The sequence below is a fragment of the Paracoccus sp. (in: a-proteobacteria) genome (assembly GCF_030538755.1).
Classification (GTDB): Bacteria; Pseudomonadota; Alphaproteobacteria; order Rhodobacterales; family Rhodobacteraceae; genus Paracoccus.
On the sequence record NZ_JAUNTJ010000002.1, the window covers coordinates 1 to 220,602 of the forward strand.

A 220,602-nucleotide genomic window follows, 5' to 3' on the forward strand; every position below is an offset into this window, starting at 1 on the left:
CTGGCTCACAGAAGCCGAAACACGCATCAATAACCACGCAGGAATCGCGGCTTGCTTGCGGCTGATCCATGATATTGTCAGCGCCTTCGGCACCGACCTGCACCCCCGCCCCGAGGATGCAGGCGACGATCCCTTTGCCGGTCTGGCGGGGCTGAACGGCATCGGGCGCGAAGGCGCGCTGATCCAGCCGCTGCGGCTGATCCCGCTGGTTCCTGGCAGCGGCTGGGGGGAAAACTCGCTCTGGACCGCCTCGGAATCGCCGGACCGGCTTGCCGCAGCCATGGCGGCGGCGGGTTCGGCGGCAATGGCGCAGGTCTTTGCCGATGTTCGTGCCGCACAGTCGGAACTGGATACGCTGGACCGATTGCTGACCGAACGGCTTGGCGCGAACGCGCCCCCCCTGGCGCAGATTCGCGAGGTTCTGGCCGATACGGAACGCTGCATCCGCCGCCTGGCCAATCTGCCCGAATCGCCCGCGCCGGAAATCGTCGATCAGGCGGTGCCAGCCGCGAATCAGGCCGTGGCTGCGGGTGCGATCACCTCGCGCGAAGAAGCATTCGCGCAGCTTCTGCGGATTTCCGCCTATTTTCGTCAGGCTGAACCGCACTCACCCATCGGTTTTGCACTGGAAACCCTCGTTCGCCGTGGCAGAATGGACTTTATGGCCCTGCTGCGGGAACTTGTGCCCGACGAAGGCGCGCGCGAAACCTTTATGACCAACGCGGGAATCCGCAGTCCCGACAGCAGTGATCCAGAGGAATGATTGCGCCGTCAGGCGTTTGAATATTGAGTGCCTTCATTCGGCATGGCACAGATTGTTAACGAACAAAGGTAAACATTTCACCTTTACAGGAGGCCGCGATGGCAAGTGTTCACAAGAAGCTGGAAAAGGTGCGCAAACCGCGTGTCCACATCAAATACGAGGTCGAGACCGAGGGCGCATTGCTGGAAAAAGAGCTTCCCTTCGTGGTCGGCGTGCTGGGGGATTTTTCGGGCAACCCGACCGAGGATCTCAAGCCCTTCGGCGAACGCAGCTTTGTGCAGATCGACAAGGAAAACTTTGATGCCGTCATGGCCCGGATGACCCCCGGCCTGCGCATCGAGGTGGAAAACACCCTGTCCGATCAGGACGAGACGATGCGCGTCAATCTGGCCTTTTCCAAGCTTGAGGATTTCGAACCGGCGCAGGTCGCCGCTCAGGTTCCGGCGCTGAAAAAGCTGCTGGAAAGCCGCAACCAGTTGCGCGACCTGATGGCCAAGGCCGACCGTTCCGAGGATCTGGAAACCCTGCTGGAAGACATCCTGCAAGATAACGATGCCGTTCGCCGTCTGATGGACGAATTGGGCGCACGCGACGGAGGGAAAGCCTGATGGCAACCAAGACACAAGATCAGACCGCCGCCGCAGGCGTGGCGCAAGACGGCAGCCTGCTGGATCAGGTCATCAGCGCCACCCGCCAGACCGCGCCCGACCAGACCGAGGCGCTGCTGCGCAATCTGACCGAAGCGGCGCTGTCGGGCACCGTCAGCTATAACCGCAACCTGACGATCACGCTGAACAAGGCGATCGAGGCGATCGACGCCAAGATCTCGCGCCAGCTTGCCGCGATCATGCAGTCGCCCGAGTTCAGCCGGCTGGAAGGAAGCTGGCGCGGGCTGCACCATCTGGTGATGGAAAGCAACACCGGCCCCAATCTGAAAATCCGCGTCATGAATGCCAGCAAGCGCGAGCTGGGCCGCGATCTGGCCAAAGCGGTCGAGTTCGACCAGTCGCGTCTGTTCAAGGCGATCTACGAGGATGAATTCGGCACCCCCGGCGGCGAACCCATCGGTGCGCTGATCGGCGATTACGAATTTAACAACAGCTTTGACGATCTGGAAACGTTGCAAGGCATCAGCCAGGTGTCGGCGGCGGCATTTGCCCCCTTCATCTCGGCCGCAGGGCCGCAGATGTTCGGTTTTGATGATTACACCGAACTGTCGCGCCCGCGCGATCTGGCCAAGATTTTCGACAGCAGCGAATATGCGAAATGGCGCAGCTTCCGCAAATCGGATGATTCCCGCTTCGTCACCCTGACCCTGCCGCGTGTGCTGGCACGGATGCCTTATGGTGCCGACGGGCGCATGGTGGACGAGTTCGACTATGACGAAGCCGCGGGCTTCGAGGGCGACCGTATTCCGCATAACAATTATTGCTGGATGAACGCCGCCTATGTCATGGGCACGAACCTGACCCGTGCCTTTGCCGATACCGGCTGGTGCACCGCCATCCGCGGGGCCGAAAACGGCGGCCGTGTGGACGGGTTGCCGACGCATCTGTTTTCCACCGATCAGGGCGATACCGACATCAAATGCCCGACGGAAATCGGCATCACCGACCGGCGCGACAGCGAATTGGGGGCGATGGGCTTTTTGCCGCTGTGCCATTACAAGAACAGCGATTACGCGGTGTTCTTTGGTGCCCAGACCGCGCATCTGCCCGAGAAATACGACAGCCCCGAGGCCACGGCGAATGCCGCCATTTCCTCGCGTTTGCCCTATATCATGGCGACCTCGCGCTTTGCGCATTATCTCAAGGTGATCGGGCGCGACAAGATCGGTTCCTTCATGGAGGCCGAGGATTGCGAGGCCTGGATGAACCGCTGGATCAACAATTATGTCAACGCCAATGACAGTGCCGGGCCGGAAATGCGCGCGCAATATCCGCTGCGTCAGGCCAAGGTCACGGTCGAGGAAATCCCCGGCAAGCCCGGCAGCTATAACGCTGTCGCCTGGTTGCGTCCGTGGTTGCAGATGGAAGAATTGACGACTGCGCTGCGCATGGTCGCAAGGATTCCCGAGAAGAGCTGACATGGCCGCCTCGGCTCTTTTCGTCGAGGCGGGTTTGCCGGATGATCCGGGGCTTGCGGCGTGGCGGGATCTCGCCGCAAGAATCGACCGGCTGATTGCCGCCATCGACGCATCCGTGACGGATCAGTTGAACGCCATCCTGCACGCCCCCGCGTTCCGGGCGATGGAGGCGCGCTGGCGTGGCTTGTCCATGCTGGTTGCGCAGGCCGGCACCGGGCGGGGTGTGCAGGTCCGGGTGCTGGATGTCAGTTGGCAGGCGCTTGGCCGCAATCTGGAACGCAGCACCGATTTCGACCAAAGCCACCTGTTCCGGCTGGTCTATGATGGTGAATTCGGGATGCCCGGCGGCTTGCCGTTCGGGCTGCTGGTCGGCGATTATCAGGTCGCGGCCCGCCCCGGCGTGGAAGCTGGTGGCGATCAGGTGGAAATCCTGCGGCGGCTGGCTGCGGTTGCGGCGGCGGCCTTTTGCCCGGTGGTGATGAATGCCGCCGCGCAGAGCTTTGGCTTTGCCGATTATGCCGAAATCGGTGCCGAATCCGATTTGTCGCCCCCGCTCCGTGACGATCCCGGCATGATCCGCTGGAACGGCCTGCGCCGCAGCGAGGATGCCCGGTTTCTGGGGCTGGTCGCGCCGGGGCTGATGATCCGCGCCGCCTATCGCCGCTTTGGCCGGGGGCGTGTTGATGGCTTCACCTATGACGAACCAGCCGCCCCGCCGCTGATGATCGGTGGCGCATTCGCCTTTGCCGCGACGGTGATTCAGGCGTTTCTGGACAGCGCATGGTTTGCCGCCATCCGGGGCGCGCCGCAGGATGACAGTGGCGGCGGGCGCGTGCCGGGCTTTGCCGGGTTCGATTACGGCACCGACCGGCATGGGCTGTCGGCGCAGCCGCCGCTGCAATTCCGCCCGACACCCTTGCAGGAACAGGCGATGACCGGGCTTGGCATCATCCCGCTGTCGGCGCTGATCCATGACCCGCAGCCGGTGTTCTATGCCACGCCCTCGCTGCATCTGCCGCAGTCTTATGACAATCCGGTCGCCACCCAGAACGCGCGGCTGGCGGCGATGCTGCAATATGTGCTGTGCACCTCGCGTTTCGCGCATTACCTCAAGGTTATCATGCGTGATGAGATCGGCTCGGTCAGCGATCCGACCGTGATCGAGTCGCGGCTGCAAGATTGGCTGCGCGATTATTGTCTGGGCAATGACGATGCTTCGACCAGTCTCAAGGCGCAGTATCCGCTGCGTGACGCGGGCGTGCGTATTTCCGAGGTCGCGGGCCGTCCCGGCGCCTATCGCTGCACCATCCATCTGCAACCGCATTTTCAGCTGGACGACATCTCGACCAGCTTTCACCTGATTGCCGAAACCGCAAGCGGGCATCGCCTTGCCCCGGAAAGGACACCCGCATGACTGCCAGCCCGATCACCGCCGCGCTGAATGAAGACCGGCTGAATGAGGCCGCCAGCCTTGCCGCCGCCGCCGTCAAGGCATACCCGCAGGATGTAACGGCGCGCCAGTTGCTGGCCTCGCTTGCGGTGCTGCAAGGCGATTTGCCGCGTGCCGAAACACAGGCCAGCATGGCTGCGCGGCTGGCCCCGGATGAGGCGGTGTCGCTGGGCCTGTTCCGCCAGCATCTGCGCGGGCTTCATGCGCGGGATGCGTGGTGGCGGGACGGCGCTGTTCCCACCTTTCCCGGCGGTGCCTCTGATGCCGACAAGGCCGCCGTCGCGCTGAACATCGCGCTGCGCGCAGGCGACGACGCGGCGGTGGCGCAGGCGTTCGAGACGCTGGAAACCCTGCGCGGCACCCGCCCCGGCCAGTGGAATGGCGCGGCTGTCGATGATCTGCGCGATCTGGACGACCGGATGCCTCATGCGATTGAGGCCGTGTCGGCGGGCGGAAATTACATGTGGATCGACATGGCCAGGATCGCCCGCATGACCTTGCGCCCGGTGGCCAGCCCTCTGGATCTGGTGCTGCGGCCTGCGCGGGTGGCGCTGCGCGATGGTGCCGAGGCTGATCTGGTCTTGCCCGCGATCTATCCGTTCCCCGAAACCCCGGCACAGCAACTGGGCCGCGAAACCGGTTTCAGCGAAAGCCATGGCGTGATGATCGGCCAAGGTCAGCGGGCATGGCTGGCGGGCGACGAGATGCAGGGCTTTCTGTCTGCCGAAACGATCGGCTTCGGGGGGGGCGATGGCTGAACCCGAGTTGCAGCAACCGGCGCTGCTGGATCGGCTGATCGACTTCGATCCCGATCTGGACCGCGATCCCCCAACGCCTCAGGCGGCGACGCCCGCTGCCCTGCGCGATGCGCTGCGCCGCGATCTGGAAATGTTGCTGAACACCCGCTGCCGGGCCGAAAGCCTGCCAGATGGTCTGTCTGCGCTTGATGACAGCCTGCTGTCGTTCGGCGTTGGGGATTTCTTTTCCGCACCGCTGGTCACGCCGCGCCAGCGTCAGGCTTTTGCCACCGATCTGCAACGCCGCATCGCTCTGTTTGAACCGCGTCTGGAAAACCTGTCCGTGACGCTGCAAGATGACGCGGCCCCCGAACGGCGCAGCCTGCATCTGCGTATTTCGGCGGAATACCGGATGCGCCCCGGCCTGCCGCCGATCCTGTTTGAAAGCCGCGTCGATCCGGTTGGCGGGCGGTTTTCCGTATCCGAGGGGCGGCATGGCTAACCGTTTCCTGAATTTCTATAACGAGGAACTGGATGCCCTGCGCAGCCGGGCGCAGCGGTTTGCCGATGCTTTCCCCAAGATCGCGGGCCGTCTGCGCCTGTCGCGCGAGGTCTCGGACGATCCGCATGTCGAACGGCTGGTGCAAAGCTTTGCGTGGTCCGCCGCCCGCATCCGGCAAAAGCTGGATGACAGCCTGCCCGAATTAAGCGACGCGCTGCTGGAAACGCTGTATCCGCATTATCTGGCCCCGCTGCCCTCGATGACGGTCGTGGGTTTTACCCCCTCGCCTGCGATGGACGCGGTGCAGACCCTGCCGCGCGGCACTGAAATCCTGTCCGGGCAGATCGAGGGCGATCAGGTGCGCTTTGCGATCACGCAGGATGTGGAACTGGCGCCCTTGCGTATTGCCGCCGTGCAGATGATGAACCGCCCGGTCGAGGCACCCGCCCGGCCGGGGCTGAATGCGGCGGGGGCGCTGCGGCTGACGCTGGCCCCCACCGGCAAGGCGCGGCTGGCCGATCTGGGCGTCAGCAGGCTGCGGTTGTATCTGGCCGGGGCGCATCCGCAGGCGATGGCGCTGTTTCAACTGCTGCATCAGTCCTGCACCGGTGTTTCGCTGGCGCTGCACGGCAATGACGACCAACCGCACCATCTGCCGCCCGGCGCGCTGAAACCTTCGGGGCACGCCGCGGATCAGGCGCTTTTGCCCTGGCCTGACGCCGGATTCCGCGGCTATCGCACCCTGACCGAGTTCTTTGCTCTGCCTGAAAAGTTCCTGTTCTTCGATCTGGAAACCGGCCCGCTGACCGGCAGCGACCGTCAGGACATCTATATCTATTTCAGCCAACCGCCCGGCGCGCTGGAACGGCAGGTTGATCTGTCGTCGTTTGCGCTGTTCGCCAGCCCCGCCGTCAACCTGTTCCCCTCGCAGGCCGAGCCGATCACGCTGGACGGCAGCCGCAGCCTGTATCCGCTGATGGCCGATGCCCGCAGGCCAGCGACCCGTGCGGTGCATTCGGTGCGCCATGTCACGCTGGCGTCCGATAATGGTCAGTTGCAACCGGCCAAACCCTATTTCCACCGGCTGACTGAACGGCGGGCCGAGGGTGTTTTCTGGCAAATCCGCCGCCATGCCGATGATCCGGGGCTTTGGCCGGGGGCGACCTCGCTGGCCTTTGTGGACAGCCGCAATCAGGCCCTGCCGCCGAACCACCGCACCGCCAGCGTTCAGGTGCTGGCCACCAATGCCGACCTGCCGCGCAAGCTGCCCTTTGGCGGCGGTCAGCCGCGCCTGTCGATGCGCAGCGGGTCCGATCATGTGGCCGCCGTCGCCTGCCTGATCCCGCCGACCGCGCCGCGCCGTGTCGCGCTGCCCGAGGATCGCGCCTGGGGGCTGATCTCGCATCTGTCGCTGAACCATCAGTCGCTGACAGGGGATGGGGTCGAGGTGCTGCGCAATATCCTGCGGCTTTACGATCCCGGCGACAGCCGCGAAACGGCGCGCCTGATCGACGCCATTGCCGCAACCGATGCCCGTCCCGGCTTTACCCGTATGGGGCAGGTGATGCTGCCCGGAACCGACATCACGCTGACCTTTGATGCCGATGCGATCGACCCGGCAACCGCTGTTTTCTTTGGGGCTATGCTGGATCGCTTTCTGGGTTGCTATACCACGCTGAACAGCTTCACCCGCCTGATGCTGAAGCAGACCGGGCGCAGCGACATTCTGGCCAGCTTTGCCCCCCGCGCGGGCGAGGAGGCGTTGATATGAGCGCCGCCCCATCCCTGTTCGATCACCTGTGCGCCGCGCCGCAGAATTTCGAGCCGGCAACCGCCCTGCGCATTGCCCGCGCCGAGGCCCGCGCGCGCGGCCTGCCGCTGCGCATCACCGCGCGGCCGGAATCCGCGCTGGCCCCGCTTGCCGTGGAACAGGTCTGGGTTGACGATAGTGCGGTCCATGTCAGCAGCCATCTGTTCAGCTATATCGGCCCGCTGTCGCCTTTGCCGCCCGGCTATATCGAGATCGCCGCCACGCAGCGCCGTCGCCGGGCCGGGGGGATGGCGGCGTTTCTGGATCTGTTCACCGACCGCCTGACCGGGCTGTTCGTCGCGGCGGCGGGCAAATACGATCTGGCGGCTCTGCTGCGCTGGTCGCGGTCGGGTGACAACGCCATTCTGGGAGCCTTGCGGGCGCTGATCGGCTTTGGCAATGCCGCGCCCGCCGTAATGCCTTTGCCCGAGGACGAAACATTGCGCTTTGCCGGGCTGCTGGCGCAGCGCACGCGCAATGCCGACGGGTTGCGGGTCATGGTGCAGGCCGAACTGGGCCTGCCCGTGCGGCTGGAACAGTTCCGGCTGGTCTGGCGCGACATCCCTGACCCCGAGCGGTCGCGCATGGGGCCGGGCCTGCAACTGGGGCATAATGCAACTGCCGGGGCGCAGGTGCCTGACCGGGCCGGGCAATGCAGGCTGGTTATCGGGCCGGTGCGCTATGCCGACTTTCTGTCGCTGGAACCGGGGCAGCCCCGTCTTGACCGGGTGATCGCGCTGGCGCGGGCTTATATGCCGCTGGGCATCGGTTTTGACATTCAGATCGTGCTGGATCGCCGTGACATCCCCGAAACCCGTCTGGGCGGGGCAGGGGCACCGCGTCTGGGCTGGAACACATGGGCGCGGGTCGCACCGGCGGGGCAGGACAGCTTTGACGCGATCATCCGCCCGCCCCTGTCTGACGGAGGTGCCGATGCGGTTGCGGCTTGAATTGCGGGGCGGCCCGCAGGCGGGGGCGGCCCGGATCACCGATCTGGACCGGCCCTTTTCCGTTGGCACCGATCCCGCTGCGACCTGGCAGTTGCGCGCGGCCCCGGATGTGGCTGACGGCACCGCAACGCTGCACCGCGGCCCCGGCGACCGGATCGAGGCGACCGGCGCGGGCAATGTCACCCTTGACGGCGCTCTGCTGGGGGAACGTGCGGCATCGCTGGGGTATGGCGCGATGCTGATCGTGGCGGGCCAGCAGGTTCTGATCCAGCCCGAAGCGCCCTATCGGCAGGCCGGTTTCGGGGATGCGGCCCTGTCGATCAGCGCGATCCTGTCTGATGTCACCCCCGGAGGCGAGGCGGCGGCAGGCCCGTTGCCGGGCGCAGACAGCGGCGACAGCCCGCTGGACATCCCGGCGCAGCACCGCCCGGCATCGGAACGCTATTGGCAGCAACCCCGTGCCTTCGCGCCGGATCAATCCCCGCTGTCTGCCGGGCAAAGGCCGATCCTGCCCGACAACTGGGCGGCGGATATGCCCGATGATGCAGGGCAGTTGACCGACCGCAGCCATCAGGCGGCGGCTTCGCTGGGGCGCATCAATGTGAACCCGCGCCCGGCCCTGTCTGATCCTGCGGCCCATTGGCCCGCGCCCGACCCGGATATATCGGCCCGGCACGAGGCGCAGCTTGTGCTGGCGCTGACGGCGCTGGAACGGATCGAGGATGACCTGCGCCGCCAGTTCGCGGATCTGGGCGTGATGCCGGGCACCTCGCTGCCACCGATGACGGGCGGGGACGATGGCGGGCAGGGGCTGATGCAGCGGCGCGACAGGATCATCGCGATGCAGCAGGCTTTGGCGGCGGCCTGCCGCGCGGCTTTGACAGATGCCCGCACACGGCTTGACCCCGGCTCGATCAGTGCCAGCGTATCCGCGGCAGGCGGTCTGGCCGGGCGGATCAGCCCCGCCGCTGCCTGCTGGAAAGAATATCAGACCCGCTTTGCGCCACCCGATCAGCCCGCACCGCTGTCGGATGCGGCCTTTATCCGGCATTTGCGCGCGGCATCGGGCCAGCCTGAACAGACATGGTCAGACCAGACAGAGGATGACAGATGAAAACCGAAAACCGTGTGGTCTGGACCGAAGGCATGTTCCTGCGTGTGCAGCATTTCCAGCAGGCCGACCGCTGGACCGAACGGCTGGTGCGCGACCTGACCCGGCCGCTGTCGCCGTTTCCATGGGGGTTCGCGCAGCTTTCGCTGGATCGTGCGGCTTTGGGGATCGGGCGGCTGGCGCTGACCTCGTTTGCGGCGATCTTGCCCGATGGCACCGCCATCAGCGCCCCCGATCAGGCCGATCTGCCCGCGCCGCTGCACCTTGGCGAAGGGCTGACCGACCGGCTGGTCTATCTGTGCCTGCCTGCGCGCCGCCCCGACCGCGCCGAGTTTGCCGGCAGCGGCGGCGCCGGTGTGATGACGGCGCGGCTGACTCCATCCGATTATGACGCCGCCGATGCCAATGCTGACAGCGCCCTGACCGCGCCGGTTGCGGTCGGGCGGCTGACGCCGGTTCTGCGGCTGGAAGGGGACGAACTGGCCGGGTTCGAATATCTGCCCGTCGCCCGCATTACCGAAGTCCGCGCGGATTTGTCGGTGCAGCTTGACGAAGACATGATTCCGCCTGCGCTGAATCTGGCCCTGTCGCCGCGCCTGCTGGGCTTTGCCACCGAGATTCTGGGCCTTGTCCGCCACCGCGCTGCTGCCATCGCGCGGCGGGCGGGCGACCCCTCCATGCGCGGATCGGCTGAAATCGGCGATTATTTCATGCTGCAATTGCTGAACCGTGCCACGCCCCTGCTGTCGCATCTGGCGGCGCAGGCGGGGCAGATGCACCCCGAACGGCTTTGGCGTGATCTGGCGGCGCTGGCGGGCGAATTTGCGACCTTCACCGCCAGCACCCGTCTGCCGGCCGAACTGCCCGATTACGATCACATGGACCCCGCCGCCTGCTTTGGCCCGCTGATGGACGAGTTGCGCCGCTCGCTGTCGTCGGTGCTGGATCAGTCGGCCATCGCCATCCCGCTGGAGGAACGCCGCCACGGTGTGCGCGTGGCGCTGCTGGCCGATGCGGAACTGCGGGCGGGGGCGGGGCTGGTGCTGGCCGTGCGGGCCGAAATGCCGCACGAACAATTGCGCCGGCAGTTGCCGAACCAGATCAAGATCGGCTCGGTCGAACGGATCGCAGAGCTGGTCAATGTCGCGCTGCCCGGCCTTGGCATCCGTCCGATGCCGGTCGCGCCGCGCCAGTTGCCGTTCCAATCCGGCACCGTCTATTTCGAGCTGGACAACAGCGGCGAGATCTGGCGCGACATCATCCAGTCGGGCACGCTTGCCCTGCATCTGTCCGCCGATTTCCCCGGCCTTGAGATGGAACTGTGGGGTATTCGCTCATGACCGGCGGCGGCACCATGGATGACGATTTTGCCGATGGCGGGCCGCGCGTCGTTTTGCCGACCCCCGGTCGACGACTGCCCGAAGCCCTGCCCGAACAGCCCCTACAGGCCCCCACCTTGCCCGAGGACGGCTTTTCCGCCGAGGCGATCATGCGCGGCTTTCGGCTTGAGGGCCGTGATTTTCCGGTGATGATCGGCGATGCGGCGGGGCTTTTGAACCTTGCCCATTCGCTGCGCCACCGCAAAAGTGCCCCCGATCTGGCTGCGTTGCGCAGCGACATCATCACCGCCGTGCGGGAATATGAACGCAATCTGGGCCGCGCCGGTATCCTGCCCGAACAGGCGCGGGCGGCGCATTATGTGATCTGCGCCACGCTGGACGATGTAATCCGCAATACCTCGTGGGGGCGTGACTGGCAGCAGCAGGGGCTGGTCTCGACCTTTCACCACGATGTGACCGGCGGCGACAAGGTGTTCGACCTGCTGACGCATTTCCAGTCTCGTCCCGGCAGCAACCGCGATATTCTGCTGCTGATCTATCTGTGCCTGTCGCTGGGGTTCGAGGGGCGCACCCGCGTTTCCGCGCGCGGCGCGCTGGAACTGGCGCAGATCCGCGACAGCCTTTATCACCTGCTGCGCCAGCAATACGGTGTGCCCGAACAAGACCTGTCCCCGCATTGGAAGGGCGAGGATATGGGCCACCGCCCCTTGCGGCGCGGGCGGCTGTTCTGGCTGTTGACCGGGCTGGCGGTGCTGGCGCTGTGCGGGCTGTTCGTGACGCTGAATCTGCTGCTGGGGCGCATATCGGATCGCACCGTGGCCACCATGGTCAGCCTGCCGCCGGGTGAAACGCCCTCGCTGTTCATTCCCGAACCGGCCCCCGTCGCGGAACCCGAGCCTGACCCGGAACCCGTCGTCGCAGAAACCGAACCCGCAGGCCCGTCCCCCATCGACACGCTGGTGGCCTTTCTTCAGCCCGAGGTGGAAGAAGGGCTGGTCCGCCTTTACCGCGATGGCGATGCGGTTCTGGTGCGGATCGCCAATGCCGGGGCCTTCCAGCCCGGAGGCGCCGAGATTCAGCCGCAGTTTCTGGAAACCTTTCAGCGCATCGGGCTGGCCCTTGCGGCCGAGGATTTCGATGTGACCATTCTGGGCCATACCGACAATATCCCGATCCGCACGGCTGCCTATCCGTCGAATTTTCACCTGTCCACCGCGCGGGCCTCTGCCGTGCGTGATCTGTTGCTGAACTATGTTCCTGCCGACCGGATCGCCATTCGCGGCGAGGCCGAGACCCGGCCCATTGCCACCAACTCGACCCCCGAAGGCCGCGAGGCCAATCGCCGGACCGAAATTCTGGTGGCCGAGGCAGGCGCCCGCGTGCCGCCCGCGCTGCTGGAACAGGGCGGTCTGACGCCGGAGGTTGCACCATGATGAACTTTGTCGGGATGTGGACGTCGTTCCGGTCAACGCTGGACAGCTATATCAGCGTTGTGGGGCATCGGTTCGCGGCGCTGGTCTGGGTTGCGGCCCTTGCCGCGTTGATCTGGATATTCGGCCCGCGCCTTGTCTGGGGCGATGTCGCCCCGCTGGCATCGGTGCAAAACCGGCTGATCGCGATTGCCGTTCTGATCGCGCTATGGGCGGTTTGGGCGCTGGTGTCCTGGCTGCGCAGCCGCCGCGCCGACGCCAGGCTGATCGACGAGATCGCCGACAGCCCCGAGGCCCGTGCCGAGGCCGAAACCCGCGCCGAAGTGGGCGAGCTGCGCAGCCGCCTGCGCGACGCCATGGCGATGATGCGCAAGGTCGCACGCCGCCGCTTTGGCTATGTTTATGAATTCCCGTGGTATCTGATGATCGGCGCGCCGGGGGCGGGGAAAACCACGCTGCTGACCAATTCCGGCCTGAAATTCCCCTTGGGCGACGCCTTGGGCGGCGAGCCGGTGCAGGGTGTCGGCGGCACCCGCAACATGAACTGGTGGTTCACCGACCGCGCCATTCTGATCGACACCGCCGGGCGCTATACCACGCAGGACAGCGGGCACGAACGCGACAAGGCGGGCTTTGCCGGTTTCCTGAAAATGCTGCGCCAGCGGCGGCGGATGCAGCCGGTCAACGGCGTGATCCTGACCCTTTCGCTGACCGATCTGCTGAACCAGCCGCCCGAGGGCCGTCTGCGCGAAATCCGCGCCATCCGGCAGCGGCTGGCGGAAATGGCCGCGACACTGGATGTGCGTATTCCGGTCTATATCGTGCTGACCAAGGCCGACCGTCTGGCCGGGTTCCAGCCGTTTTTCGAACGTCTGGGCCACGAGGCGCGCGGGCAGGTCTGGGGTATCACCTTCCCCTATCAGGAAACCCGCGACAGCACCGATCTGCCCGCCGTGTTTTCGCGCGAATACCACGCGCTGACCGAACGGTTGAACGATCAGCTTCTGGACCGGCTGCAACAGGAAATCGACCTTGACCGGCGCGGGCGCGTGTTCCGTTTCCCGGCGCAGATTTCGGCGCTGCATGACAGCCTGCGCGAGATCGTCGAGGAACTGTCCTCGGGCACCGGGCAGGTCGAGCCGCCTTTGCTGCGCGGGATCTATCTTGCCTCGGCCACGCAAGAGGCCGAATTCCGGCAGGAACTGGGCGGCGCGCGGTCGATGAACCGCAGCTATTTCGTCGAACGATTGTTCCGCGATGTCATTCTGGGCGAGGCGGGGCTTGTCGCCGATGACCGGCGCAGCACACGGCGGCGGCGGATTGCGCAGGGCCTTGGCTGGGGCGCGCTGGCGGCGCTGGTTCTGCTGCTGGGCGGGTCGTGGCTGTCCAGCTATGTCGTGAACCAAAGGGCGATCAGCCAGATCAATCTGGACCTTGGCCGCTATCGCGATCTGGCCGCCGCCATTCCGGTGCGCGAGGTGGCCGACACCGATTTCCTGCGGGTGCTGCCTGCATTGGACGCCCTGGCCGATGTGCCGGTGGCCTTTGCCACGCAAGATCAGAATGCGCCGGTGCCGCTGCACCGCATCGCGCCGGGTCTGGACCGCGAGGATACGCTGGTCGCCTCGTTCCGCCAGCAATATGACCGGGCCTTGGGGGCCTATCTGCTGCCCCGCTATATGGTGGCGCTGCAAAACCGGCTGAAGCAGCCGGACTTGCCGCCCGATCAGGCGTTCGAGACGTTAAAGCATTACCTGTCTCTGGCAGGGCTTGGTCCGATTGATCCCGACGGGCTGTTGCTGCAATCCGAAGACATCTTTGCCGCGCTTTATCCCGGTTCGGGCCGCGAGGCGACGCGGCTGCAACTGGCGCAGCATATGGCGGCGATGCTGGACCACGGACAACTGCCGGTGATGGCCGTCGATGATGCGCTGGTGGCAGAAACCCGCGCGCATCTGGGGGCGCATAACCCGGCGCAGCGGGCCTATGACATGCTGCAAAGCCGCCGCGCCGCGCGCGATCTGGGGGAATGGACCCCGGCGGCGGCGCTTGGCCCCTCGGGGACGCGGCTGTTCGCCCGCGCCTCGGGCGCGCCGCTGGATCAGGGGATCGCGCGGCTGTTCACCCAAAGCGGTTATCAGCGGGTCGTGCTGCCGCAGATCACCGCATTGGCGGAAACCGCAGCGGGCGAAGGCTGGGTTCTTGGCACTGCTGCCAACGCGCCGACCCGCGCCACCAGCGACATCGCGGCGGATGCGGTGGCGCTGTATTGGGATGACTTTTCGCGCCAGTGGCAGGCGCTGTTGTCCGACCTGACCATCCGCGAGGCCGCCGACCTGCGCGCCGCATCCGACCTGATCGCCACCGCCGCATCCGAAAGCCGCCCGCTGCAACGGCTGGCCACCGAGATCGCGCAGGAAACATCGCTGGCGGGGTCATCGGCAACCGCCGCTCTGTCGGCGACCGGGCTGGCCTTTGACCCGCTGGCCGCGCCCGACCCCTTTGCCGCCTTGCGTCGCGGGCTGGAACCGCAGGGCGAAAGCGGCGAGACGATCTTTACCCCGATGGAGCCGCTGTTCGACAATATCTATCAGCAGATCAGCCGCGCCACCGCCAGCGATGCCCGCACGGCGGAAATCTTTGCCGCTGACGGCGCATTGATGAGCGCGGTGCAGGACATGCTGGCCCAGGGGCAGCGCCTGCCTGTGCCGGCGGATCAGTGGATCGTCGGCCTTGCAGCCCGCATCGGCGAAGCCTCGGTCGCCAATGCGCGCAGTTCGCTGAACCAGTTGTGGCAAAGCGAAGGCTATGGCGAATGCCGCCGCGCGACCGAGGGCCGCTATCCCTTTGAACCGGGCGCATCGCATGATGTGACCATCGCCGATTTCACCCGCATCTTTGGTCCCGATGGCGTTTTCCAGCGCTTCTTTGACCAGAACCTGAGCGGGCTTGTCGATACGGCATCCAATCCGTGGCGGTGGAGCGGCGGCCTTGGCACCACGGGCGAAGCAAGCCCCGCGCTGGCGCAATTCCAGCGCGCCGCCGCGATCCGAACGGCGTTCTTTCCCTCTGGTGCGAGCGGGCCGCAGGTGGCCTATTCCTTCGACCTGATCTCGCTGGAAAACGCCGATGTCGCGCTGATCGAGATCGGCGACATCAGTTCCTATTACGGACAGAACCGCACGCGCGAACGCAGCTTTACATGGCCCGTTACAGCGCGCGAGGTGGCGCAACTGACCCTGCTGCCCGGATCGCGCAACGAAGGTTTGCAGACGACCGGCCCGTGGGCACCCTTCCGCCTGATGGATCTGGGGCAGGTGACGCCTGTGTCGGAAAATCAGTTCGACATCCGCTTCCGCATCGGCAACCGCGCGGCAGACATGCGTATCACCGGCGGGTCCGTGAACAACCCGTTCAGCCTTGATGCGCTGCAACAGTTCCATTGCCCGGACCGGCTGTGAGGGGCGCGGCCATCCCCGGTCCCGTCAAGGCGGGCTATTTCGGCAAGGTGCCGACGCAGGGCGATTTCGTCTTTCGGGGCCTGCCGCTTGCGCTGACCGATCGTCTGGACGGCTGGCTGCGGCAATCGGTGCGCGACAGTCAGAACCGCATGGGCCGCGACTGGTTGCCGGCCTTTCTGGTTGCTCCGGTCTGGCGGATGGCGATCACGCCGGGGCTGTTCGGTCCCGATGCCTTGATCGGGGTGATGATGCCCAGCGTAGACCGCGCCGGGCGTTACTTTCCGCTGGTCATCGCCGCGCCGGTCCCCGGTCTGCGCGCATCCGCGGCTGATCTGGCCCGGATGGCGACATGGTTCGATGCGGCCGAGGAACTGGCGCTGTCCACGCTGGACCCGCGTTTTTCCCTGAGTTGGTTCGATGAACAGATTGCACGGCTGGAACTGCCCGCCTCGGTTCTGCCGCCCGATGACCCGCAGGCCGAGGCGGGGTCGCTGTGGTGGACCGGCGCGGGCGAGGGGGCGCAAATGGCGCTGGAACACATGCCCCCGCCCGATGCCTTTGGCGCCTTGTTTCTGGCCACCCGGTCCGGGGCAGGGCAGGGATTGCCCGCGCCTTCCCCGGTTCGAAATCCGCTGGAGATCGGTATCGGCAAAGCCGTTCGCAAATCGTCACGGCAGCTTGTCCCGCCAGATCAGATCGTGGTTAATCGTGATGCGCAGGCTGTCACTTTGCTGAACGGGATCGGTGCGGTTAAAAATCCGGCTCATACGGTGCAGGTGGCTGCTGATACGTTTCGTGGGATCGACGATCCACTGTCGATGAACGACCTGATCGCGGGGGCAAAAGGCCGGATCGGCACCGCCAACAGCCTGCTGCGCGCCGGGGTCGGACAGGCCGACCCGCCCTGCGTGTCATTCGCAATGCTGCTGATGCAGGGGCATCTGTTCGCGATCCTGTGGGCGGGCAATACCCGCGCCTATCTGTTGCGCGATGGCACACTGTCCTTGCTGACGCGCGACCATACCGACCGCCGGTTGCCATCGGTCCTGACCCGCGCGCTTGGGATCGGGCAGCAGCTTTCCCCGGATCAGTCCGGCGGCGAGCTGCTGGCCCAGGATCGCTTTCTGCTGTGTTCCGGCAGCATCACCCAGGCCCTGAGCGACGAGGAAATCGCCAGCACACTGGCCAATGCCCGCACCCCCGATAGCGCCGCCGAAACCCTGACCCAAAACGCCCTCATCGCCGGCACAACCGCCAGTGTCTCGGCAGCAGCGGTGTTCGTGAGTGAGAAGGCGTGAGGTTCGGGGTGCCGGTGGCGTTCTTTCCGGGCAAGGCAGCCTAATAACACAACCTGATAAAGCGCAGCCTTTCCGCCCGTGATCGACAGCTTCCGGTCGAAGGTCGCCAACTGCCCACTGCGCTTTTCGCCAATGCCAGCAGACAGGTATCGGTGACCAGACCGGCGGTCAGACTCTTGCCCGGATCTATCGGTGCCTCATCCGCCAGACCGATCTCATCGGGCCAGAAATATCGACAACAGCGGCAGTTGCCCCTGGCGAGTTCGGGTGCCCGGAATGCGGATGACGCCGGTTTCGATCATAGGGCAGGTGGCCCGGCTTTGCTGTCCGATGTTGGCAAACCGGTCATGGGCGACATGATTCGGGACGATCAGGGCGTCCAGGACGTTGACATCAAGAAGAAAGGTCACGGGGCGTCATCACGCAGCTTCTTGACAATATCCAGTGTGTTGACCGCGCCTCCGGTCGAGGCATCAGCCTGTCCGATTTGGGGCGGTGCAGCGAGCAGAGCGCCAACCAGCCTGTCAGAGATATTCATGGTTGCGGCCTTCAGCGGGTTGACCACCAGATGGGCATAGCGTGCACCTGCGTATGCCCCAGAGGCTTGCCGATTACCGGAAGGCTTTCGCCAACCAGCAGACTACCCGAGGCGAAGGTGTGGCGCAGATCGTGGATGCGCACATCGTCGAGACCTGCGGCTTTGCGGATACGGTAATCGTGGACACAAAGGTTTGTTGGCTGTGACAGGGGCGCAGCTTGGGTGAGGCGATGGGTGCTTTGCCCAATGCCCTGATCGGCCTGTGGCTGGCACGCGGCCTCTTGCCCCGTTGCTGCCCGCCGGATAATTCCTTACTTAAATTATAAGTCAATCCGCGCATTCGGAGGACCGACAGGTGAGACGTATCATTCCAGCAGGATTGTTTGCCCTGATGGCCGGGGTCGGTTCCGCACTGGCCTGCGACGGACGGACCGTCACCTCGGATCAGGTTCATGCCAGCCCGCTTTGTGTGCCGGAAAAACCTCTGCGCGTGGTGGTGATGGATTTCGGCTTTGGTCTTGGTATCGGGCTGGACGTGGGCCTGCCCATCGTCGGCGCGCCCCTCGACCGGATGAGCGATGAGGCCCTGAAGGCGCGGGCCGAGGCGGCGGGCGTCACCTCGACCGGGTTCATCACCGAACCCAGCCTTGAAACCATCGTCGCGCTGCAACCCGATCTGATCGTCGGCTTTCCAGGCAGCGAGGCCATGGCGCAGGCGATCTATCCGCAACTGTCGCAGCTTGCGCCGACGCTGCTTTATACCGATGTGGACTGGCAGGGCTTCTATCGCCTGCTGGCCGGGCTGACCGGGGCCGAAGATCGGGTCAACGCCGAACTGGCCGCCTATCAGGCGCGGCTGGAGGGTATCCGCGCCCGTGTCCCGCAGGACCGCACCGTGTCGATCCTGCGCATCACGCCATGGGATTTTCAGGTCTATCTGGATGGTCCGGTCGCCTATGCCCCCTTCGCCATCCTGCGCGAGGCCGGGGTGCGGCGCACCGCCTATGAGACGACCGATGATCCCGGCCTGTCGATGAAGCGCCCCGATTGGGAAGAACTGGCGCAGCTTTCGGGCGATACGCTGTTGTATATCGTCGGCGGCACCAATGACTCTGACACCAGCGGACGGCATGAGGAGGTGCTGGCCAATCCGCTGTGGCAGATGCTGCCCGCCGTCGAATCCGGCAATCTGCACAGGATCGAGGCCGCGACATGGATGGAGTTCAGCGGTCTCGCCTCTGCCAACCGCGTGCTGGACGATATCGAGCGTTATATCGTCGACCCCAGGTGATGCCGCGATTTCCCCTGATCTGGCTTGTGATCCTGTGCGCCGGGCTGGTGCTGCTGTCGCTGTGGTCGCTGACGGCGGGGGCGTCCGACATCTCGCCTGGACGTGCGATGCAGGCGCTGTGGTCGCCCGGAAATGACCGCGCCGACATCATCGTGCAGGGCGTGCGCCTGCCGCGGCTGATCGCGGCGCTGGCCGCAGGGGCGGCGCTGGCGGTGGCGGGCGCGATCATGCAGGCGGTGACGGGCAATCCGCTGGCCGATCCGGGATTGCTGGGGATCAATTCGGGCGCGGCCTTTGCCGTCGTGACGGCGATTTCGCTGACCGGGACGGATGCCGGCGGCGCGTTGATGTGGGCGGCATTTGCGGGTGCCGGGGCGGCGGCGGCGCTGGTCTATGCACTTGGTGCGACGGGGCGCAGCGGACCGACGCCGCTCAAGCTGGTGCTGGCGGGGGTGGTCGTGTCCACCTTTCTGGGCGCGGTGACGGCGGCGGTGCTGATCCTGGATCAGATGACGCTGGACGTGGTGCGGCTGTGGACGGCGGGCAGTCTGAGGAACCGCACGATGGCGCAGGTCATGCCGGTCCTGCCGTGGCTGCTGCTGGCGCTGCTGGCGGCGCTGATCCTGCGGGCGCAGTTCACCACGCTGAGCCTTGGGGCTGAAACCGCGCGGATGCTGGGCCAGAACCCGGCGCGCTGGCGGGCGGTCGCGGGCCTGCTGGTCGTGGCGCTGGCGGGCGGCGCAGTCGCCATTGCCGGGCCGCTGGGCTTTGTCGGGCTGGTCGTGCCGCATCTGGCGAGGCTGTGCCTTGGCCCGGATTACCGGTTGATCCTGCCCTTTGCTGCCGTTGGCGGGGCAGGGCTGGCCGCGTTGGCCGACACCATGCCCCGCGCGTTATGGGGGACCGATGTGCCCCTTGGCGTCAGCATGGCGCTGATCGGGGCACCGTTCTTCATATGGCTGGCCCGCAGCCGGATCGGAGCCGCCGCATGAAGCGCCTGTTCGTCGCGCTGATCCTGCTGACCGCCCTGCTGTTTCTGGCTGCGCTGGCGCTGGGCGACCGGCCGGTTCCGCCACGGCAGGTGCTGGCCGCGCTTGGTCTTGCCGGAGCCGCTGACCCGGCCTCGCAGATGATCGTCGCCGGGTTGCGGCTGCCGCGTGCGGTGATGGCGCTGCTGGTCGGCGCGGCGCTTGGCGTGGCGGGGACGGTGACGCAGGCGGTCATGCGCAACCCTCTGGCGGAACCGGGCCTGCTGGGGATCAATGCGGGTGCGGCGCTGATCGCTACGGTGATGATCGTCTGGACCGATGCGCTGCCGCAATCGGCGATGCCTGTGCTGACCTTTGCGGGGGCGCTGATGATGGCCGTGGCCATTCAGGTGCTGGCGTGGCGCGAAGGGTCCAGTTCGCTGCGGATCGTGCTGATCGGGGTCGGTCTTGCATCCTTTGCCGGTGCGGGGGCCAGCTTCATTTCCACTTTTGGCGATCCACCGGCGGTGCAGCGCGCGATGGTCTGGCTGGCGGGCAGTTTGCAGGACAGCCGCTGGGAAAGGGTGGCGATGCTGGCCCGGTGGTCCCTGCCGCCGCTGGCTGTCGCCTGGCTGCTGTCCCGAGAGCTGGACCTGATCGTCTTTGGCGACACCGTTGCGCGGGGTCTGGGCCAGCGGGTCGAGCTGGTGCGGGCGGGCGCGATTCTGATCTGTGCGGCACTGTCGGGTGCGGCGGTCGCCGCATCGGGGCTGATCGCCTTTGTCGGTCTTGCCGCGCCCCATATCGCGCGGCGGATCATCGGCCACGGCCACGGTCACGCGACCCTGATCCCGGCCAGTGCCCTGATCGGCGCGGCGATGGTGCTGGCCGCCGACATTGCCGCGCGCAACCTGATGCCGCCGATGCAACTGCCGGTCGGCCTTTTCACCGCCCTGCTGGGCGCGCCGTTTTTCGGCTGGCTGCTGTGGAGACGACGCCATGACTGACACGGATCTGCAAGCCCACGGGGTCTGCATCGACTATGGCGCGGTGCCGGTCGTGGCCGGGCTGGACCTGTCGATCCCGCGTGGCCGGTTCACGGTGCTGATCGGGCCGAACGGGTCGGGCAAATCGACGATCCTGCGCGGGCTGGCGGGGCTGCTGCCGCTGAGCGCCGGCCGGGTCACGCTGGACGGCACGCCCATCACGCGGCTGCCCTCGAAAGCGGTCGCCCGCCGTATCGCCTTTCTGGCGCAATCGGCGACCGCGCCCGAAGGCATGACTGTCACCGATCTGGTGCGTCAGGGCCGTTACCCCCATCGCGGCCTCTTTGGCGCATGGACCGCCGCCGACAGCGAGGCGGTGGCACAGGCGCTGGCGCTGACATCGGTCGCGGACCTTGCCGACCGGCGACTGGACAGCCTGTCGGGCGGTCAGCGTCAGCGGGCCTGGATCGCGATGGCGCTGGCCCAGCAGGGCGACATCCTGCTGCTGGACGAGCCGACGACATGGCTGGATCTGGCCCATCAGATCGAACTGCTGGACCTTGTTCGCGCCCTGATCCGCAGCCGTGGCGCGACCGTCGTGGCGGTGCTGCACGATCTGAATCAGGCGGCGCGATACGCCGATCATCTGGTGTTGCTGCGCGACGGGCAGGTGCAGTCTGCGGGTGCGCCCGCCGATGTGCTGACCTCTGACACGGTGCAGGACGTGTTCGGCGTCGCCGTGCGCGTGATGCCCGACCCTGAAACCGGCCTGCCGATGTGCGTGCCCCGCGCCTCGGCAAGATGAAAAACGGCGCCGTCTGCGAAACGGCGCCGGGAAACTGTTTACGCGAATAAAATCAGGCGGCCTTGTTGCGGCGACGACGACGGGCGACAAAGCCCATCAGGCCCAGACTGCCAGCCAGCATCGGCAGCGCGGCGGGAACCGGCACCGGAGCAACCTGGATGTCATAGGAAATGGTGCCGATCCGGTCACCCGCCTGCAACGCCAGCGGCGAGCCGCCGGCCGCGATCCACTCTGCATAGAGCGGGAACCACTGGCTGTTGTATTCGCTGTAGGCATAGTTCAGCAGCCCGGCCATCGACTCGGTCACCAGCAGCTCATAACCGCCGGCAACTGCCGCGCCAATCATGAACTCGGCACCATCACGGGAAACGCCGTTGACCTGCGCGTTCACTTCGCCCGTCACGGTGTTGATCGAGAAGCTGCTTGGCCCGCTGGCGCGCGACAGTGCGTTGCGGCAGCAGGTTCGGTTGCCGTCGGCGTCGAAGGATTCCAGTTCGTTGCCGGCGGCATCGGTGGCATACAGATAAACGCCGCCGTTCAGATACAACTGATAACCATCGTCAAGGACCTGGCTGCCGCTGGTCCAAGGCCCGGCGCGGCCATTGCGGGTTGCCTGCACCGGGAAGGTCAGGACGGGGTTGCCGTCGCTGTTCACATAGGCTGCGGGCGACCCCGAAGCAGCCGTGCCCCACAGGTTATGCTGGCTTAGCGAATAGGTGAGTTCGACCGTGACATCGCCGCCGGTAACAAGGGTTTTGGCCTGTGCCGTAGTGACAGAAACGGTCGTGGCGGTCAGCGCGACGGCTGCCACCAGAGTAAATCTGGACATGGTTCCTCCACTGGAACTGATGTGTTGGATTTGGGGATGGAAGGTGCCGGATCGGTGCCTGTCAAAAGTTAACAAAAAAACTCAGGAAAGGTCAATCACGGATATATGATTCGGCGTAATCTGACGGCCTTTTTCGCAGCGCAGCGACCCTTTTCGGGCCTTTGACAAGGGGGGAAATTAATCTTATTAATTTACTCGGGTTCTCTTGAAGGTTCTTCCTATGGAACGCATCATCGGCACTGGGCGGTATCAGGGGTTCAGATTGCCGGGCTGGCTGGCCGCAATCGCGCTGCTGTTCGTGATGATGTCGGGTTTTATCGCGCATTCCGTCTGGCTGGGCCTGTGGGGCGTCACCAATGATCTGACCGGGCTGGACCCGTTCTGGTCGGAAAACCAGCCGGTCGTGACGGCGATCATGTATTGGCACATGATTACCGGCGGCCTGCTGACGATCATCGCGCCCTTGCAGCTGGTCGCGGCGATCCGGCGCAGATCGCCCGCCGCGCATCGGTGGGCGGGGCGGGTGATGGTGGTGATCGGGATGTTCACGGCTTTCGGCGGTATCGTCTATGCGCTGCTGCGCGGCACTACGGGCGGGGTGATGATGGATGCCTCGTCCACGCTGTATGGGGTGATGATGCTGACGGCGGCGGTGCAGACCTATCGGCTGGGCCGGGCGCGTCGCTGGGCGCTGCATCGGCGGTGGGGGTGGCGGTTCACCGTGCTGGTGATCGCGTCGTGGCTGTATCGGATGCACTATGTCATCTGGGACCGGCTGACCGGCGGGCTGTGGACCACGCCCGGGATGACCGGCGCCTTCGACCGTTTCCAGGCATGGGGCTTTTTCCTCGGCTATGCCGCGCTGCTGGAGCTGTGGTTCTGGCAGCAGGACCGGGCGCGCGGGCGTCAGAGGGCCTGAACCGGCACCGACAGCCTGCGGATCGTTGTCAGCAAGGCGGCAAAGGCCGGGGCGTCCAGCATATGTCTGCCGGGCAGCGGGTGCAGATATGCCATGCCGGTGGTAAACCGCGCCCAATCCTGCACACTGTCGTCGCCGACCAGCGGATCATCGGCGGCGACAAAGACATGGACCGGGCAGGGCAGGCGGAAATCGCCGTCGTCCCGATGCCGGGCGCACAGCCCGAAATCATGGCGCAGCGCCGGTTCGAACAGGTCGCGCAACTCGGGGTCGGCAAGGATCGCGTCGGGCGTGCCGCCAAGGCGCGCGATCTCGGCCCAGAAACCGGCGCTGTCCAGCGCCAGCAGGCCTGCGGTTTCCTGGTGCAGCCTGTCCGGGGCCGAGGCGCCCAGCAGAAACAGCGCCTGTGGTGCCGGGCGGCCCATCCGCATCAGGCGGCGTGCCAGCAGATAGGCCACGGTGCCGCCCATGGAATAGCCGAACACCGCATAGCTGGCGGGCAGGGTCGGCGCGACGGCCAGCGCGATCCGATCGGCCAGACGCGGCAGATCGGGGGCGGGCGGGTCGCGGAACAGCGTCTCTCGTCCGGGGATCTGTGGCGCGCAGATGCCGGGGTCGTCACGTTGCCACGGGCGAAAGATCGACGGTCCCGCTCCGGCGGGCGGCAGGCAGATCAGCATCAGAATTCAACCATGATTTCGTCGGGGGCAAGGGCGCGGAGGCCGTCCAGATGCGCAGCCAGATCGGCCAGCACCGGGTGGTCGAAGACGGCGCGCACGCCGATCTCTACCCCCAGATCGCGGCGCAGGCGCGAAGCGACGCGCGCAGCCAGCAGGGAATGTCCGCCGATGGCAAAGAAATTGTCGTTGGCCATGGGCTGCGGCGATTTCAGAACCTCGGCCCAGATGGCGGCGAGGGCCAGCTCGGTGGGGCCGCTGACCGCGCGCGCGGGTTTCAGGTCCGGGGTGGCGGTGCGCGGCGGCTCGGCCCGGTTCAGCGGCCCGGTCAGCGACAGGATCGGCGTGTCGGGCGATGCCGTGATCCGGTCCAGCGTCGCGGAAAAGCGGTTCAGGAAATCAGCCAGCCCGGTGTCAGGGATCACGCTGCGATCATGCCGCAGGATAAGCTTCATCCCGGCGCTGGCCGGGGCGACCAGCAGGGTCAGCGGAAAATGTGTCCATTCGTCGAACTCGATCCGGTCAAGACGGATGTCGCCCGCGTCCTTGCCTGCCGTGACGGGGTAATTTTCGACGACCAGCAGGCAGTCGAACAGCGTGCCCATGTTGCCCTGAATCTGACGCAGGGCGACATGTTCATGGGCAATGGTCGCGGCCTGCTGCGCTTGCAGATCGCGCAGCCAGGCGACCACCCCCTGCGCCGGGTCCAGCCGGATGCGCACCGGCAGCGCGTTCAGGAACAGGCCCACCATGTCCATCGCGCCGGGCAGGCTGGCCGGGCGTCCCGCCGTGGCCGCCCCGAACAGCACATCCGTTCGGCCAAGACGCTGCGCCAGCACCAGCCCCAGCACCCCTTGCAGCAGCGTGTTCAGCGTAACCCCGCGCGCGGCGCAGAAATCGGTCACGCGGGATGCCAGACCGGCGGGGAAGGGCCATTCCTGCCGGGCGAAATCCGGTCGTGTGCCCGCCTCGCCAAAGGCGATGCTGGCGCCCGGCGTGCCGGCCAGATAGTCGCGCCAGAACGCTGCGGAGACGTCGCGATCCTGCCGCTTGAGCCAGCGGATGAACTCGGCATAGGGGCGCGGCGGCGGCAGGGGCGCGCCGTGATAGATCGCCATTACATCTTCCAGCATCCGGGCCTGCGACCAGCCGTCCAGAATGATGTGATGATGGCACAGGACCAGCACATTGCGGTCATCGGCCACCCGCGCAAGGGTCAGACGCATCAGCGGCGGGCGGCGCAGGTCAAAGGGCTGCGCGCGGTTTTCCGCGAAAAGCCGCGCCAGTGCCGCATCGGCGTCCTGCCCGCGCCAGTCAAGATCCGTCCAGGGCAGCGGCAGGTGCCGATAGACGACCTGAAACGGCTCGTCCCGTTCTTCCCAGTGAATGCTGCTGCGCAGGGCAGAGTGGCGCGCCAGCACCTGTTCCCATGCCTCGCGCAGGCGCGCGGGGTCGATCCGCCCCGACAGGTGAAACGCGATCTGCGGCATATAGACGCCCGATGCCCCCGGCGCCATCAGGCTGTGAAACAGGATGCCTTCCTGCAACGGCGCCAGCGGATAGATGTTTTCGATATTTCGCCGGCGGGCGGCATCGTCGTCTTGGGTCATCACAGGCTCCGCAGCAGATCTTCGAGGTCGTCATCGCCCAGATCCATGTCCGGGAAATCGGCGGGGGTCAGGCCGGCATCATCGCCGGTCAGGCAATGCGCGGTCAGACTGGCAAGATGGCGCTGGAACGCCTCGGCCAGCGGGGTGATCGCGGTCCCCGCATGATGGTGCCAGCCGATGCGCAGGCCGTCGGGGGTCGCCAGCACATTCACCTCCAGCGCGGTGTCGCGGGGGTTCTGCGGGCCGCGCACGGGACCGGCGCTTTCCGCAGCGGGGGACAGCAGACCGCCGTCCAGTGCCCCCGCGACCCGGCCGAGATAGTTGAAGCGCAGGCCAGCGGGCACGTCGGGCACCATGCCCGCCGCCCGCAGTACGCCATGGCCCACGCCATCGTCGGGCACCCGGCGCAGGCTGTCCTTGACCATGCGCAGGGTCGCCTCGAAGGTGGCGTCGGGCGTTGTCAGATGCACCGGATAGATCGCCGTCAGCCAGCCGACCGTGCGCGTCAGGTCCAGATCCGGCGACAGATCGGGGCGGCCGTGGCTTTCCATCTGCACCGTCAGGCCGGGGGCGCCGGTCCAGTCGCGCATCGCCAGATACAGGGCCGAGACCAACAGCTCTTGTGTCGTGACGGGATAGGCGGCGGGTGCGTCGTCCAGCACCTGCCGCGACAGGTCCGGGCCGATCAACTGATCGTGGCGGGCGGCCTGACCTTCGGTGCCTGCGTCGGGTTGCGGTTGCGCGGGGATCGCCGCCCAATAGTCACGCTGGGCCGCGATGGCGGGCGCGGCGGCCAGCCAGCTGGCCCACGCGCCCGCACTGGCCCCGCGCGGCGGTGTGTCCGGCGTCTGGCCCAGGGTCAGCGCCGCAAGGATCGTTTGCAGATCGTCCAGCAGAATGCGCCACGAGACGCCATCGACCAGCAGGTGATGCGCCGCGACGGCCAGCCGCTGTCCGTCCGCTGTCTCGACCAGCGCCGCACCCCACAGCGGGCCATGTTCCAGATCGAACCCGGCCTGCATCCGCGCGGCGATCCTGGTCACATCGCCGGTTTCCTGCACCAGCAGGATTGGCAGGCCCGGCGCGGCGTAATCCTGCTGCCAGCCATCGGCCCCGCGCGTAAAGCGGGCGCGCAAGGCGTCGTGCCAGTCGGACAAGGTGGCCAGCGCCTGCTGCACCAGCCCCGGCTCCAGCGGGCGCGCGGGCGTCAGCACCATTGCCTGATTCCAGTGCGCGGGCTGCGGCAGGTCGCGGTTCAGCAGCCATGCCTGCGCCGCCGTCAGCGGCTGGGGGCCGACAACCGGTTCCCGCCCCCCCTCTGCGATGCCGCGTTCGGCGGCCATGCCCGCCAGCGCGGCAAGGGTTGCGTATTGGAACATATCGCGCGGCGACAGCGCCATCCCCGCCGCCCGAGCCTGCGCGACCACCTGAATGGCAAGGATCGAATCGCCGCCGATGGCGAAGAAATTATCCTGCCTCGTGATGCCATCATGCCCCAGCACACGGGTCCAGATCGCGGCCAGATCGGCCTCGGCCCCCGGTTGCGGTGCGTCGCCCTGCGTCGGTGCGACCGCCAGATCGGGTGCGGGCAGGGCACCCCGGTCCAGCTTGCCATTGGGCAGGCGCGGCAGGTTGTCCAGCAGGACAAAGCGCGCGGGCACCAGATGCGCGGGCAGGCGCTGCGCCAGTTGTGCGGTCAGATCGCCCGCGCGGGCCGCGCCTTCGACCCATGCCGTCAGCAGGGCGTTGCCGTCGCCGTCGCGCCAGATATCGACGGCGGCTGCGGTGATGCCGGGGATCAGGGTCAGGGCGGATTCGACCTCTCCGGGTTCGACGCGAAAGCCACGCAGCTTGACCTGCCGGTCGCCCCGGCCCAGATAGTCGAGCGTTCCGTCCGGTGCCCAACGCACCCGGTCGCCGGTGCGATAGGCGGGCTGGCCGTCCAGTGCGGCAAAGCGTTCCGCCGTCAGTTCGGGACGGTTCCAATAGCCCAGTGCGACGCCCGCGCCGGTCAGATACAGTTCTCCGGGCATTCCGGGGGGGACGGGCTGGCCGTGATCGTCCCGCACATGCGCCTGCGTGCCGGTGAGCGGTCGCCCGATGTTAAAGCCGCCGGCGCGCGGCAGGATCATGCCGGTGGAATAGGTCGTGTCCTCGGACGGGCCATAGAGGTTCCAGACCTGCGCCACCCCCGGCAGCCCGTAAAGGCGCGCGGCAAGGGCGGGGGGCAGCACCTCACCGGCAAGGCAGACGGTCCCGACATTGGCGGGCAGATCGCCCAACCGCAGCAACTCGGCCATCGGCGTGGGCACCGTATTCACCAGCGTCACCCGATCCGCATAGGGCGCGTCCGGCAGCGCGAACAGATCGTCGGCCATCAGCACCGTGCCGCCCAGCGACAGCGTGGCGAAGATCTCGAAAACCGACAGGTCGAAACAGATCGAGGTCGAGGCCAGCACCCCCGCCATCTGATCCGCCGTGAACGCGCCCCCGGCCCATGCCACCAGCGCGGCGGCGTTGCGATGCGCGATCACCACGCCCTTGGGGTTGCCGGTCGAGCCTGAGGTATAGATCAGATAGGCCGGATCGTCCGGCTGGCCGGCGATCGGGGCGGGCTGCGCCGGGGCGACGTCCGGCAGCTGGTCAAGGATCATCGCAAGCTGCGCGTCAGCCGCGATATAGGCAATGCGTTCGGCCGGATAGCGCGGGTCCAGCGGCACATAAGCCGCGCCGGTTTTCAGCACCGCCAGCAGCGCCACGACCAAATCCACATTGCGCGGCAGGGCGATTCCCACGCGGTCCCCGCGTCCGACACCCCGCGATTGCAGATGCGCGGCCAGGGCATCGCTGCGCCGGTCCAGATCGGCATAGGTCAGCGCATGATCGGCGTCGCGCAGGGCCGGGGCGTCGGGGGTCCGGGCGGCCTGAGCCGCAAACAGCGCGTGCAGGGTCTGCGCCCCCCCTTGCGCCCGCCCCGAGTCGTTCCACACCGCGATCTGCGCCCGCTGATCGGGGTCGATCAAGGACAGCCGTGCCGTCGCCAGATCGGGCGAGGCCACCACGGCAGCGATCAGCGACTGGAACGCGCGGGCCATGTTTTCCGCGGTCTCGGGGCGAAAGAGATCGCGGCGATATTCCAGCCGGACCGCGAATTCGTCGCCCCGGTCCAGAATGCCCAGGGTCACGTCCAGCTTGGCGGTCGTGCTTTCGATGGGCACCGCCTGCCAATCCCCGGCCTCGGCCTGATCCGCGCGGGTTTTCCACGAAAACAGCGTCTGGAACACCGGATTGTGGCTCAGCGTGCGTTCGGGTTCCAGCGCGTCCACGATGCGCTCGAATGGGGCGTCCTGATGGGTCAGGCCCTCGATCACCCGGTCACGGCAGGCGGCCAGCAGCGCGCCAAAACCCGCTGCATCGCCCGCCGGCAGACGCCATGCCAGCGTGTTGACGAACATGCCCGCCACGCCTTCCAGGTCGGGGTGTGGGCGGGCGGTGGCAGGGGTGCCGATCACGACCTCGGCCGCGCCGGTATAGCGGCCCAGCAGGGCGGCATAGGCCGACAGCATCGCCATATAGGGCGTGGCGCCCGCGCGCGCGGCCAGATCGCGCAGCCCCTGCGCCGCCGCGCCGGTCACGCTGAAATCGACGCTGCCGCCCGCAAAGCCCTGTCGGGCGGGGCGCGGAAAATCGGTCGGCAGGTCCAGCAGCGGCGGCGCATCGCGCAGGCGATCCACCCAATAGCGGACGTGCCGGTCCATATCCTGCCCGCGCTGCCATGCCGCGAAATCGACGTATTGGACGGGCAGGGGCGCGGGCCGGTGGTCGGGCGCGGTTTCCAGCGCCTGATAGGCCGCCCGCAGATCGCGCAGCACCAGTTCCAGCGACAGGGCATCGCCGATGATATGGTGCATGACCAGCAGCAGCACATGATCCGCGCCATCCGCAAACAGGCTTAGCCGCGCCAGCGGGCCGCGTGCCAGATCGAAGGGCTGCGCCGCCGCCTCGCGCAGGATGTCGGGCAGCGCCGTCGCCCCCGCTGTCGCTGGCATATCGAAGGGGGGAGTGTCGCCCAGAACCACGCGCGGCGTGCCGGTCTCGCCCGGATAGGCGCTGCGCAGCACGTCATGGCGCTGGCAGATCAGTTCCCACGCGCGGGCCAGCCGTTCGGTCTGAACCGGACCCGCGATCCGCACGGCGGCGGGCAGGTTATAGGCCGACTGGCCAGGGTCCAGCGCCGCCAGCGTCCATTGCCGCGACTGCGCATAGGACAGGGGGCGGGGGGCACCATCGGGCAGGCGCGGGATCGGCGCGGCGGTCCCTTGGGCGATCAGGTCGTTGGCGTCCAGTGCGGCGGCAAAATCGGAAAGGCGCGGGTTTTCAAACAGAAGGCGCAGCGACACGGCGCGGGCTCCTTTGTGCGGCAGGCGGGCGATCATGCGCATGGCCAGCAGGGAATGCCCGCCAAGGGCAAAGAAATCCGCATCCCGGTCAGGCGCAGAGAGCGACATCAGGTCTTGCCACAGGCGGGCGATGATCGCTTCGGTGGGCGTCCGGGGGGCGCTGATGCTGACCCCGCGCGCGGCAGGCGCGGGCAGGCGGGCGCGGTCCACCTTGCCGTTGGCGTTCAACGGAAAGGCGTCCAGCACGACAAAGGCCGCGGGCATCATGTAGCCGGGCAGGGTCTGCACCAGACGGGCGCGCAGGCGCGGTTCCAGATCAGAAGAGGGCTGGCTGCGCAGATAGGCGACCAGCGCCGCCTGATCGCCATCGCCATGCAGCGTCACCACGGCCTGTTCAACGGCAGGATCGGCGGTCAGCTGGGCTTCGATCTCGGCCAGTTCGATGCGGAAACCGCGCAGTTTCACCTGAAAATCCAGACGGCCCAGATAGATCAGCGTGCCATCGGCCAGCCGCTTTGCCCGGTCGCCCGTGCGATACAGGCGTTCGCCCCGCACCGTCACAAAGCGTTCTGCCGTCAGGTCGGGGCGGTCCAGATAGCCGGGCGACAGGCCCAGCCCCCCGATATGCAGTTCCCCCGCAACGCCCTTCGGGCACAATTGCCCGCCCGCGTCCAGCACATGCAGCGCGGTGTTCGCGACTGGCTGGCCCAGCGCGATCAGGTCGGGATCGGTGATCTGTGCGCAGGCCGACCAGATCGTCGTTTCGGTCGGGCCGTAAAGGTTCCAGACCGCTGCCCCCGTCGCCAGCAGATCGCGGGCAAGCGCGGGGTCCAGCGCCTCGCCCCCCGACAGGGCGCGGAACCCGTCCGGCGCGCGCCAGCCTTCGTCGGTCAACAGCCGCCATGTCGCGGGCGTCGCCTGCATCAGCGTCACCCCGTGGCGCGCGATCAACGCGGCCAGCGCGTGGCCGTCGATCACGTCGTGACTGTCCGCCAGCACCAGCGTGCCGCCGGTCAGCAGCGGCAGGAACAGTTCCAGCGCGGCGATGTCGAAGGCGGGCGTGGTGACGGCCAGCAGCGTGTCGGTTTCAGACATGCCGGGGCGCTGCGCCATGCTGGTCAGCAGGTTCACAAGGCTGGCCTGCCGGATGGGGACGCCCTTGGGTCGTCCGGTCGTGCCGCTGGTAAAGATGACATAGGCCAGATCTTCGGGGGCGACATGGCGCGTCAGCGGCGGGGCGTCCATGACCGCGCCCGGGTCGACGACGGGGCAGGGCGCATCGACGGGGGGTGGACCCGCGCTCAGCATCAGCGCCGGTTGCGCATCGTCAAGGATCATCTGCAACCGTGCGGGCGGATGGGTCGGGTCCAGCGGGACATAGGGCGCGCCCAGCTTCAGCGCCGCCAGCAGCGCCACCACCAGATCGGGGCCGCGCGGCAGGCAGATGGCGATCCGCGCGCCCTGCGGCACCTGTGCCGCCAGATGCCGCGCCAGACGGTCGGCGGCGGCATCCAGTTCCGCATGGGTCATCTGCATCTGGCCCGCGATCAGCGCCACGCCATCGCCGCGCCGCGCCGCAGTGGCGGCAAGCAGTTGCGCCAGATCGGCATCGGGCACCGGCGCGGCACTGTCGTTCAGCCGGGCCAGCCGCGCGGCGTCCGCCTCTGTCACCAGCGCGATAGCTGCCAGAGGCGCGCCCGGATCGGCGCTGGCCTTGTCCAGAATCCGCACGAAATCCTGCGCCATCCGCGCTGCCGTGTCGGCATCGAACAGTGCTGTCGCGTATTCCAGAACGCCGGTGAGCTGATCGCCCCGGAACAGATCCAGCGTCAGATCAAAGCGCGCGTTCTGCCCCTCCAGCGGCAGGGCGCTGACCGTCAGCCCGCCAAAGCCCAGTTCGGCGGGCTGCTTTTCATGCAGGTTGAACATCGACTGAAAGATCGGCGTGTGGGCCGTGCTGCGACCCGTGGCGACAGCATCGACGACCTGCTCGAACGGCAGCTCCTGATGCGCCATCGCGCCGGTCACGGTGCCGCGCATTCGCGCCAGCAGGCTGTCGAAACTGTCATCGGGCGCAACCTCGCACCGCAGCGCCAGCGTGTTGACGAAATAACCGACCAGCCCCTGCAATTCCGCCCGGTCGCGATTCGACACCGTGGTGCCGATGCAGATGTCCGTGCTGCCGGAATAACGCGCGTGCAGCGCGTGAAAGCCCGCCAGCAGCACCTGAAAGGGCGTCATCCCCCGGTCGCGGGCCAGCGCGTCCAACCGCTGCGCAACCGGCTGGGGCACCGCGAACCTGTGCCGCGCACCGGCGAAATCCTGCCGCGCGGGACGCGGCCGGTCGGTCGGCAGGTCCAGCAGCCCAGCCAGGCCAGACAGGGTGCCGCGCCAGTAATCGGTCTGGGCCTGAACCTGTGCAAGACGGCCGCGTTGCGTCAGCGCATAATCGGAATACTGCACCGTCAGCGGCGGCAGGGTCGCCGATTGCCCGTCATAATGCGCGGCCAGTTCCGCGATCATGATCTGCAAAGAGCGATAGTCGGCGATGATATGATGCGCGGCAAAGGCAAGAATATGGTCCTCTGGCCCCTGAAGGATCAGGCCGCAGCGGACCAGCGGCCCGGTCGCCAGATCAAAGGGCTGCGCAGCGAATTCGGCCAGCGCCTTGTCGGGGTCGCCATGCAGTTGCTGCACCGCAAGCGGGGTTGCCGGGTCGATCAGTTGCAGGGGCGATCCGTCCCGGTCCACGATGCGGGTTCGCAGCGCGCCATGGCGGGCGCGGATACGGTCCAGCGCGGCGGACAGGCGGTCCAGATCCAGGGGTCCCGTCAGGCGCAGCGCGGCGGTGATGGTATAAACCGACTGGCCCGGCTGCATCTGGTCGATGAACCACAGCCGCTGCTGCGCAAGGCTGAGCGGTGCCTGCGCGGTGTCGCCCGCACGGGCCGCGGCCTTCAGCCGTTGTGCCAGCAATGCACGTTTTGCTGCCGGGTCGAGGGTGGCAAGGTCGATCTGCGTCAACGGGCGGGTTCCTCTGTCATCTGGGCCAGCAGCGCCTCGACCTCGGCGTCCGAGAGGCCCGCCGTGGGGTCCTGGTCCTGCGGCGCGGCTGTGCTGGCGGAAAGGATCAGCGCCGCCTGACTGCGCGGCGTCAGCGCCTGAAACAGCGCGCCAAGGGGCAGGTCCACCGCGAATTCATCCTTCAGCCGGATCAGCAGCCGCATCGCCAGCAACGAATGGCCGCCAAGGGCGAAAAAGTCGTCGGTCGCGCCGATGCCCTTTCGGTCCAGCATGTCGCACCAGATGGCGATGATGCGGGCCTCGGTGTCGTTCGCGGGCGGTTCGGCAGGGGCGGTTTCGACGGTGATCTGGGCCAGCGCGCGCCGGTCGATCTTGCCATTGGGCATCCGGGGCAGCACATCCATCACATTCCAGCGCTGCGGCACCAGATGCGCAGGCAGCAGCCCGGCCAGATGCGCACGCAGGATTTCGGCCGTGACGATCATGCCCGGTGGCGGGGCGACATGCGCAACCAACTGGCGGTCGGAATCGCCCGGTTCGCCCGTGGCCAGCACGATTGCCTCGGCCACGTCGGGGCGGGCTTCCAGCGTGGCCTCGATCTCCCCGGTCTCGATGCGCATTCCGCGCAGTTTCACCTGTCCGTCGATGCGGCCAAGGATGTCGATCCGCCCGTCCGCCCGCCATCGCGCGCGGTCGCCGCTGCGATACATCCGCCCCGGAGCGTAAGGATCGGCGATGAATTTTTCCGCCGTCAGGTCGGGCCGGTTCAGATAGCCCCGCGCCAGACCCGCGCCGGCAAGGCAGATCTCGCCCGCCGCACCGCGTGGCAGCAGGTTGCCGTGCCGGTCGAGGATATGAAGCCGCGTCCCCGGAAACGGTCGTCCGATGGGCATGGGCCGTTCGGGTTCATCCTGAACCGGATTGCCAGCGTCATAGATCGCGTCTTCGGTCGGGCCATAGAGGTTGTTGATGGTCCGCAGTTGCGGGAATTGCCGCAGCCGATCCAGCAGCGCGGGCGGAAAGAACTCTCCCGCAAGGTTCACGGCCCGCACGCTGGCGGGCAGATCGCCGTTTTTCACCAGTTCGCGCAGCAGGCTGGGCACGGTGTTCAGCATGGTCACGCCCGCATCATGCAGCGCGGGCAGGTCCAGCAGCGTCTGCGCCAGCACGATCCGGCCGCCATTGCCGAGAGTCGCAAAGATTTCGAACAGCGACAGATCAAAGCTGACCGAGGTTCCGAACAGCACCCCCGCCAGATCATCGGCACCGAAGGTCTGCCCGGCCCATGCCACGCGCGACAGGATATTGCGATGTTCAAGCGCGACACCCTTGGGCTGCCCGGTCGAGCCAGAGGTATAGATGATAACCGCCAACCCGTCCGGCGTGCCTCGTGGGTGGTCGGGGCGGGGTGCGGGCGGCAGGGCGGTCACGTCCAGCGTCTCTGCCGCAAAGGTCACGGTGCCATCGGTCAGCACCAGTTCCGCGCCGGAATCCTGCGCCATAAAGCCGATGCGCGCGGGCGGATAGGCCGGGTCCAGCGGCACATAGGCGCATTCGGCCTTCAGCGTGCCAAGGATCGCGGCAATCAGCGCGGGCGTGCGCCCCATGCAGATGCCGACCCGCGTTTCCGGTGGCATATCGCGCTGGATCAGCGCCGCCGCGACCGCATTCGCCATCGCGTCCAGTTCGCCGTAGGTCACGGATTGCCCATCATGCCAGATCGCCGCCGCATCGGGATCACGGTTCACCTGCACCTGGAACGCGGTGTGGAGTGTGGCGGCATGGGGCGGCAGCTCTGGTCCCTGCGCCAGCGCCAGCAGATCGTCGCGTTCGGTATCCGACAGCATCGGCAGATCGGCGATAGGGCGATCCGGTTGGGCCAACATCAGCGCCAGCAGGCGCTGGTAATGTGCCGACATGGCTGCGATGGTGTCGGGGCGATACAGATCGGCACGGTATTCGACGCGCCCGGCGATGCGGTCGCCGTGATCTTCCAGATTAAAGCGCAGTTCGTATTTTGCGGTCTGTTCCTGATAGGGAAACCGCTGCAAACGGATGCCGTGGACGGCATCGGGCAGGCGCTCGGCCTGTTGCAGGTCGAACTTGGCACGAAACAGCGGGATCGCCTCGCCCGCCCGGCGTTCGGGGTTCAGCGCCTCGACCACCTGATCCAGCGGCACGTCCTGATGGGCGAAGGCATCGCGCAAAACGGATTCCATGCGGGTCAGCGCATCGGCGAAAGAGGCACCCGACAGATCGCTGCGAAGCGTCAGCGTATTGACCAGCGGGCCGATCATGCCCTGCGTTTCCGGGCGGTCGCGGTTCGACACGTCGCTGCCCACCACCACATCATCCGTATCGCAATAGCGCGACAGCAGCGCGCTGAACGCCGTCAGCATCAGCGTGAACAGGCTGACGCCACGGCGCGCGGCCATGTCGCGGGCGGACCCTGCCAGATCGGCGGGCAGATCGAAGGGCAGAAAGCCGCCCGGCATCGCGGTCCCCGGAACGGGGCGGAAATCGCGCGGCAGGTCCAGCGCAGGCGCGTCGCACAACCGCTGCCGCCAGTAATCCAGCTGGCGTCGCTCTACCTGATCCGCCTGCGCGTGCTGCCACAGCGCGAAATCGGGCATGTGCAGCGCGACCAGCGCCAGCGGGCTGTCCTGACCCCGGCTGGCGGCGTCATACAGCACCGCCAGATCGCGCACCATGATGCCCAGCGACCAGCGGTCGGCAACGATGTGATGCAGCCCGATGGCCAGAACATGATCGTCCGGCGCCAGCCGCAGCAGGGCTGCGCGCAGAGGAACCTGCGTCAGGTCAAAGGGCTGGCCGGTGATCTGCGCGATATGGCTGTGCGCGCTGTCCAGAGGCTGGCCCGACAGGTCGATCAGCGTCAGGCCGGGCGCGCGGTCGGGCACCTGCTGCGGCGCGCCGTCGGCCGCGGTCTGATAGCGGGTGCGCAATGCCTGATGCCGATCGGTCAGCGCGGCGAATGCCTGCGTCATCGCGCCTGTGTCCAGCGCCCCGGTCAGGCGCAGCACCGTCATCATGTTATAGGCCGTGCTGGCCGGATTGATCTGCTGCATGAACCACAGCCGCCGCTGCGCAAAGGACAGCGGTGCCGGACCCTCGCCCGTGCGGCGGGGGATCGCGTCGGGGCGTTTCGCCGCCATGCGCCGTTGCAGCAGGGCGCGCTGTTCCGGCGTCAGGCGGGCAAGCTGTGCGGCAAGATCGGTCATTGCGCGCCCTCGGCCAAAGCGGCGCGCAGGTCGTCGTCGGAAAGGCCCTGCACCTCGGTCAACAGCGCGGCAAGGTCGCCGTCGCCCGCCAGCTTGGTCTGGATCAGCGCCGCGATGCTGGCGGCGGTGGGGTTGTCCAGCAGCAGTTCGCGCATCTCTATCTGCACGGGGAACGTCTCGCGCAGGCGGGCGATGGCGCGGATCGCCAGCAGCGAATGCCCGCCCAGCTCGTAGAATCCGTCCATGACGCCGATCCGGTCGATTCCCAGCAGTTCCTGCAAGATCGCCGCGACGCTTTCCTCGACCGGGCCGCGCGGCGCGACAAAGGCGGTGTCCAGCGCGGGGCGTTTGCGGGCGGTCGCGGGGGCTTGTTCCTGCACCTTTGGCACCGGGTTCAGCCATTCGGCGCGGCGGGCATCGACATCGCCCCGGCTGACGATGCTGTGCCCGGTCAGCCGCGCGCCCAGGATGCGGCAGGTGGCGTCCCAGACCTGATCGGGGGACAGGGCGAATGCGTCGAGCAGGCTGTTGCCGCGTGCGGATGGCGCGACAGCCAGCGCGTCCCAGCCCACTGCATACCAGTCCGCGCCCTTGCGCGTATGGGCGGCGGCGGTCAGGTCGGCATGGTGATGTGCCCCCGCATAGGCCGACAGCCCAAGCCCGCCGATGACCGACGACAGCGAGGATTGCAGCATGACGAACCCGATCTTGCGACCGGCCATCGCCGCCGCCAGCGCCTGAACCGGCAGAATGCAGCGGTCGCGCACGGCGCTGCGCTGCGTGTCGCCGATCAGGGCCAGCGGCGCGGTCATATCGGCGTCGCTGAAGGGGGTGGACAGAAACAGCCCCTCGATGCGGCCCCATCTGGCGGCGACCTGATCCAGCGCCGCGCCAAGGGCCGCCGGATCGGTGCAATCGGCGGTCAGCCGCAGCACGGCGTCGCCCTCGGGCAGGTCCAGCGGCGCTGCCGTGCTGTCTTCGATCAAGGCCAGCCGGACGTTCGCACCGGCCAGCAAGGTCGCCCAGACCTGACCGATCCCGCGCGCGATATGGCCGGCAACGACATAGACCCCATTGCGGCGCAGAGGGGCCGCTGCCGCCAGATCCTGCGCCGCATGGGCCAGCAGCCAGTGCCGGCCACCGCGACGGGCCGCGATGGGCGCATCGCTGGCGATCAGCGCCTGACGCAGCCATTGCGCCTGATCGGCGGGCCGTGCCTCGGCCGGGTCGAGATCCAGTATCCGCGCGCCCAGCCACGGGTATTCCTGCCCCGCCACCTGCACCAGCCCATGCAGCGCCGCCTGTTCTGGGTCCAGCGCCTCGGCCCCGGTCACATCCGCCGCGCCGCGCGTCACCACCGTCAGCCGCTGCGGGCGCGGCGCGCGGGCCAGCGCCGCGATCAAACAGGTCAGCGCCGCCGCATCGGGCGTCACCGCTACGATATCGGTGGGTTGCGTTCCCCGCGCGGCCAGCAGGTCCAGCAGCGCCGCCGCGTCTTGGGGGGGCATGGCAAAGCTGCGATACCCGGTTTCCGCCAGCGCCGCGCCTGCGCCGATGCGCCACGCATCGTCGCCGCCGCGTTCGAGCAGATCGGCCAGTGCGGGGGCCTCGCCGATTATCAACCAGCTGCGACGGCTTTTCGCGGGGGCTGGCAGAACCGCGCGTTGCCACGCCGGGATATAGACCCGCGCCGCGCCAGGTTGTGCCGTGGCCGGATGCGTGGTGCCCGCTGCCATCGCATCGGGCGCGACCCAATATCGCTGCCGCTGGAACGCATAGCCCGGCAGCGATACCCGCCGCCCGCCGGTGGGCATCGTCTGCGTCCACTCGACCGGCAGACCCGCCGACCATGCCGCCCCGATGGCCGACAGCAACGCCGCGCGGCTGTCTTGCCCCGCGATCAGGCCCGGCACGACGGTCGCCCCGTGGTCGCGCACAAGCGTGGACAGCGCAGCGCCCGGCCCGGTCTCGATACAGACTGTGCCCGGCTGCGCGACCAGCGCCGCGCCATCTGCAAAGCGCACCGTCTGGCGCAGGTGCTGCGCCCAATAATCCGGGTCCACCGCCTGGGCCTCGGTCAGCCATGTGCCCGTCAGGTTCGACACGACCGGGATCTGCGGCGCGTGCAGCGACACCCCGGCGACGATGCGCGCAAATTCCTCTGCCGCTTTCTGCATCGAGGCCGAATGGAACGCGTGCGAGGTTTTCAGCCGCTTATGCGCAACCCCCGCCTGCGTCAGCGATGCCTCGCACATGGCGATGGCGTCCAGCGGGCCTGATACCACGGTCAGGCCGGGACCATTCAGGGCCGCGATCTCGCATCCGGGGGGCAGCGGCGGCAGCGGCTGGCCGGGATGGATCACCGACAGCATCGCGCCCGGTTCCGCCGCCTGCATCAGCCGACCGCGCGCCGCGACCAGTGCCAGAGCGTCGTCAAGGCCGAACACGCCCGCCACGCAGGCGGCCGTCAGTTCGCCCAGCGAATGGCCCAGCAGGGCGCGCGGCGTGATGCCCATCTGCTGCCACAGCATCGCCAGCGCGTATTCCACCACGAACAGCGCAGGCTGGGCGTGTTGCGTCTGGTGGATCGCCTCGCCGCCATCAAGGATCATCGCCCGCAGATCAGGCCCGGCGCTGTCCAGCAGCGCCGCGAAGGCGGGGACATGGGCATACAGATCCCGTGCCATGCCGGGATACTGGCTGCCCTGACCGGGAAACAGGAACACGGCATCCGTGGCCGTGGCGCTGACCGGCGTGGCATCGCGCAGCGCGCGGGCGGCATCCGGTGTTGTCACCGCCAGCCGCCAGCCCATCGCGCTGCGCCCCGTGGCCAGCGTCTGCGCCGCATCGGCCAGCGAACCGCCACCGTCCAGATGCGCCGCCACCGCCACCGCCCCGGCGCGCAGAGCGGCATCGGATTTCGCCGACAGGACCAGCAGTTGCGGCGCATCGCTGGCGTTTGCACTTGCGCGGGGCGGCGGGGCTTCTTCCAGCACCACATGCGCATTCGTGCCACCGATGCCGAAAGAGCTGACCCCGGCGCGGCGCGGGCCGTCCGATTGCCAGTCGCGCAGGGTCGTGTTGACGGCAAAGGGGCTGGCGGCAAAGTCGATGCGGGGGTTCGGCGCGGTGAAATGCAGGCTGGGCGCAAGCTGGCGGTGGCGCAGCATCAGCGCGGCCTTAATCAGCCCCGCGATGCCCGCCGCCGTGTCCAGATGGCCGATATTGGTCTTGACCGAGCCGATGGCGCAATAGCCCGTGCGGTCGGTGCCTTGCCGAAAGGCGCGGGTCAGGGCCGTCAGTTCGACCGGATCGCCAAGGCTGGTGCCGGTGCCATGCGCCTCTATGCAGGTGATGCTGTCAGGGCCGACCCCCGCCGCTGCCTGCGCGGCTGCGATCACATCGGCCTGCGCGTCCACGTCGGGCGCGGTAAAGCTGGCCTTGCCCGCGCCGTCATTATTGATCGCCGAGCCACGAATGATGGCGCTGATATCGTCGCCCTGGGACAGCGCATCCTCAAGCCGTTTCAGCACGACCAGCCCGACGCCATTGCCCGCGACGGTGCCATCCGCCGTCGCGTCGAACGCCCGGCACTGGCCCGTGGGCGACAGGATGCTGCCCGCCATCGCCCGGTATCCGTCCTGCCGCGAAAGCGCCACGCCGCCGGCCAGCGCCATGTCGCATTCGCCGGCGATCAGCGCCTGTGCCGCCATGTGAACCGCCACCAGCGACGACGAACAGGCGGTCTGCACCGTCACGGCGGGGCCGCGGAGGTTCAGCTTGTAAGCGGCGCGGGTGGCAAGGAAGTCCTTGTCGTTGGCGATAAAGATTTCATAGCCGGTGACGCGCTCTCGCAGGTGCTGATTGGCATAGAGGTTCAGCAGATAGCCGTTCATCCCCGCTGCGGCATAGACGCCTACGGGAACGGTGCAGGCATCGGGGGCATAGCCCGCATCCTCCAGCGCGTTCCACGCACATTCGAGGAAGATGCGTTGCTGCGGGTCCAGCAGCTCTGCCTCGGCGGGGGAATAGCCGAAGAAGGCGGCGTCAAAGCTGTCGGACCCGGCGACAGCGGCGCCTGCGGCGACGAAATCGGGGGCGTTCAGCACCGTGTCGGGAATGCCCCGCGCGCGCAGCTCGTCAGGGTCCAGCCGCGAGATGCAGTCCACCCCGTCGCGGATATTCCGCCAGAAGGTTGCGATGTCGGGCGCGCCGGGAAAGCGGCCGGCCATGCCGATGATGGCGATTTCGAGGCCGGTATATTCGGTCACATCACGCATGATGGCGGTCTTTCATGGTCTGGGCGCGGCGCTGGCGCAGCCTGTTTGCGCCGGTCTGGCGGGCAAGGGCGGTATCGTCGGCCCGTGCGGATACGAGGGGGGTGTTCAGGCCAGCCAGATGGGCGCTTTGCGCACCAAGCGTGGCGTGGCGGAACAGGTCGGCGATCTGCACCTCGATGCCCAGATCGCGGCGGATGCGGTCTTGCAGCGTGATCGCCAGCAGCGAATGCCCGCCAAGGTCAAAGAAATTGTCGGCAGCGGCGGGCGTGGGGATGGCCAGCACATCCGCCCAGATGGCGGCCAGTGCGGGCAGCGCAGGCCGCGCCGCGCCCGGCGGTCTCGGCGCTGGTGCCTGCCGCAGCATCGTCGCGCGGCTTTGCACGGCGATGTCGTGCAGGCGGGTGTCGTGGGGCAGGACCAGCAGCGCGTGCAGATCGACCAGCACCAGCCGCGCCGCGGCGTGGGACACTACGGCTGCATCAAAGATCAGCCGCAGCGTCAGCCCGTCGCCGGGGATCACATACAGCGTCAGGCCAAGGCCGGGCTGCTCGAACACCTGAACCCCGGTGATGGTCAATCCCGGCAGATCGCCCAGCCGGGCAGGGTCGGCGGGGTAGTTTTCAAACACCACGGCTGTCTGCATCAGCGCCCCGCCGCGCTGGTTTGCCGCCGCCAGCACATCGGTCAGTGGCAGGTGTTCATGGGGGGCCTGCCGGGTCTGGCGGGCTTGCAGGTTGGCCAGAAACGCGGACAGCGGCTGATCGGCGGGCAGGGCGGCGCGCATCGGCAGCGTGGTCAGGAACATGCCGACGCGGGTTTCAGCCCCGGCCAGCGCGGCAGGACGCCCCGCCCGCGCAAGCCCCCAGACCACATCATCCGCCCCGGCGCTGCGGGCCAGAAACAGCGCCCATGCACCCTGAATGGCGGTTGCCAGCGTCACGCCGGAGGCGCGCGCGGCACGGGTCAGCGCCTGCGTCTGTCCGGGGTCGAGGCGCAGCGAAATATCTCCTCGGCGCGACACAGGCGGTGCGTCGGGGGTGGGCAGCGCGGCGCGCGGCGGGACATATCCCGCCAGCTCGGCCCGCCAGAAATCGCGGGCGGCAGCGCGGTCCTGCGCCAGCGCCCATGCGACGTGATCGCGCGCAGGCCGCGCATCGGGCAGGCTGCGGCCCGCCCGCAGCGTCACCCACTCGCGCAGCAGAACCGGGATCGACCAGCCGTCGAGAATGGCGTGATGGAACGTCACCACCAGCCGCTGACGGTCCGGCGCCAGCGCAAAGCAGGCCACCCGCATCAGCGGCGCGCGGGTCAGATCAAAGCCCTGCGCCCGGTCCTGCGTCAGCCAGTCCGACAGATGCGCGCTCTGTGCTGCCCCGGCCATCGCCGTCAGATCGTGCTGGACCATCTGCAACGCCGCCCGCCGCCCGACCACCTGCAACGGCTGTTTCTGCCCCTGCCAGACAAAGGCCGTGCGCAGCGCGTCATGGCGGGCGACCAGCGCATCCCACACGGCACGGTCGGCGCCGAGGTCCGGGGTGCCGGTCATATCCACGACGATCTGGATCACGTCATCGCCGGGGGCACCGCCGCCGATGGCGTGAAACACCATGCCGCCCTGACCGGGGGCCAGCGGAAGGATGTCCTGAATGCGGTCGCTCATTCCTCGTGCTCCGCCGTTACCCCGTTGGGGTCGATGCTCGCCAGCCGCGTCTGACCAAAGCGGCGCAGGCTGACCAGCGCCTCGCGGTTGTCATAGCGCAGGCTGGCATTGCCGTTGCCGACGAACCGGGCGCAGACATTCACATGCCCCTCGGCCATGCAGCGATAGGCGTTGGCAAACCGCGCATGGGCCGGGGCCAGCGCATCGGGCAGTTCGGCAAAGCGTGGGCGCAGGCTGCGCCACAGGTTCACCAGCACGCCATGTTCCCACGACATCAGCCCGCTGAACCCCTCGGACTGGACATGGGGCGGCGTCATCGAGGGCCGCACCTCGGTTTCGTAATCCGCGCGGGTAAAGCTGCCCGCCAGCTGCATCGCAGCGGCCGACGCATCCATCAGAACCGCCGCCGCGTCCAGTTCGCCCGCCGCCCCCGCCATGTCGCCCGCATCCTGCAACAGCGCAAAGCGTTGCAGCGACAGGATCAGGCCCTGCGTGTTCAGAAAGAAGGCCCAGTGAAATTCCTGCCAGATGTCGCGCGCGGCGGGCGGGGTGCGGGTCATGGGCACGGCTCCGTCCCGCAGAGCCGGCCCAGCAGGCGCGCATGGGCGGCAAAGCCGGCCACCTGCCGGGCGATCTGGGCGGGCGGCAGATCGGCGACCTCGGTCAAGGCGAAAACGCCCGCCGCGCCTTGCAGCAGCCCGCGCAGCAGCGCCGTGCCGGGCGCGTCGCTGGCGATGCGGCGGACGTTGAAATAGCGGTCGAAATCCTCGACCTCGGCGGTTCTGGCGGGGATCAGGGTGGCGCCCACGCGGGCCGGGATGGCGTCATCGCCCAACCGCGCCAGCAGCGCCCGGCAGGTGGCGCCGCGCGTCGCGGGCTGTTCCAGCGCGGCCAGAAACTCGGCCAGAACCTGCCCGATCAGCGCGGCCTCTGCCGCGTCGGGGATGATCTGCGCGGGCAGATCGCCGGGCAGCAGCAGGTCCAGCGTTGCGGGCCGTGGCGGGATGCCTGTGTTCCGCGCTGCCAGGGTCAGGCTGTCGGGCGTGGTCATGGCGTGGCCTTTGGGCGCAACTCGGTCCAGACCGCCGCGATATGGGCAAGGCAATCGTCGCGGCTGCCCCGGAATCCGCTGGCCGCCCAGCCCCATGGCACTGTGCGAAAGGCGGGCCAGATGGAATAGCGGCCATCCTCGGCGGTGACGACAAGGTATTCGGTCATGCACGGTCCCCATGATCTTGCGCGATCAGCCCGGCAGCGGCCAGCCGCGACAGCCCGTCCGTAAAGGCCGACTGAATGAAGGCCAGATCGTCCGGGCCATGCGCGGTGGACAGAAATCCGCCACGATCGCCCGGCCGCAGATGCAGCCCCTGTGCCAGCAGCAGCAGCGACAGGACCGGCACAGTATGCGGGTCCATCCGGCTGGCGCTGGCATTGATGCCGAAGAACGAGCCGAAATGCGTGAACCGCACCGCCAGCCCGCGTTCCGCCATCGCCTCGTTCAGCCGCTGAACCAGCCCCGACGTGGTGGCGTTCAGCCCCGCTTGCAGCGCCGGGCCGGCATCGTGCAGCATCTGCGCCGCCGCCAGCGCCGCCGTCAGCGACAGCGGGTGGCGCGCATGGGTGCCCGCGAACATCGTTACCGGCACCTGCGGGACCGAGCTGTCGCCGAACTGCCATGGCCCGCCATCCACGCGGTCCATGAACCGCTGCGACCCCGCGATCAGCGCCAGCGGAAGCCCGCCGCCCGCTATCTTGCCATAGGTCGCCAGATCGGCGCGGATGCCGAAATGTTCCTGCGCCCCGCCCTGCGCCACCCGAAAGCCCGAGATCATCTCATCAAAGATCAGCGCGGTGCCGGTCGCCTGCGTGACCTCGCGCAGGCCATGCAGAAAGTCGCGCGGTTGCAGTTCGGGCGCGCGGCTCTGCACGGGTTCGACCAGCACGGCGGCCAGCGATTTGCCGTGCCGCCGCAGGATATCGAGACTGCGCGGATTGCCGTAGTCCAGCACCATGATGCTGCGCCCCGCATCCGCCGGAATGCCCGGCCAGCCCGGCGTGGCGCCGGTCAGCATCATCCGTTCCAGCAGCGGCCTGATCGCCCGCAGCGGTCCGCGCTCTGCCCGTGCCAAAGCGCCCCGGCGGATATATTCCAGCCGCCGCGCCTTGAACAACGCCCCGTCGGCATGGCCGTGATAGGCCCCGGAAAAGACGGCGATGCGCTGCCGCCCGGTGGCCGCGCGGGCAAGGCGGATGGCGGTCATCACCGCCTCGGTTCCGGTGGCGGCAAAGGTCACGCGCGGATGGCCGGTCAGCTGCGCGAACAGGGCCGCCGCCTGACCGGCGATTTCGGATTGCGGGCCGATCTGGATGCCGCGATCCAGCCGCGCCTGCAACGCATCGCGGATCGGCGCGGGATTGTGGCCAAAGATGTTGCAGCCCAGCCCCATCAGGATATCGACATATTGATTGCCGTCGATGTCCCACAGATGCGCGCCTTGCGAACGGTCGCTGACGACGGGGTAATATGCCTCTTTCAACGCCGGGCTGAAGGGCATCGCCAGCGGCGTCTTGTCGGCCAGCACGGCGCGCGAGGCGGCGGCCTGCGCCTTGGACCCCGGTGTGCGGGCGGCAAAGCCGGCGACAGCCTGGCCGATGATGTCGCTGCGATCAGGGGGCAGGGCGTTCATTCCGCAGCCTCCTCTGTCCGCGCCGCCGCCGAGGGCTTGCGGGCGATGAAACAGGCGGCGCTGTCGGCATCGACCACGCCCTTGCCGGAAAATGTTTCCATCCGCGCTTCGAAACCGCAATCGGCCAGCCGCGCCAGCACGGCGGGCAGTTCGTGCCCGTGGACGGGGTAATCCACCGCGCGATGATCCCAATCGGGATGGTCGTCGCTGAACCGGGCCAGCAGGTCCAGCCGTTTGCGGCGCATCAGCGGGCGCGTCAGCGCCAGCCGCCACAGTGCGTTGCCCGCGGACGATCCGTTCGCGGGCCGCCGCCACATATCGACGCGGAACGCCCCGGTTGCCGTCGCCGGATCATAGCGCGGCGTGATAAGCCATGCGTAATCGGCGGCGATTTCGCCGGCGGCGGGCCGGTTTTGCCAGTGGCGCGCCATCTGCGCGGGGTGATTGATATCGAAGATGAAGGTGCCGCCATCCTCCAGCGCGGCATGGACGGCGCGGAACACCCGCTCCAGATCCTCCAGCCCGGCCATGTGGTTCAGCGAGGCGCTGGCGCAGACCACCCCCGCGACCGGGGCGTCCAGCCGGAAATCGCGCGCATCGGCCTGTGTCAGCACGGCCTGGGGCGCATTCGCAGCGGCGTGGCGCAGCATGTCGGCGGACATGTCGATGCCGCTGACCTGAAAGCCGCGTGCCAGCATCGGCACCATCATCTGCCCGGTGCCACAGCACAGGTCCAGCACCCGCGCACCGGGTGCCAGCCCCGACAGCAGTGCCCGATCCAGAAAGCCCATCTTGCGGTCCCGGTATTCGGGGCCAAGCGTGCGGTCGTAAAGCCAGGCCCAGGCATCGTAATCGGTATGATCGGTCACGTCAGAGCCTCTGTTGCGGGGGGTGTCGGGGATTGCGCCAGCGCGCGGACGTAAAGGCGCAGCAGGTCCGGCGTCAGCGCCGGCTGCGGCAGATCGGGCAAGGCGGCAAGCGTGGCGGCGCAGCCATAGGGCCAGCGCGCGCCGCGAAAGCCCTGCGCCCCGCCAAGCGCGGCAAGCGGATACAGCGGGTGATCCGGCTGATCCGCCGCGATGGTCTGCAACAGCGCCTGCCAGTCGCCCGGTGGAATGCGGCGGAGGGCGTGGCCTTCGGCGGCCAGTGCGGCGAACAGCAGGTCGGTGGATACCGGCGCGGCGTGGGTCAGGTGGAAGGTGCCGCCCGCGTGTCGCGGATCGCCGGCCAGCGCGCAGATCGCGCGGGCAAGGTAATCGACCGGCAGCAGGTTCATCAGCGCCGCGCCCTGCGGTGCCACACCTGCGGCGATATATCCCTGCACCTGCCTTGTCAGGATGTCGGCGGGATTGAACGCACCTGTCGCGCTGTGCCCGGCGACAGACCCAAGCCGATGGATCGTCACCGCCATGCCGTGCGCGCCTGCCTGCGCGACCAGTTGCTCGGCCACCCATTTCGACAGGTTATAGCCGCCGGTCGGGGGCGGCAGGCTGGCGGCTGCATCGGCTTCGGTCAACGGGCGGTCCTGGGGCGTCAGCGCGCTGAGGGTCGAGATATGGTGAAAGGCCGCCCCCGCCGCCGCCGCGATGCGCAGCAATGCGACGGTGCCGCCGACATTGGCATCGCGCAGCCCGCGATAGGGCGTGGCGTGATGGACACGCGCCCCGCAATGCAGGATCGAGGTCGCCTGCGCCACCTGTGCCTGCCCGCGCGGGGTCAGGCCCAGCCCCGACGCTGCCAGATCGCCCGGCACCGGGGTCACACGCGACAGCGGTGCAGGATCGAGGCCATAGCTGTCGAATGCCCGCCGGATCGGCAGGATGCCGTCCTGCCGGGTCAGGCACATCACCCGCCGCGCCGGATCGCGCAGCAATTCCGCCAGCAGATGCGCGCCGACAAAGCCCGTGGCGCCGGTCAGCAGGACGTGATCGCCAAGGCCCGCGCGCGGCTGCGTCGTCGGGCGGATACCCTTGGGCAGGGTCAGATCGGCGCGCCACTCTTGCGCCGCCGTCACGCTGTCGCCGTCCAGATACCGGGCCAGCGTCTCGACCGTCGAGGCATCGAACAGCGTCAGCATCCTGACCGGACGGTTCAGACGCGATTCGATCAGCGCGGCCAGACGGGTAATCATCAGAGAATTGCCGCCGAGGTCGAAAAAATCATCCTGCGCGGTGATGGCGGGCACGCCCAGCACTTCGGCAAAGATCGCGGCCAGCGCGATTTCCGTCGCCCCCTGCGGCGCGCGGCCCGTGCCCCGGCGCGGGGCCGGGTCGGGCAGGGCGCGCAGGTCCAGCTTGCCGTTGACGGTCAGCGGCAGGCGGTCCAGCCAGACCAGATCGTCGGGGATCATGTGGCGCGGCAGGCTGGCCGCCAGATGCGCGCGCAGATCGGCCTCGGGCCGGTCGCCATCGCGCCCGACCAGCCACGCGACCAGCCGCTGCGTGCCGCCCATATCGCGCGGCGCGACCACGGCAGAGGCAATGCCCGGATGGCGGCGGCAGGTGCGGGCGATTTCTGCCGGTTCGATGCGATAGCCGCGGATCTTTACCTGATCGTCCATGCGGCCCAGCAGGCGGATGCGGCCGTCGGGCAGCCTGACCGCGCGGTCGCCCGTGCGGTAAAGCCGCGATCCGGCAGGACCATATGGATTGGGCACAAAGGCCGCCGCCGTCAGGTCGGGCCGCCCGCGATAGCCGCGCGCAAGGCCCAGGCCGCCGATGAACAACTCTCCGGCTGATCCGACGGGCAGCAACTCCATGGCCTCATCAAGCACATGCAGTTGTTTGTTGGCTGGCGGCGTCAGCACCGCCTCGGCATCGGCGACGCTGCATTCCACCATCGAGGCATTGACCGTGCATTCCGTCGGACCATAGGCGTTGATGAAGACGCGCCCCGGTGCCCAGGCCGAGATCAGATCCGGGGAGGGTGCCTCGCCGCCCACCAGCACCATGCGCAGGTCGGGAAGCTCGTCGCCGGGCAGGCAGGCCAGAGCCGAGGGCGTGATCGTCAGATGCGTCACCCGGCGGTCCCGCATCAGCCGCGCAAGCCCCGGACCGGGCAGCACATCGCCTGCGGGTGCCGTGACCAGCCGCGCACCAGAGCCCAGCGCCATGACCAGATCGGGGATCGAGGCATCAAAGGAAAAGCTGAAGAACCCCATCACCCGGTCGCCGGGGCGCGGATCGCAGCGGCGCAGCTTGTCGCGGGTCAGGTTGACCAGCCCTTCATGCGGCACCTCGACGCCTTTCGGACGGCCGGTGCTGCCAGAGGTATAGATCACATAGGCCAGATCGGCGGGGTTGGTGCCGGGGGCCGGATCGGTCTGGTCGCCGGTGGGCCAGCCATTGTCCAGATCCAGACGCGGCGTGCCATCGGGCAGTGCGATGTGACTGTGCGACAGCACCATCGCGGCGCGGGCATCCGACAGCATCCAGGCCAGCCGGTCGGGCGGATAAGCGGGGTCCAGCGGCAGCCAGGCGGCGCCCGATTTCAACACCGCCAGCCATGCCGCCACCATATCCGGGCCGCGATCCAGCGCGATGCCGATCACTGTGTCAGGCCCGGCTCCGCGCGCCCGAAGATGGTGGGCCAGCCGGTTCGCACGCGCATTCAATGCGCCATAGGTTTCCGTCGTGATCCGGCCATCCGCGACATGTTCGACGGCGACGGCCTTGGGGGTGGCGGCTGCGTGGCGTTCGAACAATGCGGGAAAACGCTGGTTTATATCGAGATCATGCGCGGTGTCATTAAAATCGTTCAGCAGGGCGCGGGTTTCGTCCCCGGTCAGCATCGGCATCGTCGCGACCGGGGTTTCGGGGGCATCTGCAATGGCGTGCAGCAATGTCAGGTAGTGCCCTGCCAGCCGGGCCACGGTCGCAGGGGCGAACAGCGCCGTCGCGTATTCCAGATGCCCGGTCACGCCCGCCGGCCCCTCGACCAGATCCAGCGACAGGTCGTGGGGCGCGATCCCCCCCGCACGCGGCAGGCGGCGCAGCGTCACGCCCGGCAGCGCCATCACCTCGCGGGGGGCGCGGTCCAGTTGGAATTTCAGCTGGAACAGCGGGCTTGCGCCGGGGTCCCGGCGGCTCTGAAAGGTCTGAACCAGATGTTCGAACGGGATGTCATGATTGTCCAGCGCGTCAAGAACCCGGCGGCGCACCTCGGCCAGCAGGGCGGTGAACCCCTGTGCGGGGTCGAGGGTGCAGCGGATCGGCAGAGGGTTCACGAACAGGCCGACCAGCGGTTCCACCTCGGGTCGGCTTCGATTGGCGGCGGGGATGCCGAAGATCAGGTCGCGCTGCCCGGTATGGCGATGAACCAGCAGCGCAAAACCGGCCAGCAACACCGCGAACAGCGACGCCCCCTGCCGCGCGCCCAGCCTGCGCAGCCGGTCGGTCAGGTCGGCGGGCACCGTCAGCGGATGCAGCGCGCCGTCATGGCTGGCAATGGCGGGGCGCGGGAAATCGACGGGCAGACGCGTTATCGGCAGTTCGCTGCCCAGACTGTCGCGCCAGAATGCCATCTGCGGCGCGGCCTCGGTCTGATCGTGCTGCCAGACGGCATAATCGCCATACTGGATGGGCAATGCCGGTGCATCGTAGGGCAGGCCCGTCACCGCCTGCCGGTAAAACCCCGCAAGCTCTGCCATCAGCACCTGAACCGAGCTGCCGTCGGCGGCGATATGGTGCAGCGTGAACAGGATGACATGGCGATCAGGCGCGCAGGTCAAAAGCGACACCCGCAACGGCGGCTGCGCGGTCAGGTCAAAGGGGCGGCGCGCCTCGGCCGCGATCTGGGCGGACAGGTCGCGGGCGGCCTGGACCTGCACGACGGTCGGGGCAGGCGCGTCGAACCGCTGATACGGGGTGCCATCCCGGCTGACGATGCGCAGGCGCAGGATCGCATGGCGGGCGACGATCCGGGCAATCGCGCTGCCCAGCGCGGCCATGTCCAGCGCGCCATCGGCCTGCACCGCAAAGGGAATGTGATGCGCGGCGGTCGGGTCGATCTGTTCGACCAGCCACAGGCGCATCTGCGCGGGGGACAGGGGGGCAATATCCGGCGCCCTCGATTCAATCGAGGAACGCATGGTGAGGTCTTTGATTATGTCATCTTTGCGCGCGCGGATCGTTTCCCCTGCGGCACCGTTCAGCAGGTTGGCAGGCCCGGTGCAGCGCAGACGGCCATCGGCCACGGCGATACGGATGCCAAGCCCCGCCAACTGCGCGATCACCTCGCGCACGGGCATGGTGGCGTCAGGGGCAAAAGCCCCGTCAAGCCCATATGCTGCGCCGTCTGCTGCACCGTCGCGATCCATAATCCACGCCTGAATCAAGATAAGATTCCGCTGGGTCTGGACTGGGTAGCCGTGCTGCCTGGTGCCCCGTTAACGATTGTTGACTAAAATAGATTGTTTATATATGCAACAGGCGTCTTCCGGTCTCTAGCCACCAGCCAGATCTGCCACGGAATCCCTGTCGTCTCCGTGACGCCCGCTTGGGCGAAGGTCTGCTCCATGGAACTGCGCCTGCCTTCCGATACTGCCGTGCTGCCCCAGCCGGGGCTGCCTTTTCGCAGCATTACCTGCGATCTGGCTGATCGTGCGGCCAGGATGGGTGCCGCGCAGGCGTTCCGCTTTGCGCCCGACCGCGCCGAGGCGCCGCCGCAGGTCTGGACATGGGCCGCGCTGCACGCCCGCGCGGGTGCTGTCGCGGCCGAATTGCAGGCGGCAGGAATCCGCGCAGGTCAGCGGGTGCTGCTGGCCTATCCGACGGGGCTGGATTTCATCGCGGCGCTGATGGGGTGCTTTCACGCGGGCGTGGTGGCCGTGCCCGTCAGCCCGCCCCGCCCGCGCGAGCGGTTCAGCCGTCTGGCACATATCCTGCGGAATGCCGATGCGGCGGCGATCCTCTGCGCGCCCGGCCTGTCTTCCGCGATTGCCGGGCAGGCGGGCGGGGCCGCTTGCCTGACCCTGTGCGCCGCCGATCCCGCCCGGACCGATCTGCCGGCGCCCGCACCGCGCCGCCCGCTGTCGCCCGACGATCTGGCCTTTCTGCAATACAGCTCGGGATCGACCGGCGCGCCCAAAGGGGTGATGGTGACACATGGGATGCTGGCCGCGAACCTGAAACAGATCCGCCGGGCCTTTGATTTCCGGGCCGATGATCGCATCTGCGGCTGGTTGCCGCATTATCACGACATGGGGCTGATCGGCGGCATCCTGACGCCCGTTCATCTGGGTATCCCGAATGCGATGATGTCACCGGCGGCGTTTCTGCGCGACCCTATCCGCTATCTGGAACTGGCCTCGCAGAGCGGCGCGACCGTCATTGGCGGCCCGAATTTCGCCTTTGACCACCTCGTGCGCCATGCCACGCCGGATGCGCTGCGGCGGGTGGACCTGTCGCGCCTGCGGCTGGCCTTTTCCGGGGCCGAGGCGATCCGCGCCGACACTCTGCGCCGGTTTCAGGATGCGCTGATGCCCTGCGGCTTTCGCCCCGATATGTGGGTCGGCTGCTATGGCATGGCCGAGGCGACGCTATGCGTCACCGTCACCCGCCCCGGCAGCCGGGTTCGGATGCAGGGCGGTTATGGCGACAGCGGGGTGCCGGCACCGGGTGTCGAGATCGCCATCGTCAACCCTGACAGCCGCCAGCGCGTCACCGGGCGGCCCGGCGAAATCTGGCTTCGCGGACCTGCGATTGCATCAGGCTATTGGCGGCGACCAGATGAAACCGAACGTGTTTTTGATTGCAAACTTGATGGTTCCGGCGGCTGGATGCGCACGGGCGATCTGGGCCAGATGCAGGACGGGCGGCTGTTCGTCACCGGGCGCATCAAAGAGATGATCGTCGTGCGCGGCCAGAACCACGCCCCGCAGGCGATCGAGGACAGCATAGCCGCCGCCCATCCGGCGATTCTGGCGGGCCGGGTCGCCGCATTTCCCCTGGGCGATGGCGATGGCCGCATCGGCATCGCGGCAGAACTGGATCGCCATGCCTGCCGCGATCCGCAACCGCTGCCGATCTTCGACGCGATCCGGCAGGTGCTGTCCGACCGGCACGGGCTGGCTGCGGATCGCATCACCCTGATCCGCCCCGGCGCGCTGCCGGTCACGCCCAGCGGCAAGATTCAGCGCTTTGCCTGCCGCGAGGGGCTGGCTGCGGTCGCCGATTGGTGTGCGGGCAACGCCGCCGCTGCCGTCGGTGCCGCTGCCGCTACCGCAACAGCAGCCCCGGCAAGCCCGCGCGGCGAACTGGCGCGCGTCTTGCGTGCCGCCCCCGCGCCTCTGCGCCGGTCCCGGCTGCTGGCGCATCTGCGTCAGGCGCTGGCGGACGCGACCGAGGGCCGCGCCGCCCCTGCCGACGACCGCCCGTTCTTTGACATGGGCGTCGATTCCGCCAGCGGGCTGGCCCTGATCGGCGGGCTGGAACAGGCGCTGGACCTGCCGCTGGAGGCGACGCTGATCTACGAACACACAACCCCCGCCGCGCTTGCCGATCACCTGCTGGCGCGGCTGCAATCCCAAGGGGCCACGGATGCCGTCTGACACCCGTATCGCCATTATCGGCTGCGCCATCCGCCTGCCCGGCGCGGACGATCTGGACAGCTTCTGGCGCCTGCTGGCGGGGCGTGACAGCGCCATTCGACGGGTGGGCGAGGATGAATTGCACGCGGCGGGCGTGACCGCGACGGGTGCGGATTATGTTCCTTTCTGGGGCGGGCCAGATCAGGCGGACGGGTTCGATGCGGGCTTTTTCGGCTATTCGCCGCGGGATGCCGAATTGCTGGACCCGCAGCAGCGGATGTTTCTGGAATGCGCCTGGCACGCGCTGGAAGATGCAGCCACCCCCCGCAAAGGCAGCGTCGGCGTCTATGCCGGGGCCTCGTTGTCGTCGCATCTGCTGCGGGCGGCGGGCCGGGCCGATCCGTTTCAGGTGGGGCTGGCCAATATCGGCGGGATGGTGGCGGCGCGGACCTCGTTTCATCTGGACCTGACGGGGCCAGCCATCGGCGTGCAGACGACCTGTTCCAGTTCTCTTGTGGCAATTCATCAGGCGATGGCGGGGCTGCGGGCGGGCGATTGCGACATGGCGCTGGCGGGTGCCGTGGCGGTGAATCAGGCCCGGCCTGCGGGCTATGTGCATGAGCCGGGCAGCATCACCGCGCCCGACGGCACCTGCCGCCCGTTCGATGCGGCCGCTGCGGGCACAGTCTTTACCAACGGCGCGGCGGTCGTGGTGCTGAAACGTCTGGACGATGCGCTGGCCGACGGCGACCGCATCATGGGCGTGCTGATCGGCGCGGCGGTCAATAACGACGGCGCGGCCAAGGTGGGGCTGAACGCGCCATCTGTCGGCGGGCAGGCGGCGGTTCTGTCGGCCGCGCTGCGCCATGCCGGCATCGGAGCCGCTGATGTGGATTACGTCGAGGCCCACGGCACCGGCACCGCCCTTGGCGACCCCATTGAACTGACCGCCCTGAACCGCGCCTACGGTCCCGGCCTGACGGCGGCGGGGCGGCGCTGTCTGCTGGGCGCGGTCAAGGGCAATGTCGGCCATATGGACGCGGCGGCGGGGATGGCCGGGCTGGTCAAGGTTCTGCTGGCCTTTCAGCACGACCACCTGCCGGGCACGGCTCACTTCACGATGCCCGGTCCGAACCTTTCACCCGGTGTCTTCGATATTCTGGCCGAGGGGCGCGACTGGCCGCGCGACCCGGCGCGCCCCCGGCGAGCGGGGCTGTCCAGCTTTGGCATCGGCGGCACGAATGCGCATCTGATCGTGCAGGAACCGCCGGTGGCCGCGCCCGTCATGGCGGCGCGGGGGCCGCAACTGCTGCCGATCAGCGCCCGCACCGACGGGGCACTGGCCGTGATGCGCGACAATCTGGCATCGGCGCTGGCGGGGAATGTCTCGCTGGCCGATGTGGCGCAGACGCTGCAAACCGGGCGGCAGGCGATGGCGCGCAGGCAGGTTGTCGTGGCCGACACCTGCGAACAGGCGATCGCCGCGCTGCGGGCACCGGGACAGGTGCTGCACCCGATGGCAGGCCAGCCCGCGCCGGTGTTCGTCTTTTCGGGGCAGGGCAGCCAGCGGGCCGGGATGGCGCGCGATCTGTATGCCGACCCGGCCTTTCGCGCGGCGCTGGACGATTGCCTTGCGCTGGTCCCCGACTCGTTGGACCTGCGGACGGTTTTGCTGGACCCCGCCACCGATCCAGACCGCATCCACCAGACCCGTGTGACGCAGCCGGGGCTGTTCGTCTTTGAATATGCGCTTGCGCGGATGTGGATGGCGCGCGGCGTGCAGCCGGTGGCGATGCTGGGCCATTCCGTCGGCGAATATGTCGCGGCCTGTCTGGCGGGGGTGTTCGGCCTGCCTGACGCCATCCGTGCGGTCGTGGCGCGGGGCGAGGCGATGCAGGCCTGTCCGCCCGGTGCGATGCTGGCCGTGATGATGTCCGAAGCCGAAGCCAGCGGCGCGTTGCCCCACGGCACAGAGATCGCGGCGGTCAACGGCCCGCGCAGCGTCACTCTGGCCGGGCCGGTCGAGGCCATCGACGCGCTGGCCGCGCAACTGGATCGCAGCGGTATCGGCGCGCGGCGGCTGGTCACTTCGCATGCCTTTCACAGCGCGATGATGGACCCGGCGCTGGACGCCTTTGCCGGGGTGCTGAACGGTCTGACCCTGCGCGCGCCGCAGATCGCCATGCTGTCGAACGTGACCGGCGACTGGCTGGATGACCGTGCCGCCGATCCCGCCTATTGGTTGTCGCACCTGCGCCAGCCGGTGCGCTTTGGCGAGGCGATCCGGCACCTGATGGGGCTGGACCACCCGCTGCTGATCGAGGTCGGCCCCGGCGCGGGCCTGATCCGTTTGGCGCGTCAAGGGATGGCCGACCATGCGCGGGGCGTGGCGTCTCTGCCCGATGCGGGGGCGGTGGACGGTGCCGCCGAAATCCTGCGCGCGACCGGCGAGATCTGGGCGGCGGGCGTCGCGGTGGACTGGGCCGCGCTGCATGACGGCCCGCGCAAGCGGCTGTCGCTGCCCGGCTATCCCTTTGAACGGCAAAGCTTCTGGTTGCCGATGCCCGTGCCCGGTGCGGCGGCGGCGGACGACGGCTGGTTCCATCAGCCCATATGGCGGCGGCTGCCGCTGCAATCGCCCGAACCGGCCAAGGCTCTGCTGGTGCTGGGGGCCGGGTTGCTGAACGGATGGCCCGCGGATGCCATCAGCGTCACGCCTGAAACGCTGGCGGATCACCTGTGCGACGGGGCCGAGATCGTCTGCGCATGGGGCCTTGCGCCCGATCCGCTGCCCCGCATCCTGACGCTGGCCCGCGCGCTGACGGCAGGCACGCGCCTGACCCTGATCGGCGCGGGAATGCACGATGTGACCGGGGCCGAGGCGTTGAGCCCCGAATCCGCCTCGGTGGCCGCGCTGGCACCGGTTCTGGAACAGGAAGTGCCGGGCCTGCGCTGCCGGGTCATCGACCTTGACCCCGCCGATCCGGCGCGCGGGCTGGCGAAGGCCCTGGCGGTGCCATGGCAGGATGGCACACTGGCCCTGCGCGGTGGCCATCTGTGGCACGCGGATCATGCGGGGGTGGCGCTGCCGGTCCCTGCGCCCGCACCCGCCGGGCCTTGCCTGATTATCGGTGATCTGGCCGACGGGCTGGCGGCGGCCTTTGCGCGCGGCATCGTCTCTGACTGGCGGCAGCCGCTGATCCTTGCAGGCGACGGGCTGCCGCAGCCCCCGGAATGGGACCGCTGGCTGTCGGGACGTCCCGACGCAGACCCCGGCGCGCGGTTGATTGCCACCCTGCGCGATCTGGACCCTGCGCAGATTCATGTTCTGGGTTGCGACGTGACCGATGCCGCCGCGCTGGACGCCGCGCTGACCGCAGCCGAGGCCCGGACCGGACCCGTCGCAGGCGTGTTCCACAGCGCGGCAATGGGCGATGCGTTCTACAGCCCGCTGACAGACGCCTTGCCTGCCGGGATCGCGGACCGGCTGGACCGCCGCCGCGCCACCCTGCGGGCCTTGCGGCAGGTGCTGGGCAGGCGCGATGCGGGTTTCTGTCTGGTGCAATCGTCGCTGTCGGTTCTGGCGGGCGGGCGCGGGCTTGCCGCCTATGCCGCAGAAAACGCCTGGGCCGACGCCTTTGCGGCTGACGCGAACCGCAGCGGCGTCACCCGTTGGCAGGCGGTTCAATGGGACGCTGCCGAAACCGGCAGCCTCGCCGAAACGCTGGCCACCGCACGGCTGCTGACGCTGGACGAGATCTGGCAGGCGGCCTGCCGTATCCTTGCACAGCCCGCGCTGACGCAGGTCGCTGTCACCCCCGGCAACCTGCGCCAGCGTCTGGCGGCACCCGCGCCGCAACCCGGCCCTGCGCCCGCGCAGGCGGTCCAGACCGCCTATGCCGCGCCCCGCGATCCGGTGGAAACCACCGTCGCCGCCGCCATGGCCGAGATGCTGGGCGTGGCGCGAGTGGGCATCCACGACAATTTCTTTGAACGGGGCGGGCACTCGCTGATGGCGATCCAGATCGTCAACCGCCTGCGCCGCGAATTCGGCGTCGATCTGCCCGTCCGCGCGCTGTTGTTCGAGGCCCCCACCGCCGCAGGCATCGCCGCCACCATTCGCACCGCGCAGCAGGCCGCCGCCGCGCAGGCCGATCTGCTGGACGACCTGCTGACCGATATCGAATCCGAACGCGCACCCGCGGAATGACAGGGAAATACCATGAAATTCAGTCTGTTCTACTTTGATGGCGACGGATCGGAACGCAATCCCGATGCCTATAGGCTGCTGCTGGACAGCGCCCGTTTCGCCGACCGGAACGGCTTTCAGGCATTGTGGCTGCCGGAACGCCATTTCCACGCCTTCGGGGGGCTGTATCCGAACCCGGCGCTGATTCATGCGGCGCTGGCGATGGTGACGGAAAACGTGCAGTTGCGGTCGGGCAGCGTGGTTCTGCCGCTGCACCATCCGGTGCGGGTGGCCGAGGACTGGTCGGTGCTGGACAACCTGTCGGGCGGGCGCACGGGCATCGCCATCGCATCCGGCTGGACAATGCAGGAATTCGTGCTGTCGCGCGAACCGCACGGGTTCCGGCGCAATCTGATGTGGCAAAGCTATGACCAGCTGACGCGCCTGCTGGCCGGTGAGGCGGTGGCCTTCGAGGATGCCGACGGCCATGTGGTCGAGGCGAAAACGCTGCCGCGCCCGCTCCAGCCGCGCATTCCGTTCTGGGTCGCCTGCCAATCCCCCGAGACCTTTGCCGAAGCGGGGCGGCGCGGGATGAATGTCCTGTGTGCCCTGCTGGGCGAAAAACTTGAGGATCTGGCCCCCAAGATCCGCACCTATCGCGAGGCGCTGGACAAGAATGGCCATGACCCGGATGCGGGCCGTGTCAGCATCATGGTCCATACCTATCTGGCGGATGATCCCGCCACCGCGCGGGCGAATGTGGTCGGCCCTTTCACCGACTATCTGCGGACGCATTATCACCTGCTGGAAAGTCTGGCCCGCAGCATGAACCTGAATGTCAAGCTGTCGGACTTCAGCCCGGAAGACCTTGAAAGCCTGCTGGACTTCGGGGTGCAGGGGTTCATGAACGGGCGCTCGCTGATCGGCAGTGCCGAAAGTGTCCGCCCGGTGGTGCAGGATCTGGCCGATATCGGCGTCGATGAAATCGCCTGCCTGATCGACTTTGTGCAGGATCACGATCTTGTAATGGCCGGGTTGCCGCAGATCGCGCAACTGGCGCAGGCCACAGCGGGCGTGCGCCGGATGGAGCTGGCCTGAGGCGATGGAGGACCGGATCGCCGCATTGCGGGCGCGCGTCGCCCTGCTGTCGCCGTCTGAACTGGCGGTGTTCCGGGTCAAGGTGACGGCGGCGGGCATCGACTGGGCGCGTGTGGCCCCGGCCCCGATCCCGGCGGCGGCGCGGCCCGACCTGCTGCCGCTGTCGCCAGCCCAGATGCAGTTCTGGCTGGGCCAGCAGGTTCATCCCGACAGCGCGGCATTTTCCATCGCCTTTGCGTGGGACATATCGGGGCCGCTGGATGTCGCGGCGCTGGAACGCGCGCTGGCATGGCTGGTGGCGCGGCATGAACCGCTGCGCACCAGATTTCCTGTCCGCGACGGTCAGCCCGGCCAGCGGATAGGCCCGGCCGATTTCGTGCTGACCCGGACCGGGGCCACGGCCCAGGCCGATGCCGATTTCGCGGCACGTCCTTTCGATCTGCCGCGCGGGCCGCTGTTTCGTGCGCATCTGCTGGGGGTGGCACCGGATCGTCACCGGCTGTTGCTGAGCTTTCACCACATCATCGCCGATGGTTGGTCGCGCGGTGTCTTTTTGCGGGAACTGGCGCAGGCTTACCGGGCATTTCATGCGGGCCGTGCGCCGGACATGCCCGACCTGCCGCGCCAGTTTGCCGACCTGATGCTGGACCAGCAGGCGTGGCTGGACGGACCCGAGGCCGCCGCCCAGGCCGAGTTCTGGCGGGCCGAGCTTGCGGCCCTTGCGCCGCAGGAGCTGCCTGCAAGCGCCGTTCCTGCCGATCATGCTGCGGATACCTTGTCGCACCGGATCGACCCGGCCCTGTCGGCCTGCATCGCGCCGGCGGCGGCGGCCATGGGCGTGACGCCGTTTGTCCTGCTGCTGGCCGTGTTCCATCTGTTGCAGCATCGCATGACCGGATCGGATGACGTGGCTGTCGGCACGCCAGTCGCGGGGCGCGACGCGGCCAGTGCTGAACTGATCGGGCTGTTCGTCAACACGCTGGTGCTGCGCGGCAGGCCGCGCGCCGGGACCAGTTTCCGCGACTGGCTGGCTGAAACGCGCGCGACATTCGCCCGCGCTTTCGACCATCACGCGCTGCCCTTTGCCCGCGTGGTCGATGCGGTGGGCGCCGCCCGCCGTGCCGGCCAGACGCCGCTGTTTCAGGTGCTGTTTCAGGTCCAGACCGGCTATTCCGCGCAAAATGCCGACACCCTCGCGCTGGGCGACGGGCTGAGCGTGCGGCAATCGCTGCTGCCGCTGCCGCAGGCGAAATTCGATCTGTCCTGGCATATGATCGAACAGGATGGCAGGTTTTCGATTATCGCCGAATACCGGCGCGGGCTGTTCGATGCCCGGCTGATCCGCCAGATGATCGCCAGTTTCGAAACGCTGCTGGCTGCGGCGCTGGATTGCCCCGATGCGGCAATCGAAGGGCTGGAGCTTTCGCCGCCCGCGATCCTGCGCGGCCCGGATGCGCCGATCCCGGATCTGCTGACGCTGCTGGACGATGCCGCGGGCCGCGCCACCGTGATCGCCCCCGACGGTGCGGCGACCCACGGCCCTGACCTTTGGGCGCAGGCCGAGGCGCTGGCCCGGTACCTGCGCCGGTTGCCCGAACTGGCGCAGGGACAGCCGCTGGCCATCTGCCTGCCGCGCGGCACGCAACTGATCGTGGCGCTGCTGGCGGCGCTGCGGGCGGGGGTGCCCTATGTTCCGCTGGACCCTTCGCATCCCGCCGAACGCCGCGCGATGATCCTGACGGATGCGGGCGCGGGGCTGGTGCTGGACGATGCCACGCTGGCGCGGATCACGGATGGCTTGCCGCCCGATCTGCCGCTGCCCGATCTGCCGCCCCCCGACCCGGACCGCATCGCCTATGTCATCTTTACCAGCGGCAGCACGGGCCGCCCCAAGGGCGTGCCGGTCACGCATCGGGCGCTGTCGAACCTGATCGCCTCGATGGCCCGCCAGCCGGGGATGGCGCCGGGCGACCGGATGCTGGCGCTGACCACCATCGCCTTTGACATCGCCGCGCTTGAGATCTTGCTGCCGCTTGCGACGGGTGCCACGCTGGTTCTGGGCGACGCCACGCTGGCCGCCGAGCCTGACCGGCTGGCGGCAACCATCGTCCGCCAGCGGATCACCCATCTGCAAGCCACACCTGCGACATGGCGTCTGCTGTCGGATCATGGATTGCCGGGCGGATTGACCGCGCTGTGCGGGGGCGAGGCGCTGCCCCGCGACCTTGGGCAGGCGCTGCTTGCGGGCACCAGCGCGCTGTGGAACATGTATGGCCCGACCGAGACGACGATCTGGTCGGCGGCGCGGCGGATCACGGCTGATGATCTGACCGGCCCCCAAGCCCGGATCGGCGGCCCGGTCGCGAACACGGCGCTGGCGGTGCTGGACCGATACCGCCGCCCGCTGCCCCCGCTTGTCCCCGGAGAGCTGGCGATCACGGGCGCGGGCCTGTCGCCCGGCTATTGGCAGCGCCCCGACCTGACGGCGGATCGTTTCGTGGACGGGTTCTATCTGACCGGCGACCGGGTGCGGATGGATCAGGATGGCGGGCTGACCTTTCTTGGCCGTCTGGACCATCAGATCAAGCTGAACGGCTATCGGGTCGAACCGGGCGAGGTCGAGGCCGCCCTGCGCGCTCAGCCCGGCATTACGGCCGCCGTCGTCATGGCCGAGGGCGCGCGGCTGGTCGCCTGGTGCGCCGGGGCGGGCGATCCCGATGCGTTGCGCGCGGGGCTGGCGCGGCATCTGCCCGCCTATATGATCCCCGCTGTGGTCACGATCATGGACCGCCTGCCGCTGAATCCGAACGGCAAGATCGACCGCAACGCGCTGCCACGCGCCGATCGCAAGGCTGCCCCAAGGGTGCCCGAAACGGATGCCGAACGCAGGCTGCTGGCGATCTGGTCGCAGGTGCTGGGCCGGGACGGGATCGGCGTGGACGACAATTTCTTTGCGGTGGGCGGGGCCTCGGTCAGTGCGATGCAGATCGCCTCGCGCGCCCGTGCGCAGGGGCTGGTGCTGACGCCCGCGCAGATGTTCGAGCACCAGACCGTTGCCACGCAGGCCGCCCATGCGGCCACGGCACAGGTGCTGCCGCTCAGCCCGTGGCAGGCGGCGGCGCTGACCGATCCCGGCCCGTGGCATCGGGTGGAACGCCCGATGCCGCAGGGTGTGGACCTGATCCCCGAGGCCCTGCGCGCCGCGCATCCGGTGCTGTGCTTGGGGCTGACCGACGCCGGATGGCAGACCCATGCGCATTCTGATCTGTGGACGGCGCAGGTCCGCGACGGCAGGCTGATCGTCACGGCGCATCCGCTGCTGCTGAATGCGGCGTCGGTCAATCGCCTTGCGGATCTGATCGTTACGGGGGCCGCGTCGGACGCAGCCGATGACAGCTACCTGCGCTGGCTTGCCGCGCCGGCGGCACCCGCACCCGAGCTGCTGCCCTTGGCGGCAGAGACGGCGGACTCCGCCGAACTGACCCGCCCGTTGCCGCAGGTTTCATCCGATGCGCTGGCCCGCGCGCTGTCGCGGGTGCTGGCGGATTGGGCGGGTGCGCCGGTGACGCTGGCGGTCGCGGATGATGCGCCGCTGACCGGGCTGGGCCAGACCGCGCGCGTGATGCCATGGGGCAGCCGCGATCCGCGCGGCATCGACCCGCGCGCCCTGTCGCCGGGCATCGCGCGGCTGACATGGGATGCGCCCGCGTCGGATGCCGTGCTGCATGTCAACGTCAACGTCGGCGACATGCGGATCACATGGCACAGCCACGGGCTGCGGGCCGATACGCTGGCCCGTCTGGCCGCGCGGCTGGACGGCGAACTGGCCGCCCCCGCGCCGCGCCAGCCCGTCACGAACAAACTGGACCGGCTGCGCGCCGCCCTGACACAGGCCCAGGGATGACCCGGAGATGACCTTGCCCCACGACATCACCGACGTCTTTGAAATGACGCCCGCGCAGGCGGGAATGCTGTTCCAGACGCTCTATGCGCCAGGGCAGGGGGTCTATGTCCAGCAATACTGGGGCCGGTTGCAGGGCGCGCTGGACCCGGACGCCTTTCGCGCGGCATGGCAGGCGGTGATCGACCGCCACGACATCCTGCGGGGGCAGGCGCATTGGCAGGATCTGGACCGCCCTGCCTTTGCCATCCACAGCCGCGCGGTGGCGGAATGGCAGATGCTGGATTGTGCCGAGGGCGATCTGGACGCATGGCTGGCCGCCGACCGGGCGCGCGGCTTTGCGATGGACGCGCTGCCGCTGATGCGGTTCGCGTTGCTGCGCACCGCCCCCGACGCCCATGTCTTTGTCTGGAGCTTTCACCACATTCTGCTGGACGGCTGGTGCGGCGCCCTGCTTGTGCGCGAGGTTCTGGACCTCTACGCCGGTGCCCGGCCCGGCCCGCGTCCCCGCCCGTTCCGCGACTTCGCCGACTGGCACGCCGCGCAGGATGCCGAGGCAGCCCGCGCGCATTGGGCCAGCACACTGGCCGGGATCGAGGGCGCGACGCCGCTGGGCATCGACCGCACAGATGCCGGACAGCACGGTTCGGCCGATTACCGCCAGACGCTGGACCCGGCCCTTGCCGCCCGCATCACAGGTTTTGCGCAGGCGCACCGGCTGACGCTGGCTGCGCTGATGCAGGGGGCGTGGGCGCTGGTGCTGTCGCGCTATGCCGGGCAGAGCGATGTGACCTTTGGCACGGTGCTGTCGGGCCGGCCGGCCGACCTGCCGGGGGTCGAAGAGATGGTCGGCCTGTTTCTTCAGACCGTGCCCCTGCGTGTCAGCGCGCCCGATGATGCGCAACCCGCCGACTGGCTGGCCGCGTTGCAGGCGGGCCATCCGCTGCGCGAGGCGCATGGCCATATCGGCCTGTCCGCGATCCGCGCTGCGGCGGGGCTGCCCGCTTCGGCGCCGCTGATCGACAGCCTTGTGATCGTGGAAACCTATCCCGAAAGCATCGAAATGGCCGTCGCAAGGGGTGGGGCCAGCCTGCGCCTGACAGCGACGGGAATGCGTGAACAAACCGACTTTGCGCTGGTGATAAAGCTGCTGCCCGGCGATCCGCTGACGCTGTGCCTGACCGCGGACACCGCCCGCATCCCCGCCGCCGCGCTGCCGCGTCTTGCAGGGCATCTGACACAGGTGATGGAGGGGCTGACACGCGCGACAACTCTGGCCGGGATCGACCTGCTGACCAAGGCAGAGCGCGCCGGGCTGGTGCGGGTCGGACAGGGCATGGATCTGCCCGCCGCGCCATCGACGCTGGCGCAGATACTTGCCATCGCCGCCGCGCATCCGGCGCGGATCGCGCTTGAAACCCCTGATGGGGCGCGGCTGACCTATGCCGGTCTGGTGGCGCGGTCGGGGCAGATCGCGGCTTCGTTGCAGGATCTGGGCATCGGGCCGGGCGATATCGTCGCCGTCTGTCAGGACCGCACGCCCGACCTGCTGGCCAGCCTGATCGCGGTCTGGCGCTGCGGCGCGACCTGGCTGCCGCTGGACCCCGCATATCCGGCCGAGCGGATCGCCTATATCCTGCGGGACGCGCAGGCGGTGCTGGCGCTGGCCGATGCGGCGGGGCAGGCAACGCTGGCGGCGCTGGACGACATCGGCATCCTGCCGGTCGAGGATTGCGCGGGTGCGTCGCCGCTGCCCGATCAGGTGGCACCCGGCGATCTGGCCTATATCCTCTATACCAGCGGCAGCACGGGTCGGCCCAAGGGCGTGCCGATCCCGCATTCGGCGCTGACGAATTTTCTGGAATCCATGTGCGTGGAACCCGGCCTGACCGCCGATGACCGGCTGCTGGCGCTGACCACGGTGGGCTTTGACATTGCCGGGCTGGAACTGTTCGGACCGCTGATCCGGGGGGGCACCGTGGTGCTGGCCCCCACCGGCGCGGCGCTGGACGGGGCGGGGCTGGCGCGAATGATCGCGGATCACGACATCACGATCATGCAGGCCACGCCCGCAGGCTGGCGGGTCTTGCGCGACAGCGGCTGGCAGGGTGCGCCCGGTTTGCGGATGATCTCGGGGGGCGAGGCGCTGGACAGCGCCCTTGCGCGCGATCTGATCGGGTTGGGCGGGGTGCTGTGGAACCTCTATGGTCCGACGGAAACGACGATCTGGTCCGCTGCGCTGCGGGTCGAGGCCCGGCATCTGGCCGCGCCGAAAGTGCCCGTGGGCGGCCCCATTGCCCGCACAGTGCTGTCGTTGCGCGACGGGCAGGGGCGGCGCGTTCCCATGGGCGTGCCGGGCGAATTGTGGATCGGCGGCGACGGGCTTTCGCCCGGCTATCTGCACCGCCCCGACCTGACCGCAGACCGTTTCGTAACCCGGCAGGATGCGCGCCATTACCGCACCGGCGACCGGATGCGGCTGGCGGATGACGGGACGCTTGAATTCATGGGCCGCTTTGACGATCAGGTCAAACTGCGCGGCTACAGGATCGAACTGGGCGAGGTCGAGCGCCAGATCGAGACCCATCCCGCCATCGCGCAGGCCGTCGCGATGGTCCGGGGCGAGGGGAATACCGCCCGGCTGACGGGCTATCTGCGCAGCGACGATGCGCCGACGCCCGCCGCGCTGCGGGCGCATCTGGCGGTAACGCTGCCCGCCTACATGATCCCTTCGGCCTGGGTGGTGCTGGATCGGTTCCCGCTGACGCCCAACGGCAAGATCGACCGCAAGGCGCTGCCCTCACCGGATGCCTTGCCGGACGCCGGGCCGCGCCCTGTCGCCGCGTCGGGGGGCGCACGCGATCAGGTGATCGCGGCGATCTGGGCCGAGGTGCTGGCGGTGCCTCATGTCGCCCCCGAGGATGATTTCTTCGCGCTTGGCGGCGATTCGATTGCGGCGATGCGTGTGATTGGCGATATCCGCCGCCATCTGGGCGTCGATCTGGCCCTGCGCGATCTGTTTCAGACGCCGGTGCTGGCGCGGTTCTGCGCGGGGATCGCGGGCGGAGGACAGGCCTTGCCGCCGGTGATGCCGGGGGCCTTGCCGGTGCTGTCGGCGGCCCAGCATCGGCAATGGCTGCTGGCGCGGCTGGACCCGGCATCCACCGATTACCACCTGCCGCTTGCCCTCCGGCTGACCGGCCCGCTGGATGCTGCGCGCCTGCACGGGGCACTGATCCGCATGACCGTCCGCCATGCGGTGCTGCGCTGCCTGTTTCCCGCCGATCAGGGGGTGGCGCGGGTGCGGGTGCTGGACGATTTCATCCCCGACCTGCCCATCACAGAGGCCCGCGACCTTGACACGCTGCGCCGGGCCGAGGCGGCGACGCCCTTTGACCTGTCCGCTGCGCCGCCGTGGCGCGCGCATCTGGTGCGGCAGGCGGCGGACGATCACGTTCTGCTGCTGACGCTGCATCATATTCTGGCCGATGAATGGTCCTTTGGCGTGATCCTGAACGAATTGGCGCAGGGATATGCCGGGACCGAGGCACCGCCCCCCGCAGTCCAATACACCGACTTTGCCGCATGGCAGCGGGCTTTGCCGGTGGCGGAGGCGCGCGATTTCTGGCGTCGGCGGCTGACCGGCGCACCCGCCGTGACGGCCCTTCCCGCCGACCGCCCGCGCCCTGCGCGCCGCGACGGGCAGGCGGCGCGTGCGTCGTTCCACGTCGGTGCCGCCACCACGCAGGCGCTGGAGCGGCTGGCGAGGGCGAACGGGGCCACGCTGTTCATCGTGCTGCTGTCGGCCTATGCGCTGTTCCTGTCACGCCACACCGGCCAGCGCGATCTGCTGATCGGCACGCCGGTCAGTAACCGTCGCCTGCCCGAACTGCATGATCTGATCGGGCTGTTCGTCAACACGCTGGTCCTGCGGGCTGATACCAATGCCGCCGATTTTCCCGAACTGCTGGCACGGATGCGCGATATGGTGCTGTCAGCCCATGCCAATCAGGATCTGCCGTTCGAACAACTGATCGAACTGATGCAGCCGCCCCGCAGCGAAAGCCACGCGCCGCTGGTGCAGACGATGTTTTCAATGGCCGATGCCCCGCGTGCGGGCGATCTGGGTGGCGGCCTGTGCTGGCAGGCGCTGCCCGGCGGCGCGCAGGGACGCGCGCGCTTTGACCTGTCGCTGGAGATCTGGCGCGACGACGGTGGCCTTGGCGGGCATTTCGACCACGCCACCGACATGATCGGCACAGAGACCGGCGCGGCGCTGGCCCGGCGCTTTGCGGCGTGGCTGGACCGAATTGCGCAATCGCCGGACATGCCTCTGGCGGACCTTCCGCTGCTGACGGCGGCGGAACGCGCGCAGGTGCTGACCGAGATGGATCACGCCGCGCCATCGGCGCATCTGGTGGCGGGGCCGACCACCGCCGACTGGCACGATCCGGCAGAGATGCCACATGCCTTCATCCGTGATGCGGATGATCGCCTGCGGCCCGCGCCGGGGGTCAGGGCGCTGATCGTCGATGCCGGCGGGGTGCTGCTGCCACCGGGCTGCATCGGAGAGCTGGCGCTTGCCGGGGCGGGGCTTGCGCGCGGCTATGCGGGTGATCCGGCGGCGACGGCAGCGGCCTTTCGGCCCAACCCGAATGTCGATCCGCGCGGGTTCCATCCCGCCGATGCCTGTCTGTTCCATACCGGACAGGCGGCGCGGCTGGACCGTGACGGGCGGATCACGCTGGTTGAGGGGGCGCCCGATCCGGCACGGCTGCATCCTGCGGAAACCGTCGCCTGTGCCGCCAGCGGCACCCCGCCGCAGACCGATGCCGAAACCGTGCTGGCGGCGATCTGGGCGGCGGTGCTGGGGGTTCCCGCGCCGGGCCGCGATCAGGGCTTTTTCGATCTGGGCGGCGATTCCGTGCAGGCGGTGCAGGTCGCGGCCCGCGCCACAGAGGCCGGGCTGAGCCTTGATCCGCGCGATCTGTTCCGCCACCCGACCATTGCGGAACTGGCTGCCGTCGCGCGCCCCACAGCGCCCGAAGCCCACAGCCTGCCGGATCTGGATATCGACCCCCAGTCCATCGGCGCGCTGGTCAGCTTTGGCGACGAATGACGACGCTGCAAGGTCGGACGCTGTTCCAGCTCAGCTATCCGCTATTCCTGCAATCGCTGGTCATGTTCGGGGTGATGATCCTCGACATGATGATCTTCAGCGCCCATGGCCCGCAAACTGCCGCCGCCCTCAGCGTGGCGGGGCAGGTGCTGCGGGTGATGGTCGAGTTGTCCGCCGTCATGGGTATCGGTGCCGTCGTCACCATCGCGCGGCAACTGGGCCGGGGCAGGGTGCGTGCGGCACGGCTGACGGCCTCGGTGGCCTGTGTGGCGAATGGCGTGGCGGGGCTGGTCATGGGCGCGGCGCTGGCCATTGGCGGGCCGCTGATCCTGCGGCTGATGGCGCTGGAGCCTGGCCTGCGCGCGGATGCGAGCGATTATCTGCATCTGGCAGGGGCGGCGATGGCGTTCCTGTGCTTTGGCACCACGGCGATTGCCTGCCTGCGCGGCTTTGGGCACAGCAGGGTGGTGATGGTGCTGGGTATCCTTGGCGCGGTGTTCTATCTGACGCTGGAATATCTGCTGGTGCTGCGCGCGGATCTGGGCGCGCGGGGGGCGGGGCTTGCCAATCTGGCGCTGCGGGCGGGGGTGGCGCTGGTGCTGGCCGCCGTTACCCTGCGGATGCTGCGGCTGGACCTGCGTCCGCGCGTCATCCGGGGCCGCTGGCCCGCGATCCGCCGGATGGCCGCCATCGCGCTGCCTGGCGTGTCGGATTTCATCGCCTATGGCTTTTACCAGATCATCCTGGTGGCGGTGATCGCCACGCAGGGCGAGGTTGCCGTCCTGTCCCGTGCGTATGTCATGATCGCGATGTCTTTCCTGACGCTGGTCATCATGGCCATCGTGCAAGGGTCCGAGGTGTTGATCGGCTTTCGTCAGGGCAGCGGCCAGACCGACAGCGCATGGCGGCAGGCGGTCGAGGCGGCGCTGATCGCCTCGGCCCTGTCGATGGGCTGCGCGGTGCTGATCTGGGCGGGGTCGGGCGCGTTCGTTGATCTGTTCACGCCAGATCCCGCCGTCCATGACCTGTCGCGCCGGCTGCTGTGGCTGACGATCTGGCTGCAACCCTGCTTTGCGGTGAACATGGTGCTGTTTCACGCCCTGCGCGCGGTCGCGGACGTGCGCTGGCCGGTACTGGTCAGTCAGGCCCTGACATGGGGGCTGGGCCTGCCGCTGGCGTGGATTTTCTGTGTGCAGATGGATGGCGGCGCGGCGGGTGTCTGGTATGCCTTCATCATCGAGGAACTGGCAAAGGCAACCGCAATGGCATGGCGATGGAACGCTCGACGCAGCTTGCCGCCCCGGCCCGCCGGATGATCGGGGCGCTGTCGGACCGGGCATTGCTGGATGCGCCGGGCGTGGTCTGGCGATCAGGCCTGCTGCATGTGACCGATGCCTGCCGCCTGTCACAAGAGACAGCGCAAGGCCCGGTCGTGGTCGATCTGCCGGATGACATGCAGCGCGCGATCCCGAAACGGCGCAGCGAATATCTGGCCGGACGCGCCTGTGCCGTGCTGGCGCTGCGCGCGCTGAACGCGCCCGAGGTCGTGGCCCGCAGCGGTCGGGCACCGGTCTGGCCCGCAGGAATTGCGGGGTCTATCACCCATACCGACCATCGCGTCGTCGCGGTGGCCGCGCGCGACATACGCGGCATCGGTGTCGATCTGGAACCGCTGATGTCGCCGCGAACCGTGGCCGAGGTCGGGCACCTGCTGCTGTCGCCCGCCGATCATGCGCAACGCCCCGCCGGGATGGATGTGGCCCGGTTCTGCACCCTGGTCTTTTCGGCCAAAGAGGCAACTTACAAGGCGCTGTCGCCGCAGCTTGCCGACATCCCCGATTTCCACGAGGCGCAGGTGGCGGCGCTGACGCCCCTGCACCTGACCATCGCCTTTCGCGGCTGGCGAATCCCTGTTCTGCATGGCGTTGACGATGGCGATTGCGTGACGCTCGCCTTGCTACCCAAAGGCGAAATGCCCGTATAAATGACGCATTTCTGCCACCTTCCCCGCCCGGTTTCACGGATTCGCCCCTATTCCCGACAAAAACACTTGATCGGCAATCATCCGCCGTCGTAAGCGATTCCCGAGGCAGCCAGTCTTTCGTTCATGTGCAGCCAGTCCTCGGTTGATTTTGTTCGGATCGGGGGACAGACATGCACAATTCATACCGCAAACGGCAGGCCCGCGTGGCCGCCCTGCTGATCGGCTCGGCCCTTGGGTCGGGGCTGATCGTTCACAGCGCCAGCGCACAAGACGCCGAGGTGAACGTCCTCGACGAAATCACGCTGTATGGCGACCGCACCACGACGAATATCGACGATTCAACCACCAGCGTGGCCGTGGTCGGGGCGCAGGAACTGGGCCAGCCGACGATCCAGACCTATAACGACGCCTATCACCGCATGGCCAATGTCGGCGCCGGTGACTGGACCGAAAGCGGCTTCATTCTGCGCGGCGTGAATTCCGAAGGGCTGACGCCGGGCGGGGTCGGCACGCCGCTGGCGTCCTTCTATATCGACGGCGTGCAGCAGACGGTCGAGGGCACCCGACGCGGCTTGCGCGGCACCTTCGATCTGGAACAGATCGAGGTCTATCGCGGCCCGCAATCGACCCTGACCGGGCGTTCGGCACTGGCCGGTGCGATCTATCTGCGCACCAAAGACCCGGAATTCGCGCGGTCGGGCGCGGCGCAGCTGACCTATGGATCGGACAATCACAAACAGGTCGGGCTGGCCTTTGGCAATGCGCTTGGCGACCGGCTGGCCTATCGGATCAGCGGCGAATATTCGGAAAAAGACAGCGATCTGAACTATCCGTCCTATCGGGGCTATGATCGTTATGACGATTACGTCAAGGACGACTACTGGGCGCTTCGCGGCAAGCTGCTGTGGCTGCCGACCGAAGACGACGCGACGCGCGTGGTCTTCAGCTATGCCCGGACTTTTGACGGCCCGACGCAGAACGACATCTATGGCCCGCTGTGGTCGTCAAACGGCCCGTCCTTTGGCGAAAGGCGCGGAGATGGCTGGGGCAGCATCCTGCCCGATCAATATGCCGGCCTTGGCCTGACCGCGCTGCCGGCTTTTCAGGATGTCCGCGAAACCTATGTCGATAACTTTGGCATCGAGGTGACGCATGACATCAACGATTTCCTGAGCCTGACCGCACAGACCGGCTATACGAACTCTTTGACGGAACGCCATTCGATCAATGAAGGCACGGCGGGCGAGTTTCTGGTCGTCGATGGTGCCTTCAAGCAGCGGCTGGTCAGTCAGGAAATCCGCCTGAACTATGACAACGGCCCGCTGCGTTGGGTCGCCGGAGCCTATGCCGCCAAGGAAAAGCAGGATTCGTTCCGCGATCAGACGCTGCTGAACTTTGACCAGACGCGCAACAGCGCAGACATCACCAACTATGCGCTGTTCGGCGAGGCGAACTACGAATTCTCGCCCGGCTGGCGGGCGATCATCGGCGGGCGTCTGGACCGCATATCGCAGGATCAGACCGCGTTTGCCAGCCGCGACGGTGTTGTCACCTCGAACACCTCGACCAATTACAGCGACACCACGTTCATCCCCAAGCTGGGCGTTCAATACGAATTCGACACGAACCAGTCCTTGTCGCTGGTCTATCAGGAAGGGTATCGCCCCGGCGGGTCGGGCATCTACACGTTTGACGGCACGCAATATTCCTATGATGCCGAAAGCACCCAGAACCTTGAACTGGCATGGCGAGGACGTTTCATGGACGACCGTTTGCGCGTGTCGGCCAACCTGTTCTACCAGAAATGGAACGATCAGCAGGTCGAACTGCACCGCGATCCGCTGGACCCCCGCACTGCCTATATCACCAACGCGGGCAAATCCGAATCCTATGGCGCCGAGGTCGAGCTGGCCTATGAAGCCACCGACATGCTGAACCTGACGGCTTCCATCGGGGTGCTGCATACCGAGTTCAAGGATTTCCAGACGGCATCGGCCGACTTTACGGGGCTGCCCTTCGCCGGTGCGCCGGAACGCTCGCTGTCGGTGGGCTTTGCCTGGGGCGCCGATCAGGGCTGGTTCGCCAATGGCAACCTGCGCTTGCAAAGCAGCATGTTGTCGCGGCTGGAAAGCAACACGCCGCTGGAACTGGGCGGGTTCGGCATCGTCGATATGGCGGTGGGTTACGCTTTTGGCGATGCGCGCGTTACGGCCTATGCCACCAATCTTTTTGACCGCGAGTATCTGACCTATGCCTATGGTCCGGGCGCGATGGCGACGCTGGGCGATCGCCGCGAAGTGGGTCTGCGGCTGGATTACCGGTTCTGACTTGCAGCCTGGGCCGATGACATCGACGCCTCGCATGACCTGCGGGGCGTCCTTCCGTTCCATAATCCGCTATCAGGCACCGGCCGCATTGATCTTCAAAGCCAGAACAAGACGGTTGCTGCGAGGGTAAACCCGGGACGCTTCAAAGACCCCATGTCACCCCACCGCTTCCATCGGTTGTAGAGGGTCTTCGGAGGTCCGTACTCACGCAGGGCGCATCGTACCACCGCAACCCATTGCGATTGATGAAGATTATGCCGCTCAATACCCGCCGGTCATCGACCCGCGGCTTGCCCGTTCGTCAGGAAAACGATCCACTGGATCGTTTTCTGATCTTCCTCACCTTCGGAAAGAACGGTTTCAATCGCTCCATTTGCGCGTCGGTCAGCCAGAAAAGGTTACTCATCATCACCCCCGTTAGTGCAGGAGCTTGAATCAGGCAGACCGGGCAGCCTCAAGCCGATTAATGGGTTCTGAGCCTAAACGCCCTATCGGCCCATTGCATAGGCCTGCCCTTGCCGGTCGGTGGCCGCTGCTGACAACAGCCCGTCAGGGTCGCGGCGGGCGGCGGTCAGGCGGGCGGCGCTTTGGGCCGGGATCAGGTTCAGGTCATGGCCGCGCTGGCGCAGGGACTTGATCGTGGCGGCGGGCATATCGGATTCGATCGCGATCTGGCCCGGCTGGCGGGTGCGCGGATAAAAGGACGACGGGATATGCGTCGTATGAATCACCGGCGCGTCAATCGCGCTTTGCAGGTCCATGCCGAACACCGCGTGACGCAGAAAGAACTGCAATTGCCACTGGTCCTGCTGGTCGCCGCCCGGCGTGCCAAAGGCCAGCCGCGACCCGTCCGGCCCCACAGCGAAACCGGGTGTCAGCGTGGTGCGCGGGCGACGGCCGGGTGCCAGCGAGGTGGGCGCGCCTTCCGTCAGCCAGAACATCTGCGCACGGCTGTTCAGGCAAAAGCCAAGACCGGGGATCACCGGCGAGCTTTGCAGCCAGCCACCCGAAGGCGTTGCCGAAACCACATTGCCCCAGCGGTCGATGACATCCAGATGCACCGTATCCCCGCGCGGCGCATCCCCCAGATGCGCCATCGTGGGTTCATAGACCGCACCTTCCGGCCGTGACAGGCGATCCAGCAGCGCGCGCATATGCGTCACCTGCGCCTCAAACCCTGGCACCACACCGGGGCGCAGGTCGTAACTGGCGCGTTCCTCGATCTGGGTGCGGCGGGCGCGGTTGTAATCGGCTGACAGCAGCGCGGCCACCGGAATATCGCTGAAATCCGGGTCGCCGTAATAGGTTTCGCGGTCGGCAAAGGCCAGTTTCATCGCCTCGGCCAGCAGATGCAGGTAATCGGGGCCAAGCGGGTCCATCGCGGCCAGATCATCGCCGGCCATCAGTGCCAGTGTTTGCAAGAACGCAGGCCCTTGTGTCCACGGGCCTGCCTTGGCGATCTGCCAGCCGTGGAAATCCAGCGTCAGCGGCGCTTCCCATGTTGCGGCGTAACCGGCCATATCCGCGCCGGTCAGCACACCGGCATGGGCCGCACCGGATTCGTCCATGAAGGGTTGCTGGCAAAAGCGGTCGATCTGTTCCGCCACAAAGCCGCGATAGAAAGCGTCGCGCGCCGCATTGATCCGGGCTTCGCGGTTCTGGCCCCGCGCCTCGGTCAGCAGCCGCCGCCATGTCGCGGCCAGCGTGGGGTTGCGGAAATTGCGGCCACCCTGCGGCGCTTGGCCATCCGGCAGCCATGTCGCGGCAGACCCCGGCCAATGCGCACGAAAGAAATCGGCCAGCCCGGCAATCGCTGCGGCGGCGCGGGGCAGGATCGGATGGCCATGTTCCGCATAATGGATCGCCGGTTCCAGCACATCGGCCAGCTCCATCGTGCCGTAATCGCGCAGCATGGTCATCCAGCCGTCGAATGCGCCGGGGATGACGGTGGCCAGCAGACCGTTGCCGGGGATCAGCTCCAGCCCCTGCGCCCGGTAATGCGCAAGGGTCGCACCGGCGGGCGCGGGGCCTTGGGCACACAGAACCCGCGTCTGCCCGTCCGTATGGATGATCGCAGGCAGATCGCCGCCGGGGCCGTTCAGATGCGGCTCGACCACCTGCAACACCAGCCCGGTGGCGACGGCGGCATCAAAAGCGTTGCCGCCCCGCTCTAACATGGCCATGCCCGCCGCCGAGCCAAGCCAGTGGGTGCTGGTCACAACCCCGAACGATCCCTGAATAACCGGCCGCATCGTCAGGCTCCTTTAATGTTCTCGCGGGTCCAGCGCGTCGCGCAGACCGTCGCCCATCAGGTTAAACCCCATCACCACGATAAAGATCGCGGTTCCGGGCCAGATCGCCATCCAGGGGGCCTGTTCCAGAAAGTTCTTGGCCGTCGCCAGCATCGTGCCCCAACTGGGCGCGGGCGGCTGTTGACCAAGGCCAAGAAACGACAGCGATGCCTCGGCGATGATGGCGCTGGCGATGGTCAGGGTCGATTGAACCACGATCGGCGGGATCACATTGGGCAGGATATAGCGGCCCATGATCCGCAGATGGCCCAGACCGATGGCGCGGGCGCCCTCGATATAATCTTCGGTCTTGACCGACAGCACCTGACCGCGCGTCAGGCGGATAAAGATCGGCACCGCTGACAGGCCGATGGCAATCATCGCATTCGTCAGCGACGGGCCAAGAAAGGCCGCCAGCGCGATGGCCATAATCAGGAACGGCATGGCCAGCAGCGCATCGGTCATCCGCGCGATGATCTGGTCGATCCAGCCGCCGAAATAGCCCGCGATCAGCCCCAGCGGCACCCCCACGGCCAGCGCGATCATGACCGAAATCACCCCCGCCATCAGCGAGGCGCGCGCGCCCCAGATCATCCGCGACAGGATGTCCCGGCCCAGCTCATCCGTGCCCAGCCAATGCGCCGGCGATGGCGGCTGGCGAATGGCGGTCCAGCTTGTCGCCGTCGGATCGGGCAGCGGCAGGATCGGGGCCAGAACCGCGACCAGCACGAAAAACAGAACCAGAAACCCGCCGACCAAAGCCGAGCGATTGGCCTTGAACTTGGTCCATGCGCGGTTCTTGCGGCGGGGCGCGATCCCGTCAGCGGCAGTTGTGGCAGCAGTCATAGGTTCGCCCTCATCCGCGGGTTCAGCACGACATACAGGACATCGGCCAACAGGTTTACCAGAATGAACATGGTCGCTGTGACCAGCACGACCCCCTGCACGACGGCGTAATCACGGGTGAACACCGCATCGACGACCATCTTGCCAAAGCCGGGGATGGTGAAGATCTGTTCGGTCAGCACCGCACCGGCCAGCAGCTCGCCAAACAGCAGCGCGGTCAGCGTTACCACCGGCAACAGCGCATTGCGAAAGGCGTGTTTGCGCACGACGACGCCTTCGCGCAACCCTTTGGCGCGGGCGGTGCGGACATAATCGGCCTGCAACACCCCCAGCATGGCCGAACGGGTATGCCGCATCAGCGTGCCCGCAATCGCGGTGCCCAGCACGACCGACGGCATCAGCATGGTCATGAAGCTGCGTTTCAGATCGACCCAAGGTTCGACATAGCCCGAGGCGGGCAGCCAGCCCAGATTGACCGCGAACAGCAGGATCATCATGATCCCCAGCCAGAAATTCGGCACCGACAGGCCCGACAGCGCAAAGATATTGGCGGCGTAATCGACCACGGTTCCCTTTTTCACCGCAGACAGAACCCCCATCGGAATCCCGACGATCAGCGCAAAGAACATCGACATGACCGCAAGCTGGATCGTGACCGGCAGCTTTTGCGCGATCAGTTCCGTGACCGGCAGGCCAGTGCGCAGCGAGGTGCCAAGATCGCCGCGCAGAACGTCAAACAGCCAATAGCCGTATTGAAAGATCAGCGGATCGTTCATGCGATATTGTTCGCGCAGCGCGGCGATGGTTTCGGGGTCGCGGTCTTCGCCCGCCAGCACCAGCAGCGGATCGCCGGGCAGCAGCTTGGTCAGCAGAAAGACGAAGACCGTCACCAGAAACAGCGTCGGAATCGCCACCAGCAGACGGTTCAGGATATAGCGCAACATTCGGTCGGCCTTTCGGGGGCAAGCCCCGCCCGGCTGGACGCCGGGCGGGAAAGGTGCAGATCAGCCGGTCACGCCGCGCAGGCGGATGATCCCGTCAGGATAAGGCACGAAACCTTCGATCCCCTGCCGCATCGTGTAGAAATACTTGATGTGATACAGATAGATCAGCGGCATCTCGTCCTTGAGGATCTCGCGGCTCTGGTCATACAGCTTTTTGCGCTCTGCGGGGTCGGCGATGGTGCGGGCCTCGGCCAGCAGGCGGTCAACCTCGGGGTTGGAATAATGTTCGTCATTATTCCCCGCGCCGGTAAAGACAAACGGATGGATGTTTGCATCCGGGTCGATCCGGCCCGACCAGCCCTGCTGCGAGATGTCAAAGTTACCAGCAACGTTTTCGGCCAGCAGGGTCGCAAACTCGGTCGGGCGCAGGGTGATGTCGATGCCGGCCTCGGCGGCCATGGCCTGAATGACGGCGCCCTGCTGCTGGGCCTGCGGCGCGTTGCCGGTCTGCATCTCGACGGCGATGCGGCCCTCGATCCCGGCTTCTTTCAGCAGTTCCTTGGCCTTTTCGACATCGCGCGGCGGAACCGGATCGCTTTCGTCATACCAGAACGATCCCGGCGCGGCCCATTGGTTACCCGGCACATACAGCCCCTCGAACACGACCTGATTCAGCGCCTCGCGGTCGATGGCGTGCGACAGCGCCTGACGGACCAGCTTGTTCGCCCCCATCGGCCCTTCTGCACGCGGCCCGTTGCCGACATTCACGGTGATGCCCTGATAGCCGATATTGGCAACCTCGAACAATTGCAGGCGCGTATCATTGCGGACCTGCGGCACATCGGTCGGCTGGGTGCGTTCGGAAATATCCAGATCACCGGCGCGGACATTGGCCAGACGCACGGTGCCATCGGGGATCGGCAGATAGATCACGCGGTCATAGTGATATTCGTCCGCTTCCCAGTAATCGGCGAATTTTTCCAGCACGATCCGGTTGCCCTCGACCCGCTCGACGAATTTATAGGGGCCGGTGCAGATCGGTTTCGCGCCAAAGCTGGCACCTGCGGCTTCGGCGGCGTCGGGCGAATACATCCGCCCCGCGTGATGGGCCAGCTGCGCCAGAACCGTGACATCGGCCGATTTCAGATGAACGGTCAGCTCATGTTCGCCCGTCGCCTCGACCGACCCGATCGAGGACAGTTCCGATTTGCGGCGCGATTCCTGCAAGTTCAGGTTCCGCTCCAGCACGCGCTTGGCGGACTCGGCGTTGAACGGGGTGCCGTCATGGTGGGTCACACCTTCGCGCAGGGTAAAGACCAGCGCCTTGCCATCCTCGGACCAGTTCCATGCCGTGGCCAGTTCGGGGATGATCTCCATGTCGGAATTGGTGTTTACCAGACGGTTGCACAGCGATTCATAAACCAGCGAGGACACAAAGGTCCGCGACTGTGCCGGGTCCAGCGAATCCGGGTCTTCGTTCAGGCCGATGCGCATATCGGCAGCAAAGGCCGGCGCGGCCAGTGCGCTGACCAGCAAAGCGGCCAGCAGAGGGTTGCGAAGGGTCATTTTGGTTCGTTCTCCCTGTTATGAAACGTGATCGGCGGCCGCGCGGTACAGCGCGAAACGCTGTTCCGCCACGGTGCTGCGCTGCATGGTCCGCCGTGCGGCATTGTCCACCGGCGGCAGGTCTTGCCAGTGATGGCAGGCGGTCTGGTGGCCTTCGCCCGTCAGCGCCGGATGTGTGTTGGCGCATATTTCAGTCGCGTGGAGGCATCGGGTGTGAAATTTGCAACCGGCGGGCGGGTTGGCGGGCGAAGGAATATCACCGCCCAGATGTGCCGTCGCCTGACGCGCACCCGGAACCGGCACCGGGATCGCCGACAACAGCGCGCGGGTATAGGGATGGCGCGGCGTGGAATAGAGGCTTTCCGTATCAGCCAGTTCGACCACCTCGCCCAGATACATCACCGCCACGCGGTCGGCCATGTGGCGGATCACGGCCAGGTCATGGGCGATGACGATCAGCGTCAGGCCGAAATCGTCTTTCAGATCCTCAAGCAGGTTCACGATCTGCGCCTGCACCGAAACATCCAGCGCGGAAACGGGTTCGTCCCCGATCAGCAGCTTTGGCCCCGATGCCAAGGCGCGCGCAACGCAGATGCGCTGACGCTGACCGCCGGAAAACTCGTGCGGGTAGCGGTCGGCGTGTTCGGGGCGCAGCCCGACCTTTTCCAGCAGCGCGCGCACCCGCGCCCGGCGTTCGCGGCGCGACAGGCCGGAATGAACCATCAGCGGCTCGCCCACGATGGTTTCCACCGTCATGCGCGGGTTCAGCGAGGAAAACGGGTCTTGAAAGATGAACTGCAATTCCGACCGCAACGCCCGCATATCGGATGCCGAAAGCCCGGTCAGGTCGCGCCCCTCATAGGTAATTTGCCCGTCGGACGGGTCGATCAGCCGCAGCAACAGACGCGCCAGGGTGGACTTGCCACAGCCGGATTCGCCGACGATGGCAAATGTTTCGCCACGGCGAATATCCAGATCGACGCCATTCACCGCATGGATGATCGTCGGCGCGGACAACAGGCCACCGCCGGTTTCAAAGCGCTTCTCAAGGCCGCGCGCCGTCAGGATCGTATCGGTCATGCCGCCCCCACGATGTGCTGTTCCAAAGGTGCGCGGATGCAGGCCCATTGGTGGCCCGCCTCGCCGGTCTGCATCGCCGGGCGCGCGGCGTTGCAGGCGTCGATGACAAAGGGGCAGCGGCTGGCAAAGCGACAGCCGGGCGGCATTGCCTCGGGCACGGGAACCGCGCCGGGAATGGTCATCAGCCGCGCCGCGCCGCCCTGCCGGCGCCCGCCAAGCGCGGGCATCGACCCCATCAGCCCCAGCGTATAGGGATGCTGCGGTTCCCCAAAGATCTGCGCGGCAGGGCCGCTTTCGACGACGCGCCCGGCATACATCACCGTCACCTGATCTGCGATTTCCGCCACCACGCCCAGATCATGGGTAATCATCATCAGCGCGGTGCCATATTCGGCCTGCAATTCGCGCATAAGATCAAGGATCTGCGCCTGAATGGTCACATCCAGCGCCGTTGTCGGCTCATCCGCGATCAGCAGCGCCGGATCATTGGCCAGCGCCATCGCAATCATCACCCGCTGACGCATCCCGCCCGAAAGCTGGTGCGGGTAATCGTCCATCCGCTTTTCCGCCGCAGGCATCCGCACCCGGCGGAACATCTCCAGCGCCCGCTTGCGCGCTTCGCCATGCGAACATCTGCGATGCCGGCGCACGGCCTCGGCGATCTGATCGCCGACGGTAAAGACCGGGTTCAGGCTGGTCATCGGTTCCTGAAAGATCATGGCCATGCGGTTGCCGCGCAGTTCCTCGATCTCGCGCGTGGATTTGGTCAGCAGATCCTGGCCGTTGAACAGCACCTGCCCGCCGGTGATGGTGGCCGCGCGTTTGGGCAGCAGACCCATGGCGGCCAGCGATGTCACCGATTTGCCGCAGCCCGATTCCCCCACCACGGCCAATGTCTGCCCCGGCATGATCGACAGGCTGACCCGGTCGATCAGGTCGATGGGCTGGCCGCGAAACCGGATCGACAGATCGCGCAGTTCCAGCACGGGCGTGTCAGATGTCATGGCCGGTCGTCTCCTCGGTGGCATAGCGCAGGAACACGCGCTGAAGGCTGGTCAGGTGATCGCGCATGGCAGCGGCGGCGGCATTGCCGTCGCCCGAGGCGATGGCGTCCAGAATGGTGTGATGTTCGTCGATCACCGGCTGAATCGTCCCGGCATGGCGGCGCGCGCGCAGGCGGATGCGGCGCATCCCTTCATCATAGCGCCAGCCGTTGATCTGATCGAACAGCGCCAGCAGGATCGGATTGCCCGCCGCAGCCGCAATTTCGCGGTGAAGCGCGCTGTCCCACAGGTCCGCGCCATCCACGTCTTCGGCAGCGGCAATCCGATCCGCAAAGCTTTTCATGCGCGTCAAGGCATTCGGCACATGGCGCAGAGCCGCAAGACGCGCCAGGGCCGGTTCCAGCATTAGCCGCGCTTCTACCATGTGGATCAGGCTGGCAGGGCTGGCAGGCATCGTCTGCTGCCTCATCGCCGGTGATGGGGGCGTAACCGCCGGCGTGGGGCCAAGATAGGTGCCAGACCCATGCTTGCGCCAGATCGCGCCCTCTGCCTCAAGCACTTCCAAAGCGCGGCGAATGGCCCGACGCCCCTTGCCCAGACGCTCGGCCAGTTCGCGTTCGGTCGGCAATCGCCCGGTTTCCTTGCAGGCCACCTCGGTCAGCAAGGTGCGGATCTGTTCCAGCGCCTTGGCCGAACTTTCCGGCAAATCAGCCTTGGGCAGGCCATCTGTCAGGGCGGAACCACTTTGCATTGGTTCAGCGTAAAGGTTCGGGACCACTTTACAAGCATTTTATGACGGTTCGCCGCGGCGATCTGCCGTGCAGGTGCTGGCCCGTGCGGCGGTTGGGGCCTGTCCCCCGTCAATGCTGGCGCGCCCCGCTGCCTGATGCATCCGTGCCACGCGCGCTTCGGCATCGCGCAGCATATCGGGGAGCGCGGCGGTTTCGGGCAGGTTTTTCCAGTATTTCAGCGGCATTTCCGACCGCATCGCCCCAAGCTTGACCCGCGCGGGGTTGAAAATATTGGTGAAATACGTCACCCACAGCGCGGCCGAGGCATCGCTGGGCAGATCTGGCCGTGGCCCACCGGGCAAAAAGGACAGCGCGCCATCGTGAAACTGTGCGGTCAGGCGCGGAGTGGCGATCATCCAGTCCATATCGGCAAAGCGGTTCACAAAGAATGTGCTGCCCGGTTCCAGCGTGTTGTGATCGGGTTCGAACCATGCGGCAAAGCGGCGGCGCACGCCCTTGGACGGCAATTCGTGAAAGCGCACAAAGGCGTGCATTTTGTGAATGTCGCGCCGAACCGATTTTGCCAGCATATTCAGGCGGTGGCCCAGCGGATCGGCAGGGCCAAGCGGATCACCCTCGCGCCGGTCAAGACGCCACAGGGCCTGATACAGCAGTGCCAGCCGTTCCGGTGCGGAATGCCAGATGACCGAACCGGCCAGCTTCAGAAAGGCCGCCGGCACACGCGCCTGATGCGGCCCCGGCGTGTCGGGCAGCGGATCGGCGGCAAACAGACCCTGCGTGCCGCTCCAGTCGATGTCGGGGGGCGGGATGCGGTGGCTGATCGCGATGCGCGCGGCGCGGCGCCACGCCCCGAACATGCCGCGATCTGGCAGGGTGACGGCGTGGCTCATAGCAACTGCAACTGTTTCGGTGCCGGGGCAAAGCGGGCGCGCAGATCGGCACTGTCGGTCAGCGCACGGGGCGACCAGCCCGGCAGACTGATGAAGGGACGGGCTTTTTTCATCAGCGCCCCCATGCGCGCAAGGTCTTCATACCGCAGCGCGCGTGACCGGCGCGCGGTCAGGATACGGTCCACCGTTCGCGTGCCAAAACCCGGCACCCGCAGCAGCAATTCCCGCGCCGCCGTGTTCACATCCAGCGGAAATACCCCGCGATGCTGCAAGGCCCAGGCCAGCTTGGGGTCGATGTCCAGATCCAGATGACCGGCAGTGGTGCCGGTGGCGATTTCTTCGGCGGTAAAGCCGTAAAACCGCAGCAGCCAGTCGGCCTGATACAGCCGGTGTTCGCGCAGCAAAGGCGGCTGGATCAGCGGCAGCGCCTGCGAGGCGTCGGGGATGGGCGAAAAGGCCGAATAATACACCCGCCGCAGCTTGTAGCCCGTATAAAGCCGGGCCGAGCTTTTGAGGATCGTCACGTCGTCGCTGTTATCCGCGCCGATAATCATCTGCGTGCTTTGCCCGGCAGGCGCAAAGCGGGGTGGGCGTTTGCCCGTATGGCTGCGATCCTTGGCGGCCTCGCCCTCGACCCGGACCTGCGCCATGGCCGAGCGGATCGTTTCGGGGCGCTTTTCGGGGGCAAGCTGGCGCACGCTGGCATCTTGCGGCAGTTCGACATTGATCGACAGCCGGTCGGCATAAAGCCCCGCCTCGCGGATCAGATCGGGGCTGGCGTCGGGAATGGTTTTCAGGTGGATATAGCCGCGAAAGCCATGCTGCTGCCGCAAGACCCTGACGATATTGACCATATCTGCCATGGTCTGATCCGATGACCGGATGATGCCGGATGACAGAAACAGCCCCTCGATATAGTTGCGGCGATAGAATTCCAGCGTCAGGCGCACAACCTCGTCCACGGAAAAGCGCGCGCGTTCGACATTCGACGACGCCCGGTTGATGCAATAGGCGCAATCGAAGATGCAGAAATTCGTCATCAGGATTTTCAGCAGGCTGATGCAGCGCCCGTCTGGTGTGTAGGCGTGGCAAATGCCGCTGCCCCCGGATGACCCCAGACCGCCCTTGCGGGAATCGCGCCGTTCGCCCCCGGATGACGCGCAAGAGGCGTCATATTTGGCCGCGTCGGACAGAATCGCCAGCTTTTCCTGAAGGGTTTTGACCATTCCGGGATTGTAGATGTTCGCGAAATGTTCGTCAATTCGCCTCTGCGCGTCGGGTCTGATGCGGGACGCCCGGCGCGAAACCGGGCGTCCCACCAAACGCTATCCGCCCAAGGCCCGCACCAGCCCCAGCGAGATGAAGGGGAAGGCCACCAGAAAGACGATGCGGATGATGTCGCTGACCAGAAACGGGATCACGCCGCGGAAACTGTCCCACATCGGCACATCGCGGGCCAGTCCGTTGATGACAAAGACGTTCATCCCCACGGGCGGAGTAATCAGCCCGACCTCGACCACGACGACGGCAAGGATGCCGAACCAGATCAGGGTTTCTTCGCGGCTTAGCCCGAAATCGAGTCCGGCGATGATCGGGTAAAAGATCGGGATGGTCAGCAGCAGCATGGACATGCTGTCCATCACGCAGCCCATGGCCATATACAGCAGCAGGATCGCCACCAGCACCAGCATTGGTGACAGCCCCGATTCCGCGATCATCTGCGCGGCCAGAAACGGCGTGCGCGTGGCCGACAGAAAGGCGTTGAACATCTCGGCGCCCAGCATGATCAGAAAGATCATGCCGGTGATCTTGGCTGTGCCTTCCAGACAGCGGATCAGCCCCTCCAGCCGCATTCCGCCGTGCAGCACGGCCAGAACGAAGGTGCCGCAGGCGCCGACGGCGGCGGCCTCGGTCGGGGTGAACCAGCCGCGATACATGCCGATGATGACGACCAGAAAAATCAGCGCGATGGACCAGGTTTCGCGGATCGCGGCCAGTTTTTCCCGCAGGCTGGCGCGCGGGCCGGCGGGGCCTGCGCCGGGATGACGCCGCACATACACCGCAATCGCCAGCATATAGCCCAAGGCCGCCAGAATGCCGGGGATCATCGCGGCCACGAACATCTTGGCAATGCTTTGTTCCGTCATCAGCGCATACAGCACCAGAATGACCGAGGGCGGGATCAGGATGCCCAGCGTGCCGCCAGCGGCCAGTGCCCCGGTGGCCAGCCCGCCGGAATAGCCATAGCGGCGCATCTCGGGCAGGGCGACCTGACCCATGGTCGCCGCCGTCGCCAGCGACGATCCGCAGATCGCGCCAAAGGCGGCGCTGCCCCCGATCGAGGCCATGGCCAGCCCGCCCCGCCTGTGGCCGATAAAGGCGGCGGCGGCACGATACAGCGCCCGGCTCATCCCGGCGCGGGTGGCGAATTCGCCCATCAGCACGAACAGCGGGATGACCGACAGCGAATAGGTGGAAAACTGGTAATAGGTGCTGGTTTTCAGATAGGCCAGCAGCGGCGTCAGCCCGTTCATCAGGCCATAGCCGGTCACGCCCACGGTCAGCATCGCCACCGCAATCGGCACCCGCAGCGCCATCAGCACCAGCAGCACCGCAAACCCGGTCAGCCCGGCGGAAATCCCGGTCATACGCGCCCCCATGCCATGCGCAGATGGCCGATCATGGTGAAAACCGTGGTGACGATCAGCAGGCTGAAGGCCGGAAAGATGATGACAAAGCTCCACCAGATCGGGATGCGGCGGATCATCGTCTGTTCGTTATACTGATGGAAATCCATCGCGCCGTGCCACAGCCGCCACAGGATCAGCCCGCCGATCAGCGCATAAATCAGATCGCCGACCGCTTCGAGCATGTGGTTCAGCCGTGGGCTGGCGCGCATGGTAAAGAAATCGACCAGCACATTGCCGCGGGTGATCTGGCACCACGGCAGGAAACAGAACACGGTGATGGCGCAGGCCAGTTCGACCATTTCGAAATCGCCCGCAATCGGGGCACCCAGCAGGCTGCGGCGGGTGATGCTGATGACGGTCATCAGCATCATCGCCATCAGCACCGCGCCCCCCGCAATCGCAAAGGCGCGGGCAAGGCCAAGCAGCCAGCGCGGCACCGGCACGGGCAGCCCCTTTTCCTGTGGCGGGCCCTGGTCTGCGGGGGCCGTCTGGTCTGCGCCGGTCATGGTCTGTTACTCCTGCGCGGCGTCCAGCATGGCGCGGGCGGCGTCCAGCATGGCCTGACCGTCATGGCCCGCCGCGTTCATCTGCGCCACCCATGCGTCGATCACCGGCTGCGTCGCCGCGTGCCACGGCTCAAGGTCGGCCTCGGGGATGACGCGGATCGTGGCCCCGGCATCGACGTATTTCTGCCGCTCTTGTTCCTCGACCCGGTCAAAGGCCGCGCCCGCCCGTTCGGCCAGCGCCGCGCCCGAGTTTTCGTCCAGAATCGCGCGCAGATCATCGGGCATCGCATCGTATTTCGCCTGATTCATCACCAGCGCCATGACCGCCGTGGCGATCCCGCCGTTTTCGATGCCGATTTCGGTGTGTTCGCGGGTGATTTCCTCGACCCGCAGCGAACCCACCACTTCCCACGGGATCACGGCGCCGTCGATGACGCCGGTGGTCAGCGATTGCGCCACCTCGGGGACGGGCATCCCCACGGCGGTTGCGCCAAGCGCGTTCAGCCCGTCGGTCATCGCGCGCGACGGGGCGCGGATCTTCAGCCCGGCCAGATCGTCCAGCGATTCGATGCTGGCGCTGACGGTGTGGAATTTATAGGCCGAGGGCGCGTGCAGCATCAGCGTGTGCACCCCCGCCAGTTCCTCGGTCAGGTATTGCCCCTGAAATTCCTGCAAGGCCGTGGTGGTCGCCACGGCGGTCGAGGCCATGAAGGGCAGCTCGAACACTTCGGCAATCGGGAACCGCCCCGGCGTATAGCCCAGCAGCGTCCACGACACATCCACCACGCCGTCGCGGGCCTGATCGAACAGTTGCGGCGGACGCCCGCCCAATTGCATCGAGGGATAGATCTCGACCGCGATGCGCCCGCCCGATTGTTCCTCAAGCGCGGCTTTCCACGGTTCCAGCACTTCGGTCTGGATCGGGGCGGCGGCTGACAGGAAGTGGTGGACGCGCAGCGTCACCTCTTGCGCGGCAAGGCCGGTGCTGCCTGCCAGCAGCGCGATGGTCGTCAGAATTGCGGTTTTCATGGTTGTTCCTCCCTGATGTCGAATATGCCCGCACTAGTAGGGCAGACCCACATAATTTTCGGCAAAAGCCCTTTGCTGCGATTCATTATCACGCAGGAATGCAATATCCGCCTGCTGCATCTTCAGATCGAACGGGCTTTGATCGGGAAAGCGGTGCAGCAGCCCGCTGAACCACCAACTGAACCGTTCCGCCTTCCAGACCCGCAGCAGCGCCTGTTCGGAATAGCGGTCCAGCGCCTGATCGTCGCCGTCGTGATAATGCTGGCGCAGGCCGTTATACAGGTAATGCACGTCGCTGGCGGCGGTGTTCAGCCCCTTGGCCCCGGTCGGTGGCACGATATGGGCGGCATCGCCGCACAGGAACAGACGGCCCCAGCGCATCGGCTCGGTCACGAAGGATCGCAGGGGCGCGATGGATTTTTCGATGGTGGGACCGGTTTGCAGGCGCTCGGCGATATGGGGCGGGATACGGCGGCGCAGTTCCTGCCAAAAGGCCGTATCGGTCCAGTCGCCGGGGCTGTCAGACAGCGCGCATTGGATATAATAGCGCGACAGGTTTTCATTGCGCATCGAACACAGCGCAAAGCCCCGGTCCGAACTGGCATAGATCAGTTCGTCATGCACCGGAGGGGTGCGCGACAGCACACCCAGCCAGCCAAAGGGATAGGTCTTTTCGTATTCGCGCCGCACCGTCAGCGGAATCGCCTGCCGGCTGACGCCGTGAAAGCCGTCGCATCCGGCGATAAAGTTGCAGTCGATGCGCTGTTCGCGCCCGCTCTGGGCAAAGGTGACATAAGGCGCGTCGCTGTCGGCCCCGTGAATCTGGACGTGATCCACCTCGAATATCGTGCGGGCACCGGCGGCGTCGCGGGCGTCATACAGATCGCGCGTCACCTCGGTCTGGCCGTAAACGATGACGGGTTCGCCGGTCAGGGCCTTGAAATCAATGTGGAACATGTCGTCGCCAAAGGCGATCTGCGTGCCGTCGTGAACAAAGCCCTCGCGGTGCAGCCGCTCGGCGACACCGGCCTGTTCAAGCAGCCGCACCATGCCGGTTTCCAGCACCCCCGCGCGGATGCGCGACAGCACATAATCGCGGGTCTTGCGTTCCAGCACCACCGCATCAATGCCCTGCCGGTGCAGCAACTGCCCCAGCAGCAGGCCAGACGGGCCACCCCCGATGATAACCACCTGACAGCGCATGATCTCCTCCATCCTGCCAGAATGACCTGCGAAAATCCGCAGGTAAATTGAGATATTCGGCAGCTTGATTGCTGGTTTTGGTAACTGACGATTATCAGGCAGGGGCGCGGGTCAGCGCCGCCCGCCCGTTCACCCCGTTCAGATCGGATAGTGGATCGGGCCGTCCTGCAACGTGATCCAGCGCAGTTCAGTGAATTCGTCGATGCCCCAATTGCCGCCGAACCGGCCATAGCCTGACGCCTTGACGCCACCAAAGGGCATCTGCGCCTCGTCGTGGACGGTTGGGCCGTTGACATGGCAGATGCCGCTTTCGATGCGCCGCGCCACGGCCATCGCGCGGTTGACATCGCCGCCGAACACGGCTGCGGACAGGCCGTATTCGGTGTCATTGGCGACGCGCACGGCTTCGTCCGTTGATCCGACACGCACGACGGTGACAACCGGGCCGAAGGATTCTTCGGCATAAAGGCGCATGTCGGGTGTTACCTTGTCGATCAGCGTTGCATCCATGATCGTGCCGTCGATCCGCCCGCCTGCTGCCAGCGTCGCGCCCTTGGATGTGGCATCGGCGATCAGTTCACCCAGCCGTTCCGCCGCGCCGACATCCACGACCGAACCCAGCGGCGTTTCACCCCTGGCCGGATCGCCGGCAATCAGGGTTTTGGCCTTGGCGGCAAGTTTTTCCACAAAGGCATCCGCCACGGCATCCATCACAACGATGCGTTCGGTGGACATGCAGATCTGACCCTGATTCATATAGGCCCCAAAGGCCGCAGCCGCGACGGCGGCATCAAGGTCGGCATCATCCAGCACCACGAAGGGCGCTTTGCCGCCCAGTTCCAGCAGGGCGGGCTTCAGGTGTTTGCCTGCCGTTTCGGCGATGATCCGGCCCACGCGGGTCGAGCCGGTAAAGTTGATCCGCCGCACCGCAGGATGCGCGATCAGTTCACCCACGATCTCGCCAGCATCGGCGGGGGCATTGGACAGCGCGTTCAGCACGCCGGGCGGCAAGCCGGCCTCGATCAGGCATTGCGCGATCAGCCGGTGGGTGCGGGGGCACAGTTCGGATGTTTTCATCACGACGGTATTGCCGCAGGCCAGTGCCGTGGCCAGCGACCGCACGCCAAGGATGACGGGCGCGTTCCACGGCGCGATCGCCAGAACCACCCCCGCCGGTCGGCGGATGGCCAGCGCGGTGCTGCCGGGCCGGTTCGAGGGGATCACCTCGCCCTTGATCTGGGTGACAAGGCTGGCGGCTTCGCGCAGCATGTCGGCGGCCAGTGTCACGTTGAACATCGCCCAGCCCTTGGTCGCGCCAATTTCGGCCGCCATGGCATCGACAAATTCGGGGGCACGCTGTTCCAGAATATCGGCGGCCTTGCTCAGCAGTTTGCGCCGTTCCCTGGGGCTGGTGGCCGACCAGCCGGGAAAGGCCGCAGCCGCCGCATTGGCGGCGGCGCGGGCATCGGCGACGGTGGCAGCTGCCGCGCGCGTGGCAAGCTGGCCGGTCATCGGGTTCATCCGGTCAAAGGATTTCCCGTCCGAGGCGGGCCTGTCCTGGTTGTTCATCAGCAGGGCAAGATCCTGCATGGGCGTTCCTCCTCTTGGATCAGGCGGTCAGGCTGCCCGGTTATGTGCAGCCACCGCCAATCGTTCGCCGCTCCCTTTCCGGCAGGCCGAGGCTAGCGCAAAAGCCACGCTGGAAAGAATGAGAATTTCCCATGCAAACTTGTGTGTTTTGGCAATCTGTCTGGCTGGCGGCACTTTGCGCGGGCTTGTGTCTGGCGTGTGGCGGGAAACTTGCCTAAACCGCCCGCAACCAAACAGGAGCCGCCCATGCTGACGCTTTCGCTGATCGCCGCGCCATCGGTCGCCAATCTGGAATCGGCGCTGATCGACAGCCTGCGCCGGTCGTGGGGCGGGTCGGACATGCGCTGGCTGAACCCCGGCATTGCGGCCGAATTTCAGATGCCTGCCGTGCCCGGCGATCTGGATCAGGTGGCCGGGGATCTGCAGACCATCGGCATTGATCTGGCCGTCCAGCCCACCCATGCCCGGCGCAAGCGGGTGCTGCTGGCCGATATGGACAGCACCATGATCGGGCAGGAATGTATCGACGAACTGGCGGCGATGGCGGGTGTGGGCGACCGCGTGGCCGCGATCACCGCCCGCGCCATGAACGGCGAGCTGAACTTTCACGAGGCGCTGATCGAGCGGGTCGGCCTGCTGGCGGGCCTGCGCGAGACCGTCATTCAGGATGTGCTGGACAGCCGCATCACCCTGACGCCCGGAGGGCCGGAACTGGTGGCGACGATGCGGGCGCATGGGGGCTATGCGGCGCTGGTGTCGGGCGGGTTCACCGCCTTTACCGGCGCGGTGGCGGCGGCGCTTGGGTTCAATGAACACCGCGCCAATACGCTGCTGGCCGATGATGGCGTGCTGACCGGCCATGTCGCCTTGCCGGTGCTGGGGCGCGAAGCCAAGGTCGAGGCGCTGCATCAGATCACCGCTGCGCGCGGGCTGGTGCCTGCCGATGTGATCGCGGTGGGGGATGGCGCCAATGATCTGGGGATGCTGGCCGAGGCAGGCACCGGCGTTGCCCTGCACGCCAAGCCGGTGGTCGCCGCGCAGGCGCAGATTCGCATCAACCACGGCGATCTGACCGCGCTGCTGTATCTGCAAGGCTACAGCGCCGCCGAATTCGTCAGCCCGGCGCGGTAATTGGCGGCGCGCCCCGCCCGCGCGCGGGGTCAGCCGCGCAGCATGGCGGTGATTGTGGCGGCGGGGGCGGCGATGGCCTGCGCCGCGCCGGTTCCGGCCCAGAACGCGCCATAGCTGGTATCGCCCGCCCCGGATGCCGCCGCGTGCAGCGCCTTGCCTGCCGAATATGTCACCGGGTAATCGGGCGCGTCGCGGTCGTCCATGGCGGTAAAGCTGTTGCGCAGACAGCGTGCCGGGCGGCCTGAAACCGCGCGGGTCATCTGCGTTTCGCCACCTGCCAGCGCGGCGCGATGGGCGGGCGGGGCGGCAGATTCATCGGCGTTCAGATAGGCGGTGCCGCATTGCACGGCCACCGCGCCCGCATCGCGCGCGGCCTGCGCATCCGCCGCAGACATGACGCCCCCCGCCGCGATCACCGGCACGCCGACGCGCGCCAGTTGCCGCACCAGATCCAGCGTCGGCAGGCGCTCGTCAGGGCCGTTGGGGTCAAAGATGCCGCGATGCCCGCCCGCCTGCCAGCCCTGGGCCACCAGCGCATTTGCACCTGATCGGGTAGCCAGCCGTGCCTCGGGGTCTGATGTGGCGGTGACGATCAGGGTCGCGCCCATTTCCTTGATCGCGGCGATCTGGTCGGCGCGGGGCAGGCCGAAATGGGCGGATACGACGGCGGGCCGGGCCTGAATCACGGCGCGGAACATGGCGTCATCGACGCGAAAGCTGGTGTAGGGGGCGCTCAGCCCTGCCGGGGGTTCGGCCCCTGCGGCGGCAAAGGCCGGGCGCAGGTGGTCGATCCACGCCGCCTCGCGCGCTGGGTCGCGGCGGGGCGGGGTGTTGCAGAACAGGTTGACGCCGAACGGCCCGTCCCACCGCGACCGCAGATCGGCCATGGCCGCGCTGGCTGCCGCCGCATCCAGCGCGCCAAAGGCCAGCATCGGAAAGCCGCCCGCCTGCGCCACCGCCGCCGCCAGAGCCACGGTCGAGCTGCCCGCCATCGGAGCCTGAATCACCCGGTATGATGCGAAATCCATCCGTTCCCCCTGTCTGCTTGCGGGCAGTATGGCACCGCTGCAACCGGCCTGAAAGCCGGGTTTACATTCCGCCCCGGCGGGCGCATGTGGCGATCATGTTTGAAGTAACGCTCGATCTGGCTGTGATGTTGATCCTTGCTGCTTTTGCGGCGGGATTTGTGGATTCCATTGCGGGCGGCGGCGGGCTGATTACGGTGCCGGCGCTGCTGCTGGCCGGGGTGCCGCCGGCGCAGGCTCTGGCCACCAACAAGGTGCAGGGCGCGTTCGGGGCGGCGACGGCGGCGGCCAGCTATGCCCGCGCGGGGCTGGTCGATCTGCGCACGCAGGGCGGATCGGCGCTGATCGCGGGTGCGGCGGGGGCACTTGGCGCGGCGCTGGTGTCATGGCTGCCGGTGCAGGCGCTGAACTATATCCTGCCGGCGATCCTGCTGGCGATTGCGGCGTTTTTCGCGCTCAAGCCGGGGCTGAACGATCTGGACCGCGCGCGGCGCATGGGGGCAGGGGTTTTCGCCGCAACCATCGTGCCGCTGATCGGGTTCTATGACGGGCTGATCGGGCCGGGGACGGGCGCGTTCTTCATGCTGGGCTTTGTGATGCTGGCGGGTTACGGCATCCTCAAGGCGACGGCGCATACCAAGCTGCTGAACTTTGCCTCGAATATGGGCGGGCTGATCGCCTTTGCCATCGCGGGCGCGCCCTTGTGGGCCATCGGTCTGGCCATGGGGGTGGCGCAGGTGGCGGGGGCGTGGCTGGGGTCGCGTCTGGCGGTGCGCATCGGGTCGCGCGTCATCAAGCCGCTGCTGGTCGTCACCTCGACCGCGCTGGCGCTGCGGCTGATCTGGCGGCTGATCGCGGAATAGAAACCGGCGCCCCCTCTGCCCAGGGGGCGCCGGACGGGAAGGCAGCGGAACAGCGCCAAAAGCGGGGACAAGACCCTGCGTCCGCATGGGCATTCAAGCACGCGGACGCAAATCTTTCGTGACAGATCAGCCCGGAAAGCCCGGCGCGCGGCGCAATTCGCCCGTCACGATGCCGCGCCAGTTCTTTTGCGGGCCGGTCAGATAGGTGGCGACCACCGGGTGATCGGCATCCAGCAGCCCCAGATGCACGAGAATCGCGGTGATCGCGGCCTCGGACGCGCGGGTGCCGCCATCCATGATCTTCAGCGCGACGCCCAGGCCCTGGTCGGGGGCGATGGCGACGAACACCGCCTCGGCCCCGGTTTTCACCGCGACGCGGCCGCCCATGGCGCGCATCAATGCGGTGCAGGCGCGCCCCTCGCCCGCGACCAGTTCGGGAAAGGCGCACATGGCCTGCACCAGCCGTTCCATGGCGCGACCGCGCGAATCACCCTGCGGAGCGGCAAAGGCCGCCATGGCGCGGGCCAGCCCGGTGACGGTGCAGGCGTGATTGGGTGCCGAACAGCCGTCGATGCCAAAGCCGGGGCTGGTTTCGCCTGTGACATCTTCGAAAGCGGATTTGATCGCGGTCTGAACCGGGTGGTCCAGCTCAATATATTCGCTGCCGCCCTTCAGGTGCTGGTTCAGCGTCAGAAAGCCGGCGTGTTTGCCCGAGCAGTTGTTGTGCAACTGACAAGGCGATTCACCCGAGCAGGTCAGGCGTTTGTTTTCATCCTTGTCGGCGGGCATATGCGATCCGCAGCGCAGGTCGGTTTCGGCCAGCCCGCGCGCGGCCAGCCAGTCGGCCACGCGGCGGGTGTGGATTTCCGCGCCGTTATGGCTGGCGCAGGACAGGGCCAGTTGTTCGGCGCTTAGCCCGGCGGCATCGGCCGCGCCCGATTCCAGCAGCGGCAGGGCCTGGATCATCTTGCACGAGGATCGCGGAAAGATCACCGCCCCCGGATCGCCCCATGCCGCGACGATCCCGCGCGTATCGGCCACCACCGCATGGCCCTGATGCACGCTTTCGCGCATCCCGCCCCGCCACAATTCGATCAGATCGGCTGGCGCCATCACATCCCTCGTTTTCTGTCTGTTCCTGACATTCGCGCGATTTACCGCCAAGGGGCCTTTCTCGCACGACAAAAATTGCGCTATTGTTGCGCGGGGTGGTTGAAAACGCCACAGCAATCAGATTCAAAGCCGGGAAACAGGCGAATTTGGCAGGAGACCAGAGCATGAAGATCACCACGCTGCGGGGCATGACCGCCATCGCGATCCTTGCCGCAGGCATTGGCGCGGCACAGGCGCAGGAATCCACGAATGTCGTTGCCACCGAGGGCGACTGGACCGTGTTCGCCGCCGACAGCCCGCGCGAATGCTGGGCGGTGTCGCCTCCGCGTTCGTCGGTGAATACCCAGAACGGCAATCCGGTTGACGTGCGCCGGGGCGATATTCGCCTGTATGTCGCCTATCGTCCCGGCCAGCAGGGCGAGGTCAGCTTTAGCGGCGGCTATCCCTTTGCCCCCGACTCGACCGTCGAGGTGGATGTGGGCGGTGCCAAGTTCAACCTGTTCACCGAAGGCGAAAGCGCCTGGACCGGCAGCGCCGATGACGACGCGCGGCTGATTTCCGCCCTGCGCGCCGGTGCCACGGCGGTTGTGTCGGGCCGGTCGTCGCGCGGGACGCGGACGGTGGATACCTTCAGCCTGGCCGGGATCACCGCTGCGACCAACACCGCCCGGTCGCGCTGTCAGTAACCGGAGCGCCCGAAGGCCGGGGGTTTTCCACCCCCGGACCCCCGAGGATATTTTTCGGACCAAAGATGGGGGCCGGTTGAAAGAGCGGCCCTTTTCGCGTATATCCGGGTCTTTCCGCTAAAGAATCCGGTTTGCCTATGTCTGCCCCGATTACTCAGGATGTTGTGACCATCCCCCGCAAGCTGCCCGAAGGCGGGCGGGTGAATATTGTCGGGCTGACGCGCGATCAGTTGCGCGATGCGCTGATTGCCGCCGGAACGCCGGACAAGCAGGCCAGAATGCGCGTCGGGCAGATCTGGCAATGGGTGTATCATTGGGGGGTGCGCGATTTCGGGCAGATGACCAATCTGGCCAAGGATTACCGCGCTTTGCTGGCCGAGCGGTTCGAAATTGCCGTGCCCGAGGTGGTGACGCGGCAGGTCTCGGCCGATGGCACCCGTAAATATCTGCTGCGCATCGCCGGCGGGCACGAGGTCGAGGCGGTGTATATCCCCGAGGAAAACCGTGGCACCTTGTGCATCAGTTCGCAGGTTGGCTGCACGCTGACGTGCAGTTTCTGCCATACCGGCACGCAAAAGCTGGTGCGCAACCTGACTGCCGGGGAAATCGTCGGGCAGGTGATGGTGGCGCGCGACGATCTGGGCGAATGGCCGCAGCCCGGCGTGCCCAAGGATGAGACCCGCCTTGTCAGCAACGTGGTTCTGATGGGCATGGGCGAGCCGCTGTATAATTTCGACAATGTGCGTGACGCCATGCAGGTGGTCATGGACGGCGAGGGCATCAGCCTGTCGCGTCGCCGCATCACCCTGTCCACCAGCGGCGTGGTGCCCGAAATCGCCCGCACGGCGCAGGAAATCGGCTGTCTGCTGGCCGTGTCCTTTCACGCCACCACCGATGCGGTGCGCGACCGGCTGGTGCCGATCAACAAACGCTGGAACATCGACACGCTGCTGGGGGCGCTGCGGGACTATCCGCGTCTGTCGAACAGCGAACGGATCACCTTTGAATATGTCATGCTGGACGGCGTGAACGACAGCGACGACGACGCGCGCCGTCTGGTCAGGCTGATCCGTGGCATCCCGGCCAAGATCAATCTGATCCCCTTTAACGAATGGCCCGGCGCGCCCTACACGCGGTCGTCATGGGACCGGATCGAGGCGTTTGCCGACATCATCTACAAGGCCGGTTACGCCAGCCCCATCCGCACCCCGCGCGGCGAGGACATCATGGCCGCCTGCGGCCAGTTGAAATCCGCGACCGAGCGGGGGCGCAAATCGGCGGCGCAGATCGCCGCCGAACTGTAGGCTGCCGCGAAGGGTCTGCGCAGGAAACCCGGCGCGACGGGTTCCTGCCGGGCGTCAGTCGGGTCGCCCGGCGGCGTCGATGATGGCCACCGCCTCTTGCGCGGTTTCGACATAATGCATCAGGTCCAGATCCTCGTCCGAAATGGTGCCGGATTCGGCCAGCGCGCGCCAGTTGATGATGCCGTCCCAGAAATCGCGCCCGAACATCAGAACCGGCACCCGCCGCATCCGCTGGGTCTGGATCAGGGTCAGGGTTTCGAACAATTCATCCAGCGTGCCAAAGCCGCCGGGGAACACCGTGATCGCCCGCGCCCGCATCAGGAAATGCATCTTGCGAATGGCGAAATAGTGGAAATTGAACGACAGCGCCGGGGTGACATAGCTGTTGGGCGCCTGTTCATGCGGCAGCACGATGCCAAGCCCGATGGATTCGCCCCCGGCCTGCTGCGCGCCCAGATTGCCCGCCTCCATCACGCCGGGACCGCCGCCGGTGCAGATCACAAAGTCGCGCCCGCCGGACTTCAGGCTGCGCTCGGTCATCATCTGGGCAAAGATCCGCGCCTGTTCGTAATATTTCGCCAGCGCCGCCAGGGTCGGCGTGCGCGCGCTGCCCGAATCCTGCGGCGCGGGAATGCGGGCGCCGCCGAACATCACCACGGTCGATTCGATGCCATGTTCATCCATCAGCATCTGCGGCTTCAGCAGCTCCAGTTGCAGACGGACCGGGCGCAATTCCTCGCGCATCAGGAAATCGTGGTCGGTATAGGCCAGACGATAGGCGGGCGAGCGGGTTTGCGGCGTGTCGGCAATGCGGTTGGCGCGGGCGGCATCCTCGTCGCTGTGGGTCAGGGCGTGGGCGCGGTCGTCGTCCGGCGTCATCGGAACCTCTTGTTTTGCGACCCGGCGCATTGCACGGGCCTTTCCCCCCGCTTATAGCCCAAAACCAGAATTTGCCACCCGGAGACACGCCATGACCGCCGATCTTGAAACCGCCATCGAAGCCGCGTGGGAAAAGCGCGACCAGATCACCCCTGACACCAAAGGCAAGACCCGCGACGCGGTCGAGGAAACGCTGAACGCATTGGACAGCGGCACGCTGCGCGTGGCCGAACCGCGCGGGCGCGACTGGCACGTGAACCAATGGGCGAAAAAGGCGGTGCTGCTGTCGTTCCGCCTGAACGACATGGAAAAGCACGCGGGCGGCCCGCAGGGCGGCACTTGGTGGGACAAGGTGGACAGCAAATTCGCCAGTTGGAAGAAAAAAGACTGGCAGGCCGCCGGTTTCCGCGCCGTGCCGAACTGTATCGTGCGCAAATCGGCCTATATCGGCAAGGGCGTGGTGCTGATGCCGTCCTTCGTCAACCTTGGCGCCTATGTGGACGAAGGCACGATGGTTGACACATGGGCCACGGTCGGTTCCTGCGCCCAGATCGGCAAGAACGTGCACCTGTCGGGCGGCGTCGGTATCGGCGGCGTGCTGGAACCGATGCAGGCCGGCCCCACCATCATCGAGGACAACTGCTTCATCGGCGCCCGCTCCGAAGTGGTCGAGGGTTGCATCATCCGCGAAGGCTCGGTCCTTGGCATGGGCGTGTTCATCGGCAAATCGACGAAAATCGTCGATCGCGAAACCGGCGAGGTGATGTATGGCGAAGTTCCCGCCGGCTCGGTCGTGGTGGCAGGGTCGATGCCGTCGAAGAACGGCGTCAACCTGTATTGCGCCGTGATCGTCAAACGCGTCGATGCGCAAACCCGGTCGAAAACCAGCATCAACGACCTGCTGCGCGATTAAAGGCATTTTCATTTAATTTGAGGTATATCCGGCAGCTATGAGGGGGTTTCGGCATTTGTTCGGATTGAACATGTCCCGGATGTCACCAAGAGCGTCTTGCCCGGATCAATCAACGATCCGATAAATCCGCCGGTGTTCGGGGTGTTTGTCGGAAGTCACCACCAATCCGGGGCGCTTCGTCAGTGTCCCGGCTATGGCTCCGCGCACCGTGTGGAGGCTATATCCCAGCTTACCAGACGCAACACCTCGCGGGCAGCGGCACGCATGGCGGCATAGCCGATCAGACCGAGCCGTGCCGGCTCACGCCTCAGCAAGATATTCTCAGCGACGCTGAGGTTCGGGATCAGGGTGAATTCCTGATGCACCAAGACAATCCTTGCGGCCTCGGCAGGCACCGATTGGCCCTGCCGCAGCTTCACCAGGATGCAGATGGCCCGCGACGATCTTCATCAGCGTCGATTTTCCGGCGCCATTCTTGCCGACCAGCGCCAGCACTTCGCCTGCGCCGACCGTCAGGTCGATGCCGTTCAGAACCCTGTTTGGACCATAGGCATATGAAATTCTCACCCGCAACGGAAACGCTGATTTTCGAAGCATTGCAATAATTGTTGCGATTTACGGCGATCCGCGCTTTCTATTGCTGGAGAGGGCAGGGAATCACCTCGAGGAGGAAGTCGATGTCAGAGAATGCCAACCTTGCGGGGGCTTTCCCCGCTATGGGCCGAAAGCTGCGCCTTGGGGTCGTGGGCGGTGGAGCGGGGGCGTTCATCGGGCAGGTCCATGCGCGGGGTGCGCGGCTGTCGGACCGCTGGCAGATCGTCGCAGGCGCACTGTCCTCGCGTCCTGAGGTCGCAGTAGAATCGGGCCGCGACTGGGGGCTGGATCCCGATCGCAGCTATACCGACTGGCGCGAGATGGCGCAGGCCGAGGCGGTGCGACCGGATGGTATCGACGCGGTGGCAATCGCTGTTCCGAACCATCTGCATTTCCCGGTTGCCATGGCCTTTATGGATGCGGGCATCGACGTGATCTGCGACAAGCCGCTGGTCAACACGCTGGACGAGGCGCGGGCGCTGATCGACCGACAGCGCCAAACCGGGTTGATCTTTGGTGTGACCTATTCCTTCGCAGCCCATGCGATGGTGCGGCAGGCCCGGCAGATGGTGCGGGAAGGTGCCATCGGCAAGATCACGCAGATCCATGTCGAGTATTTCCAGGAAATGGCGCTGCTGCCCGCGGATGCCGCCTGGTCTGGCACGCCCTGGCGGCAGGAGCCGACCAAGGTGGGGGGTGCTGCGACCACAGCGGATATCGGCACCCACGCGCATCATCTGGCCGAGTTCGTATCGGATCTGCGCATGACTGAATTGCGGGCCGAGTTTCACAGGCTGGGGGCCGATCAGCCGCTGGAGGACACCGCCTTCATGACCTGCCGCTTTCAGGGCGGCGTGCCCGGCACGCTGTTGATTTCGCAGGCGGCGGCGGGGGCCAGTTGCGGGCTGCGCATCCGTATCTCGGGGACCGAGGGCACGCTGGAATGGGATCAGGAGAACCCGGAATACCTGCAACACCGCCCCTTCAACGCGCCGCATATCCGCATTTCGCGCGGCCATGGCGCAGGGATACTGTCGGATGCTGCGCGCTTCGTCCACATGCCGCGCGGCCATCCCGAAGCACTGTCGGATGCCTGGGGCAATCTCTACGAGGAATTCGCCATTGCCATAGAGGCCCGGCGTCAAGGGCGCAATCTGCCGGACGGGCTGCTGGCCTATCCTGGGCTGGAGGAGGGCGCTGCGGGCGTTGCCTTCATCCAGGCCGCGATTCGTTCGAATGCTGAAGGCGGGGCGTGGGTATCCTGCGCCGTTAATGACTGACGGAAGAATACAAGGAGGAGGAACCACATGAAACGGCTGATGATTACAACCGCTTTTGCAATGGCCGCATTCGGTGCGCAGGCGCAGGAAATCGGCGTTGCCATGGCGCAATTCGACAATAATTTCCTGACCATTCTGCGTCAGGGCATTGAAGAAGCGGGACGTGCAGAAGGCGTTACCTTGCAATTCGAGGATGCGCAAAACGATGTGCCCCGGCAGTTGAGCCAGATTCAGAATTTCATCTCGTCCGGGGTCGATGCGATCATCGTGGTCGCGGTGGATTCAGATGCGATTACCCAGATGGACAGGATGGCTGTCGATGCCGGGATCCCCATCGTGAATATTAACCGCGAGCCGCCGAATGTAGACGACCTTGGTCCGTTGCAGGCCTTCGTCGGTTCGCGTGAGGTCGATGCAGGCACGATTCAGGCGACCGAAGCCTGCCGTATGGTCAAGGAAAAGGTCGGTGACGGCGAGGCCACTGGCATGATCCTGGCAGGTGACCTGTTCATTCAGGCGGGACGCGTGCGGACCGAAACGGTGCAGGAATTCGTTCGGACGCCCGACTGCGATTTTGTGAAGATCGAGGATATGCAGGTCGCTGACTGGTCGCGCAGCAAGGCTTCGGATCTGGTTTCGAACTGGCTGACCGCCGGGCTGTCGCCGGATGTCATCTTTGCCAATAACGATGAAATGGCCATCGGCGCGGCTCAGGCCTTGAAGGCTGCGGCGGTTGATCCAGACGAGGTGGTCGTGGCGGGTATCGACGCGACACCGGATGCCTTGATGGCACTGAAGGCCGGAGATATTGATCTGACCGTTTTTCAGGATGCAGCAGGGCAGGGCCGCAAGGGAGTCGAGGTCGCCGCCGCCATGGCGCGGGGCGAGGAACTGGCAGAGCGTGCTGTTTATATCCCGTTCGAACTCGTGACCCCCGAGAATGTCGATGACTATCTGGCGCGCTGAAACCGGTCATCCCGCCATCCGGAGGGATCGCAGATGAGTCTGGCTGTTGGTGTGATCGGTGCCGGTGTGATGGGCGGGTTTCATGCCCGCCTCTTCGCCGAGGAGATTTCGGGCGCACGGCTGGTTGCGGTCTCTGATCCTGATCCGGCACGGGCAACTGCCGCCGCATATGGGGCGCAACTTTTCGACGACGGGTTAGCCCTGATCGAAAGCGATGCGGTCGAGGCGGTGGTGGTTGCCGCCCCGGACGCCGCCCACCATGAACTGGTCATGGCGGCGATCGGTCTGGGCAAGCCGGTGCTCTGCGAGAAGCCCCTGGCCTCGACGGTTGCGCAATGCCGCGAGATTGCCGATGCCGATGCGGGCCGCAATCTGGTCAGTCTTGGCTTCATGCGCCGCTTTGATCCCTCATATCGAGAGATGAAACGGGAACTGAATGAGGGGCGGATCGGGGCGCCCTTGCTGATGCATTGCGTGCATCGCAATCGTGCTGCGCCGCATTGGTTCGATGGCCCGATGATCGTCACCAACGCGATGGTGCATGAAATCGACATCTGCCGCTGGTTGCTGGACGCCGAATACACGTCGGCAAGCCTGACGCAGATTGGCGATGCCAACGATATGTTGCTGGCCGAGTTGCGCACGGATCGCGGGGCGGTAATCTCGGTCGAGATGTTCATGAACGCCGCTTATGGCTACCACGTCCATGCCGAGATCGTCGGCCGCGAAGGCGTTGTGGCCATGGCCGAACCGGCGCAGGTGCGTTTGCGGCGCAATGGTGCGATGCGGGCCGGATATTCGCCCGACTGGATCGGTCGATTTGCCGACAGCTATCGTTTGCAGGATCAGGCCTGGGTGCGGGCGAGCCGTTACGGTCTGCCCTGCGAGGACATGGCGACAGCCCGCGATGGTCTGCTGGCGACGGACTATTGCCAACAGTTGGTCGAGCATCTGCCAGCAGGCGGGGGGCTGCTGGCGCCCCTCTTGTAGATACGCAAAAAGAGCACCCGTTGCCATATTTCTCATCTGCAATTTTCATTGCAATCATATTGCAGAAGGGCTATGGTTAATGTCGAGGCAGGGAATCCCTGGCTCGTGGAGGTCAGGGGCAGGATGCGTGGGGCGCATCGCTCACGGCTCTTGGGCATGGCGGGAGGTCGTCATCAGGTCGGACTGGATGCGGCGGAACGGTGGTTCTGCCAACGGCTTGATATTGCCTTATCGCATCGAGGTTTTGGCTGCGTTCGACGCGAGAAGATCGGGCGGAGGTAACAGGAGGAGGAAAGACCCACATGATCACGAAAATTGCGACGGCTACCGCGTTCTGTGCGCTTATGACGGGGGCAGGCCATGCAGAGACCATTGGCGTTGCCATGTCGCTTTTTGACGACAACTATCTGACTGTGCTGCGCCAAAATATCCAGCGCCATGCAGGCGATCTGGGCGTCACGGTTCAGATGGAAGATGCCCAGGGTGACATCGCGCGCCAGCAGTCCCAGATCGAGAATTTTGTCGCTTCGGACGTGGACGGCATTATCGTGATGCTGGTCGATGCGGACTCGGGTCAAGCCATGTCGCGTATCGCCGAGCGGTCGGGTGTGCCCCTGGTCTTCGTCAACATGCTGCCTGCCAATATGGAGGAGTTCCCCGAGAAGCAGGCCTGGGTTGGCTCGGACGAGGAACAGGCGGGCGAATTGCAGGCGACCGAGATGTGCAGGCTGATGGGCGGCGAGGGTGAGGCCGTTATCCTGATGGGCCAGCTTGGCACCACCGGCCAGCGTGGGCGCACTGCGGCGGTCGAGCGCGTGCTGCAATCCGAAGAATGCGCGGGCATCAATGTGCTGGATTCCCAGTCGGCGAACTGGATGCGAACGCCGGCCCTTGACCTGATGACCAACTGGCTGACCTCGGGGATGCAGCCCGAGGCCGTGTTCGCGAATAATGACGAGATGGCGCTGGGTGCGATTCAGGCGCTGAAAGCCTCGGGGATTTCGATGGACAATGTGGTTGTCGGTGGCGTTGATGCAACGCAGGACGCTTTGGCAGCACTGGAAGCCGGGGATCTGGATGTCACCGTCCATCAATCGGCCAAGGGGCAGGGCGAGGGGGCGCTGGACACTGTTCTGAGAATTGCGCGGGGCGAAGAATTCGAACAACGCGTTGCCGTGCCCTTTGAGTTGGTAACGCCCGCGAATATCGCCGAATACAAGGAACAGAACTGATCTGAACAGGCGTCCGGCATCACGTCCGGGCGCCCGGACCTCAATCCCGGGGGTGACATCCCCTGATGGTCTTTCGGGGGGAAGATGGTTTCGACGAATACACTGGAGGCGATTGAACGCTTCAAGGAAAAGAGCCTGCCCTATATTCTTGAAATCGAGGGTATTCGGAAAGAATTTCCTGGCGTGGTGGCGCTGGATGATGTGCAGTTCCGGCTTCGCTCTGGCTCGGTCCATGCCCTGATGGGCGAGAATGGCGCCGGAAAATCCACGCTGATGAAGATCATTGCGGGGATCTATTCCCCTGACCGCGGCACCATCCGGCTGCGTGGCGAGGAGGTTGTCCTGGCCAGCCCGCTTGATGCGCTGGAACAGGGTATCGCGATGATCCATCAGGAACTGGCGCTGATGGACTGGATGACGGTCGCCGAGAACATCTGGATCCGGCGCGAGCCGAAAAATGCGCTTGGCCTGATCGATCATCGCAAGATGACCGAGATGACCCGAGAACTGTTTCAGCAGCTTCGGCTGAAGATTGATCCAACGGCACAGATCAGCACCCTGACCGTTGCGCAGCGTCAAATGGTCGAGATTGCCAAGGCGGTCAGCCACAGGTCGAACGTGCTGATTATGGACGAGCCCACCTCGGCAATCACCGAAACCGAGGTCGAGCATCTGTTCGAGATCATCCGCGACCTCAAGGCGCGTGGCGTGGCCATCGTCTACATCACCCACAAGATGAACGAGCTGTTCGAGATCGCCGATGAGTTCTCGGTTTTCCGCGATGGCAAATATGTGGGCACTCATGCCAGCACCGACGTGACCCGCGACGATATCATCCGCATGATGGTCGGACGCGAGATCACCAATATGTTCCCGAAAGAAGAGGCCGAGATCGGCGATGTGATCCTGTCGGTCAAGGATCTGTCCCTGCCGGGCACGTTCCACGGGATCACCTTTGATCTGCGGCGGGGCGAGATACTTGGTCTGGCGGGTCTGGTCGGCTCGGGTCGTTCGAATGTCGCCGAGGCGCTGTTCGGTGTGACGCCCGCCAGCGGAGGCACGATCAGTATCGACGGACGCCAGGTCGCCATTACATCGCCCGCCGATGCCATGCGCGAGGGGATGGCGCTGCTGACCGAGGACCGCAAGGATACCGGCTGCTTCCTGCCGCTTTCCATTTTGGAAAACATGCAGATCGCCGCTCTTCAGGAAGGTCACGTCAAGCTGGGCTATGTCGATGAGAAGGGCATGACCAATCTCTGCCTTGACATGAAGGACAAGCTGCGGATCAAGACCCCGAACCTCGAAGAGCGGATCGAGAACCTTTCGGGGGGCAACCAGCAAAAGGTGCTGATCGCACGTTGGCTTTTAACCAAGCCCCGTATCCTGATCCTCGACGAGCCGACGCGCGGCATTGATGTCGGCGCAAAGGCGGAAATCCACCGTCTGATTTCGCGTCTTGCGCAGTCCGGGGTCGCTGTCATCATGATTTCGTCCGAACTGCCCGAGGTTTTGGGCATGTCTGATCGGATCATGGTCATGCACGAGGGTCATATGACCGGGATTCTGGATCGGGCTGAGGCCGATCAGGTGAAAATCATGGAACTGGCGGCCCGCTGAGGCCTTTGTGGCGTGGTGCCAAGGAGGAGTATTATCTCATGGACAATGTGCAGATCGAACCGATCAGGCGACAGCGGCGCGGCTTGCCACAAGAGTTGAATATTCTGCTGGTGCTGGTTGCCGTCGCTCTGATGTTCGAGCTTCTGGGATGGATTTTTCAGGGGCAGAGCTTCCTGATGAATACCCGTCGTCTGACGATCATGATCCTGCAAGTTTCGGTGATCGGTATCATTGCGATCGGGGTGACGCAGGTCATCATTACCGGGGGGATCGACCTGTCTTCTGGCTCGGTCGTTGCCATGACAGCGATGATAACAATGAGTGTGGCGCAGTCAGGTGATTATGCGCGTGCGATGTATCCGGCGCTGACCGACATGCCGGTCATCGTGCCACTGGCCCTGGGACTGGGCATCGGATTGGTTGCGGGGATGATTAACGGAGCACTGATCGCATTGACAGGGATCCCGCCGTTCATAGCGACTCTGGGCATGATGGTGACAGCACGCGGAATTGCCAAATGGTATACCAAGGGCCAGCCGATCAGTTTTCCAACCGATGGTTTCGCGGCGATTGGTGCGGGGGCAACGCCGGTCTTTATCTTTCTGGCCGTGGCGGTGATTTTTCACATTGCCCTGCGTTATACTCGCTATGGCAAGTTCACCTATGCGATCGGTGCCAACCCGCAGGCGGCCCGCGTTTCAGGCATCAACGTCAAGCGGCACCTGATCAAGGTCTATGCCATCGCCGGTTTGCTGGCAGGGCTTGCCGGCATCGTCACCGCTGCCCGCGCGGAAACCGCGCAGGCCGGCATGGGCATGATGTATGAGCTGGACGCCATCGCCGCAGCCGTGATCGGCGGCACCTCGTTGGCCGGGGGGCGAGGGCGGATCTTCGGCACAGTGATCGGCACGTTGATCCTGGGCCTGATGATGTCTGGTTTCACCTTCCTGCGGGTCGATGCCTTCTATCAGGAAATCGTCAAGGGCGTGATTATCGTTGCCGCTGTGATTGCCGACACCTATCGGCAGAAGGCCCGAAGCAAGAAAGCCTGAGCTCTCGTGCAGGTGACAGGCCCGGAGCAATTGCTGCGGGCCTTTTTCGTGGCTGCCACAATGCTGTGGAATATCTTTGTTTCTGCGGTCAAACTCGCTGCCACAAGCCTTGGCCGTGGCGCTGGTGAGTCTTTCGCAACTCGGTCTCGGCGGCATGGGCCTGCCCGGTGATCCGAGGTGTTTTGCCGCCGCGAAGGTGATGTTCTTTGCCGTGACGAATGCCCTGAAACTGATCTCCTATGCAGTTATCGGGGGAGTTCGGTTCAGATAATCTGGTCCGCGCTGCGGGAATGCTGCTGCTGGCCGTGGAGCAGCTTGGCTTGGTGCCTGGGTGGTCGGCCATATGCGCGCCGGCACCTTCTATCCCTTCACATACGCCTCGGTGGCGTTGGTCGGGATAAGCTGGTCCGGGGGGCGGGTATCAGGTTCCGGTCACGGTCGGGATGCGTGGGTCTTCATCATTGTGCTGCACGCGGGCGGCCACGGCCACAACCAATGCCTGCGCCAGACACATCGGTGCGGCCAGCGAACGCGAGAAGGTGTAATCATGTTCGGGAACCGGAAACAGCACCCGTGCCCACCGCGCCAGCGGCGACAGGGTGCTGTCCGAGATGGCGATGATGTCGGTTCCCCTCTGGCCCGCTTCCTCGACGACGTTCACCACTTCATTGGCATAGAAACGGAACGAGACCGCCAGCAGAACATCGGTCTTGCGAATGGTGCGGCCGATATGCGTGGCCAGCCCGCCGCCGGGGTCCAGCAGCACGCAGCGCTTGCCCAGCATGGTCAGCACATAACGCAGGAGTTCGACGACCGGCGATGAACGCAACTGGCCGATCAGGTAGATGATCTCGGCACGATCCAGCAGGTCGGCAGCCAGTGCCAGATCCTCGGGGTTCACCTCGTTCAGCAGTTGCTGCAATGAAGCGATGTCGCGCACCACCAGATCGCGCAGGAAACCGATCTCGGTCGGATCATCCGCACCTTTGAGTTCGGTTTCCAGCGCCCTGACGCGGGCCTCGAAGCCCGGTGCAGCAGTGGCCAGACGTTTCTGGAACAGCGCCTGTAACTCCTTGAAGCCCTTATAGCCCAGGGACTGGGCAAAGCGCACGAAACTTGAGGCGTGGATGCCGCAGCGTTCGGCAATGGCATTCACCGAATGGACGGCGACCTCGTTGGGATTCTGGGTCAGATAGACGGAGATGCGCTGATAGGTCTTGCTCATCTGATCGTGACGATCATGGATGATGCGGATCAGTTCTTCGTAATCCTGCGGCGGGTGGCTTGTTGGCATGGCTTTCCTCTGCTGCCAAGTCTGCAATAATTATTGCAGAGGGCCAAGCCCTCTTTCTTCCTGTTTTATTTCGATCAGCAGCCCTTTGCGTCGATCCACTGGCAGGGTGAAGCTGACATCGACGCCCTGATCCTCGACCTGCACCCGCGTCAGCACCATGTCGCCTGCCAGCCTGGGGGCGGGCCTGTAGGCTGTTCTCGAAGGTAAGCCTTGCCCGGCTCGTTACAGGAAACTTGTCGAATATCCAAAGCCCTTCCTGAGGTTGGGTGCCCGGTTATGCGCCGGGCACCCCGGAGAGCCGGGGCAGAAAGCGTCCCATCAGACGCTGCGGCAGAAAGGCGGCAGCGGATTATCAGGCCGTCACAGCCAACCATTGCCGCGTCGATGAAGAGTGCTGGATCGTCTCGACCAGCTGCTGGATACGCAATCCGGCTGCGAAGCCGAAAGGCTCGGGGGTCTCGCCTGCGATGGCGCGCAGATAGCCCTCGATCTCGATGGCTTTCAGGTCGTTGAAGCCGATCTGGTGGCCAGGGGCGACGCAGAAGCGGCCATAGGGCGGATGGTCGGGGCTGGCCTCGATGCGACGGAAGCCGCGGCGACCGGGCATGTCAGCGATTGAATAGAAATGCAGCTCGTTGAATCGCTCCTGACTGAAGGCCAGTGCGCCTTTTGTGCCATAGACCTCGAAATCATGCTGCATCTTGCGGCCGGTGGCGATCCAGTTACCTTCGATCGAACCCTGCGCGCCATTCGCGAAGCGCAGAAAGGCGCGACCGACATCATCCACGGTTACGGCACGCATCCTGCCCTGACCGTCGGGCCGCTGGCCAATCATGGTGATGCAATCGCCCATGACCTCGGTGATCGGACCCAGCAGGAATTCGGCCGTGGCCAGCGCATGGCTGCCGATATCGGCCAGCGCGCCGCCACCCGCCGGATCGTGGCGAAATGTCCAGGGACCGTCGGCATCGGCCATGTAATCCTCGGCATGCAGCCCGCGATAGCCCCGGATCTCGCCCAACTCGCCCGCTGCGATCATCTCGCGCGCAAGCCGCAGCATCGGGTTGCAGAGATAGTTGAAGCCGACCTGGGTCTTGACGCCTTTGGCTGCCGCCGCATCCGCCATCTGGCGCGCATCCGAGGCCAGCGGTGCCAACGGCTTTTCGCAATAGACATGCTTGCCGGCAGAGATGGCAGCCAAGGCCATTTCCTTGTGCAGCGCATTCGGGGCGGTGATGTCGATGACGTCGATTTCGGGGTTCTCGACCATGCTGCGCCAGTCGGCTGTGGCATGGGCGAAGCCGAAATCGGTTGCGGCACGGGCTGCGGCATCTTCGGTGACATCGGCGACCGTGTGCAGTTCCAGCCTGTAGGGAAGGTCAAAGACCTTCTGCGCGCTGGCAAAGCCGAAGACATGGGCCTTGCCCATGAAGCCGGTGCCAATCAGGCCGATACGCAGGACAGGTTTGTCAGACATGGGCGGTATCCAGTTTATAGATGACGTTACTACTCAACCGCCGTCCAGTTGGCGGACAAGACGACCGATTGACGAAACTTCGGCACGGGCGCGTGAAGATCCTGAATGCGTGCCGTCCCGAGGCACCGGCAGATCCTGCTCCAGCCGTTGCGGCAGCTTTGAAATAAAGGCCCCGCCGCCGTAACGGAGAACCATCGCGCGTCCGAGGTTGTTGTTGAAATCCGCGAACCAGCGGTGCAGCTGTTCAAGCATGAGCAAATGCCGCATTGACGATGAGAGCGTGGTCAACCGTGCCCTCCAGATAGTTGATTGCATTCTGGATGGAAGCGATGGCCATGCGTTCGCCGCATTCGGCAGTCAGGCCGGCGATGTGGGGCGACAGCACTGCGGTCCATTGGTCGAACAAGGGCGAATCGCCGGGCGGTTCATCGTCGAAGACATCGACCCCGGCAGCAGCAACCTGACCAGAGGCCAAAGCTTCGGCCAGTGCAGGTTCGTCCACCACACCACCGCGCGCGGTATTGGCAAGGACGACGCCCGGCTTCATCAGCGCGATCTCCCTTGCCCCCAGCAGCGGTTTGTTGGCCTTGGGCACATGGATCGAGATGCAATCGGCCCAGGCCAGCCCTTCGTCCAGATCGGTGATCTCGGCCACCGGACCTGCGGGCCAGCCCTTGCGTGAAAGATAGGGGTCATAGGCGCGGATCGTCATATCAAAGCCGGCGGCCATGCGGGCAAGGCGCTGCCCGGTGCGGCCATAGCCGATGACAAGCAGGTTCTTGCCCGATATTTCCTGCTGTTCCAGGCGATTGCGCCAGCCCCATTGGCCGGGCTTGCGCACCGCGCGGTCGGCCAGCAGCACCCGCTTGGCCCCGGCCAGTAATTGCATCATCGCATGTTCGGCGACCGAGATCGAATTTACGTCGCCAACGATGGTCAGGGCAATGCCGCGTTCGTTCAGCGCCGCAAGATCGACGGCATCATAGCCAACGCCGTGGCGCGAGACGACCTTCAGCTTTTCGGCCAGAGCCACAGTGGCGGCAGACAGCGGCTGGGTGCGGATCACCAGCGCATCGGCCTTGTGGATCAGTGGTGCGTAGGAAGGTTCCGAGATTTCCTCGACATAATCCACGGTGATGCCGCGCGCGGGCAGGTCGCGCAGCAGCGCCTCGCCTGCGGGATGCAATTTTCCGGCAACAAGAAGATGCGGCATCAATAGGCTCCTTTCATGGTGGCGGCGGCGGCAGAGCCGGTCAGGTCACGCCAGGTCGCGACCGAGGCGGCGGCTGCACTGGCCAGCAGGCGGGTATCACCGCCGACCGTGGTCAGGTCGAACCCCCAGCCGATGGCCTTGGCGGCATATTCCGGTGTGCCACAATGGATGCAGGCGCGAATGCCGTTCGTCTTGCAGGCGGCCTTGATGCGCTGAAGCAGTTCGATCATCTCGGGCTCCTCGCGGTCGAAGGCGGGGGGCAGGCGGCCGTTCTGGGTGCCAAGTGTCAGGTCTGCGGGGCCGACATAGATGCCGTCCAGGCCGGGCGTCGCCGCGATGGCCTCAAGGTTGTCTATGCCCCGCTGGGTCTCAACCATCGCCAGCGCAAGCACCTGATCGTTCGCCGCCACGCCATAGCCGCCATAGGCGATTGCGGCGCGGGTCGGGCCGAAGCTGCGCTGGCCATGCGGCGGATAGCGCATATAGCTGACGAATTCCGCCGCCTCCTCGGCCGAGTTGACCATCGGGCAGATGATGCCCTGCGCGCCGGCGTCCAGCGCCTTCATGATCGCGCCCGGTTCGCGCCATGGCACGCGGACCATCGGCGTGACGCCCGAGGCGCGCATCGCCTGTAGCATCGGCAGCACGGCACTGTAATCCAGCGCACCGTGCTGGGCGTCGATGGTGATGCTGTCATAATCCTGTGCCGCCATGATCTCGGCGGTCAACGGGTTGCCGATGGACAGCCAGCCATTGATCGCGGGGCGACCCTCGGCCCAATGCTGTTTCAGCTTGTTGTTGAACATCGCGTTTCCCCCCTCAGAACACGAGCTGTGCCAGCTTGGTGTCGAGGTAATCCTCGATCCCTTCGATGCCGCCCTCGCGACCCATGCCGGAATGGTTGGTGCCGCCGAAGGGCGCCTCGGATGCGGCAAGCGCGAAGCTGTTGATGCCGACCATGCCGGCCTTCAGCCCCGCCGCCATACGCCGTGCCCGGTCGGGCGAGCGGGTGAAGGCATAGGCAGCCAGCCCCATGTCGGACGCATTGGCGCGCGCCAGCGCCTCGTCCTCGGTCGAAAAGCGGGTGATGGCGGCGACAGGACCGAAGTTTTCCTCGGCAAAGACCTTCATGTCGTCGGTAACATCGGTCAGCACCGTCGGCTCGAAGAAGAAGCCGCTGTTCAGATGCGCCGGACGCATGCCGCCATGGGCCAGTGTCGCGCCGTTGCGGATGGCATCGGCGACGATGGATTCAATCTCGGCCAGTCGTCCGCCATTTATCAGCGGTCCCATGCCAGTGCCCGGATCCAACCCGTCGCCCAGCCTGATCTGCGCTGTCCGCGAAACGAAGCCGTCCACGAAGGCGTCGTGCAGGCTGTCATGGACGAAGATCCGGTCCGGGGTTACGCAGACCTGCCCGCAATTGGCGAACTTGGTCGGCACGGTCAGGTCCAGCGCGGTTTCCAGATCGGCGTCATCATGGATAATCAGTGGCGCATTGCCGCCAAGCTCCATGCTGACCTTCTTCACCGTATCGGCTGCATCGCGGATCATCTGCTGGCCGACGCGGGTCGAGCCGGTCAGGCTGACCTTGCGCACCCGATTGTCCGCCATGATCGGCGCATAGGTTGCGCCGGTCGGGCCGACGACAAGGTTCACCGCGCCATCGGGCAGCCCCGCCGCGCGCAGGCAGTCGATCATCACCATCGCCACGCCCGGCGTCTGTGAAGACGGGCGCAGCACCACCGGGCAGCCGGCAGCCAGCGCCGGGGCCAGCTTGCGGGCGGGCAGGGCGGCGGGGAAGTTCCAGGCGGTAAAGGCCCCGACGATCCCCACCGGCTCGCGCGTCACCTCGAAACGGCCGCCGGGGACACGGCTGTCGATGATGCGGCCATAGATGCGGCGGGCTTCCTCGGCGAACCAGCGGAACTGGTCGCAGGCAAGGCCCCATTCGCGGCCCGCCTGTGCGATGGGCTTGCCAGTCTCGACCGAGATCATCCGCGCGGCCTCGTCGGCACGGCGGATCATTTCGTCCGCGGCCTTGTGCAGCGCGTCGGCACGGCCAAAACCGCCCATCTCGCGCAGTTTGGGCAGGGCGCGCGCCGCAGCATCCAGTGCCGCCCGTGTGTCCTCGGCGGCGGCAAGGGCCACCGCACCCAGCGGCTTTTCGGTGACCGGAGAGATGACCTCGCCGCTGGTGGTGCCCTGTGTCCAGTTCCCGTCGATGAACAATCCGAATTGCGAATACATGGCTTATCCGATTTCCCTGGTTGCGACTGTGCGCCCCTCGGCGGCGGAAAGGATTGCGGCTTCGGCCAGTAACAGTGCCTGCCTGCCGTCCTCGAACCCGACGGGAACAGGCTTGCCTTGTTCGATGGCATCGACAAAGGCGCTGATCTCGGCTGCGAAGGCATCGGCATAGCGGTCGATGAAAAAGTTTTTCAGCGGCGCAGCCCGGTCGGTGAATTCCGCGCCATAAAGCCGCACCTGATTCATTATCGGGTTTTCCGAAATCGCCATGCCGGCGCTGCCGAATGCCTCGACGCGCTGGTCATAGCCATAGACCGCGCGGCGCGAGTTGGTGATGATCGCCTGCTTGCCCGATTCGGTTTTCAGGACAACGGTGACGGTGTCATAATCGTCGCAATGCTGCATCAGGGTCGGGTTGACCAGGCGCGAGCCGGTGGCGGTGACTTCGGTCACGTCCTCGCCCAGGATAAATCGGGCCATGTCGAAATCATGGATGGTCATGTCGCGGAAAATGCCGCCCGAGACCTTTATATAGGCATCGGGTGCCATGTCCGGGTCGCGCGAGGTGATGACGACCTGATGCAATTCGCCGATCTGGCCCGATTCGATGGCCTGCCGCACACCGGCGTGGCCGCTGTCGAAACGGCGCACAAAGCCCAGCATGATCGGCAGATCTGTCCCGGCAATTTTCGTTGCACAGGCATTAACCCGGTCCAGAGACAGGTCGATGGGTTTTTCACACAGGATGGCCTTGCCCGCGACGACCGACTGCTCGATCAGGTCGGCATGAGTGGCGGTCGAACTGGCGATCAGCACCGCATCCACCTCGGCCGAGGCCAGCGCCGCCTCGACCGAATCGAATTGCGGCACGCCCAGGGCGGCGGCGACTTCGGCGGCGGCAGGGGCGTGGATATCATAGACGCCCGCCAGCCGGGCGCGCGGATGGGCGGCGATATTTTCGGCGTGCATCCGGCCAATACGACCTGTGCCAAGGACGGCGATTCCTGTCATGGGTTCCTCCCGAAATTCACTTCGCAATAATCATTGCAGAAGTATTGCATTGTCAATCATCATTCCGTAGTGTTCCTGAAAACCCATCCGCAGGAGGAGGCGAGATGCCACGCAAGACCGTGCGCCTGACTATGGCTCAGGCCCTTGTCCGTTACCTTTGCAGTCAATTCACCGAGATCGACGGCCAGCGTCTCCCCCTGTTTGCCGGTGTCTTCGGGATATTCGGCCACGGCAATGTGACCTGCCTTTCCGAAGCGCTTGAGCAGGTTCAGGATCAGCTGCCGACATGGCGTGGCCAGAATGAACAAAGCATGGCGTTGGCCGCCATCGGTTTCGCCAAGGCCAAGCGACGCCGCCAACTGATGGTGGCCGCGACCTCGATCGGGCCGGGCGCGCTGAACATGGTGACGGCGGCGGGTGTGGCGATGGCGAACCGTCTGCCTGTGCTGCTGATTGCAGGTGACACTTTTGCGAATCGCCTGCCCGATCCGGTGTTGCAGCAGGTCGAGCATTTCGGCGACCCGACCATCACCGCGAATGATGCCTTCAAATCGGTCGTGCGCTATTGGGACCGTATCACGCTGCCCGAGCAGTTGATCCAGTCGCTGCCGCAGGCAGTCGCGACCATGCTGGACCCCGCCGATTGCGGCCCGGCCTTCATCGGGCTGGCGCAGGATACGCAGGAACTGGCCTATGATTACCCCGAGGCCTTCTTTGAACCGCGTATTTGGGCCATCCCGCGCCCGCGCCCTGACCGCGATGCCGTGCAGGCAGCGGCCGAACTGCTGAAATCGGCGAAGAAACCGCTGATTATTTCGGGCGGCGGCGTGCGCTATTCACTGGCTGAAGCTGCTCTGGCTGATTTTGCTGCCAAGCGCGGCATCCCTGTGGTCGAGACCATCGCGGGCAAGGGCGCGCTGACCCATGACCACCCGGTTCATGCCGGTCCCATCGGCATCGTCGGCTCGACCTCGGCCAATGCGTTGGCGAAAGAGGCCGACGTGATCCTGGCCATCGGCACCCGCTTGCAGGATTTCACCACCGGATCATGGACGGCTTTTGCCGAGGATGCGCGGTTCATTTCGGTCAACGCGGCGCGCTTTGACGCCATCAAGCACCGGTCGCTGGCCGTGGTCGGCGATGCGCTGGAAACCATCGGCGAGCTTGATGCGGCGCTTGGTGACTATGCCGCCGATGCCGGGCTGATGAAGCGTGCCAAGGCGCTGTTCGCCGAATGGAACACGCTGCTGGACGAGCATCAGGCCCCGACCAACGAACTGGTGCCATCTTATGCGCAGGTTGTCGGTGTCCTGAACAAGGTCGCCGGGCCGAACGACACGCTGATCGCCGCAGCGGGCGGCACGCCGGGGGAAGTGACCAAGGGCTGGCGGGTCAAGAATCCGAATACCTTCGACTGCGAATTCGGCTTTTCCTGCATGGGATACGAGATTGCGGCCGGCTGGGGCTGCGCCATGGCGCAGGAAGGGCCGGGCGCGACCGGCGGCACGCCTATCGTCATGCTGGGCGACGGCACCTATATGATGATGAACTCGGACATCTATTCGGCGGCGCTGACCGGCCACAAGATGGTCGTGGTTGTGTGCGACAACGGCGGTTTCGCGGTCATCAACCGGCTGCAACAGGCCAAGGGCGTGCCCGGTTTCAACAACCTGCTGGCCGATTGCAGGATACAGAACCGCGACAACCCGCTGCATGTCGATTTCGTGAAACATGCCGAAGCGATGGGTGCCCGCGCCGTCAAGGCCGAAAGCCTGGCCGATCTGGAAAGCGCGATGACGGATGCGCTGGCCCATGACGGGGTGACGGTGATCTCGATCGTCTCGGATGCCTGGAAATGGGTGCCGGGGGATGCGGATTGGGATGTCGGCGTGCCCGAGATTTCCAATTTCGAGACCGTTCGCGCTGCGCGTGCAGCACAAGAAAAAATCCGTAAAGCACAGCGGCTGGGTGTCTGAAATGAAAGCAAAGCTTGGTATCGCACCTATCGCGTGGTGGAATGATGACTTGGCCGAACTGTCCGATGACGTCAGCCTTGAGGAATGCTTGCGACAGGCGTCCGAGGCTGGCTTTACCGGCATGGAAACCGGACGCCGCTTTCCGATGGACATGGCCGAACTGGGGCCGATCCTCGACCGTTTCGGAATATCGGTCTGCGGTGGCTGGTTCTCGGGCTTGCTTCTGGACGGCGATATTGAGGCTGAAAAGGATCGTATCGCGCAGCAGATGGAGTTTTTCATTGCTGCCGGTGCGCCCTGTATCGTCTATGGCGAGACCGCGCGCTCTATTCAGGGTATGCGTTCCGCGCCGCTGGCCACCAAACCGAAGCTGTCCGAATCCGAGATGGCTGCCTATGGCCGCAAGATCAGCGATTTTGCCGATTGGTGCGCGGGGCAGGGTATGCCGATCAGCTATCATCACCACATGGCGGCAGCGGTCGAGACCGAGGCCGAGCTTGACCTGTTCATGAAGCATTCCTCGCTGCCGCTGCTCTACGATGCGGGCCATATGGCCTTTGCCGGTGGTGATGTGATGCGGGTGATCGAGAACCACCATGCCCGCATCAGCCATGTCCATACCAAGGACATCCGCCATGCCGTCGTGGATGGGCTGGATCGTTCGCGCGACAGTTTTCTTGATGCCGTTATCCGGGGCGCCTTCACCGTTCCGGGCGATGGCGATCTGGATTTCGAGGCCATCGTCAAGGCATTGGCGGCCAAGGGCTATGAGGGTTGGTTCGTCGTCGAGGCCGAGCAGGACCCGGTGGCAAACCCGCCGCTGGAGATGGCGAAAAAGGGGCACAAGGAACTGCTGCGCGTGATGGCGGCGGCAGGTTACGAGGTGGTGAAATGAACCGCATTGATGGAAAGATCGCTGTTGTCACCGGCGGCACGCAGGGGCTTGGCGCGGCTATTGCAAGGTTGTTCGCAGAGGCGGGCGCGGCGGGCATCGTGATCGTCGGGCGCGGCGTCGAGAAGGGGCAGGCGGTTGCGACCGAAATCACGGCGGCGACCGGCGTTCCGGCCGAGATGGTGGCCGCCGATCTGGGCCAGATCGAGGACGTGCAGGCCGTCATCCCCGCCGCTGACAGGCGCTTCGGCCGCGTGGATATCCTGGTCAATGCCGCCGGTCTGACCGACCGTGGCAACCTGCTGAACACCACGCCCGAGTTGTTCGACCGCATGTTCGCGGTCAACACCCGCGCGCCCTTCTTTTTGATGCAGGACGCGGCCAAAGTGATGATCCGCGAGGGCATCGAGGGCCGCATCGTCAATATCGGCTCGATGTCCGCGCTGGTCGGCCAGCCCTTTCTTGCGCCCTATGCCGGCTCCAAGGGGGCCTTGGCGACGCTGACCCGCCATGCCGGTTTCGCGCTGATGCGGCACCGGATTCACGTCAACCAGCTTGATATCGGCTGGATGAACTCGGACCATGAACGCGCGCTGGTATTGTCGGAAACCGGCGATCCCGATTTCATCGACCGGGCGGCGGCGCAGAAACCTTTCGGTCGCATCCTCGACCCGAAAGAGGTTGCGCGCACCGTGTTGTGGATGGCCTCGGACGACAGCGGCATGATGACCGGGGCGGTCATCCCCTTCGACCAGTCCGTTCACGGCGGCTATGACGACGCACCGGTTCCGGCGGCAAAACTGGAGGCGTGACGATGCGGACCATCAAGGGGCCGGGCGTCTTTCTGGCTCAGTTCGCGGCTGATGATGCCCCCTATGACTCGCTGCCCGGTCTGGCGAAATGGGCGGCGGACAAGGGCTTCAGGGGGGTGCAGATCCCGACCTGGGACACCCGCCTGATCGACATGGCGAAGGCCGCCGAAAGCGATGCCTATTGCGACGAGATCAAGGGGCTGCTGGCGGATAATGGTCTTGAGATCACCGAATTCGCTTCACATATCACCGGGCAGTTGGTGGCAGTGCATCCGGCACATGACGTCATCATGGACAGCTTTGCGCCGGAAGCGGTGCGCGGCAATCCGCCCTCCCGCAGGGCATGGGCCGAGGAGCAGTTGCGCTTTGCTGCCCGCGCCTCGCAGCGGCTGGGGATCGACCGGCATGTGACCTTTTCGGGTGCGCTGCTGTGGCCCTATCTCTACCCCTATCCGCAATGGCCCGAGGGGTTGGTCGAGGAAGGTTTTGACGAACTGGCGCGGCGCTGGACGCCGATCCTTGATGATTTCGACGCGCATGGCGTGGATGTCTGCTACGAGATCCATCCCTGCGAGGATCTGCATGACGGCCATAGCTGGGAGTTCTTTCTTGAGAAGGTAAAGAACCACCCCCGCGCCAACATCATGTATGACCCCAGCCATTTCGTGCTGCAAGCACTGGATTATCTGGCCTTCATCGACCATTATCACGACCGTATCCGGGCCTTTCATGTCAAGGATGCCGAGTTCCGCCCGGACGGCAAGTCCGGTGCCTATGGCGGCTATCAGCCGTGGTCGAAGCGCGCCGGACGTTTTCGCAGTCCCGGCGACGGGCAGGTCGATTTCGGGGCGATCTTCACCAGGCTGACCACCCATGGTTTCGATGGCTGGGCGGTGCTGGAATGGGAATGCTTCATCAAGAACCCCGAGGACGGCGCCCGCGAAGGCGCGCAATTCATCGCGGACCATATTATCCGGGTGTCGGATCGCGCTTTCGACGATTTCGTGAAATCTGGCGCCAATCGCAGCGCCAACCGGGCGATGCTGGGGTTGGAGGAATGAGCATGTTGCGTCTTGGGATGGTGGGCGGCGGGCAGGGCGCCTATATCGGCAATATCCACCGGCTTGCGGCGCGGCTGGATGGGCAATGGCAGCTGGTGGCCGGGGCCTTTGACGTCGATCCCGAACGCGGCCGCGCCTTCGCGATCTCGCAGGGGCTGGACCCCGCGCGCAGCTATGGGACGTATCAGGAACTGATTGCGGGCGAAGCGGGGCGACAGGATCGGGTCGATGCCGTGGCGATCTGCACGCCGAACTTCACCCATTACCCGATCGCGAAGGCACTGATCGAGGCGGGCTTTGACGTGATCTGCGAAAAGCCCCTGACCGCGACTCTGAAGGATGCCGTGGCGCTTGAGGCGCTGGCCCGCGAGTCGGGCCGCTTCGTCGGTGTGACCTATACCTATTCCGGTTATCCGATGGTGCATGAGGCCCGCGTCCGCGTCGCCCGTGGCGAGTTGGGTGCGATCCGCACCGTGCAGGTTGAATATCCGCTGGAATGGATGGCGACCGCAATCGAGCAGTCGGGCAATGCCCAGGCTGCCTGGCGCACCGATCCGAACAAGAACGGTCGCGGCGGCTCCATCGGTGACATCGGCACCCATGCCTATCATCTGGCGGGCTTTGTCACCGGCCTAAAGCTGGAGGCACTGACCGCCGATCTGGCAACCTTTGTGGGCGGTCGGGCGCTGGACGACAACGCCCATGTGATGATGCGCTATCAGGGCGGGGCGCGGGGGCTGTTGTGGTCCTCGCAGGTTGCCATTGGCAATTCCAACGGCGTGCGGTTGCGGGTTTTTGGCGAAAAAGGCTCGCTGCAATGGTTTCAGGAACAGCCGAACGAGCTGATCTTCACGCCGCTGGACGGTCGTGTGCAGATCATCAAGCGCGGTGCAGACGACCTGTCCGAAGACGCCAGGCTGCGTATCCGCACACCCCCCGGCCATCCTGAAGGTTATCTGGAGGCCTTCGCCAACCTCTATGCCGGTTTCGCCGAGGCGATCCGTGCCCGGCAGGAGGGGCGCAAACCCGGCCTGTTGGGGCAGAATCTGCCGCTGGCCCATGACGGGCTGAAGGGTGTCGCCTTTGTCGAGGCGGTCGTGGACAGCCATGAGGCCGAGGGCCAGCCATGGCTGACGCCCGTTGCGGTCTGACTGTCGCCGCCCCGATTGGGGCCGCGCATCCCGCCGGGGAGGAGGGGCATATGAAGACGCTTGACGTTATCACCATTGGCCGTTCGTCGGTTGATCTCTATGGCCAGCAGGTCGGTGGGCGGCTTGAGGATATGGGGTCGTTTGCCAAGTATATTGGCGGTTCGCCCACCAATATCGCCTGCGGAACGGCGCGGCTGGGGCTGCGTTCCGCCGTCATCACGCGGGTCGGGGATGAGCATATGGGCCGGTTCATCCGCGAGCAGCTTGCGCGCGAGGGGGTGGACACGCGCGGCGTCACGACCGATCCCGAGCGGCTGACGGCGCTGGTGCTGCTGGGCATCCGTGACCAAGACAGCTTCCCGCTGATCTTCTACCGCGAGAACTGCGCCGATATGGCGCTGAGCGAGGACGACATCGACGAGGGCTTCATCGCCGAGGCCCGCTCGGTGCTGGCTACCGGCACGCATCTGAGCCATCCGCGCACCGAGGCCGCGGTGCTGAATGCGCTGCAACTGGCGCGCAAGCACGGCGCGCGGACGGCGCTGGATATCGACTATCGCCCGAACCTCTGGGGCGTGGCCAGCCATGGCGAGGGCGAGAGCCGCTTTGTCGCAAGCGCCGCAGTGACAGCGAAGCTGCAATCGACGCTGCATCTTTTCGATCTGATCGTCGGCACCGAGGAGGAATTCCATATCGCCGGAGGCTCGACCGACACCATCGCGGCCCTGCGCGCGGTCCGCAAGGTCAGCACCGCCACGCTGGTCTGCAAGCGCGGCGCGGCGGGGGCCGTGGCCTTCGAGGGCGCGATCCCGGACAGCCTGGACGACGGCCAGACCGGCCCCGGCTTCCCGATCGAGGTGTTCAACGTGCTGGGTGCGGGCGACGGCTTCTTTTCGGGGCTGCTCAAAGGCTGGCTGGATGACGAGGACTGGCCGCGCACGCTGGAATACGCCAATGCCTGCGGCGCCTTCGCCGTCAGCCGCCACGGCTGCACCCCGGCCTATCCGTCGCTTGCCGAGCTGGACTTTTTCCTTGGGCGCGGGGTCATCCGCCCCGACCTGCGCAACGACCCCGAGCTTGAACAGATCCACTGGGCCACCAACCGCAGCGGCGACTGGTCCACCATGCGGATTTTCGCCTTCGACCACCGCGCGCAGCTTGAGGAGATGACGGGTTACACGCCGGAAAAAGGCGGCACCTTCAAGGAATTGTGCCTGAGGGCTGCACTGAAGGTCGCTGGCGGCCAGCCCGGCCATGGCATCCTGTGCGACAACCGCATCGGGCGGCGGGCGCTGCATGCGGCCTCGGGGACGGGGCTGTGGATCGGTCGGCCCTGCGAATGGCCGGGTTCCCGTCCGCTGGAACTCGAACCCGAGCTTGGGCCGGATTGCGGCACCCTGTCCGAATGGGCGCGCGAAAACGTGGTCAAGGTGCTGTGCTTCTGCCATCCCGATGACGACGCCGAAACGCGCACCGCACAGGAGGCGACGGTCAAGCGCCTGTTCACCGCAGCCCGTCGCAACGGGCTGGAATTTCTGCTGGAGATTATTCCATCCAAGGTCGGTCCGGTCGATGACGACACCACGGCGGTCCTGATCCGGCAATTCTACGAGATCGGCATCTATCCCGACTGGTGGAAGCTGGAGCCGATGCAGACCGCCGCCGCCTGGCGGAACGCCATCGCCGCGATTGAGGCCCATGACCGCCACACTCGCGGCATCGTGGTGTTGGGCCTCGACGCGCCCGAGGCAGAACTTGCCGCCAGTTTCAAGGTGGCGGCGGGGTTCGATCTGGTGCGCGGCTTCGCGGTCGGGCGCACGATCTTTGGCGCGGTGGCGCGGGCCTGGCTGAAAGGTGAATTGACCGACACCGCCGCCGTGGACGAAATGGCGGCACGCTATCAGCGGCTGTGCGAAATCTGGGACGAGGCGCGCTGCGCAGGCCCATTCCTGTCGCCAAAGGCATGACGATGTTCGATCTTGACGACGCCTTTTATCGTCCGCTTTGGCTCCGGCTGTTGCTGGTTGCGCTGGCCTTGGGTTGGGGGCTGTTCGAATTCGCGTCTGCTGCGCCTTTCTTCGGCATAATCTTTGTCGCCATCGGGCTTTATGCAGCCTGGCGTTTCTTCGTGACATTCAACCCGCCCGGAGAGGACAGATGAGCAACCTGCTGCTGAGGCCCCCTGCCACGAAAGGCAAGGTCTTCGACATCACGCCAAAATCCGCTGGCTGGACATATGTTGGTTTCGGCCTTTACCGGCTGGCCCCCGGCGACACCGTGGCCGAGGATACCTGCGGCAACGAGGTCATTCTGGTGATGGTCGAGGGCAAGGCCTCGTTCCACGCTGCCGGCAGGGATTGGGGCGTTTTGGGCGACCGCATGAACGTCTTTGAAAAGACCCCGCCGCACAGCCTTTATGTTCCGAATGGCCAGCGGTGGCAGGCCGAGGCACTGACCGATTGCGTCATCGCCGTTTGCGCGGCACCGGGTCATGGCGGGCATGAGGCGCGGCGCCTTGGTCCCGAAGGGATCGTGCTGACACAGCGCGGCGAGGGCGCGAACACACGCTTCATCAACAATATTGCGATGGAGGCCGACCCGGTTGCCGACAGCCTGCTTGTCACCGAGGTGTTCACACCAGCGGGCAACTGGTCTTCATACCCCAGCCATCGTCATGACGAGGACGACTATCCCCGGATCACCTATCTGGAAGAGACCTATTACCACCGCCTGAACCCACCCGATGGTTTTGGCTTTCAACGTGTCTATACGGACGACGGCTGTCTGGATGAAACCATGACGGTTCGTGACGGCGATGTGGTGCTGGTCCCGCGCGGCCATCACCCTTGTGGTGCCCCGGTGGGATTCGAAATGTATTATCTGAATGTCATGGCTGGGCCGTTGCGCAAATGGCGTTTCATTTCGGCGCCCGAGGTTGCGCATTTGTTCTGAGGGAACCGGGTCTCGAAAATACCAGCTTCATGCAGGTCGTCCGGAACAGCACCGTCTTGGGACGCGTCGCAAAAATACTGTTGCCTGAACTGCTTCTCCGCAAGCAAGAGAAGGGACATTGGTCCGGCGGTTCGATCTTGGTCTTGAATGGCTCGATGTTCTCCAGACAGGATCGCTGTTCGCTGACCTTGCGAAAATATTCGGTCTGGTCGGAGAAAAAGGTGCGCGTGGCTCTGCTCTGCCCGCTGAAAACTGGATCGTTTGAAGCTGGAGTTTTCGGCTAGGCTTTCCCTGACTGACCGCCTCGGTTCGGGTCAATGCGAGGCGCTGGCGCAGGCTGTTGGCGTCGTATCCCTTGTCTGCAAGCAGACGTTTCGGTGCGGGGCATTTGCCCGGCAGCACAGGGGTGGCAGAGATGTCGGCCTCGTTTCCCAGGCCGAGGGTGAAGGCCTCGGCCGCCCGCAACCGTCTGTCAGGGCGTGGATTTTGGTGGTTGCCCCGCCACGCGAACGCCGCCCGATGGCCTGAGCTTTCGCCCCCCTTTGCCGCCATGGGCCGAGCGATGGGCGCGCAGGGCGGTGCTGTCGATGCTCAGGTCGTCCGGCAGTTCCGCCCGCGCCGCGAGGGTGGCGAAGATGCGGGTTCACAGGTCGTGATGGCTCCAGCGGTTGAAACGATTGCAGATCGTGGTTGAGGGGCCATAGGCGGCTGGACAGTCCTGCCAGCGGCAGCCGACACGCAGGACATGGATGATCCCGCGGATCACACGGCGATCATCCACCCGCTGCGCACCCGGCTGGTTCCTTGGCGGCAATGGCTCGATGCCGGCCCATGCCCGATCCGAAAGCCGGAATTCTGCTATTGCTCCCTCCAACATCCACTCCAGGGAGAAGTGAAGCGCCAAACAAAACAATATCAATATGATGATTGAATTTTCAGTCTGAGCCTTTGTTCTGCTTCAGCAGCGGCAAAAGAATAGTGCGGCAAACGTCCCTCAAATCTTCGTCATCAGCCGCCCGGGTCCGCTTCAAGAACACTACCAGCCTTCGCTCGGGGCAGCGCATAGGCACCGCATTTCGAGGTGGCGAAGCCACCGCCGACCATCGCTTCGGCGAATTTGACCGCAGCAGTGACGCCATCGATGACCGGGATCCCGCAACGCGCCCGCAAATCGGCAGCGAGGTCGGCCATACCAGCGCAACCAAGGATCACTGCGTCAACCCTGTCCTCGTCGCGGGCCGCCAATATCTGGGCTTCGATCAAGGCGGTGCCACCCTCTTCGAGATCAAGAACCGGCATATCGGCGGCGCGGACGCTGCGACAGCGATGGGTCGCACCATAAGACTGAAGCAGATCTTCGATAATCGGAACCGAACGGGGTAGCGTCGTCACGACCGAGAACCTGGCTGCGATCGTCATGGCGACCTGAACGGCGGCCTGACAGATGCCGATAACGGGACCACGGGCAACCTCGCGCGCGGCATCCAGTCCGGGATCGTCGAAGCAGGCGATGACATGAGCAGCCGCACCCTGAGCCTCGGCGGACATGATCGCGCGCAACAGGGCGGGGACGGCCATTGCCTCGTCTGCGTAGCCTTCGATGCTGGCCGGGGTCCCGCGCGGATTGCAGGCCAGCAGCGTTGTGCCCGGCGAAATCACTGCCTTGGCTGCCGCAGCGGCCCTGTCCGTCATGGATGCAGTCCCGTTTGGGTTGACGAGATGAAGGATCACGGGGCGTCCTCCCGGATCGGGATGATGCTGTCGATTGGCGGGGCGCGTAGCGTGAACTGACGATCCGGAACGATATATTCGTCGGCGTGCAGGCGGGCGATCGGCTGATAGGCTGCCGGGTCGACATAGCGGCCACCGTCGTCCAGGCAGTCGCGCCTGACATGCATGAACTCGACCAGCCCCAGCACGATGACGCGCCGGTCATAGTCGATCAGTTGTTCGACGCGACATTCCATCGCGCAGGGCGCCTCGGTAATGATCGGCGCCCGGACCCGCGCGCCGGGGCGCGGGGTCAGGCCGGCAGTCAGGATCTCATCCACGTCAGCATCGAACGGAAGCCCGCAGACCAACATCGCCGGCGCAAGCGCCATATCGACCATGTTGACGACAAATTCCCCAGTCGCCCTGATATTGGCGACGGTATCCTTGCTGGCACCGTCGGGGCGTGTCTGAATCCCCAGAATGACGATGGGCGGTTCATGGGAAAAGACGTTGAAGAAACTCATCGGCGCTGCATTACGTCCCGCCGGGCCGCTGGTGGACACGAGGGCAATTGGGCGGGGTCCGACGAAGTTCGTCAGCAGGCGGTAGCGGTCATCGGCGGGCAGCGCCGTGAAGTCGAACTCGGTCATGGATAGGCTCAGTGCAAAAAGGGTAAGTGTGGTTGAAGCCAGTGCGCTTTGGCGACATGTTTGTCGGCAACGATCTCACCAAACCTCGATGGAAATTGTTCATGAGCGACCCCGCCCTTCCCGCCCAGATCGCTGAACGTATCTGGCTGGCCATCGCCGAGCGACGCCTGCGTCCCGGCACGAGGCTGAAAGAGGAAGAACTCGCCGAGATATTTGGCGTGTCCCGTGCCCGTATCCGACAGGCGCTGAGTGGACTTGAACGCGAGGGTCTCGTGAAGATCGTGCCGAATCGCGGTGCCCTCGTCGCCGCACCCACTGTTGAGGAAGCGGGCGACGTGTTGTTCGCCCGGCGCACCATCGAACAGCGTGTGGTCGAACGTCTGGCCGGACAGATCCGTCATGGCGAGGTCGCCGCTGGGGCGGTCGCATCGCTCCGCGATCATGTGGCACGGGAACGTGACGCGGCGCGTCTGGCCATCCCGGCCGACACGATCCGGCTGTCTGGCGGCTTCCATCTTAAACTGGCCGAGCTTGTGGGATCGGATTTTCTCTGCTCGATCTTGCGTGACCTCATCTCGCGCAGTTCGCTGATTACCGCGATTTACCGCGACAGCGCCCATGACAACTGTGGCCCGGACGAACACGAGGCCATTATCGCCGCGCTTGAACGCGGTGATGCCGCAGCGGCGCGTGACAGGATGGGAAAGCATCTCGATCATATCGAAGCCGATCTCGACCTTGATCGGGCTCGCCGCCCCGAGCCGAACCTGCGCAGCGTGCTGGGTCACGTCGCGCCCCCACCGACAAAGCCGCTGGCCTGACCGGGCGCACGATTGGATCGCGCCCTTGCCGGACTGCCGCCCTGTTCCTCGACCCGGTGGCATGCGGTACGCGACCCGTCCGGCCACCGGCGCATCTGGGGCTTCTCGGTGCGGCAACGCGCGTCGGCCAGCGGGCAACGCGGATGAAAGCTGCAGCCCGGCGGCGGGTCCAGCGGGCTGGGCACCTCGCCGTCCTTGACCGGGCGGTGGCGCTGCGGATTGCGGACATCCGGGATCGTGTCCAGCAGAAGCTGCGTATAGGGATGGCGCGGCATCGCGAACAGCGTTTCGGTCGGCGCGTCCTCGACGATGCGACCCAGATACATCACCGCGATGCGGTCCGACATGTGCCGCACGACCGACAGGTCATGGCTGATGAACAGATAGGTCAGCCCAAGCTCGTCTTGCAGCCGCCGCATCAGGTTCAGGATCTGCGCCTGCACCGACACGTCCAGCGCGCTGGTCGGTTCGTCGCAGACAAGGAACTCGGGTTCCGACGCCAGCGCCCGCGCGATCGAGATCCGCTGCCGCTGCCCGCCCGAAAACTCGTGCGGATATTTGGTCCCGTCGCGCGGTGACAGGCCGACGATGGACAAAAGCTCTTCTACGCGGGCGCGGATCGCGTCGCCCTCGCGCAGCTTCAGTTCGCGCAGAGGCTCGGCGATGATTTCGAACACCCGCCAGCGCGGGTTGAGGCTGGCGTAAGGGTCCTGAAAGATCATCTGCGCAGACAGCGGCTGGCCCGCGCGGCCGGGGGCAAAGCGGATCTCGCCCGCGCTGGGGGCATAAAGCCCGGTCACCAGCCGTGCGACGGTGGATTTCCCGCAGCCGGATTCGCCGACCAGGGACAGGCAGCCGCCGCGCGGCACGGCGAAGTCGATGTCGTCAACCGCGCGCAGGAACTGGCGCGGGCGGCGCTCGATCACGCGGTTCAGCCACGGGGCCGAGACGTCGAAGCGGCGCGTCAGGCCGGTGGCGGTCATGGCGTCGTCAGGCATCGGCTCCTCCCTGGTGCAGCCAGCAGGCCGCAAGGCTTGCCCCGGCGGGGGCGAGGTCCGGGCGCTGCACCCGGCAGCGTGGCCCGGCATGGGGGCAGCGCGGGTTGAAGGCGCAGCCGGGTGGGATCGCATCCAGCCGCGGCATCGCTCCATCGATTTGCGCCAGCAGTTCGACCCGCGCGCCTAACGCCGGGATCGACCCCATCAGTCCGCGCGTATAGGGATGGGCGGGGTTGCGGGTGACCTGATCGACCGGGCCGATCTCGACCAGCCGCCCGGCATACATCACCGCCACCCGATCAGCGGTTTCCGCGATCACGCCCATGTCATGGGTGACAAGCATCACCGCCGTGCCGTGTTCATCGCAAAGCCGCCGCAGCAGCGCGGTGATCTGTGCCTGAATCGATACGTCGAGCGCTGTAGTCGGCTCGTCCGCGATAATCAGCTTCGGCTTGGCGGCCAGCGCCAGTGCGATGACGACACGCTGCCGCATCCCGCCGCTGAATTGATGGGGAAAATGGTTGACGCGTTCGGCGGGCGCAGGGATGCCGACTTCGGATAGCAGTTCAATCGCCCGGTCCTGCGCGGCACGGCGTGACAGCGGAAGATGCAGCCGGATCGTTTCCACCAGTTGCGCGCCGACCGTGAACAAAGGGTTCAGCGAGGTCAGCGGATCCTGAAAGATCGCGCCAATCTCGCGGCCCCGGATCTTTTCCATCTTGGCTTCCGCGAGTCCATTGATGCGGCGTCCGTTCAGCACCACAGCGCCGCCCGCGATATGGCCGGGCGGTTCCAGCAGCCCCTGAACGGCCAGCCCGGTCATCGACTTGCCTGCGCCGGATTCACCGACGACGCCCAGGATCTCGCCCGGTTCGATCGACAGCGACACGTCGTCCAGCGCGGTCAGCGTGCCGTGCCGCGAGGGGAATTGCACGTGCAGGTTTTCTACCGACAGAACGGTCATGACGCCTCTACGGGATAGGAGGGCGGGAAAAGCCGGTCCACCGGCGGGTGGTCCCAGCTACGTTCAGGGTATTTCGCAACCAGCCCGTCGAACTGCGCCTGCGCGCGGGCCTGCGCGGTTGTCAGGTCCAGCCCTGCGACCTCGGGGGTGTGGCGGATGCGGCGCATCGACAGGCGGCCATCGACGAAGACGGCGCGGCAGACCTTGCCCGACCCACCGGCGACGAGGGTCGAAATCGGGTCGATGGCGGGCGTCATCACCGCGTCGTCCAGCCCGAACACGGCGATGTCGGCGGGCAGGCCGGGGGCAAGCCGGCCAAGGTCGGACCGCTTCAGCGCCCGCGCCCCGCCCAGCGTCGCCGCGTCCCAGAAATCGCGCGACTGCACCGCCTCGGGGTCGTCGGCGATCCGGGCGGTCATCAGCCCCGCCAGCAGGTTCAGCAGCATGTCGGCGGGCGCAGTGTCGGTCCCCATCGCAATGGTGATCCCCATGTCGCGCAGCCGTGCGAAGGACCGCAGGATCGACCCGCCGCGCCCCGACACCAGCGGGCAATGCACGATGCTGACCCCATGATCGGCATAATGGCGCAGGTCCGCCTCGGTCGCGTTGGTCGCGTGTGGAGCGATCAGACGGTCTGACAGCAGCCCCATCCCCGCCAGCCAGTCGGGCGCGGTGGTGCCGTGCAGGGCGCGGACGGTTTCGACCTCCATCTGGCCCTGCGCCATGTGCAGCCGGATCGGGCAGCCGAGGTCGCGGCTGGCCGCGTCGGTGGCGCGCAGCAGCGCCTCGGTGCAGGTCTCTACCCGATCAGGGGCCAGAAGGCCGCGCACCAGCCCCCCGTGGCGTCCGTCATGGTCGCGGATGAACGCCACCGCCCCGGCCAGCCCAGCCAGCCCACGCGGTTCGTCGAAGACCGGGCGCATCTCGCCCGGTGCCTCCAGCACCATGCCGCCCGACCGGAAAGCGGGGCCAAGATAGACCCGCAGCCCCATCTCGCCCGCCGCGTCCGAGGCGGCGGCGAACTCGGCCACGGTTTCACCCCATTCTCGATAGAACAGGCTCGCGATCGGCGCGGCGGTGGTGATGCCGGACATCAGCAACTGCGCAAAGGCAAAGCGTTTCTGGAAGGCCAGTTCGTCGGGGGAATACATCTCGTAGGGGCCACGCTCGACATAGGATCGCGGCCAGACGCGACCCTTGGCCCAGCCGGGATGGTGATCCAGTGCCAAGATGGTCGTGTCGAGGTCCGACAGCGCGTCAAGGTCGATCAGACCGGGCGAGATCAGCGCCGCGCCGAAGTCGATGCGGCGCGCGACCTCGCCCTCGAAACGTTGGCCGACGTGCAGGATGCGACCATCCTCGATCACCACCGCGCCGTCACGGATCAGGCGCGGGCCGTCTGCCAGCACCCATCGGGCGGTCAGCAGGGTCCGCCCAATGGGGCGCGCGCCAAGTGCTAAAGTTTCCAGCGTGCTGTCCTGCGTCATGGCGCCGCGACCCCCATCACCTCGCCCATCCGGGCGGTGACGCGGCCGCCCTTGACGACCAGCGGGCGCGGCGCGGTGTCGGCGACGGCATGGGCCAGCGTCTGGCCTTGCAGCAACGTGAAATCGGCGGGCATCCCCTCGGCCAGCCCGTGCGGGATGCCCATCACATCGGCCCCGCCGACGGAACAGACGTGCAGCGCATGGTTCAGATCCACGTCGCGGCGGAAGCCGTTCTTCATGCCGATGATTTCGGCCCGGTGCAGCATGTCGGGCTTGCCCCACGGCCCCCAGGTGTCGCGGATGCCGTCGCAGCCTGCGCCGACCCGAATGCCCGCGTCGCGCAGGCGCAGGATCGCGGGGACCGGGACCGAGGGCGCGCCGGTCGTCAGGATCGCCACGTCCAGTTCGGCCAGTTGGTCGATCAACCCCTGTGTCCGCTGCCAGTCGGGCGCGCCCAGACAGAAGGCGTGGCTGATCGCTACCTTCCCCTGCATCGAAAGCGCGCGGATGCGGTCGAAGATCATCTCCATGCTGAAGGCTCCCAGTTCACCCATCTCGTGCAGGTGGATGTCGATGGGTTTGCCGTGTCGCTCGGCCAGCCCGAAGATCGTGTCCAGCGCGCCCTTCGGGTCCCGCTCCATCCCGCAGGGGTCGATGCCGCCCACGACCCCGGCGCCTTCGGCCAGCGCCCGGTCCATCAGGTCTACTGTGCCGGGCCGCGCCATGATCGCGGATTGCGGGAAGGCGACGATCTCGATGTCGATGATCCCCGCCAGGGCCTGTCGCGTCTCCATCACGCCGTGGAACATCGCCAGCCCGTGGCGCGTGTCGATATCGACATGGCTGCGGATATGGGTCGCGCCGTGCGCCACCAGACCCAGTGCATGGCGCATCGACTGGCGGTGCGGGTCGATGCCGATCTCCAGCCGCTGTTCGCGTTCGAAGTCGATGCGCTGTTGCAAGGTCGCCTGATGGGCGTTGACGTGCCAGTCCATGCCCCAGGTGGTCTTGTCCAGATGCGTATGCGCGTCGATCAGGCCCGGCACGGCCAGATGGCCGCCGCCGTCCTCGACCGGGGCGTCGGCCTCGATCCCCGGCGCGATGCGGGCGATGCGGCCGCCTTGCACAAGGATGTCGGCGGGCGCGCCGCCCATCGGCCGGATGTTGCGGATCAGCAGGTCCATCGTCTTTACCTCAGTTTCGGGTTCAGCGCATCGCGCAGCCAGTCGCCCAGCAGGTTGACCGACACGACCAACAGCGACAGTTGGATCACCGGGAACAGCACCACCCACCACACGCCGGAAAACAGGTATTCATTCCCCAGCCGGATCAGCGTCCCAAGGCTGGGCTGGCTGGGCGGCATCCCGATCCCCAAAAAGGACAGCGTGGCCTCGGTCAGGATCGCCATCCCGAAGTTGAGCGTCGCGGCCACGAAGATCGGCGTCAGCGTGTTGGGCAGGATGTGGCGGAACATGATCCGCCGCGCCGGGACCTTCAGCAGCCGCGCCGCCTGCACATATTCGCGCCGCCGCTCGACCGCGGCCTGCGCGCGCACGGTGCGGGCATATTGCACCCAGGCCGACAGGGTGATTGCCAGAACCAGCACACCCGCCGCGCCGATTTCGCGCAGGTTCTGTGGCAGCGCCTGCCGCGCCACGGCGCTGACAAGGATGGCGATCAGGATCGTCGGGATCGACAGCAGGATGTCGCCCAGCCGCATCAGCACCATGTCGGTGACGCCGCCGAAATACCCCGCCAGCAGGCCAAGCACCAACCCGATCGCCAGCGACAGCGCCACTGCCGCCACCCCGATCACGATCGAGATCCGCGACCCGTAAAGGATCGCCGACAGCATGTCGCGCCCTTGCATGTCGGTGCCGAGGATGAACGGCCATTGTCCGTCTGCGGTCCAGATCGGCGGGATCTCGGCATTCAGCAAGTCGAGTTGTGCCGGGTCATACGGGTTTTGTGGCACGTAAAGCGGTGCCGTGAAGGATGCGACCGCGATCACCAGCAACACCACCGCCGCGATGATCGCCGAGGGTTTGTGGGTGAAGGAAAACCACAGGTCGCTTTTCAGCCAGCGTGCGACACGGCCGTCCGGCCCGTCCGAGGGAACGATGGCGTCGGCGGGCAGGTCGATCTGCGGTTGAGTCTGGCGGGGATCGGGCATCGCTTGCCTCTCAGGTCGCATCGCGCAGGCGCGGGTCGATGACCGCATAGGCGATGTCCACCGCCGTATTCAGGGCCACAAAGATGAAAGAGATGATGACCAGATAGGCCGACATCACCGGGAAATCGAGGAAGGTGACAGCCTGGATGAACAGCATCCCCATGCCCGGCCACTGGAACACCGTTTCGGTGATCAGTGCGAAGGCGATCAGCGCGCCGATATTCATCGCGGTCATCGTTACCACCGGCATCAGGCAGTTCCGCAGCGCGTGGCGGAACCAGATCCGCCACCGCGGCACGCCGCGTGCGCGGGCGAACTTGACGAAATCAGACCGCATGACTTCAAGCATCTCGGCCCGGACAAGGCGCATGATCAGCGTGATCTGATACAGCGCCAGCGCAACTGCGGGCAGGATCAGCGCCATCCGCCCCGAAGGTGTCAGCAGCCCCGTCGTCCACCAGCCGATCCGCACCACCTCGCCCCGCCCGAAGGCCGGTGCCACGCCCAAAATCACGGCGAATACGAGGATCAACAGGATGCCGACCACAAAGCTGGGCAGTGATACGCCGATGATCGACAGGAATTGCAGCCCCTCGGCATACCATCGCCCGCGCGCGATGGCGGTCAGCACGCCCAGCGGCAGCCCGACTGCAAGCGACAGGAAGGTCGCGACCAGTACCAGTTCCATCGTTGCGGGGAAGCGTGCAGCGATCAGCCCCAGAACCTCTTGCCCGTTGCGCCAGGACATCCCGAAATCGCCGGTCGCCGCATTGGCGACGAAGCGCGCGTACTGCACCAGCATCGGGTCGTTCAGCCCCATCCGCTCGCGCAGTGCGTCGCGGTCGGCCTGCGTCATCTGTTCGTTGGCCATCATCTCGACCGGGTCGCCCGCGACGCGGAAGATCGAGAAGGCCAGGAACGCGACCGCCAGCATCACGAAGACGGCGTTGAACAGGCGCTTTAGAATGAAGACCAGCATGACGCCGCCTCGTGTCAGGATCGGGAAAGAGCCGGGGCGCGCAACGCAGGCGTGCGCGCCCCCGCCGGTCTCACTTCATCACCGTCAGCCAATGGCGGGCCTTGTTGTCGGCAAGCTGGACGACGCTTTCCACCTTGTCCGACATGGCCCAAGCCATCGGCTGCTGGTGCAGCGGCACCATGATGAGTTCATCCTTGACCTTGCCCAGCGCCTCGGTCTGCAGCGCCAGCCGCTTGTCGCGGTCCATTTCGGTCGAAGCCTGCTGGATCAGCGCGTCGATGTCGGGATAGGACCAGCCACCCCAGTTGAAGACACCAGCCGTGCCGGACTTGGTCTCGATCATCTGCACGAGGATCGAATAGCTGTCGAGCATCGGCTCGTTTGCCCAGCCGATCAGATAAACATCAGCCTTGCCGCCCGACCGCTTCGGCGTCTGCACGGCCGAAGGTCCGATATCCAGCGTCGGTTTGAAGCCGGCGCGGGTCAGCATCGACACCATGGCGTTGCACAGTTCTTCCTCGTTGACATAGCTGTCGGTGGTGCAGGTCAGCGTGAAGGGCAGCCCCTCGTGGCCGGCCTCGGTCAGCAGCGCCTGCGCCCCGGCCGGATCGGCGGCCGGGAAGGCGTCCATCGCCTCGGTATAGCCGGGGATCTCGGGCGACACGATGGTGCCCGCGTTGCGCGACTTGCCGCGCATTATCCGACTTTGGATCAGGTCCTTGTCCAGCGCCAGTTCAAACGCCTGCCGCACCCGCAGATCGTTGAACGGGTTGTCGCGCCCGTCATCCAGCGTGTCCTTGCGGTTGAAGCCCAGCATGACCGTGCGCAGGTTCGCGCGTTCCCTCACTTCGATGCCGGGCGCCCCGGCCAGACGCGGCAGATCTTGCACCGGCGCTTCCTCGGTGAAGTCGATCTCGCCCGACAGCATTGCCGCAACTCGGGTCGCGGCCGAGGTGATCGGCGTGAATTCGATCCGGTCGATATTATGGTGCGGCGTGTCCCACCATTCGGCGTTACGGGTCAGAACGGTGCGGCTGTCTGGCACCCGGCTTTCTACCTTAAAGGGGCCGGTGCCGTTGGCGTTGAAGGTGGCGAAGCCTTCCTTCTGCGCGCTGACATCGGTCGGCAGCAGCGAGTCGTTGTCCGTCATCCAACCTTCATCGAAGATGTGGATATTGGTCAGGTCGTTCAGCAGCAGCGGATAGGGGCCGGTCAGTTCGATCTCGAAGGTCCGGTCGTCGATCTTCCTGGCGGATTTGTAGGTCGGCAGGTTGCCCTTCAGCGGCGAGGTTTCGTCGCTGACGCGGGTCAGGCTGGCCAGCACGTCGTCCGAGGTCAACCCGGCGCCGTCGTGGAACTTGACCCCCTCGCGCAGCGTGAACCGCCAGACCGAGGGCGATACGATTTCCCAGCTTTCCGCCAGCGCCGGCTCGATTTCCAGCTTGTCGTTATAGCGGACCAGCCCTTCGTAAACGTGGTTCAGGAAGGCGATCGTGTAGCTGTCGCCGTAGGAATAGGGGTCAAGCGAGCAGATGTCCCGCGCGCCGCCCCAGCGCATCACGTTCCCGGCACTTGCAGACGTGCCGATCATGGCAATCGCCAGTGCGGCAAGCAATCCTTTCGTCGGTGTCATCATCAGCCCCTGTCAGGAAAAGGCCCGCCCGGTCTTTCGCCGGATGCGGGCGGTGTGGAACCTCATTCAGCCATTCGGGTCAGCCAGTGGCGCGGCTTGTTGTCGGCGCGGATGACGACGTCGCTGATCTTGTCATTCATCGCCCAAGCCATCGGCTGCTGATAAAGAGGAATCATGACAACCTCATCCTTGGCCAGCTTCAGCGCCTGCTGTTCCAGTTCGATCCGGCGAGCGGCGTCCATTTCCACCGAGGCCTCGTCCGTCAGTCGGTCCAATTCGGGATACGACCAGCCGCCATAGTTCGCGACGCCGGCAGCGCCTTCGCGGGTGTGCAGCACCTGCACGAGGATCGAATAGGCATCGAGTGTCGGTTCGTTGGCCCAGCCGATCATGTAAACATCGGCGTTGCCCGAGGACCGCTTGGGCGATTGCACCGCGCGCGGACCGATATCCAGCGATGGCTTCAGCCCCACCTTGGTCAGCATCGATACGATGGCCTGGCAGACCTGTTCCTCGTTGATGCTTTCGTCATTGGCGCAGACCATCGAGAAGGGGGTGTCCTTCAGCCCTGCCTCGTCGATCAGGGCCGCAGCGTGGTCAGGGTCGTAGCGCGTCGGCACGTCCAGTTCGGTGCTGTAGCCGGGGATATCCGGGGCAACCATGGTGCCTGCGATATGGGTCATGCCACGCATGATGCGCTTGCCGATCAACTCGCGGTCGATGGCCATGTCGATGGCCCGACGCAAGCGCAGGTCGTTGAAGGGATTGTTGCGACCGTCAGCCAAAGTGTCCTTGCGGTTGAATACGACATGGATCGTGCGCAGGTCGGCGCGCTGCTCGACCTTGATGCCTGCGCTGGCGCGCAGCCGGTCGAGATCCTGGATCGGCGCGCCATCGGTCAGGTCGATCTCGCCCGACAGCAGCGCAGCTACGCGGGTGGCAGGCGCTGTGATCGGAGTAAACTCGATCCGGTCAAGATTGTGGACAGGTGTGTCCCACCAGCCGTCGTTGCGGATCAGCACGGTCTTTGAATCCGGCACCCGGCTTTCGACCTTGAAGGGGCCGGTGCCGTTGGTGTTGTGGGTCGCGAAGCCTTCCACCTTTGCGCCCACGTCAGTTGGCGCCTCAGCGTTGTTTGCGCGCAGCCAGTCGGCATCGAACATGAAGATGTTGGTCATGTCGTTGAGAAACAGCGGGCTGCCCGAGGTCGTCTTGATGTCAACCGTATGATCGTCGATCTTTTCGGCCGACACATAGGTCGGAATATTGCCGCGCAACGGCGAGGCCGGATCGCTGACCCGCTTCATCGAGGCCAGCACGTCATCGGCCGTGAAGGCCGCGCCGTCGTGGAACGTCACCCCCTGACGCAGATGGAAGCGCCAGGTATCGGGGGCTACGAAGTCCCAGCGTTCGGCCAGCGCCGGGACAACCTCGAATTCCGGGGTATAGCGCACGAGGCCCTCATAGACGTGATTGAGGAAGGCGAGATTCGAGGTCGACCCGTAGGAATATGGGTCGAGCGAGAAGATGTCGCGAGAACCGCCCCATTTCAGGACATTCTCGGCCATCGTGATCGAGGGGACAATCGTAGCCGCAATGGCCAGAATCGTCGGTGATAAGCGCATGGCGTTCTCCCCAGTGTCAGACCGTCTCGGACGAGAATGAGAGACGAAAAGATTCGCGTCAACATAATTGTCAACATTTTGCCGGCTGGGTTTACCCTCTTGAAGGAAATGAGTAACGGACGCGACCGTATGGCAGTTTCCCATGATCGCGGAATGTTACCTGTCAGCAGTCGCGCCGCCCAAAATTGCGGCACCCGCCGCGAAGCGCACCTGACCGGCTGGGTTCAACCGTTCCACAATGCAGCGTCCGAGACGGTTGTGGCAGCCGCGTCGCGCAGTGGACCCGGCGCGGGGGCTCGCTGCGGCTGCTGGACTGCGACACGCGGGCATCCGGCACCTGCGCCCTGTCATCTGATGTGATGATGTCGTAGGAATGGGAAAACGATACAGGTCACATCATGCGAATCCATTTTGCTGCGTTTCTTGCGCTGACACTTGCCGCCGGCTGCGCGGTCGGTTCCGGGGTTGTCGTCAAAGGCGCCGGCCCGGACGATCTTTTGAAACTGCGTGAAGGGCCGGGCCTCGACTATAAAATCATCCTGGGCCTGCCTGACGGAACACGCCTTACCCGCCAGAACTGCGTCACCCAAAGCGGCAAGGTCTGGTGCAGGGTCACGCTGACCGACAGACCGGGCGTTTCCGGTTTCGTTTCAGCCGAGTATCTGGCCCATCGTTGAGCGGGGGGCTGTGGGGTGCGGCCTTGGATGACCCGCCCCGGCCCTCTGGCAGTTTCCTGTTGCCGAGCGTCTGGCAAAGGCGTATGAGCGGGGGTGGGACACCCCTCCCCAACGAGGGGCTTTTAGCTGGAAGGCTGAGCCACATGGCCGATACGACGACCCCGGTTGCGCGCCCGGAAAATCCGCGTTTTTCCTCTGGCCCTTGTGCCAAAATCCCCGGTTTCAATCTGGAAATGCTGTCCGATGCCCCGCTGGGGCGGTCGCATCGTGCGGCTGTCGGCAAGGCCAGGCTGGCCGAGGCGATCGATCTGACCCGCGAGGTGCTGGGTGTGCCGGCGGATTACCGCATCGGCATCGTGCCCGCATCCGATACCGGCGCGGTGGAAATGGCGCTGTGGTCGCTGTTGGGCGCGCGCGGCGTGGAAATGCTGGCATGGGAGAGTTTTGGCGAGGGCTGGGTGACGGATGTCGTCAAGCAGCTCAAGCTGGAGGCTAGGGTGCGCAAGGCGGACTATGGCCAGATCGTTGACTTTACGCAGGTCGATTTCGACAAGGACGTGGTGTTCACCTGGAACGGCACGACCAGCGGTGTGCGGCTGCCGAATGGCGATGCGATTCCGGCGGATCGCGCCGGGCTGACCATTTGCGACGCGACCAGCGCCGCCTTTGCCATGGATCTGCCCTGGGACAAGCTGGATGTGGTGACGTTCAGCTGGCAAAAGGTTCTGGGCGGCGAGGGTGCGCATGGCATCCTGATCCTGTCACCCCGCGCGGTCGAGCGGCTGGAAAACTATACCCCCGCCTGGCCCTTGCCCAAGATTTTCCGCATGACCAAGGGCGGCAAGCTGATCGAGGGCATCTTCAAGGGCGAGACGATCAATACTCCGTCCATGCTGTGTGTCGAGGATTACATCGTCGCGCTGAAATGGGCGCAATCCATCGGCGGGCGTGATGCGCTGATCGCGCGGGCCAATGCCAATGCGGCAGCGGTGCGTGACTTCATCGCCGACAAGGACTGGATCGCCGATCTGGCGGTGGACCCGGCGACGGCCTCGACGACTTCGGTTTGTCTCAAGTTCACGGATGACCGGATCAAGGACGGCGCGGCTTTTGCCAAGGCGGTGGCCAAGCGGCTGGAAAAAGAGGGCGTGGCGCTGGACGCCGGTGCCTATCGCGATGCGCCCCCCGGCCTGCGCATCTGGTGCGGATCGACGGTTGAAACCGCAGATGTGGTCGCGCTGATGCCGTGGATCGAATGGGCGTTTGACGCGGAAATCGCTGCGCAAGCCTGATCTGCCGGACCGGGGGCCAGCCCCCGGCCCCCCGGGATATTTTTCAACGAAAGACAGGGCAGGCCGCGCGCCGCCGGTGTCGAGAGGATGACTGCAATGCCCAAGGTTCTTGTTTCCGATAAGCTGTCAGAAACCGCCGTCCAGATTTTCCGCGATCGCGGGGTCGAGGTCGATTACCTGCCCGATCTGGGCAAGGATAAAGAAAAGCTGGCCGAGGTGATTGGCCAATATGACGGGCTGGCGATCCGGTCTGCGACCAAGGTGACGGAAAAGCTGCTGGAGAATGCCAGCAATCTGAAAGTGGTGGGCCGCGCCGGCATCGGGGTGGATAACGTCGATATTCCGGCTGCGTCGAAAAAGGGGGTGATCGTGATGAACACGCCCTTTGGCAACAGTGTCACCACCGCCGAACATGCGATTGCGATGATGTTCGCCGTGGCGCGGCAATTGCCCGAGGCTTCGGCCAGCACTCATGCCGGGAAGTGGGAAAAGAACCGCTTTATGGGGGTCGAGCTGTTCAACAAGACCCTTGGCGTGATCGGGGCCGGGAATATCGGCTCGATCGTGATCGACCGTGCGCTGGGGCTGCATATGAAGGTGATCGCCTATGATCCTTTCCTGTCCGAAGAGCGTGCCAAGGACATGGGCGTGCGCAAGGTCGAGCTGGACGAGTTGCTGGCCAAGGCGGATTTCATCACCTTCCATGTGCCGCTGACCGACAAGACCCGCAATATCCTGTCGCGCGAGGCGATTGCCCGGCTGAAGCCCGGCGTGCGCATCATCAACTGTGCCCGTGGCGGTCTGGTCGATGAAGAGGCTTTGGCCGAGGCGCTGAAGGATGGCCGTGTGGCCGGTGCGGCGTTTGACGTGTTCGCGGTGGAACCGGCGACCGAAAGCCCGCTGTTCAACCTGCCCAATGTGGTGGTGACGCCGCATCTGGGGGCCTCGACCACCGAGGCGCAGGAAAACGTCGCGCTGCAAGTGGCCGAGCAGATGGCCGATTACCTGCTGACCGGCGCGGTTCAGAATGCGCTGAACATGCCCTCGGTCACGGCCGAGGAGGCGGCGGTCATGGGGCCGTGGATCAAGCTGGCCGGGCATCTGGGCGCCTTTGTCGGGCAGGCCACGGACGAGCCGATCAAGGCGATCAACGTGCTGTATGACGGTGTTGTGGCCGATATGAATCTGGCGGCGCTGAATGCGGCGGTGATTTCGGGTGTGATGAAGGCGACCAACCCGGATGTGAACATGGTGTCCGCCCCGGTGATCGCCAAGGATCGCGGCATCCAGATTTCGACCACCAGACAGGACAAAAGCGGTGTGTTCGAGGGCTATATCAAGCTGACCGTCGTCACCGCCGAGCGCGAGCGCTCGATTGCGGGCACGGTGTTCAGCGACGGCAAGCCGCGCTTTATCCAGATCCGCGGGATCAATATTGATGCCGAGGTGGGGGCGAACATGCTGTATACCCGCAACAAGGACGTGCCGGGTGTCATCGGTGCGCTGGGCGGCACGCTGGGTGAAATGGGGGTGAACATCGCCAACTTTACGCTGGGGCGTGCGGCTTCGGGGGCGGATGCCATCGCCATTCTGTATCTGGATGAGCCGCTGTCGCCCGAAGTTCTGGCCGCGCTGCAAAAGACCGGCAAGTTCATTCAGGCCCGCGCCTTGCAGTTCGAGGTCTGATCCCGTGCGCGTTTATGCCATCGGCGATGTTCATGGGCATCTGGATCTGCTGCGGCAGGCGCATGACCGGATCACCGTTGATGGCGGTGCCGATGCAACGGTGGTTCATCTGGGCGACCTGGTGGACCGTGGGCCGGATTCGCGGGGCGTGATCGCGCATCTGATCGCCGGTCAGGCGGCGGGGCGCGACTGGCGGGTGGTTCTGGGCAACCATGACCGCCTGTTCCTGCGCTTTCTGACCGACCGCGACTGGACCGATGCCGGGCTTTCGGATCGGGCGCATTGGGTCGATCACCCCGGATTGGGCGCGGCGGAAACCTTGGCGTCTTATGGAGTGGACCCGGCGTTGCCGCGCGCCGCGCTGCATCTTGCCGCGCTGCGAGCCGTGCCGGGTGAGCATGCGGTATGGCTGGCGGGCTTGCCGCATTGGCATCTGCACCCGCTGGCGTTGTTCGTTCATGCGGGGGTGCGGCCGGGGGTGGATTTGCAGGATCAGACGCAGGACGATTGCGTCTGGATTCGCCGCCCGTTTCTGGACAGCGCGGCGGATTTCGGGCCGCTGGTGGTGCATGGACACTCGCCGGTCAAGGCGCCGTCGCATTACGGGAACCGGCTGAATATCGACACCGGCGCCGCCTATGGCGGGCCGCTGACGGCAGTGGTGATCGAGCCGTCTGGCGTCTGGGCCTTGACCGATCAGGGCCGGGTGCCGGTTGAGCGGGTGGGGCGCTGAGCCTGCCGCGTGGCGTCGCTGCCGCACCCGCGCTGCGATGTGTAACAGATTCTGGACAGTTTCTGCACCGCGCGGTATGGGACGGCGCAGGAAAGGGCTGTGAATGACGGATTTCGCTCGCGTGGCAAAGTTCAGGCTGGGTCAGGTGGTGCGGCATCGCACGCACCCGTTTCGGGGTGTGATCTTTGACGTCGATCCCGAATTCGCCAATACGCAGGAATGGTATGAATCCATCCCCGAAGAAGTGCGCCCGGCCAAGGATCAGCCCTTCTACCACCTGTTTGCCGAAAACGAGGCGACTTATTACGTCGCCTATGTCTCGGAACAGAACCTGATCCCCGATTCCTCGGGCGAGCCGGTCGAACATCCCGAAGTCATGGAACATTTCGGCGACTTTGAGGATGGGCACTATCCGCTGGGGCACCGGCTGAACTGAGCGGTTTCAGACCAGCGGGGCGGGCGGTTTGTCGACGCTGAACGGCACGCAAAAGGCCAGAAAATTGCGCCGCTCTTCGCGGTAATAGCACAGCGCCTGCGTCAGATCCTGGATCAGATACCAGCCAAAGCCGCCCTCGGGCATTCCGTTATCATCCGAACCGGGCAGGTCGCGCGGGCGCAGGCAATCGGCGGGCAGCGACACGCCGTCATCGGTGACAGCGCAGGACAGGCCGTTGTCATGGCGCACGATGCACAGATGGATCGAGGGCGCCCGCCGCGCGGGCGCGTCATCGGGCGGGGCGGTGCCATGTTCGGTGACGTTGTTCATCACCTCGGCCAGCACCAGTTCCAGCCGGCCAAGGGCGTCGTCGTCCACATTGTCGCGGAATCGGCTGCGCATATCGTTCAGCACCGCGCGCACCGCCATCGGCGTGGCCAGGAAAACCCGGTGAAACATCGGCTGGGTGTGAACCCGACGGCGCCCTTCCGGGCTGACGGCTTGTTGGCCGGGGGTCATGCACGTTTCTCCTGCAAGGGGGTGCTGTCGGTGATGGTAAAGACGGAATCCATGCGCGTCAGCCGAAAGACGCGATCCACGTTCGGCGTCAGCCCGTCCAGCGTCAGCCCGACATCGGCGGGCATCGCCTTATGCACGGCGATCATCGCGCCAAGGCCAGAGCTGTCCATGAAATCCACGCCGCGCATGTCGATCAGCACCGGATGTTGCGCCTTGGTCACGATTTCCCGCATCCGATCCTTGAAGCGGGTCGCGATGGCCGCGTCCAGCCGCGTTTCATCCACGGTGATAACGATCAGATCGTTGCTCTGATTTACGGTCAGCTTCATCTGCGGCCCTTTCGCATATTCGGTGATTCCCTGTCCTAGACGCAAAAGGTTAGCATCTGGTAAGCGATGGCCGTTCATCGCAGGGAGGATCAGGGAAAATGCAGCAGGTTTATGTTCTGGGTGCGGCGCGCACGCCGATGGGCGGGATGCAGGGCGCGCTGGCCGGGGTAACAGCGGCAGAGCTGGGCGGAGCGGCGATCGCCGCCGCCTTGCAGCGCGCGGGCACTGCGGCCGATTCGGTCGAGGCGCTGTTCATGGGCTGCGTTCTGCCCGCCGGTCAGGGGCAGGCACCCGCGCGGCAGGCCGGCTTCGCGGCGGGTTTGCCGCAATCGGTGCCCGCGACGACGCTGAACAAGATGTGCGGATCGGGGATGCAGACGGTGATGATGGCCGCCGATGCGATTCGCGCCGGCAGTGCCCGCACCATCGTCGCGGGCGGCATGGAAAGCATGACCAACGCCCCCTATCTGCTGCCGAAAATGCGCAGCGGGGCGCGGCTGGGGCATGGGCAGGTGATCGACCACATGTTCCTTGACGGGCTTGAGGACGCCTATGACAAAGGCCGCCTGATGGGCACCTTTGCCGAGGATTGCGCCGGTGCTTTCGGCTTTACCCGTCAGGATCAGGATGCCTATGCGCTGGCCAGCCTGTCGCGCGCGGTTAATGCCATCGAATCGGGTGCTTTTGCGGTGGAAATCACCCCGGTCACGGTCAAGGGGCGCGGTGGCGATACGGTGGTGGATACCGACGAACAGCCCGGCAATGCCCGCCCCGACAAGATCCCGCATCTGAAACCCGCCTTCCGCAAGGATGGCACGGTGACGGCGGCCAATTCCTCCAGCATTTCCGATGGTGCGGCGGCGCTGGTGCTGTCGGACCGGGCCGATGGCGCGGTGGCGCGCATCGTGGGCTATGCCAGCCATGCGCAGGCCCCCGCCGATTTCCCGACCGCCCCGGTTCCCGCCGCCGAAAAGCTGTTGCAGCAGATCGGCTGGGGCAAGGATGACGTGGACCTGTGGGAAGTGAACGAGGCATTCGCCGTTGTCCCCATGGCCTTTATGGCGCGCATGGGGATTGCGCATGACAAGGTGAACGTCAACGGCGGTGCCTGCGCGCTGGGGCATCCCATCGGCGCATCCGGCGCGCGGATCATCGTCACGCTGATCCATGCGCTGAAGGCGCGCGGCCTGCGCCGTGGCGTGGCCGCCATCTGCATCGGCGGCGGCGAGGGCACGGCCATCGCGGTGGAACTGGTCTGATCTGCTCTGATCGGGGGGCGGGTCCGTGCGGCCCGCCCCGCTGCCGGTTAATTGGCGGGCTGGATGGTGCAGCAGCCGGACAGCAGCCGTTCCTGCCCGCTGATCGCTAGATCGGCGCGCAGGCCGAACAGCCGGTCGGACATGCCATCCGAACAGATTGCGGGGCTGGCTGTCAGGCTGGCCCCCTGCGCCAGCACCACGCGCGTCGGATCGCGGAACCACCCGGTCGCCAGCAGATCGCTGACCGGCAGGCTGCGATCCGTGGCGTCGGGGGTGCCGATGACCAGCGCGCCATCGCTGACGCGGGCATCCCAGAACGGCTCGGTGCCAAAGCAGCGGAACCCGTCCGGCAGGGCCGCGCCATCCCAGACATCGGTGCGATACGACATATAACGCATCGCGACCCAGCCCGAGGTCTCGCCCGCGTTCACCCGGCCCCAGCCGTCCTGTTCCTGCACCACCTCGATCCCGGTTGCATCGGGGCGCAGGGTGGCCAGTATTTCCGCCTGAGCCGAGGGGGCCGCCCGCACATTCAGCACATCATCCGCCGCGACCCCGCTGACGTCGAACAGGGTGGGCAGCACATATTCCGGCGTGGCAAGGGCCGGGGTGGCAGTCATCATCAGGATCAGGGCGATATGTTTCATGGCCGCGATCCTAGCATCCGGTGCAGGCTGCGGCATCTGATTTTTCCGTCAGTTGGCGCGGGCTTTGCGCGGGGATCATTCGCCGGGGCTTTCCTTTGCTGCGGACAAATGGCTAGAACATCGCCATGCAGGTGATTGCCAAGATCGACGGGGCCACAGAGGGCCGGGTTGCCGCCATCGCGCGGATGCTGGCCGGGGTGATGCCTCCGGGCCGGGTGCTGTTGCTGGACGGGCCGGTGGGCGCGGGCAAGACGCATTTCGCCCGCGCCTTTATCCGCGCCCGGCAAGGCGACGCGGCCGAGGATGTGCCAAGCCCGACCTTCACGCTGGTGCAGACCTATGACACCCCCTTGGGCGAGGTCTGGCACGCCGATCTGTATCGGCTGGGCGACGTGTCGGAACTGGACGAGCTGGGGCTGGACGAGGCGATGACCGGCGGGGCCACATGCCTGATCGAATGGCCTGACCGGTTAGAGGCGGCCCCGCCCGGCGCTTTGTGGCTGCGGTTGTCGGCGGGGGCGGGGCCGGATCTGCGCGATCTGGTTTTCGGTGGTGATGCGGCAGATTGGCCGGGGCTGATCCGCGATCTGGACCGGGCCGGTTTCGCCGATGCCGCTGGCTGGGACAGCGCGCGGGTCGAGCCTTTGGCCGGCGATGCCTCGGCCCGGCGGTATTTCCGGCTGTATGGCGATGGCCCGGCGATCCTGATGGACGATCCGCCGCCCGGCAGCATTGCCGCCTATCTGGCGATGACCGGCTGGCTGCGCGAGCGTGGCTTTTACGCGCCGCAGGTGCTGGCGCAGGACCGCGCGGCGGGTTTCCTGCTGATCGAGGATCTGGGCGATGATCTGGTCGCCCGCGTGCTGGAACGCGATCCGGCGCAGGCAGGGGGCATTTATGCCCGCATCACCGACCTGCTGGCCGATCTGCACCGCCACGCGCCGCCCGATTGGGTGCAACCGCTGGATGCGGCGGCTCTGGCCGATTTGGCGGCGCTGTTTGGCGAATGGTATCCGGGCGGCAATGCGGCCTCTGACCTGACTGCCGTGCTGGCTGATCTGGCCGTGCAGACCGGCGCGGGCGCTGCGACGGTGACGTCTCTGCGCGATTTTCATGCGGAAAACCTGATCTGGCGCGGCGCGTCGCCCTTGGGGATACTCGATTTTCAGGACGCGGTGGCGGCGCATCCGGCCTATGATCTGGTGTCCGCCCTGCAAGACGCGCGCCGCGATGTGGACCCCGCGCTGGAACAGGCGATGACCGACCGCTATCTGGGCGGTCGCACGGATGAGCGGTTCCGCGCCGCCTATGCCCTGCTGGGGGCGCAGCGGGCCTTGCGGATTCTGGGCATCTTTGCCCGGCTGGCGATCCGCGACGGCAAGCCGCGCTATCTGGCGATGATGCCGCGCGTCTGGGGCCATCTGCAACGCAATCTGGCGCATCCGGCGCTGTCGCCTCTGGCGGCGCTGCTGGCGCAGGTGCCCGCACCCGACGCTGAATTTCTGCAAAGGATCGCCCCGCCATGCCCGACGCGCTGATGATCTTTGCCGCCGGTCTGGGCACCCGGATGCGCCCCCTGACCGAGACCCGCCCCAAGCCGCTGATCCATGTCGGCGGGCAGACTCTGCTGGATCGCGCCATCGCGCTGGGGCGCGCGGGCGGGGCGCGGCGGGTGGTGGTGAACACGCATTATCTGGCGCGGATGATCGCGGATCATCTGGCGGGCAGTGATGTGGCCATCAGCCATGAACCCGGCCCGGTGCTGGAAACCGGCGGCGGGCTGCGGCAGGCGCTGCCTCTGCTTGGGGCAGGGCAGGGCGCGGTGCTGACACTGAACCCCGATGTGGTCTGGACCGGCGCGAATCCGGTGGCGGGCCTGCGCGCGGCATGGGACGGGGCGCGGATGGATGCGCTGCTGATGCTGGTGCCGCTGGCCCGTGCGACGGCGCGCACCGGCGGCGGCGATTTCGCGCAGGATGACGCGGGCCGGATCGGCCGGGGCGGCGATCTGGTCTATGGCGGCGCGCAGATCATCAACCCGGCCCTGCTGGAGACGATCCCCGAGGCGGCGTTTTCGCTGAACCGCTGCTGGGATGCGGCTATCGCGCGGGGCCGCGCCTTTGGCCTGATCCACCCCGGCGGCTGGTGCGACGTGGGCCGCCCCGACACCATCCCTCTGGCCGAAGCCTTGCTGGCCAATGGCTGACGTATGGGACAGCGGCGTGTTCGGCCTGCCCTGCGGGGTGGATTTCGGCGCTGCCTTTGTGCGCGGCTATGATGCCCGCACCGCCCATCTGCCGCCCGAGGTGCAGGCGCGGATCACCGTCTGGGTCAACTCGGGCCGGACGCTGGGCGCGCTGAGCCGGGCCTTTGCCGCTGGCCCGGCGCGCCTGCTGCCGCGCCTGCGGCTGGTCACGGATCTGGGCGCGGGCGATGGCGTGGTGGCCGCGCCTCTGGCCCGGCGGATGCAACTGGCGCGGCTGATCGACGGGCTGATCGCGGCGCGGCCCGAACTGGGGCACGGCCAGTCGATCCCGCGTCTGGCGCAATCGCTGTCGGAACTGATGACCGAAATGCAGCGCGAAGGCTGCCCGCCCGAGGCGCTGGACCGGATCGAAGCGGGCGACCATGCCCGCCACTGGCAAAACGCGCTGGAGTTTCTGCGCATCGCCGCCCGGTTTCACCTGAACGCCCCGGCGCTGGATCGCGCTGCCCTGCAACGGGCGGCGGCGGAACGGCTGGCGGCGGATTGGGCCAGCGGGCAGGGCCTGCCCGACGCGCCGGTGATCGTGGCCGGGTCCACCGGCTCGCACGGGGGGACGCGGGCCTTCATGCAGGCGGTGGCGCGGTTGCCGATGGGGGCGGTGGTGCTGCCGGGCTATGACTTTGACCAGCCCGAGGCGATCTGGGACGGGCTGGACGCGCCGGGGGCCGAGGATCACCCGCAGGCGCGCTTTGCCGCGTTGCGCGCGGCGGGGCCGGTGCGCCCGTGGGACGGCACGCCCGCGCCCGATCCGGCGCGCAACCGGCTGGTGTCGCTGGCGCTGCGGCCCGCGCCGGTGACGGATCAGTGGATCGCCGATGGCCCCGGCCTTGGCGACCTGCGCCCCTCGACCGTGGGGCTGACCCTGATCGAGGCCGACCAGCCCGGCACCGAGGCCGCCGCCATCGCCGCCCTGATCCGGGCCGAGCTGGAACAGGATCGCGGTGTGACGCTGATCGCCGCCGACCGGGGGCTGACGCGGCGGGTCACGGCGGCGCTGGACCGCTGGCAGATCATCCCGGATGACAGCGCCGGGCGGCCCTTGCCGCTGTCGCCCGCCGGGCTGTTGCTGCGGATGCTGGCCGATCTGCCGGGGCAGGCGATCACCGCCGACCGGCTGATCGCCATTCTGAAACACCCGCTGGTGGCCACCGGATCGGCGGCTCTGCCGCGCAATCAGGCGCTGTTGCAGATCCGCGATCTGGAACAAAGCCTGCGCCGCCATGGCCCGGCCTTTCCCGATGGCGCGGCGCTGCGGCGATGGGCGCGGGGCCGGGGGGGCGATGACCGGCGCGTCTTTGCCGACTGGCTGGCGGCGCTGCTGGATGGCCCGCTGGCGGGCTTGGCCGATGACCGCGACCCGCAGCCGGTTGGCGCGCGGCTGGCGGCGCTGCGCGATCTGGCGCAGGGCTTTGCCGCCGGGCCGCAGGGCGATGCGGAACAATCGCGGCTGTGGCAGGAACAGCAGGGTGCGCTGACCCGCGCGGTGCTGGACAATCTGGCCGCCCATGCCGGTGACGCGCCACCGATGAGTGCCCGTGATTTCGCCGAACTGCTGCACGAGGAAATGCAGCCGCTGGCCCTGCGCGCCGATCCGGGTGCCGATCCCCGCGTCCGCATCCGAGGCCCGCGCGAGGCGCGCACGGAATCGCATGGCACCGTCATTCTGGCCGGGCTGAACGAAGGCGGCTGGCCGCAGCCCGCCCAACCCGATCCGTGGCTGTCGCGGCCCATGCGGCTGGCGGCGGGGCTGACGCTGCCGGAACGGCAGATCGGGCTGGCCGCGCATGACTTTCAACAGGGGATCGCCGCCGACCGGGTGATCCTGACCCGCGCGCGGCGTGATGCCGATGCGGAAACCATCCCCTCGCGCTGGCTGAACCGGCTGATGAATCTGATGAAGGGCCTGCCCGATCAGCACGGGCCGGATGCGCTGGAGGCAATGCGTGACCGGGGCGCGCATTGGCTGGCCCTGGCCGAGGCTCTGGCCGCGCCGCAGGTCAAACCGCCGCCCGCGCCCCGCCCCGCGCCGATCCCGCCGCCGCCTGCTTTGCACGAATTGCCGGTGACGGATATCGCCACGCTGATCCGCGATCCTTACGCGATCTATGCCCGCCGGGTGCTGCGGCTGCGCCCGCTGGACCCGCTGCACTCTGGCCCGGATGCGGCGCTGCGCGGGCAGGTGCTGCATCAGATCGTGGAACAGATGCTGAAGGAAACGCCCGACCCCGCCGCAGGCCCCGATGCGCTGGCCGCGCGGCTGGCCGATATTGCCGCCGGGGTTCTGGCGCAGCAGGTGCCATGGCCCGCCGCCCGTGCCTTTTGGCAGGCCCGCATCGCGCGGATCGCGGGCCAGATCGCCGCCGATGAGCTGGCACGGCGCGCGGCAGGCGATGCGCCCGTGGTGATCGAGACGCAGGGCCGCGCACAACTGGCCGGGCTGGGCTTTACCCTGACCGCCCGCCCCGACCGGATCGACCGCACCGAGGATGGCCACATCCGCGTTTATGATTACAAATCCGGTACGCCGCCCAGCCAGAAACAGGTCAATGCCTTTGACAAGCAACTGCCGCTGACGGCGGCGCTGGTCGCGCAGGGCGGCTTTGACCCGCTGGGGCAGGCGGATGTGGCGGGCATCGCCTATATCCAGCTTGGCGGCAGCGGCGAAACCCATCCGCGCGATCTGCCCGATCCGGGGCAGACATGGGATCGCTTTGTCGATCTGATCGCGGGCTATCTGTCGGGGGCGGTGGCCTTTACCGCCTTGCGCGCGCCGGAATTGCGCGATGAAACCGGCGATTACGCACATCTGGCGCGGTTTGGCGAATGGGATCTGACCACCGACCCACGGCCCGAGCAGGTGGGGGATCACCACGATGGATGAGGCGACCCGTAACCAGATCGAGGCCGCTGATCCGGCGCGATCCACCTGGCTGACGGCCAATGCCGGTTCGGGCAAAACGCGGGTGCTGACCAATCGCGTCGCCCGCCTGCTGCTGCGCGGGGCGGCGCCTGAACGCATTCTGTGCCTGACCTATACCAAGGCTGCCGCAACCGAGATGCAGAACCGCCTGCTGGGCACCTTGGGGCAATGGGCGATGCTGCCGCCCGACGATCTGCGCCACGCGCTGGCCAATCTGGGCGAGGGCGGCATTCCCGATCTGGCGCAGGCCCGCCGCCTGTTTGCCCGTGCGATCGAAACGCCGGGCGGGTTAAAGGTGCAGACGATCCATTCCTTTTGTGCTGGCGTGTTGCGGCGCTTTCCGCTGGAGGCCGGGGTGCCGCTGGGCTTTACCGAGCTGGACGACCGCACCGCCGCCGTGCTGCGGGCCGAGATCGTCGATCAGATGGCGGCTGCGGGCGATCCGGTCATCGCCGATCTGACCGCACTGGAATCAGGCGACCGGCTGGATGGCTTTCTGGCCGGGCTGGCAGCCGATGATTTCGCCGCGCCACCCGACCCGGCGGCGATCTGGGCCGCGCTGGACTTGCAACCGGGGCTGACGGCGGATGACCTGCTGGCCGGTGTGTTTCTGGGGGCCGAGGGCGATCTGGCCGCTGCGCTGATCCCGGTGCTGCGTGGCAGCGGGACAACTGATAACAAGCTGGCCGATGCGCTGGCCGCCACCCGCTGGGATGCGCCGGGCCTGCCCGATCTGGCGCGGCTGTGCGGGGCGCTGTTGACCGGCGGGGGGGCCAGGGAACCCTTCACCGCGAAAATCGGCACCATCCCGACCAAGGCGATCCGCAACGGCCCTGCCGCGCCTTATATGGACGCGCTGGACAACCTGATGCGCCGCGTCGAGGCGGCCCGCGCGCCGATGCTGGGCCTGACGGCGGCGCAGCGCAGCCTGCAACTGCACCGCTTTGCCCATGCCTTCACCCGCCGCTATACCGCCGCCAAGCTGCGCCACGGCTGGCTGGATTTCGACGACCTGATCGGGCGCACGGGTCGGCTGCTGTCTGATCCGGCGATGGCGCTGTGGGTGTTGTGGCGGCTGGATGGCGGCATCGACCATATTCTGGTGGACGAGGCGCAGGACACCAGCCCCGGCCAATGGCAGGTGATCCGCCGCCTGACCACCGAATTCACCAGCGGGCAGGGCGCGCGCGATACCGCGCGCACGCTGTTCGTGGTGGGCGATCCGAAACAGTCGATCTATTCCTTTCAGGGGGCCGATATTGCGGTGTTCGAAACCGTCCGCGACCAGTTCGGGGCCGAGTTTCAGGCCGTGCAGGCCCCGATGGCCGAACGGGTGCTGGCGCATTCGTTCCGGTCCTCGCCCGCGGTGCTGCGGCTGGTCGATGCGGTGTTCGCGGGCGGTGCGGCGCAGGGCTTGGGCGGGCCGCCCGACCACCGCGCCTTTCACGCGGCTGTGCCGGGGCGGGTGGACATCTGGCCCCCCCTGCCCAAGCCGGATGCCCCGGATGCGGGCGAATGGTGGCAGCCTGTCGATCAGCCGGGCGTGGATGATGCCGACACCACGCTGGCCCGCGCCATCGCCCGCCAGATCAAGGCGATGCACGGCACGCCGTTCCATTCCGTCCGCCACGGCGCGGTGCGGCGGCTGGACTGGGGCGATTTTCTGATCCTCGTGCAGCGGCGCTCGGACCTGTTCGGCGCGATCATCGCCGCCTGCAAGGCCGAGGGCCTGCCCATTGCCGGGGCCGACCGGCTCAAGCTGGCCGCCGAGCTGGCCGTGCGCGACATCCGCGCCGTGCTGTCGGTGCTGGCCACGCCGGAAGATGACCTGTCGCTGGCCTCTGCGCTGAAATCGCCGCTGTTCGGGCTGTCCGAAGATGAATTGTATCGCCTTGCCGCCGGGCGTCCCGGCTATCTGATGCAGGCGCTGCGGGCCTCGGGCCATATGCAGCCGCAGATGGTGCTGAACGATCTGGCCGGGCAAGCGGATTTCCTGCGCCCCTATGACCTGATCGCGCGGCTGCTGATCCGCCACGGTGGCCGCGCCCGCCTGATCGCCCGCCTTGGCCCCGAAGCACAAGAAGGCATCGACGAGCTGATGTCGCAGGCCTTGGCCTATGAGACGGTGGAAACGCCCTCGCTGACCGGGTTCCTGACATGGCTGTCGGGCGATGATGTCGAGGTGCGCCGACAGGTCGCCGGCAGCGGCGGCGGGCTGATCCGGGTGATGACGGTGCATGGCGCCAAGGGGCTGGAGGCCCCGGTGGTGATCCTGCCCGACACGGCAAAGCGGCGCAAGAATGCGAAAACCGCACCGATCCGGGTCGGCGACCTGACGCTTTGGCGCGGGGCCAGGGCCGACCGCCCGCCGCCGATGGACCAGACCGCTCAGGCCGAGGAACAGGCGGGCGATCAGGAACGCCGCCGCCTGCTGTATGTGGCGCTGACCCGTGCCGAAAGCTGGCTGATCGTGGCGGCGGCGGGTGATACCGGCGCGGGGCTGGACAGTTGGCACGCGCTGGTGGCCCAAGGCGCGGCGCAGGCCGGGCTGGATACCGCCCCGCTGAAGGTGGCGGGCATCGGCACCGGACAGCGGTTGTCCTTTGGCGACTGGCCGGGCGACGTGCCTAAGGAAAAGGACAAGGACGAACCGCGCCAGCCCGTTGCCGTGCCGCCTTGGGCCGATGCCGTGCCGCCCCGCGCAACTCCGCCGCCCCTGCCTGTGGCGGCGACGGCGCTTGGCGGGGCCAAGGCCATCGGCGGGGCAGGGGGCGATGATCCGGCGGCGGCGATGCTGTATGGCACCCGGCTGCACCTGCTGCTGGAACATCTGCCCGCCCTGCCACCCGAGGATCGGCCCGGCACCGCCCGCGCCTTGCTGGCCGGAGCCGAGGGCGGCCTGCCCGCAGATGCCGAACTGACCGCCCTGTTGGCCGAGGCCGAGGCGGTGCTGACCGCCCCCGATCTGGCAGCGGTGATGCAGCCCGCCCCCGGCGATACCGTGCTGACCGAGGTGGCGCTGACCGCGCCGCTGAACTGGGCGGTGCTAAACGGCGCGCCGCTGTCGGGCACCATCGACCGGCTGATCGTCGGGTCCGAGCGGGTGCTGGCGGTGGATTACAAATCCAACGCCGTGGTGCCCGCCAGCCCCGATGCCGTGCCAGACGGCATTCTGCGCCAGATGGCCGCCTATCGCGCCGCGCTGCGCCTGATCTGGCCGGGCCGCCGGGTCGAAAGCGCCATCCTGTGGACGGCTGACCGCAGCCTGATGCCGCTGCCCGACGCGCTGCTGGACCGGGTGCAGGCGGGCCTTGACCCGGCGGGGACGCATACATAGCTGTCACCCGAACCCATCACGCCGGGCCATATGCCCCGCACCCGATATGCAAGGAGATTCCGATGGCCACTCAACCCGTCAGCGACGCCGAATTCGACGCGCAGGTCCGTCAGGCCGATACCCCGGTTCTGGTCGATTTCTGGGCCGAATGGTGCGGCCCGTGCAAACAGATCGGCCCGGCGCTGGAAGAACTGTCCGATGAATTCGCCGGCAAGATCAAGATCGTCAAGGTGAACGTGGACGAAAACCCCGACACCGCCGCCGGTCTGGGCGTGCGCGGCATCCCGGCGCTATTCATGTTCAAGGACGGTGAAGTGGTCTCGAACCGCATGGGCGCCGCCCCCAAGGCCGCGCTGAAAGCGTGGATCGAGGAATCGGTCTGACCTTGCCGGGCGCAGCCTGACAGGTTGCGCCCAAAGGCCGGGGGTTTCACACCCCCGGACCCCCGTGGGATATTTTTAAGACCAAAGATGAGGCGCGCTTTGCGTCTTGGATGGGGTGGGTTGTAAAAACCGGCGCCAGCCGCTTCCTGTTTGTTTAAATACGCATCTTCGGGCGAGGCCGTGATGGTTGTTGAGCGACCGTCATCCGATTGGCATTCCACGCTGCCGCAGTGCAGTCAGAATGCGGGTCTGCGCGTCGTTTGCCATCATGTCCAGTGATTGCTGGCGCAGGAACCAGTCCAGATAGCGGGCAAAGGGGGGGCGGTGATCTGCGGCAAGGCGCAGGGCTTGCTCTGTTCCCAGATCAGCCACGTTCAGCGCGATATGGTGGAAATCTACCTGTGCGAACAGCACGGCGGGTTTGCCGAGGATAAAGCCGTCAAAGGCAACCGCGCTGTTCATCGTTGCGACAAAGGTGCAGTTGCGCAGCAGGTCGTGGGAGTTGCCGCCGATGGTCAGGTTCGGGTGCCTTATGGTCAGCGCGGTCAGGGCGGCGTGGTCATCGGCGTCGTAAAGCTCGCGCGGGTGCAGCGTCGCTATGCAGGGCCGTCCGGTTTGCGCAACGGTGGCCACCATATCGACCGGAGCCATGGTCTGAAACGACCGCTGCCGCCGGATCTGGCCTTGCAGCGGGATCAGCACATGGTCGCCGCGTATTGGCGCGGGGCCGGGCAGCACGCGCCGCGCCAGCCGGGCGGCGAAATCGCGGGCGGCGGGGCCGTCGATCGTGCCGGGCCGGAACTGTGCCTGCGCCACCGGCCAGCGCCAGCGTTCGGCCATCGCCTCGATGCGCCAGAACGGGTAATGATAGGCCAGTCGCAGGGTCAGCGCCCGGTCATGCGTGGGTTTGGCCATGTGATACAGCGCCCATCCCGGCAGATCGTGGGCCTGCGCCATGGCGGCCTGTGTCAGCGCCATCACCTCAAGCCGCCATCCCGCGCTGTGCAAGGCCGCGGCCAGCCGGTTTGCTACGCCCAGCTTGCCCGCCTGGGCGGTGGTCAGCAGCGGCTGATGCAGGTAAAGGCGCAGAACGTGATCCATCGCCCCTGCCTTTAGGCCCCGGCCCGCGCCTTGCGCAAGCGGTCGCCCGCCCATATCTGACCGCAAACGACAGGAGTTCAGCATGTCCGAAGACAAATTCCCCGGTTGGCACGGCACCACCATTCTGGCGGTGCGGCGCGGCGGGCGCGTGGTGGTGGCGGGTGATGGTCAGGTCAGCGTCGGCCAGACCGTGATGAAGGGCACTGCGCGCAAGGTCCGCCGCCTGTTGCCGGGTGGGCGCGATGTGGTGGTGGGCTTTGCCGGATCGACGGCGGATGCCTTTACCCTGCTGGAACGGCTGGAAAAAAAGCTCGATGCCGCGCCGGGGCAGTTGCAGCGCGCCTGTGTCGAACTGGCCAAGGACTGGCGCACCGACAAATATCTGCGCAACCTTGAGGCTATGCTGATCGTCACCGACGGCGATCAGGTCTATGTCGTGACCGGCGCGGGGGACGTGCTGGAACCTGAACATGATGTGGCGGCGATTGGCTCGGGCGGGAATTATGCGCTGGCTGCCGCGCGGGGGCTGATGGAAACCGATCTGGACGCCGAGGCGGTGGCCCGTCGTGCGATGGCCATTGCAGCCGACATCTGCGTTTACACCAATGGCAATCTGACGGTCGAGGTGATCGGCTGACACACCGACGCACCGACGCGCGGGAAAGGGGCCGTGTCAGGCCCCTTCCTTGTGAACCAGCCCTTGCAGCAATTCCATGCGATCATCGCTGAAATTGCCGGGCAAGATTGTCAGGCCCTGCATCGCCCGGACAAAGAACTGGCGATAGTCGCCCGCCTCTGAACACCAGGCCAGCAGCTTGACCCCCTGGGGTGGATGCACCAGCGCCAGCGGCAGCACGGCGCGTTCGGTTTCCTTGCCCTGCAAGTCGGTATAGCCGAACCGGATGGGCGCGTGATCGCGGATCGCCCGGTGCAGCGCGCCCAGATGATGGGGCGCGGCATCGGGCAGATCCAGTTGCTGATCCTGCCAATAGGCGGCGGGGCGCACGTCCAGCTTGCGATAGAGGCGCAACAGCAGCGCCCCTTCGGGGTCGGTTTCGACCAGCCGCTGCATCGCTGCCCGCGCTGCGGCGGCGTTGACGGGATCGCCGCGATGATCGGCCAGCGCCAGACCGCGCAGGGCGGCGTCGCGCAGGTCGGGGTCCAGTGCGGGGGCGGCGGCCTGCACCGGCGACAGGCCATGGCCGCCGATCCCGATGGCGGCGGCAACGCCAGCCAGCCGGGACGCCAGAGCGCGCCGGGTCAGGGAAACGGTATGGGGCATGTCGCCACGGGGTCGCATGGGGCGGGTTCCTTTTTGCGGTGATGGTCAGGCGGGTAAACCTGCGCCATGATCGCGATTCGTTCCAGCTTTGTGGCGGTGCCGACACGGTTCCGGGCGCAACTGATGCGCAACTGCAACGGCAGTCCCGCTCAGGCGACCCAGCGATCCAGCCCGGCCAGCAGTTCCGGCAGAACGCGGGTGTGGAACAGCGGTCCCCGGAACAGCCACAGGTGATGGCAGCCCTCGGCCAGCGCCATGCCCCGCCGCGCGGGCGGCAGGCCGGAACACAGCGCATGGGCGGCGACCGTCTGGCCGGGGGCGATGATGCCGTCGCGGTCGCCCTCGATCGTCAGCAGGGCGCAGCGGTGCAGGGCGGCGGGCGTGACCGGCTGGCCGTCATGATGCAGCCGCCCGTTCAGCACGGTGCGGCGGCGGAACACGAGGTCGATGTTTTCCAGAAACTGGCGGCCCTCGATGTCCACCATCATCCGGCTGTGTTCGGCAAAGGGCAGATGCGCCTCGATTTCGGCCATGTTGGGGGAGAGGCCGGGCCACATCGGCATCAGCAGGCTGCGCATCCGGTTCGTGGCCAGAATGGCGCGCTGGGTTTCCGCCGCATAGACCGCCCGCCCGGCCCCCGGAAAGCTGAGCGGCACCGGGCCGACCGCCATCGCCAGCCGCCACATCGGCGTGCGGGCGAAATAGCGCGACAGGCTGGTGGGCGCGGCAAAGGGGTCGATGGGCGACCCCATCAGCGCCAGCATCACCGGGGCGGCGGCATCGCCGCGCGTCTCCATCACGGTGGCGGCGGCCAGTGCGGGCACGCCCGACTGGCACAGCGCGATCAGCCCCGCGCCCGGCCCCGCCGCCTGCATCGCGGCGATGATACCGGCGATATTGCCGTTGAACCCGAAATGCCCTGCGCTGCGCGGCACAAAGCGCGGGTTGATCCATTCCGGCACCAGAACGCGGAACCGGGGCAGCAGGCCAAGGATGATCTCGCGGATCAGGCGCGGCAGCACGCCCGACAGCGGCGGCACCACCACCACCGTTCCCGCCGCCCGGCGCTGCGGACAGTCGAATGCGACCACGGCATGGAACGGCGCGACCTGCTGATCGGTGGTCTGCACCGGCGCAGGCCCGTCGGGCGTGTCCACGCTGCGGATGCCAAAGCCGGCCCGCGCCACCGCCCGCCGAGACAGAGGCACGGCCCCGCTGCGGTGGTGATTGCCGGAAATTCTGTTCCCCTCTGACACGCCCCCCCTCCCTCTGGGTGATGGAAGCACTGTCCCCTTGGGCCAGTATAGCGCGGATTGCGGCGCAGCGGGAAAAGATTTCCACGGCTGGCCGGAAAGGCGGCGGGCCAGCCGTGCCGGTTGAAACCGCCCCGGCGGCTGTCTAAGTCGGGCGGAAAGGAAACAGGAACCACCCATGACCGACCTCACCCCCCGCGAAATCGTGTCCGAACTGGACCGTTTCATCATCGGCCAAAAGGATGCCAAGCGCGCCGTCGCCGTGGCGCTGCGCAACCGCTGGCGGCGCAAGCAACTGGCCGATGATCTGCGCGACGAGGTGTATCCCAAGAACATTCTGATGATCGGTCCCACCGGCGTCGGCAAAACCGAAATCAGCCGCCGTCTGGCGAAACTGGCCAATGCCCCCTTCATCAAGGTCGAGGCGACCAAGTTCACCGAGGTCGGCTATGTCGGGCGCGATGTGGAACAGATCATCCGCGATCTGGCCGATGCCGCGCTGGTCGAAACGCGCGAGCGGATGCGCGAGGATGTCAAGGCCCGCGCCCACAAGGCCGCCGAGGACCGCGTGATCGAGGCTCTGGCCGGCGATCAGGCCCGCGACGGCACCCGGCAGATGTTCCGCGACAAGCTGAAACGCGGCGAACTGGACAGCACGGTGATCGAACTGGAGCTGGCCGATAACTCGAACCCTTTGGGCATGATGGAACTGCCCGGCCAGCCGCCCGGTGCCATGGGCGGGATGATGGACCTGTCGGGCCTGATGAAGGCCTTTGGCGGGCGGCGGGTGCGGCGCAAGATGACCGTTGCCGAAAGCTATGACCTGCTGATCGCCGAAGAGGCCGACAAGCTGCTGGACGACGAAGCCGTGAAAGCCGCCGCGCTGGAATCGGTGCAGGAAAACGGCATCGTCTTTATCGACGAGATCGACAAGGTGGCCGCCCGGTCCGAGGCGCGTGGCGCCGATGTCAGCCGCGAGGGGGTGCAGCGCGACCTGCTGCCGCTGATCGAAGGCACGACGGTTTCCACCAAATACGGTCCGGTCAAGACCGACCACATCCTGTTCATCGCCTCGGGTGCGTTCCACGTGGCGAAACCCTCGGACCTGCTGCCCGAACTGCAAGGCCGCCTGCCGATCCGGGTCGAATTGCGCGCGCTGACCGAGGAAGATTTCGTCCGCATCCTGACCGAAACCGACAATGCCCTGACCCGCCAATACACCGCGCTGATGGCGACCGAGAATGTCACCGTGGCCTTTACGGACGACGGCATTGCCGCGCTGGCCCGCATCGCCGCCGAGGTGAACGGCAGCGTCGAAAATATTGGCGCGCGCAGGCTTTATACGGTGATCGAGCGGGTGTTCGAGGATCTATCCTTTACCGCCCCCGACCGTGATGGCGATTCCGTCACCGTGGACGCGGCCTTTGTCGAACAGCATCTGGGCGATCTGTCGCGCAGCACCGATCTGTCGCGCTATGTTTTGTAACGGTGGCTTGACAGGCGCGGCCCCGCGTGGCTGACTGACCGGCAGACAGGGGCGTCCGCATCCGCGGGCTGAGAAGCACCCTTTGAACCTGAACCAGATCATGCTGGCGGAGGGAGTCTGTTCCGGGTTCGCCATCCCATGCCCGGCTTCAGCCCCCCGCGTCACAAGGGGGGGAAATGCAGACCGGGGCTTATCTAGAGCAGATGCGGGCGCGCGCGCCGCTGATCCATAACATCACCAATTATGTGGCCATGAATGTCATGGCCAATGTGCTGCTGGCCGCAGGGGCCTCGCCCGCGATGGTTCACGCGCTGGATGAGGTCGAGGAATTTGCCGCCCTTGCGCAGGCGCTGACGGTGAATATCGGCACGCTCGATCCCGATTGGGGCGAATCCATGCTGCGCGCGGCGGCGGTGATGCGGGGCGCGGGGCGGCCGTGGGTGTTCGATCCGGTCGGCGTCGGGGCCACGCGGATGCGGCAGGGCCTGTCGCAGCGCCTGCTGGACGCCCGCCCGGCGGTGGTGCGCGGCAATGCGTCCGAGGTGCTGACGCTGGCCGGGCTGGGCGGCCACGCGCGCGGCCCCGAAACCGGCGATACGGTCGAGGCCGCGCAGGATGCCGCCCGGCAGTTGGCCCGGCGCACCGGCGGCGTGGTGGCGGTGTCGGGTGCGGTGGATTTCGTGACCGACGGCGACCGGGCGTTCCGGGTGCGCAACGGCCATCCCTTGATGCCGCGCGTCACCGTGCTGGGCTGTTCGCTGAACGGCGTGATCGCGGCGTTTTGCGTCGGTCAGCCGGTGCTGGATGCCACCGTGGCGGCGATGGCCTTTTACGGGCTGGCCGGGCAGATCGCGGGCCAGCAGGCGCAAGGGCCGGGCACGTTCCAGCCGCTGTTTCTGGATGCGCTGCACAATATCACCCCCGCCGAACTGGATGCGGGCGCGCAGGTGGATGCGGCATGATCGGGCCGGTTTATGTCATCACCGACCCCGCTGCGCGGCTGCCGGTGATCGAACAGGCGCGCGCCGCTGCGCGCGGCGGGGCATGGGCGGTGCAATTGCGCGACAAGACCGCCAGCGACGATGATCTGGTGGTGCTGGTCGATGCCTTGCTGCCGGAACTGGAATCGCGCGGCGTGCGGCTGATCGTGAACGACCGGGTCTCGGTCGTGGAACGCAGCGGCGCGCATGGGCTGCATATCGGGCAGGGCGACGGCGACCCGCGCGCGGCGCGCGACCGGATCGGGCCGGTGCGGCTGCTGGGGCTGTCGGTGGATAATCCGGCGCAGGCGCGGCTGGTGCCTGATTGCGTCGATTATGTCGGCGTCGGCCCGGTGCGGGCCACAGCCACCAAGCCCGACCATGCCACGCCCTTGGGGATGGCGGGGCTGGCCCGCATCATCGCGCTTGTGCCCAAGCCGGCGGTGGCCATCGGCGGCCTTGCCCCCGGCGATGCGGCGGCGCTGCGGGCGGCTGGGGCGGCGGGCATGGCCGTGGTCAGCGCCGTCACCCGCGCCCCCGACCCCCAGGCCGCCACCCGCGCGCTGTTCACGGAATGGAGCCAGACATGATCCCCAACATCCTGTCGATTGCCGGGTCCGACCCTTCGGGCGGGGCGGGGATTCAGGCCGACATCAAGGCGATTTCGGCGAATGGCGGCTATGCCATGGCCGCGATCACGGCGCTGACGGCGCAGAATACGCAGGGCGTGCAGGCGGTCGAGCTGATCGCCCCTGATCTGGTGGTGGCGCAGATTGCCTCGCTGCGCGATGATATTGCCATCCATGCGGTCAAGATCGGGATGCTGGGGTCTGCCGCGATCACCGATACTGTCACGGCCGCGCTGGCGGGGCTGGATGCGCCCATCGTGCTGGACCCGGTGATGGTCGCCAAAAGCGGCGACCGGCTGCTGGCCGCCGAGGCGGTGGCGGCGCTGCGCGACCGGCTGTTGCCGCGGGCCACGGTCATCACCCCGAACCTGCCTGAAGCCGCCGATCTGCTGGGCCAGCCGCCCGCCACGGATCTGGCCGGGATGGAGGCGCAGGGCCGCGCCCTGCTGGCGCTGGGGCCGCAGGCGGTGCTGATGAAGGGCGGGCATCTCGGGGGGCCGGACAGCCCGGATCTGCTGATCGCGGCCGACGGGGTGCGGCGGTTCGACGGCCCGCGCCACGCCACCCGCAACACCCATGGCACCGGCTGTTCGCTGTCATCGGCACTGGCCTGCCTGCTGGGGCGCGGCCTGCCGCTGCCGCAGGCGGTGGCCGGGGCCAAGCTGTGGCTGTCGGGTGCCATCGCCGCATCGGGTGCGCTGCGCGTGGGGCAGGGGCACGGCCCGGTGCATCACTTCCACGCGGTGAACGAGGGCGGTCAGGGCGCATCGCCGCCCGCGTGATCCTGTGCGCAATGGCCGTGGTCGGCCAGCGATTCGATCACCCGGCATTCCCCGACCGTGGCATGGGCGCATTGGGCCAGCATCCGTTCCAGCTCTGATTCCAGGGCGCGCAGCCGGGTCAGACGGCTGCGCACCTGCGCCAGTTGGCGGTGGGCGATCTGATCGGCGGCGGCGCAGGGCTGGTCGGGATGTGCCGCCAGTTCCAGCAGATCGCGGATCGCGTTCAGCGAAAAGCCCAGATCGCGGGCGTGGCGGATAAAGACCAGCCGTTCCTGCGCCTTGACCCCATACAGCCGCTGGTTTCCGCTGCTGCGATCAGGTTCGGGCAGCAGGCCGATGGTTTCGTAATAGCGGATCGTCGGCACCTTGACCCCGGTCGCGCGCGACAATTTTCCGATGCTTTGCACGAAAAACCTCTTGAAGCTCTAGTTGCTAGAGCAATTATGTCGGTCCTTGCCAGCTATCAAGCCCGCCCGCACCCCTTGCAGACAGGTGACGATATGAACCAGACGACCCGCCATCAGCACGATCATCATCACGGCCACGATCACGCCCATGACCACGATCACGATCACGACCATGACCATGACCACGCCGGGCACAGCCACGCGCCCGAGGTGACGGCGGCGAATGAGCGGCGCATCGCCATGGTCTTTGCGCTGACTGTCGGTTATGCGCTGGTGCAGGCGGTGGGGGGCTGGCTGTCGGGCTCGCTGGCGCTGATTGCCGATTCCGGGCATATGGTGTCGGATGCGGCGGCGCTGTTGCTGGCGCTGATCGCCTATCGCGTGGCACGGCGGGCGGCGACGCCTCGGGTCAGCTATGGTTTTCACCGGGTGCGGGTGCTGGCGGCGCTGGCCAACGGGGCCACGTTGCTGTTGCTGGTGGCATGGATCGTATTCGAGGCGGTGGCCCGCTTTCGCCAGCCGGTCGAGGTGCTGGCCGGGTCGATGCTGATCGTCGCCTGTATCGGGCTGGCGGTGAATGTCGCGGGCTTTGCGATCCTGCGCGCGGGCGACAGCGGCGACGGCAATCTGCGCGGGGCGATGCTGCATGTGCTGGGTGATCTGCTGGGGTCGGTGGGGGCCATCGCGGCGGCGGGGGGCATCATGCTGACCGGCTGGACGGTGCTGGACCCGATCCTGTCGGTGCTGGTGGCGCTGTTGGTGGTGCGCTCGGCATGGGGGCTGGTGCGGAGCTCGGTGTTCACGCTGATTCAGGGCACGCCCGCGCATATCGACCCGGATGCGGTGCTGGCCGATCTGGCCAGCCTGCCTGGCGTGGCCGAGGCGCGGCATTTTCACGCATGGGCGCTGGCCGACAGCCGTGCGGTGGCAACGGTCCATGTCAGCCCTGCCCCCGGCACCGATCCGCTTGGCCTGCCGCCGCTGGTCGCCGCCCGGCTGGCCGAACACCACGGCGTCGCCCATGCCACGGTCGAGGTGAACCCTGTGGAGGCCATCCGTTCTGTGGAAGCCTAGTTATGCGCATATCGCATATCTGAATGTCGTTAGCTGCCCGCATAAGGCATAGCTTATTGGCGGCAGCGCGCGGATGGCGTAGACTCTGCGCCAGCCCGGCGACCCCGCCGCGCCCATCCGCCAGCAAGAGGCCGCCATGACCCCGCCCGACCTGTCCCGCATCCGTAACATCCCCCTGCGCGACCGGATCGTTTCCGCCGATCAGGCGGCGGCGATGATCCGTGACGGGATGGTGGTCGGCATGTCCGGCTTTACCCGCGCGGGCGAGGCCAAGGCGGTGCCGATGGCGCTGGCCGAACGGGCGCGGCAGAACCCGTTGCAGATCACGCTGATGACCGGCGCCAGCCTTGGCAACGATCTGGACAAGACGCTGGCCGAAGCCCGCGTCACCGCCCGCCGCATCCCGTTTCAGTCCGACCCGGCGCTGCGCCGGGCGATCAACGCCGGCGAGGTGATGTTCATCGACCAGCACCTGTCGGAAACCGTCGAAATGCTGCGCACCCGGCAATTGCCGCCGGTGGATATTGCCGTGGTCGAGGCGGTGGCGATCACCGAAAGCGGCGGCATCGTGCCCACCACATCGGTCGGCAACTCGGCCAGCTTTGCGATTCTGGCGGATCAGGTGATCGTGGAAATCAACCTCAGCCAGCCCGAGGCGCTGGAGGGGCTGCACGACATCTATATCCCCACCTGGCGCCCGAACCGGATGCCGATTCCGGTGGTCGCCCCCGAAAGCCGGATCGGCCTGCCGTTCATCCCCGTGCCGCCCGAAAGGATCGCCGGTATCGTTCTGACGCAAAAGCAGGACAGTTCCGCGACCATTCTGGACCCCGATGATGAGACCCGCGCCATCGCCCGGCATCTGTCGGATTTTCTGCTGAACGAGGTGGCGCAGGGGCGGATGACGAACCGGCTGCAACCGCTTCAGGCCGGGATCGGGACCATCGCCAACGCGGTGCTGCATGGTTTTATCGACACGCCCTTCCACGATCTGAAGCTGTATTCCGAGGTCTTGCAGGATTCGACCTTTGATCTGTTCGACGCGGGCAAGCTGGATTTCGCCTCGGGGTCGTCGATCACGCTGTCGGCGGCGCGCTATCACGATTTTCTGGCGCGGCTGCCGGATTACAAATCCCGGCTGATCCTGCGCCCGCAGGAAATCTCTAACCACCCCGAGGTGGTGCGCCGTCTGGGCCTGATCGCCATCAACACCGCGCTGGAATTTGACATCTATGGCAACGTCAACTCGACCCATGTGCGCGGCAGCCAGATGATGAACGGCATCGGCGGATCGGGCGATTTCGCGCGCAATGCCTTTTTGTCGGTGTTCGTGACCAAATCCATCGCCAAGGCCGGGGCGATTTCCTCGGTCGTGCCGATGGTGTCGCATGTCGATCATACCGAACATGACGTGGATATTCTGGTGACGGAACAGGGGCTGGCGGATCTGCGCGGGCTGGCCCCGCGCGAACGGGCGCGGCGGGTGATCGACAACTGCGCCCACCCCGACTGGCGCGACGATCTGAGCGATTATGTCGACCGCGCCAATGCCCGTGGCGGCCACACCCCGCATTTGCTGGACGAGGCCTTTACATGGCATGAAAACCTGCGCCTGACCGGGCGGATGCGCGCCTAAGGCCCACGCTTGCCGATCCGGCCCGTTGCGCTATGACTGGCGGGCCAGAGGGAGGCGACCATGCCCGAGCCAGCCGATGAACACCCCCCCGCCACCGGCTGGATGGCGCGCCTGCGCTATGCCGCGCCATGGGTGGTGGCGGGCGTGCTGTTCCTGCTGGGGCTGTTCGCGCTGCAACGGTTGCTGGCGCCGGTGGATCTGGATCAGATCACCGCGCAGATCGCGACGACGCCGTGGCATATCACCGGGCTGGCGCTGCTGACCACGCTGGCGGGCTATCTGTGCCTGGCCGGATATGACTGGTCGGCGCTGCGCTATATCGGCAAACCGCTGCCTTTGCCGGTGGTGATGACGGGTGGGCTGATGGCCTATGCTTTCGGCAATACCATCGGGCTGACGGCGATTTCGGGTGGTGCGGTGCGCTGGCGGGTTTATGCCGGGCTGGGGCTGGGCGGCTATGACATCGCCGCGATTTCCACCTTTGCCGCCGTGTCCTATGGCGTGGCGGCCACGCTGGTCGGGCTGGCGGCGCTGGCGCTGCATCCGATGGCGCTGGCGATGCTGCTGCCGCTGCCGCCCGCCTCGATCCGGCTGCTGGCGCTGGCGGCGATTGCGGCGATGGTGGTGCCGCTGGTCTGGGCCTCGGCCACCGGGCGGGCGCTGCGCATCCGGCGGCTGGCGCTGCGCGCGCCGTCGCTGCCGGTGCTGGCGGGGCAGGTGGCGATCAGCATCGGCGACATGTGCTTTTCGGCGCTGACGCTGTATCTGTTCCTGCCGGTGACGGATTACGGCTTTTTCACCTTTCTGGCGGTGTTTTCCGCCGCCACGATGGCGGGGATCATCAGCCACGTTCCCGGCGGCATCGGTGTGTTCGAAACCATCATCATCGCCGCCATGCCCGCGGGCACGCCCGTGGGGCCGGTGGCGGCGGCGCTGTTGCTGTATCGGCTGGTTTACTATCTGGTGCCCTTTGCCCTGGCCCTGATCCTGCTGTCAGGATACGAGGCATGGCGCGCCATGGGCCGGGGGGCCGCCGACAACCGGCTGGGCCGGTTGCTGGCCACGATCGAGCCGGCGCTGCGCGCGGTGTCGCCTCTGGCACCGCTGGTGCTGGGGGCGATGATCTTTGGTTCCGGCCTGTGGATGAGCATCGCCGCCGTCCTGCCCCCGATGACCGAAGCCGCCGAGGCCGCCGAAACCCTGTTCCCGCTGGCCTTTGTCGAAGGCTCGGCGCTGTTGTCCAGCGCGCTGGGGGCGGCGCTGATCGTGCTGTCGCTGGCGGTGGTGCGCCGCTCGCTGGGGGCGTTCTGGCTGGCGGTGGCGGCGATGGCGGCGGGGGCTGTGGTGGCGCTGATACACGCCGACCGGCAGCAGATGATGGCGTTGGTGCTGGGCATCGTGATCCTGCTGCCCTTCCGCCGGGCGTTTCGCCGCCGCGCCATCCTGACCCATGCCGCGCTGACGCCGGGCTGGGTGGCGATGCTGTTGGCGGCGGGGGCGGGGTTCGGCTTTGCGCTGTTCTTTGCGCATAAGGGCACGGTTTACGCCAACGAATTGTGGTGGCAATTCGCCGTGGACGACCGCGCCCCGCGCGCACTGCGGGCGGGGCTGCTGGCCAGCCTGATGCTGGGCGTGGCCGGTCTGGCGATGCTGCTGCGCGCGCCGCGTATCCGCCCCGAGCCGCCCGCGCCGCAGGATCTGGCCGATGCCGCCGCCATCGTCGCGGATTGGGGCACCCCGGAATCGGCATTGGCGCTGAGCGGGGATAAATCGCTGATGTTTTCCGATGACCGCCGCGCCTTTGTGATGTTTGCCGCCTCGGGCCGGTCGTGGTTGTCATATGGCGGTCCCGTCGGCCCGCATGACGCGGCCGAGGAAGTCGCCTTCAGCTTTGCCGATGCGGCGCGCCGGGCCGGGGCCTCGCCCGTGTTCTACGAGGCCGGCCCGCAGGCGGTGCCGCAGATGCTGGAACTGGGGATGACGCTGCACAAGATGGGCGAGGAAGCCGTGGTCAGCCTGCCCGATTTCCGGCTGGAGCAACCGTCGCGCCAAAAGCTGCGGGCGATCCATGCGCGGGCCGGGCACGAGGGGATGGCGCTGGACCTGATGCCCCCGCCGCATGATCCGGCGCTGATCGCAGAGCTGCGCGCGGTATCCGACGACTGGCTGGCGGCGCGCGGGGCGCGGGAAAAGGGCTTTTCGGTCGGGCGGTTCGATGCCGCATGGCTGAACCGCTGGCCCGTGGCAGTTGTGCGGCATCAGGGGCGGATCGTCGCCTTTGCCAATATCCTGACCAGCGCGGGCGGCACGCGGGCGGGCATCGACCTGATGCGGCAATCCGCCGCCGCCCCGCCCGACACGATAGAGTTTCTGTTCACCGCCCTGATGCTGCGCCTGCGCGATCAGGGGTGCGCCGAATTTTCGCTGGGCATGGCACCGCTGCCGGGGCTGATGCCGGAACGGACCGGGCGGCTGTGGGACAGGTTCGGCGCGGTCATCTATCGCCACGGCGGCAGCTTTTACACCTTTGCCGGGCTGCGGGCGTTCAAGGAAAACTTCGCCCCCGACTGGCGCCCGCATTATCTGGCCGCGCCCGGCGCGCTGCCGCCGCTGGTCGCGCTGGCCGATGCTGCGCGGCTGATTTCGGGCAAGGCTCAGCCCAAAAGCAGCGCGAAACCGACCGCATAGGCAATCGCCAGCACGATCAGCGCGGCGGCCAGAGAACGGGCAAGCAATGGGCGCATGGTCACACCATCTCAAAGATTTCACTGTCGATCTGCGACAGGGGCACGCCCAGCTTTTGCAGATCGGCCTTGACCGCCTCTAGCATGGGCGGCGGTCCGCACAGCATATGCGGCCATTCGCGCGACGGCTGGGGCAGAACACGCGACAGCATGTCGCCGTCGATCCGCCCGGTTTCCACGATGAACCCGGCGGGCGGCCAGTCATCATCAGGCGGGTCCTGGATGACATGGATCACGGTCAGGCGGATCTGTTCTGCCATCCGGGCCAGTTCGTCGCGAAAGGCCACGTCATCCCAACTGTCATTGGCATACAGAACGAAAACGGGCCGGGGATCGCGGCGTTCCTGCATCGCGTGCAGGTTGGCGATGACCGGGGTGATCCCCACCCCGCCCGCGATCATGACAAAGCCCCCGGCCCCGGATTCGCGGTCGATCGAGAACTGGCCATATGGCCCGTCGATATAGGCGATGGTGCCCGGTTCGGTTTGTGACAGACGCTGGCTGTCATCGCCAAGGGGTTTGATCGAAAAGGAAATCTCTGGCCCCTTGTCGGGGGCGGTGGAAATCGTGAACGGGTGTTCGCGCAGGCTGAAGGGCGAAGTGCCGACCGTCAGCCACGCGAATTGCCCCGGACGCCAGCCCGACAGCGCCCGCCCCTCGGGGCGCAGGGTCAGGGTGCGGATGCCGTCGCCCTCGTCGCTGTTGTCGGTGACGCGCCACGGGTTGCGCCATTGCCACCACGGGCGCAGCAGGCGGGTATAGACCATCAGCCCCAGCCACATCAGCGTGACGGCCAGCCACAGGGCGCGGGTGCTGTCGGCCCCGGTGAAATGCCCCGCACCCAGCACATGCCAGATTGCCCCGGCAAATCCGGTCAGCGCCAGCCCGACATGCAGCCTGCGCCAGTTCAGATAGCCAAGGCCGACCCGCTGGCGCAGCTCGGAACTGAGGATCAGCGTGACGAAGCACAACAGCGCCACCCGCCCGGCGGTCATATAGGCCGGCGCGACCAGCGGGTTCAGCACCCCCAGATCGTCTTGATGCCAGATATAGAGGATGCCGAAATGCCCCAGCATCAGCGCCACCGCGCCCCAACTGACAAAGCGGTGGAACATGAACACCACATCCGCGCCAAAGGGATGCAGCAGCGGTTTCAGCCGCCCGGTCAGCGCGAATTGCAGCCCGGCCAGCGCAAGGGCCGAAAACCCCAGCCCCAGCGCGACATCGCGTGAAAACACCGTCGCCGCAGGCGGATCGCCCAGCAGGATAACGGCAAAGGGCAGCGCCAGCACAAGCGCCGCAGCCGCCAGCCAGAACGCCCCCCACAGCCAGACAGCCCCTTGCCGGTCGGCGGGGCGCACATGCAACTGCGGGTCGGTGGCGGTCTGGGGCAGAGGGCGGCTCATGCCGGGGTAACGTCGCCAAAATGCCTGCGGTTCCGGGGCGGGCGCGGCGGGATGTGGATGCGGGGCGTGGTGGGTCAGTGTGCCAACGGATCTGAGAGTCAGCCCCTGCGATGATCTGGCGACCAAGCCGGCGTGCGGTGGTGGGAACCGATGGCGGGCAGGGCGGTTAGGGTATGGCGGGCAGGGCGGTTAGGGTAGTGCGCTCCCGATACGCGTCGCACGCCACGCGGACTGACGCCACACTGACGGAGAATGCCGATGCTGACTCAGCAGATGCCCTATTGCGGCCCCGCGCCCTTGCCGGGCGATTTGTGGCGGTCGTGGAATTTCGACCCGCCCCTGCTGATCGCGCTGGCGGTCTTTGGGGTGGTGCTGGCGTGGCGGGCGCAGGGCCGGGTTGCGGCGGCGGTCGGATGGGGGGCGCTGGTGGTGGCCTTTGTCTCGCCTCTGTGCGCGCTGACGGTGGCGCTGTTTTCGGCGCGGGCGGCGCATCATCTGCTGCTGGTGACGGTGGCCGCGCCCGCCCTGGCGCTGGCCTGGCCGATGCTGCGGCAGGTCTCGGCGGCGCTGTCGCTGGTGGTGCTGTCGGCGGCGATGGTGGCATGGAACCTGCCGCGCGTTTATGATGCGGTCTGGGCGTCCGATACGGTTTACTGGGCGATGCAGGCGGCGATGCTGTTGCCCGCATGGGTGTTCTGGTCGGCGGTTCTGGCCCCCAACGGCCCGGCCGAGGATATGCTGCGCCGCGCCTTGCTGACCGGCGGGCTGGCCGGGATCATGGGGCTGATCGGCGCCGTGCTGACCTTTGCCCCCAATGCGCTGTTCTTTCAGCATATCGAGGGCGCCGCCCTGTGGGGCATGACCGCGCTGAGCGATCAGCAACTGGCCGGGCTGGTCATGTGGGTGCCGGGCTTTGTGCCGGTTGCGGTGCTGGCGGCGCTGATGCTGCGCCGGGGCTGGCGGCAGGGGTTCGCCGCATGATCGCCACGTTGAAGTTCCTGCACATCGCCGCGATGCTGGCGTGGTGCGCGGCGCTGGTCGCTCTGCCGGTGCTGCTGGCGGTTTACGGCGACACATGGCGCAACCGCGCGGGCGGGCAGGCGCAGGCGCGCTATGCCGAATTCCGGCTGATTACGCATTACGGCTATATCGGCTTTGCCACACCGGCGGCGATCATCAGCATCGCGGCGGGCACGGCGCTGATCTTTGCCGCGGGGGTGTTCGACCTGTGGTTCGCGGCCAAGCTGGCGCTGGTGTCGGGCATGGTGCTGGTTCATGCGTGGATCGGGCAGATCATCCTGATTTCGGGCGAACAGCAGGGCCGCGCGCGCCTGCCGCATCCGCTGATCGCACTGGCGCTTGGGCTGCCGCTGATGGCCGGGGTGCTGTGGCTGGTGCTGGCCAAGCCGGACCTGTCGGGCCTGATCGCGTGGCTGCCCGCCTTCATGCTGACACCAAGGGGGGCACTGTGAGCCGTTCAATCCGCCTGATGCGTGCCGATCTGATAATCGAACACCAGCTTGCCGCCGTGCCAGCCGGTGATGCCGGTCATCCCGGCCGCCAGCAGCGACAGCAGCCCTCCCCACGGCAGAACCGCGCCGACCGGATCATCCAGCCGGAACCCCCAGTTCAGCCCCAGCACCGACAGCAGCATCACGGCCAGAATGAAATGCGTCCAACTGGCCGAGCGGATGCGGATGCCCGGCACCAGCAACAGCTCGATCGTGCCCGCGATGCCCGCCAGCACGCCGATGGCAAAGGCCACCCCTGCGGCCCAGATGGCGACGCGCGGCCAAAAGCTGTCGCCGGTCAGCCAATACATCGCATCCGCCCCCAAGGTGCAGAAACACAGCGCAATCGGAAAGGCGACCATCATCGCATGGATCGGGTGGCCCGCGACGGCGATTCTGGATTCGGTATCGCCGAACGAGCTGCGTTCCTCGATCGGATCGGACAGGCGGCGGCGCTGGCTGAGGCTGCGTTTCGGGCGCATGGGCGATCCTTTCTGACGACATGTTCCAAGACAAAGGCCATGGCGCTGCTGTTGGTTCCCTTGGCGGGCTGTTCCGGCCCGCTCAGCACGCTGACGCCGGCGGGGCCTGCGGCGCGCGATATTGCGCTGTTGTGGTGGGCGATGCTGGCGGGGTCGGCGGCGATCACCGTGCTGGTGCTGGCACTGATCTGGTCGGCGCTGCGCCGCGCGCCTGCGCCGCAATCGGAACGGCGCTGGATCATGGGCTGGGGGCTGGGCTTCAGCCTTGGCGTGCTGACGCTGGCGCTGGGCTTTGCGCTGTGGATCGGCGAGCGGATGCTGGCGCGCGATGACGGCGCGGTGCAGGTGTCAGCCCATGCCCGGCAGTGGAGCTGGAGCTTTACCCAGCCCGGTCCCGATGGCTCGCCGGTCGAAACGCAAGGCGTGCTGTATGTGCCTGCGGGCCAGCCCTTTGACGTGACCCTGACCGCCGCCGATGTGATCCACAGCTTTTGGGTGCCGCAACTGGGCGGCAAGATGGATGCGATCCCCGGCCATGCCAACCGCCACCGGCTCAGCGCCGACGCCCCCGGCACCTATCAGGGCCTGTGCGCCGAGTTTTGCGGCCTTGGCCATACGGCGATGCGGTTCAGCGTGGTGGTCTATGACCCGGCGGGGCCGCTGCCCGATTTCACCGATGCGCCACCTGATGACGGCCCACCGCTGCCCGCTGACGCGACCCCAGCCCCCGAGGATCAGCCATGACCGACGCCGCCACCCATCCGCCCCAAGGTCAGGCCGCGCGGCAGGCAGATACCGCCGCCATCGCCCCCAACCCGCCGCAGCGTGCCCTGCGGCTGCACCGCGAGCTTGACCGGGTGTGGCGCGATCTGCCGGGGTGGCAGGGGTTCTTTACCTCGGTGAACCACGGCACCATCGGGCTGCGGTTCATGGCGACGGCCTTTGTGTTCTTTGCCATCGGCGGTGTGCTGGCCATGCTGATCCGGGCGCAGCTTGCCACGCGGCAGGGCGCATTTCTGGATACGGAACTGTATAACCAGATCTTCACGATGCACGGCAGCATCATGATGTTTCTGTTCGCCATCCCCATGCTAGAGGGGCTGGCGCTGTGGCTTTTGCCGAAAATCCTTGGCACGCGGGACATGGCCTTTCCGCGCCTGTCCACACTGGGGTATTTCTGTTACCTGTTTGGCGGCTCGGTCATTGTCCTGTCGCTGCTGTTCGGGGCTGCGCCCGATGGCGGCTGGTTCATGTATGTGCCGCTGTCGGGCCGCACCTATACGCCGGGGATCAACGCTGATGTCTGGCTGCTGGGCGTGACCTTTGTCGAAATCAGCGCCGTGGCGGCGGCGGTGGAAATCACCGTCACCATTCTGCGGTGCCGCGCGCCGGGCATGGCGCTGACGAAAATGCCGCTGATGGGCTGGTATCTGCTGGGAACCAGCGTGATGATGCTGGTCGGCTTTCCGCCGCTGATCCTCGGGTCCATTCTGCTAGAGGTCGAGCGCGCCTTTGACTGGCCCTTCTTCGATGTCGCGCGGGGTGGAGACCCCCTACTGTGGCAGCACCTGTTCTGGCTGTTCGGCCACCCCGAGGTCTATATCATCTTTCTGCCCGCCGCCGGGGCGCTGTCCACCATCATTCCGGTTCTGTCGCGCACGACGATTCTTGGCTATGGTGCCATCGTGGCGGCGGTGATCGGGCTGGTGTTCCTGTCATTCGGGCTGTGGGTGCATCACATGTTCACCGTGGGCATCCCGCATATGGCACTGGCGTTCTTTTCCGCCGCTTCGGCGCTGGTGGCGGTGCCGACGGCGGTGCAGATATTCGCCTGGATCGGCACCATGTATGAGGGCCGGGTGCAGTTTCGCCTGCCGATGCTGTATATCATGGGCTTTTTCGCCACCTTCGTTCTGGGCGGGCTGACGGGGGTCATGCTGGCGATGGTGCCGTTCAACTGGCAGGCGCATGACACCACCTTTGTCACCGCACATCTGCATTATGTGCTGGTCGGAGGGTTCGTGTTTCCGATGCTGGCGGCGGTGACGTGGTGGATGCCGCTGATCTGTGGCCGCTGGCGGGTGCGCGGCCTGGGCGAGGCGGCATTCTGGCTGATCTTCATCGGCTTTCACGGCACCTTTTTTCTGATGCACCTGACCGGCCTGCTGGGGATGCCGCGCCGGATCGACGTCTATCCGGCCAACCCGGAATGGGAGTGGCTGAACCTGATGTCCTCGTTCTTTGGCATGGTGCAATCGGCGGGCTTTGCGCTGCTGGTGCTGGATCTGGGGATGCAGGCGCTGTTCGGGCGGCGCAGCTGGCGCAACCCTTGGGGCGCGCCGACGCTGGATTGGGCGATGGCCCTGCCTGCGCCGTCCTATAACTTTGCCAGCCTGCCGCGTCCGGGCGATGATGCGGGCGCGCTGTTGCCGCTGGCGACGGGGCAGGGGCTGCTGCCCGGCGCGCCGCGCGGTCAGCGCGAAATCATCGTGACCGAGGCCGGCTCGGGCCGTCCGCAGCATGTGGCGGTGCTGCCGACGAACACATGGCTGCCGCTGGCGACCTCGGGCGTGATCGGCAGCTTTTTCGCGATGATGCTGGCGGGGTGGTATGGGGCCGCGCTGTTGGGCGTGGCGGCGACGCTGGCGGTGGTGTGGCGTTGGGGGGCGATCATGGGCAGCGCGCAGGATCACGCCCCGATCGCCGCCGCGCCGGGGCTAAGCCTGCCGGTGCATTGGCAGGTGCGCAATACGCTGGGTTACAGCGGTGCGGTGGCGCTGTTGGTGGCCGATGGCACGCTGTTTGCCAGCCTGCTGTTCGGCGTCGGCTTTCTGACGGTGGTGGCGCCCGGCTGGCCCGCGCCCGCCAGCGGTATCGGCACGGCGGTGATGGCGGCGATGACCGCAGGCGCGCTGGCGGCGATGGCGGTGGGGGCAGTTGCGGCGCGGCTGGCCGAAGCGCGCCGCGCCACCGCGGGCGGCGCGATGTGGTCGGCGGTGGGCGTGGCGGCGGCGCTGCTGGCACTGGCGCTGATCGCGGGGCTGGCGGTCGGGCTGGATGACCCGCGCCGCCATGCGCGCGATGCGCTGCGCGGCGTGGCGCTGGCCTATGCGGCGGTGCATGGCACCATCGCGCTGATGCTGGCGCTGCGCAGCCTTGCCGATGCGCGGCAGGGCCGGTTGAGCGCGCAACGGCGCGGGGCTACGCCGGTCTGGCGGCTGTTTCAGGATTTCTGGCTGGCCACCGCCGCGATTCTGGCCGCGCTTGTCGCCGCGCAAGAGGTGCTGTGATGGGCTGGCTGGCACGCGCTTTGGCTGGCCCGACGCTGTGGTCGCTGTTGTTCGCGGCGGTCTATGCGCTGCACGGCACGGGTTGCAATCTGGGCTGGCCGGGCCGCCCCGCGCCCATCGGCGACCTGCACCACTTTGCCATGTGGGCTGTCTGGGCGGCGGGGCTGTTGCTGCATGTGCTCAGCTTTCGGCTGATCCCGGCTGCGTCGGGGCGGGCGCGGGTGATCGTAACCGCCGGGCTGTGGATCGGGCTGGTGGCAACCGCCTTTACGCTGTTTCCGGTGATCGCCGTATCCACCTGCGCTTAGGCAAAGCAAAACCCCCGGCACCGCGTGGCACCGGGGGCTTTGATTGTCAGCACCGCCGATCAGGCAGTGGCGTGCGGCTGTTGTGCCGGGCGTGAGCGGCCCGAAAAGATGCGGTTCACCAGCACAAAGAACACCGGCACGAAAAAGATCGCCAGTGCGGTGCCCGTGATCGTGCCGAACAGCGTCGCATAGCCGATGGCGTGGCGCGCCCCCGCCCCCGCCCCGGACGAGATCACCAGCGGCACCACACCCAGACCAAAGGCCAGCGAGGTCATCAGGATCGGACGAAAGCGCAGCCGTGCGGCGGTGCGCGCCGCCTCGATTGCGGTTTCGCCCATATGCGCCATCCGGTCGCGGGCGAATTCGACGATCAGGATGCCGTTCTTGCCGGTCAGACCCACAACGGTCAGCAGGCCGACCTGAAAGTAAACGCCGTTCGACTGCCCGCCGATCTGCGCCCCGATCAGCGCACCCAGCACGCCGACCGGCATGGCCAGCAGCACCGCGATGGGGATCGTCCAGCTTTCATACAGCGCCGCAAGGCACAGGAACATCGTGGCCAGTGCCAGCGCATACAGCGCCATCGCGCCTGCGCCCGCCTCTTTTTCCTCTAGCGAAAGGCCGGTCCAGCGCAGGTTGAAACCGGGCGGCAGTTGCGCGGCCAGTTCCTCCATCGCGGTCAGCGCCTCGCCCGAGGTAAAGCCGTCTGCCGGGCCGCCCTCGACCGCCATCGAGGGCAGCGCGTTATAGCGCGTGACCTGCTGCGGGCCGTAAACCCATTCCTGCGTGGCGAAGGTGTTGAAATCGACGAAATCGCCATTCGCGTTGGGCACGCGCCACAGGCCCATATCCTCGGGGCGGGTGCGGGCCGCAGGCTCGCCCTGCACATAGACGCGCTTGACCCGGCCTTCATACAGGAAATCGTTGACATAGGCCCCCGACCAGATGGTGTTCAGGAAGGTGCCGACATCCGCCGCCGTCACCCCGACCGCGCCGGCCTTGGCCCAGTCGATGTTCAGGCGGAACTGGGTGGCATCCTCGACCCCGCTGGGGCGCACACCAGACAGGCGGCTGTCCTGCGAGGCCATGCCCAGCAACTGGTTTCGCGCGTTCAGCAATTCCTCATGCGTCTGCCCGCCCGAGGCTTGCAGATAGGCCGAAAAGCCGCTGGCATTGCCCAGTTCCATCATGGCGGGGGGCACGATGGGGATCACCATCGCCTCGCGGATGCCGCCGAACAGCGGGCCAAAGGCGCGGCCCGCAATCGCCTGCGCCGACTGGTCGGGGCGGCTGCGGTCGTGCCAGTCTTTCAGCTTGACGAACATCATGCCCATGTTCTGGCCCTGACCGGCAAAGGAAAAGCCGCGGACCGAGAACACGGCCTCGACGTTTTCTTCCTCGGCGGTGGCGTAATATTGCTGCACGCGGGTCAGGATTTCTTCGGTCTGTTCGGCGGTCGAACCCGAGGGAAGCTGCACGATGGTCATCAGCACGCCCTGATCTTCGTCGGGCAGGAAGGACGTGGGGGTGCGCTGGAACAGCACCACCATGCCGCCGACGATCAGCGCAAAGATCACCAGCATCTTCAGCGGCCCGGCGGTGGCCTTGCCCACGCCCCAGGAATAGCCGTTGGTCAGGCGGGTAAAGTTGCGCTCGAACCAGTTGCTGAAGCGGGTGCCGATGCGGCCGATCAGGCCCTGACGTTTGTGATGGGCGTGCGGTTTCAGCATGGTGGCGCACAGCGCCGGGGTAAAGATGACCGCCACGACCACCGACAGCATCATGGCCGATACGATGGTGACGGCGAACTGTTTATACATTTCCCCGGTCGAGCCGCCGAAAAAGGCCATCGGAACGAACACGGCGGAAATGACCACGCCGATCCCCACCAGCGCGCCGGTGATTTCATCCATCGACTTGCGCGTGGCCTCGACCGGGCCAAGCCCTTCGTCGTGCATGATGCGTTCGACGTTTTCCACCACCACGATGGCGTCATCGACGACAAGGCCGATGGCCAGCACCATGGCCAGCATGGTCAGCGTGTTGATGCTGAACCCAAGCGCCGCCATGATGCCGAAGGTGCCCAGCAGGATCACCGGCACCGCCAGCGTCGGGATCAGCGTGGCGCGGAAGTTGTGCAGGAACAGCAGGATCACCAGGAACACCAGAATCATGGCTTCGACCAGCGTGTGCAGCACCGCCTCGATCGACAGCAGCACAAAGGGCGTGGTGTCATAAGGAACGACATAGCTGACGCCCGCCGGGAACGAGCGGGCAAGGTTTTCCACCTCGGCCTTGACCAGATCGCCGGTTTCCAGCGCATTCGCCCCCGAGGCCAGCTGGATGGCCAGACCCGACGCGGGCTGGCCGTTGTAAAAGCTGCCGATCTCATAGCTTTCGGTGCCCAGTTCCGCCCGCGCCACGTCGCGCAGCAGCACCAGCCCGCCATCGGTATCGGCGCGCAGCACGATGCGTTCGAAATCCTCGGGCGTGCGCAGCAGCGATTGCGCGGTGATGGTGGCGTTCAGCAACTGCCCCGACGGCGCCGGCATGGCGCCAAAGCTGCCGGCTGAAATCTGCGCGTTCTGCGCCGAGATCGCCGCCGTCACGGCCGAGGGTGACAGGTCGTAATATTTCAGCTTTTGCGGGTCCAGCCAGATGCGCATCGCATATTCCGAACCGAACACGCGAATGCTGCCCACGCCGTCCAGACGGGCCAGCGGTTCGACCATGTAGGAATTCATGTAATCGGCAAGGTCGATATTGGTGCGCTGCCCGTCATCGGACACCAGCGCCACCACCATCAGAAAGCCGGTGGCGGATTTTTCCACCGTGATCCCCTGACGGGTGACGGATTCGGGCAGGCCCGATTCGGCCTGCGCCAGCTTGTTCTGGACCTGCACCTGCGCGATGTCGGGATCGGTGCCGATGGCAAAGGTCAGGGTGATCGAGGCCGTGCCGTTCGATGTGGTGCTGGAATTGATGTAACGCAGGCCATCCAGCCCGGTCATCTGCTTTTCCACGATCTGCACCACCGTATCGGCGACGGTTTCCGCCGACGCGCCGGGGTAAGTCGCGCTGACCACGATCTGCGGCCCGGCGATGGACGGATATTGCGAGATCGGCAGGCGCATGATCGACAGCACCCCCAGCCCCATGATCAGAATGGCGATCACCCATGCAAAGATGGGCCGGTCGATAAAGAAACGTGCCATGGGTTACTGCCCTTCCTGCGCGGCCGGGGCCTCGGCCTCGGCTTCGGCGGCACCCTGCGGCGGGGTATCCTCGACGATCTGCACATCGGCGCCCGGCGCGATCTTTTGAAAGCCCGAGGTGATGATCTGGTCGCCCGCATTCAGGCCGGACGTCACCGCCCAGTTGTTGCCCGATGAGGTCAGCACGGTCAGATCGCGCACGACGACCTTGCCATCTTCGACCACCCAGGCATTCGCCGCGCCGGTGCGGTCGCGCATGACGGCGTTCTGCGGCACCAGATAGGTGCCGTTCATCGTGGCCTGCGGCATGTCCACCTCGACATACAGGCCCGGCAGCAGCAGATGCTCGGGGTTGGGGATGGTGATGCGCAGGGTAATCATGCCGGTGGTGGGTTCGACCTGCGGTTCCGCGGCCTCCAGCCGGCCCTTGTGGGTATAGGTGCCGCCGGTGGGCAGGATCAGCGTGGCTTCGGTTTCCGGCAGTTCGCCGGATTTGCCGCTGTCCTGCCAGCGCAGCAGATCGTTGGCCGATTGGGTCACGTCCACATAAATCGGGTCCAGCGCGCGGATGGTGGCCAGCGCGGTGGCCTGCTGCGCGCTGACCAGAGCGCCGGTCGTGGTCTGCGACAGGCCGATGACCCCGGCGATGGGGGCGCGGATCGTGGTGCGGTCAAGGTCGATTTCCGCGCTCATCAGCTGGGCCTGCGACAGTTGCAGGGCGGCATTGGCGGCGTCGCGGCTGGCCACGGCGCTGTCGCGGGCCTGCGCCGACCCGGTGCGGTTGCGATACAGCGTTTCGGCCCGCTCCAGTTCGCGCACCGACAGGTCGTAATTGGCCTGTGCCTGCGCCACGGCGGCACGGGCGGCGGCCACGGCGGCGCTGTAGGTGTCGTCCTCGATCTTATACAGCGGCTGCCCGGCCTCGACGCGCGCGCCTTCGCCGAACAGGCGTTCGCGGATGATGCCCGACACCTGCGGGCGCACCTCGGCCACGGTGGATGCCTGAATCCGGCCCGGCAGGCGGGTGGTCAGGGTGAAATCCTCGGGCTTTGCGGTGACGGTGGTGACGGTCGGCAGAGGGGCCTGCTGGGCATATGCGGATACCGGCAGCAGCAAGGCGGCAACGGCCAGAGCTTTGGTCAAATGGTTTTGCATGGGGGTCTCGGATTAAAGCAATCAGGGAGAGGGGGGATGCCCGGCGGGCAGGTCATTCGATGGTCGGGGCAGGGGGCGCGGACGCCCGGCTGCGCGTTATGTCATCCGGGGGCGGCTGGTGGCGGCATCGGCTGATGGGCGGCGCGCAGCATTGCAATCTGCGCCCGCAACAGTTTGCCACCTGTTTCGGCCAAAGGAAAGGCGCGATCGGATCGCAGCCATTCGCGTAACAGCCCGTCCATAGCTGCCATCAGCAGCACGGCGGCCTCTTTCGTGGTGAAATCGGGGCGCAACTGGCCCCGGCTCTGCACCTGTTCGATGATGCGGTTCAGCAGCGCAAAGACCGCGGATTTGTCCTTGGTCAGCCAGTCCGCTGTCGTGGCGTCGCGGCTGCACCCCGAGGTAATCCAGAACATGCGCTGCGTGCTGAGATCAGCCTCGAAGATCATCAGCGCGTCCTGCCCGGCCTGTTCCAGCAGGCCCATCGGGTCGGGATGCGCGGTTGCGGCGGCATGTTGCAGCATTGCGCGCTGCGGCAGCTCGCTGCGGGCGGACAGGGCCTGCAACAGATCGGTCTTGTCGCGGAAATGCCAGTAGAACGCCCCGCGCGTGACACCCGCCGCGCGCGAGATGGATTCCAGCGTCGCACCGTCGATGCCCTGCGCGCAGAACAGTTCCTCGGCCGCGTCCAGAATCGCGGCTCGGGTCTGTTCGGCATCGTCCTTGGTGCGGCGCATGATGAATCCTTTCAGCGCGGCCTTTCAAACATTCGCGCGTGTATGTAAAGGGGGCATGAGGTTGAGCGGCGCAAAAAGAACCGCGCACCGCCCGGCCCGGCTTTGCCGGAATGCGGTTTCGGGTTGCGGCAGGGTGGGCGGAACCGCAGTCTTTTTTGCGGCGGCGCCCTTGTGTGCCGACTGCAAATAAGGCAACTCGCCGGGTATCATGGCAGAACCGGCACAAGACACCAGCCGCGGCGCGGCGATCACCTTTGACGGCGTGGGCAAGACCTTTGCAGGCGGCGCAACGGCGCTGCATGATGCGACGCTGCATGTCGAACCGGGCGCGATCTGCGGCATCATCGGGCGATCCGGCGCGGGCAAATCGACCTTGCTGCGCATGGTCAACGGGCTGGAGCGTCCGACCAGCGGCACCGTGACCGTGGGCGGGCGCGATGTGGGCGCGGCACGCGGCGGCGATCTGCGCGCGATCCGGCGGCAGGTCGGGATGATTTTCCAGCATTTCAACCTGCTGGCCTCGCGGTCGGTGGCGGGCAATATCGCGCTGCCACTGGAAATCGCCGGGGTGCCGGATGGCGAAATCCGCCCGCGTGTGGCGGAACTGATCGAACAGGTGGGGCTGAACGCGCTGGCCGACCGTTACCCGGCGCAACTGTCGGGCGGGCAGAAACAGCGCGTCGGCATTGCCCGTGCGCTGGCCACCCGCCCGCGCGTGCTGTTGTCGGACGAGGCGACTTCGGCGCTGGACCCGGAAACCACGCAGACGGTGCTGGCCTTGCTGCGCGAGATCAACCGCGATCTTGGGCTGACGATCCTGCTGATTACCCACGAAATGGCGGTGGTGCGTGACATCGCCAGCCATGTGGCGGTGATTGACGGCGGGCGTATCGTGGAAAGCGGGCCGACCTATGACGTGTTCGTGCGCCCGCAGCACGCCACCACACAGTCGTTCCTGTCCGCCGTCACCGGCATTCGCCTGCCCGAATTCATCGCCAGCCGTATGCTGCCGGATCGTCCGGCCACGGGGGGCGAGGAAATCATCCGCGTGACCTTTGCCGGTGTGCATGCCACCGATCCGATGCTGGCGCGGCTGACCGGGCAGATGGGCATCGGCGTCAACATTCTGGCTGGCGCGATCGAGGAAATCGGCCCGCATCCCTTTGGTAACCTGCTGATCGCCGTCGATGCCGCCCGTGCGCCCGAGGCGCGGGGCTTTCTGGAACAACACGGCCTGCTGACCGAGGTGCTTGGCTATGTCGGCTAATCTGATCGCGCTGCTGATGACCGCCACATGGCAGACCGTTTACATGGTCGCCATATCGGCCCTGCTGGGCACGCTGATCGGCCTGCCGTTGGGGGTGTTTCTGGCCACCTCGCAGCGGGGCGAGCTGTTGTCGGCGCCATGGGTGAACAAGGTGCTGGGGCTGGTGGTGAACGCCGCCCGCTCGGTTCCGTTCATCATCCTGGTGGTGGCGATCATCCCGTTTACGCGGGCGATTGTCGGCACATCCATTGGAACCAACGCGGCTATCGTGCCGCTGACCATCGCCGCCGCGCCCTTTATCGCCCGGCTGATCGAAAACGCCATCCGCGAGGTGGACGCCGGTCTGATCGAGGCTGCCCGCGCCATGGGGGCGACGCCGGTGCAGATCATCCGCAAGGTTCTGCTGCGCGAGGCATTGCCGGGCATCACGCTGGGACTGACGCTGGCAGTGGTGTCGCTGATCGGCTATTCCGCCATGGTCGGTGCCGTTGGCGGTGAAGGCCTGGGCGATCTGGGCATCCGCTATGGCTATCAGCGGTTCATGCCGGATGTGATGCTGACCGTTGTGGTGATCCTGATCGTGATGGTGCAACTGGTGCAATCCATCGGCGAATGGATCGCCGCCCGCGTGGACAAGCGCGCCCCCAAGGGCCACTGATTTTCGCAGAAGAAGGAGAGACTGACATGCTGCGACTGACCACTTTCGTTTCCGCCATCGCACTGTTGGCAGCCGCCGCGATGGCCACCGACATCACCGTGGGCGTATCCCCCGGCGAGCATGGCGAGATCATGGAAGAAGTCGCCAAGGTCGCTGCCCCCAAGGGGCTGAACATCCGCGTGATCGAGTTTTCTGATTACGTCGTCCCCAATCAGGCGCTGGCCGATGGCGATCTGAGCGCCAACAGCTTCCAGCACCGGCCCTATCTGGAAAACCAGATCAATGACCGCGGCTTTGATCTGGTCGAGGTCGGCACCACCATCACCACGCCGATGGGGGTCTATTCCAGCAAGATTCAGGATCTGGCCGATCTGCCCGAGGGCGGGCGCGTTGCCATTCCGAACGACCCGACCAACGGCGGGCGCGCGCTGCTGGTGCTGCAACAGAAAGGCGTGCTGAAGCTGGCCGAGGGCACCGGCCTTGTCCCCAGCCCGCTGGATGTGACCGAAAACCCGAAAAACCTGCGCTTTATGGAGTTGGACGCCGCGCAACTGCCGCGCGCGCTGGCCGATGCGGATGTTGCCGTCATCAACACCAACTATGCGCTGGCCTCGGGGCTGAACCCCAAGGATGACGCCATCGCGATGGAAGAAAACAGCCCCTATGTGAACATCATCGTGGTCAAGAACGGCACGCAGGACGAACCCTGGGTCCAGCAACTGGTCGAGGCCTATCACAGCCCCGAGGTCAAAGCCTTTATCGAGGAAAAATACGACGGCGCGGTTCTGCCAAGCTGGTAATCGGCGCGGGGCCGCCCAAAGGCCGGGGGTTTCACACCCCCGGACCCCCGTGGGATATTTTTCGGACCAAAGATGAGGTCGGGCGTTTGTTAGGGGCATCGGGTTTTTCCTGAGCCTTTTTGCCCGGTAGGATATTGAGAGAGCAAGGATGCCTTTGAACCCGGCAGATGAGCGGTTGGCGCGGGTTTTGCCCGAGGGGGTTCTGCGCGAGGTCTCGCCCGGCTATCTGGACGAGCCGCGCGGGCGGTATCTGGGGCAGGCCGGTCTGGTGGCCGCGCCGCGTGATCCGGGCGAGGTGGCGGCGGTGATCCGGGCCTGTGCGGCGGCGCGGGTGGCGGTGGTGCCGCGTGGGGGCGGCACCGGGCTGGTTGGCGGGCAGGTGATGCCGGATGGCCCGGCACCTTTGATCCTGTCGCTGGAACGGATGGCGGCTGTGCGGGCGGTTTACCCTGACGAGGGGGTTTTGCTGGCCGAGGCCGGTGTCACCTTGCAGGCTGCCCGTGATGCGGCGGCGGGGGTGGGGATGCAGTTTCCGCTGTCGCTGGCCTCGCAGGGGACGGCGCAGATTGGCGGGGTGCTGTCCACCAATGCGGGAGGGGTGAACGTGCTGCGTTATGGTTCCGCCCGCGCGCTGTGTCTGGGGGTCGAGGCGGTTTTGCCCGATGGCACGCCGATGCGCGATCTGCGGCGGCTGCGCAAGGATAACACCGGTTATGCCATCCGCGATCTGCTGATCGGGGCCGAGGGCAGTCTGGGCATCATCACCGCCGCCAGTCTGGTGCTGGCCCCGGTGCCTGCTGAAACCGGCGTTGCGATGCTGGTCGTTGAAAGCCCGCAGGCTGCGCTGCGTCTGCTGGCTTTGGCGCAGGCGCGGATGGCGGGTGGGGTCACGGCGTTTGAACTGATCGGCGGGCAGGGCTTGCGCTTTTTGGCCGAGGTTCTGCCGGATATTCGCCAGCCCTTTCCCCAACCGCCCGACTGGTCGGTGCTGATCGAGGTGGGGTTGCCGGCCGGGTTAAGCGCCGCCGACGCGCTGGAGGGGCTGTTCGGCGAGGCCGCCGAAGCCGGGCTGGTCAGCGACGGGGTGATCGCGCAATCAGGCGCGCAGGCGGCTGATCTGTGGACCCTGCGCGAACATATCCCCGACGCCAACCGCCGTATCGGTGCGATTGCCAGCCATGACATCAGCCTGCCGCTGACCGAGGTGGCCGGGTTTATCCGCGATGCAGGCGATTGGTTGGCCGGGCAGGGGGATATGCGGGTGAATTGCTTTGGTCATCTGGGCGATGGCAACCTGCATTACAACCTGTTCCCCGCACCGGGGCGGCGGCGCGAGGATTACGATCAGCAGCGCGCGGGCCTGTCGCGGCATCTGCATCAGATGGTGGTCGAGCGCGGCGGCTCGTTTTCCGCGGAACATGGCGTCGGGCGGCTGAAGGTGGCGGATCTGGCGCATTGGGGTGATCCGGGGCGGCTGGCGGCGATGCGCGCCATCAAGGCCGCGCTGGACCCGCAGGGAATCATGAATCCGGGCGCGGTTCTGGGCTGAACATTTGTTCAGGCGGCACCTGCTGCCGATTGCGCGGGGTAGGGGTAACTATCGCAACAGAGGGTGTTTTCATCGCAATTTCGTCAATTCATGCGGATGGCGATTGCCTTTGTGCGGCCATCGGCGTCAGTGATAACGGCATTAACACTGGTGGAGTATGTGATGGGTTACGCAATCCGAATGGGTGTCGTTGCGATGGTCGCCGTGCTGGCAGGTTGTGGCGGTGGTGGCAGCAGCAGTTCCTCGCCGTCTGGCGATCCGTCGCGGGTGTCGTTTGACGCCATGCGCAATGGGCTGCTGGCGCTGGATCAAGAGTTGGCGCAGGCCAATTCCGTCATAGCCCCGACGCAGGGCCGGGCAACCTATAACGGCTATATGAGCGGTGGCCGCAGCGCGGATATGGCGCTGAACGACCCGGAATTTGCCAGCCGGGTGCAGTTGAGGGCCAATTTCGACCGTCAGACCATGGACGGGCGCTTTTATCAGTTCGCTGACAAGGACAACAATTCGGTGCAAGGCGAACTGACGCTGAGCGATGGCCAGATCGACGGTCGCCGGTTCGAGGCCGATGTGGCCGGGCGTCTGACCGACAGCAACGGCACGCGCATCCGTGTCAGCGGCGAAACCGACGGCGGCTTTTATGGGGCGGGGGCTGCGGCTGTCGTGGGTTCGCTGGTCGTCAGCGATGTAGATCATCCCGATTCCGGGCTGATCGGCGCCTATATCGCCAGGAAATAATGCAGATCGGCGGAATGGGCGGCGCGGATGGCACCGCCCGTATCGCTTAACCGCCGTCAAAGCTGGTCAGGGCGTGGACCTCGATGCCCAATGCCTCCAGCCGGGCGCGTCCGCCCAGATCGGGCAGGTCGATGACAAAGGCGCAGCCGACGATTTCCGCCCCAAGACGCTGGCACAGGGTGATCCCGGCCTCGGCGGTGCCGCCGGTGGCCAGCAGGTCATCGACGATCAGCACCTTTTCGCCGGGCTTGATGGCGTCGTCATGCACCTCCATCACGGCTTCGCCGTATTCCAGCGCGTAAGCCTGCGAAATGACGGTGCCGGGCAGCTTGCCCTTTTTGCGGATCGGGACAAAGCCGGTGGACATCTGATGCGCCACCGCGCCGCCCAGGATAAAGCCCCGCGCCTCTAGCCCCGCCACCTTGTCTATGCGCAGGCCGGCATAGGGGTGCAGCAACTGGTCGATGGCCATGCGAAAGCCCCGCGCGTCGGCAAACAGCGTGGTGACATCGCGAAAGACGATCCCCTCGTGCGGGAAATCGACGATGGTGCGGATATAGTCGCGGACGGTGCGGCTCATGGGCGGTCCTGTTCAAATGTGTCGTGGACGGTGGCGTAATCCTTATAGCCAAGCCGCGCCACCCATCCCGGACCGCGCAGGTCAAAACGACCGTCGATGATGCAGTCATCACGCAGATGCACGCCGGTGACGACGCCGAATACGGCGAAATTCGCCTCGCCCGCCAGCCGGATGATCTGGGTCAGGCGGCATTCCAGCGCGGCGGCGGCCCCGGCCACGCGCGGGGCGTTGATGGTGGTGCAATTTGCGGTGGTGATGCCGCAGGCGTCGAACTCGCTGGTTCCGGCGGGCAGCGCGGCCGAGGTGGCGTTGATCGCCTGCGCCATGCTGCCATCGCCGATATTGACGCAAAACACCCCGGTTTCCGCGATCTGGGCCACGCTGTCCTTGGTGCCGCGGCGGTCGTCCTTGGCCCCGGTCGAGGCAAACATCACCTGCGGCGGCACATAGGCCACGGCGTTGAAAAAGGAATAGGGCGCCAGATTGTCGCCCGCAGGCCCGCGCGTGGAAATCCAGCCGATGGGGCGGGGGGCGATGATCGCGTTGAGCGGGTTATGCGGCAGGCCGTGGCCCGTTTCGGGTCTGTAGAACATGGGGATCAACCTTTGGCTTTGACGCAACCTGCCATCAGGGCGCGGCTTGTGCAATGCGCCCTTGCATCCCCCGGCTTGCATGGTATCCGGCCCCGCACCAGCCAGAGGTCCGATGTTCGAAATCTGTCCCGAAACCGATCAGGATACGCCCGAGGTCGAGGCGCTTTATGACCTGTGTTTCGCACCGGGGCGGACGGCGCTGTCGTCCTATCGCCTGCGCGACGGCGTGCCCAAGGTGGCGGACCTGTGCCTTGTGCTGCGCGATTCGGCGAACATTCTGCTGGCGGCGATCCGGTTCTGGCCGGTGCGTGTGGGCGGGCGGGCCACGCTGCTGCTTGGCCCCATCGCCGTCCACCCCACCGCCCAGGGCGAGGGGCTGGGCGCGATCCTGATGCGCGATTCGCTGGACCGGGCGCGCCGTCTGGGCTGGGGCCGGGTGCTGCTGGTGGGGGATGCGCCCTATTACGCGCGCTTTGGCTTTACCCGGCTGGATGGGGTTGAGATGCCGCCGCCCACCAACCCCGACCGCGTGCTGGGGCTGGCCTTGCAGCCCGGTGCCTGGGACGGCATTTCGGGCGCCGTCACCCGCGAAGAACCGGGCGGTGTGCTGGCAGGGCTGGCAGAACTGGCCCGCGGTTCCCATATCGGTTCAGCCTGCGTCGAGGTCGCAGGTGCCAGGGATGGGAAAGATGACCGCACAAAATCAGGTGGTTCTGCCGCCGATCAATGATCCGACCGTTCACGCCGCGATCCAGCGGCTGGCCCGCCGCTATGTTGATGCGGGCGGTATGGGGATGGAGATCCTGCAATCCATCGGCACCAGCGCCGAAGGGCTGATCGCCCGGCTGCCTGCTCCGGTGCGCAAGCGGATGGACCGGATCACATCGGCGGCGCTGACGCGGGCCTTTGACGCCGCCGCCGGGTCGCGCCGGGTGGTGCGCGACCGGGGTGACTGGTTCAACCGCTTTGCCTCGGCCGTCAGCGGTGCAGCAGGTGGCGTGGGTGGGCTGGCCGGGGCGGTGGTCGAAACGCCGGTCACGGTCACGCTGCTGTCGCGCGCCATTCTGGAAATCGCCGCCGAACACGGCTTTGACCCCGAAGACCAAACCATCCGCGCCGAGGCGCTGCGCGTCTTTGCCGCAGCCGGACCGATCGCCGCCGATGACGCCACCGATCTGGGCCTGCTGGCCGCCAAGCTGTCGGTGACAGGGCAGACCATTCAGGGCCTGATCGCCCGCGTCGCCCCGCGCCTGTCCGCCGTGCTGGGGCAGAAACTGGCGGCGCAGGCGGTGCCGGTGCTGGGGGCCTTTGCCGGGGCCAGCATCAACTACACCTTCACCCGCTATTATCAGGAACTGGCGCGGGTGCATTTCGGCACCCTGCGTCTGGCACAGGAAAGCGGTATCCCGAAAGAGGCGCTGAACGAACGGCTGCGGCTGGCGATCCTGTCCCTGCAAGACCGTCAGCGGACAGTGCGCCGGGCCTGACGGCGCGCCCGCGCTCACCCTCATACGTCGCGCCTGCGGCCTCGTTCCGCCATGCGTATTTATGACAAACAGGAAACGGCGGGCTTCCTGTTTGCCCAAATACGCACCTTTGGGCACAAGATCTTTACGGCAGCGCGGGGTTAGCCATCGGCACCCTGCGCCTCTAGCGACAGGGCTGCTGCTGTTGCGGTCAGGTCCGTGGTGTCCAGCGCGCCCGAGGGGCGGGCCAGCCGGGATTGTGTGATCCACAGCAGGCGGTTTTGTGCGCGGGTGATGGCCACATAGGTCAGGCGTTTCCACAATGGCAGGTCGGCCTCGGTCCGGTTCGACCATGCAGCGGCGGCGATGTCGGGGCCGAAGACCTGCACATCGGGCCATTGCGAGCCTTGCGCCTTGTGGATCGTGATTGCCGCCCCGTGCAGAAAAGCCGCGCCCATGCGGGCGGCATAGGGGATGAAGGGTTCCTCGATGTCGGGCATCTCGATCTTGACGATGCTGGCGACCGATACGCGCGGGTCTTCGGCCCCGATGACGTGCAGGCGGGAAAAGCCCGGCTTGCTGCCCGGTCCCAGATAGACCACCTGCGCGCCTTTGATAAGGCCGCGTGCCTCGAGGTCGATGCGTTTCTTGCGGTGTTTCAGCGGCAGTTCCAGCCCGTCGCAGATCAGCGGTTCGCCGGGCAGCAGGGCATCGCCCGGCGCGCCATGGACGGTGCGAAAGGCGTGGATCAGGCGGATGCGGGTGGCGTTGCGCCAGACCAGCACCGGGCTGCGCGCCATCAGGTCGGATTCGACCCGTTCCGCCCAGACCACGCGCGGATCGCGGGCGGCGGCATCGCGCACCATTGCCTCGAAGGCGCGGAAATCCAGTGCCGGATCGGCCAGCGCATGGGCCAGATCAAGGATCGGGCTGTCATCCGCCTGCCGGTGAATGCGGTTCAGGATCAGCCGCTGCGGCGCGGCCAGCTTGTCAAAGACCATCTGCCCCGACTGCCCCACCGGGGCCAGCTGCGCCGGGTCGCCGAACAGCACCAGCAGCGGGAAAATCTCGCGCAGGTCGTCGAACTGGCGGTCGTCCAGCATCGAGGCTTCGTCGATCAGGCCAACGTCCAGCCCGTCTTCGCGCCGTTTCCAGCCCTTGATGAAATCCGACCCGCGCAGGCCCGCCGCCGCCAGTGCGCCGGGGATCGAGGCGTGCTGATCGTAGAATGCCTTGGCACGGTCCAGCGCCTCGTCCGTCAGGCTTTCGATCTTGGGGCGGGTGCCCTCGCCCGCCAGCCATTCGGCGATGCGTTCATATTCGGGGTCGTAAACCGGCGTATAAAGGATGCGATGGATCGTCGTGGCCGGCACGCCGCGTGTGCGCAGCACGAAGGCGGCCTTGTTGGTGGGGGCCAGCACGGCCAGCGTGCGGCGGTCCTTGCGGCGGCGGCCTTCGTAATCGCCGCTGACCAGTTCGACCCCGGCATCGCGCAGGGCGCGGGTGATGCCTGCCAGCAGCATCGTTTTACCCGAACCGGCCTTGCCGATCACCGCCATGACCCGCCCCTTGCCGGGCTGGGGCGGCAGGATTTCTTCGGCCGTCAGGTCGATGCCGGCCTGGGCAAAGGCTTCGGCCAGGGCATCCCAGGCTTCGGCCTGATCGGGGGAAAGGGCGGGAAGGGTCATGCGCCCCCCATAGCGCGGGCGGCGGTGAAAGCGAAGGGGGCAGATGCCGCGCAAAGGCGGGATTCCCCTTGCCGCCCCGTTGTGGCATAGTCGGCGCAAAACAAGAACCCGAGCAGACATGAGCCAGCGTTTCCCCCTGTCATCCGTGATCTTTTTTCTGGTGGTCGTCGCACTGGGCCTGTATTTTGCCTTTGCTGCCGTGCAAGGCCCATCCGGCATCCTGCGCCGCGTCCAGATCGAGGCGGAAACCGCCGAACTGGCCGAGGAACGCGACCGCCTGCGCGCCGAAGTCAGCGAGATGCAGAACCTGACCCGGCGTCTGTCCGATGAATATCTGGATCTGGACCTGCTGGACGAACGCGCCCGCGCCGTGCTGGGCTTTGTCCGCGGGGATGAGGCGGTGATCCGCTAGGCTGCGTCCGCCGCCGCCTGCCATGCGCGTTCGGCCCAGAGGGTCAGACGGTCGTCATCCTCGGCCACATGGGCGGGGATGGCCCAAAAGGATGTCAGCGCCTGCGTCTTGCCCCGGCTGACATATTCCAGCGGCTGCGATCCGGCGGATTCGAACTCGGCGCGCGTGTGGTCATCGACCTTGAGGTAAAGCTCGCCCTGCCAGGCGATGGCAAAGACATGCCCGCCGCGCCAGATGCCGACGCCGCCGAACAGCGGGCGGCTGGTCAGGGCCGCCCAATCCGACAGCCGGTCGATATATTCATCGGCTACGGCCTGCGCCTGCTGCAAACGCTGTGACATGCTGCCTCACTGTGTTGATGGGGCAGTCTGCCATCTCGGCCCTTGCGGCGCAATGCGACCTTGCGCGCACACAAGCCGCATTGCAGGCGCTTTTGTGATGGGTTAACCAATGGTTTAACGCTGAACTATTCCGCCAGCCCTAAAGGAGGAGCCTGCATGGCCCGGAAACCCGCCGCCGCAAAGACAGCGCAATCCAACACATCCGCAGAAGAATTGCTGACCTATTACCGCGATATGCTTTTGATCCGCCGATTCGAGGAAAAGGCGGGCCAGTTGTATGGCATGGGCCTGATCGGGGGGTTCTGCCATCTGTATATCGGGCAGGAAGCCGTCGTCGTCGGTCTTGAGGCCACCACGAAAGAGGGCGATAAGCGCATTACCAGCTATCGCGACCATGGTCATATGCTGGCCTGTGGCATGTCCGCGCGCGGCGTCATGGCCGAACTGACCGGGCGCGAGGGCGGCTATTCCAAAGGCAAGGGCGGCAGCATGCACATGTTCAGCCGCGAAAAGCATTTCTACGGCGGCCACGGCATCGTGGCGGCGCAGGTGCCGCTGGGGGCCGGTCTGGCCTTTGCCGACAAATACCTGGGCAATGACAACGTGACTTTCGCCTATTTCGGCGACGGCGCGGCGAACCAGGGGCAGGTCTATGAAACCTACAACATGGCCGAGCTGTGGGAGCTGCCGGTGATTTTCGTCATAGAAAACAACCAGTATGCCATGGGCACCAGCGTCAAACGCTCGACCAAATCGACGACGCTGTTCGGGCGCGGCGAGGCGTTCGGCATTCCCGGCGAACAGGTCGATGGCATGGACGTGCTGGCCGTCAAGGCGGCGGGCGAAAAGGCCGTGGCGCATTGCCGCGCTGGCAAGGGGCCGTATATCCTTGAGGTGATGACCTATCGCTATCGCGGGCACTCGATGTCGGACCCGGCGAAATACCGCACCCGCGAAGAAGTGCAGAAAATGCGCGACGAACGCGACGCCATCGAACATGTGCGCACCATGCTGCTGCAAGGCGGCCACGCAACCGAAGATGACCTGAAATCCATCGACAAGGAAATCAAGGACATCGTGAACGATTCCGCCGAATTCGCCAAGGAAAGCCCGGAACCGGCCGAAAGCGAATTGTGGACTGACATTTATGCCAGCGATCTGCCGCAAGGCAGCGCCGAAGAAAACGCCTGAGGGGAGGGCTGAACACATGGCAACCGAAATCCTGATGCCCGCCCTGTCGCCGACCATGGAGGAAGGCACGCTGGCCAAATGGCTGAAGAAAGAGGGCGACACGATCAAGGCCGGCGACATCATCGCCGAAATCGAAACCGACAAGGCCACGATGGAATTCGAGGCGGTCGATGAAGGTATTCTGGGCAAGATCCTTGTGGCCGAAGGGTCGCAAGGCGTGGCCGTGAATACCCCCATCGCCGTCATGGTCGAAGAAGGCGAGTCGGTGGAAGACGCCGCCCCCCGCGCCAGCGCACCCGCGCAGGCCAAATCCTCGGACGAGGAAAAAAAGGCCGACGATCAGCCTGCGGCTTCGGCGGTCGAGCAGGTGAAAACCCCGCAGCCCGACGACAGCCCCGACTGGCCCGAAGGCACGCCGATGAAGACCATGACCGTCCGCGAAGCCCTGCGCGAGGCCATGGCCGAAGAAATGGAACGCGACGACACCGTGTTCCTGATGGGTGAGGAAGTTGGCGAATATCAGGGCGCCTACAAGATTTCCCAAGGTCTGCTGGACAAGTTCGGCCCGCGCCGCGTGGTCGATACCCCGATCAGCGAAATCGGCTTTGCCGGTATCGGCACGGGTGCCGCGCTGGCCGGTCTGCGGCCCATCGTGGAATTCATGACCTTCAACTTCGCCATGCAGGCGATGGACCACATCATCAACTCGGCCGCGAAAACGCTGTATATGTCGGGCGGTCAGATGGGCTGCCCCATCGTGTTCCGCGGCCCGAACGGCGCAGCGGCCCGCGTGGCGGCGCAGCACAGCCAGGATTACGCCGCCTGGTATGCGCAGGTTCCCGGTCTGAAGGTCGTGCAGCCCTATTCCGCCGCCGACGCCAAGGGTCTGCTGAAAACCGCGATCCGCGACCCGAATCCGGTGATCTTCCTTGAAAACGAGATCCTGTATGGCCGCAGCTTCGAGGTGCCGGACCTGCCCGACTTTACCATCCCGTTCGGCAAGGCCCGCGTCGCCCGCAAGGGCAGCGACGTGACCATCGTCAGCTTTGGCATCGGCATGGCCCATGCGCTGGCCGCTGCCGACAAGCTGGCCGAGGATGGCATCGACGCCGAGGTGATCGACCTGCGCACCCTGCGTCCGATCGACTATGACACGGTGATCGCCTCGGTGATGAAAACCAATCGCTGCGTGACCGTGGAAGAAGGCTTCCCGGTGGCCAGCATCGGCAACCACCTGTCGGCCTATATCATGGAAAACGCCTTCGATTACCTTGATGCCCCGGTCATCAACTGCACCGGCAAGGACGTGCCCATGCCCTATGCGGCCAACCTTGAAAAACTGGCGCTGATTACGGCTGATGAGGTCGTGGCGGCGGTCAAAAAAGTCACCTATCGGTAAGGGGGAACGATCATGGCAACCGAAATCCTGATGCCCGCCCTGTCCCCCACGATGGAGGAAGGGACGCTGGCCAAATGGCTGGTTAAAGAGGGTGATACCGTCAAATCCGGCGATATTCTGGCCGAAATCGAAACCGACAAGGCCACGATGGAATTCGAGGCCGTCGATGAAGGCATCGTCGGCAAGATTCTGGTGGCCGAAGGGTCCGCCGGGGTCAAGGTGAACACGGCCATCGCCGTGCTGATCGAAGAAGGCGAAAGCGCGGATGATCTGCCCGCGCCCAAGGCGCAGGCCGATGCCCCCGCGCCCAAGGCCGAAGCCGCGCCTGCTGCGGCGGCGGCCCCTGCGGCGGCAGCGCCTGCCCCTGCCGCCCCCAGCCGGGATGGCAACCGCGTCTTTGCCTCGCCTCTGGCGCGGCGGATTGCGGCGGAAAAGGGCATCGACCTGTCGGCGCTGAAAGGCACCGGCCCGCACGGCCGGATCGTCAAGGCCGATGTCGAAGGCGCCAAGCCCGGCGCGGCCGCCGCCCCGGCTCAGGCAGCCGCCCCGGCCGCCGCTGCCCCCGCTGCCGCCAAACCGGCGGCTGGTCCCTCGGCTGAAACCATCCTCAAGATGTATGAAGGCCGCGAAATCGAGGAGGTCGCCCTCGACGGGATGCGCCGCACCATCGCCGCCCGTCTGGGCGAGGCCAAGCAGACCATCCCGCATTTCTACCTGCGCCGGTCGGCCAAGCTGGACGAGCTGATGAAATTCCGCGCCACGCTGAACAAACAGCTTGAATCGCGCGGGGTGAAACTGTCGGTCAACGACTTTATCATCAAGGCCTGCGCACTGGCCCTGCAAGAGGTGCCCGACGCCAATGCCATCTGGGCCGGCGACCGGATCGTAAAGCTCAAGCCCTCGGATGTGGCGGTTGCGGTTGCGGTCGAAGGCGGGCTGTTCACGCCGGTGCTGAAGGATGCGCAGCAGAAAACCCTGTCGGCACTGTCATCGGAAATGAAAGACCTCGCCAACCGCGCCAAGTCGAAAAAGCTGGCTCCGCATGAATATCAGGGCGGCAGCTTTGCGATTTCCAACCTTGGCATGTTCGGCATCGAAAACTTTGATGCGGTCATCAACCCGCCTCATGGCGCGATCCTTGCCGTTGGCGCGGGCATCCAGACCCCGGTGGTCGAAAATGGCGAAGTCGTGGTGCGCAACGTCATGTCGATGACGCTTTCGGTCGATCACCGCGTGATCGACGGTGCCCTTGGCGCGCAACTGCTGCAAGCCATCGTCGCCCATCTGGAAAACCCGATGGGGATGCTGGCCTAAGGCGGCGCGTCAACCAGACACATCGGTCCGGGGCCACCCCGGACCGATCCTAGAAATCCACCGTTACACCCGGCAGGTTCAGCGTGGCGATCAGATCGCGCAATTCCTGACGCGCGGCGATATTCGACATCGACAACTGTTCCGTGCCGATGTCGCGCAGGTCCAGCAGGGTCAGCCCGCGCGGGAACAGCTCGCGGAAAATCACCCGTTCCGAAAAGCCCGGCGCGACGCGGAAACCGATGCGCTTGGACAGGCTGGACAGTGCGCCGCCGACCTTGCGCTTGTTGTGCATGGCCTGCGTGCCCAGACGGTTGCGCAGCACCAGCCAGTCAATCGGCCCGGCCCCCGCCTGCGCCCGCATCTGCCGCGCCGCCCAGACCATTTCGGCATAGATCGACGGGCCAAGCACTTTGCCATCGGGCGACATATGCGCCAGCAGGTCGAAATCGACGAAACTGTCGTTCATCGGCGTTATCAGCGTATCGGCCAGCGTATGGGCCATCTGGCTTAGCTTGGTGTGCGATCCGGGGCAATCCAGCAGGATAAAGTCGCACTCGGGTTCCAGTTCCGTCAGGGCAGGGGACAGCGGGTCGGGGCCATCGGCCAGCGCGCCCAGCCGGGGGGTCGGCAGATCCAGCCCCTCGCGTTTCAGGAAATGCGCCCGGTTTTCCAGATAGCGGCCAAAGCTGCGCTGGCGCACATCCAGATCCAGCGCGCCGACGCGATGCCCCATCCGGGCCAGCGCGGTGGCCACATGCATCGAGGTGGTCGATTTCCCCGACCCGCCCTTTTCATTTCCAACGACGATGATATGCGCCAAAGGTCTGCCTCACATGAACCGGGGCGACCCTAGCGGCCATGCCCGATGTTGAAAAGCCGGGCCGGGCGTGAAAGCTGTGGACAAGCCCGTAACCTGACGTGCAGGATGCGGGACGGCAGGACGAGTGATGATTACGCAAAAGACCAAATACGCGCTCAAGGCGCTGGCGGTGCTGACCGATGAATATGACGCCGGCCGCAAACCCTTGCAGATCGAGGAAATCGCCCGCCGATCCGGTGCGCCCAAGCGGTTTCTGGAACATATCCTGCTGGAAATCCGCAATGCCGGGATTTTGCGGTCCGTGCGCGGGCGCAATGGCGGCTATGCGCTGGCGCGCGATCCCGCGCAGGTGCCGCTGTCTGACCTGCTGCGCCGGATCGACGGGCCGCTGGCACCGCTGCCCTGCCTGTCCACGAAATCCTATCAGCGGTGCGAGGATTGCGCCGACGAAGAAAGCTGCCGCGTCCGCCGCCTGTTCGCCGAGGTGTTCTGGTCTTACCTGCTGCTGCTGGAATCGCTGACGCTGGCCGATCTGCGCGGCAACAAGATCGACAGCCTGCCGGAACTGCCCGAACTGCCCCAAGGGCAGCACGCCGGATAACCGGCGCGGCCCGCGATGGTGCCGGGCCGCGCCTTGTTGCCCCTCAGGCCGCCGTGCTGCGGCGGCGCAGCGCCGCCAGCCCGCCCATGGCCGCCAACAGCGCCCACCCCGCCGCAGGCAGCGGAACCGGCGCCGGGATGGGGGCCGCCGCATAGGCCACCCGCCGCCCCATGGCATCAAGATAGCCGATCAGCAGGTCCGGTTCGTCGGTCTGCATCATGGTCACGCCCAGACCGGCCCAGAACCCGAAGGAACCGTCCAGATCGCCCAGAATAAAGGCGCGGTGGTCGCCTCGCCCGCCCGCGCGCATATCCGGTTCCTCGGGAAAGCTGAGCGTGTTGACCCACAGATGCACGTTATGGGCGGTCGCCAGATCCAGCGCATCCTGATTGAACAGCACGCCGCCATCGCTGGTCAGCGCCCCGCCGCGATAGGTGTCGCGGCCCTGAATGACATCAAAGCCAAGCGTGTCATAGATCGCCGCAAGGTGGTCATGGCCCGAGATCAGATCGTCGCGCACATTCGGCATCAGTTGAACCCCGGTGCCCAGTTCCGCCTGCACCTCTAGCGCGGTGTCCAGTTGCGCGGGGCTGTTGGCGGCGATGGTGGTGACGACGTAATCGGTCATCCCGACGCTTTCGGCGACATCGTAAATATCCCTGATGCTGTCCGCGCCGACCTTGTTATCAAGGTTAATCATGACCTGCCCCTTGGCCGCCGTCAGAAACTGTGCCAGCGTCGGCACGGTTTCCGCGGTTTCCACCCGATCCGGGCCGGACAGCAGCTTGCAGCCGCTGATCGCGGCAAAACTGGTATCGGCCACCGCGCCGGTGCAGTTGGTCGCCCGGTCCAGCGTGTCGTCATGGCTGACCACGAACACCCCGTCCAGCGTGCGGCGCACGTCGATTTCCACCATATCGACGCCCAGCTCGACGGCCCGGTTCAGCGATGCCAGCGAATTTTCGGCCACCACCTCGACCCCGCCTTCAAAGGCCGCGCCACGATGAGCCACAACCATGACGTGATCGCGCCAATCGTTGGCGTTACGGAAACGCTCCAGGATCTGGTCGGCGCGCAGAGGCGCGGCCAAGGCGCTGCCTGCGCCTGCGACAAGGGCGGCGGCACAGAGAAACGCGGCAGAGAATGTACGGAAAATCATCGGGTTATCCTTGGGTGGCTGGGGAATATGCGTGATGCCGCACAATGCCCGATGATTACGAAACAGGCATGACAACGGGGTGGCGAATAATATCTATCGCAGCGGTCGTCTTTTTTCTTGCTTAAGACGACGAATCATGTCGTAATTAACCCATCGCAAGAGACCGCAACCAGAAGGAGGAGATGCGATGACGATGTTTACGCGACTTTCGGCCCTGTTCGTGAACGCCCGTTGCGTCCCGGCGGCGGTCTCGGTGCGGCTGGTCGATTTGTCCACCGGCCAGCCTCACCGGATCAACGGCCTTGCCCTGTCCGTGCGCACCGACACCCCCGACGAGGTGATGGCGCAACTGATGCGGGGCCGTGATCCGGCGCGATGGCGGGCCGAGGTGGTCGGCGGTCCGGTCTGACCACGCCCGCGCCCTGAACCGGCTGGCACCCGCGCGGGGTGCCGGCACAGATCGACAGGATGTTTTCAGCGGAGGAACTGAAGATGCACCATTTCGTCATGTCGGGCCTTGCGCCCTATGCGATGCCGATCCCTTACGATGAATATGATGACCTGATCCGGCGCGATGGCGGCGAACTGGCCACCATTACGATCGCCGGAACCCAGTCGGCCCAAGGCTCGGTGCTGCGCCGTTACTGGGATGGCCGCGTGACCATCGACGCGGGCGGGCGGCAGTTGACCGGCTATCCGGTCGGCGCCACCCCGGCGGTCAAGACCGGGGGCTGGCTGCACCGGCTGCTGGACCGCGCCTGAGCGGCCACGCATGGGCAGACGCCGCCTGTATCGGCGGCGTCTGTCTGTCGGGCGCGGGGTTAATCGCTGTCGCCGGGGTCCGGCGCGCGGCTGATCCGCTCGGTTATTTCGCGCAGGCGGGTCAGGGCCTGTAATGTCACCGGCAATTGCACCGCAGCTTGCAGGAATTCCTGCGAATAGCTGACGACCGAAAAGATCGTGCCGGGGCTGCCGCCAAGCCGGGTGGCCGCGAACCAGATGTTAAAGGCCAGCATTGACAGCAGCACCAGAAAGATCAGCCCATAGACGATGCTTTCGGTATCTGACAGCCGCACCTCTTGCCGCCGCAGCCGCAGGAAATGCGCGGCGATGCGGCGCGGGCTGTGGCTGTCCAGCGCGCTGACCTGCCCTTCGGCGGCCTCGTTCAGCGCGCCGTTCAGGCGGAAAAAGCGCGGCGCGGCGACGGCATAGATCAACAGCATCACCACCAGCGCCCCGGCGGAACTGACCGCCAGATAGCCGTGAAAGAACAGCAGCACCGCCACAGAAACGACAACCTGCACCAGCGATGTCATGGCCTCGGGCGCGGTGTTTTCCAGAAAATCCACCAGTTCGCGGCCCATCAGAACCCGCGCGTTCCTGACGCTGACCGGATCACTGGCTGACCGCGCGGCCTGCACCTTGCCCAACTCGACCCGGATGGTGCCGTAAACCCGCGTATCATACAGCCGCCGCAGCGTCGCAATGGCCATCAGCCCGAACAGCATCAGCAGCAGATGCCGGAACGAGGTTCAGTCGCCGTTCACCAGCCCGTCAATCGACCAGCCGATGAACAGCGGCATCAGCGCAAACAGCGCCGTTTCCAGCAGCGTCAGCACCCAAGTGATGCCGACCTGCCACCAGAACACGCGAAACAACCTGCCAACCGACAGCCGATCCTGCATTCCCAGCGACATAAGCAATCTTTTCCGAATGAAAACGCCGCCCCAAGGGCGGCGTTTCCGTGTTCGCGCGTTTTCCGTGCTGGCCGGGGATCAGAAGCCCAGACCGGCGTATTTGTTCTTGAACCGGGACACGCGGCCGCCGGTGTCCATCAGCTTGGCCGAACCGCCGGTCCATGCCGGGTGCGAGGTCGGGTCGATGTCCAGCGCCATGGTGTCGCCTTCTTTGCCCCAGGTCGAACGCACCTGATAGGTGGTGCCGTCGGTCATCTTGACTTCGATCAGGTGATAGTCGGGGTGAATATCGTTGCGCATCGCCGATCTCCTTATGCGTCAGCTTTGGGCTTGTAGTTGGTTTTTTCGGCGATCCGGGCCGATTTACCGCGACGGTCGCGCAGGTAATACAGCTTGGCGCGGCGCACGCGGCCACGGCGCACGACCGTGATCGAATCGATGTTGGTCGAATACAGCGGGAACACACGTTCCACGCCTTCGCCGAACGAGATCTTGCGAACGGTGAACGAGGCGCTGATGCTGCTGCCGCCCTTGCGGCTGATGCAGACGCCTTCATAGTTCTGGACGCGGGTGCGGGTGCCCTCGGTCACTTTGTAGCCGACGCGCAGGGTGTCACCGGCCTTGAAATCGGGGATGGTCTTGCCAAGCTCGGCGATTTGCTCGGCTTCCAGTTGGGCGATCAGGTTCATCGCAATTCCTTTCATGTCTCGCGGCGGTCCCGCGATTGGTCTGATGCGCCCGAGAGCTGTCGGTCCTTTGTCGGGTCCATACGGGTTTCGTATGCCCGCCACAGGTCGGGGCGGCGTTCCTTGGTCAGCCTTTCGGCCTGCTGCGCCCGCCAACTGGCAATAGCCGCGTGATTGCCGGACAACAGAACATCCGGTATCGCACGGCCTTGCCATTCAGCGGGCTTCGTAAACTGCGGATGTTCAAGCAGACCTTCGGAAAAGGATTCCTCGGCCAGCGACGCCTGATTCCCCAGCACGCGCGGTATAAGCCGAACCGTCGCGTCGATCAAGACCTGAGCGGCCAGTTCGCCCCCGGTCAGGACGTAATCGCCGATGCTGATTTCCTGCACATTGCGGGCATCCAGAACGCGCTGGTCCACGCCCTCGAACCGGCCGCAGATCAGCGTCATCCCCGGCCCCATGGCCAGATCGCGGGCGCGGGCCTGCGTAAAGGGCGCGCCGCGCGGCGACAGATAGATCACCGGCAGGGCAGGGTCGGCCTGATCCAGCGCGGCGGCCATCACATCGGGGCGGATCACCATGCCCGCGCCGCCGCCTGCGGGCGTGTCATCGACATTACGGTGCCGCCCGATCCCGTGTTCGCGCAGCGGGATGGTGCGCAGGTTCCACAGACCTTCGGCCAGCGCGCGCCCGGTCAGCGACAGGCCAAGGATGCCGGGAAACGCCTCGGGGAACAGGGTGATGACATTGGTCGTCCACGCGCCGCGCACCTGCGGTTCGGCCATCAGGTCGCGCGGTGTCGCACTGGCGCGGATCGACAGGCGGCCATGGGATTTCATGCGGGCACCTTTCCGGCAGGGGGCAGCAGCGCGCGTTTGGCCTGCGCCAGCGCGTCGCCACCAAGGGCAGAGCGGTTCAGTTCCAGCATCCGCCCCGTCAGCGCATGGTCCGAGCGGTGCAGATGCGGCACCTGCGTCAGCCGGTCGTGCGCGCCGGGCGGCAGGCGCAGGAAATCGACAAAGGGCTGCGCGATGCCAAAGCGTTCGGCGGCCAGCGTGGCGATGTCGGTCGCCATGACCGTCGCGCCGGGCACGGTCAGCGTTGCCGCCCGCTGCGCCAGCGGCCAGCGGGCCAGATCAGCGGCCAGATCGGCGGGGCTGGCGGTCATGCGCGGCCCGCTGAGCCGCCGGGCGTGATGGGCGTGGATGCTGCGCGCCCAATCGGCCTGATCGCGCAGCGACAGGTGGATCATTACCTCGGTTGCGGCGATGGTGTCGCGCAGCGCGGCAACCACTTCGGTCAGGATCGCGGCGGCCTGAGGATAGGGCGCGTCATCGCCGCGCGGCATCGGGCCGATCAGGTTTTCGGCGCTGATGATGACATCGCGCGGTGTCTTGCCGGGACGGGCCAGCGACAGCCCGCCGATGAACTGCCGCATCTCGTCGCCAAGGGCGGCCAGATTGTGGGGCGAAGGTGCGCGGGTCTGGGCAAAGGCCAGCCGCGTCAGTTCAGTGATGCGGGCAGGCAGGATCAGCGCCGTATGGGGCCAGATCAGCGGGCCATTGGCCCACAGGAACTGCTGCACGCTTTTGGTGCCGGTCTTGTGAAAACCGGGGTGCAGCAGGACGCGGCTCATTCGTCGCTGTCCGGCGGGTCGGCGACGATGCGGCGCGCGGTCAGATCGACGGTCGGCACGGCGGCGCGGGTAAAGGGGATCAGCATCGGATGCGGGCCGTGAACGTCCAGCATATCGCCCGCGCCATGGTCAAAGACGGCGCGCACGCGGCCCAGAATGCGGCCGCCGGTGTCCACCACCTCCAGCCCGATCAGGTCTGCGTGATAGAATTCATCGTCGGGCAGGCTGGGCAGCGCATCGCGCGCGGCCCACAGGGTCACGCCCTTCAGCGCCTCGGCATCTTCGCGTGTGGCAACGCCCGACAGCCGCGCCCCCAGCCCGCCAGTCACGGGCCGCGTCAGCCGGATGGTAAAGCTGCGCCCGCCGTCCTCGGTGGTCAGCGGGCCATAGGTGGCGATGTCGGGGGGATTGGCGCAGAAACTTTTCAACCGCACCTCGCCCTTGACGCCAAAGGCGCCCGCGATGGCGCCCACACAGATCCGTTCGGTCATGTCAGCCCCCGGCACAGCCCGCCGCGAACCGCCCCGCCCGCGTCAAGGCAGGCATCCGCAGCCAGCCAGCGTTCAACGCCGATCCCGGCCGCACAGCCCGCAGCAAAGATGATGGCGACCAGCAGCAGGCGCATCGAACGCTCCTGTCAGAAAGAAAGGCCCGCCCGGTCGGGGCGGGCCATGGCGATTATTCCGCGTCGGCCTCGGCCGGGGCGGCGGCGCGCTCGGCCTTTTTGGCGGCGCGTTCCTGAGCGGCCTTGCCCGGCTCGCCTTTTTTCAGGTTCTTGCGGTCGGCCTTGGGGCGGGTGCCGGCAGCTTCCAGAAAGCGGGCCACGCGGTCGGTCGGCTGCGCGCCCTGATCCAGCCAGTGCTGAACGCGCGTCATGTCCATTTTCACGCGATCTTCGCTGTCTTTGGGCAGCAGCGGGTTATAGGTGCCCAGCTTTTCGATGAAACGACCATCGCGCGGCATCCGGCTGTCGGTTGCAACGATGGCGTAGTGCGGGCGTTTCTTGCTGCCGCCGCGGGCAAGACGGATCTTCATGGCCATTGGGTTTCTCCTTTGAATGGCGGGTTGGGGCAAGGCCCCCTCAAGATTGGAAACTTTCGTGATGGCGGATCACCTCGGCGATCACGAAGTTCAGGAATTTGCGCGCGAATTCCGGGTTCAGGTCGGCTTCGCGCGCAAGGCGTTCCAGCCGTTCGATCTGCGCGGCTTCGCGGGCGGGATCGGACGGCGGAAGATCGTGTTCGGCCTTGAGCACACCGACGGATTGGGTGTGCTTGAACCGTTCGGCCAGCGTATAGACCAGAATGGCGTCCAGCCGGTCGATGCTGGCGCGGTGATCGGCCAGCAGAGTGGCGGCACGGGCGGTTGGATCGGTCATCGGTCGGCCTTTGTGGCAAGGTTGCGGCGGGCGGCGGGCATGTCGGAGGAAATGGCGCGCATCATGCGGGTTCCTGCGGATGACGCCAGACGTTCAGGATGCCAAAGGGGCTTTCCCAATCGCCCTGCCGCTGACAGCCGACACGCTGCGCCAGTGCGGCGGAACGGTCGTTCGGGATCGGCACGAAGGACACCAGCGGCGCCATCCCCTGTGCGGCGGCCCATTTGCGGGCGGCAATCGTGGCCTCGGTCGCGTAGCCGTGGCCTTCGAACCCCTCGAACAACTGCCAGCCCAGTTCCGGTTCGGGCCAGCCCAGATGCTGGATGATGCCGACACTGCCGATCACCTGGCCGGTGGCGCGCAACTCGACCATCCAATAGCCAAAGCCCATCAGCGCCCAATGGCCGGGCAGGGCCAGAAAGGTGAACCAGTTTTCAAACCGATCGCGCGGCCCGCCCACAAAGATGCTGCGCACGTCCGAATAAAAGGCGTCATACGCATCGAAATCCGCCAAGCGCGGTGCGCGCAGGATCAGGCGTTCGGTTTCCACAACCGGGATATGATCGGTCAGTGTCGTCATTTCTTGCCAAACATCCCCGACAGCCCCGAGGGCAGGCCCATGCCGCCAAGCTGGCCGCCAAGGCCGCGCGGGTCTTGCAGCATTTTGGCGGCTTCGGCCATTTTCGCCGGGTCGGCGCTGGCCATGTCGGGCAGGCCGCCGCCCTTGCCCATCATGGCGCGCATGGCCTGACGCATCATGCCGCCCTTCATCTTGCCCAGCTTTTTCATGGTGTCGCCCATCTGCCGTTGCATCTTCAGCAGGCGGTTCAGTTCCTGCACGTCAAGGCCGGCACCGGCGGCGATGCGTTTCTTGCGGCTGGCTTGCAGCAGGTCGGGGTTGGCCCGCTCCTTTTTCGTCATCGCGTTAATCAGCGCGATCTGGCGGCGGATCATGGTGTCGTTCATGCCCGCGTCCTCGGCCTGTTTGGCCATCTTGGCCATGCCGGGCATCATCGACATGATCGACTGCATCCCGCCCATCTTTTGCATCTGTTCCAACTGGCTGCGCATGTCATTCATGTTGAACAGCCCCTTCTGGAACCGCTTGACCATGCGTTCGGCCTGCTCGGCCTCCAGCACCTGTTGCGCCTTTTCGACCAGCGCAACAATGTCACCCATGCCCAGAATGCGGCCCGCGACGCGCTGCGCGTCGAAGGATTCCAGCGCGTCCATCTTTTCGCCAAGGCCGACAAAGCGGATCGGCTTGCCGGTGACGGCGCGCATCGACAGGGCGGCACCGCCGCGCCCGTCGCCGTCCATCCGGGTCAGCACCACGCCGGTGATGCCCACCTTGCCGTCGAATTCGGTGGCGACGTTCACCGCGTCCTGCCCCGTCAGGCCATCGACGACCAGCAGGGTTTCGCGCGGCTGAGCGATGTCGCGCACGGCCTGCACCTCGTCCATCAACTGCTGGTCGATGTGCAGACGGCCCGCCGTGTCCAGCATGAACACGTCATAGCCGCCCAAGGTGGCCTGCTGTTTCGCGCGCCGCGCGATCTGCACCGCCGATTCGCCCGGCACGATGGGCAGGGTATCGACGCCGATCTGCTGGCCCAGAATGGCCAGCTGTTCCATCGCGGCGGGGCGGTTGGTGTCGAGGCTGGCCATCAGCACGCGCTTTTTCTCGCGCTCTTTCAGGCGGCGGGCCAGTTTTGCGGTGGTGGTGGTCTTGCCCGAGCCTTGCAGCCCGACCATCAGGATCGGCGCGGGCGGGTTGTCGATGCGCAGCGCGTCGTCGCCGTCTTCGCCCGCCAGAACCTTGATAAGTTCGTCATGGACGATCTTTACCACCTGCTGGCCGGGGGTGATGGATTTCGTCACCGCCGCGCCGGTGGCCTTGGCCGTGACCGATTTCACGAAAGACCGCGCGACGGGCAGCGATACATCCGCCTCGAGCAGGGCGGTGCGCACCTCGCGCATGGCGGCGGTGACGTCATCTTCGGTCAGGGCACCCTGTTTGGTCAGCCGGTCGAAGACGCCGCCAAGACGGTCGGACAGATTTTCGAACATGGCGGTCCTCCTGCGGGCCAAAACACCAATTGCCCCCGTGGGCGCAGCCGCGCTGACGGGGGGCGATCCCCGCATCGGACGGGGACCGGAAGGCACATCCTTCCGGGAATTGCGGCGCTGATACGCAAAAACGGCCCGCGAGTCAACGCCGGGCCGTTTTCCGTCATCCGCAGCGGATCAGGCGGCGATCTGGTCCAGCGCGGCCTGTGCGCGGGCCAGACCGGCATCGCGATCCATCGCCAGCCCGTCGGCGGGCACGAAGGTCACATCGGTGATGCCCAGAAAGCCCAGCATATGCCGCAGATAGCCCGAGGCGTAATCCAGATCCGACCCGATGGGCGTGCCGGCGGCGGTATAGGCGATGATCGCGCGCTTGCCTTTCAGCAGACCTTCGGGGCCAGCCTCGGTATAGCGAAAGCTGATCCCGGCGCGGGCGATCTGATCCAGCCAGTTCTTCAGCTGCGCGGTGATGGTAAAGTTATAGACCGGCACGCCGATCACCAGAACATCGGCGGCCTGCACCTCGGCCAGAAAGGCGTCCGAGGTGTCGATCAGCGCCTGCTGCTCGGCGGTCGGGTTGGCCGGGGCCAGACGCACGGCCTTGAACCAGTCGGTGTCGATGGCGGGTACGCCTGCGTTCAGATCGCGATAGGTCACGGTCGCATCGGGGTTCTGCGCGGTCAGGCGGGCCACGATGTCGGCGGTCAGCTTGCGCGAGACCGAGGCTTCGCCGGTGATGGCGCTGTCGAGGTGAAGAATGTTCATGGTCGGCTCCTGTCGAATGGGTTGATGGGGAAATAGAGCTTTGCGATTGTGAACGAAACAGCGATAAACGCGCAGGTTCTGTTCGGAAATGCACAGATGGACAATTGGGATGACATCCGCGTGGCGCTGGCCGTTGCGCGTCAGGGCACCATCAGTGCTGCTGCGGCGGAGCTGGGCGTTCACCACGCCACGGTGATCCGCCGCATCGACGCGCTGGAACAGCGGCTGCGCGTGCGCCTGTTTCAGCGCAACCCGCGCGGCTATGCCCCGACCGAGGAAGGCCGCATTCTGCTGGAATCCGGCAGCGGGATCGAGGAACGGATCGCCCAGATGCACACCCGGATCGTCGGCGGCGGGGCGATCGAGGGGGCGCTGACCGTGACCGCGCTGCCCGATCTGCACTGGCTGATCCTGCCGCGCCTTGCGCCTCTGCTGACCGCTCATCCCGGTCTGCGGCTGGATTACCAGACCGACGCGCGCCTGTTCCGGCTGTCGGCGGGCGAAGCCCATGTGGCGATTCGCGGCGCGGCAACCGCGCCCGACGATCCCGATTATGTTGTGCAGCCGTTTCTGCGGTTGCGCACCGGGCTGTTCGCCGCCCCCGGCTTTGCGCTGGCCGGTGATCCGGCGCGCAACCGCTTTGTTCTGGCGGGGGATACGGCGCGGGGCGCGCCCTATATGCCATGGGTGCAGGCGCATGTGCCGCCCGATGCGCAGGTGGTGACGGCGAATGAGCCATCGGCACAGCGCGCGGCCATCGGCATGGGGCTGGGCGTCGGCTTTCTGTTCGCCGATCTGGCCACCGGGCTGGTGGAAATCGCGCACCGCCCCGAATGGGACAGCATTCTGTGGCTGGTCACGCATGTCGATCTGCACCGCAGCCCCAAGGTGCAGGCGGCACTGGCGGCGCTGAAATCGGGATAGCCATCTGCCCGCGCGCAGGCCAAGGTTGCGGGCAAGGAGGAACCACCATGACCCAGCCGATCAGCCGCTTTACCGTCCCCGATCTGGACAGCCTGCCCGACGACATGCGCGACGCGATTCTGAAGGTCGCGGAAAAGTCGGGCTTTATCCCGAACATCTTTCTGGCGCTGGCCCACCGCCCGGCTGAATTCCGCGCCTTTTTCGCCTATCACGACGCGCTGATGGACAAGGACGAGGGGCTGACCAAGGCCGAACGCGAACTGATCGTCGTCGCCACCTCTGGCCTGAACCGCTGCCAGTATTGCGTCGTGGCCCATGGCGCGATCCTGCGCATCCGGGCGAAAGACCCGCTGATCGCCGATCAGGTGGCCATCAACTGGCGCAAGGCCGATCTGTCGGCGCGCCAGTTCGCGATGCTGGATTACGCCGAAAAGGTCACGCTGGACGCAGGCCGCATCACGCAGGCCGACCATGACGCGCTGGCCGCTGCGGGCTTTACCCCCGACGAGGTATGGGACATCGGCGCCATCGCGGCCTTTTTCGGTATGTCGAACCGGCTGGTCAACGCGGGCGACATCCCGCCCAACCCCGAATTCTATCTGCTTGGCCGGGCGTGAGCGCGCCTGCCCGGACCCGCATCGCAAGCCTGCGCGGCCATGCGGCGATGCTGCTGTTTTCGGCGCTGGTCGCCGGGTCGTTTTCGCTGGGCGTGCGGGCCGCCAACCTGATCGAGCCGTCCGCCATCAGCGCCGCCCGGCTGGCGATTGCGGCGGGGTTGCTGGGCGGTCTGGCGCTGGCCGGGCCGGGTCTGCCGCGCACTGTCTTTGCCGCGCCGTGGCGATACCTTGTCGTGGGCGGGTTGTTTGCGGCCTATTTCGTGCTGATGTTCGAGGGGCTGAAAACCGCCCCCGTCGTATCGGCCAGCGCGGTGTTCACGCTGACCCCGATCATCACCGCGGCCTGCGGCTGGTGGCTGATGCGACAGCGCACGACCCGGCGCATGGCCGCTGCACTGACCCTTGGCGGGGCGGGGGCGCTGTGGGTGATCTTTCGCGGCGATCCCGCCGCGCTGATGCGGCTGGACCTTGGCCGGGGCGAGGCGATCTATCTGATCGGCTGCGTCGCCCATGCGCTCTATACACCGATGGTCCGGCATCTGAACCGGGGCGAGCGGCCGCTGCAATTCGCCTTTGGCACCCTCAGCGCCGCAGCACTGATGCTGGTGATCTGGGACCCCGGCGCGCTGACCGCCACCGCATGGCTGGCCCTGCCCGCCATCGTCTGGGTGACGCTGATCTATATCGCCGTGTTCGCCACCGCCGGCACCGCCGTGCTGCTGCAATTCGCGGCCCTGCACCTGCCTGCGGCCAAGGTGATGGCCTATACCTACCTGACCCCGGTCTGGGTCATCGCCATCGAAGCCGCGCTGGGGCAGGGGGTGCCGGTCTGGTCCGCCGTGCCGGGCATCTGCGCCATCATCGCGGCGCTGGTGCTGTTGCTGAAAGAATAGCCCGCCCGCACGACCGGCCCACCCATCTGTCACGCAGCTTTTTCTAAGGTGACATGGCCTTGTCATATCGCCGCGTCAGCATCCTGCCGTTAACCTTTTCAGCACATGGATGAAAAAGATGAAAACATCGCTGACCGTTGTGGCGCTGGTCTCGGCGCTGGTGCTGGCCGCGCCCGCCACCGCCGCCACCTTTGGCACATTGACGGGCGAAGCGCCGCTGGTCGTCGCGCATCGCGGTGCCTCGGGCTATCTGCCGGAACATACGCTGGGCGGGTATGAGCTGTCGATCCGGCTGGGTGCCGACTATATCGAGCCGGACCTGCAACTGACCGCCGATGGCGCGCTGGTGGCGATGCATGACACCACCATGATCCGCACCACCAATGTGCAGGATGTCTTTCCCGGCCGCGACAGCTATCGCGTATCGGATTTCACCCTGGCCGAGATCAGGCAACTGACCGTCCAGCCCTTCGGCCCGCAGGCCGGCCCCGAATATCCGGGCTTTACCCCCTCGATGGCGAATCCCTATCAGGTGCCGACCTTCGACGAGGTGCTGGATTTCCTGACCGCCCATAACGCCGCCACCGGCGACAGCATCGGCATCTACCCCGAGGCGAAAAGCCCGACCTCGGAAACCATGAACCGCCAGATCGTCGAAAAGCTGAGCGCCGCCGGGTTCAGCACCCGCGACGACCGCGCCATCATCCAGAGCTTTGATTTCGACGCGCTGCGTATGATCGGCGAGATTCAGGCCGAAACCGGCGCCAGCCAGTTCCGCGCCGCATTGGGCGGGGCCAGCCTGATCGGCGGCGAATACGCCGTCGGCGGCACGCTGCTGACTGAGATCGCCACCTTCGCCGACGGTCTGGGCGTGTCGATGGGCGGGTCCAGCGCCGCCGTGTCGCTGACGCAGGGCTTTGTCGATGCCGCCCATGCGCTGGGGCTGGCCGTTCATGGCTATACGCTGCGCCCGCTGACCCAGGCCGAATCCGACGCGCAAATCGCCGCGCTGCTGAACCTCGGCTATGACGGCTTTTTCACCGACTACACCGACCGCAGCCGCACCAGCCTGAACGCGCTGGCCCCGGCCCCGGTCCCGCTGCCCGCAGGCGGCCTGCTGATCGCCACCGCCCTGGGCGCGCTGGCCGTGATGCGGCGGCGTCAGGCGGTCTGACCCATCTTTGGTCCGATAAATATCCCACGGGGTGAGGAGGGTCAGGAAAAGGTCCGGTGGACCTTTTCCCCGACGAACGCCCGGCCCTTGGGCCGGGCTGGGGGGTGTGAAACCCCCGGTCCTTCCACCGCAACCTCAGGCGGCCTTTTCATCCGGTTCGACTAGTGCCACGATGTCCATCATGATCCGGTTCAGCTCGAAATCCTTGGGCGTATAGACCCGCGCCACGCCCATGGCGGTCAGGCGCGCGGCGTCGTCGTCGGGGATGATGCCGCCGACGACGACCGGCACATGCGACAGACCGGCAGCGCGCATCCGGTCCATCAGATCCTCGATCAGCGGCAGGTGGCTGCCTGACAGGATCGACAGGCCGACGATATGGGCGTCCTGTTCCTGCGCTGCGGTGACGATCTGTTCCGGGGTCAGGCGGATGCCTTCATAGGTGATGTCCATGCCGCAGTCGCGGGCGCGAAAGGCGATCTGTTCGGCCCCGTTGGAATGGCCGTCGAGGCCGGGCTTGCCCACCACGAACTTCAGCCGCCGCCCCAGTTTCGCGCTGACGGCATCGACGGCCTCGCGGATCGGCTCCAGCCCTTCGGTGCGGTTCGAGGGGCTGGCGGACACGCCGGTCGGGCCGCGGTATTCGCCATGAACCGCGCGCATGATCCCGGCCCATTCGCCGGTGGTCGCGCCCGCTTTGGCGGCGGCGATGGAATAGGGCATGATGTTCTTGCCCGCCCGCGCCGCATCGCGCAGCGCCCCAAGCGCAAGCTGCACCGCCCCTTCATCCCTCCCGGCGCGCCATTCCGCCAGCCGGGCGACCTGATCGGCCTCGACCGCCGGATCAACCACCATGATCGCCCCGTCGCCCGAGGTCAGTGGCGATTCCTCGCCCTGTTGCCAGCGGTTCACGCCGACGACGACGGTTTCATTCGCCTCGATCCGGTTCAGCCGCTCGGCGTTCGATTCGACCAGACGGCCCTTCATGTAATCAATCGCCGCGATCGCCCCGCCCATGTCGTCCAGCAGCGCCAGTTCGTCGCGCGCACCCTGTTTCAGTTCCTCGACCCTGGCGGCGATGACCGGGTTGCCGTCGAACAGATCGCCATATTCCAGCAGATCGGTCTCATAGGCCAGAATCTGCTGCATCCGCAGCGACCATTGCTGATCCCACGGGCGCGGCAGGCCAAGCGCCTCGTTCCAGGCGGGCAGTTGCACCGCCCGCGCCCGCGCGTTTTTCGACAGCGTGACCGCCAGCGTTTCCAGCAGGATGCGATAGACGTTGTTTTCCGGCTGCTGTTCGGTCAGCCCAAGGCTGTTGACCTGCACGCCGTAACGGAAGCGGCGGAATTTTTCATCCTCGATCCCATAGCGATCACGGCAGATTTCGTCCCACAGTTCAGTAAAGGCGCGCATCTTGCACAGTTCGGTCACGAAACGGATGCCGGCGTTCACAAAGAACGAAATCCGCCCCACCATGGTCGGAAATTCCGCCGCCGGCACCTTGCCCTTCAGATCGTCCAGCACCGCAATCGCGGTGGCCAGCGCATAGGCCAGTTCCTGCTGCGGCGTGGCCCCGGCCTCTTGCAGGTGATAGGAACAGACGTTCATCGGGTTCCATTTCGGCAGATGTTCGCGCGTATAGGCGGCCACATCGGTAATCATCGCAAGGCTGGGCTTGGGCGGGCAGATATAGGTGCCGCGCGACAGGTATTCCTTTATCAGGTCGTTCTGCACCGTGCCTTGCAGGGCGGAAATATCGGCGCCCTGTTCCTGCGCCACGGCGATATACAGCGACAACAGCCACGGCGCGGTGGCGTTGATCGTCATCGAGGTGTTCATCTGTTCCAGCGGGATCTGATCGAACAGCGCGCGCATGTCGCCCAGATGGCAGACGGGCACGCCGACCTTGCCCACCTCGCCCCGCGCCAGAATGTGATCGCTGTCATAGCCGGTCTGGGTAGGCAGATCGAAGGCGACCGACAGGCCGGTCTGCCCCTTGGCCAGATTGCTGCGATACAGCGCGTTGGATTTCGCGGCGGTGGAATGCCCGGCATAGGTGCGGAACAGCCAGGGTTTGTCTTTCTGGGTCATCGTCACGGCTCGCAACAATATTACGGTTGAATCACCGATACCGAAAGAATGATGCGCCGTCAATTCGCCGCAGCGCGGCACGAATGTTGCGCTGCGGCGAGGCTGTTGCGGGGCAGGGCGGGCGCTCAGCCGCGGTGGTGACGGCGGCGGCGCAACAGCGCCAGCCCGCCCAGACCCGATACCAGCAGCATCGCCCCCGCAGGCAACGGGATGGGCGCGGGCATGGCCACGTCGATCCAGACCGGGCGGTGATCCGAGGTCGGGAACGGATATTCCCCGGTCAGCACCGACAGCGGATCGGCGCGCGGGGGCCAGAACACGCCAGCCTCCTGCACCGCCAACCCATGCGAGGGCAGAACGTAATCCACCCGCAGATTGCCCGGCGCGGTGTCGGCGAAATCGGCGGTATCCTCGGCCGGGTCTCCGCTGTGGGTCAGGTTCGCGCCGCCTTGCAGCGCGGCGGCCTCGGCCCCGCCTTCGCTGCGCGGGGGCATGGCCGCGTCGATCAGCGGGTGAAACAGCAACTGGTTGATGGCGCTGTCCACGGAATCGCCGTCATGCGGATCGGCGTTCTGATCGCCCGCGATCACGAAAAGCGCCCCCGAGGCCAGCCCGCCCCGCACCCCGGCATCGTCATAGATGTAATCCGCGCCGCTGATGTAATCGGCCCAAAAGCGGATTTCATCGGCATTGCGCAGCCCGTTGCGATCTTCGGGGCCGTCAAAGCTGGGCGGGGTCGGGTGGCTGACCAGAAAATGCACCACGCTGTCGCCGATGCGGATCGGCACGTCCCAATGGCTTTTCGAGGACAGGCGCAGGATGTCCTGTTCCTCGGCGGTATAAAAAGGGCTGCCGTCCGGGTTCACCGGCAGACGCGCGCCGGGCATGTCGGCCCAACGGAAGGTCTGAAAGGTGCGGATCCGATCGGTCAGGATTTCATGGCGCGAAGAGACCGCCATCCCGTATTGCCCCGGAAACAGGCCAAAGCCAAAGGCGTCATTGCCGCCGCCGATGCTGCCATCCTTGTCCAGATCGAACCCGGTCGCGATCCCCGTGTTCGAGGGCGCGACAAAGCTGTAGTCATAGCTGATCCCGGCTGTTGGCCCCATGCCCGACACATTCTGCGGCCGCGCCAGATAGTTCTGGGCGAACAGGGTTTCGACGCCGGGATCATAGTCGAATTCGTTAATCAGCAGAATGTCGGGGGCTATGCGCTGGATCACCTCGGACACGGCGGCGATCTGGGCGTGGCTGCCGCTTTCCATATCGCGGCGCAACTCGCCCTCTGACGCGCGGTTCAGCGAGGCGTTATAGGTGGCAAAGCGCACGGTTTCGGCGCTGGCGGGCAGGGCGGAGGCGGTCAGCAGCAGGGCTGCGGTCATCAGGCGCGGGGTCATGGCGGGTTCCTGTTGGACGAATGCAGCACCAGTCTGGGCGCGGCGTGCAACAGGAACATGTCGCCGCGCTGCGGCATCCCTGCCATGGTTGGGACATATTATTTCATGCTCGACTGTCACAGGGTTGCAATGTTGCGCGGCTGCATTTAACCCTTGAGCCAATCCCGCCCCGATTCTGCGGTGCGGCAAGTTGCAGGAGAAAACGATGGCCCTGGACGCCCCGACCCCGATCGCGCCCTATGATGCGCCGCAAAAAGATCTGTATGAAATCGGCGAGATGCCGCCCCTGGGCCATGTGCCGAAACAGATGTATGCGTGGGCGATTCGCCGCGAACGGCACGGCGAACCCGACAAGGCCATGCAGGTCGAGGTGGTCGATGTTCCGACCATCGACAGCCACGAAGTGCTGGTGCTGGTGATGGCCGCTGGCGTCAACTATAACGGCATCTGGGCCGGTCTGGGCCAGCCGATCAGCCCGTTCGACGGCCACAAGGCACCCTATCACATCGCCGGTTCCGATGCGTCAGGCATCATCTGGGCCGTGGGCGACAAGGTGAAACGCTGGAAAGTCGGCGACGAGGTGGTGATCCACTGCAATCAGGACGATGGCGACGACGAAGAATGCAACGGCGGCGATCCGATGTATTCGCCGACGCAGCGGATCTGGGGCTATGAAACCCCCGATGGTTCCTTCGCGCAGTTCACCCGCGTTCAGGCGCAGCAGTTGATGCCGCGCCCGCGCCACCTGACATGGGAAGAATCGGCCTGCTATACGCTGACGCTGGCCACCGCCTATCGGATGCTGTTCGGCCACGAACCGCATGAACTGAAACCCGGCCATAACGTGCTGGTCTGGGGCGCCTCGGGCGGGCTTGGATCGTTCGCGATCCAGCTTATCAATGCGGCGGGCGGCAATGCCATCGGCGTCATCTCGGAAGAGGACAAGCGCGATTTCGTCATGGCGCTTGGGGCCAAGGGTGTCATCAACCGCAAGGATTTCAACTGCTGGGGCGCGCTGCCCAAGGTCAATTCCGAAGAATACAAGCAGTGGTTCAACGAGGTGCGCAAATTCGGCAAGGCCATCTGGGACATCACCGGCAAGGGCAATAACGTCGATATCGTCTTCGAACACCCCGGCGAGGCGACCTTCCCCGTATCCACCTTCGTCTGCAAAAAGGGCGGCATGGTGGTGATCTGCGCCGGCACCACCGGGTTCAACTGCACCTTTGACGTGCGCTATATGTGGATGCACCAAAAGCGCCTGCAAGGCAGCCACTTCGCGCATCTGAAACAGGCATCCGCCGCGAACAAGCTGATGCTGGAACGCCGCATCGACCCCTGCATGTCCGAGGTCTTCCCCTGGGCGGAAATCCCGCAGGCGCATATGAAGATGTATAAGAACCAGCACAAACCGGGGAATATGGCGGTTCTGGTGCAATCGCCCCGCACCGGGCTGCGCACCTTCGAAGACGCGCTGGAAGCCGGGCCCAAGGGCTGATCGCTGCGCCATCGCCGCAAAAGGCCGCGCCGTGACGCGCGGCCTTTTCATTTTATATGGAAACATCCGCCGCCTGCCGCGTTTACATCCATAACGCGCAAAACAGGATATTCCATGACCACCCGTTTTTCCCTTGCCGCCGCCTTTGCAATCCTTGCCGCCCCGGCCTTGGCCGATGCCCCCACCGCCACCGTGCTGGATACGCTGATCCTGCCGGAAACGCCGGTGGGCGAACAGGCCTTGGCCGAACTGTCCGGGCTGGCCCATGATCCGCAATCGGGCGTGCTGTATGGCGTATCCGATCAGGGCATCCTGTTCACCTTCGACCTGACGACCGAGGGCGACCGCTTGTCGCTGACCCCGACCGGCGCGGCAAGGCTGACCGATGCCGATGGCGAAACGCTGAAATCAAAGAAGTTCGATCCCGAAGGGCTGGCCTTGATGCCCGCCGAAGGCGGGGACACGCGACTGATGATCCTCAGCGAAACCGGCCCGCAGGCGGGGATCTTTGACGCACAGGGCCAGATGGTGGCCGAACATCCGCTGCCCGATGCGCTGGCCCCCACGCTGGATGAACGGCGCGGCAAACACGGGCCGGAATCGCTGGCGCTGCTGTCGGCGGGCGAACTGGTCACAGCCCCCGAGGTCGCGGCCGAAAACCCCGACGGCAGCTTTCGCCACAACCTGCTGACCAGCGAGGGGCGCGACCTGTCTTATTCCCAACCCAACGAGACCCGGCTCAAGGCCATGGCCACCCTGCGCGATGGCCGCCTGCTGCTGCTGGAACGTCAGGGCAAGGGCAAAAACCTGCGCCCCAACCTGCGCCTGCTCGACCCCGCAGCCTGCGGCGGTGCTGACGGCACCTGCCCGACCACCGCCATCCCGGTCGAGATGCCCGACATCACCGATGCCGATTACGAAGGGCTGACGCAAATCGCCGATGACCTGTTCCTGATGGTCAGCGACGATCAGATCAAAAAGGAACAGCGCACGGTCTTTGTGCTGATGCGCGTGACCGGCCTGTAACCAACGCCCCCGCTTCCTGTTTGCCTAAATACGCACCTTGGGGCAGGGCCGCGCCTGCCAGACACCACGCAGCGCAGGCGCGCCCACCTTACTTGGCCAGCAGCGCGTTGATCGCATCTTCACACACCTGCCCGTGCAAAGGCGGGTCTGCGCAGGCTTGATCCTGAACCGATAGTTGTCTGGCCAGTTTTGTCGCCTCGTCGCTGAACTCTGTCCCCATCGCAATTACAACCAGCAACGCAGCATAAGCGCAGACGGTCAACGCCAATGCCACCGCCGAAGCCGCGATTTTCCAGATACCCTTGCTGCCCTCAAGATACCGGTACAGGGGCGCGATAACCGACAACATGGATGCAAGGGCAAGCGGTGTCATCACCACCGCCAGCACCAGCAACACCCAGACAACCCATATCTGCGACGTGACCTCTGGTAACGCATAAACCCATGCGGCTTTGTGCAGTTCAGGGGCCAGCTGGGCCAGCGGAAACCAGGCCACGATGATAATGGCCGTTGCACCAAAGCGCGTCGCCATCCGGTCGATGGTTTCACCCCAGCCTGGGCGCGCGGCCTTTGGTGGGGTCTTCTGCGGCGTGGGCTGATCCGGGGCTGCCGGATCGCGCGGGTGTGGTGCCGCGATCTGCGCCAGACCGATCAGGGTCGCCGTGCCGATCAGGGTCAGAAACCGCCGCATCCTGCCGCCTTTCTGGTTACGTCAGCAAATCCTCCAACACCAGCGCCATCACCGTGGCGCTGTCCAGCATGTCCTGAATGCCGATCCATTCGTCCGGCTGATGCGCCAGATCCAGAACGCCGGGACCATAGGCGATGCAGTTTTTCAGCTTGCCGATACGGTCGATGTGTTTCTGGTCATAGGTGCCGGGGCTGACCACATAGCCCGCCTGCCGCCCCAGCACCCGCTGGATCGCGGCGGCGGTCGAACGCGCCACCGGGGCGTCGCGGTCGGTCATGCTGGGCTGCACCTCGAACAGATCGCGGATTTCATAGCGGAACGAGGGGCGCGCGGCGCGCACGCGCTCCAGCATGGCCGTGATCTCGGCCTTGACCTCGGCCAGATCCTCTTCGATCAGAAAGCGGCGGTCGATGATGATGCGGCAGCGGTCGGGCACGCAGGGCGCGGGCAGGCCGGGGTGGCCTTCGCCCTCGCCGCCGTGAATGCTGTTGATGTTCAGCGTCGAGGACCGCGCGCCCTCGGGGATGACCGGCATGGCGGTGCGCTTGCCCGCCAGCAGCGGGAACAGCGTGGTTTCCATTTCCTCGATCACCGCGCCCATGTGGCGGATGGCGCAATCGCCCAGAAACGGCATCGAGCCATGGGCGATGCGGCCCTGCGTTTCGATTTCGGCCCACCAGACGCCGCGATGGCCCAGACAGATGCGGTCCTTGTGCAGCGGTTCGGGGATGATGACATGATTCACATGGGCAAAGGCCCCTTGCGCCGCCAGAAAGGCCACGCCGCCATAGCCGCCCGATTCCTCGTCCGCGGTGGCGCTGATTTCGATGCTGCCCGCATAGTCGGGATGGGTGGCGACAAAGGCCTGGGCGGCGATGATGCTGGCGGCCAGCCCGCCCTTCATGTCGCAGGCCCCCCGGCCATAGATGCGGTCGCCGTCCTGTTCGCCGCCAAAGGGATCGCGCGTCCAGCCATGGCCGACCTCGACCACATCGTGATGGCTGTTGAAATGCACGCAATCGCCGGGCCGGGTGCCGCTATGGCGCGCCACGATGTTCCAGCGGGGAAATTCCGCACAATCGCCCGGCGTGCCCTGCGCCCGGATCAGGCGGCACTCCCACCCCTGCGGGGCCAGTCGCGATTCCAGAAAGGCGCAGATGTCATGGTAATGCCGCCCCGGCGGGTTCAGCGTCGGGATGCGGATCAGGTCCTGGGTCAGCGCGATCAGATCATTGCGGCGCGCGGCGATGGCATTGGATAACTGGCTCATGCCGGCAGGCTAGGGGGGCTTGGCGGCGCGGGCAATGGGGATTTCAGCGGGGTGTTTGGCTTGGTTTCGGGTGGCATGGTTGGGTTTTGCGGCGTGGTCGTGCCCAAAGGTGCGTATTTGGGCAAACAGGAAGCGTTGGGTTGTGTTCGGGGGTGTTCCTGCCGGTGATGCTTGTGTGTATGGTGGCGGCGGTTATGGGGGTTCTGTCTGGTCTGCTTTTGCGGCTTGTCGTCAGGGCGTCCCGTTTTCAAACCGGCACTGATGCCTGAACCGTGAAAGATCGCCCATGGCCGCGCTGCTTCGCCTGATTGCCGTTGTCATCGCCATTGAGGCGCTGTTCTATGTGCTGCTGTCGCTTTACATCCGGTCGCTGCGGCGTGAAAAGCTGGAAGAGGAATGGGACCGCCGTCACCCCGACCGCGCGGGCGACAGCAGGGAACGGAAAGATTTCGTGCGGCGTTCCATGGTCGGCTTTGAAAAGACGCTCAAGGCGCGGCTGGTCGGGCTGGTCTTTGTGGTGCCGACGCTGGCCATCATGGCGATCATCTATTACGTCAACAACAGGTAGGGGCGGATATGTATTGGGTCAGGGTCGTTCTGGGCGTCACCTTCGGGCTGATCGTCTTTGCTTTTCTGGATTATACGCTGCCGTCGCAGAACACGGTGCGGATCACCAATACCTATAGCCGGCTGACCGCGATCACCCCCAGCAACCAGATGTTCTATGCGGGCGATGATGCGGGCACGGTCGAAAACCAGCAGGGCCTGCGCGATGTGCGCTTTATCGACACGGTGCGCCCCAATGGCCGTGTGTTCGTGTATCGAAACGAAGATACCGGCTGGCTGTGGCCGCCCTATTTCAAATACGACAGTTCCAATCTGCACGGGCAGGCGACTGATTTGCGCTCGAGCTCGGACAACCCGCGCTGGGTTTCGGTGACGGGTTATGGCTGGAGGATGCCGTGGCTGTCCACCTATCCCAACGCCATTTCGATCCGCCCGGTCGCCGGGCCAGAGGTGCGGGCGACGAACTGGGCGGCGCTGATCGTTCTGGGTGTGATGATGGTGCTGCTGCTGACCTTGTGGCGCATGTGGGCGCAGTTCCGCCAGCGCACCATCGACCCGGCGGTTCAGCGTGTGGATGCCGGTGCTGACCGCGCGCGCGGGCGGCTGTCGCGCTGGCTGGGGCGGTAAGGCCGTGGCAGAGGTTCCTGCATCGCAAAACCCCGGCACGGCGCTGAATCTGGATGCTCTGGCGCGGGTGCGGATCAACACCCCTGCGGTGGAACGGCGCGCGGCCACCATCCCGGCGCGGCGCAGTTTGAAGAAAGACCATCAGGCGGCGTGGCTGCTGAACGTGGTGCGCTGCATCGACCTGACCACGCTGGCGGGTGACGATACGCCCGACCGTGTGGCCCGGCTGTGCGCCAAGGCGCGCCAGCCGATTGCGGCGGATTTGCTGGCGGCGGTGGGGGTGGCGGGGCTGACCACCGGCGCGGTCTGCGTCTATCCGACCATGGTTGCGCCGGCCAAGGCTGCGCTGGCCGGAACCGCGATTCCGGTTGCCAGCGTCGCCACCGGCTTTCCGGCCGGGCTGATGCCGCTGGACCTGCGGCTGGCCGAAATCCGCTATGCCGTCGATCAGGGCGCGGATGAGATCGACATCGTGATAACCCGCGCTCATGTGCTGCGCGGCGAATGGGCGGCGCTGTATGATGAACTGTGCGCCATGCGTGCGGCCTGCGGCGCGGCGCGGATGAAGGCGATTCTGGCCACCGGCGATCTGAAGTCGCTGGAAAACGTCGCCCGCGCCAGCCATGTCGCCATGCAGGCCGGGGCGGACTGGATCAAGACCTCGACCGGGAAAGAGGGGGTGAACGCCACCCTGCCGGTGTCGCTGGTGATGGCGCGCGCGATCCGCGATTATCATGCCGCGACCGGCCACCGCGTCGGATTCAAGCCCGCAGGCGGGTTGCGCACCGCCAAGGACGCGCTGAACTGGCAGATCCTGATGTTCGAGGAACTGGGCCGCGACTGGCTGTCGCCGGACCTGTTCCGCATCGGCGCCTCGTCGTTGCTGGGCGATATCGAGCGCCAGATCAGCCACCATGTCACCGGGCGCTATGCCGCCGCCCACCGTCTGTCCATCGCCTGAGGGGAAACATGTCCAGCGTGAGCGAGATCATGGAACATCTGGATTACGGCCCTTCGTCCGAGGATGCGGGTTTGGTGCGCGACTGGCTGTCGGGGCGCGCCTTTGGCCATTTCATCGGCGGGGCCTTTACCAGGCCCGGCGCGCTGTTCGACACCCGCGACCCGTCCACGGGTGCGGTTCTGGCGCAGGTCACGCAGGGGACGGCGGATGACGTGGCGGCGGCGGTCAAGGCGGCGCGCAAGGCGGCCAAGGGTTGGGCGGCGCTGCCCGGCCACGACCGTGCGCGGCATCTGTATGCGCTGGCCCGGCATATCCAGAAACGCGAACGGTTCCTGTCCGTGCTGGAGGTGCTGGACAACGGCAAACCCATCCGCGAGGCGCGCGACGTGGATATTCCGCTGGCCGCGCGGCACTTTTACCACCACGCGGGCTGGGCCGAACTGCGCGACAGCACCTTTGCGGGGCACACGCCGCTGGGTGTGGTCGGCGCGATCATCCCGTGGAACTTTCCGCTGCTGATGCTGGCGTGGAAGATCGCCCCCGCGCTGGCTGCCGGGAATACCGTGGTGCTGAAGCCCGCCGAATATACGCCGCTGACCGCGCTGGCCTTTGCCGAACTCTGTGCCGAGGCGGGGCTGCCGCCCGGCGTGGTGAACATCGTCACCGGCGATGGCGACACCGGCGCGGCGCTGGTTGCGGCGGATGTGGACAAGATCGCCTTTACCGGCTCGACCGAGGTGGGGCGCGGCATTGCCGAAACACTGGCTGGAACGGGCCGGGCGCTGACGCTGGAACTGGGCGGGAAATCGCCCTTTGTCGTCATGCCCGACGCCGATCTGGACGCGGCGGTGGAAGGCGTGGTCGATTCGATCTGGTTCAATCAGGGGCAGGTCTGCTGCGCCGGATCGCGCCTGCTGGTGGCCGAAGCGGTGGCCGAGCGGTTCGAGACGCTGCTGCGCGCCCGTATGGCCCGGCTGCGTGTTGGCCTGCCGCTGGACAAATCCACCGATGTTGGCGCGATTGTGGACCCGGTGCAGCACGACCGGATTCAGCGCCTTTGTGCCCAATCGGTTGCGGCCGGGGCGGAACTGGTCGGCGGTGCGGCGGATGGCTGCTTTATCGCGCCCGGCTATCTGCGCGGCGTGACGCCGGCCAATCCTGCGTTCGACACGGAAATCTTTGGCCCTATCGCCACGCTGACCACCTTCCGCACCGCGGATGAGGCGGTCGAGCTGGCCAATAACACCCGCTATGGGCTGGCGGCCTCGGTCTGGTCGGAAAGCGCGGCGGTGGCGACCGATCTGGCCGCGCGGATCAAGGCGGGCGTGGTCTGGATCAACGCCGCCAACCTGTTCGACGCGGCTGCGCCCTTTGGCGGGATGCGGGAAAGCGGCTTTGGACGCGAGGGCGGCTTTGCCGGGATGCAGGATTATCTGGCCGTGCCTTTTGGTAAAACGGAAAAGATTTCCACACCCGCTGCGCCGGTGGTGGTGCCGGGGGCAGGGCAGGGAGGCGATGGCATCGACCGCACCGCCAAGCTGTATATCGGCGGCGCGCAGAAACGCCCCGACGGCGGGCAGATGTATGCCGTGCCGGGCGGGCTGGCCCCGCTGACCGGACGCAAGGATGCACGAAACGCCGTCGAGGCGGCGATCAAGGCAGCGGCCAAATGGGCGGCTATGGGGGGGCACGCCCGCGCGCAGGTGCTGTATTTTCTGGCCGAGAACATGGCGCAGCGCCGCGCCGATCTGAGCGCCCGCACCTCTCGCCCCGAAGCGGATGCGGCCATCGCGCGGGTCTTTCACTATGCGGCCTGGGCCGACAAATTCGACGGCCGCAACGTCCAGACCAAACCGGGTCATCTGGTGAATGTGATCCCCGAAGCCTTTGGCGTGATCGGAACCGTTTGCCCCAACAGCGCCCCGCTGGCCGGATTCGTGTCGCTGGTCCTGCCCGCCATCGCCATGGGCAATGCCGTGGTGGCCGTGGCTGCACAGGACGATCCGATGGTGCTGTTCGATTTGTCGCAGATCATGGATACATCCGATCTGCCCGGTGGCGTGGTCAACATCCTGACCGGCCCGCGCGAAGATCTGGCCCAAACGCTGGCCGCCCATGATGAGGTGGCAGCCCTGTGGTATCACGGCACAGCCGACGGCCTGCAATCCGCCGAACGCGCAGCCTGCGGAAATCTTAAACCCGTCTGGCCCGTTCCCGCTTTGAACTGGACCAATGCCCACGCACAGGGCGAGCCGTTCCTGCGTCGCGCCGTGCAGATGAAAACCGTCTGGTTGCCCTATGGCGCCCTGCCTGCCGGAGCCGGCGGCGCCGCCTATTGATAATGCCAACCCAAAGCCCCTGCTGCCCTGCCGGAGCCTCCGGCGGGGATATTTATCGGACCAAAGATGGCCCGGCACACACCCAGCCCCGGCGCATGTCCGGGGAGGGTGTGGCATCTTCGGTCACGGCCATCGGCGTCCCCGCCTGTTCCGTGATTCTTTTATAGCGAGCCGGGGGTTAAGATCAGGTAAAGCTGCGCCTCATCTTTGGTCCGATAAATATCCCACGGGGGTCCGGGGGTGTGAAACCCCCGGTCCTGCCCTATCGCGGAGGCGCCATCGTCACCGCAGGCAGCGGGCAGTCGCGTCTTGTGTCCATGGCGCAATCGCGTGGCTCCAGGTCTCGGGTCAGGCAGATGCGGACTTCTTGCAGGGCGCTGTCGCGGCAGGTGACGGTGATGCCGTCGCGGCTCAGGTTCGGGTTGGCTTCGATGAAGGCATCCTCGACGACGGCGGGGGGCAGGCGGATGTCTTTGTTCAGGCGGCTGAAAACTTGCGGAATGGCGATCTTGTCCAGCGCCTGACGTGTCGTGGCGTAATACCCCCGCGCCGAAAGGCCGGAGCAGCGGCCGTGTTTCTGCCACTGATACCACGCCAGCCCGCCCGATCCCATGATGTCGGCCATGGCCTGGCTTTCACGGCGGGACGGATCGCGCTCGCCAGTTGCGCAGCGTTCTGGCCAGCCGCGTTCATATTGCGGCCACAGCCCATGCACGACAAAGCCGATGCGCTGCCCTGTCGCGCATTGATCGGCGCCCCGATCATCCCCGGTGCTGGCGCACCAGCTGGGCGACCATGACAGCGCCAGAACATAGTAATCGAACTGCCCCGCCACATCGCGCGCAGCCGCCGTGCCCGCCAGTGCCCCGGCAAAGGTCAGCGCCATGATCCATTTTCCTGCCATCTCTGCCCCCGTGGAAAGGATTTTTCTCTTTTCCCCCGGCTGCCCTTGCGATACAAGCCTTGCGAATTTTCCTGAAAACGCGAGACCGGGCAGCGCCCACGCCGTTTTCCCGGCGTAAGCAGTCATGCATGAAGGAGACCAAGATGAACCGCCGCGCTTTGACCCGCCGCAGCCTGATCGCCCTTGGAACGGCTTTGCCGGTTCTGATGGCGATGCCGCGCCTGTCGCTGGCGGACGATGCTGTGCCGGTCATGGGGCGCGTGCATTCCATCCGGCTGGGTGATTTCCAGATCACCACCCTGCTGGGCGGCAGCGGGATGCGGGATGCGCCGATCCAGACCTTTGGCCTGAACGCTGACCCGGCAGAGTTCGAACAGATCAGCCACGACAATTTCGTCCCGTCAGACCGGACCGGCAGCTCCTTTACCATGACGTTGGTGAAAACGCCCGATGCGCTGGTGCTGTTCGATGCCGGGATAGAGGCTGCGATGACCCGCGCCGCGCTGGCCGAGGCCGGTCATGCGCCCGAGGATGTGACCCATGTCGTGCTGACCCATATGCACGGCGACCATGTGGGCGGGCTGATGGAGGGCGACAGCCCGACCTTTCCCAATGCCGAACTGATCGTGCCGCGGCTGGAAAACGACCACTGGGCCGCCAATCCCAATGATGCCTATACCGCCAAGGTCGCGCCGCTGATCGGGGCCGCGCGGCTGATCGGTGATGGCGAACAGGTGCTGCCCGGCATCACGGCCGAGGCCGCCTATGGCCATACCCCCGGCCACACGACCTATCTGCTGGAAAGTCAGGGGCAGCGCCTGCTGGTTTCCGGCGACAGCTTCAACCACTATGTCTATTCGGTGCAGCGCCCCGACTGGCATGTGCGTTTCGATACCGACCAACAGGCGGGCGCTGCCACGCGGCAGCGGGTTCTGGCCCGTCTGGCCGATGAGCGTCTGCCTTTTGTCGGTTATCACATGCCGTTCCCGGCTTTGGGCTTTATTGCGCGCACCGGGGACACTACCTTCCGCTTTGTTCCCGCCAGCTATCAGTTCGACGGCTGATTAAGGAGATAATCATGAACAAGCCGCTTATGGCCAAGGCGACCGCTGTCTGGCTGGTCGATAACACCACCCTCAGCTTTAAGCAGATCGGCGATTTCTGCGGTCTGCACGAACTGGAAGTGCAGGGCATCGCCGATGGCGACGTGGCGACCGGGGTCAAGGGCTATGACCCCATCGCCTCGAACCAGCTTGACCCCGAAGAAATCAAGCGCGGCGAGGCCAGCCCCACCTACAAGCTGAAGTTGAAACACAACCCCGCCGCCGATGGCGAGGAAAAGCGGCGCGGGCCGCGTTATACGCCGCTGTCGAAACGGCAGGATCGCCCGGCGGCGATTCTGTGGCTGGTCAAGTTCCACCCGGAACTGGCCGATGCCCAGATCGCCAAGCTGGTTGGCACCACCAAGCCGACCATTCAGGCCATCCGCGAACGGACCCACTGGAACATCGCCAATATCCAGCCCATCGACCCGGTGGCGCTGGGGCTGTGCCGTCAGACCGAACTGGACGCTGCCGTGCAAAAGGCCGCGCAGAAGAAATCGGCCGAAGGCGGCGTGATGACCGATGACGAACGGCGCAAGCTGGTCAGCACCGAAACCTCGCTGGCCATGGGTGGCGAGGCGCGCTTGCCGACCGCCATCGCCGGGCTGGAAAACTTCCGCCTGACGGACGAACCCGAAGACCAGCAGCCCGAACGCGAACTGGACGCCGACAGCTTCTTCAACCTGCCCGGCGATGATGACGAGGACGACGAAGACTGATGCGCAAGCTGGCCCTGCCTGAACGCCCCGGCTGGCGGTCCGAGGCCGAAAGGCTGGGCTTTACCTTCGCCGATATGCACGGCGAGCCTTATTGGGACGAAACCTCGGCCTATGAATTTTCGCTGGCCGAGGTGGAAAGCCGCATCGAAGACCCCGCCACCGACCTGCACGCCCTCTGCCGCGAGGCGGTGGGCCGGATCGTGACCGATGAATCGCTGATGTCGCGCATGGGTCTGCCGCGCGCGCATTGGGATCTGGTGGCCGACAGTTGGGACGCCGCCCAGCCCGAGGTCTATGGCCGCATGGATCTGGCCTATGACGGTTCTGGCCCGGCCAAGCTGTTGGAATACAACGCCGACACGCCGACTTCGCTGTATGAATCGGCGTCGTTTCAGTGGCTGTGGCTGGAACAGCAGATCGCCGCCGGGGTGCTGCATTCCGGGGACGATCAGTTCAACGGCATTCACGAAGCTTTGGTCGAACGCTGGGGCGCGATCCTGCCCGCTGATACCGACGTGCATTTCGCCGCGATGAAAGACACGCCCGAGGATTACGCCACCGTCGAGGCAATGGCATGGGCCGCGCGCGAGGCCGGGCTTGGCGCGCATTACACCGATCTGGAAAGCATCGGCCTGTCGGATCGCGGCCAGTTCACCGATGCCGAAGATCGCGTCATCGGCACGCTGTTCAAGCTGTATCCATGGGAAGACCTGCTGCGCGATCCCTTTGCCGATCATATCGCCGGCGCGCAGGTGCAGATGATCGAACCGGCGTGGAAGGCGCTGGTTTCGAACAAGGCGATCCTGCCGGTGTTGTGGCAGATCGCGCCGGGCCACCCGAACCTGCTGCCCGCCTTTTTCCTTGACGATGTGGCCGAGGCGCTGACCGGGCGCGGCGTGTCGGTGGCACCGGGCTTTGCCGATGTGGCCGACCGGCTGAAACGCGGCCATGTGGTCAAGCCGATCTTTTCCCGCGAGGGCGCCTCGGTCCAGATTATTGAAAACGGCACCCCCACCGAAACCGCCCCGAACCGCGATTACGACGACCAGCCGATGATCGTGCAGGAATACGCCCCGCTGCCGGTGATGGACGGTTTCCGCCCGATCATCGGCGCATGGATCGTGGGGGAAACCTGCGCGGGCATGGGCATCCGCGAAGACGCCAGCCGCATCACGCAGGATCTGTCGCGCTTCAAGCCGCATTTCATTCGGGATTAAGGGGGCTAAACGCTCCCCTCCCGTTCGATTACCAGCACCCGCGCGATGCCGCAGGGGCGGGCGACATGTTCGCCGCCCTCTCTGGCATGGAAAATATCGCCGGGGTTCAGATGGTGAATGGTGACGATGCCGCCTTCCCTTGCGTGCATATCGACCGCGCCATCCAGAACGACAAAGACTTCGGGGCCATCGTTGACGTGCCATTCATAGGGCTGATCGGTCCAGTGAAGCCGCACGGTCGTGGCGCCACTGATTCGTTCGATGTTCATCGCGCCCCATGCGCGGGTTGCGGTAAAATCCTTGGGTGAAATCACGCGCATCGCCGTTCCTTTCATGCTGTGGCCAACTCATGTTATGGCCGACAAGACACCAGCGCCCGCGCCGCGTCACCTTGCGCAGCGTCGGGATGTGATTGCGAAACGTTCTTTGTGCCATGCAGATCGACAGAACCAACCTGCGTATCCTTGCCCTGCTTGAAAAAGACGGGCGCATCAGCGCCGCTGCCATCGGGCGAGAAATCGGCCTGTCACGCCCGGCGGTTCAGGGGCGCATCGCTGCGCTAGAGGCCGCGGGGATCATTACCGGCTATCACGCCGCGTGATGGAACAGGCTGGGCTGGCCCATGCGCTGCTGTTCGTGCGGATCGCCGCGCGTCCCTGCGACTTGGCGTTGCGTTGGTTGGCCAGTCTGCCCGGCGTCCTGTCGGTCATGTCGTTGGTCGGAGAGATTGACGCGGTGGTCTCGGTCACGCTGCCGGGCATGGCTGAGCTGTCGGCCCTGAACGATCAGCTTGCTGTCTCGGACCTGATTGCCGGGCATGAAAGCCGGATCGTTTTGCGCCATTACAGCGCGGCGTGACGGCTGATCGGCGCGGGGCTGATGGTGATCGACGGGCGCTTGTGGGGTGACATTCGCCGCCGATAACCCCTATATATCGCCAAAACACCGGAGACCCCATGCGCAAACGTTCCCGCACCGTCGCCCTTGCCATTCTGGGCAGCACCGCTTTCGCCCTTGCCGGATGCCGCGATGAACAGACCGCGGCCGAGGCGTTCCCGGATGAGGCGTCCTGCATCGCATCGGCCCAGCAGGGCAACCTGTTCTACACCGAATCCGACTGCCGCGTGGCCTTTGCGCAGGCGGCGCAGGACCATCTGGAAACCGCGCCGCGCTATGAAAGCCTCGAACTGTGCGAACAGGAACACGGGCAGGGCAATTGCGGCGGCGATCCCGCGCAGACCGCGCAGGGCGGCGGGGGCGGGTCGATCTTCATGCCGCTGATGATGGGCTATCTGCTGGGGCAGATGATGGGCGGGCGCGGCGTCGCCAGCCAGCCCCTGGCACGCACAGCGGACGGACGCTTTGCCACGCCGGGCGGCACCAGCGTCGCCAATAATCGCGGCGCCGGCCAGATGCAGCCCGGCGCGTTCAACAAGGCCCCCACCACCATGGGCCAGCCGCCGATGACCCGCGCACAGGTCGCTCAACGCGGCGGCTTTGGCCAGACCGCCACCACCCGCAGCACCGGCAGCCGCAGCACCGGCGGCTAAGGCCGGCCCGCCGCTGTAACCCGAAGGGTGGCGGGGCTTGCCCCATACGCGCTAACTTAAGGGCTTGTGGGGTTTCTGGCGGCGTTT

Annotated in this window: 191 protein-coding genes, 2 pseudogenes and 1 riboswitch; of the genes and pseudogenes, 103 read left to right on the forward strand and 90 right to left on the reverse strand. The window is 66.1% G+C overall.

Features of this window, described 5'->3' with window-relative positions; all coding sequences use genetic code 11:
• Positions 1 to 55: 55 nt before the first annotated feature.
• From Q4G14_RS01255 to tagF, 13 genes are all read left to right on the forward strand, one after another.
• Positions 56 to 763 (forward strand): ImpA family type VI secretion system protein, encoded by a 708-nt coding sequence (locus Q4G14_RS01255; protein ID WP_303359904.1) that lies wholly within the window; start codon positions 56 to 58, stop codon positions 761 to 763.
• Positions 764 to 861: 98 nt separating this feature from the next.
• The gene (gene tssB / locus Q4G14_RS01260) at positions 862 to 1,371 is read left to right on the forward strand and encodes a type VI secretion system contractile sheath small subunit (protein ID WP_303359905.1); all 510 of its coding nucleotides are present in this window, start codon (positions 862 to 864) and stop codon (positions 1,369 to 1,371) included.
• Positions 1,371 to 2,849: a type VI secretion system contractile sheath large subunit gene (tssC, locus tag Q4G14_RS01265; RefSeq protein ID WP_303359906.1), complete on the forward strand. Its 1,479-nt coding sequence runs from the start codon at positions 1,371 to 1,373 to the stop codon at positions 2,847 to 2,849. Before tssB ends, tssC (Q4G14_RS01265) begins: the two co-directional genes overlap by 1 nt.
• A 1-nt stretch (position 2,850) precedes the next feature.
• Complete coding sequence (tssC, locus tag Q4G14_RS01270) at positions 2,851 to 4,263, forward strand: type VI secretion system contractile sheath large subunit (protein WP_303359907.1); 1,413 nt, start codon at positions 2,851 to 2,853, stop codon at positions 4,261 to 4,263.
• Positions 4,260 to 5,057 carry a type VI secretion system accessory protein TagJ gene (locus Q4G14_RS01275; RefSeq protein WP_303359908.1) on the forward strand — a complete coding sequence of 266 codons (798 nt, stop codon included), beginning with the start codon at positions 4,260 to 4,262 and terminating at the stop codon, positions 5,055 to 5,057. Before tssC (Q4G14_RS01270) ends, Q4G14_RS01275 begins: the two co-directional genes overlap by 4 nt.
• Entirely contained in the window at positions 5,050 to 5,538 is a 489-nt protein-coding gene (tssE, locus tag Q4G14_RS01280; protein ID WP_303359909.1) for a type VI secretion system baseplate subunit TssE, read from the forward strand. The genes Q4G14_RS01275 and tssE overlap by 8 nt, the downstream gene beginning before the upstream one ends.
• Entirely contained in the window at positions 5,531 to 7,309 is a 1,779-nt protein-coding gene (tssF, locus tag Q4G14_RS01285; RefSeq protein ID WP_303359910.1) for a type VI secretion system baseplate subunit TssF, read from the forward strand. Before tssE ends, tssF begins: the two co-directional genes overlap by 8 nt.
• Positions 7,306 to 8,298, forward strand: a complete 993-nt coding sequence (gene tssG / locus Q4G14_RS01290; protein ID WP_303359911.1) for a type VI secretion system baseplate subunit TssG — start codon at positions 7,306 to 7,308, stop codon at positions 8,296 to 8,298. The genes tssF and tssG overlap by 4 nt, the downstream gene beginning before the upstream one ends.
• Entirely contained in the window at positions 8,282 to 9,412 is a 1,131-nt protein-coding gene (locus Q4G14_RS01295; protein WP_303359912.1) for a hypothetical protein, read from the forward strand. Before tssG ends, Q4G14_RS01295 begins: the two co-directional genes overlap by 17 nt.
• Entirely contained in the window at positions 9,409 to 10,749 is a 1,341-nt protein-coding gene (gene tssK / locus Q4G14_RS01300; RefSeq protein WP_303359913.1) for a type VI secretion system baseplate subunit TssK, read from the forward strand. Before Q4G14_RS01295 ends, tssK begins: the two co-directional genes overlap by 4 nt.
• On the forward strand, positions 10,746 to 12,182 hold the full coding sequence (gene tssL / locus Q4G14_RS01305) for a type VI secretion system protein TssL, long form (protein ID WP_303359914.1): 1,437 nt from the start codon (positions 10,746 to 10,748) through the stop codon (positions 12,180 to 12,182). The genes tssK and tssL overlap by 4 nt, the downstream gene beginning before the upstream one ends.
• Entirely contained in the window at positions 12,179 to 15,640 is a 3,462-nt protein-coding gene (tssM, locus tag Q4G14_RS01310; RefSeq protein WP_303359915.1) for a type VI secretion system membrane subunit TssM, read from the forward strand. The genes tssL and tssM overlap by 4 nt, the downstream gene beginning before the upstream one ends.
• A complete protein-coding gene (gene tagF / locus Q4G14_RS01315; RefSeq protein ID WP_303359916.1) occupies positions 15,637 to 16,938 on the forward strand; it encodes a type VI secretion system-associated protein TagF in 1,302 nt (433 codons plus the stop codon). Before tssM ends, tagF begins: the two co-directional genes overlap by 4 nt.
• A gap of 215 nt (positions 16,939 to 17,153) precedes the next feature.
• Here the strand turns inward: tagF and Q4G14_RS01320 are convergent, their stop codons facing one another.
• Together Q4G14_RS01320 and Q4G14_RS01325 are read right to left on the reverse strand one after the other, a co-directional pair.
• The gene (locus Q4G14_RS01320; protein ID WP_303359917.1) at positions 17,154 to 17,348 is read right to left on the reverse strand and encodes a hypothetical protein; all 195 of its coding nucleotides are present in this window, start codon (positions 17,346 to 17,348) and stop codon (positions 17,154 to 17,156) included.
• Complete coding sequence (locus tag Q4G14_RS01325) at positions 17,345 to 17,476, reverse strand: hypothetical protein (protein WP_303359918.1); 132 nt, start codon at positions 17,474 to 17,476, stop codon at positions 17,345 to 17,347. The genes Q4G14_RS01320 and Q4G14_RS01325 overlap by 4 nt, the downstream gene beginning before the upstream one ends.
• Before the next feature lie 53 nt (positions 17,477 to 17,529).
• Here Q4G14_RS01325 and Q4G14_RS01330 point away from each other — a divergent pair, with 53 nt between their 5' ends.
• The 5 genes from Q4G14_RS01330 (at position 17,530) to Q4G14_RS01350 (ending at position 21,526) form a co-directional block, all read left to right on the forward strand.
• Entirely contained in the window at positions 17,530 to 17,682 is a 153-nt protein-coding gene (locus Q4G14_RS01330; RefSeq protein WP_303359919.1) for a hypothetical protein, read from the forward strand.
• Positions 17,683 to 17,831: 149 nt separating this feature from the next.
• Positions 17,832 to 18,767 (forward strand): iron-siderophore ABC transporter substrate-binding protein, encoded by a 936-nt coding sequence (locus Q4G14_RS01335; RefSeq protein ID WP_303359920.1) that lies wholly within the window; start codon positions 17,832 to 17,834, stop codon positions 18,765 to 18,767.
• Positions 18,767 to 19,759 (forward strand): iron ABC transporter permease, encoded by a 993-nt coding sequence (locus tag Q4G14_RS01340; RefSeq protein ID WP_303359921.1) that lies wholly within the window; start codon positions 18,767 to 18,769, stop codon positions 19,757 to 19,759. The genes Q4G14_RS01335 and Q4G14_RS01340 overlap by 1 nt, the downstream gene beginning before the upstream one ends.
• Positions 19,756 to 20,742, forward strand: a complete 987-nt coding sequence (locus tag Q4G14_RS01345) for an iron ABC transporter permease (protein ID WP_303359922.1) — start codon at positions 19,756 to 19,758, stop codon at positions 20,740 to 20,742. The genes Q4G14_RS01340 and Q4G14_RS01345 overlap by 4 nt, the downstream gene beginning before the upstream one ends.
• Positions 20,735 to 21,526, forward strand: coding sequence for an ABC transporter ATP-binding protein (locus Q4G14_RS01350; RefSeq protein ID WP_303359923.1), 792 nt, complete (start codon positions 20,735 to 20,737; stop codon positions 21,524 to 21,526). Before Q4G14_RS01345 ends, Q4G14_RS01350 begins: the two co-directional genes overlap by 8 nt.
• 52 nt (positions 21,527 to 21,578) lie before the next feature.
• Here Q4G14_RS01350 and Q4G14_RS01355 read toward each other — a convergent pair whose 3' ends face one another.
• On the reverse strand, positions 21,579 to 22,355 hold the full coding sequence (locus Q4G14_RS01355) for a hypothetical protein (protein ID WP_303359924.1): 777 nt from the start codon (positions 22,353 to 22,355) through the stop codon (positions 21,579 to 21,581).
• A gap of 220 nt (positions 22,356 to 22,575) precedes the next feature.
• Here Q4G14_RS01355 and Q4G14_RS01360 point away from each other — a divergent pair, with 220 nt between their 5' ends.
• A complete protein-coding gene (locus Q4G14_RS01360; protein WP_303359925.1) occupies positions 22,576 to 23,274 on the forward strand; it encodes a DUF2306 domain-containing protein in 699 nt (232 codons plus the stop codon).
• Here Q4G14_RS01360 and Q4G14_RS01365 read toward each other — a convergent pair.
• The 12 genes from Q4G14_RS01365 to Q4G14_RS01420 are packed head-to-tail and all read right to left on the reverse strand — an operon-like array spanning position 23,262 to position 50,171.
• Positions 23,262 to 23,954 carry a thioesterase II family protein gene (locus tag Q4G14_RS01365; RefSeq protein ID WP_303359926.1) on the reverse strand — a complete coding sequence of 231 codons (693 nt, stop codon included), beginning with the start codon at positions 23,952 to 23,954 and terminating at the stop codon, positions 23,262 to 23,264. The genes Q4G14_RS01360 and Q4G14_RS01365 overlap by 13 nt on opposite strands.
• The gene (locus Q4G14_RS01370; RefSeq protein ID WP_303359927.1) at positions 23,954 to 25,561 is read right to left on the reverse strand and encodes a condensation domain-containing protein; all 1,608 of its coding nucleotides are present in this window, start codon (positions 25,559 to 25,561) and stop codon (positions 23,954 to 23,956) included. Before Q4G14_RS01370 ends, Q4G14_RS01365 begins: the two co-directional genes overlap by 1 nt.
• A complete protein-coding gene (locus Q4G14_RS01375; protein WP_303359928.1) occupies positions 25,561 to 32,985 on the reverse strand; it encodes a non-ribosomal peptide synthetase in 7,425 nt (2,474 codons plus the stop codon). The genes Q4G14_RS01370 and Q4G14_RS01375 overlap by 1 nt, the downstream gene beginning before the upstream one ends.
• Positions 32,982 to 36,227 carry an amino acid adenylation domain-containing protein gene (locus Q4G14_RS01380; protein WP_303359929.1) on the reverse strand — a complete coding sequence of 1,082 codons (3,246 nt, stop codon included), beginning with the start codon at positions 36,225 to 36,227 and terminating at the stop codon, positions 32,982 to 32,984. The genes Q4G14_RS01375 and Q4G14_RS01380 overlap by 4 nt, the downstream gene beginning before the upstream one ends.
• Positions 36,224 to 40,507, reverse strand: coding sequence for a type I polyketide synthase (locus Q4G14_RS01385; RefSeq protein ID WP_303359930.1), 4,284 nt, complete (start codon positions 40,505 to 40,507; stop codon positions 36,224 to 36,226). Before Q4G14_RS01385 ends, Q4G14_RS01380 begins: the two co-directional genes overlap by 4 nt.
• Positions 40,500 to 42,167: a condensation domain-containing protein gene (locus tag Q4G14_RS01390; RefSeq protein ID WP_303359931.1), complete on the reverse strand. Its 1,668-nt coding sequence runs from the start codon at positions 42,165 to 42,167 to the stop codon at positions 40,500 to 40,502. The genes Q4G14_RS01385 and Q4G14_RS01390 overlap by 8 nt, the downstream gene beginning before the upstream one ends.
• Positions 42,164 to 42,727 carry a hypothetical protein gene (locus tag Q4G14_RS01395; RefSeq protein WP_303359932.1) on the reverse strand — a complete coding sequence of 188 codons (564 nt, stop codon included), beginning with the start codon at positions 42,725 to 42,727 and terminating at the stop codon, positions 42,164 to 42,166. Before Q4G14_RS01395 ends, Q4G14_RS01390 begins: the two co-directional genes overlap by 4 nt.
• Positions 42,724 to 43,218 carry a hypothetical protein gene (locus Q4G14_RS01400; RefSeq protein ID WP_303359933.1) on the reverse strand — a complete coding sequence of 165 codons (495 nt, stop codon included), beginning with the start codon at positions 43,216 to 43,218 and terminating at the stop codon, positions 42,724 to 42,726. Before Q4G14_RS01400 ends, Q4G14_RS01395 begins: the two co-directional genes overlap by 4 nt.
• The gene (locus tag Q4G14_RS01405) at positions 43,215 to 43,385 is read right to left on the reverse strand and encodes an MbtH family NRPS accessory protein (protein ID WP_303359934.1); all 171 of its coding nucleotides are present in this window, start codon (positions 43,383 to 43,385) and stop codon (positions 43,215 to 43,217) included. Before Q4G14_RS01405 ends, Q4G14_RS01400 begins: the two co-directional genes overlap by 4 nt.
• A complete protein-coding gene (locus tag Q4G14_RS01410) occupies positions 43,382 to 44,854 on the reverse strand; it encodes an aminotransferase class III-fold pyridoxal phosphate-dependent enzyme (RefSeq protein WP_303359935.1) in 1,473 nt (490 codons plus the stop codon). Before Q4G14_RS01410 ends, Q4G14_RS01405 begins: the two co-directional genes overlap by 4 nt.
• The gene (locus tag Q4G14_RS01415) at positions 44,851 to 45,723 is read right to left on the reverse strand and encodes a class I SAM-dependent methyltransferase (protein WP_303359936.1); all 873 of its coding nucleotides are present in this window, start codon (positions 45,721 to 45,723) and stop codon (positions 44,851 to 44,853) included. Before Q4G14_RS01415 ends, Q4G14_RS01410 begins: the two co-directional genes overlap by 4 nt.
• A complete protein-coding gene (locus Q4G14_RS01420; RefSeq protein WP_303359937.1) occupies positions 45,720 to 50,171 on the reverse strand; it encodes an amino acid adenylation domain-containing protein in 4,452 nt (1,483 codons plus the stop codon). Before Q4G14_RS01420 ends, Q4G14_RS01415 begins: the two co-directional genes overlap by 4 nt.
• A 198-nt stretch (positions 50,172 to 50,369) precedes the next feature.
• Here Q4G14_RS01420 and Q4G14_RS01425 point away from each other — a divergent pair, with 198 nt between their 5' ends.
• The 8 genes from Q4G14_RS01425 (at position 50,370) to Q4G14_RS01460 (ending at position 71,000) form a co-directional block, all read left to right on the forward strand.
• Positions 50,370 to 52,403, forward strand: a complete 2,034-nt coding sequence (locus tag Q4G14_RS01425) for an AMP-binding protein (RefSeq protein WP_303359938.1) — start codon at positions 50,370 to 50,372, stop codon at positions 52,401 to 52,403.
• Complete coding sequence (locus Q4G14_RS01430) at positions 52,393 to 56,592, forward strand: type I polyketide synthase (RefSeq protein ID WP_303359939.1); 4,200 nt, start codon at positions 52,393 to 52,395, stop codon at positions 56,590 to 56,592. The genes Q4G14_RS01425 and Q4G14_RS01430 overlap by 11 nt, the downstream gene beginning before the upstream one ends.
• Positions 56,593 to 56,604: 12 nt before the next feature.
• Complete coding sequence (locus tag Q4G14_RS01435) at positions 56,605 to 57,669, forward strand: LLM class flavin-dependent oxidoreductase (protein ID WP_303359940.1); 1,065 nt, start codon at positions 56,605 to 56,607, stop codon at positions 57,667 to 57,669.
• Between the two features lie 4 nt (positions 57,670 to 57,673).
• Positions 57,674 to 61,573 (forward strand): amino acid adenylation domain-containing protein, encoded by a 3,900-nt coding sequence (locus Q4G14_RS01440; protein ID WP_303359941.1) that lies wholly within the window; start codon positions 57,674 to 57,676, stop codon positions 61,571 to 61,573.
• A gap of 7 nt (positions 61,574 to 61,580) precedes the next feature.
• A complete protein-coding gene (locus tag Q4G14_RS01445; RefSeq protein ID WP_303359942.1) occupies positions 61,581 to 66,689 on the forward strand; it encodes a non-ribosomal peptide synthetase in 5,109 nt (1,702 codons plus the stop codon).
• A complete protein-coding gene (locus Q4G14_RS01450; protein WP_303359943.1) occupies positions 66,686 to 68,005 on the forward strand; it encodes an MATE family efflux transporter in 1,320 nt (439 codons plus the stop codon). Before Q4G14_RS01445 ends, Q4G14_RS01450 begins: the two co-directional genes overlap by 4 nt.
• Positions 67,963 to 68,673, forward strand: a complete 711-nt coding sequence (locus Q4G14_RS01455; RefSeq protein ID WP_303359944.1) for a 4'-phosphopantetheinyl transferase — start codon at positions 67,963 to 67,965, stop codon at positions 68,671 to 68,673. The genes Q4G14_RS01450 and Q4G14_RS01455 overlap by 43 nt, the downstream gene beginning before the upstream one ends.
• Before the next feature lie 170 nt (positions 68,674 to 68,843).
• Positions 68,844 to 71,000 carry a TonB-dependent receptor gene (locus Q4G14_RS01460; RefSeq protein WP_303359945.1) on the forward strand — a complete coding sequence of 719 codons (2,157 nt, stop codon included), beginning with the start codon at positions 68,844 to 68,846 and terminating at the stop codon, positions 70,998 to 71,000.
• Between the two features lie 149 nt (positions 71,001 to 71,149).
• On the opposite strand, the pseudogene Q4G14_RS01465 reads toward Q4G14_RS01460, so the two are convergent.
• The 15 genes and pseudogenes from Q4G14_RS01465 to Q4G14_RS01535 form a co-directional block, all read right to left on the reverse strand.
• Positions 71,150 to 71,406, reverse strand: a pseudogene (locus tag Q4G14_RS01465) (transposase); the annotation flags it as partial.
• Positions 71,407 to 71,488: 82 nt separating this feature from the next.
• Positions 71,489 to 73,252 carry a gamma-glutamyltransferase family protein gene (locus tag Q4G14_RS01470; RefSeq protein WP_303359946.1) on the reverse strand — a complete coding sequence of 588 codons (1,764 nt, stop codon included), beginning with the start codon at positions 73,250 to 73,252 and terminating at the stop codon, positions 71,489 to 71,491.
• A gap of 12 nt (positions 73,253 to 73,264) precedes the next feature.
• Positions 73,265 to 74,137 (reverse strand): ABC transporter permease, encoded by an 873-nt coding sequence (locus Q4G14_RS01475; protein ID WP_303359947.1) that lies wholly within the window; start codon positions 74,135 to 74,137, stop codon positions 73,265 to 73,267.
• A complete protein-coding gene (locus Q4G14_RS01480) occupies positions 74,134 to 75,081 on the reverse strand; it encodes an ABC transporter permease (RefSeq protein WP_303359948.1) in 948 nt (315 codons plus the stop codon). The genes Q4G14_RS01475 and Q4G14_RS01480 overlap by 4 nt, the downstream gene beginning before the upstream one ends.
• A 60-nt stretch (positions 75,082 to 75,141) precedes the next feature.
• Complete coding sequence (locus Q4G14_RS01485; protein ID WP_303359949.1) at positions 75,142 to 76,647, reverse strand: ABC transporter substrate-binding protein; 1,506 nt, start codon at positions 76,645 to 76,647, stop codon at positions 75,142 to 75,144.
• Between the two features lie 18 nt (positions 76,648 to 76,665).
• Positions 76,666 to 77,727 (reverse strand): ABC transporter ATP-binding protein, encoded by a 1,062-nt coding sequence (locus Q4G14_RS01490; protein WP_303359950.1) that lies wholly within the window; start codon positions 77,725 to 77,727, stop codon positions 76,666 to 76,668.
• On the reverse strand, positions 77,724 to 78,731 hold the full coding sequence (locus tag Q4G14_RS01495) for an ABC transporter ATP-binding protein (protein ID WP_303359951.1): 1,008 nt from the start codon (positions 78,729 to 78,731) through the stop codon (positions 77,724 to 77,726). The genes Q4G14_RS01490 and Q4G14_RS01495 overlap by 4 nt, the downstream gene beginning before the upstream one ends.
• Positions 78,721 to 79,482 carry a FadR/GntR family transcriptional regulator gene (locus Q4G14_RS01500; RefSeq protein WP_303359952.1) on the reverse strand — a complete coding sequence of 254 codons (762 nt, stop codon included), beginning with the start codon at positions 79,480 to 79,482 and terminating at the stop codon, positions 78,721 to 78,723. The genes Q4G14_RS01495 and Q4G14_RS01500 overlap by 11 nt, the downstream gene beginning before the upstream one ends.
• Before the next feature lie 39 nt (positions 79,483 to 79,521).
• Complete coding sequence (locus Q4G14_RS01505; RefSeq protein ID WP_303359953.1) at positions 79,522 to 80,373, reverse strand: TIGR03915 family putative DNA repair protein; 852 nt, start codon at positions 80,371 to 80,373, stop codon at positions 79,522 to 79,524.
• On the reverse strand, positions 80,370 to 81,599 hold the full coding sequence (locus Q4G14_RS01510; RefSeq protein WP_303359954.1) for a putative DNA modification/repair radical SAM protein: 1,230 nt from the start codon (positions 81,597 to 81,599) through the stop codon (positions 80,370 to 80,372). Before Q4G14_RS01510 ends, Q4G14_RS01505 begins: the two co-directional genes overlap by 4 nt.
• A 99-nt stretch (positions 81,600 to 81,698) precedes the next feature.
• Positions 81,699 to 83,021 carry a TRAP transporter large permease gene (locus Q4G14_RS01515; RefSeq protein ID WP_303360086.1) on the reverse strand — a complete coding sequence of 441 codons (1,323 nt, stop codon included), beginning with the start codon at positions 83,019 to 83,021 and terminating at the stop codon, positions 81,699 to 81,701.
• Positions 83,018 to 83,569: a TRAP transporter small permease gene (locus Q4G14_RS01520; RefSeq protein ID WP_303359955.1), complete on the reverse strand. Its 552-nt coding sequence runs from the start codon at positions 83,567 to 83,569 to the stop codon at positions 83,018 to 83,020. Before Q4G14_RS01520 ends, Q4G14_RS01515 begins: the two co-directional genes overlap by 4 nt.
• A gap of 6 nt (positions 83,570 to 83,575) precedes the next feature.
• The gene (locus Q4G14_RS01525) at positions 83,576 to 84,598 is read right to left on the reverse strand and encodes a TRAP transporter substrate-binding protein (RefSeq protein WP_303359956.1); all 1,023 of its coding nucleotides are present in this window, start codon (positions 84,596 to 84,598) and stop codon (positions 83,576 to 83,578) included.
• A 33-nt stretch (positions 84,599 to 84,631) separates the two neighbouring features.
• Positions 84,632 to 85,801, reverse strand: coding sequence for a 4-hydroxybenzoate 3-monooxygenase (gene pobA / locus Q4G14_RS01530; protein WP_303360087.1), 1,170 nt, complete (start codon positions 85,799 to 85,801; stop codon positions 84,632 to 84,634).
• Positions 85,802 to 85,939: 138 nt separating this feature from the next.
• On the reverse strand, positions 85,940 to 87,391 hold the full coding sequence (locus Q4G14_RS01535; RefSeq protein ID WP_303359957.1) for an aldehyde dehydrogenase: 1,452 nt from the start codon (positions 87,389 to 87,391) through the stop codon (positions 85,940 to 85,942).
• A gap of 246 nt (positions 87,392 to 87,637) precedes the next feature.
• Between Q4G14_RS01535 and serB the strand changes: the two genes are divergently transcribed.
• Positions 87,638 to 88,522, forward strand: coding sequence for a phosphoserine phosphatase SerB (gene serB / locus Q4G14_RS01540; protein WP_303359958.1), 885 nt, complete (start codon positions 87,638 to 87,640; stop codon positions 88,520 to 88,522).
• Positions 88,523 to 88,551: 29 nt separating this feature from the next.
• Here serB and Q4G14_RS01545 read toward each other — a convergent pair whose 3' ends face one another.
• Entirely contained in the window at positions 88,552 to 89,550 is a 999-nt protein-coding gene (locus tag Q4G14_RS01545; RefSeq protein ID WP_303359959.1) for a nitronate monooxygenase family protein, read from the reverse strand.
• A gap of 95 nt (positions 89,551 to 89,645) precedes the next feature.
• On the opposite strand from Q4G14_RS01545, the gene Q4G14_RS01550 reads away from it, so the two are divergent.
• Positions 89,646 to 90,410, forward strand: coding sequence for a TSUP family transporter (locus Q4G14_RS01550; protein ID WP_303359960.1), 765 nt, complete (start codon positions 89,646 to 89,648; stop codon positions 90,408 to 90,410).
• Positions 90,411 to 90,536: 126 nt separating this feature from the next.
• Here Q4G14_RS01550 and Q4G14_RS01555 read toward each other — a convergent pair whose 3' ends face one another.
• On the reverse strand, positions 90,537 to 91,523 hold the full coding sequence (locus Q4G14_RS01555) for an asparaginase (protein WP_303359961.1): 987 nt from the start codon (positions 91,521 to 91,523) through the stop codon (positions 90,537 to 90,539).
• Positions 91,524 to 91,687: 164 nt separating this feature from the next.
• Here Q4G14_RS01555 and Q4G14_RS01560 point away from each other — a divergent pair, with 164 nt between their 5' ends.
• On the forward strand, positions 91,688 to 92,209 hold the full coding sequence (locus Q4G14_RS01560) for an invasion associated locus B family protein (RefSeq protein WP_303359962.1): 522 nt from the start codon (positions 91,688 to 91,690) through the stop codon (positions 92,207 to 92,209).
• A 131-nt stretch (positions 92,210 to 92,340) separates the two neighbouring features.
• Positions 92,341 to 93,513, forward strand: coding sequence for a 23S rRNA (adenine(2503)-C(2))-methyltransferase RlmN (gene rlmN, locus Q4G14_RS01565; RefSeq protein ID WP_303359963.1), 1,173 nt, complete (start codon positions 92,341 to 92,343; stop codon positions 93,511 to 93,513).
• 54 nt (positions 93,514 to 93,567) lie between these two features.
• Here rlmN and Q4G14_RS01570 read toward each other — a convergent pair whose 3' ends face one another.
• The gene (locus Q4G14_RS01570) at positions 93,568 to 94,392 is read right to left on the reverse strand and encodes an LOG family protein (RefSeq protein WP_303360088.1); all 825 of its coding nucleotides are present in this window, start codon (positions 94,390 to 94,392) and stop codon (positions 93,568 to 93,570) included.
• Positions 94,393 to 94,483: 91 nt separating this feature from the next.
• Here Q4G14_RS01570 and dapD point away from each other — a divergent pair, with 91 nt between their 5' ends.
• Entirely contained in the window at positions 94,484 to 95,305 is an 822-nt protein-coding gene (gene dapD / locus Q4G14_RS01575; RefSeq protein WP_303359964.1) for a 2,3,4,5-tetrahydropyridine-2,6-dicarboxylate N-succinyltransferase, read from the forward strand.
• A 105-nt stretch (positions 95,306 to 95,410) separates the two neighbouring features.
• Here dapD and Q4G14_RS15045 read toward each other — a convergent pair whose 3' ends face one another.
• Together Q4G14_RS15045 and Q4G14_RS01580 are read right to left on the reverse strand one after the other, a co-directional pair.
• Positions 95,411 to 95,533, reverse strand: coding sequence for a DUF3489 domain-containing protein (locus Q4G14_RS15045; RefSeq protein ID WP_368661288.1), 123 nt, complete (start codon positions 95,531 to 95,533; stop codon positions 95,411 to 95,413).
• Positions 95,534 to 95,626: 93 nt separating this feature from the next.
• On the reverse strand, positions 95,627 to 95,902 hold the full coding sequence (locus Q4G14_RS01580) for an ATP-binding cassette domain-containing protein (protein ID WP_303359965.1): 276 nt from the start codon (positions 95,900 to 95,902) through the stop codon (positions 95,627 to 95,629).
• 80 nt (positions 95,903 to 95,982) lie between these two features.
• On the opposite strand from Q4G14_RS01580, the gene Q4G14_RS01585 reads away from it, so the two are divergent.
• From Q4G14_RS01585 to Q4G14_RS01615, 7 genes are all read left to right on the forward strand, one after another.
• Complete coding sequence (locus Q4G14_RS01585; RefSeq protein WP_303359966.1) at positions 95,983 to 97,179, forward strand: Gfo/Idh/MocA family protein; 1,197 nt, start codon at positions 95,983 to 95,985, stop codon at positions 97,177 to 97,179.
• 27 nt (positions 97,180 to 97,206) lie between these two features.
• A complete protein-coding gene (locus tag Q4G14_RS01590) occupies positions 97,207 to 98,145 on the forward strand; it encodes a substrate-binding domain-containing protein (RefSeq protein WP_303359967.1) in 939 nt (312 codons plus the stop codon).
• Positions 98,146 to 98,178: 33 nt separating this feature from the next.
• Positions 98,179 to 99,135, forward strand: coding sequence for a Gfo/Idh/MocA family protein (locus tag Q4G14_RS01595; protein ID WP_303359968.1), 957 nt, complete (start codon positions 98,179 to 98,181; stop codon positions 99,133 to 99,135).
• Between the two features lie 383 nt (positions 99,136 to 99,518).
• A complete protein-coding gene (locus tag Q4G14_RS01600) occupies positions 99,519 to 100,367 on the forward strand; it encodes a substrate-binding domain-containing protein (RefSeq protein ID WP_368661246.1) in 849 nt (282 codons plus the stop codon).
• A gap of 84 nt (positions 100,368 to 100,451) precedes the next feature.
• A complete protein-coding gene (locus Q4G14_RS01605) occupies positions 100,452 to 101,987 on the forward strand; it encodes a sugar ABC transporter ATP-binding protein (protein WP_303359970.1) in 1,536 nt (511 codons plus the stop codon).
• Positions 101,988 to 102,025: 38 nt separating this feature from the next.
• Positions 102,026 to 103,039, forward strand: a complete 1,014-nt coding sequence (locus Q4G14_RS01610) for an ABC transporter permease (protein ID WP_303359971.1) — start codon at positions 102,026 to 102,028, stop codon at positions 103,037 to 103,039.
• 109 nt (positions 103,040 to 103,148) lie between these two features.
• Positions 103,149 to 103,310: a hypothetical protein gene (locus tag Q4G14_RS01615; RefSeq protein ID WP_303359972.1), complete on the forward strand. Its 162-nt coding sequence runs from the start codon at positions 103,149 to 103,151 to the stop codon at positions 103,308 to 103,310.
• A gap of 150 nt (positions 103,311 to 103,460) precedes the next feature.
• On the opposite strand, the gene Q4G14_RS01620 is transcribed toward Q4G14_RS01615, so the two are convergent.
• From Q4G14_RS01620 to iolG, 8 genes are all read right to left on the reverse strand, one after another.
• The gene (locus Q4G14_RS01620) at positions 103,461 to 104,333 is read right to left on the reverse strand and encodes a MurR/RpiR family transcriptional regulator (protein WP_303359973.1); all 873 of its coding nucleotides are present in this window, start codon (positions 104,331 to 104,333) and stop codon (positions 103,461 to 103,463) included.
• 30 nt (positions 104,334 to 104,363) lie between these two features.
• On the reverse strand, positions 104,364 to 104,492 hold the full coding sequence (locus tag Q4G14_RS01625) for a hypothetical protein (RefSeq protein ID WP_303359974.1): 129 nt from the start codon (positions 104,490 to 104,492) through the stop codon (positions 104,364 to 104,366).
• A 193-nt stretch (positions 104,493 to 104,685) separates the two neighbouring features.
• Positions 104,686 to 105,810 (reverse strand): Gfo/Idh/MocA family protein, encoded by a 1,125-nt coding sequence (locus tag Q4G14_RS01630; RefSeq protein WP_303359975.1) that lies wholly within the window; start codon positions 105,808 to 105,810, stop codon positions 104,686 to 104,688.
• 33 nt (positions 105,811 to 105,843) lie between these two features.
• Entirely contained in the window at positions 105,844 to 106,062 is a 219-nt protein-coding gene (locus Q4G14_RS01635) for a hypothetical protein (RefSeq protein WP_303359976.1), read from the reverse strand.
• Complete coding sequence (locus Q4G14_RS01640; RefSeq protein WP_303359977.1) at positions 106,055 to 107,023, reverse strand: hydroxyacid dehydrogenase; 969 nt, start codon at positions 107,021 to 107,023, stop codon at positions 106,055 to 106,057. The genes Q4G14_RS01635 and Q4G14_RS01640 overlap by 8 nt, the downstream gene beginning before the upstream one ends.
• On the reverse strand, positions 107,023 to 107,829 hold the full coding sequence (locus tag Q4G14_RS01645; protein WP_303359978.1) for an HpcH/HpaI aldolase/citrate lyase family protein: 807 nt from the start codon (positions 107,827 to 107,829) through the stop codon (positions 107,023 to 107,025). Before Q4G14_RS01645 ends, Q4G14_RS01640 begins: the two co-directional genes overlap by 1 nt.
• 13 nt (positions 107,830 to 107,842) lie before the next feature.
• Positions 107,843 to 109,273, reverse strand: coding sequence for an NAD-dependent succinate-semialdehyde dehydrogenase (locus tag Q4G14_RS01650; RefSeq protein WP_303359979.1), 1,431 nt, complete (start codon positions 109,271 to 109,273; stop codon positions 107,843 to 107,845).
• 3 nt (positions 109,274 to 109,276) lie between these two features.
• Positions 109,277 to 110,284 (reverse strand): inositol 2-dehydrogenase, encoded by a 1,008-nt coding sequence (iolG, locus tag Q4G14_RS01655; protein WP_303359980.1) that lies wholly within the window; start codon positions 110,282 to 110,284, stop codon positions 109,277 to 109,279.
• A 104-nt stretch (positions 110,285 to 110,388) separates the two neighbouring features.
• On the opposite strand from iolG, the gene iolD reads away from it, so the two are divergent.
• The 9 genes from iolD to Q4G14_RS01700 are packed head-to-tail and all read left to right on the forward strand — an operon-like array spanning position 110,389 to position 119,412.
• The gene (gene iolD, locus Q4G14_RS01660) at positions 110,389 to 112,260 is read left to right on the forward strand and encodes a 3D-(3,5/4)-trihydroxycyclohexane-1,2-dione acylhydrolase (decyclizing) (RefSeq protein WP_303359981.1); all 1,872 of its coding nucleotides are present in this window, start codon (positions 110,389 to 110,391) and stop codon (positions 112,258 to 112,260) included.
• Between the two features lies 1 nt (position 112,261).
• Positions 112,262 to 113,155, forward strand: a complete 894-nt coding sequence (gene iolE, locus Q4G14_RS01665) for a myo-inosose-2 dehydratase (protein WP_303359982.1) — start codon at positions 112,262 to 112,264, stop codon at positions 113,153 to 113,155.
• The gene (locus Q4G14_RS01670; protein WP_303359983.1) at positions 113,152 to 113,964 is read left to right on the forward strand and encodes an SDR family oxidoreductase; all 813 of its coding nucleotides are present in this window, start codon (positions 113,152 to 113,154) and stop codon (positions 113,962 to 113,964) included. The genes iolE and Q4G14_RS01670 overlap by 4 nt, the downstream gene beginning before the upstream one ends.
• 2 nt (positions 113,965 to 113,966) lie before the next feature.
• Positions 113,967 to 115,025: a sugar phosphate isomerase/epimerase gene (locus Q4G14_RS01675; RefSeq protein ID WP_303359984.1), complete on the forward strand. Its 1,059-nt coding sequence runs from the start codon at positions 113,967 to 113,969 to the stop codon at positions 115,023 to 115,025.
• 17 nt (positions 115,026 to 115,042) lie between these two features.
• A complete protein-coding gene (locus Q4G14_RS01680) occupies positions 115,043 to 116,176 on the forward strand; it encodes a Gfo/Idh/MocA family protein (protein WP_303360089.1) in 1,134 nt (377 codons plus the stop codon).
• Positions 116,177 to 116,226: 50 nt separating this feature from the next.
• Positions 116,227 to 118,143: a 5-dehydro-2-deoxygluconokinase gene (iolC, locus tag Q4G14_RS01685; RefSeq protein ID WP_303359985.1), complete on the forward strand. Its 1,917-nt coding sequence runs from the start codon at positions 116,227 to 116,229 to the stop codon at positions 118,141 to 118,143.
• Between the two features lie 2 nt (positions 118,144 to 118,145).
• Positions 118,146 to 118,337, forward strand: coding sequence for a DUF3329 domain-containing protein (locus Q4G14_RS01690; protein WP_303359986.1), 192 nt, complete (start codon positions 118,146 to 118,148; stop codon positions 118,335 to 118,337).
• Positions 118,334 to 119,128 carry a 5-deoxy-glucuronate isomerase gene (iolB, locus tag Q4G14_RS01695; protein ID WP_303359987.1) on the forward strand — a complete coding sequence of 265 codons (795 nt, stop codon included), beginning with the start codon at positions 118,334 to 118,336 and terminating at the stop codon, positions 119,126 to 119,128. Before Q4G14_RS01690 ends, iolB begins: the two co-directional genes overlap by 4 nt.
• Positions 119,129 to 119,157: 29 nt before the next feature.
• A complete protein-coding gene (locus Q4G14_RS01700) occupies positions 119,158 to 119,412 on the forward strand; it encodes a hypothetical protein (RefSeq protein ID WP_303359988.1) in 255 nt (84 codons plus the stop codon).
• 359 nt (positions 119,413 to 119,771) lie between these two features.
• On the opposite strand, the gene Q4G14_RS01705 is transcribed toward Q4G14_RS01700, so the two are convergent.
• The 3 genes from Q4G14_RS01705 to Q4G14_RS01715 form a co-directional block, all read right to left on the reverse strand.
• Positions 119,772 to 120,005, reverse strand: a complete 234-nt coding sequence (locus Q4G14_RS01705) for a transposase (protein WP_303359989.1) — start codon at positions 120,003 to 120,005, stop codon at positions 119,772 to 119,774.
• A gap of 131 nt (positions 120,006 to 120,136) precedes the next feature.
• Positions 120,137 to 120,859 (reverse strand): aspartate/glutamate racemase family protein, encoded by a 723-nt coding sequence (locus Q4G14_RS01710; protein ID WP_303359990.1) that lies wholly within the window; start codon positions 120,857 to 120,859, stop codon positions 120,137 to 120,139.
• The gene (locus Q4G14_RS01715) at positions 120,856 to 121,491 is read right to left on the reverse strand and encodes a flavin reductase family protein (RefSeq protein ID WP_303359991.1); all 636 of its coding nucleotides are present in this window, start codon (positions 121,489 to 121,491) and stop codon (positions 120,856 to 120,858) included. Before Q4G14_RS01715 ends, Q4G14_RS01710 begins: the two co-directional genes overlap by 4 nt.
• A 41-nt stretch (positions 121,492 to 121,532) precedes the next feature.
• On the opposite strand from Q4G14_RS01715, the gene Q4G14_RS01720 reads away from it, so the two are divergent.
• Positions 121,533 to 122,312, forward strand: a complete 780-nt coding sequence (locus Q4G14_RS01720; protein WP_303360090.1) for a GntR family transcriptional regulator — start codon at positions 121,533 to 121,535, stop codon at positions 122,310 to 122,312.
• On the opposite strand, the gene Q4G14_RS01725 is transcribed toward Q4G14_RS01720, so the two are convergent.
• From Q4G14_RS01725 to Q4G14_RS01760, 8 genes are all read right to left on the reverse strand, one after another.
• Positions 122,276 to 123,310: an ABC transporter ATP-binding protein gene (locus Q4G14_RS01725; protein WP_303359992.1), complete on the reverse strand. Its 1,035-nt coding sequence runs from the start codon at positions 123,308 to 123,310 to the stop codon at positions 122,276 to 122,278. The genes Q4G14_RS01720 and Q4G14_RS01725 overlap by 37 nt on opposite strands.
• Positions 123,303 to 124,274, reverse strand: a complete 972-nt coding sequence (locus Q4G14_RS01730) for an ABC transporter ATP-binding protein (protein WP_303359993.1) — start codon at positions 124,272 to 124,274, stop codon at positions 123,303 to 123,305. Before Q4G14_RS01730 ends, Q4G14_RS01725 begins: the two co-directional genes overlap by 8 nt.
• Positions 124,271 to 125,761: an amidohydrolase family protein gene (locus Q4G14_RS01735; protein WP_303359994.1), complete on the reverse strand. Its 1,491-nt coding sequence runs from the start codon at positions 125,759 to 125,761 to the stop codon at positions 124,271 to 124,273. The genes Q4G14_RS01730 and Q4G14_RS01735 overlap by 4 nt, the downstream gene beginning before the upstream one ends.
• On the reverse strand, positions 125,758 to 126,945 hold the full coding sequence (locus tag Q4G14_RS01740; protein WP_303359995.1) for an amidohydrolase family protein: 1,188 nt from the start codon (positions 126,943 to 126,945) through the stop codon (positions 125,758 to 125,760). The genes Q4G14_RS01735 and Q4G14_RS01740 overlap by 4 nt, the downstream gene beginning before the upstream one ends.
• 5 nt (positions 126,946 to 126,950) lie before the next feature.
• The gene (locus tag Q4G14_RS01745; RefSeq protein ID WP_303359996.1) at positions 126,951 to 127,934 is read right to left on the reverse strand and encodes an ABC transporter permease; all 984 of its coding nucleotides are present in this window, start codon (positions 127,932 to 127,934) and stop codon (positions 126,951 to 126,953) included.
• 10 nt (positions 127,935 to 127,944) lie between these two features.
• A complete protein-coding gene (locus Q4G14_RS01750) occupies positions 127,945 to 128,913 on the reverse strand; it encodes an ABC transporter permease (protein ID WP_303359997.1) in 969 nt (322 codons plus the stop codon).
• Between the two features lie 70 nt (positions 128,914 to 128,983).
• Positions 128,984 to 130,549, reverse strand: coding sequence for an ABC transporter substrate-binding protein (locus Q4G14_RS01755; RefSeq protein WP_303359998.1), 1,566 nt, complete (start codon positions 130,547 to 130,549; stop codon positions 128,984 to 128,986).
• 59 nt (positions 130,550 to 130,608) lie between these two features.
• Positions 130,609 to 132,114: an ABC transporter substrate-binding protein gene (locus tag Q4G14_RS01760; protein ID WP_303359999.1), complete on the reverse strand. Its 1,506-nt coding sequence runs from the start codon at positions 132,112 to 132,114 to the stop codon at positions 130,609 to 130,611.
• 455 nt (positions 132,115 to 132,569) lie between these two features.
• Between Q4G14_RS01760 and Q4G14_RS01765 the strand changes: the two genes are divergently transcribed.
• The 5 genes from Q4G14_RS01765 to hspQ all read left to right on the forward strand — a co-directional run bounded on the left by Q4G14_RS01765 (position 132,570) and on the right by hspQ (position 136,995).
• Positions 132,570 to 132,848 carry an SH3 domain-containing protein gene (locus Q4G14_RS01765; protein WP_303360000.1) on the forward strand — a complete coding sequence of 93 codons (279 nt, stop codon included), beginning with the start codon at positions 132,570 to 132,572 and terminating at the stop codon, positions 132,846 to 132,848.
• A gap of 143 nt (positions 132,849 to 132,991) precedes the next feature.
• Positions 132,992 to 134,140, forward strand: coding sequence for a phosphoserine transaminase (locus Q4G14_RS01770; protein WP_303360001.1), 1,149 nt, complete (start codon positions 132,992 to 132,994; stop codon positions 134,138 to 134,140).
• Between the two features lie 96 nt (positions 134,141 to 134,236).
• Positions 134,237 to 135,826: a phosphoglycerate dehydrogenase gene (gene serA, locus Q4G14_RS01775; protein WP_303360002.1), complete on the forward strand. Its 1,590-nt coding sequence runs from the start codon at positions 134,237 to 134,239 to the stop codon at positions 135,824 to 135,826.
• 4 nt (positions 135,827 to 135,830) lie between these two features.
• Positions 135,831 to 136,559, forward strand: coding sequence for a metallophosphoesterase (locus Q4G14_RS01780; protein WP_303360003.1), 729 nt, complete (start codon positions 135,831 to 135,833; stop codon positions 136,557 to 136,559).
• Between the two features lie 103 nt (positions 136,560 to 136,662).
• On the forward strand, positions 136,663 to 136,995 hold the full coding sequence (gene hspQ, locus Q4G14_RS01785) for a heat shock protein HspQ (protein WP_303360004.1): 333 nt from the start codon (positions 136,663 to 136,665) through the stop codon (positions 136,993 to 136,995).
• A gap of 6 nt (positions 136,996 to 137,001) precedes the next feature.
• Here the strand turns inward: hspQ and Q4G14_RS01790 are convergent, their stop codons facing one another.
• Both Q4G14_RS01790 and Q4G14_RS01795 read right to left on the reverse strand, forming a co-directional pair.
• Positions 137,002 to 137,514 (reverse strand): ATP-binding protein, encoded by a 513-nt coding sequence (locus tag Q4G14_RS01790; RefSeq protein WP_303360005.1) that lies wholly within the window; start codon positions 137,512 to 137,514, stop codon positions 137,002 to 137,004.
• Entirely contained in the window at positions 137,511 to 137,843 is a 333-nt protein-coding gene (locus Q4G14_RS01795) for an STAS domain-containing protein (protein WP_303360006.1), read from the reverse strand. Before Q4G14_RS01795 ends, Q4G14_RS01790 begins: the two co-directional genes overlap by 4 nt.
• Positions 137,844 to 137,941: 98 nt before the next feature.
• On the opposite strand from Q4G14_RS01795, the gene Q4G14_RS01800 reads away from it, so the two are divergent.
• A complete protein-coding gene (locus Q4G14_RS01800) occupies positions 137,942 to 139,102 on the forward strand; it encodes an acetyl-CoA C-acyltransferase (protein WP_303360007.1) in 1,161 nt (386 codons plus the stop codon).
• Positions 139,103 to 139,149: 47 nt separating this feature from the next.
• On the opposite strand, the gene Q4G14_RS01805 is transcribed toward Q4G14_RS01800, so the two are convergent.
• Positions 139,150 to 139,749, reverse strand: coding sequence for a COG3650 family protein (locus Q4G14_RS01805; protein ID WP_303360008.1), 600 nt, complete (start codon positions 139,747 to 139,749; stop codon positions 139,150 to 139,152).
• Between the two features lie 125 nt (positions 139,750 to 139,874).
• On the opposite strand from Q4G14_RS01805, the gene tsaE reads away from it, so the two are divergent.
• The 5 genes from tsaE to trxA all read left to right on the forward strand — a co-directional run bounded on the left by tsaE (position 139,875) and on the right by trxA (position 148,655).
• The gene (gene tsaE, locus Q4G14_RS01815; protein ID WP_368661263.1) at positions 139,875 to 141,287 is read left to right on the forward strand and encodes a tRNA (adenosine(37)-N6)-threonylcarbamoyltransferase complex ATPase subunit type 1 TsaE; all 1,413 of its coding nucleotides are present in this window, start codon (positions 139,875 to 139,877) and stop codon (positions 141,285 to 141,287) included.
• The gene (locus Q4G14_RS01820; protein ID WP_303360009.1) at positions 141,272 to 141,955 is read left to right on the forward strand and encodes a nucleotidyltransferase family protein; all 684 of its coding nucleotides are present in this window, start codon (positions 141,272 to 141,274) and stop codon (positions 141,953 to 141,955) included. Before tsaE ends, Q4G14_RS01820 begins: the two co-directional genes overlap by 16 nt.
• Positions 141,948 to 144,896: a double-strand break repair protein AddB gene (addB, locus tag Q4G14_RS01825; RefSeq protein WP_303360010.1), complete on the forward strand. Its 2,949-nt coding sequence runs from the start codon at positions 141,948 to 141,950 to the stop codon at positions 144,894 to 144,896. Before Q4G14_RS01820 ends, addB begins: the two co-directional genes overlap by 8 nt.
• The gene (addA, locus tag Q4G14_RS01830; protein WP_303360011.1) at positions 144,889 to 148,272 is read left to right on the forward strand and encodes a double-strand break repair helicase AddA; all 3,384 of its coding nucleotides are present in this window, start codon (positions 144,889 to 144,891) and stop codon (positions 148,270 to 148,272) included. Before addB ends, addA begins: the two co-directional genes overlap by 8 nt.
• A 62-nt stretch (positions 148,273 to 148,334) precedes the next feature.
• Positions 148,335 to 148,655, forward strand: a complete 321-nt coding sequence (trxA, locus tag Q4G14_RS01835) for a thioredoxin (RefSeq protein ID WP_303360012.1) — start codon at positions 148,335 to 148,337, stop codon at positions 148,653 to 148,655.
• A gap of 201 nt (positions 148,656 to 148,856) precedes the next feature.
• Here the strand turns inward: trxA and Q4G14_RS01840 are convergent, their stop codons facing one another.
• Positions 148,857 to 149,756, reverse strand: a complete 900-nt coding sequence (locus Q4G14_RS01840) for a hypothetical protein (protein ID WP_303360013.1) — start codon at positions 149,754 to 149,756, stop codon at positions 148,857 to 148,859.
• A gap of 82 nt (positions 149,757 to 149,838) precedes the next feature.
• Between Q4G14_RS01840 and hslV the strand changes: the two genes are divergently transcribed.
• Complete coding sequence (hslV, locus tag Q4G14_RS01845; protein ID WP_303360014.1) at positions 149,839 to 150,393, forward strand: ATP-dependent protease subunit HslV; 555 nt, start codon at positions 149,839 to 149,841, stop codon at positions 150,391 to 150,393.
• Positions 150,394 to 150,429: 36 nt separating this feature from the next.
• On the opposite strand, the gene Q4G14_RS01850 is transcribed toward hslV, so the two are convergent.
• Positions 150,430 to 151,056, reverse strand: a complete 627-nt coding sequence (locus Q4G14_RS01850) for a WYL domain-containing protein (RefSeq protein ID WP_303360015.1) — start codon at positions 151,054 to 151,056, stop codon at positions 150,430 to 150,432.
• A 131-nt stretch (positions 151,057 to 151,187) separates the two neighbouring features.
• Positions 151,188 to 152,246, reverse strand: a complete 1,059-nt coding sequence (locus tag Q4G14_RS01855; protein ID WP_303360016.1) for a hypothetical protein — start codon at positions 152,244 to 152,246, stop codon at positions 151,188 to 151,190.
• A 223-nt stretch (positions 152,247 to 152,469) separates the two neighbouring features.
• Between Q4G14_RS01855 and hslU the strand changes: the two genes are divergently transcribed.
• The 4 genes from hslU to thiD all read left to right on the forward strand — a co-directional run bounded on the left by hslU (position 152,470) and on the right by thiD (position 156,168).
• Positions 152,470 to 153,777, forward strand: coding sequence for an ATP-dependent protease ATPase subunit HslU (gene hslU, locus Q4G14_RS01860; RefSeq protein WP_303360017.1), 1,308 nt, complete (start codon positions 152,470 to 152,472; stop codon positions 153,775 to 153,777).
• A gap of 37 nt (positions 153,778 to 153,814) precedes the next feature.
• Positions 153,815 to 153,909: riboswitch (TPP riboswitch) on the forward strand.
• A gap of 44 nt (positions 153,910 to 153,953) precedes the next feature.
• The gene (gene thiM / locus Q4G14_RS01865) at positions 153,954 to 154,739 is read left to right on the forward strand and encodes a hydroxyethylthiazole kinase (RefSeq protein WP_303360018.1); all 786 of its coding nucleotides are present in this window, start codon (positions 153,954 to 153,956) and stop codon (positions 154,737 to 154,739) included.
• The gene (thiE, locus tag Q4G14_RS01870) at positions 154,736 to 155,347 is read left to right on the forward strand and encodes a thiamine phosphate synthase (RefSeq protein WP_303360019.1); all 612 of its coding nucleotides are present in this window, start codon (positions 154,736 to 154,738) and stop codon (positions 155,345 to 155,347) included. Before thiM ends, thiE begins: the two co-directional genes overlap by 4 nt.
• Positions 155,344 to 156,168, forward strand: coding sequence for a bifunctional hydroxymethylpyrimidine kinase/phosphomethylpyrimidine kinase (thiD, locus tag Q4G14_RS01875; RefSeq protein WP_303360020.1), 825 nt, complete (start codon positions 155,344 to 155,346; stop codon positions 156,166 to 156,168). The genes thiE and thiD overlap by 4 nt, the downstream gene beginning before the upstream one ends.
• On the opposite strand, the gene Q4G14_RS01880 is transcribed toward thiD, so the two are convergent.
• Positions 156,144 to 156,575 carry a helix-turn-helix domain-containing protein gene (locus tag Q4G14_RS01880; protein WP_303360021.1) on the reverse strand — a complete coding sequence of 144 codons (432 nt, stop codon included), beginning with the start codon at positions 156,573 to 156,575 and terminating at the stop codon, positions 156,144 to 156,146. The two genes, thiD and Q4G14_RS01880, sit on opposite strands and share 25 nt — an antisense overlap.
• A 93-nt stretch (positions 156,576 to 156,668) precedes the next feature.
• Here Q4G14_RS01880 and Q4G14_RS01885 point away from each other — a divergent pair, with 93 nt between their 5' ends.
• From Q4G14_RS01885 to mprF, 3 genes are all read left to right on the forward strand, one after another.
• Positions 156,669 to 157,649, forward strand: a complete 981-nt coding sequence (locus Q4G14_RS01885; RefSeq protein WP_303360022.1) for a cation diffusion facilitator family transporter — start codon at positions 156,669 to 156,671, stop codon at positions 157,647 to 157,649.
• 136 nt (positions 157,650 to 157,785) lie between these two features.
• Positions 157,786 to 159,285 (forward strand): acetyl-CoA hydrolase/transferase family protein, encoded by a 1,500-nt coding sequence (locus Q4G14_RS01890; protein WP_303360023.1) that lies wholly within the window; start codon positions 157,786 to 157,788, stop codon positions 159,283 to 159,285.
• Between the two features lie 60 nt (positions 159,286 to 159,345).
• Positions 159,346 to 161,973, forward strand: a complete 2,628-nt coding sequence (mprF, locus tag Q4G14_RS01895; protein WP_303360024.1) for a bifunctional lysylphosphatidylglycerol flippase/synthetase MprF — start codon at positions 159,346 to 159,348, stop codon at positions 161,971 to 161,973.
• A 58-nt stretch (positions 161,974 to 162,031) separates the two neighbouring features.
• Here mprF and Q4G14_RS01900 read toward each other — a convergent pair whose 3' ends face one another.
• Complete coding sequence (locus tag Q4G14_RS01900) at positions 162,032 to 163,435, reverse strand: ferredoxin reductase family protein (protein ID WP_303360025.1); 1,404 nt, start codon at positions 163,433 to 163,435, stop codon at positions 162,032 to 162,034.
• 258 nt (positions 163,436 to 163,693) lie between these two features.
• On the opposite strand from Q4G14_RS01900, the gene Q4G14_RS01905 reads away from it, so the two are divergent.
• Both Q4G14_RS01905 and Q4G14_RS01910 read left to right on the forward strand, forming a co-directional pair.
• Entirely contained in the window at positions 163,694 to 164,416 is a 723-nt protein-coding gene (locus Q4G14_RS01905; protein WP_303360026.1) for a cytochrome c oxidase assembly protein, read from the forward strand.
• Entirely contained in the window at positions 164,413 to 164,907 is a 495-nt protein-coding gene (locus tag Q4G14_RS01910) for a CopD family protein (protein WP_303360027.1), read from the forward strand. The genes Q4G14_RS01905 and Q4G14_RS01910 overlap by 4 nt, the downstream gene beginning before the upstream one ends.
• A gap of 5 nt (positions 164,908 to 164,912) precedes the next feature.
• Here Q4G14_RS01910 and Q4G14_RS01915 read toward each other — a convergent pair whose 3' ends face one another.
• Positions 164,913 to 165,428 carry a DUF2231 domain-containing protein gene (locus Q4G14_RS01915; RefSeq protein WP_303360028.1) on the reverse strand — a complete coding sequence of 172 codons (516 nt, stop codon included), beginning with the start codon at positions 165,426 to 165,428 and terminating at the stop codon, positions 164,913 to 164,915.
• 39 nt (positions 165,429 to 165,467) lie between these two features.
• On the opposite strand from Q4G14_RS01915, the gene Q4G14_RS01920 reads away from it, so the two are divergent.
• The 3 genes from Q4G14_RS01920 to Q4G14_RS01930 are packed head-to-tail and all read left to right on the forward strand — an operon-like array spanning position 165,468 to position 169,026.
• The gene (locus Q4G14_RS01920; protein WP_303360029.1) at positions 165,468 to 166,172 is read left to right on the forward strand and encodes a cytochrome c oxidase subunit II; all 705 of its coding nucleotides are present in this window, start codon (positions 165,468 to 165,470) and stop codon (positions 166,170 to 166,172) included.
• Entirely contained in the window at positions 166,169 to 168,718 is a 2,550-nt protein-coding gene (locus Q4G14_RS01925; protein ID WP_303360030.1) for a cbb3-type cytochrome c oxidase subunit I, read from the forward strand. Before Q4G14_RS01920 ends, Q4G14_RS01925 begins: the two co-directional genes overlap by 4 nt.
• Positions 168,718 to 169,026 (forward strand): hypothetical protein, encoded by a 309-nt coding sequence (locus Q4G14_RS01930; protein WP_303360031.1) that lies wholly within the window; start codon positions 168,718 to 168,720, stop codon positions 169,024 to 169,026. The genes Q4G14_RS01925 and Q4G14_RS01930 overlap by 1 nt, the downstream gene beginning before the upstream one ends.
• A 59-nt stretch (positions 169,027 to 169,085) precedes the next feature.
• On the opposite strand, the gene Q4G14_RS01935 is transcribed toward Q4G14_RS01930, so the two are convergent.
• The 3 genes from Q4G14_RS01935 to Q4G14_RS01945 form a co-directional block, all read right to left on the reverse strand.
• The gene (locus tag Q4G14_RS01935; RefSeq protein WP_303360032.1) at positions 169,086 to 172,241 is read right to left on the reverse strand and encodes an efflux RND transporter permease subunit; all 3,156 of its coding nucleotides are present in this window, start codon (positions 172,239 to 172,241) and stop codon (positions 169,086 to 169,088) included.
• 3 nt (positions 172,242 to 172,244) lie between these two features.
• Positions 172,245 to 173,384, reverse strand: coding sequence for an efflux RND transporter periplasmic adaptor subunit (locus Q4G14_RS01940; RefSeq protein WP_303360033.1), 1,140 nt, complete (start codon positions 173,382 to 173,384; stop codon positions 172,245 to 172,247).
• Between the two features lie 113 nt (positions 173,385 to 173,497).
• On the reverse strand, positions 173,498 to 174,133 hold the full coding sequence (locus Q4G14_RS01945) for a TetR family transcriptional regulator (protein WP_303360034.1): 636 nt from the start codon (positions 174,131 to 174,133) through the stop codon (positions 173,498 to 173,500).
• A gap of 208 nt (positions 174,134 to 174,341) precedes the next feature.
• Between Q4G14_RS01945 and Q4G14_RS01950 the strand changes: the two genes are divergently transcribed.
• The 5 genes from Q4G14_RS01950 to Q4G14_RS01970 all read left to right on the forward strand — a co-directional run bounded on the left by Q4G14_RS01950 (position 174,342) and on the right by Q4G14_RS01970 (position 179,145).
• Positions 174,342 to 175,400: a methionine ABC transporter ATP-binding protein gene (locus Q4G14_RS01950; RefSeq protein ID WP_303360035.1), complete on the forward strand. Its 1,059-nt coding sequence runs from the start codon at positions 174,342 to 174,344 to the stop codon at positions 175,398 to 175,400.
• Positions 175,390 to 176,058, forward strand: a complete 669-nt coding sequence (locus tag Q4G14_RS01955) for a methionine ABC transporter permease (RefSeq protein WP_303360036.1) — start codon at positions 175,390 to 175,392, stop codon at positions 176,056 to 176,058. The genes Q4G14_RS01950 and Q4G14_RS01955 overlap by 11 nt, the downstream gene beginning before the upstream one ends.
• A 26-nt stretch (positions 176,059 to 176,084) precedes the next feature.
• Positions 176,085 to 176,858, forward strand: coding sequence for a MetQ/NlpA family ABC transporter substrate-binding protein (locus Q4G14_RS01960; protein WP_303360037.1), 774 nt, complete (start codon positions 176,085 to 176,087; stop codon positions 176,856 to 176,858).
• A gap of 148 nt (positions 176,859 to 177,006) precedes the next feature.
• Positions 177,007 to 178,407 carry an FAD-binding oxidoreductase gene (locus tag Q4G14_RS01965; protein ID WP_303360038.1) on the forward strand — a complete coding sequence of 467 codons (1,401 nt, stop codon included), beginning with the start codon at positions 177,007 to 177,009 and terminating at the stop codon, positions 178,405 to 178,407.
• Between the two features lie 180 nt (positions 178,408 to 178,587).
• Positions 178,588 to 179,145, forward strand: coding sequence for a transferrin-binding protein-like solute binding protein (locus Q4G14_RS01970; protein ID WP_303360039.1), 558 nt, complete (start codon positions 178,588 to 178,590; stop codon positions 179,143 to 179,145).
• Between the two features lie 46 nt (positions 179,146 to 179,191).
• On the opposite strand, the gene Q4G14_RS01975 is transcribed toward Q4G14_RS01970, so the two are convergent.
• Both Q4G14_RS01975 and Q4G14_RS01980 read right to left on the reverse strand, forming a co-directional pair.
• Positions 179,192 to 179,725, reverse strand: a complete 534-nt coding sequence (locus tag Q4G14_RS01975; protein WP_303360040.1) for an adenine phosphoribosyltransferase — start codon at positions 179,723 to 179,725, stop codon at positions 179,192 to 179,194.
• A complete protein-coding gene (locus Q4G14_RS01980) occupies positions 179,722 to 180,318 on the reverse strand; it encodes a flavin reductase family protein (RefSeq protein WP_303360041.1) in 597 nt (198 codons plus the stop codon). The genes Q4G14_RS01975 and Q4G14_RS01980 overlap by 4 nt, the downstream gene beginning before the upstream one ends.
• Positions 180,319 to 180,430: 112 nt before the next feature.
• Here Q4G14_RS01980 and Q4G14_RS01985 point away from each other — a divergent pair, with 112 nt between their 5' ends.
• Together Q4G14_RS01985 and Q4G14_RS01990 are read left to right on the forward strand one after the other, a co-directional pair.
• Positions 180,431 to 181,048, forward strand: a complete 618-nt coding sequence (locus Q4G14_RS01985; protein ID WP_303360042.1) for a GNAT family N-acetyltransferase — start codon at positions 180,431 to 180,433, stop codon at positions 181,046 to 181,048.
• The gene (locus Q4G14_RS01990) at positions 181,008 to 181,805 is read left to right on the forward strand and encodes an EcsC family protein (RefSeq protein ID WP_303360043.1); all 798 of its coding nucleotides are present in this window, start codon (positions 181,008 to 181,010) and stop codon (positions 181,803 to 181,805) included. Before Q4G14_RS01985 ends, Q4G14_RS01990 begins: the two co-directional genes overlap by 41 nt.
• Positions 181,806 to 181,945: 140 nt before the next feature.
• Here the strand turns inward: Q4G14_RS01990 and Q4G14_RS01995 are convergent, their stop codons facing one another.
• Complete coding sequence (locus Q4G14_RS01995) at positions 181,946 to 183,472, reverse strand: ATP-dependent RecD-like DNA helicase (protein ID WP_303360044.1); 1,527 nt, start codon at positions 183,470 to 183,472, stop codon at positions 181,946 to 181,948.
• A gap of 118 nt (positions 183,473 to 183,590) precedes the next feature.
• On the opposite strand from Q4G14_RS01995, the gene Q4G14_RS02000 reads away from it, so the two are divergent.
• Positions 183,591 to 183,884: a septum formation initiator family protein gene (locus Q4G14_RS02000; protein ID WP_303360045.1), complete on the forward strand. Its 294-nt coding sequence runs from the start codon at positions 183,591 to 183,593 to the stop codon at positions 183,882 to 183,884.
• On the opposite strand, the gene Q4G14_RS02005 is transcribed toward Q4G14_RS02000, so the two are convergent.
• On the reverse strand, positions 183,881 to 184,225 hold the full coding sequence (locus Q4G14_RS02005) for a TfoX/Sxy family protein (RefSeq protein ID WP_303360046.1): 345 nt from the start codon (positions 184,223 to 184,225) through the stop codon (positions 183,881 to 183,883). The two genes, Q4G14_RS02000 and Q4G14_RS02005, sit on opposite strands and share 4 nt — an antisense overlap.
• Before the next feature lie 156 nt (positions 184,226 to 184,381).
• On the opposite strand from Q4G14_RS02005, the gene pdhA reads away from it, so the two are divergent.
• Genes pdhA through Q4G14_RS02020 form a run of 3 tightly spaced genes read left to right on the forward strand, consistent with a single transcriptional unit; the run spans position 184,382 to position 188,129 of the window.
• The gene (gene pdhA / locus Q4G14_RS02010) at positions 184,382 to 185,416 is read left to right on the forward strand and encodes a pyruvate dehydrogenase (acetyl-transferring) E1 component subunit alpha (protein ID WP_303360047.1); all 1,035 of its coding nucleotides are present in this window, start codon (positions 184,382 to 184,384) and stop codon (positions 185,414 to 185,416) included.
• Between the two features lie 16 nt (positions 185,417 to 185,432).
• On the forward strand, positions 185,433 to 186,815 hold the full coding sequence (locus Q4G14_RS02015; RefSeq protein ID WP_303342961.1) for a pyruvate dehydrogenase complex E1 component subunit beta: 1,383 nt from the start codon (positions 185,433 to 185,435) through the stop codon (positions 186,813 to 186,815).
• Positions 186,816 to 186,827: 12 nt separating this feature from the next.
• On the forward strand, positions 186,828 to 188,129 hold the full coding sequence (locus Q4G14_RS02020) for a pyruvate dehydrogenase complex dihydrolipoamide acetyltransferase (RefSeq protein ID WP_303360048.1): 1,302 nt from the start codon (positions 186,828 to 186,830) through the stop codon (positions 188,127 to 188,129).
• A gap of 49 nt (positions 188,130 to 188,178) precedes the next feature.
• On the opposite strand, the gene Q4G14_RS02025 is transcribed toward Q4G14_RS02020, so the two are convergent.
• Positions 188,179 to 188,949, reverse strand: a complete 771-nt coding sequence (locus tag Q4G14_RS02025) for a division plane positioning ATPase MipZ (RefSeq protein WP_303360049.1) — start codon at positions 188,947 to 188,949, stop codon at positions 188,179 to 188,181.
• 127 nt (positions 188,950 to 189,076) lie between these two features.
• Here Q4G14_RS02025 and Q4G14_RS02030 point away from each other — a divergent pair, with 127 nt between their 5' ends.
• A complete protein-coding gene (locus tag Q4G14_RS02030) occupies positions 189,077 to 189,550 on the forward strand; it encodes an Rrf2 family transcriptional regulator (RefSeq protein ID WP_303360050.1) in 474 nt (157 codons plus the stop codon).
• A gap of 43 nt (positions 189,551 to 189,593) precedes the next feature.
• Here the strand turns inward: Q4G14_RS02030 and Q4G14_RS02035 are convergent, their stop codons facing one another.
• On the reverse strand, positions 189,594 to 190,709 hold the full coding sequence (locus Q4G14_RS02035; RefSeq protein ID WP_303360051.1) for a glycerophosphodiester phosphodiesterase family protein: 1,116 nt from the start codon (positions 190,707 to 190,709) through the stop codon (positions 189,594 to 189,596).
• 187 nt (positions 190,710 to 190,896) lie between these two features.
• On the opposite strand from Q4G14_RS02035, the gene Q4G14_RS02040 reads away from it, so the two are divergent.
• Entirely contained in the window at positions 190,897 to 191,118 is a 222-nt protein-coding gene (locus Q4G14_RS02040; RefSeq protein WP_303360052.1) for a hypothetical protein, read from the forward strand.
• Positions 191,119 to 191,201: 83 nt separating this feature from the next.
• The gene (locus tag Q4G14_RS02045; protein WP_303360053.1) at positions 191,202 to 191,471 is read left to right on the forward strand and encodes a hypothetical protein; all 270 of its coding nucleotides are present in this window, start codon (positions 191,202 to 191,204) and stop codon (positions 191,469 to 191,471) included.
• A 59-nt stretch (positions 191,472 to 191,530) separates the two neighbouring features.
• Here Q4G14_RS02045 and Q4G14_RS02050 read toward each other — a convergent pair.
• From Q4G14_RS02050 to Q4G14_RS02105, 12 genes and pseudogenes are all read right to left on the reverse strand, one after another.
• Positions 191,531 to 192,406: pseudogene (locus Q4G14_RS02050) on the reverse strand (ABC transporter six-transmembrane domain-containing protein).
• Between the two features lie 78 nt (positions 192,407 to 192,484).
• On the reverse strand, positions 192,485 to 192,706 hold the full coding sequence (gene rpmE / locus Q4G14_RS02055; RefSeq protein ID WP_303360054.1) for a 50S ribosomal protein L31: 222 nt from the start codon (positions 192,704 to 192,706) through the stop codon (positions 192,485 to 192,487).
• 11 nt (positions 192,707 to 192,717) lie between these two features.
• On the reverse strand, positions 192,718 to 193,095 hold the full coding sequence (gene rplS / locus Q4G14_RS02060) for a 50S ribosomal protein L19 (RefSeq protein WP_303360055.1): 378 nt from the start codon (positions 193,093 to 193,095) through the stop codon (positions 192,718 to 192,720).
• A gap of 11 nt (positions 193,096 to 193,106) precedes the next feature.
• On the reverse strand, positions 193,107 to 193,934 hold the full coding sequence (gene trmD / locus Q4G14_RS02065) for a tRNA (guanosine(37)-N1)-methyltransferase TrmD (protein WP_303360056.1): 828 nt from the start codon (positions 193,932 to 193,934) through the stop codon (positions 193,107 to 193,109).
• Positions 193,931 to 194,731 carry a hypothetical protein gene (locus Q4G14_RS02070; RefSeq protein ID WP_303360057.1) on the reverse strand — a complete coding sequence of 267 codons (801 nt, stop codon included), beginning with the start codon at positions 194,729 to 194,731 and terminating at the stop codon, positions 193,931 to 193,933. The genes trmD and Q4G14_RS02070 overlap by 4 nt, the downstream gene beginning before the upstream one ends.
• Complete coding sequence (gene rimM / locus Q4G14_RS02075; RefSeq protein WP_303360058.1) at positions 194,728 to 195,222, reverse strand: ribosome maturation factor RimM; 495 nt, start codon at positions 195,220 to 195,222, stop codon at positions 194,728 to 194,730. Before rimM ends, Q4G14_RS02070 begins: the two co-directional genes overlap by 4 nt.
• On the reverse strand, positions 195,219 to 195,356 hold the full coding sequence (locus Q4G14_RS02080) for a hypothetical protein (protein ID WP_303360059.1): 138 nt from the start codon (positions 195,354 to 195,356) through the stop codon (positions 195,219 to 195,221). The genes rimM and Q4G14_RS02080 overlap by 4 nt, the downstream gene beginning before the upstream one ends.
• Before the next feature lie 53 nt (positions 195,357 to 195,409).
• Entirely contained in the window at positions 195,410 to 195,772 is a 363-nt protein-coding gene (gene rpsP / locus Q4G14_RS02085; protein ID WP_303360060.1) for a 30S ribosomal protein S16, read from the reverse strand.
• A gap of 40 nt (positions 195,773 to 195,812) precedes the next feature.
• Complete coding sequence (locus Q4G14_RS02090) at positions 195,813 to 196,109, reverse strand: chorismate mutase (RefSeq protein WP_303360061.1); 297 nt, start codon at positions 196,107 to 196,109, stop codon at positions 195,813 to 195,815.
• A 61-nt stretch (positions 196,110 to 196,170) separates the two neighbouring features.
• Complete coding sequence (locus Q4G14_RS02095) at positions 196,171 to 196,689, reverse strand: GNAT family N-acetyltransferase (protein WP_303360062.1); 519 nt, start codon at positions 196,687 to 196,689, stop codon at positions 196,171 to 196,173.
• A complete protein-coding gene (gene ffh, locus Q4G14_RS02100; RefSeq protein WP_303360063.1) occupies positions 196,686 to 198,179 on the reverse strand; it encodes a signal recognition particle protein in 1,494 nt (497 codons plus the stop codon). The genes Q4G14_RS02095 and ffh overlap by 4 nt, the downstream gene beginning before the upstream one ends.
• Before the next feature lie 177 nt (positions 198,180 to 198,356).
• Complete coding sequence (locus tag Q4G14_RS02105; RefSeq protein WP_303360064.1) at positions 198,357 to 198,944, reverse strand: FMN-dependent NADH-azoreductase; 588 nt, start codon at positions 198,942 to 198,944, stop codon at positions 198,357 to 198,359.
• 96 nt (positions 198,945 to 199,040) lie between these two features.
• On the opposite strand from Q4G14_RS02105, the gene Q4G14_RS02110 reads away from it, so the two are divergent.
• The 4 genes from Q4G14_RS02110 to Q4G14_RS02125 all read left to right on the forward strand — a co-directional run bounded on the left by Q4G14_RS02110 (position 199,041) and on the right by Q4G14_RS02125 (position 202,552).
• The gene (locus Q4G14_RS02110) at positions 199,041 to 199,868 is read left to right on the forward strand and encodes a LysR family transcriptional regulator (RefSeq protein WP_303360065.1); all 828 of its coding nucleotides are present in this window, start codon (positions 199,041 to 199,043) and stop codon (positions 199,866 to 199,868) included.
• A 47-nt stretch (positions 199,869 to 199,915) separates the two neighbouring features.
• Positions 199,916 to 200,485 carry a peroxidase-related enzyme gene (locus tag Q4G14_RS02115; RefSeq protein WP_303360066.1) on the forward strand — a complete coding sequence of 190 codons (570 nt, stop codon included), beginning with the start codon at positions 199,916 to 199,918 and terminating at the stop codon, positions 200,483 to 200,485.
• 47 nt (positions 200,486 to 200,532) lie between these two features.
• Entirely contained in the window at positions 200,533 to 201,378 is an 846-nt protein-coding gene (locus tag Q4G14_RS02120; protein WP_303360092.1) for a DMT family transporter, read from the forward strand.
• 118 nt (positions 201,379 to 201,496) lie between these two features.
• Positions 201,497 to 202,552, forward strand: coding sequence for a glycerophosphodiester phosphodiesterase family protein (locus Q4G14_RS02125; protein WP_303360067.1), 1,056 nt, complete (start codon positions 201,497 to 201,499; stop codon positions 202,550 to 202,552).
• A 135-nt stretch (positions 202,553 to 202,687) separates the two neighbouring features.
• On the opposite strand, the gene Q4G14_RS02130 is transcribed toward Q4G14_RS02125, so the two are convergent.
• Together Q4G14_RS02130 and Q4G14_RS02135 are read right to left on the reverse strand one after the other, a co-directional pair.
• Positions 202,688 to 204,646, reverse strand: coding sequence for a protein meaA (locus Q4G14_RS02130; RefSeq protein ID WP_303360068.1), 1,959 nt, complete (start codon positions 204,644 to 204,646; stop codon positions 202,688 to 202,690).
• A 125-nt stretch (positions 204,647 to 204,771) separates the two neighbouring features.
• The gene (locus Q4G14_RS02135) at positions 204,772 to 206,043 is read right to left on the reverse strand and encodes an endonuclease/exonuclease/phosphatase family protein (RefSeq protein WP_303360069.1); all 1,272 of its coding nucleotides are present in this window, start codon (positions 206,041 to 206,043) and stop codon (positions 204,772 to 204,774) included.
• 205 nt (positions 206,044 to 206,248) lie between these two features.
• Between Q4G14_RS02135 and ccrA the strand changes: the two genes are divergently transcribed.
• Both ccrA and Q4G14_RS02145 read left to right on the forward strand, forming a co-directional pair.
• Complete coding sequence (gene ccrA / locus Q4G14_RS02140; protein WP_303360070.1) at positions 206,249 to 207,541, forward strand: crotonyl-CoA carboxylase/reductase; 1,293 nt, start codon at positions 206,249 to 206,251, stop codon at positions 207,539 to 207,541.
• 114 nt (positions 207,542 to 207,655) lie between these two features.
• Positions 207,656 to 208,567, forward strand: coding sequence for an esterase-like activity of phytase family protein (locus Q4G14_RS02145; RefSeq protein WP_303360071.1), 912 nt, complete (start codon positions 207,656 to 207,658; stop codon positions 208,565 to 208,567).
• Positions 208,568 to 208,655: 88 nt separating this feature from the next.
• Here the strand turns inward: Q4G14_RS02145 and Q4G14_RS02150 are convergent, their stop codons facing one another.
• Complete coding sequence (locus Q4G14_RS02150; protein ID WP_303360072.1) at positions 208,656 to 209,258, reverse strand: hypothetical protein; 603 nt, start codon at positions 209,256 to 209,258, stop codon at positions 208,656 to 208,658.
• A gap of 16 nt (positions 209,259 to 209,274) precedes the next feature.
• Positions 209,275 to 210,528 carry an acetylornithine deacetylase/succinyl-diaminopimelate desuccinylase family protein gene (locus Q4G14_RS02155; RefSeq protein WP_303360073.1) on the reverse strand — a complete coding sequence of 418 codons (1,254 nt, stop codon included), beginning with the start codon at positions 210,526 to 210,528 and terminating at the stop codon, positions 209,275 to 209,277.
• Positions 210,529 to 210,814: 286 nt separating this feature from the next.
• Between Q4G14_RS02155 and Q4G14_RS02160 the strand changes: the two genes are divergently transcribed.
• The 4 genes from Q4G14_RS02160 to Q4G14_RS02175 are packed head-to-tail and all read left to right on the forward strand — an operon-like array spanning position 210,815 to position 215,022.
• On the forward strand, positions 210,815 to 211,096 hold the full coding sequence (locus Q4G14_RS02160; RefSeq protein ID WP_303360074.1) for a hypothetical protein: 282 nt from the start codon (positions 210,815 to 210,817) through the stop codon (positions 211,094 to 211,096).
• Between the two features lie 8 nt (positions 211,097 to 211,104).
• Entirely contained in the window at positions 211,105 to 211,722 is a 618-nt protein-coding gene (locus tag Q4G14_RS02165) for a DUF1523 family protein (RefSeq protein ID WP_303360075.1), read from the forward strand.
• Positions 211,670 to 212,683: a deoxyribose-phosphate aldolase gene (gene deoC, locus Q4G14_RS02170; RefSeq protein WP_303360076.1), complete on the forward strand. Its 1,014-nt coding sequence runs from the start codon at positions 211,670 to 211,672 to the stop codon at positions 212,681 to 212,683. The genes Q4G14_RS02165 and deoC overlap by 53 nt, the downstream gene beginning before the upstream one ends.
• A gap of 8 nt (positions 212,684 to 212,691) precedes the next feature.
• A complete protein-coding gene (locus Q4G14_RS02175; protein WP_303360077.1) occupies positions 212,692 to 215,022 on the forward strand; it encodes an aldehyde dehydrogenase family protein in 2,331 nt (776 codons plus the stop codon).
• Positions 215,023 to 215,284: 262 nt separating this feature from the next.
• On the opposite strand, the gene Q4G14_RS02180 is transcribed toward Q4G14_RS02175, so the two are convergent.
• Complete coding sequence (locus Q4G14_RS02180) at positions 215,285 to 215,926, reverse strand: ribonuclease T2 (protein WP_303360078.1); 642 nt, start codon at positions 215,924 to 215,926, stop codon at positions 215,285 to 215,287.
• 143 nt (positions 215,927 to 216,069) lie between these two features.
• Here Q4G14_RS02180 and Q4G14_RS02185 point away from each other — a divergent pair, with 143 nt between their 5' ends.
• Genes Q4G14_RS02185 through Q4G14_RS02195 form a run of 3 tightly spaced genes read left to right on the forward strand, consistent with a single transcriptional unit; the run spans position 216,070 to position 218,965 of the window.
• A complete protein-coding gene (locus Q4G14_RS02185; RefSeq protein WP_303360079.1) occupies positions 216,070 to 216,990 on the forward strand; it encodes an MBL fold metallo-hydrolase in 921 nt (306 codons plus the stop codon).
• Between the two features lie 14 nt (positions 216,991 to 217,004).
• Entirely contained in the window at positions 217,005 to 217,748 is a 744-nt protein-coding gene (locus tag Q4G14_RS02190; protein WP_303360080.1) for a DUF1013 domain-containing protein, read from the forward strand.
• Positions 217,748 to 218,965, forward strand: a complete 1,218-nt coding sequence (locus Q4G14_RS02195; protein WP_303360081.1) for a glutathionylspermidine synthase family protein — start codon at positions 217,748 to 217,750, stop codon at positions 218,963 to 218,965. The genes Q4G14_RS02190 and Q4G14_RS02195 overlap by 1 nt, the downstream gene beginning before the upstream one ends.
• A 5-nt stretch (positions 218,966 to 218,970) precedes the next feature.
• Here Q4G14_RS02195 and Q4G14_RS02200 read toward each other — a convergent pair whose 3' ends face one another.
• Positions 218,971 to 219,285 (reverse strand): cupin, encoded by a 315-nt coding sequence (locus Q4G14_RS02200; RefSeq protein WP_303360082.1) that lies wholly within the window; start codon positions 219,283 to 219,285, stop codon positions 218,971 to 218,973.
• Positions 219,286 to 219,398: 113 nt separating this feature from the next.
• Between Q4G14_RS02200 and Q4G14_RS02205 the strand changes: the two genes are divergently transcribed.
• The 3 genes from Q4G14_RS02205 to Q4G14_RS02215 all read left to right on the forward strand — a co-directional run bounded on the left by Q4G14_RS02205 (position 219,399) and on the right by Q4G14_RS02215 (position 220,515).
• Positions 219,399 to 219,566, forward strand: a complete 168-nt coding sequence (locus tag Q4G14_RS02205) for an Lrp/AsnC family transcriptional regulator (RefSeq protein WP_303360083.1) — start codon at positions 219,399 to 219,401, stop codon at positions 219,564 to 219,566.
• The gene (locus tag Q4G14_RS02210; protein ID WP_303360084.1) at positions 219,566 to 219,823 is read left to right on the forward strand and encodes an Lrp/AsnC ligand binding domain-containing protein; all 258 of its coding nucleotides are present in this window, start codon (positions 219,566 to 219,568) and stop codon (positions 219,821 to 219,823) included. The genes Q4G14_RS02205 and Q4G14_RS02210 overlap by 1 nt, the downstream gene beginning before the upstream one ends.
• A 98-nt stretch (positions 219,824 to 219,921) precedes the next feature.
• Positions 219,922 to 220,515, forward strand: a complete 594-nt coding sequence (locus tag Q4G14_RS02215) for a DUF1190 domain-containing protein (RefSeq protein ID WP_303360085.1) — start codon at positions 219,922 to 219,924, stop codon at positions 220,513 to 220,515.
• The last annotated feature ends 87 nt before the right edge of the window (positions 220,516 to 220,602 follow it).

Coding starts and splice junctions, on each gene's coding strand:
- tssB (WP_303359905.1), top strand. CDS start 862: ATGGCAAGTGTTCACAAGAAGCTGGAAAAGGTGCGCAAACCGCGTGTC.
- tssC (WP_303359906.1), top strand. CDS start 1,371: ATGGCAACCAAGACACAAGATCAGACCGCCGCCGCAGGCGTGGCGCAA.
- tssC (WP_303359907.1), top strand. CDS start 2,851: ATGGCCGCCTCGGCTCTTTTCGTCGAGGCGGGTTTGCCGGATGATCCG.
- Q4G14_RS01275 (WP_303359908.1), top strand. CDS start 4,260: ATGACTGCCAGCCCGATCACCGCCGCGCTGAATGAAGACCGGCTGAAT.
- tssE (WP_303359909.1), top strand. CDS start 5,050: ATGGCTGAACCCGAGTTGCAGCAACCGGCGCTGCTGGATCGGCTGATC.
- tssF (WP_303359910.1), top strand. CDS start 5,531: ATGGCTAACCGTTTCCTGAATTTCTATAACGAGGAACTGGATGCCCTG.
- tssG (WP_303359911.1), top strand. CDS start 7,306: ATGAGCGCCGCCCCATCCCTGTTCGATCACCTGTGCGCCGCGCCGCAG.
- Q4G14_RS01295 (WP_303359912.1), top strand. CDS start 8,282: ATGCGGTTGCGGCTTGAATTGCGGGGCGGCCCGCAGGCGGGGGCGGCC.
- tssK (WP_303359913.1), top strand. CDS start 9,409: ATGAAAACCGAAAACCGTGTGGTCTGGACCGAAGGCATGTTCCTGCGT.
- tssL (WP_303359914.1), top strand. CDS start 10,746: ATGACCGGCGGCGGCACCATGGATGACGATTTTGCCGATGGCGGGCCG.
- tssM (WP_303359915.1), top strand. CDS start 12,179: ATGATGAACTTTGTCGGGATGTGGACGTCGTTCCGGTCAACGCTGGAC.
- Q4G14_RS01325 (WP_303359918.1), bottom strand. CDS start 17,476: ATGAATATCTCTGACAGGCTGGTTGGCGCTCTGCTCGCTGCACCGCCC.
- Q4G14_RS01330 (WP_303359919.1), top strand. CDS start 17,530: ATGCCCCAGAGGCTTGCCGATTACCGGAAGGCTTTCGCCAACCAGCAG.
- Q4G14_RS01340 (WP_303359921.1), top strand. CDS start 18,767: ATGCCGCGATTTCCCCTGATCTGGCTTGTGATCCTGTGCGCCGGGCTG.
- Q4G14_RS01345 (WP_303359922.1), top strand. CDS start 19,756: ATGAAGCGCCTGTTCGTCGCGCTGATCCTGCTGACCGCCCTGCTGTTT.
- Q4G14_RS01350 (WP_303359923.1), top strand. CDS start 20,735: ATGACTGACACGGATCTGCAAGCCCACGGGGTCTGCATCGACTATGGC.
- Q4G14_RS01355 (WP_303359924.1), bottom strand. CDS start 22,355: ATGTCCAGATTTACTCTGGTGGCAGCCGTCGCGCTGACCGCCACGACC.
- Q4G14_RS01360 (WP_303359925.1), top strand. CDS start 22,576: ATGGAACGCATCATCGGCACTGGGCGGTATCAGGGGTTCAGATTGCCG.
- Q4G14_RS01365 (WP_303359926.1), bottom strand. CDS start 23,954: ATGCTGATCTGCCTGCCGCCCGCCGGAGCGGGACCGTCGATCTTTCGC.
- Q4G14_RS01370 (WP_303359927.1), bottom strand. CDS start 25,561: ATGACCCAAGACGACGATGCCGCCCGCCGGCGAAATATCGAAAACATC.
- Q4G14_RS01380 (WP_303359929.1), bottom strand. CDS start 36,227: ATGACCGATCTTGCCGCACAGCTTGCCCGCCTGACGCCGGAACAGCGC.
- Q4G14_RS01385 (WP_303359930.1), bottom strand. CDS start 40,507: ATGCGTGATGTGACCGAATATACCGGCCTCGAAATCGCCATCATCGGC.
- Q4G14_RS01390 (WP_303359931.1), bottom strand. CDS start 42,167: ATGAGCGACCGCATTCAGGACATCCTTCCGCTGGCCCCCGGTCAGGGC.
- Q4G14_RS01395 (WP_303359932.1), bottom strand. CDS start 42,727: ATGACCCGCACCCCGCCCGCCGCGCGCGACATCTGGCAGGAATTTCAC.
- Q4G14_RS01400 (WP_303359933.1), bottom strand. CDS start 43,218: ATGACCACGCCCGACAGCCTGACCCTGGCAGCGCGGAACACAGGCATC.
- Q4G14_RS01405 (WP_303359934.1), bottom strand. CDS start 43,385: ATGACCGAATACCTTGTCGTCACCGCCGAGGATGGCCGCTATTCCATC.
- Q4G14_RS01410 (WP_303359935.1), bottom strand. CDS start 44,854: ATGAACGCCCTGCCCCCTGATCGCAGCGACATCATCGGCCAGGCTGTC.
- Q4G14_RS01420 (WP_303359937.1), bottom strand. CDS start 50,171: ATGGATCGCGACGGTGCAGCAGACGGCGCAGCATATGGGCTTGACGGG.
- Q4G14_RS01425 (WP_303359938.1), top strand. CDS start 50,370: ATGGAACTGCGCCTGCCTTCCGATACTGCCGTGCTGCCCCAGCCGGGG.
- Q4G14_RS01430 (WP_303359939.1), top strand. CDS start 52,393: ATGCCGTCTGACACCCGTATCGCCATTATCGGCTGCGCCATCCGCCTG.
- Q4G14_RS01435 (WP_303359940.1), top strand. CDS start 56,605: ATGAAATTCAGTCTGTTCTACTTTGATGGCGACGGATCGGAACGCAAT.
- Q4G14_RS01440 (WP_303359941.1), top strand. CDS start 57,674: ATGGAGGACCGGATCGCCGCATTGCGGGCGCGCGTCGCCCTGCTGTCG.
- Q4G14_RS01445 (WP_303359942.1), top strand. CDS start 61,581: ATGACCTTGCCCCACGACATCACCGACGTCTTTGAAATGACGCCCGCG.
- Q4G14_RS01450 (WP_303359943.1), top strand. CDS start 66,686: ATGACGACGCTGCAAGGTCGGACGCTGTTCCAGCTCAGCTATCCGCTA.
- Q4G14_RS01455 (WP_303359944.1), top strand. CDS start 67,963: ATGGAACGCTCGACGCAGCTTGCCGCCCCGGCCCGCCGGATGATCGGG.
- Q4G14_RS01460 (WP_303359945.1), top strand. CDS start 68,844: ATGCACAATTCATACCGCAAACGGCAGGCCCGCGTGGCCGCCCTGCTG.
- Q4G14_RS01470 (WP_303359946.1), bottom strand. CDS start 73,252: ATGCGGCCGGTTATTCAGGGATCGTTCGGGGTTGTGACCAGCACCCAC.
- Q4G14_RS01475 (WP_303359947.1), bottom strand. CDS start 74,137: ATGACTGCTGCCACAACTGCCGCTGACGGGATCGCGCCCCGCCGCAAG.
- Q4G14_RS01480 (WP_303359948.1), bottom strand. CDS start 75,081: ATGTTGCGCTATATCCTGAACCGTCTGCTGGTGGCGATTCCGACGCTG.
- Q4G14_RS01485 (WP_303359949.1), bottom strand. CDS start 76,647: ATGACCCTTCGCAACCCTCTGCTGGCCGCTTTGCTGGTCAGCGCACTG.
- Q4G14_RS01490 (WP_303359950.1), bottom strand. CDS start 77,727: ATGACCGATACGATCCTGACGGCGCGCGGCCTTGAGAAGCGCTTTGAA.
- Q4G14_RS01495 (WP_303359951.1), bottom strand. CDS start 78,731: ATGACATCTGACACGCCCGTGCTGGAACTGCGCGATCTGTCGATCCGG.
- Q4G14_RS01500 (WP_303359952.1), bottom strand. CDS start 79,482: ATGCAAAGTGGTTCCGCCCTGACAGATGGCCTGCCCAAGGCTGATTTG.
- Q4G14_RS01505 (WP_303359953.1), bottom strand. CDS start 80,373: ATGAGCCACGCCGTCACCCTGCCAGATCGCGGCATGTTCGGGGCGTGG.
- Q4G14_RS01510 (WP_303359954.1), bottom strand. CDS start 81,599: ATGGTCAAAACCCTTCAGGAAAAGCTGGCGATTCTGTCCGACGCGGCC.
- Q4G14_RS01515 (WP_303360086.1), bottom strand. CDS start 83,021: ATGACCGGGATTTCCGCCGGGCTGACCGGGTTTGCGGTGCTGCTGGTG.
- Q4G14_RS01520 (WP_303359955.1), bottom strand. CDS start 83,569: ATGACCGGCGCAGACCAGACGGCCCCCGCAGACCAGGGCCCGCCACAG.
- Q4G14_RS01525 (WP_303359956.1), bottom strand. CDS start 84,598: ATGAAAACCGCAATTCTGACGACCATCGCGCTGCTGGCAGGCAGCACC.
- pobA (WP_303360087.1), bottom strand. CDS start 85,801: ATGCGCTGTCAGGTGGTTATCATCGGGGGTGGCCCGTCTGGCCTGCTG.
- Q4G14_RS01535 (WP_303359957.1), bottom strand. CDS start 87,391: ATGCAGGATCTTGCCCTGCTGATGAACAACCAGGACAGGCCCGCCTCG.
- serB (WP_303359958.1), top strand. CDS start 87,638: ATGCTGACGCTTTCGCTGATCGCCGCGCCATCGGTCGCCAATCTGGAA.
- Q4G14_RS01545 (WP_303359959.1), bottom strand. CDS start 89,550: ATGGATTTCGCATCATACCGGGTGATTCAGGCTCCGATGGCGGGCAGC.
- Q4G14_RS01550 (WP_303359960.1), top strand. CDS start 89,646: ATGTTTGAAGTAACGCTCGATCTGGCTGTGATGTTGATCCTTGCTGCT.
- Q4G14_RS01555 (WP_303359961.1), bottom strand. CDS start 91,523: ATGGCGCCAGCCGATCTGATCGAATTGTGGCGGGGCGGGATGCGCGAA.
- Q4G14_RS01560 (WP_303359962.1), top strand. CDS start 91,688: ATGAAGATCACCACGCTGCGGGGCATGACCGCCATCGCGATCCTTGCC.
- Q4G14_RS01570 (WP_303360088.1), bottom strand. CDS start 94,392: ATGACGCCGGACGACGACCGCGCCCACGCCCTGACCCACAGCGACGAG.
- dapD (WP_303359964.1), top strand. CDS start 94,484: ATGACCGCCGATCTTGAAACCGCCATCGAAGCCGCGTGGGAAAAGCGC.
- Q4G14_RS01580 (WP_303359965.1), bottom strand. CDS start 95,902: ATGCTTCGAAAATCAGCGTTTCCGTTGCGGGTGAGAATTTCATATGCC.
- Q4G14_RS01585 (WP_303359966.1), top strand. CDS start 95,983: ATGTCAGAGAATGCCAACCTTGCGGGGGCTTTCCCCGCTATGGGCCGA.
- Q4G14_RS01590 (WP_303359967.1), top strand. CDS start 97,207: ATGAAACGGCTGATGATTACAACCGCTTTTGCAATGGCCGCATTCGGT.
- Q4G14_RS01595 (WP_303359968.1), top strand. CDS start 98,179: ATGAGTCTGGCTGTTGGTGTGATCGGTGCCGGTGTGATGGGCGGGTTT.
- Q4G14_RS01600 (WP_368661246.1), top strand. CDS start 99,519: ATGTCGCTTTTTGACGACAACTATCTGACTGTGCTGCGCCAAAATATC.
- Q4G14_RS01605 (WP_303359970.1), top strand. CDS start 100,452: ATGGTTTCGACGAATACACTGGAGGCGATTGAACGCTTCAAGGAAAAG.
- Q4G14_RS01610 (WP_303359971.1), top strand. CDS start 102,026: ATGGACAATGTGCAGATCGAACCGATCAGGCGACAGCGGCGCGGCTTG.
- Q4G14_RS01620 (WP_303359973.1), bottom strand. CDS start 104,333: ATGCCAACAAGCCACCCGCCGCAGGATTACGAAGAACTGATCCGCATC.
- Q4G14_RS01625 (WP_303359974.1), bottom strand. CDS start 104,492: ATGGTGCTGACGCGGGTGCAGGTCGAGGATCAGGGCGTCGATGTCAGC.
- Q4G14_RS01630 (WP_303359975.1), bottom strand. CDS start 105,810: ATGTCTGACAAACCTGTCCTGCGTATCGGCCTGATTGGCACCGGCTTC.
- Q4G14_RS01635 (WP_303359976.1), bottom strand. CDS start 106,062: ATGCTTGAACAGCTGCACCGCTGGTTCGCGGATTTCAACAACAACCTC.
- Q4G14_RS01640 (WP_303359977.1), bottom strand. CDS start 107,023: ATGCCGCATCTTCTTGTTGCCGGAAAATTGCATCCCGCAGGCGAGGCG.
- Q4G14_RS01645 (WP_303359978.1), bottom strand. CDS start 107,829: ATGTTCAACAACAAGCTGAAACAGCATTGGGCCGAGGGTCGCCCCGCG.
- Q4G14_RS01650 (WP_303359979.1), bottom strand. CDS start 109,273: ATGTATTCGCAATTCGGATTGTTCATCGACGGGAACTGGACACAGGGC.
- iolG (WP_303359980.1), bottom strand. CDS start 110,284: ATGACAGGAATCGCCGTCCTTGGCACAGGTCGTATTGGCCGGATGCAC.
- iolD (WP_303359981.1), top strand. CDS start 110,389: ATGCCACGCAAGACCGTGCGCCTGACTATGGCTCAGGCCCTTGTCCGT.
- iolE (WP_303359982.1), top strand. CDS start 112,262: ATGAAAGCAAAGCTTGGTATCGCACCTATCGCGTGGTGGAATGATGAC.
- Q4G14_RS01670 (WP_303359983.1), top strand. CDS start 113,152: ATGAACCGCATTGATGGAAAGATCGCTGTTGTCACCGGCGGCACGCAG.
- Q4G14_RS01675 (WP_303359984.1), top strand. CDS start 113,967: ATGCGGACCATCAAGGGGCCGGGCGTCTTTCTGGCTCAGTTCGCGGCT.
- Q4G14_RS01680 (WP_303360089.1), top strand. CDS start 115,043: ATGGTGGGCGGCGGGCAGGGCGCCTATATCGGCAATATCCACCGGCTT.
- iolC (WP_303359985.1), top strand. CDS start 116,227: ATGAAGACGCTTGACGTTATCACCATTGGCCGTTCGTCGGTTGATCTC.
- Q4G14_RS01690 (WP_303359986.1), top strand. CDS start 118,146: ATGTTCGATCTTGACGACGCCTTTTATCGTCCGCTTTGGCTCCGGCTG.
- iolB (WP_303359987.1), top strand. CDS start 118,334: ATGAGCAACCTGCTGCTGAGGCCCCCTGCCACGAAAGGCAAGGTCTTC.
- Q4G14_RS01700 (WP_303359988.1), top strand. CDS start 119,158: ATGCAGGTCGTCCGGAACAGCACCGTCTTGGGACGCGTCGCAAAAATA.
- Q4G14_RS01705 (WP_303359989.1), bottom strand. CDS start 120,005: ATGTTGGAGGGAGCAATAGCAGAATTCCGGCTTTCGGATCGGGCATGG.
- Q4G14_RS01715 (WP_303359991.1), bottom strand. CDS start 121,491: ATGACCGAGTTCGACTTCACGGCGCTGCCCGCCGATGACCGCTACCGC.
- Q4G14_RS01725 (WP_303359992.1), bottom strand. CDS start 123,310: ATGCCTGACGACGCCATGACCGCCACCGGCCTGACGCGCCGCTTCGAC.
- Q4G14_RS01730 (WP_303359993.1), bottom strand. CDS start 124,274: ATGACCGTTCTGTCGGTAGAAAACCTGCACGTGCAATTCCCCTCGCGG.
- Q4G14_RS01735 (WP_303359994.1), bottom strand. CDS start 125,761: ATGACGCAGGACAGCACGCTGGAAACTTTAGCACTTGGCGCGCGCCCC.
- Q4G14_RS01740 (WP_303359995.1), bottom strand. CDS start 126,945: ATGGACCTGCTGATCCGCAACATCCGGCCGATGGGCGGCGCGCCCGCC.
- Q4G14_RS01745 (WP_303359996.1), bottom strand. CDS start 127,934: ATGCCCGATCCCCGCCAGACTCAACCGCAGATCGACCTGCCCGCCGAC.
- Q4G14_RS01750 (WP_303359997.1), bottom strand. CDS start 128,913: ATGCTGGTCTTCATTCTAAAGCGCCTGTTCAACGCCGTCTTCGTGATG.
- Q4G14_RS01755 (WP_303359998.1), bottom strand. CDS start 130,549: ATGATGACACCGACGAAAGGATTGCTTGCCGCACTGGCGATTGCCATG.
- Q4G14_RS01760 (WP_303359999.1), bottom strand. CDS start 132,114: ATGGCCGAGAATGTCCTGAAATGGGGCGGTTCTCGCGACATCTTCTCG.
- Q4G14_RS01765 (WP_303360000.1), top strand. CDS start 132,570: ATGCGAATCCATTTTGCTGCGTTTCTTGCGCTGACACTTGCCGCCGGC.
- Q4G14_RS01770 (WP_303360001.1), top strand. CDS start 132,992: ATGGCCGATACGACGACCCCGGTTGCGCGCCCGGAAAATCCGCGTTTT.
- serA (WP_303360002.1), top strand. CDS start 134,237: ATGCCCAAGGTTCTTGTTTCCGATAAGCTGTCAGAAACCGCCGTCCAG.
- hspQ (WP_303360004.1), top strand. CDS start 136,663: ATGACGGATTTCGCTCGCGTGGCAAAGTTCAGGCTGGGTCAGGTGGTG.
- Q4G14_RS01790 (WP_303360005.1), bottom strand. CDS start 137,514: ATGACCCCCGGCCAACAAGCCGTCAGCCCGGAAGGGCGCCGTCGGGTT.
- Q4G14_RS01795 (WP_303360006.1), bottom strand. CDS start 137,843: ATGAAGCTGACCGTAAATCAGAGCAACGATCTGATCGTTATCACCGTG.
- Q4G14_RS01800 (WP_303360007.1), top strand. CDS start 137,942: ATGCAGCAGGTTTATGTTCTGGGTGCGGCGCGCACGCCGATGGGCGGG.
- Q4G14_RS01805 (WP_303360008.1), bottom strand. CDS start 139,749: ATGAAACATATCGCCCTGATCCTGATGATGACTGCCACCCCGGCCCTT.
- tsaE (WP_368661263.1), top strand. CDS start 139,875: ATGCAGGTGATTGCCAAGATCGACGGGGCCACAGAGGGCCGGGTTGCC.
- Q4G14_RS01820 (WP_303360009.1), top strand. CDS start 141,272: ATGCCCGACGCGCTGATGATCTTTGCCGCCGGTCTGGGCACCCGGATG.
- addB (WP_303360010.1), top strand. CDS start 141,948: ATGGCTGACGTATGGGACAGCGGCGTGTTCGGCCTGCCCTGCGGGGTG.
- addA (WP_303360011.1), top strand. CDS start 144,889: ATGGATGAGGCGACCCGTAACCAGATCGAGGCCGCTGATCCGGCGCGA.
- trxA (WP_303360012.1), top strand. CDS start 148,335: ATGGCCACTCAACCCGTCAGCGACGCCGAATTCGACGCGCAGGTCCGT.
- Q4G14_RS01840 (WP_303360013.1), bottom strand. CDS start 149,756: ATGGATCACGTTCTGCGCCTTTACCTGCATCAGCCGCTGCTGACCACC.
- hslV (WP_303360014.1), top strand. CDS start 149,839: ATGTCCGAAGACAAATTCCCCGGTTGGCACGGCACCACCATTCTGGCG.
- Q4G14_RS01850 (WP_303360015.1), bottom strand. CDS start 151,056: ATGCGACCCCGTGGCGACATGCCCCATACCGTTTCCCTGACCCGGCGC.
- hslU (WP_303360017.1), top strand. CDS start 152,470: ATGACCGACCTCACCCCCCGCGAAATCGTGTCCGAACTGGACCGTTTC.
- thiM (WP_303360018.1), top strand. CDS start 153,954: ATGCAGACCGGGGCTTATCTAGAGCAGATGCGGGCGCGCGCGCCGCTG.
- thiE (WP_303360019.1), top strand. CDS start 154,736: ATGATCGGGCCGGTTTATGTCATCACCGACCCCGCTGCGCGGCTGCCG.
- thiD (WP_303360020.1), top strand. CDS start 155,344: ATGATCCCCAACATCCTGTCGATTGCCGGGTCCGACCCTTCGGGCGGG.
- Q4G14_RS01885 (WP_303360022.1), top strand. CDS start 156,669: ATGAACCAGACGACCCGCCATCAGCACGATCATCATCACGGCCACGAT.
- Q4G14_RS01890 (WP_303360023.1), top strand. CDS start 157,786: ATGACCCCGCCCGACCTGTCCCGCATCCGTAACATCCCCCTGCGCGAC.
- mprF (WP_303360024.1), top strand. CDS start 159,346: ATGCCCGAGCCAGCCGATGAACACCCCCCCGCCACCGGCTGGATGGCG.
- Q4G14_RS01900 (WP_303360025.1), bottom strand. CDS start 163,435: ATGAGCCGCCCTCTGCCCCAGACCGCCACCGACCCGCAGTTGCATGTG.
- Q4G14_RS01905 (WP_303360026.1), top strand. CDS start 163,694: ATGCTGACTCAGCAGATGCCCTATTGCGGCCCCGCGCCCTTGCCGGGC.
- Q4G14_RS01910 (WP_303360027.1), top strand. CDS start 164,413: ATGATCGCCACGTTGAAGTTCCTGCACATCGCCGCGATGCTGGCGTGG.
- Q4G14_RS01915 (WP_303360028.1), bottom strand. CDS start 165,428: ATGCGCCCGAAACGCAGCCTCAGCCAGCGCCGCCGCCTGTCCGATCCG.
- Q4G14_RS01920 (WP_303360029.1), top strand. CDS start 165,468: ATGGCGCTGCTGTTGGTTCCCTTGGCGGGCTGTTCCGGCCCGCTCAGC.
- Q4G14_RS01925 (WP_303360030.1), top strand. CDS start 166,169: ATGACCGACGCCGCCACCCATCCGCCCCAAGGTCAGGCCGCGCGGCAG.
- Q4G14_RS01930 (WP_303360031.1), top strand. CDS start 168,718: ATGGGCTGGCTGGCACGCGCTTTGGCTGGCCCGACGCTGTGGTCGCTG.
- Q4G14_RS01935 (WP_303360032.1), bottom strand. CDS start 172,241: ATGGCACGTTTCTTTATCGACCGGCCCATCTTTGCATGGGTGATCGCC.
- Q4G14_RS01945 (WP_303360034.1), bottom strand. CDS start 174,133: ATGCGCCGCACCAAGGACGATGCCGAACAGACCCGAGCCGCGATTCTG.
- Q4G14_RS01950 (WP_303360035.1), top strand. CDS start 174,342: ATGGCAGAACCGGCACAAGACACCAGCCGCGGCGCGGCGATCACCTTT.
- Q4G14_RS01955 (WP_303360036.1), top strand. CDS start 175,390: ATGTCGGCTAATCTGATCGCGCTGCTGATGACCGCCACATGGCAGACC.
- Q4G14_RS01960 (WP_303360037.1), top strand. CDS start 176,085: ATGCTGCGACTGACCACTTTCGTTTCCGCCATCGCACTGTTGGCAGCC.
- Q4G14_RS01965 (WP_303360038.1), top strand. CDS start 177,007: ATGCCTTTGAACCCGGCAGATGAGCGGTTGGCGCGGGTTTTGCCCGAG.
- Q4G14_RS01970 (WP_303360039.1), top strand. CDS start 178,588: ATGGGTGTCGTTGCGATGGTCGCCGTGCTGGCAGGTTGTGGCGGTGGT.
- Q4G14_RS01975 (WP_303360040.1), bottom strand. CDS start 179,725: ATGAGCCGCACCGTCCGCGACTATATCCGCACCATCGTCGATTTCCCG.
- Q4G14_RS01980 (WP_303360041.1), bottom strand. CDS start 180,318: ATGTTCTACAGACCCGAAACGGGCCACGGCCTGCCGCATAACCCGCTC.
- Q4G14_RS01985 (WP_303360042.1), top strand. CDS start 180,431: ATGTTCGAAATCTGTCCCGAAACCGATCAGGATACGCCCGAGGTCGAG.
- Q4G14_RS01990 (WP_303360043.1), top strand. CDS start 181,008: ATGACCGCACAAAATCAGGTGGTTCTGCCGCCGATCAATGATCCGACC.
- Q4G14_RS01995 (WP_303360044.1), bottom strand. CDS start 183,472: ATGACCCTTCCCGCCCTTTCCCCCGATCAGGCCGAAGCCTGGGATGCC.
- Q4G14_RS02000 (WP_303360045.1), top strand. CDS start 183,591: ATGAGCCAGCGTTTCCCCCTGTCATCCGTGATCTTTTTTCTGGTGGTC.
- Q4G14_RS02005 (WP_303360046.1), bottom strand. CDS start 184,225: ATGTCACAGCGTTTGCAGCAGGCGCAGGCCGTAGCCGATGAATATATC.
- pdhA (WP_303360047.1), top strand. CDS start 184,382: ATGGCCCGGAAACCCGCCGCCGCAAAGACAGCGCAATCCAACACATCC.
- Q4G14_RS02015 (WP_303342961.1), top strand. CDS start 185,433: ATGGCAACCGAAATCCTGATGCCCGCCCTGTCGCCGACCATGGAGGAA.
- Q4G14_RS02020 (WP_303360048.1), top strand. CDS start 186,828: ATGGCAACCGAAATCCTGATGCCCGCCCTGTCCCCCACGATGGAGGAA.
- Q4G14_RS02030 (WP_303360050.1), top strand. CDS start 189,077: ATGATTACGCAAAAGACCAAATACGCGCTCAAGGCGCTGGCGGTGCTG.
- Q4G14_RS02035 (WP_303360051.1), bottom strand. CDS start 190,709: ATGATTTTCCGTACATTCTCTGCCGCGTTTCTCTGTGCCGCCGCCCTT.
- Q4G14_RS02040 (WP_303360052.1), top strand. CDS start 190,897: ATGACGATGTTTACGCGACTTTCGGCCCTGTTCGTGAACGCCCGTTGC.
- Q4G14_RS02045 (WP_303360053.1), top strand. CDS start 191,202: ATGCACCATTTCGTCATGTCGGGCCTTGCGCCCTATGCGATGCCGATC.
- rpmE (WP_303360054.1), bottom strand. CDS start 192,706: ATGCGCAACGATATTCACCCCGACTATCACCTGATCGAAGTCAAGATG.
- rplS (WP_303360055.1), bottom strand. CDS start 193,095: ATGAACCTGATCGCCCAACTGGAAGCCGAGCAAATCGCCGAGCTTGGC.
- trmD (WP_303360056.1), bottom strand. CDS start 193,934: ATGAAATCCCATGGCCGCCTGTCGATCCGCGCCAGTGCGACACCGCGC.
- Q4G14_RS02070 (WP_303360057.1), bottom strand. CDS start 194,731: ATGAGCCGCGTCCTGCTGCACCCCGGTTTTCACAAGACCGGCACCAAA.
- rimM (WP_303360058.1), bottom strand. CDS start 195,222: ATGACCGAACGGATCTGTGTGGGCGCCATCGCGGGCGCCTTTGGCGTC.
- Q4G14_RS02080 (WP_303360059.1), bottom strand. CDS start 195,356: ATGCGCCTGCTGCTGGTCGCCATCATCTTTGCTGCGGGCTGTGCGGCC.
- rpsP (WP_303360060.1), bottom strand. CDS start 195,772: ATGGCCATGAAGATCCGTCTTGCCCGCGGCGGCAGCAAGAAACGCCCG.
- Q4G14_RS02090 (WP_303360061.1), bottom strand. CDS start 196,109: ATGACCGATCCAACCGCCCGTGCCGCCACTCTGCTGGCCGATCACCGC.
- Q4G14_RS02095 (WP_303360062.1), bottom strand. CDS start 196,689: ATGACGACACTGACCGATCATATCCCGGTTGTGGAAACCGAACGCCTG.
- ffh (WP_303360063.1), bottom strand. CDS start 198,179: ATGTTCGAAAATCTGTCCGACCGTCTTGGCGGCGTCTTCGACCGGCTG.
- Q4G14_RS02105 (WP_303360064.1), bottom strand. CDS start 198,944: ATGAACATTCTTCACCTCGACAGCGCCATCACCGGCGAAGCCTCGGTC.
- Q4G14_RS02110 (WP_303360065.1), top strand. CDS start 199,041: ATGGACAATTGGGATGACATCCGCGTGGCGCTGGCCGTTGCGCGTCAG.
- Q4G14_RS02115 (WP_303360066.1), top strand. CDS start 199,916: ATGACCCAGCCGATCAGCCGCTTTACCGTCCCCGATCTGGACAGCCTG.
- Q4G14_RS02120 (WP_303360092.1), top strand. CDS start 200,533: ATGCTGCTGTTTTCGGCGCTGGTCGCCGGGTCGTTTTCGCTGGGCGTG.
- Q4G14_RS02125 (WP_303360067.1), top strand. CDS start 201,497: ATGAAAACATCGCTGACCGTTGTGGCGCTGGTCTCGGCGCTGGTGCTG.
- Q4G14_RS02130 (WP_303360068.1), bottom strand. CDS start 204,646: ATGACCCAGAAAGACAAACCCTGGCTGTTCCGCACCTATGCCGGGCAT.
- Q4G14_RS02135 (WP_303360069.1), bottom strand. CDS start 206,043: ATGACCCCGCGCCTGATGACCGCAGCCCTGCTGCTGACCGCCTCCGCC.
- ccrA (WP_303360070.1), top strand. CDS start 206,249: ATGGCCCTGGACGCCCCGACCCCGATCGCGCCCTATGATGCGCCGCAA.
- Q4G14_RS02145 (WP_303360071.1), top strand. CDS start 207,656: ATGACCACCCGTTTTTCCCTTGCCGCCGCCTTTGCAATCCTTGCCGCC.
- Q4G14_RS02150 (WP_303360072.1), bottom strand. CDS start 209,258: ATGCGGCGGTTTCTGACCCTGATCGGCACGGCGACCCTGATCGGTCTG.
- Q4G14_RS02155 (WP_303360073.1), bottom strand. CDS start 210,528: ATGAGCCAGTTATCCAATGCCATCGCCGCGCGCCGCAATGATCTGATC.
- Q4G14_RS02160 (WP_303360074.1), top strand. CDS start 210,815: ATGGCCGCGCTGCTTCGCCTGATTGCCGTTGTCATCGCCATTGAGGCG.
- Q4G14_RS02165 (WP_303360075.1), top strand. CDS start 211,105: ATGTATTGGGTCAGGGTCGTTCTGGGCGTCACCTTCGGGCTGATCGTC.
- deoC (WP_303360076.1), top strand. CDS start 211,670: ATGCCGGTGCTGACCGCGCGCGCGGGCGGCTGTCGCGCTGGCTGGGGC.
- Q4G14_RS02175 (WP_303360077.1), top strand. CDS start 212,692: ATGTCCAGCGTGAGCGAGATCATGGAACATCTGGATTACGGCCCTTCG.
- Q4G14_RS02180 (WP_303360078.1), bottom strand. CDS start 215,926: ATGGCAGGAAAATGGATCATGGCGCTGACCTTTGCCGGGGCACTGGCG.
- Q4G14_RS02185 (WP_303360079.1), top strand. CDS start 216,070: ATGAACCGCCGCGCTTTGACCCGCCGCAGCCTGATCGCCCTTGGAACG.
- Q4G14_RS02190 (WP_303360080.1), top strand. CDS start 217,005: ATGAACAAGCCGCTTATGGCCAAGGCGACCGCTGTCTGGCTGGTCGAT.
- Q4G14_RS02195 (WP_303360081.1), top strand. CDS start 217,748: ATGCGCAAGCTGGCCCTGCCTGAACGCCCCGGCTGGCGGTCCGAGGCC.
- Q4G14_RS02200 (WP_303360082.1), bottom strand. CDS start 219,285: ATGCGCGTGATTTCACCCAAGGATTTTACCGCAACCCGCGCATGGGGC.
- Q4G14_RS02205 (WP_303360083.1), top strand. CDS start 219,399: ATGCAGATCGACAGAACCAACCTGCGTATCCTTGCCCTGCTTGAAAAA.
- Q4G14_RS02210 (WP_303360084.1), top strand. CDS start 219,566: ATGGAACAGGCTGGGCTGGCCCATGCGCTGCTGTTCGTGCGGATCGCC.
- Q4G14_RS02215 (WP_303360085.1), top strand. CDS start 219,922: ATGCGCAAACGTTCCCGCACCGTCGCCCTTGCCATTCTGGGCAGCACC.